The sequence below is a fragment of the Ewingella sp. AOP8-B2-18 genome (assembly GCF_052376015.1).
GTDB classification, from domain to species: Bacteria; Pseudomonadota; Gammaproteobacteria; order Enterobacterales; family Enterobacteriaceae; genus Ewingella; species Ewingella allii.
Genome location: NZ_JBQSVB010000009.1, coordinates 1 through 191,262, shown reverse-complemented (window position 1 = coordinate 191,262; position 191,262 = coordinate 1). Strand labels below are relative to the sequence as shown.

Genomic DNA, 191,262 nt, shown 5'->3' with positions numbered 1-191,262 from the left:
CTTGGCTTTTTTGCCTTCCGGCGGTTCTCTGCTCGAGAAGAGAGTAGGACAAAAGGCGCTGCCTTTTGAACGTTGCGCAGCAACGGCCCGCAGGGTGAAGCACGCAGTGGTTCATCACCTGCCAGGCATCAAATAAAGTGAAAAACCCCAGCCGAAAGGCCGGGGTTTTTTGCTATATGGGACACGGCAAAGTGCAAAACAAAGAAGCCCCCCTGCTCTTACGAGCCGGGGGGCTTCTTGCGTTATGGCTTACTGATTAATGGTTGGAGCTTTGGGAGATGCCAATACCGGTTTGGGATCTCACGAACTGCGGATGGAAACGTTCTCTTTCCAGCTGCCCCTCGCGTGAATTGTCTGTTATTGAGAACAGCCAAGTTCCCACAAAGGCAACAATCATTGAGAATAGTGCAGGATATTCATAAGGATAGATGGCTTTCTCATGACCTAAGATCTGTACCCATATCGTTGGGCCGAGGATCATGAGAATCACCGCGGTTAAGAGACCAAGCCAACCTCCAATCATTGCTCCTCGAGTCGTCAGTTTTGCCCAGTACATGGAGAGCAGGATAATTGGGAAGTTACAGCTGGCGGCGATAGAGAATGCCAGGCCGACCATGAATGCGATGTTCTGCTTCTCGAATAAAATACCCAGCAAAATGGCGACGATGCCGAGGATAATTACCGTGATCTTCGAGATACGCAGCTCATCCTTTTCAGTGGCTTTACCATCCTTTATTACGCTGGCGTACAGATCGTGAGATACCGCTGAAGCGCCAGCTAGCGTTAACCCTGCCACTACTGCAAGGATTGTTGCGAAGGCGACGGCGGAGATGAATCCTAAGAAGAAGCTACCGCCAACGGCATCGGCAAGATGAACCGCTGACATGTTGGTGCCGCCCAACAATGCGCCGGTTGCATCTTTAAATGCTGGGTTTGCGCTAACGAGAACAATAGCGCCGAAGCCGATAATGAAGGTCAAAATGTAGAAATAACCTATAAAACCCGTGGCGTAGAACACGCTTTTACGCGCTTCTTTTGCATCGTTGACGGTGAAGAAACGCATCAGGATATGTGGCAATCCGGCCGTACCAAACATCAGTGCCAATCCAAGCGATAGCGCGGATATCGGGTCAGATACCAGTCCGCCCGGACTCATAATTGCCAGCCCTTTTGGATGCACCGCCACCGCCTGCTGGAAGAGAGTGTTGAAGTTAAAGTTGACCGACTTCATCACCATAATTGCCATAAAGCTGGCACCGGCGAGCAGTAGGATCGCTTTGATAATCTGTACCCAGGTGGTGGCTAACATCCCGCCGAACAAGACGTAAAGCACCATCAGAATACCGACCAGAATCACGGCGACATGATAGTTAAGCCCGAAGAGCAGCTGTATCAGTTTGCCGGCACCCACCATTTGCGCGATGAGATACAGGGCGACCACCACCAGCGAGCCGCAGGCTGACAGAGTTCGAATAGGCTTTTGTTTTAAACGATAGGAAGCGACATCCGCGAAGGTGTATTTCCCCAAGTTGCGAAGCCGTTCCGCGATGAGAAATAGAATGATTGGCCAGCCAATCAGGAAGCCTATCGAGTAGATCAAGCCGTCGTAGCCGGAAGTATAAACCAGCGCTGAAATGCCCAAGAATGATGCCGCCGACATAAAGTCACCGGCGATGGCCAGCCCGTTCTGGAAGCCGGTGATTTTACCGCCGGCGGTATAGTAATCCTGTCGGGAGCGGGTGCGCTTTGAGGCCCAATAGGTGATATACAGCGTGGCGCCGACGAAAAGGACAAACATCACGATGGCTTCGATATTCAGAGGCTGCTTTTTGACTTCCCCTGCAATACCTTCTGCGGCCAGCGCGGTGAATGGTGATGCCAGCAGAAGCGCCAGCGATAATCCCCCTAAACGACGGGCGTTCATGGGTTCACCTCGCGGATGATTTCTGCCGTCAGGCGATCAAATTCGCCATTAGCGCGATAGACATAAATACCGGTGAGCACGAAGGAGGCGACAATCAGCCCAACCCCAATGGGGATACCGCGAGTGATAGTTCCTCCTTCATAGAGTGGCGTGCCGAGCCACTGGGGTTCAAAGGCAATAAGGAAAATAAAACTGACGTACATCACCAACGTGATAATAGAGAGCAGCCACGCGAAGCGGCTGCGTTTTTCTACTAATTCCCTGAAGCGTGGATTATTTACAACTCTTTGATAAATGAGATCATTCATCTCAGTGACTCCTGTGAGGCATTGATAGAGTTCACCGCGCCAGGGCGGTGAAAATTACGACGGCACTTTCATTGATTGTTTTTCTTCCAACAGCTTATCGACTACACCCGGATCGGCGAGGGTAGAGGTATCTCCCAAATTACTGGTATCGCCAGCGGCAATTTTGCGCAGAATGCGGCGCATAATTTTCCCTGAGCGAGTTTTTGGTAAGGAGTCAGTCCAGTGAAGAATGTCAGGCGTGGCGATAGGTCCGATTTCTTTGCGTACCCAGTTACGCACTTCGGCATACAGCTCTGCTGAGGGTTCTTCACCATGGTTGAGGGTAATGTAGGCGTAGATAGCCTGACCTTTGATGTTATGCGGAATGCCAACCACTGCGGCTTCGGCAATTTTCGGATGCGAAACCAGCGCAGATTCAATCTCCGCGGTCCCCAGACGGTGGCCGGAAATGTTTAATACGTCATCGACGCGGCCGGTTATCCAGTAATAACCGTCTTCGTCACGACGTGCGCCGTCGCCGCTGAAATACATATTTTTGAAGGTTGAGAAGTAAGTTTGTTCGAAACGGTCGTGATCGCCAAACAGCGTTCTCGCCTGACCCGGCCATGAATCAGTAATGACCAAGTTCCCTTCGCATGCCCCTTCCTGCGGAACACCTTCGTTATCCACCAAGGCTGGCTTAACGCCAAAGAAAGGACGCGTCGCCGAACCCGCTTTCAGCTCGGTCGCACCAGGCAGCGGGGTGATCATGAAGCCGCCGGTTTCGGTCTGCCACCAGGTGTCGACGATTGGGCATTTGCTGTTACCTATGGTCTTGTAATACCACTCCCAGGCTTCCGGGTTAATCGGCTCACCCACTGAACCCATAATGCGCAATGAATCGCGGCTGGTTCCCTCAATGGCTTTATTACCTTCCGCCATTAATGCGCGAATAGCCGTTGGTGCGGTATATAAAATATTCACTTTATGTTTATCGATGACCTGCGCCATGCGATTTGGCGCCGGGTAATTAGGCACGCCTTCGAACATAAGTGAAATAGCGCCGCAGGCTAATGGGCCATAAAGTAAATAGCTGTGGCCAGTGACCCAACCGACGTCGGCGGTACACCAATAAATATCGCCGTCGTGATAATCAAAAGTATATTTAAACGTCAGCGCGGCATAAACCAAATAACCGCCAGTCGTATGTAATACGCCTTTAGGTTTACCGGTTGAACCCGAGGTATAAAGAATAAATAACGGATCTTCCGCTTTCATCTCTTCCGGCGGGCAATCAGCGGAAATATCTTTAATTGCGTCATGCCACCAAATATCGCGGCCCTGTTTCCATTCGCCTTCTTTACCCGTGCGTTTAAAAACCACCACGTTAGTGACGCTGGTAACTGCCGGATTTTTTAACGCGTCATCGACGTTTTTCTTCAGGGGAATGGTGCGCCCGGCGCGTAAGCCTTCGTCAGCGGTGATCACCACTTTGGAGTTGGAGTCGACAATGCGACCCGCCACGGCTTCTGGCGAGAAGCCGGCGAAGATAACGGAGTGGACGGCGCCGATGCGCGCGCAGGCCAACATCGCCACGGCGGCTTCCGGCACCATGGGCATATAGATGGCAACCACGTCACCTTTCTTCACGCCGAGGCCTTTCAGTACGTTAGCGAACTGGCAGACGTCGTGATGCAATTGTTGGTAAGTGACGTGTTTGCTTTCGGCTTTCGGGTCATCGCCTTCCCAAATCAGGGCCGTGCGGTCGCCGTTTTTCTCGAGATGGCGGTCAAGGCAGTTGGCCGACAAATTAAGGGTGCCATCTTCAAACCAGCGGATATCAATGTTGCCTGGCGCAAACGAGGTGTTTTTAACTTTGCTGTATGGCTTGATCCAGTCGAGAATTTTTCCCTGCTCAGCCCAGAATGCATCCGGATTTTCTACAGATTGTTGATAATACTGATGATATTGCTCTGGTGTGATGAGAGTACGTTCTGCAATTGACGCAGGAATAGGGTGCTTATGGACTTGGCTCATGGTTTTTCTCCTTTAATTTGTTAATCATATGTCAATCAAAGGTTAAGTGTAGTTTGCCTTGAGGCTTTGTTCGGATTTTGGGGGGCGGATCACGCAACCTCAGTAACCCAAGCAAGATTGTGGTCATTAGGCTGCTAGGATGCTCACATTGAGTAAGGTGAGATGAGTAAGAGGAGAGGAAAGAAAAGCGTGGAAATGTCGTGCAGCAATATTTGCCGCATACTGAAAAATTACGATAGGTAGAGCCGATCAAATTTTAGAATTGTATGGATCCTAGCCTATCTGCACGAAGTTGACCTAAGCCAAGCCGCGGCGTCTCCCTCGCCTGAAAAATGGTGTGATGTAATATCAATTTAAAACAAAGGTTTATATTTTGTTAAATAAAGCTTAATCCATTCACAATTTATATTAATTAGCTCAAAACCATCATGAAATATAATGTTAATTAATTTAACCTCAGAGTGAAATTTCCTACAGAAAAGTCTTATAAGTCCTACATTTTAGATTAATAATCTTAATATTAGCATTTTGCGAGTTATTATTCCGACAAAACACAAATAACAGTATATTGATCTGGAAAAGAGAGGGGTGCTCTCTTCGGTAAGCAAGATTTCTCTTTGCTACCGTTATTTCTCAAGGACTCAATATGTTTATTACTAAAAAGAAAGCTCTCATCGTTGCCCTGTCTGCCGTTATCTCTGCTTCAGCTTTTGCAGCTGACGAGCCTGTAGCACCAACGGGAGCCGATCAGGGTTCTGGTCGTATTCATTTCACCGGTACTGTTATTAACGCTCCATGCTCTATCGCAGCTGGTGATGAAGACATTAACGTGAACATGGGCCAGGTTGCGAATAAAGTGCTGGAAAGCGGCAATAAGTATTCACAAAACGTTAACTACACCATTCACCTGCAAGATTGTGACCTGACTGCACAGACCGCTGGCGACGTTCAGTACCCAGCTATGTCTAAAGTTGCAGTATCTTTCGCGGGTACGCCAGACAGCAGCCTGTCCGAGTTACTGGCTAACACCGGTAGTGCTAAAGGTGCTGCGATCCGTATTATCGACTCAAACGGCGACTTGCTGAAAGTGGGTGATACCTCTAAAGACATCAACTTAGTGACCGGTAATAACGAATTGGTATTTGCTGCGCGTGTTGAAGCGAACAACCAGCCAGTATCCACCGGTACTATCGTATCTCAGGCAACTTACGCCCTGAATTACAAATAAGACTGCCTTAATAAATAGGGGAGTTTACTCCCCTTTTATCGTGCCTTTATTGGCAAGGCTTTCTGCTGGCTATATTTCACTGTTCATATAATTAAGCCGAACACGCTTTATAAAAATAAAAGTGGTTTTATATGTTGGTCATTTTTAATAAGACACCGATTAGAAAAAAGCTCACTGTCATCGTTATGAGTTCTTTGACGGGATGTTTTATTTCAATGAGCAGCCTGGCAGTGGAGTTCAATACCAACTTTATTGACGCCGGGGACAGAAATAATATCGATTTAAAACGCTTTGAAGTCGCCAACTACATTGCGCCTGGAGAATATTTGCTGGATATCGTTCTGAATGGCCGAACCCTGCCAGAACAGAGCCTGATCAAATATATTCCCGACGCCGACAATAAGAATAGCCGAATCTGCCTGACGCCCGAGTTGGTCGATAAGTTTGACCTGACCGACGCGGCTCGCAAATCATTGGAAAGCTGGCACGATGGCCAGTGCCTTTCTCTCGACACGCGCGAAGAAGTGACCGTTCGCTACGATCAGGAGAAGCAGACGCTCAACGTCAGTATTCCTCAGGCGTGGTTGACCTATCACGATGAAAACTGGGTGCCGCCTTCGCAGTGGGATGAGGGGGTTGCCGGAGCCATTCTGGATTACAACCTGCTGGGCAGCAAATACATGCCGCAGAACGGCAGCAGTTCCACCAATTTGAGCAGTTACGGTACGGCGGGCTTTAACGTCGGGCCGTGGCGTGCCCGTGCTGATTATCAGTACAACAATACTCGTTCGACGGGCGGCCAGCGCAACAGCCAGTTCAACTGGACCCAGCGTTATCTGTATCGCGCGCTGCCGTCGATTGGCGCGCGCTTCAATGCCGGTGAAACCTATTTTAACTCGGACATTTTCGACTCATTCCGCTTTCTCGGCGTCTCGCTCAATAGCGATCAGCGCATGTTGCCTCCTTCACTGCGCGGCTACGCGCCACAGGTAACCGGGATTGCCAAGACCAATGCCAAAGTCAGCATCAGTCAAAATGGCCGGGTTATTTACCAGACCAACGTGTCGCCGGGGCCGTTCGTGATTCAGGACCTGAGCGAAGCCGTGCAAGGGGCGCTAGACGTGCGGATTGAAGAGGAAAACGGCAGTGTCACCACTTATCAGGTGAGCACCGCCACCATTCCGTTTTTAACGCGTAAGGGAGAAGTGCGTTTCAAAACCGCCATGGGTAAACCGACGACCGGCAGTAATAACAAAGTGATGCAGCCGGGTTTCTATAGCGGGGAAATGTCCTGGGGCGCGCTGAACAACTTTTCGCTGTATGGCGGCCTGATTTCCACCACCGGCAATTACCAGTCGCAGGCGTTAGGGGTAGGGCAAAACCTGCAAGACTTCGGCGCGATCTCTTTTGACGTGACGCGCTCGTCGGCCACGGTCCCGGTGGAAGGCAAGCAGAGCGGCTACAGCTATCGGGTGAACTACTCGAAGCGTTTTGACAGCACCGGCAGCCAGATCACCTTCGCCGGGTATCGCTTCTCGGAAAAGAGCTTTATGTCGCTGAACCAATATTTGGACAAGACCAACGGCGAACACTACTCGCGCGACGACAAGCAAACCTACACAGTGACGGCCAACCAATTCTTACCCTGGCCTGCGATCACCCTCTACTTGTCGGCGACGCACAAGATTTATTGGAACGACAGCCCGAGCAATAACTACAGCGTTTCAGTCAGTAAGATTTTTGATATCGGGCGCTTTACCGGCGTTTCGGCCACCCTGTCGGCCAGTAAGTTGCAGTACCAATACACTGATGAAAATCAGATGTTTTTGTCATTCAGCCTGCCACTGTCCAACGGGCGGCAGATCAGCTACGACGCGCAACAAGATTCGCAAAACGGCTTCTCGCAGACGGCTTCCTATTACAACAGCGAAGACCCGAAAAACAGCTGGCGCGTCGGGGCGGGCGGTAGCAGCCCTGACTTGCAAAAAGGTGACGGTATTTTCCGCGCTAACTATCAGCATATGTCGCCTTACGGCCAGCTCGGAGTTAACGGCAGCGTGAAGAATAACGACTATCGCTCGGTCAGCGGCAACTGGTATGGCTCCTTTACCGCTACGCGTCACGGCGCGGCCCTGCATCAGAGCAGCGCGGGGAGTGAGCCGCGCATGATGTTATCAACCGGCGTTAAGGGCATTCCTATCAGCGACGGGGCGTCTGTAACCAATGATTATGGCGTCGCGGTGGTCAATGGCGTATCCAGCTATCAAACCTCCGACATTCGGGTGGATGTGAACAACCTGCCGGACGACGTGGAGGTTTATAGCTCGGTGGTGAGCAAAACCCTCACCGAAGGGGCGATTGGTTTCCGCAAAATCCGCGCGATTAAGGGTGAACGTCTGATGGCCACTATCCGCCTGGCCGATGGCAGTTTCCCGCCGCTGGGCGCCTCCGTCACCGACGATAGCTCTGGCTTTGAAGCTGGGTTGATTGGTGATAACGGGCTGGCTTATCTGGCCGGTGTCTCGGGTGAGAAGAGCCTGACGGTGAATTGGGGCGACGACAAACAGTGCCGCATTCAGGTCCCGGCGGACTCTGCGAGTTTAAATGGTCAATTGCTGCTGCCTTGCCAATCGGTCAAGGCCGCAGCAGGCAATGTTGAATTGAGATAATGAGGAAGGACGACGAATGAAGAAGTTCATGATGGGTGTAGCCACTGCGGCATTAGTGGCGACAACCCTAATTCAGGGAGCGAACGCCGCCGTCAATATCGACCGCACGCGGATTATTTTTAACGCCGGTGAGAAGTCGGTCAGCATCATGCTGGAAAACCAAAGCAAGGATTTGCCTTATCTGGCGCAGGTTTGGCTGGAGAATGCCAAAGGTGAAAAGATCTCTTCACCTCTGGTGGCTCTGCCGCCGATGCAGCGCATTGATGCCGGGCAGAAAAGCCAAATCCGTGTTTTACAGTTGCCGGAAACCGCGGCGCTGCCGAAAGATCGCGAATCGCTGTTCTATTTCAATGTGCGCGAAGTGCCACCGAAAAGCGAACTGGCGAACGTGATGCAGGTGGCGATTCAAAGTCGCATTAAGCTGTTTTTTCGCCCGGCTGCTATTGCGAGCCAGGCCAAAGGCGCATGGCAAGAGAAGATTGGCGTCAAGCTTTCGGCTGACGGCCTGACCATCAGCAACCCAACACCGTTTTACATCACCCTTGGCTATTTGGGGAAAGACAACGCGGGGAGTTTTCGCGGCTTCGATAGCCTGATGCTGGCACCGTTCGCCACTGAAACCCTCTCGGGCAGCCAGTATGTCAGCTCGAAATACAGCATCGGCTACATGGATGATTACGGCGGTTTACAGGTTAATCAGTACTCTTGTAGCGCAGCCAGCTGCCAAATGTTGAGCAAGCCGGAGAAGAAATAGCCATGCCAACGCTTTATCGCTTATTAGTTCGCAGGAAGTGGCTACTCATCGTGCTGCTACTTTGCTCGCGCAGCGTCTTTGCGCTCGACTGCGTTGAAAAAGGGACCGGCATGGTCAACATGCCGCCCATCGCCATTGGTCCATTGGCCATTCCCTCCAACGTTCCGGCCGGAACCAAGATTTGGGAATCTAATGAGATCAGTATGACGGCTTACTGCGACAATGTTCTCGGCAGCATTATCGATGTCGTGCATTTCTACTTTAACCCTAAGTCGCAATCGTTGGGCCAAGGGTTATTACTCGGTGTGAGCTATAACGGTCAGGATCTGGAGCAGAACGAACAGCGCCTGAGCACCAATAGCCCGCCGATTAAAAAAGGGCAGAACGTCACGGTTAATGTCAGCTTCCGCTTATATATCAAAGTGACGGCGAACCCTCCGTCGAGTGGCCATTATGAAGGCACCGACCAATTTACCGTATTCCAGCTCGACGGCAGCCGGGGGATAAACCATTCAGCCGGTGCGAAGAACGTGAAATACACCTTATCCGGCTTACAGGGAATTCGTTTTCTGGCCTGTGGGTCAGATTTGAAAGTCTATCCCGAATCGCAAATGGTGGATTTTGGCGCCATTCAAAGTATTCAGTTGTCGCGCTCTTCAGGCATCACCTTGCCGTTTGCAATTAAAGCCGTGAAACAGGGCTGTTTGGATAACTTCTCTCTACAGGCGGAGTTTTCCACGGCCAGTCCGCTGATTAACAATAATGCGATCGACCTGGCGAATGGCGCGCAGCTGACGTTATTAAATGACAAAGATGAAGCTATCGTCTTTAACCGCTACGACAACTTTGCTGAATTAAACAACATCAATGAAGTGACGAAAAACTTTACGGCCAAAGTCAGCGCTATCCCCGGCCGGGAATTGAAACTCGGTAAATTTGACGCCTCTGTGGTGGTGAAAATCAATTATTACTGATTCACAACGGACAGAAAGGGTACACGGATATGTTGAGAACAGCTAAATTACGGGCGCAAGCGCTCGAAGAACCTGTCGATCACGGTGATGCACCTAACGCGGTAACGGAGAATGGGATCTATGGCATGCTGCAAAGCATGCGGGAGCGAGCGGGGATAAGCCGAGCAGAGTTGGCTAAGCGTCTGGATATCACGCCCCCGGCCATCACCCGACTTGAGAAACGGCCTGCGCAAGCCAGTATGACGACGCTAACGCGCTACGCGCACGCCTGCGGCTGTACGTTGTATCTGCTCTATAAATAGGTCAAAACGCCACTATCAGGTTATTTCACAAAGACGCACATGATAAAAGGCGACTGTGTGGTTTCGATTAACATGCTATTGGCGTCATATTTTTTTAAAACCAGGGTGTCTGAATCGCCAACAATATAAGAGCTATTCATGAGAACCAGTCTTGATAGCTCTTCATTCATGGTGTCCACGCTATCAATATTTACTCGATCGCTTTTCAATGTGTAGGTTTGTAATGTTTTGTTTTCCAGCACATAACTATAGTAAATGTTTCGCAGTAAAATTCTTTTGTCGACTAACTTACCTTCTTTATCATATGCGTAAACATTGCCGCTCATCGAGACTAAGATTTTATTCTTATTTAAGAAACTAAAGTAAAGCGTAGTATTCAATTTTATACGCCGATCGTCGTATTGCACTTCACTCATAAAGTCACCACGACAGGCTTGTGAATAGGGGAAATTTTCCCGGGAGTGTTTTGCTTCCACCTGCTTATAAATCGTCAGACATAAAAAGATGAGCGACAAAAGAGGCAACCAGTAAACCGCGTGGCACTTCCTTAGTACCCAGCGTAATTTATTTCTTGTCATTACTTGTCCTATCATTACTGTAAACGCTCAGGCATGCCGTCGGATTATTTTTATCATCGACCCGGCACTCTGCCATAAAGTCACGCGTTGAACCCGAGCGTATCAACGAAACCAATGTCTCGCTTTGGAAGATGAAAATATTGCCAGGCTGGCAAACCAGTTTCTTTTGCGCAATAAATTCCTCGGCGCGTTGAATAAAATCGGCACGCTGATTTGAGGGCAAGTGCGTCGTGGAATAGAGCGCGCACTGGCCCAGAGTTGCCACCTGTAGGTTTTCTTTTGGGTCATAGATGTGCTCTTGGAGCAGCAACCCAAGGGCGACGGCCAGAGAGAACAGCGAGGCGAAAAAAATCGGCAATGTAAAATCCCTCCCTTCCTTGGTGTTTGGCATGGTTGTTGGGGCGATGACAGTCGGCACTGCAAGGCTTTCATCAGTGATTTCGCCAGGCATGATGACGTGCTGCGGATATTCCACGGCAGCCGTTACTGCTGCCTCCTGGACAACTTCCGTAGGCGGTGCGCCAGTGGCCTGATCATTTTCTTTTTCTGCATCGTTAATAGCCCCTATAGCATCTATCGCAGAAATAGTTATTTCCTTTTTTAATAAAAAACCGACCTTGGGCACGGTGATTATCACATCTTCGGTATGACCCAGTGTATTAATCACTTTGCGTAATTTGCTAATGCAGTGGTTAAGATTATTATTACTTGATACAAGGCCGTAATCATCCCAGACCTTTTTGAAAAGAATGTCACGTTGCACAACGATGCCCTGCTGTTCGATAAGCAGTAATAAAACGCGGCGCGCAGGATTGGAAATACTCACTTGATTCTCTGGGTCGTTTTGCAAAGATAAAGTATTGTCTTCAGGGTTAAATAGTATTTTATTTTCAATTAGATAAATCATGCCCATCCCTCTTTTATTCGCCACTACATCCTGGTTTTACTAAAAGCTAGTGGGCGATATTTTTATTAAAATGCGACACAAAATTTTCCAATCATACGATTAACTGATGTTGGATTTACTAGGTCAGTATAAACCTAGTATTTTAAAAAATAGAATCATATCCTTAAATATTATTGTTTTAAGGTGTAAGAATGCTCTGCTTTTTGAATATTTATTACGTAATAACCCTGCGGTTATTCACCTATAAATGAGTTAAGGAATTTTAGTACATGACGATAAGTGATGATATGCAGAACAAGCCCCTGCGTGCGATGAAGAGGCTTTAATTCTTAAATTAACTTTGACTGGGTATTTAGGATAAATAATGACTGGTGATGGAAACCAATGAGTGGTCAAAATCGATGCAGAGCGTTGCGCCGAGGGGCAGGGTGAGCATTGGATGAGTGTGGCAGCAGTCGAAACCGTCCACGATAGGTATGGGCTGCCCGGCCAGCACTTCACGCAAAACCTCATAAGGTTGACGGTCACTGCCTGCATCATCAAACAGCTCGTGCTTGCCCAAGATAATGGCGCTTACCTTCTCAAAAATGCCGTTCAGCTTGAGCATGGCGAATGAGCGCTCGACGGTGGCGATGTCTTTCAGACTGTCTTCGATAAATTAATTCGAAGAGGACAATGTAGCAATATCGGGATTGGCTGGATAGTTGGGGGAGTGGGAAGATCACAAACCCCAAATAGCAAAAAACCAGCTATTAAGCTGGTTTCTTTAAATAGTGTGCCAGGACTCGGACCGCGGTGCGTCAGCACCGATGAACAGCGCTTGCGCTGGCCCCGAAGGGGTGAGTCTCAGCATGAGAAGAATAATCGAACGAAGTTCGATGGAGAGTCCCAGCTCCAATAGCAAAAAACCCGCCATAGGCGGGTTCTTCTAAATATGGTGCCCGGACTCGGACCGCGGTGCGTCAGCACCGATGAACAGCGCTTGCGCTGGCCCCGAAGGGGTGAGTCTCAGCATGAGACGAATAATCGAACGAAGTTCGATGGAGAGTCCCAGCTCCAATAGCAAAAAACCCGCCATAGGCGGGTTCTTCTAAATATGGTGCCCGGACTCGGAATCGAACCAAGGACACGGGGATTTTCAATCCCCTGCTCTACCGACTGAGCTATCCGGGCAACGGGGCGCATTAAACCGTATTGGCCGGTGGGCGTCAACGGCTTTATGCGAGAAACATCATAAAAACGGTTTGTTTGCTGGCTTTTCAGTCAAAAAAGAGAGCAGCAAGCCATTTTCTGGGGCTATTTAAGCCAGAGCCCCATGTTCCCGACAGCGCGCCACGTTCAATACATCTTCTGCTAAACGACGCGCCACTGCGACGTCGTGCAGCTGGCGTTTAACCAGCAGCTTGCTCAGGCAGCCTTCGAGGATCAGCTCCATCTGCTCGGCAACCATCTGCGCATCGTCAGACCCCATCTCCTGTAATAGCTCGAAGGTGTAGTCGTAAGAAGCCTGTTTCTGCTTCTCAGCCAGCTGGTGGATAGGGGATTCGTTATCAGGATAGAAGCTGCATGCGGCGATAAATAAGCAGCCCGGATAGCGATTTTGCCGCACCTGCTCGTCGAGAACTTGGTAGCGCGCCAGCAATTTTTGCGGCGCGCTGAGAGTTTCATCCAGCAGTAACTGGCGACGCCAAATATCAATCTGCTCGCCGTGGTGGCGCAGGCTGTCGTACAGCAGCGCCTCGGCATTCGGCCAGAAACGGCGCAGATCGCTAAGTGGAATGCTGACCAATTCGGCAACGGATTCCAATGACAGTGTGGCTAAACCGCGCTGTTCCAAAAGATTAAGTGTTTGGTCAAGGACCTGTTCACGTAGCACGTTTGCCTCCTCACAATTCGCGTAATTCAAAACCTAGTGTCGTTTAAGGCTGCGTTTTCTGCAAATGGCCGACGAACTGGGTTGCATTCATAAAGCCGGTCACCCGCGACTGCGGTAACTCTTTGCCATCCGCGCCAAAGAACAGAATGGTGGGCAGACCTAGCACCTGCAGCCGTTTGAGCAGCGCCACCTGCTGCGGGTTATTCTGTGTCACATCGGCTTGCAGTAACACCGTGTCTTTCAGCTCGTTTTGCACCTCTGGCGAGGTAAAGGTGTATTTCTCAAACTCTTTGCAAGCCACGCACCAGTCGGCGTACAAATCCAGCATCACTCTTTTGCCCTGAGCCTGCTGCAACGCGGCATTCAGCTCATCCACATTATTGATTTTGTGGAATGCCAGCGCGTGTTGCTGCTCCGCGCTGCCACCCTGAGGAGGAAATGCCCAGTCTTGCAGAGGTCGGCCCGCCACCAGTAGGGCCGCCAGCAGCAGCAACTGTAAGACGCGCACCAGCCCGCGTTGACTCTTCAGGCTAATAATGAGCGCCCAGCCGAAGAAGGCGACTCCCAGCATACTCCACAATCTTAGCCCCCACGCATCGCCGATGATTCTCTCTAGCAAGAACACCGGCAGGGCGAGGATCACAAAGCCAAAACCTTCTTTAACATACTGCATCCACGGGCCGCTGCGTGGCAGCAGGCGATTGCCGAACAGGGTCACGATAATCAGCGGGATGCCCATGCCCAAGGCATAAAGATAGAGCGTTCCGGCACCGGCCCACAGGTTTCCACTCTGGGCGATATACAGCAGGATGGCGCTCAGCGGCGCGGTGGTGCACGGCGAGCAGATAAGCCCGGCCAGCGCGCCCATAATAAAGACGCCTGCCAGCGAGCCGCCTTTTTGGTCATTGCTCCACAGGGTGAGACGAGTCTGCACCGAAGAAGGCAGTTGCAGGCTGAACAGGCCAAACATCGACAGGGCCAGCAGGATAAAGGCGGCAGACAGCACAATCAGTACCAAAGGGCTTTGCAGCGCGGCCTGGAACTGAAGCCCGGCGGCGGCGACCACCATACCGAGCAAGGTATAGGTCAGCGCCATGCCTTGCACATAAACCAGCGCCAGCAGGAAGATGCGTTTCATGCTTTGCGGGCGCTGGCGGCCAAGAATAATGCCGGAAATCAGTGGGTACATCGGCAGCACGCAAGGGGTAAAGGCGATGCCAATGCCAATCAGCAAGGCCCAAAGAGGCGAGAAGGGCAGCGGCGTGGCCTGTGGCGCTGGCGCGGCTTCAATCGGCTTCTCTGGTGTTGGCGGTGGCGTTGCGGCGTCAGCAGCCTCCCCGCTGACTTCGCTCAGTGGAATAATGCGTGTTTCCGGCGGATAGCAGAAGCCCGCCACCGCGCAGCCCTGATAGCTGACTTTCAGCGATGCCTGAGCACTCGCCTGACGCAGCGGTACGCTAAGATTCAGCTGTTTTTCATAAACTTGGGTATCGCCAAAGAACTCGTCGTGATGCTCCAGCCCCTTCGGCAAGATAAAGGCCGCCAGCTGGGCCTGATCGCCGACTAACTCGATTTTATCGCGATAGAGATAGTAGCCATCGCGGATCGTCCAGTTGAGCTTGAGGTTGGGACCCTGCTGCTGAAAGTCGAAGTCGAATGCCTGATCCACCGGCACGAACTGCGGGTTCGCAGGCTGGCTGAACAGGGAGGCCTGGGCGTGCAGCGGCAGTAAGAACAGGCTACAAATCAGGAGGAAAAGGCGAAAAATGCGGTGATCCATGCGGATTATCTTTCTCTTCATCACGGTCAGCATTGACCGCTGGTTAAATCGCAAGAGGGCGCGAGTCGCTTCATGCCACGGCGCGTTAATAGACGCTGATTATAGCCCGCACAAAGGGTGAGCAGAAAGCCTTGGAGTGTCAGGGTTTGTCAGAGTGGCGCGGGGAGGGCGAGAACAGGGGCCGAAGCCCCTGTGAAAAACTGTTAGAGAATGATGCTGCCGAGGCCAAACCCGAAGAGTACCGACAGGAAAACGCCGATGGTGCCGGGGATGAAGAACGGGTGGTTGAAGACGAAGCGGCCGATGCGCGTGGTGCCGGTGTCGTCCATTTGCACCGCCGCGACCAGGGTCGGGTAGGTTGGCAGAATGAACAGGCCGGAGACGGCGGCAAAAGAGGCCACGGCGGTCAGCGGGGTGACGTTCAGCGCCAGCGCCAGCGGCATCAAGGCCTTGGCGGTCGCCGCCTGCGAGTAGAGCAGTGCCGAGCAGAAGAAGAAAATCACCGCCAACAGCCACGGATGGGACTGAATCAGCTCGCCGGCAGTCTCTTTAATCCAACCCAGATTGGCCTGCACGAAGGTGTCGCCCAACCAAGCTACGCCGAGGATACAGATACAGGCACTCATGCCCGCCTTGAAAGTACCGGAGGTAAGGATGGAATCGGTGTTAATGCGGCAAATCAGGGTGGTCAGGGTCGCGACGCTCAACATGATAATAAGGATCGCGCTGGTGGTATTCATCAGCGGTTTCTCAACCCAGCCGAGGCTCGGGCTGTTGACCACCGCGTAGCCAACCACGCTGAAGACGCCCAGCAGGAACAGCAGCACGGAGAGTTTGGCGCGCGGCTTGATGGCTTTGCGGTTGTTACCGCGCAGCTCCACCAGACCTTCTTCATAACGCTTGACGTAAACCGGGTCATCAGACAGCTTCGAGTTGAACAACCAGCCAATCAGCAGCGACATCACAATCACCGCCGCGAAGGTGGAGGGGATCATCACCATCAACAGGTGCAGATAGCTGACGCCGTGGCCTTCCATCACTGAAGACATATACACCACCGCCGCCGAAATCGGCGAGGCCGTGATGCCAATCTGCGCGGAAACTACCGCCGTGGATAGAGGGCGGCAAGGTTTAATCCCCTGCTCTTTGGCGACTTCGGCAATCACCGGCAGCGCGGAGAGCGAGATGTTGCCGGTACCGGCCAACAGGGTGAGGAAATAGGTGACGATAGGGGCGAGCAGGGTGATGTGCTTTGGGTTGCGGCGCAGCAGTTTTTCGGTTTGCTGCACCAGATAGTCCATCCCGCCAGCCACCTGCATGGTGGAGATAGCGGCGATCACCGCCATGATGATGGAGATGACGTCAAAAGGGATGCTGCCGGGTTTAACGCCGCAGAGGGCCAGCGCCAGAACGCCAATTCCTCCTGCAAACCCAATGCCTATCCCGCCCAGCCGCGCGCCCAAAAATATCGCCGCCAGTACAATAATGAGTTCGATGATTAACATGTTTGACCGTCCGTTGTTCCCAACTAAATAGAAATAAAATGAAAATGAGATGTTGTGTAATTGTTGTTATGCACAAAGTAAAAAGGCTCGTTGTTCGTGAGAACAACGAGCCTTAAGGCTAAAGATTATCTCTGTTACTGTTCGTTTTCATCCGTGTACCGTTTGGCTTTGTAGGCCGGGTGCATCAGGTTCTCAATAGAGAAGATGTCGTCCAGTTCAGCCTCTGTTAGCAGCCCGCGTTCCAATACGACTTCGCGCACGCTCTTACCGGTTTCGGCACAAATCTTCCCGACAATATCGCCATTGTGGTGGCCGATGAACGGGTTGAGGTAAGTCACGATACCGATAGAGTTGAAGACGTAAAACTCGCAAACCTCTTTGTTCGCTGTAATGCCGTTGATGCATTTTTCCAGCAGATTGTAGCAGGCATTGGTCAGAATATGGATGGATTCGAACATCGCCTGGCCAATCACTGGCTCCATCACGTTCAACTGCAACTGGCCTGCTTCGGCAGCCATGGTCACGCACACATCGTTACCGATAACTTTGAAGCACACCTGATTGACCACTTCTGGGATCACCGGGTTAACTTTGGCTGGCATGATTGAAGAACCGGCCTGCAATTCAGGCAGGTTGATTTCGTTCAGGCCAGCGCGCGGGCCGGAAGAGAGCAGGCGCAAGTCGTTACAGATTTTAGAAAGCTTAACCGCCAGACGTTTCAGCGAGCTGTGCACCATCACGTAAGCGCCACAGTCGGAGGTTGCTTCAATCAGGTCTTCTGCCGGGATGCAAGGCAGGTTACTGACTTCAGCCAGTTTCTCCACCGCCAGCTGTTGGTAGCCTTCAGGAGTGTTCAGGCGAGTACCGATTGCCGTAGCGCCAAGGTTCACTTCCAGCAGCAATTCGCCGGTGCGCAGCAGGTTGCGGGTCTCTTCTTTTAACAGCACGTTGAACGCGTGGAACTCTTGACCGAGGGTCATCGGCACGGCGTCTTGCAGCTGAGTACGGCCCATCTTGATGATGTTTTCGAATTCTTTGGCTTTACGCTCGAAGCCGTCACCGAGCTGGTCGATGGCGTCGATCAGTTTGAGCAGAGAAGCATAAACGGCCAGACGGAAGCCGGTAGGATAGGCGTCATTGGTGGACTGACACTTATTCAGGTGATCGTTTGGATTGAGGTACTGGTAGTCACCTTTCTGGTGGCCCATCAGTTCCAGCCCAATGTTAGCCAGTACTTCGTTGGTGTTCATATTGACCGAGGTCCCCGCGCCGCCCTGGAAGACGTCAATCGGGAACTGATCCATGCACTTGCCTTTATTCAGCACTTCATCACAAGCCTGAATAATGACGTCGGCGATATGGCGTGGGATCGTGTGCAGCTCTTTATTTGCAAGCGCGGCTGCTTTCTTCACCATGACCATGCCCCGGACGAACTCCGGCACATCGCTGATTTTTGTGTTGCTGATATAGAAGTTTTCAATCGCCCGCAGGGTGTGAATTCCATAATAAGCCTCAGCTGGAACTTCGCGAGTACCCAGCAGATCTTCCTCGATACGAATCGTATTTGACATGAGAACCTTCTTTTTGGTGCTTGAACACGTTATGCGATGTTTGAAATTATGTTACTAACAGAGGGAAATTAAAAACGATCAACCGCTGTTTGTAGTACGAAGGCGATCATATGCTGCTCTTGGCGAATTGCACGCACTAAGATCACTCTCCTGCACTGTTACGAAGCATCTATTTCTGTATCTGTGAGAACTCTCACAAATCATTCCTCTGCTCAATTAAATCTGTCGCGAAGGTTGAAAAAAGGCTGCTCCGCTACCACCTCAGTGTAGACAGCCCGAGGCGGAACGATCATTTGGTTCGCTCTCGGGCCCATTTTTATGGTTTCGGCATGTTGCCTTTAGGGCCAGCCGGAGCCTCATTACAAGGAGAATGCGGTGCGCTGGTTACCGTTACTGTTGTTATTTCTGTTGGCTTACATCGAAATAACCTTATTTATCAAAGTGGCTGCCTTTATTGGCGTGGCCATGACGCTGTTGCTGGTGGTCTTCACCTCCTGTGTGGGTGTCTCTCTGGTGAAAAATCAGGGCATGAAAACCTTCATGCAGTTGCAGCAAAAATTGGCGCTGGGCGAAAGCCCGGCGGCGGAGATGGTCAAGAGCGTGTCGCTGGTATTGGCAGGCTTCTTGCTGCTGGTTCCGGGCTTCTTCACGGATTTCCTCGGCCTGCTGCTGTTACTGCCGCCGGTGCAGAAATCCCTGACGCTGAAACTGATGCCGCACCTTAATATTGTGCGCTCTGGCGGAAACTGGGGTAAGAGCCAGCCGACCGGAAACACCTTCGAGGGCGAGTTCAAACGCACCGACGAGCAGACTGAACGTCTTGTTTCGCCAGAAAAAGATGACGACATCGATGGGCGCGGCCGCTAATATCCGCGCCCTCGGATGTTAAATTATTGTTGTGAAAGGGGAGGGAGTGCCGCCAGCGAGGCGCACTTTTCTGGCAAAGACAACTGACAAAGAAAACGCGATTTTTTTTGCTTTTCCCCTTGAAGGGCGGCGTAACGCCCCCATTAAACAAACCACGAGGCCGGACAGATGACTGTCAGGCATTCAACCCTAAATATAGTTATGGACCCGCTCACAGGAGAGTTATCAATGAAAATTCGTCCATTGCATGACCGCGTTATCGTCAAGCGTAAAGAAGTAGAATCTAAATCCGCTGGCGGCATCGTTCTGACTGGCTCTGCTGCTGGTAAATCTACCCGCGGTGAAATCCTGGCCGTCGGTCATGGTCGCATCCTGGAAAATGGTGAAGTGAAAGCGCTGGACGTTAAAGTTGGCGACATCGTTATTTTCAACGACGGTTACGGCGTTAAAGCTGAGAAGATCGACAACGAAGAAGTGTTGATCATGTCCGAAAGCGACATTCTGGCAATCGTAGAAGCCTAATCGGTCTCTACCACTTTTTCTGAACTGAACGAATTTAAGGTAAATAACAATGGCAGCTAAAGACGTAAAATTCGGTAACGACGCACGTGTAAAAATGCTTCGTGGCGTAAACATCCTTGCCGATGCAGTTAAAGTTACCCTGGGCCCTAAAGGCCGTAACGTAGTTTTGGACAAATCTTTCGGCGCACCAACCATCACTAAAGATGGCGTGTCAGTAGCTCGTGAAATCGAACTGGAAGACAAGTTCGAAAACATGGGTGCGCAAATGGTGAAAGAAGTTGCGTCCAAAGCTAACGATGCAGCGGGCGACGGTACCACTACCGCAACCGTTCTGGCGCAATCCATCATCACTGAAGGCCTGAAAGCTGTTGCTGCTGGCATGAACCCGATGGACCTGAAACGTGGTATCGACAAAGCTGTCGTTGCCGCAGTTGAAGAATTGAAAAAACTGTCTGTGCCATGTGCTGATTCTAAAGCCATCGCTCAGGTAGGTACTATCTCCGCTAACTCCGACGAAACCGTAGGTAAATTGATCGCTGAAGCGATGGAAAAAGTCGGTAAAGAAGGCGTGATCACCGTTGAAGAAGGTACCGGCCTGCAAGACGAGCTGGACGTTGTTGAAGGTATGCAATTCGACCGCGGTTACCTGTCTCCATACTTCATCAACAAGCCAGAAACCGGTTCTGTTGAACTTGAAAGCCCATTCATCCTGCTGGCTGACAAGAAAATCTCTAACATCCGTGAAATGCTGCCAGTGCTGGAAGCCGTTGCTAAAGCCGGTAAACCACTGCTGATCATTGCTGAAGACGTTGAAGGCGAAGCCCTGGCGACTCTGGTAGTGAACACCATGCGCGGTATCGTGAAAGTGGCTGCGGTTAAAGCACCAGGCTTCGGCGACCGTCGTAAAGCTATGCTGCAAGACATCGCAACCCTGACTGGCGGTACTGTTATCTCTGAAGAGATCGGTCTGGAGCTGGAAAAAGCCACGCTGGAAGACATGGGTCAGGCTAAGCGTGTTGTTATCAACAAAGACACCACCATCATCATCGACGGTGTTGGTGAAGAGGCTACTATTCAGGGCCGTGTTTCTCAGATCCGTCAGCAGATCGAAGAAGCGACCTCTGACTACGACCGTGAAAAACTGCAAGAGCGTGTGGCTAAACTGGCTGGCGGCGTAGCCGTTCTGAAAGTTGGCGCAGCGACTGAAGTTGAAATGAAAGAGAAGAAAGCCCGCGTTGAAGATGCCCTGCACGCGACCCGTGCTGCGGTAGAAGAAGGCGTGGTTGCTGGTGGTGGTGTTGCGCTGATCCGCGTTGCTCACACTCTGGCAGACCTGAAAGGCGACAACGACGACCAGAACGTGGGTATCCGCGTTGCTCTGCGCGCGATGGAATCTCCACTGCGTCAGATCGTGGTTAACGCCGGCGAAGAAGCTTCTGTTATCGCTAACAAGGTTAAAGCAGGCGAAGGCAGCTTCGGCTACAACGCTTACACCGAACAGTACGGCGACATGATCGCGATGGGTATCCTGGACCCAACTAAAGTGACCCGTTCTGCTCTGCAGTTCGCCTCTTCAGTTGCTGGCCTGATGATCACCACCGAGTGCATGATCACCGACCTGCCTAAAGACGACAAAGTCGATATGGGCGGCGCTGGCGGCATGGGTGGTATGGGCGGCATGGGCGGCATGATGTAATCATCCCCCGGCGTTCATTCGCTGCATATGCAGGTTGCGTAAGCAATTTGTGTGTTAAAGAGACCCGGTCCTTGGTGGCCGGGTTTTTTTATTTGACCCTTTTTTCTTCGTTTCAGTAAGATAACTCTCATCGTCTCCTGAGTTTAGCGTGTAAACTCTACACTATCTCTGTCTCAGGTAACGCGTTGAAGCTTGCGCAAACGTGGCAACGGATGCCTAAGAGAACACGGCGTTCTCTGATAGGCTTTATGAGATTTCAATATCAAATGGGGAAAGTGATGCGGATTAAAATGTTACTGGGCCTGTCAGCTGCCATGCTGCTCGCCGGCTGCAGTACCACTCATCAACTGGATGCAGCGGGCCAGCAAGTTAAGTTTACTGATAGCAAACCGGGTAAAGAATGCCAATTAATTGGCGATGTTACCGGGACGCAGAGCAACTGGTTATCAGGAAGCGGCGGTGACGGTAGCTCAATGCGCGGTGCTGCGAATGATCTGCGTAACAAAGCTGCTGCTATGGGTGGTAACACTATTTATGGCGCGAACAGCCCAACCCAAAGTTTCGTCTCCAGCTTCGTTCCTGTGGACAGCAAAATGGTCGGTCAGGTTTATAAGTGCCCATAACGGGTCACCCCTTTCCTGATAACGACATTGAATAGAAATTGCATAAAAAGGGATGCCTATGATGGGCATCCCTTTTTGATTGAGCAGGTCTGTCAGAAGAAATCAGGACTGTTTGAGGCGTAGGTCTAAGATGGTTTTGCTCGGCTCACCGCCAATTTCGCGGGTCAGCTTCGGCACCATATAGCCCGATACCTTGCTCATCAGCCCTTTCATGATGACGCGTGCTTCATCGTCATCCACCATGAAATGCGCCGCGCCCTGAACCTTATCCAGCACGTGGATGTAGTAGGGCATGATACCGCTGTCGAACAGCGCGTTGCTCAACGCTGCCAGCGTATCAGCACAATCATTGACGCCACGCAGCAGCACGCTTTGGTTAAGCAGGGTCACGCCGGCTTTTTTCAGCTCGGCAATGCCAGCGCGGAACTCGTCATCAATCTCATTAGCGTGATTGATGTGCGTCACCATCAGCACTTGCAGGCGCGATTCGCTCAGGCGCTGGCACAATCTTGGCGTGATGCGCGCAGGGATAACCACCGGCAAACGAGTGTGAATTCGCAGGCGTTTAATGTGGCCAATGGCTTCCAGTTCTGTGATCAACCAGTCAAGTTCGTGATCTTTTGCCATCAAAGGATCACCACCCGAGAAAATAATTTCATCGAGTTCAGGGTGTGAGCGGATATAATCCAGCGCCTGAACCCAGTTGGCTTTATTTCCCTGGTTTTCCTGATAAGGAAAATGGCGGCGGAAGCAGTAGCGGCAATTCACCGCGCAACCGCCTTTCACCAGCAATAGCGCGCGGTTACTGTACTTGTGCAATAGCCCTGGGACGACACTACGTTGTTCATCCAGAGGGTCCGTGGTGAAGCCCGGCGCGGCGATAAACTCTTCGCGCGCGGTCAGTACCTGCAGCAGTAAAGGATCGTGCGGATCGCCCGGTTGCATGCGTGCAACAAAGGCGCGCGGAACGCGTAGCGGGAACAAACGACGGGCTTCATGCCCTGTTTGCAGTTCTGCATTATTGTTAAGTGCCAGAAGAGTAAGCAGTTCATCCGGGTCTGTAATAACATCGCCGAGTTGATGCAACCAATCTTCTCTAAATGGCGCGTTTAGGGTTACAATGTTTGCCATTTTTTTGGCTAATACCAGTTTAAAATTAGAGGGCCATTATGGCGACTTATTCTAGCAACGATTTCCGTCCGGGTCTTAAAATCATGTTCGAAAGCGAACCATACGCGATCGAATCCAGTGAATTCGTAAAACCAGGCAAAGGCCAGGCTTTCGCACGCGTTAAAATGCGTCGCCTGCTGACCGGTTCTCGTGTTGAGAAAACCTTCAAATCTACCGACTCTTGCGAAGGTGCAGACGTTGTAGATACCAACATGACTTACCTGTACAACGACGGTGAGTTCTTCCACTTCATGCACCCTGAGACTTTCGAGCAGCACGGTGTTGAAGAGAAAACCGTTGCTGACGCGGCAAAATGGCTGCAAGACAACGCGGAATGTATCGTGACTCTGTGGGACGGTCGTCCTATCGCCGTTCAGCCACCGAACTTCATCGAAGCTGAAATCACTGATACTGACCCAGGTCTGAAAGGTGATACTGCGGGTACCGGCGGTAAGCCTGCGACCCTGAGCACTGGCGCCGTGGTTAAGGTTCCATTATTCGTACAGATTGGCGAAGTTGTCCGCGTTGACACCCGCTCTGGCGAATACGTCTCCCGCGTTAAGTAAGTCGATAGCGACATAACGTTGGCGAAAGCTGCGGCAGGTTAACCCCTGCCGTGACTTTCTTTGCATCAATTGCCTCATTGGATTACGGCTGCAATGTTGAAAAGAATATTGTTTATCGTGGTTTCGGTCATGGCGCTTGGCCTGTTGGCGGGCTGTAATACCGTGCATGGTTTTGGTGAAGATATTCAACATCTGGGTGGCGCTATCTCCCGACACACCTAAAGCTTGCGCGCAGGCTTGTGGCTTTTTAGCCTTAAGTTTCAATCTTTCCGAAAATTTCCCCGCATAATCCCGCATTGTTATTTTTTAACTACACTTAAGTGGTCGTACTTTACATTCTCTTATAGGAAGGAAATTTATATGCTGAAGAAAAGTATTCTCACCCTTTTGTCTGTTTTGGTTCTCTCCAGTGCTCTGACGGCCTGTAACACCACTCGTGGGGTAGGCGAAGATATCTCTGCTGGCGGCCAGGCTATCCAAAAAAGCACGCAGTAACCTCGCGTAGCGCTTCCTAATGCAGTTTGCAGATACTGCCTGCATCTCATGAGCAGGCAGTATTCTCTCTTAAGGCTGATTCACCCAAACAAGCTGGTGCGTGTCAAAGCCATATTCCTGCGCGGTATTGAGCAGTTTCTCCCTGACGCCATCACTCAGCTTCGGCGTGCGTGACAAGATCCACAGATAGCTCTTATTCGGGCCGCAGACCAGCGCGTACTGGTAATCTTTATCCAGCTCAATCACGTTGTAACCGCCATAGAACGGGCCGAAGAAGGAGACTTTAAGCGCCGCGCGTGAGGTTGGCCCGGTGAAATAGCCTTTGCCTTCACTCTGCTGCCACTTCTGCTTTTTAATGTTATAGCCGCGATTAATTACCTTCACGCCGCCATCGTCACGCAGGCTGTAATTCGCCGTGACCTGCTCCAAACCACTTTCAAAACTGTGGTCCAACCGGGCAATTTCGTACCAGGTCCCCAAATAACGCGTTAACTCGAAATTGTTGACCACTTTGACGTCGGCGGGCGGCGTCACGCTACAGGCAACCGACATGACTGCCGTTGCTAACACGCTCAATTTTGACCAGATTTTCATAAACCTACTTTCCTTAGATGCCTGTGCTAAGTGTAGGTAGAAATGCGAGAAAGGGATAATGCTTCGAGAGGATAAACGGCCCGAAAGGCGGGCCGTGAAGAGGAAAACCTAATAAGATCAGAGTCGAATCAGCACGATCAGCGTCACAATGCTCAGAATGGTCGCCAGACCGTAAAAAATCCATTTCCCGGCAGGGATGTGAATTTTTAGATCATGCATCGCGTGGTGGATCCGGTGCAAGCCGCACCACAGCGGCAGAACGATCATCAGCAGCAGGAACAGACGGCCGATCCAGCTTTGCGCGAAGGCGAGGACGCGCGGATAGCTCAGCGCGTCGCCGGGGAAAAAGCCTAAAGGCAGCAGGAAGCACACCAATAGGATCATCACCGGCGCAAAAATCGCGCTCCACATACCGCCCGCGCCGAACAGCCCCCAAAAGACCGGCTCGTCAGAACGTTTTGGCAGAGTTTTATTCATCATCTCCTCCCATTAATAAAGTAGCGCGAGGGTCAAAATCACCACTGTCGCGATGCCGGTGATAGCCCAAAAAGCCCCAATAATCGGCTCTGGTCCCATCTTCTGGTTTTTGACGATAATAATTGACGCCTTGGGCGCTAATTCGAACCAGGTTTTGGTGTGCAAAAGCGCCGCGAGCAGGGCAATCAGGTTAATCAGCAGTACCACCGGATGTTGCAGGAAAGCCACATAGGTCGCCCAGCTCTCTGCGCCGTGCTTCAATGAGAAAACCCCCGCCAGCAGCAGCAGGCTAAACCAAACGGCAGGCACCGCCGTCCCTTCGCGCAACATGTAGAAACGGTAAAACCCTGACTTTTGCCACCAGTTAGCTTTCATCTCTGGCGTGTAAGGCTTTCTTTTACTTGGCGTATTCAGCATATTTTGTTCCCTCATTGCGGTCTGAGCCTCGCAATCATGAAGTCCTTCGAGCTTTCCACTTTGCCTTGTTGGATAGCCGCGGCGGGGTCGACATGTTTCGGGCAGACTTCCGAGCAATAGCCGACAAACGTACAGCTCCAGACGCCGTTTTGGCCGTTGAGCTGCGGCATTCGCTGCGCCTTGCCGTGGTCGCGATTGTCCAGATTGTAGCGATGCGCCAGCGTGATTGCCGCCGGGCCGATGAACTCAGGGTTGAGGCCAAACTGCGGGCAGGCGGCATAGCACAGGCCACAGTTGATGCAGCCGGAGAACTGGTGATATTTCTCCATCTGGGCCGGCGTTTGGTTGCCCGGACCTTGGCTGGCATCGCGCGAGTTGCCGATGATATAGGGCTTGATGGCTTCCAGACTTTCGATGAAATGGGTCATGTCGACCACCAAATCGCGCTCGATCGGGAAGTTGCCCAAGGCGGCAATTTGCATGCCTTCCGGGTATTCGCGCAGGAAGGTTTTACAGGCCAGCTTGGGCACCCGATTGACCATCATGCCGCACGAGCCGCAGATAGCCATGCGGCACGACCAGCGATAGGAGAGGTCGGCTGCAAGGTGATCTTTAATGTAGCCGAGGGCATCCAGCAGCGAGGTGGTTTCATCGAAAGGCACGTCATAAATCACCGGATGCGGCGCGCTGTCGGTTTCCGGGTTATAACGCATGATCTCAACCTTGCGGCTTTTCATTTCAGCCATGGGATTGCTCCTTGTCTTTTTTATCCTGAGCGTCTGACTCACCGCCGTAAACGCGCTTGGCGGGTGGCAGCGTGGTGATTTTCACATCGCCGTACTCGAGACGCGGCGCGGCGTCCGGCTGATAAAAGGCCAGCGTATGTTTGAGGAAGTTTTCGTCATCACGCTGGGTGCAGCCTTCATCAAGGCGCTGGTGCGCCCCGCGCGACTCTTTGCGGTGGAAAGCCGAGTGCGCCATACATTCCGCCACGTCCAAGCCATAGCCCAGCTCCAGAGTGTAGAGCAGGTCGGTGTTGAACACGCTTGAGGTGTCTTTGATTTTTATCCGTTTGTAGCGCTGTTTTAACTCGGCCAGCTTATCGATGGTTTTCTGCATTAACTCCGGCGTGCGGTAGATGCCGCAGCCTTCTTCCATCGACATGCCCATTTCGTCGCGGATCGTCGCCCAGCTTTCATCGCCTTCCTGCGCCATCAGCGCCTGTAGGCGTTTTTCGATGTCAGCCACCTGTGCATCCAGCGCGGCGCTGTTGGCGATAGAAACGGACTCCGTGGCGCGCAGCGCGGCTTGTTCTCCCGCCATGCGGCCAAATACCACCAGTTCCGCCAGAGAGTTAGAGCCGAGGCGATTGGCGCCGTGCAGGCCGACCGACGAGCATTCGCCGACGGCAAACAGCCCTTTGATGCGGGTTTCGCACTGGGCGTTGGTTTCAATGCCGCCCATGGTGTAGTGCGCGGTCGGGCGAACCGGGATGGGTTCGTTGATCGGGTCGACGCCGACATAGGCTTTGGCTAATTCACAGATAAACGGCAGGCGTTCGCGCAGTTTTTTCTCACCCAGATGGCGCAGGTCGAGATAAACCACGTCACCGCGCGGCGTGGACTCAGTTCTTCCTGCTCGCCATTCATGCCAGAAGGCCTGAGACACCTTGTCGCGCGGGCCGAGTTCCATATATTTGTTCTTCGGCTCGCCGAGTGGCGTTTCCGGCCCCATGCCGTAGTCCTGCAAGTAGCGGTAGCCCTCTTTGTTGATAAGAATGCCGCCTTCGCCGCGACAGCCTTCGGTCATCAAAATGCCGGAGCCGGGCAGGCCGGTCGGGTGATACTGCACAAACTCCATGTCGCGCAGCGGGATGCCGTGGCGTAGCGCCATGCCCATGCCGTCGCCGGTCACAATGCCGCCGTTGGTATTATAGCGGTATAGGCGGCCCGCGCCGCCGGTGGCCATCACCACCGCGTTGGCGCGAATTTGCACCTTTTGGCCTTCCATCATATTGATAGCGACCACGCCGTGTACCCGGCCATCGTCGACCAAGATGTCGAGGACGAAATGTTCGTCGAATCGTTTGATTTGTGGATATTTGAGGGAGGTTTGGAACAGAGTGTGGAGGATATGGAAACCGGTTTTATCAGCAGCGAACCAGGTGCGTTCTATTTTCATTCCGCCGAAGCGCCGCACGTTGATGGAGCCATCGTCTTTGCGACTCCACGGGCAGCCCCAAATTTCGAGCTGGGCCATCTCCTCTGGGCATTGGTGGACGAAATGGTCAACGACGTCTTGCTCACACAGCCAGTCACCCCCGGAAACGGTATCCTGAAAGTGATAGGCAAAGCTGTCATGATCCTGAGTTACGGCGGCGGAGCCCCCTTCGGCAGCCACTGTGTGGCTTCGCATTGGATAAACTTTCGATATCAGCGCAATGTTGAGGCTGGGATTGGCTTCTGCTGCAGCTATGGCTGCGCGTAAACCCGCGCCACCTGCACCTACTATTACAATGTCGGCGTTAAAGGTTTGCACTGCATTCCTCCACTATCATCATGTGTCAGGCGTCTTAGCCTGTTGAAAAGCCAGCATTTATGATGGCCTTGTTGACTCTGATGGCATGCAGGCTCTGGCTCAGAGCTATATATTCTTATTATTTGTGTGGGTTTAATTATACCTAAAGAGGAGTAGCTGAAATTTGATGTGAACGCTGATTTTTGGCTTTCTATAACTTCTGTTGCTGTTTTATGACACAGAATGAGATATTTGTTTGCCTCTGTGTATACGGGTAGACTGCACCCCCTTTTGAACTTCGGAGTTAAGCACCATGAGCGAAACAGCAAGCTGGCAACCCAGTGCTCCTATCGCCAATTTGTTGAAGCGCGCGGCAATCATTGCCGAGATTCGACGTTTTTTCGCTGATCGTGGCGTATTAGAAGTAGAAACCCCGGCGATGAGCCAGGCGACGGTCACGGATATTCATCTGGTGCCTTTCGAGACGCGCTTTGTTGGCCCTGGCGCGGCCGATGGCATGACGCTCTATCTGATGACCAGCCCGGAATATCACATGAAGCGCCTGCTGGCGGCGGGCAGTGGCCCGATCTATCAGATGGGCAAAAGCTTCCGCAACGAGGAAGCCGGGCGTCATCATAACCCCGAGTTCACCATGCTGGAGTGGTATCGCCCGCGCTATGACATGTATCGCCTGATGAACGAGGTTGATGACCTGTTGCAGCAGGTGCTGGACTGCGAGTCGGCTGAGACACTCTCCTATCAGCAGGCTTTCACCCGCCATTTGGACGTCGACCCGCTGTCGGCCGACAAGGCCCAACTGCGTGAAGCGGCGGCGAAACTGGATTTATCCAACATTGCCGATACCGAAGAAGACCGCGACACCTTGCTACAGCTGCTGTTCACCATGGGCGTGGAGCCGCACATTGGCCGCGACAAGCCGACCTTTGTCTATCACTTCCCGGCGACGCAGGCCTCTCTGGCTGAGATCAGCACTGAAGATCACCGCGTAGCCGAGCGTTTTGAGGTCTATTACAAAGGCGTGGAGCTGGCGAACGGTTTCCGCGAGTTGACTGACGGACGCGAGCAGCAGCAACGATTCGAGCAGGATAATCGCAAGCGCGCGGCCCGTGGCCTGCCGGTGCAGCCTATCGACCATAATCTGTTGGGCGCGTTGCAGCACGGCATGCCTGAGTGCTCTGGCGTGGCCCTGGGCGTTGACCGTTTGATCATGATTGCACTCGGCGCGGATAGCCTGAGTGAAATTTTGGCCTTCCCGGTGATGAGAGCCTAAAACGGCGATCCTTCCCGATAGGCAATAAAAAAGGCCAGCAATGCAGATTGCTGGCCTTTTTCGTGGCATCAAGACGGGCTTACAAATCGCCCGGCGAGCGTGAACTGTTGCTGGTCATCGAGTTGCCGCTCGAGGTGGTGAAAGTGGCATTACTGCCATTTTGCGCCCGACGCAACGTCTCCATCCGCACTTGGAAAGGTGGGAATGGCAGAATGATGCCGTGCTCGTGGAAGCCAGCGAGAATCAGCTGGTGGATCTCATGGCGCAGCGGCATACGGTGGGCCATTTCAGCGGCGTGCATACGCAGCTCGAAAATCTGAATCCCCTGTTGTAAATCAACCAGATAGACTTCTGGCGCTGGGTTATCCAGTACCAGCTGGCAGCGATGCGCGGCGTTGAGCAAGATCTCAGTGACTTCCGCACTGTTGGCTTCCGCCGGTGCCGGAACGGTCAGCACCACGCGGGTAACGGAGTCAGACAGCGACCAGTTGATGAACTGCTCGGTGATAAAGGCTTTGTTAGGAACGATAATCTCTTTGCGGTCCCAGTCCGCGATGGTGGTCGCACGAGTGTTGATCTTGGTGATGCTGCCCGTCAGGTTGCGAATGGTGACGGTGTCGCCGATACGGATCGGCTTCTCAAACAAGATGATCAGGCCAGAGATGAAGTTGGCGAAGATCTCTTGTAGACCAAAGCCCAAACCCACACCCAGCGCGGCGATCAACCACTGGAGCTTGGCCCACTCGATCCCGAGTAGGGAGAAGGCGCTGACGCCACCGATGATCAGCAGCACGTACTTGGTGATGGTCAGGATGGCGTAGCCAGTGCCCGGCGTGAGATCCAAGTGTTGCAGCAGCGCCAACTCGAGCAGGGCCGGTAAGTTACGCACCAACTGGGTGGTAATGATCAGCACCAGAATGGCGATCAGCACTGCGCCGAGGGTGATCGGCTGCATGCTCTCAACCCCTTGCACCACCGAGGAGACTTGCCACAGGTGGATGTTTTCCAGGAAGGAGAACGCCGAGTGGATTTCCGACCAGAGGAAGATCACCAGCACAAAGGCAATCATGGTCAGGATCGAACGCACCAGACGCAGCGACTGGGCGCTGATCGCATCCAGATCCACCACCGGCTCCTCGATCTCAATTGCCCCTTCATTGCTCGACTGCTGCGACTCTTCTTCCCCACGGGCGCGCTGGCTTAGCATCTCAGCGCGGCGCTGCTTGGCGCGTTCAAAGGCGATGCGTCGGCGCTGGATAAGCATCCAGCGGCGGATAATATGGTAAATCACCAGCAGCACGAACCAGATAGCCACCGAGGTTTCAAGCCTTGCCAGCAGCGCCTGCGCCGTCGTCAGATAGCCCAGCAGCGAGAACAGGGCGGCAAGCAGCGGCGCGCCCAGCAGCATCCACCACAGGGCATTGTTCACGGCGTTTTCGCCATTGCCTTTCTTGTCCAGATAGAGCGGGATCCCGGCGCGTTTCAGGCTATGGGTCACCAGATACAGGGCCAGACAGAGCAGAACGAAGCACAGGCGGCCAAGGGTATTGGAAAACTCGCGGTCGTTAAGATTGGTGAAGGTTATCTGCGCCATGATCAGCGGCACGATGAGCCAGATGGACATCATGTAATAACGCATTGCTCGCGACACCGCGCGCTGCGACCAGCCAAAGTGAGTGATGAACAAGCCCTGCGGGTGTGCCAAGGCGGCACTGATCATAAAGGCCCACAGGATTGGCAGGGTGGCAGTGACGCCGTCGCCAATCGCCACCGCGATGGGGTAGGGCCAGGCGCTTTGCAGGCCAAAACCCAGCGCCGCCCACAGCACCGGCAGCGGCAGGGCGACCAGAATCGACCAGAAAACGGTGCGCAGCGTCAGCGAGAAGTGGTCTTGGGTCACCTTGCCCACGCGGCTGCTGGCGCGCTCAAGGAACGCGTAGTAGTGGCGGCGCGAGCTAATACTGACGATAACCAGAATCAGCGCGGCAAACAGGGGGATCAGCGTCTCGCGGCTGGTCACCATCATCATAAAGGCGCTGCTCAGCTGGGAGAGGGTATCCAGCGACAGCAGGCGGGTCAGGTCGTGCGCCAGTTGCAGCGGGTAAGCAAAGGTAATGGGGCTGACATCGGCGACCCAGAACAAATAGCGGTGCGCGGCTTCGTGGATATCATTTAGGGCTTCGACCAACTGGCCGTTTGCCACTTTCAGCTTGGTCAGCTCAAGAATTTGTGAATCACAGCCTGACAGCAGGGAGTTGAGCAGGTCGCGCTGGGTGCGCAGCTGGGCATCCAGAATCTTCTGTTGAGCCGAGGTCAGCTTCGAACCGTCATCCTGTAGCGCCTGACTGAAGCTGGACTGCTTGTCTAACAGGTCTTCGTAGTGCAGACGCTGAACGCGCAGCTCGGCCATATCGCGGTCAAGTTGCTGAGGTTTTGGCATTTCAGGCAGCTTGGCGACCTGCGCCCGCAGCGTTTCCCCCAGCAAATTGGATTGCCCAAGCCACTGGGCCTGTTCGCGGATGGTGCTGAGTGCCTGACGCACCTGTAGCGTCTGCGTCGCCGCCTGACGCTGCTGGGATGAAATGAGGTCCATACGCTGAGCTTGCTGGTTGAGCGCCAGCGACAGCTCGCGGTTGGCCTGCAATTGCTTAGTGACGGAAGAAGGCAGCTCGCCACTCTGCTCGGCCAGCTGTTCGGTTTTCTCCAGTGCCTGCTCGGCTTCGCGCTGGCGCTGGCTGTTGAGATTGTTGCGCAGGGTTTGCAGCTGCTGGTCGAGGCGGTCATGGCGCTTTTTGTATAAATCGGCGCGCATTCTCGACAGCTCTTGGCGGTTATTGGCCGACAGCTGGGCCAGTTCTAACTCGTCCACTTTGGCTTTGCGCGCCGCTGATTCGGCTTGCAGGGCGCTAAGCTGTGCCTGAGCCAGCGACGAAGAGTTGCCGTCGCTGGTCGTGGATTGCAGACGCTGTTCAATGTCGGCCAGCGCGTTGCGGGCTTCAGATTGCTGCTGGGGAATTTGGCTTAATGAGTCGCTGATGTCCCGCGAGCGATCCTGCTCCTGCCTTAGCTGGCGCGCTTCTTCCAAAAGCTGGCTGCTGACCTGCAAAATCTGCTGGTCGAGCTGTGCCGCCGTCATATCGCTGTCGACGGGCAGGGGAGAATCACCCTGAGCTTGCAAATCCTGGCGCAGGCTCTGAGTTAATTTAGGGAAATCATCGATCACTTTCTGGTATTGGTTGGCGCGACCCGTGGAGGCCCGCGCTTCGCTCAGCCAGTTAAGGGCATTCTGTAAGGCTTCAACAACCTGCGCCTGATTGGCCATTTCCTTATTGGATTCGGCCTGCTTCAGATCTTGTTTGAGCTGATCTTCCGTCGGCGCTGCGCTAGACACTAACGGCAGGGCCAGCAATAAACTCATCAGTAACGCAGGTATCAGGCGCACTCGATATTTCCTTTTAAAATGGGGCTGAGAACGGTGTTAGATCTCTTCCGGCGGCGTGGCTGGCTTGGTGACACCGGCCTGAGCCATACCCGCTGGTTGAGGTTCTTCACTTTCTGCTACCACTTCTTGGGTCACTTCTTTTTCGACTACGGCTTCAACCATCACGTCGGCGACCGGCTCTGGCTGAGCGGCCGCTGTCAGACGCACGCCTTCGGCAAATGCGCCGCCCATGCGGGTCACGGTGCCATTGCTGAGCTGCGGCATGAAGGTGATCTTGCCCGGCGCAAACAGGTTGATCACGGTTGAACCCAGCTTGAAACGGCCCATTTCTTGGCCTTTTTCCAGCGTGATCGCCCCTTCTTCGCCCGCCGCTGGGTAAGTCCAGCGCTTGATGATGCCTTCGCGCGGAGGCGTCACGCAGCCAGCCCACACGGTTTCAATGCTGCCGACGATGGTGGCGCCGACCAGAATCTGCACCATTGGGCCGAATTCAGTTTCAAACAGGCAAATCACACGTTCGTTACGTGCAAACAAGTTTGGCACATTGGCGGCGGTGAGGGGGTTAACGGAGAACAAGTCGCCCGGCACGTAAATCATTTCACGCAGGGTACCGTCGCACGGCATATGCACGCGGTGATAGTCGCGCGGGGCCAGATAGATGGTGGCGAAGTGGCCATCTTTGAACTGCTCGGCCAACTGGTAATTGCCTGCTAGCAGAGCTTCCAGAGAGTAGAAATGGCCTTTGGCTTGGAACAGTTTGCCGTCGGTAATGGCGCCCAACTGGCTAACTGCGCCGTCGGCTGGCAGTGCCAGCATATCCAAACCACTGACGACCGGGCGCGCGCCGTCACGCAGCGGGCGAACAAAGAATTCGTTGAAAGTGGCATAGGATTTAAGGTCTGGGTTCTGGGCTTCTTTCATGTCTACTTTGTAGAAACGTGCGAAGCCCTTGATAACCCAATGAGTCAGGGTTGCAGCGCGTTTTTCTGCGCCCCAGCCAGCAAGACGGGTCAGCCCTTGTTTCGGAAGTAAGTATTGAAGTTTGATTTTGATACTGTCCAGCACGGGGAACCTCTTGGGTAATGTCATCGCGCCGATTCATTCGGCACGCAAAAAAATAGGCAGGTTGCTCAAGGTGAGCGGAGTCCGCCAGAGAGCCATAAGCCGCTAATCACGACGATGCGGCAAAGTGCCGCATCAGGTCATGGCGATAACATGTTGATGATGCGACATGTTGATGGCGCGGATTGTAACTAGGGTAAATCATGTCTTCAACACGGCAAGAAGCCGCCAGACACTCAATAGGTTGTTAATTCAACCCGTTACCCATCACAAGGCATCGAAGTTTTTACGCGTTTTTACGTCAGCCATACTTTCCAGAATACGGTGGTAGTTGTCGAAACGCTCTTCGGCAATTTCACCCTTGTCTACGGCGTCGCGAATCGCACAGCCCGGATCGCTGCCGTGTTTGCAGTCGCGGAACTTGCAGTGGCCGATATAAGGGCGGAATTCCACAAAGCCTTGGGTGATCTGCTCTGGGGCCAGATGCCACAGACCAAATTCACGCACGCCCGGGGAGTCGATAACGTCTCCGCCTTTCTGGAAGTGGTACAGGCGCGCCGCGGTAGTGGTGTGCTGACCAAGGCCTGAGTTATCAGACACTTCGTTAACCAGAATCTGTTTTTCTTCTGGCGGAAGCAGCGCGTTGAGCAGGCTGGATTTACCTACGCCCGACTGACCGGCAAAGATGCTGATTCGGTCGGTCAGCGCCGTTTCGAAGGCTGGCATGCCTTCACCCGTTTGGCTGGACACTTCAAGCACGCGGTAGTTAATCCGACGATAGATATCCATCATGCTCTGAACAAATTTACGACCTTCATCATCAAGCAGGTCAATTTTATTCAGCACAATCAATGGTTCAACTTCCACCGTTTCACAGGCGACCAGATAACGGTCGATAATGTTTAACGACAGCTCCGGCAGAATGGCGGAGACGATCACAATCTGATCGATGTTGGCAGCAATAGGTTTTACGCCGTCGTAGAAATCAGGACGGGTTAGCACCGAGGTGCGTTCATGCACGGCTTCGACGATGCCTTTAACACTGGTATTCTCGCCAGCGCGCCATACGACGCGGTCGCCAGTTACCAGAGAACGAATGGTACGGCGGATATTGCAGCGATGTTGGCTGCCGTCGGCCGCTTCAACGTCCGCATGCATCCCGAAACGGCTGATCACCACGCCGTCTTGCGGTTCGCCATGCAGGGAGTCGTCCAGCTCTTTCCGTTTGTCGGTCTGATTCAGACGACGCTGGTGGTTAGTCTGTACGCGACGTTGTTGCCCTTTAGACAGTTTTGACTTAGTCACTGCGCCTCACTTGACTGGCTTTAATCGCTCGTTGCGACCAAAACGTCTATGATACCAGCTATTTTGTATTTATTAACCGTTGCTGGCCGGCGGTTACTCGAGGCGTCTCTCATAAACTTCTGATTGTTGGTGTAACAGCACCCGCGTCAGGCAGGTAACAGGAAATAACATGGCAGGAAATGACAGCAACTTAATCTGGATCGATCTGGAAATGACCGGACTTGACCCTGAACGCGATCGCATCATTGAGATAGCAACGCTGGTCACTGACGCGAACCTGAACATTTTGGCCGAAGGTCCCGTCATGGCGGTTCACCAGTCAGATGCCCAACTGGCGCTGATGGACGAGTGGAATGTGCGCACCCACACCGGCAGTGGCCTAGTTGAACGCGTGAAAGCCAGTACCTTTGATGACAACGCCGCGCAGTTGAAGACCATTGAATTCTTGCGCCAGTGGGTGCCAGAGGGTAAATCGCCAATTTGCGGCAACAGCGTGGCGCAGGACAGACGCTTCCTGTTCAAGTACATGCCTGAGCTGGAGTCCTACTTCCACTATCGCTATCTGGATGTCAGCACGCTGAAAGAGCTGGCTCGTCGCTGGAAGCCGGAGATTCTGAGCGGATTTAAAAAGCAAAATACCCATCAGGCGCTGGATGACATCCGTGAGTCGGTGGCTGAGTTAGCCTATTACCGCGAGCACTTCATCCAGAATTAAGATTGTCTGGCTCAGCGGCGCAAATTATTTTTACTTTCGGATTAACAGAGCATTGCGAGAGGTTGGAGAGAATATTGCGCCGTTTTGCCGATTAAATCGCCGGTTTGTTGTTTTAATCGGCACTTAAACAAAAAACGCGATTTTTTGCTTTCAGGGGCTTGCGAGGGAAAGGATTTCTCGTATAATGCGCACCCCGTACCGATGAAGAATTTCGTTGAGTGCGCAGAGCGGGAATAGCTCAGTTGGTAGAGCACGACCTTGCCAAGGTCGGGGTCGCGAGTTCGAGTCTCGTTTCCCGCTCCAAATTTTAAGTTTCAGATTTACCTAGTAAAAGCACCACCATGTGACGCGGGAATAGCTCAGTTGGTAGAGCACGACCTTGCCAAGGTCGGGGTCGCGAGTTCGAGTCTCGTTTCCCGCTCCAAAAAGTTTCATCTCTCAGAAGTAACGCTGTGGTTTTCCAACAAACCAGTTAACAGCGCGATACGTCAAGTATCTCAATGCGGGAATAGCTCAGTTGGTAGAGCACGACCTTGCCAAGGTCGGGGTCGCGAGTTCGAGTCTCGTTTCCCGCTCCAAATTATCCACTTCATATCTAAGCCAGACACCACGCCACTTACAGGCGCGTTACGTCATCACTTTACATCCTTTGTAGTAACTTCTTTAACAGACTTATCCACAGATTTCGTTTGGTTTTCGCACAGTGCGTTTTTCCATCGCTATTTCTTGTTAAAAAATAACTGTTTGATTTTTAACAAAATAAATATATGAGTAAACGTTATGACGATCACTTGCTCTTTTTTTTGCACTTGATTGGCAAAGCATTTTTATTTTTATGCACAGATAAAAACTTCACAATATTACAATTCAAATCCCGCCTTATGCGTCGCGCGGTAAGCCTTTTTCCACCGCCCGAATCAGACGTTTCTTCTGCGAAGATTGCACCTCGACTTGGTTTTCACTCCGTTTTTGCAGCTGCTGCGCGATAGCCCACTCAATGTGCTCATCAAGCAGGCTATTTTCCCCTTGGCGAGATTGCAGGGCCAAAAGCACATTTTCTGCATAAGGCGCATTGCCCAGTGCCACTGAAATGTTGCGTAGCCAACGCAGATGGCCAATGCGCCGGATCGGCGAACCTTCGGTGATGCGCAGAAACTTCTCTTCATTCCAGCCGAACAGGGCGATCAGCTCCGGCGCGTGCAGCGCGGCGCGCGGGCTAAAGTCATCTTCATCAGTCAGTTGCGAGTAGCGACTCCATGGGCAAATCAGCTGGCAGTCATCACAGCCGTAGATGCGATTACCCATCAGGGGGCGAAATTCCTCCGGAATGGCACCTTCTAGCTCGATGGTGAGGTAGGAAATGCAGCGGCGGGCGTCCACGGTGTAGGGCGCGACAATCGCCTGCGTCGGGCAAATCGTCATGCAGGCCACGCAGCGCCCACACTGCTCCTCCTGCGGCTTATCCACCGGCAGCGGCAAATCAATCAGCAGTTCGCCGAGGAAGAACCACGATCCGGCTTCACGATTTAATATCAGTGAGTGCTTACCAACCCAGCCAAGCCCGGCTTTTTCCGCCAGCGGACGCTCCATGATGGGAGCAGAATCGACAAAAGGCCGAAATGAAATTTGTGTGCCATGCTGATCCGAGCCATCAATCGCCGTCGAATCAGCATGTTCCGTGCAATAGTCTTGGATTTTTTCGCCCAATTTCTTCAGGCGTTGGCGTAAAACCTTGTGATAGTCGCGCCCCAAGGCGTAGCGGCTGACATAGCCCAGCTCGGGGTTATTCAAGGTTTTGGCGAAGGCGGCTTTGGCGGGCAGATAGTTCATGCGCACGCTGATCACCCGCAAGGTGTCGGGCAAAAGCTCGTGCGGACGGGCGCGCAGCATGCCGTGGCGAGCCATCCAATCCATTTCACCGTGGTATTGTTTATCCAACCACGCTTGTAATTTCGGTTCTTCAGCCGATAAATCGGTATCGCAAATACCGACCTGCTGGAAGCCTAGAGATTGGCCCCACTGCTTGATAAGTTGGGACAGCTGAATGAGATCGAGAGGGAGTGTCATGACTAACCAAAGTGAAAAACGTAACGCGGCGAGTTTACCACATTCTGTCTTTTCCGCAGACTGGCTGCGGCAGGCCGAGTCTCAGGCTGCGCGGGAAACCGGTATCTCTTTGTTTACACTGATGCAACGCGCGGCGTCGGCGGCTTTTTCTCTGGCTCGCGCCGAGTTTCCTGCTGCCAGACACTGGCTGGTGCTGTGTGGGCATGGCAACAACGGCGGGGATGGCTATGAGATCGCCCGGCTTGCCAAGGCGGCGGGTTTACAGGTGACGCTGCTGGCGGTGGACGGCAAAAAGCCGCTGCCTGAAGAAGCTCAGATGGCGCAACAAGGTTGGCAGAAGGCGGGCGGGCACACGCTGAGTGCTGAAGCCAGTTGGCCAGAAGATATTGATTTGATTATTGATGGCCTGCTGGGGACCGGGCTGTCGTCTGCCCCGCGCGCGCCCTATGACGGATTAATCGCCGCTATTAATCAGCACCCTGCGCCGGTGCTGGCGCTGGATATTCCCTCTGGCCTGAACGCCGCCACCGGCGCGGCAGAAGGGGACGTGGTGAATGCCGAGGTGACGATTAGCTTTATCGCCCTGAAGCCGGGCTTATTGACCGGCAAGGCGCGGGACCACGTTGGTAAGCTGCACTGTGACCCCCTCGGGCTGGAAAGCTGGCTGGGCGGCCATCCGCCGGTATTGCAGCGGCTCGACGCAAGCCAGCTTGCTGACTGGTTGCACCCTCGACGCCCTTGTTCGCACAAAGGCGATCACGGCCATTTGCTGGTGGTCGGCGGCGATATTGGCTTTGCCGGGGCCATAAGAATGGCTGCCGAAGCCGCGCTGCGCGCAGGCGCTGGCATGGTGCGAGTACTCACTCACAAACAGCATCTTGGCCCCTTGCTTACCGCCCGACCAGAGCTGATGGTGCAGGAGCTGAATGAAAAATCGCTGGCCGAAGGTCTGGAGTGGGCCGACGTGGTGGTGCTCGGGCCGGGGTTGGGGCAGAACAGCTGGGGCAAAAATGCCTTCAAACAAGTGACGGAAAGCCAAAAAACCGCCTTGTTCGATGCCGATGCGCTTAACTTACTGGCAATCACACCGCAGAAACGGCAAAATCGCGTGTTGACGCCTCATCCCGGCGAAGCCAGCCGTTTGCTCGGATGTTCAGTGAAAGAGATTGAAAGTGACCGCTTACTTGCTGCGCGTAAATTGTCAGAACGCTATGGCGGCGTTGTGGTCTTAAAAGGCGCGGGCAGTTTGATTTCCCAAGACGGCGGGCCATTGGCCTTGGCCGATGTCGGTAACGCGGGTATGGCGACCGGCGGGATGGGTGACGTGCTCTCCGGCATTATTGGCGGCCTGCTGGCACAAAAACTTTCTCTGTATACGGCAACCTGCGCGGGCACGGTGGTTCACGGTGCCGCCGCCGACAGACTGGCCCTTTCGCAAGGAACGCGCGGTATGCTGGCGACAGATCTTTTAACGGTAATTGCCCCGTTAGTTAATCCTGACTTAAAAAAATAGATATTACCTAATGAATCAATTATTTATCTCTCTGCCGGACGAAGCGGCGACGCTGAAATTAGGTGCTACCCTTGCCAATGCGTGCAAGGGTTCCACGGTTATTCACCTGTTTGGTGATTTAGGTGCCGGGAAAACCACCTTTAGCCGGGGGTTCCTGCAAGCCCTTGGTCATCATGGAAATGTTAAAAGCCCAACCTATACTTTGGTGGAGCCTTATCAGCTTGAGCCGATTGCGGTCTACCATTTTGACTTGTATCGTCTGGCTGACCCGGAAGAACTCGAGTTTATGGGGATCCGCGATTACTTCGCGCAAGACGCAATTTGTTTGGTCGAGTGGCCGCAGCAGGGCGCTGGCGTTTTACCTGCCCCAGACATTGAATTAACCCTTGAATATCAGGGTGATCAGCGCAAAGCAACGATTAACGCAGTATCTGATTTAGGTCTGAGTTTATTGCATCTGGTACAACAGCAAGGATGAGCACGCGATGACTCAGAGCCTCAAAACATGCTTCCTCAGGACAACGCTTTTTTTAGCGTCGTTAGCGCTTTTTGCTACCGTTTCCCTTTCGCCAGCCTTGGCCGCTGGCATGAAAAACATCAATGTGTCCAATGGGTCAACCCAATCGACCATTACCATCACCTTTGACGGTAAGCCTGATTACGCTTTTTTCCCACTACATAATCCAGAACGCGTGGTGATAGACGTTAAGCAAAGCGGCGTCATGAGAGGTCTGCCGCTGAATTTTAATGGGCAGAATCTGGTGAAGCGCGTGCGTTCGAGCAATGCACAGGACGCCCAGAGCCAGCGTTTAGTGTTTGAATTAACGCAAAAAGTTCGCACTAACGCCGTTACCCAGCAGAATCAGGTGGTGTTCACCATGACGGCGGCGGGAACGCCAACCAAGCGCGCGGCGCCTATTGATACTGTGACCTCGACGCCTTCGCCAAACAGAGCGCCAGCTCCGGCTCCGGCGAACAATAATGGCTCTAATCCGTTCGACGGCAACAAGCTGACGGCAGTCACCAGCGGCCCGGCATCTGATAATACGCCGACCCCGCGCACGCGCGGCACCACCAGTGATAATCAGGTGATTGTGGCGATTGACGCCGGTCACGGCGGCCAAGATCCAGGCGCCATCGGCAGCAATGGCCTGAAAGAGAAAAACGTCACTATTGCCATTGCGCGCAAGCTTGAAGCCAAGCTCAATGCCGACCCGATGTTCAAACCGGCAATGACCCGCGATGGCGACTACTTCATTTCTGTCATGGGCCGTTCGGACGTGGCGCGTAAAAAAGGCGCTAACGTGCTGGTTTCTATTCACGCGGACGCCGCGCCGAACCGCAGCGCGACAGGGGCATCCGTCTGGGTGCTGTCTAACCGCCGCGCTAATAGCGAAATGGGTAACTGGCTGGAACAGCACGAGAAGCAGTCCGAGCTGTTAGGCGGCGCGGGTGACATGCTGGCAAATACGGCGGCTGACCCTTACTTAAGCCAAGCAGTGCTGGATTTACAGTTCGGCCATTCGCAACGCGTGGGTTATGACGTCGCCTCTAAAGTCTTGCTTCAGCTGCGCCACGTCGGCAAGTTGCACAAAGCCAAGCCAGAGCACGCCAGCCTTGGCGTATTGCGCTCGCCGGATATTCCTTCCCTGCTGGTAGAAACCGGCTTTATCAGTAATGCGAATGAGGAGCGGCTGCTTGGAAGCAGCGCGTATCAGGATAAAATTGCTCAGGCCATCTATTCCGGCCTGCGTAATTACTTCCTGTCGCATCCGTTGCAATCCGGCCCAAAGGTCGAAAACCGACCGTTGCTGGCCTCAGCAACGGCGGTTGATTCAGGCAACAGGGCTGCTAACAGCTCGATGAGCCAGCCTGGCCCGGTTGAAGCCACGGCGGCATCGGCCGGGGCAACGCAGATTCACCAGGTTAAGCGCGGCGAAACCTTAACGGGCATCGCCAATCGCTACGGCACCACGCCGAAAGCCTTGAGTGATATGAACAAATTGAAGAAAGACGGTGTTTGGGTCGGGCAGCGGCTGAAAGTGCCTGCCGGCACCAGGGCGGTTTCGCCAAACAGTACCAAAACCGCTGCCGTTAAGAAAAAAGCGGCAAAGCATAAAGTGACTCGCGGCGATACGCTATCCGCTATAGCATCCAAGTACGGTGTCAGCATGAATGACATCAAAACGGCGAATCACATGAAGTCCGGCGAAGTTCAGCTTGGCCAAACATTAACTATTCCGCAGTCATAACCCGGCCATGCGTCACGGGTTGTAACGTCGCTTACAGGAGCTGCCATGCCGATTCAGGTTCTGCCGCCGCAGTTAGCTAACCAGATTGCGGCTGGTGAGGTTGTCGAAAGACCGGCTTCGGTAGTGAAAGAGCTTGTCGAGAACAGTCTGGACGCGGGCGCTACGCGAATCGATATTGATATCGATCGCGGCGGTGCCAAGCTCATCCGCATTCGCGACAACGGCTGCGGCATTGGTAAAGATGAGTTGGCGCTGGCGTTGGCGCGCCACGCCACCAGTAAAATTAGCTGTCTGGATGACCTCGAAGCCATCATTAGTTTAGGTTTTCGCGGCGAAGCATTGGCCAGTATTAGCTCGGTATCGCGCCTGATGCTCACCTCGCGTACGGCGGCGCAGCCAGAAGCCTGGCAGGCCTATGCCGAAGGGCGCGATATGGCGGTGACGGTAAAACCTGCCGCGCACCCTCAAGGCTCGACGGTCGAAGTGCTCGATCTGTTTTACAACACGCCCGCCCGACGCAAGTTCATGCGCACCGAAAAAACCGAATTCACCCATATTGATGAAGTGGTGCGCCGCATCGCGCTGGCGCGTTTCGACGTCGCCATAAACCTGAGCCACAACGGCAAGCTGATTCGTCAATATCGCGCCGTGACAGACCCGGCGCAATCTTCACGCCGTCTGGCAAGCATCTGCTCGCAGACCTTTGTCCAACACGCGCTGGAAGTGAAATGGGAACACGGCGATTTAGGCATTCGCGGCTGGGTTGCCGATCCGGCGGGCTCTCGCAGCCTGACTGACATGCAATATTGTTATGTGAATAACCGCATGATGAAGGATCGCCTGATAAATCACGCGATCCGTCAGGCGTATCAGGATCAGTTGAAAGACGATCAGCAGCCCGCTTACGTGCTCTATCTGGATGTCGATCCTCATCAGGTGGACGTCAACGTTCACCCCGCCAAGCATGAAGTACGTTTCCACCAGTCGCGTCTGGTACATGACTTTATCTATCAGGCTGTGATGACGGTATTGCAGCAGGCGGCCAAGCCAGAATTAGTCGCCCAGCCGAACGTAGACGAAGACGGCGTGGAAGATGAACTGCCGCGCTGGCAGCCGGAGAACCGGCAGGCGGCGGGGGGCAATCACTTCTCACAGCCAGCCGCCAAGCGTGATGCTGCGCCAAAAGCGCCTCGGGAGAATGTGTTCCCGGCCACGTCGCGAGTCAGCCAGCCGCGCGAGCAGCTATTTAAAGAAGACAAACCGACTTACAGTCCGCCACAGGGCGAGGTGTACCAGCGTTTGTTGCAAACCACCGCCGAAGCCTTACACGCCAACGAACCTGCGCCAGCGGCTCAGCCTAAAGTGTCGCATAATCAGCCCGCCGAGCCTGCACTGGAGTCCCATAGCCAAAGCTTTGGGCGCGTGCTGACCGTCTGCGCGCCGGAATACGCCCTGCTCGAACGGGGCAAGCAGTTGGCATTGTTATCACTGCCGGTTGCTGAACGCTGGTTGAAAAGGGCACAGCTGACGCCGACGGAAGAGGGCTTACGCCCACAACCACTGCTTATCCCCTTGAAGCTGCAAATAAATAAAGAAGAGAGCGCCACCCTTGCTCGCTATCAGGCCCTGCTGCAGAAATTCGGCATAGAGATGGGGGTTGATCACCAGCGTGTGACCTTGCGCGCGGTACCTTTACCTTTACGCCAACAAAATTTACAAAAGTTGATACCTGACCTGTTAGGCTACCTTGCTGTTCAGCAGGAGGCGACTTCTGATGCGGTAGCCATGTGGTTTGCCCGCCATATTGGTAGCGATCATGAAGTCTGGACCATTGCTCAGGCCATACAATTACTCACGGATGTCGAGCGACTTTGCCCCCAATTGGTGAAATCACCTCCGTCCGGTCTCCTGCAACCTGTTGATTTACAGCCCGCCCTGGCGGCTTTTAAGCATGACTGACTTGAATATACATTCTGCACCCCCAGCTATCTTTATTATGGGGCCAACGGCTTCCGGCAAAACAGCGCTCGCGATGTCTTTACTCGAGCATCTTCCCGTCGAACTTATCAGCGTGGATTCCGCACTGATTTACCGGGGAATGGATGTCGGCACCGCGAAACCGACGGCGGAAGAACTGAGTCACGCGCCGCATCGATTAATCGATATTCTCGACCCGAGTGAAGCCTATTCTGCTGCTGACTTCCGCGCAGACGCTTTGCGCGAAATGGCCGAGATCACCGCGCGTAACAAAATTCCGCTGTTAGTGGGCGGGACCATGATGTATTTCAAAGCATTATTAGAGGGCTTATCGCCATTACCTTCGGCTGATGCTGACGTTCGCCAGCGCATTGAAGCGCAGGCGGCGGAGTCAGGTTGGGAGTCTTTGCATGCGCAGTTACGCGAGATAGATCCGGTTGCCGCTTTGCGAATTCATCCGAATGATCCACAGAGACTGTCCAGAGCACTGGAAGTTTTTTTTATTTCGGGTAAAACTTTAACCGAACTGACTAAAATTTCGGGTGAAACGCTGCCTTATCACGTGCATCAATTTGCGATTGCCCCAACGCGTCGTGAATTGTTACATGAACGTATTGAACAGCGCTTTAGTCAGATGCTATTGAATGGTTTTGAAGACGAAGTCAGAACGCTGAAAGCTCGTGGCGATTTGCATACGGATTTGCCTTCCATTCGTTGTGTGGGGTATCGCCAGATGTGGTCATATCTTTCTGGTGAAACCGACTACGATGAAATGGTTTATCGTGGTGTTTGCGCGACACGACAGCTAGCCAAACGTCAGATGACTTGGTTGCGTGGCTGGGAGGGGGTTGAATGGCTGGACACAGAAAAGCCAGACGAAGCCTTAAGCCGTGTAATTCAGGTTGTTAGTGCATAGGTTGGGTGATTGTGTACAATTGATTAGTACTCAGCGCGCAAATTTTTGATGTGTTTTATTTTCGAGCCAATAGGCTCAAAGTTACGAACAACAAACTAATAAGGAAAAGATAGAATGGCTAAGGGGCAATCTTTGCAAGATCCGTTCCTGAACGCATTGCGTCGTGAACGTGTTCCGGTTTCTATTTATTTGGTGAATGGTATTAAGCTGCAAGGCCAGATTGAGTCTTTTGATCAGTTTGTCATTCTGTTAAAGAACACGGTAAGCCAGATGGTGTATAAACACGCTATCTCCACCGTGGTGCCTTCCCGCCCGGTTTCTCACCATAGTAATAATCCAAGCAGTGGTGGCGGCAGTAATTATCACCAAGGTAGTACTTCTTCTGCGCCGCAACAGCCGCAGCAGGACAGCGATGACGCTGAATAAGGCGCATAGCTGGTTGACCACGATGGGGCTCATAAGTCTTCCGATTACGCTTATGTGCCCTTGGCTGGCGGTTTTTCCCCAAATGAGAGGTCACAAGCTTGTTTGACCGTTATGAAGCCGGTGAGCAGGCCGTACTGGTTCATATCTATTTCTCGCGAGACAAAGACACGGAAGACCTGAGCGAATTCGAATCGCTGGTATCTTCTGCAGGTGTTGAGGCGTTACAAGTCGTCACAGGTAGCCGTAAGGCTCCACACCCTAAATACTTTGTCGGTGAAGGAAAGGCCCAAGAAATTGCAGACGCAGTTAAAGCAACTGGCGCGTCTGTTATCCTGTTTGATCATGCACTTACACCTGGCCAGGAGAGAAACCTGGAAGCACTGTGCGAATGTCGCGTGGTCGATCGTACCGGACTAATTTTAGATATTTTTGCCCAGCGTGCTCGAACCCATGAAGGTAAATTACAAGTAGAATTGGCGCAATTACGCCACATTGCTACCCGATTGGTTCGCGGCTGGACACACCTTGAGCGTCAAGGTGGCGGTATTGGTGCTCGTGGGCCGGGTGAAACCCAGCTCGAAACCGACCGTCGTTTATTACGCGACAGGATAACGCTTATCCTCAGCCGACTTGAGAAAGTCGCCAAGCAGCGTGAACAAGGCCGTCGGGCGCGTATTCGTGCCGATATCCCCACTGTTTCGCTCGTCGGTTATACCAACGCCGGCAAATCAACGCTGTTTAACCGTATTACTGAGGCCGACGTGTTTGTGGCCGATCAGTTGTTCGCCACGCTAGACCCGACAGTTCGACGCATTTCGGTCGCAGATGTCGGCGAAACAGTGCTGGCGGATACCGTAGGGTTTATTCGTCACCTGCCCCATGATTTAGTCGCCGCTTTTAAAGCGACATTGCAGGAAACCCGACAGGCAACTCTGCTAATGCATGTGATAGACGCAGCGGATATTCGCGTTGAGGAAAATATCGACGCGGTGAATACGGTGCTAGCAGAGATTGAAGCAGATGATATCCCTGTGCTGTTAGTGATGAATAAAATAGATATGTTGGATGACTTTGTCCCGCGTATCGACCGCAACGATGAGAATTTGCCGATCAGGGTCTGGCTTTCAGCCGTGACCGGTGAAGGTATCCCGTTGTTATTTCAGGCATTGACGGAGCGTCTTTCTGGTGAAATAGCGCAGCATGAATTGCGTTTACCACCGGAGGCAGGCCGCCTTCGTAGCCGTTTTTACCAGCTTCAGGCTATTGAAAAAGAATGGATTGAAGAGGATGGAAGTATTGGTCTTATGGTGCGAATGCCCATTGTTGACTGGAATCGCCTCTGCAAACAAGAACAGGCACTGAGTGGTTATGTCCGCAACCAGAACCTGTCTGATTTGGCCTGAAGAACACCAATCATAGAATAATGGAGCTATAACATGGCGTGGAATCAGCCCGGTAATAACGGACAGGACCGCGACCCCTGGGGCAGCAGCAACAATAGCGGCAACTCTGGTGGAAATAATTCTGGTGGTAATAACAACAAAGGTGGCCGCGAACAGGGCCCGCCTGACCTCGATGATATCTTCCGTAAACTCAGCAAAAAGCTGGGTGGTTTCGGTGGAAAAGGCTCGGGCAATGGCAATGGAACCGGCAATGGTTCTAGTCCGCAAAACAGCCTAAGCGGTCGTATTATCGGTATCGCCGTTGTGGCCGTGGTCGTTATCTGGGCCGCCAGCGGTTTCTACACGATTAAAGAAGCGGAGCGCGGCGTAGTGACGCGTTTCGGTAAGTTTAGCCATCTGGTCCAGCCTGGTCTGAACTGGAAACCAACCTTCATCGATCAGGTTCGTGCTGTTAACGTCGAATCTGTGCGTGAATTGGCGGCCTCTGGCGTCATGCTGACCTCCGACGAAAACGTCGTGCGCGTCGAGATGAACGTTCAGTATCGCGTTACCGATCCGGAAGCTTACCTGTTCAGCGTGGCGAATGCTGACGACAGCCTGAGTCAGGCAACTGACAGTGCACTGCGTGGCGTTATCGGTAAGTACACGATGGATAAAATCCTGACTGAAGGCCGTACCACGGTGCGTAGCGACACCCAACGCGTATTGGAAGAAACCATTCGTCCATACAAAATGGGTATCACGGTTCAGGACGTCAACTTCCAGACCGCGCGTCCACCGGAAGAAGTGAAAGCGGCTTTCGATAACGCCATCGCCGCCCGTGAGAAAGAGCAGCAGTCTATTCGTGAAGCAGAAGCCTACGCTAACCAGATCCAGCCTCAGGCAAACGGTGAAGCACAGCGTAAGCTGGAAGATGCTAAAGCCTATAAAGACCGTACGGTTCTGGAAGCACAGGGTGAAGTGGCTCGTTTCGCCAAGCTGCTGCCTGAATATAAAGCTGCGCCGGAAATTACCCGCGAGCGTCTTTATATCGAAACCATGCAGAACGTCCTTAGCCATACTCGTAAAATCTTGGTTAACGACAAGAGCAACAATCTGATGATGTTGCCTCTGGACCAAATTATGCGCGGCGGCAACGCAGCTGCATCAAAAGGAAGTGATCAGGGTGGGCTTCTGCCTCCTAGATCTTCAAGTTCACTGAACAGTGTGAACAGCAGTGCCAATAACAGCGGTTCCCGTTCGTCTGGCAGTGTCATGGACCAACGCCGTGCTGATGCACAGCGTGACGATACACTTCGCGTAGGGAGAGAATAACAATGCGTAAGTCATTTTTACTTATCGTCGTTGTGGTGCTGGTGGCGCTTTATGCTTCACTGTTTGTGGTTCAGGAAGGCGAGCGCGGTATCGTGCTGCGTTTCGGCAAGGTTCTTCGTGATAGCGAAAATAAACCTTTGGTTTATGAGCCAGGCCTGCACTTCAAAGTACCTTTTGTTGAGTCGGTGAAAACCCTCGACGCGCGTATCCAGACCATGGATAACCAGGCTGACCGTTTCGTGACCAGCGAGAAGAAAGACCTGATCGTTGACTCATATCTGAAATGGCGTATCAGCGATTTCAGCCGTTACTATCTGGCAACGGGCGGCGGTGACGTCTCTCAGGCAGAAGTGCTGTTGAAACGTAAACTGAGTGACCGTCTGCGTTCTGAAATCGGTCGTTTGGATGTTAAAGACATCGTGACTGACTCACGTGGCCGTCTGACGCTGGACGTTCGCGACGCGCTGAACAACGGTTCTGCTGAAGAAGTTGAAGCGACCACCGAAGCTGATGATGCGATTGCCTCGGTAGCTAAACGCGTTGAGCGTGAAACCAGCGGCGAACAGCCTGCGGTGAATCCAAACAGTATGGCAGCGTTGGGTATTCAGGTTATCGACGTGCGTTTGAAGCAAATTAACTTGCCACAGGAAGTGTCGAGCGCCATTTACGACCGTATGCGTGCTGAACGTAACGCGGTTGCATTGCGCCACATCTCCCAAGGTTTGGAAGAAGCTGAAAAACTGCGCGCAACGGCTGACTACGAGAGAACCCGTACGGTTGCCGAAGCTGAGCGTACTGCGCGTATTACTCGCGGTGAAGGTGATGCAGAAGCCGCTAAGCTGTTTGCTGATGCCTTCAGTCAGGATCCAGACTTCTACGCCTTCATTCGTAGCCTGCGTGCTTACGAAGAGAGCTTCAGCAGCGGTAACGATGTCATGGTGATGAGCCCGGACAACGATTTCTTCCGCTTCATGAAGTCTCCAGATAAAACCAAATAATCAGGTTTTGCTGATAATCAAAAGGCCCTTAACGGGGCCTTTTGTGTTATATGAGCCAGTAAATTCACTGAGAAAAGAGCAAAAATGAATTCGAGCATTTGGTTAGCGCTGGGGTTAGTTCTGGTTCTGGAAGGGTTAGGACCGATGCTTTACCCAAAAGGATGGCGAAAAATGATTCAATCTATGACCCAGTTGCCCGATAGCGTTTTACGGCGTTTTGGCGGCGCTCTTGTGGTTGCCGGCTTCGTTATTTACTACATGTTGCGGAATCAGGCCGGTGGCTAAAGATTTGTGACTAACCTGCGTCACTTTTGAATTTGGCGCGTAGCAGGAAATGGAAAAATTTCACGCAATCGTATACTAAAAGTGCTGGAAACCGCGGATTGAGATGTTAGAATCCTTTTTTAAGCAACCTGGTGATTCTTGAGATGGGTAAGAACGTCGTCGTACTCGGCACTCAATGGGGTGACGAAGGGAAGGGCAAGGTCGTCGACCTGCTGACCGAACGGGCTAAATATGTTGTGCGCTATCAGGGCGGTCACAACGCTGGTCATACTCTGGTTATTAACGGTGAAAAAACCGTTCTTCATTTAATTCCTTCTGGCATTTTGCGTGAAAACGTCACCAGCATCATCGGCAACGGTGTTGTACTGGCGCCTGACGCCTTAATGAAAGAAATGGGCCAGCTTGAAGCTCGTGGCATCCCTGTACGCGAACGTCTGTTACTGTCTGAAGCCTGCCCGCTGATCCTGCCTTACCATGTCGCTCTGGACATGGCGCGCGAAAAAGCGCGTGGCGATAAAGCTATCGGCACCACCGGTCGTGGTATCGGCCCTGCTTATGAAGATAAAGTTGCTCGTCGCGGTCTGCGCGTAGGTGATCTCTTCAACAAAGAAACTTTCGCGATCAAGCTGAAAGAAATCATCGATTATCACAACTTCCAGTTAGTGAACTACTACAAAGTAGAAGCCGTTGATTACCAGAAGACTCTGGACGACGTGATGGCTATCGCTGACATCCTGACCGGAATGGTTGTTGACGTGTCTGAACTGCTGGATGGCGCGCGTAAGCGTGGCGACCTGATCATGTTCGAAGGCGCACAAGGCACCTTGCTGGACATCGACCACGGTACTTATCCATACGTGACCTCTTCTAACACCACGGCTGGCGGCGTTGCTACCGGTTCTGGTATTGGTCCACGTTACGTTGATTACGTTCTGGGTATCGTTAAAGCCTACTCCACTCGCGTAGGTGCAGGTCCGTTCCCTACTGAACTGTTCGATGAAACTGGCGAATACCTGCGTAAGCAAGGTAACGAGTTTGGTGCAACCACTGGCCGTAGCCGTCGTTGTGGCTGGTTGGACATCGTTGCTGTTCGCCGCGCGGTGCAGATCAACTCCCTGTCTGGCTTCTGCTTGACCAAGCTGGACGTGCTGGATGGCCTGAAAGAAGTCAAACTGTGCATCGGTTACCGTATGCCAGATGGCCGCGAAATGACCACCACCCCGCTGGCAGCAGAAGGCTGGGAAGGCATTGAGCCAATCTACGAAACCATGCCTGGCTGGACAGAAACCACCTTCGGCGTGAAGCAAGTAGACAAGCTGCCACAGGCGGCGCTGGACTACATCAAACGCATCGAAGAGTTGACTGAAGTGCCAATCGACATCATTTCGACTGGTCCGGATCGTAGCGAAACCATGATCCTGCGCGACCCGTTTGACGCATAACAGCCCGGCTGTTTGCTGCTAACGCCGCAATGAAATCCAAACCGGGCCTTGTGCCCGGTTTTGTTGTATAGAGTAAAGTTTTTCTGCCCGCCTATGCTTGTGTACTTCTCATAAACCATCCACTATCTAAATGATTAGCCGCGAACTTCATCGCTGGTTTATCATCAACACGCTAATTTAAATAATCTTCTTAACCCTGTTGTCATCGTCGAAAGAGAAAGAACGGGTAAACTACTACCCAGAGGTATGTGTGCAGTTAACGAGTTTTACTGATTATGGTTTGCGGGCACTGATTTACATGGCGGCACTGCCAGATGATCAGATGACCAATATTTCACAGGTCACCGAGGTTTATGGTGTATCGCGTAACCATATGGTGAAAATCATCAATCAGTTAAGCCGGGCTGGATTGGTCACAGCCGTGCGGGGTAAGAACGGTGGGATTAAGCTGGGTAAGCCAGCAGAAACTATCCTTATTGGCGACGTAGTGCGTGAGCTTGAACCTTTGACGCTGGTGAACTGCGCCCAAGATTTCTGCCACATCACGCCAGCGTGCCGACTTAAGCAGGTATTACACACTGCTGTAGAACATTTTCTTGATGAGCTGAATCAATATACTTTGGCTGACATGGTCAAAGACAATTCATCGCTCTACAAATTATTGCTTGTTGAATGAAAGAGTTTCAACAAACTGCTGATGACAACGGAGGAACCGCTATGTCACAAGATCCATTCCTGGAACGAGAAGCAGAGAAGTACGAATCACCTATTCCAAGTCGTGAATTTATTCTTGAACATCTCGCTAAACGTGAAACCCCTGCCAGCCGCGAAGAGCTTGGCAATGAACTGAATTTATCCGGCGAAGAAGCGCTGGAAGCACTGCGCCGCCGTCTGCGCGCCATGGAGCGTGATGGCCAGCTAGTCTTTACTCGCCGCCAGTGTTACGCACTGCCAGAGCGCCTGGACCTGCTGAAAGGCACGGTCATTGGCCACCGCGATGGTTACGGCTTCTTGCGCCTCGAAGGCGTGAAAAAGGACGACGTTTACCTCTCTGCCGAACAGATGAAAATGTGCATCCACGGCGACGTGGTGCTGGCGCAGCCTATCGGCACTGACCGTAAAGGTCGTCGCGAAGCCCGTATCGTGCGCGTGGTGGTACCGAAAACTAGCCAAATCGTTGGCCGCTACTTCACCGACGCCGGTGCAGGCTTTGTGGTGCCGGACGACAGCCGTTTAAGCTTCGACATCCTGATCCCAGCCGACGCCATTAACGGCGCGCGCATGGGCTATATGGTGGTGGTCGAGCTGACCCAGCGCCCAACGCGCCGCACCAAAGCCGTGGGGAAAATTGTTGAAGTGCTGGGCGACAAAATGGGCACCAGCATGGCGGTGGATATCGCGCTGCGTACTCATGAAATCCCTCACGTCTGGCCGCCGCAGGTGCTCAAGCAGGTTGAAGGCCTGAGCGAGCAGGTGCCGGAAGAGGCTAAAAAAGGCCGCGTCGATTTACGCAAATTGCCGCTGGTCACCATTGATGGGGAAGACGCCCGCGACTTCGATGACGCCGTATACTGCGAGAAAAAACGCGGTGGCGGTTGGCGTCTCTGGGTGGCTATCGCCGATGTCAGCTATTACGTGCGTCACGGCACCGCGCTGGACGACGAAGCCCGCAGCCGCGCGACCTCTGTCTACTTCCCGTCGCAGGTTGTGCCAATGCTGCCGGAAGTGCTGTCCAACGGCCTGTGCTCGCTCAACCCGCAGGTTGACCGTCTGTGCATGGTCTGCGAGATGACCATCTCCGCGCAGGGCAAGCTGACCGGCTCGAAATTCTATGAAGCGGTGATGAGCTCCCATGCTCGCCTGACCTACAACAAAGTCTGGCGCATCATCGACGGCGACGAAGAGCTGCGCGAGCAGTACAGCCCGCTGGTGAAACACCTGCAAGAGCTGCACACCATGTACAAAGTGCTGGATCAGGCGCGTGCAGAGCGTGGCGGTATTGCCTTCGAAACGGAAGAAGCCAAGTTTATCTTCAACGCCGAGCGCCGTATCGAGCGCGTCGAGCCGACCGTGCGTAACGATGCCCACAAACTGATCGAAGAGTGCATGATTTTGGCGAACATCGCCGCCGCGCGCTTTGTTGAGAAGCACAACGAGCCGGCGCTGTTCCGCGTCCACGACCGTCCAAGCGACGACCACATCTCCGCGCTGAAAAGCGTGCTGGGCGAGTTAGGCCTGGTGATGGGCGGCGGCATGAAGCCTGAGCCGAAAGATTACGCGCAAATCATGGATGAGCTGGCGGATCGCCCTGACCGCGAAATGCTGCAAACCATGCTGCTGCGTTCAATGAAGCAGGCGATTTATGATCCGGAAAACCGCGGTCACTTCGGTCTGGCGCTGCAATCTTATGGTCATTTCACGTCGCCAATTCGTCGCTATCCTGACCTGGCGCTGCACCGTGCGATTAAGTACCTGCTGGCGAAAGAGCACGGCACGCTGAAAGAGCGCTGGACGCCAACCGGCGGCTGGCACAGTGATTACGAAGACATGCTGCAACTGGGCGAGCACTGCTCGATGGCCGAGCGCCGCGCTGATGAAGCAACGCGTAACGTGGCCGATTGGCTGAAGTGTGACTTCATGCAAGACCACGTGGGCGAAGTGTTTAACGGCATTATCGCCAGCGTCACCGGCTTCGGCTTCTTCGTGCGCCTCAACGACCTGTTCATCGATGGGCTGGTGCACGTCTCCACGCTGGATAATGACTATTACCGTTACGACAACATCGGTCAGCGTTTGATTGGTGAGTCCTCCGGCATGGTTTATCGCTTGGGCGATACCGTCGAAATCCGCGTTGAAGCTGTGCACATGGACGAGCGCAAAATCGACTTTGCTCTGGTGTCCAGCACGCGCAAACCGCGTGGCGAAGGTAAAACTGCCCGCGACCGTGCGAAGAAACCGGGTGAACGCGCCATGCGCCCAACCGGCCCGGCCAACGGCGGTCGCCGCCGCACGGGCAAGAAAGGGGTGAATTTCGAGCCGGACAGCGCTTTCCGCAAGGAAGACGGTAAGCCAGCCAAACCCGCGCGTTCGAAAAAAGCCGCGAAAGATGCCGCTGTAGCCCCTGTAGATAAAGGGGCTGTTAAAGGGGCGACGGGCAAAGACGGTAAGCCGAAGAAGGCCAAAAAGCCTTCTGACAAAACGCAGAAAATTGCCGCCGCCACTAAAGCCAAGCGTGCAAAGAAAAAGCAGTCTGACAGCTAGCCGGACGGGTGATAGAATCGCCCGCAACCTTGTTTAATGTTTAATTGCGGACAGCATGCTGTCCGCAAGTCTATTTTAAAGAGCATCATGAGCGAAATTATCTACGGTATTCACTCCGTTAAAGCCTTACTCGACAACGATCCGCAGCGCTTTCTGGAAGTTTTCATCCTGAAAGGCCGTGACGACAAACGCCTGAAACCCTTGATCGATGAGCTGGAAGCCAGCGGCATTGTGATTCAGGTGGCAAACCGTCAATGGCTGGATGAGAAGTCCGAAGGTGCGGTGCATCAGGGCATTATCGCCCGCGTGCGCGAAGGGCGTCAGTATCAGGAGAATGATCTTCCTGCGCTGCTTGAAAGCCTCGACAGCCCATTCCTGCTGGTGCTGGACGGCGTGACTGACCCGCACAACCTGGGTGCTTGCCTGCGTACCGCTGACGCGGCGGGCGTTCACGCGGTGATTGTTCCTCGTGACCGTTCTGCCAAGCTAAACGCCACGGCGAAGAAAGTCGCCAGCGGCGCGGCAGAGAACGTGCCATTGATCAACGTGACCAACCTGGCACGCACCCTGCGTGTGTTGCAGGAGCACAATGTCTGGATCGTCGGCACCGCCGGTGAAGCCGACCACAACCTGTATCAGAGCAAAATGACCGGCCCAATGGCGCTGGTGATGGGTGCCGAAGGCGAAGGTATGCGCCGCCTGACTCGCGAACACTGCGACGAGCTGATCAGCATCCCAATGGCCGGTTCCGTCTCTTCTCTGAACGTGTCAGTGGCGACTGGCGTCTGCTTGTTCGAAGCTGTGCGCCAGCGCGCGCTTAAAGCCTAATCTTTCGGATTAAGTCTTTGATAATTAAACGGGAGCCAACAGGCTCCCGTTTTGCATTCCTGCCTTTGTGATCTACCCGCCGGTTAATTCCCCGATTTTTACCATACTTGATCCCATCACGACGTGGCCCTTTTACAGTCATGGAGAACATTATGGACTGGCAAACCCATCGAGTTTTTAATCAGCCGAAGCCGCTCAGCAACAGCAATTTATTCCTTTCTGACTCCCCTCTGCGCGAAGCGGTAAGCCGACACCATGCCGGCTGGGACGCCGACGTGCTGGCCTCCCTTGGTCAACAGCTGGGTTCGGCCGAGTCGCTGGAGCTTGGGCGACTGGCCAATGTTAACCCGCCCGAGCTTTTGCGCTATGACCCGACCGGCGAGCGGCTGGACGAGGTGCGCTTTCACCCCGCGTGGCACCTGCTGATGCAGGGATTGATTGCCAATCGCGTGCATAACCTACCGTGGGAGGATGAGGCGCGGATTGGCTCCTCGGTGGCGCGCGCGGCGCGTTTTCTGCTTCACGCGCAGGTGGAGGCGGGCACGCTCTGCCCGATAACCATGACCTTTGGCGCGATCCCGCTGCTCAAGAAAACCCTGCCCGCCGAGTTCAAACAGTGGCTCACGCCGCTGCTTTCTGACCGCTATGACCCTCATTTGCTGCCCGGCGACCAGAAGAAGGGCGTGCTGATTGGCATGGGGATGACCGAAAAGCAGGGCGGCTCGGACGTGCTGAGCAACACCACTAAGGCGACGCCGCTGGCCTCGCGCGGCCCCGGCGAGGCGTATCGGCTGGTCGGGCATAAGTGGTTTTTCTCCGTGCCGCAGAGTGATGCTCACTTGGTGCTGGCCCAAGCCGACGGCGGGCTGTCGTGCTTCTTCCTACCCCGCGTCTTGCCCGACGGGCAGCGCAACGCGGTGCGCATCGAGCGCCTGAAAGACAAGCTGGGCAATCGCTCCAACGCCAGCAGCGAGGTGGAGTTCCAAAACGCCACCGGCTGGCTGCTGGGGGAGGAGGGCGACGGCGTTCGCCATATCCTCAAGATGGGCGGCCAGACGCGCTTTGACTGCGCCTTGGGCAGCCATGGCATGATGCGCCGGGCGCTTTCTGTTTCGCTTTACCACGTGTTCCAGCGGCAGGCGTTTGGTAAGTCGCTGGTGGATCAGCCGATGATGCGCCAAGTGGTGAGCCGCATGGCGCTGCGCCTTGAAGGGCAAACCCAAATTTTGCTGCGGCTGGCGGCCGCCAGCGGCGCGGCGGAGAGTGTTAGCGAGCAGGTGCTGTATCGCCTGCTGACGCCTGCGGCCAAGTTTGAAGTATGCCGACAGGGCATGCCTTTTGTGGCCGAAGCCATGGAGACGCTGGGTGGAGTGGGGTATTGCGAAGAGAACGAGCTGCCGCGCCTGTATCGCGAGATGCCAGTCAACAGCATTTGGGAAGGCTCTGGCAATATCATGTGCCTTGACGTACTGAGAACCCTGAAGAAAGTGCCCGACAGCGGCGAGCTGGTGCAGCAGTTTTTACATCAGTCTCGCGGGCAGAATCGCTGGTTTGACCGCGCCGCACGACAGTTGCTTCAAAGGCTGCGTTCTCCCGATGAAGCGCAGGCGCGCTGGCTGACTTCGCAGCTATTTAATCTGTTTACTGCCGCGCAGATGTTGGAGTTTTCCCCGCCGCCGATTGCCGATGCCTGGTGCCAAATGACCTTAGACGAGCGCGGCGAAAGCCTGCTTTCAGAGCGCCTGTGCCAGCAGTTGCTTAACCGCGCCATAGGGGCGGAGTAGCGTTTAGCGGTACAGAATAGCCTGTGAATACCAGCGGCCCGGCACGATGGTTTCGCTGTTAAACATGATCACATAGTAACGCGCGCCTTGGGCATCCGCCTTGCGCTGCACGGCGGCTTCGGCGTCCATCGGGCTGCCGATCACTTCCACCGTAATGCTGCCCATTTTGGTCAGGGTGGACGTTTGCGCGCGGGTGATTTCCTGCGCCTTGGCCGTGGGGGCCGGTGGCGGAACCGGCGTGGTTTGCGTCAGGCTGCTACAGCCGCCGAGGGCGACAACAAAAAACAGGGCAATCAGGGGAGGCGTTTTCATGGGAGTGTCCAAAATATCGGCGATAGCCTCAGTGTAGCCCTTCGCCGAGGAGTCTGGCGAGAGGCGCTACGTCACCCCTCGCCAGAGATCGCACTTTTAGGAACTTATTTTGAATAGGCTGACAACTCGCGACAAGTGCTCACCCTGCTCGCTGAGCGACTCGGTGGTCTGGTGAGAATGCTCAACCAGCATGGCGTTTTCCTGCGTGGCTTTGCCAATCTGCATAATCGCTACATTGACTTGGGAAATGCCCGCCGACTGCTCGTGAGAAGCCACGTCAATGTCATGCATCAGGGCGCTCACTTGACGAATGCCCCGCAAGATATCGCTCATGGTGGCCTGCGTTTTACGCGCGCTGTGCTGGCCGTCGTCGACCTTCTGCAAAGAGTCGTTGACCAGCGTCTCAATCTCTTTCACCGCATTGGAGCTGCGCTGCGCCAGAGCGCGGACTTCGGCGGCGACCACGGCAAACCCGCGACCCTGTTCGCCCGCGCGGGCGGCTTCTACGGCGGCGTTCAGCGCCAGAATATTGGTCTGGAAGGCAATGCTCTCGATGACCGTAGTGATATCCGCAATGCGCTTCGACGAGTGCTCGATGGCCGCCATGCTCTCTGCGGACTGCCTGACGGCATCTTCGCCCGCCGTGGCGGCCTCTGCCGTCTGCTGCACCAGTCGTGCCGCCTGAGAGGCGTTGTCGGCGTTGTGCTGCACATTGCCGGTGATCTGCTCCATGCTGGCCGAGGTTTCTTCCAAACTGCTGGCCTGCGTGCCAATCTGCTGGGTTATCTTGCCGCCGTTGGAAGCCAGACTTTGAGTGCTTTCGCTGACTTCCACCGAAACTTGGCGAACCTCCGCGACGATTTTCTCCAGCCCGTTGCCAATGCCGTCGATGGCATTCATCAGCGCGCCAATTTCATCAATCCGCTGAGTCTGCGCTCGGGCCAGCAAGTTACCACTGGCGTACTGCTCGGCGATTTTCACCACCTGATTCAACGGCTGGCTGACCATTCTTTTGGTTAGCCAGACAAACAGCACGGCAAAGGCGGCGAGGGCCAGCAGACTGATGACAATGAACTGGTTGCGAGTCTGATCGACCTTTTCAACCAGACTGTCTCTGTCGGTGGTGCCCGCCACAATCCAGTGCCATTCGGGGATGCTGGTGTACACCATAAATTGTGAACGATGGGTTTCGGTGTCGATATACTCCTGCTCGCCGTGCTGCTGGCTTATTACTTTCTGCAGCATGCCTTCCGGCCACGCTGGGCGCTGGCCTTCGCGATGTGCATCAATGAGATAGTTACCCAGATTTTTCCCTTCGGCGCTGTTCAGCGCGAAGAATTCTCCTTTGGCGCCAATGCGTTTAGCCAAAATCTTACTGCGCATATCGGCAAATTGTTTGGTGATATCCACCCCGACAAACAGAATGCCGATCACGCCACCCTGAGCATCGCGCACCGGCTGATACTTGGTGATGTATTGCTTACCGAACAGCGTTGCCAGCCCGCTAAAGGACTGGCCCGCCATGATTTGCCGATATGCCGGGGCGGTCGGGTCAAGCAGCGTGCCCATGGCGCGACTGCCGTCCTGCTTTTTAAGCGAGGTGGTGATGCGAATGAAGTCATTGCCGCGCCGGGCGAAAATGGTGGAAATCGCGCCAGTGCGTTCGAGGAAATCGTCAGGTAACTGCGTATTCAGGTTGAGCACCTGACCGCCAGCCTTTAGCGTGGGTGCCAGCTGGTCGCCCACTTTCAGGGGGTTTTGGCTATCAAGTTCAAAGTCGGAGGGCAGGAATCGGCTGAAAAGGCGCGTATAACTGTCGACCTGCGCATTCAAACTATTGTTATAGATTTCAATCATATCTACCACGCCAGTGACCTGTTCATTGATCGCCTGTATCGCCAGCGTGTTGATCTGCTTACCTGCCGATTGGGCCAGAGAAAGGGTGATAATGATAAATAGGATCCCTACCAGTGCCGAAGCGCAGCTGGCGAGCTTTGCGCCAATACTCCAACTGCGAAAAAAGAAAGGCTTAGCCGTTTTCATAGTCATTTCCGTTTATTTTTTGAATAGCGCAGTAACGGCTAAAGCTGGGAAATGATTAGTTCCATAATGTAAGGATTTGTTTCACTAAAATTTGATCTAAATCATGGAAATTTATATTTAACTTAGTTCACGATTTTATTCTTGGTTATAAATCATGCCAAAAAGCCAGTGGTAGCTTTTGTTGAGGCGGCTAAAATAGAGGCCTTGCGAGGGTTTTCGCCTTATCGCCATTATTTAAGGGAGTGAATCAGATGGTTGAGATGTATCAAGAGGAGGTGGAAGGCATTCAGCTGATCCACGCCGTTCCTTCCGGCCAGTACCATGCGCAGCTGCCCACCATTTTCTTCTATCACGGTTTCCTCTCTTCAAAAGAAATTTACTCCTACTTTGGCTACACGCTGGCGAAAGCGGGGTATCGCGTGATTTTGCCGGATGCTCTGCTGCACGGCGCGCGCGCCGATGGCGATGAGCCGAAGCGTCTCGCCAGTTTCTGGCGCATTCTGCAAAATAATGTTGATGAGCTTGAGACGCTGAAGGATTCGTTTGTCGCCCGCGGCCTGGCGGATGCCGAGCGTTTGGCGGTAGGCGGCGTGTCGATGGGCGGCATGACCACGCTGGCCTCGCTGGTGCGCTTCCCGTGGGTGAAAGTGGCGGCGTGCCTGATGGGCTCTGGCTACTTCTCGACGTTATCTGCCACGCTCTATCCCAATTATCAGCAGGAAGATGCCGAGCAGCTTGAGGCTTTCCGCCAGCATCACGCGCCGCTCCTGAGTTGGGACGTCAGTGACAAAGTGGCGCAGATAGCGGATAGACCTCTGTTTATCTGGCACGGCGAGCAAGATGACGTGGTGCCCTTTGCCGACAGCCTGCGCCTGCGTCAAGACATTATTGCCTGCGGACACGGGTCGAACCTGACCTTTGTTGCCGAGCCTGCCGCCACGCATAAAGTCAGCGTTTATGCCCTCAATGAGACGGTTGCCTTCTTCGAGCGCCAGCTTTAATGCCCGTATTTTCAAAGGCTGAGAATTAATCAGCCTTATTCCTTGAGTTTTCCGCTGGCTGTACATATAATTGCGCGTCATTTTTTCGACCGCACAACAAACACGTTCCTTGCTTCCATGGGCCGCGGTTGACCCTGACAGGAGGCTGAATAATCCGTAAGGAGCAATTCGATGCGTCATTACGAAATCGTTTTTATGGTTCACCCTGACCAAAGCGAACAGGTTCCGGGCATGATCGAGCGTTACAGTGCTGTAATCACTAACGCTGCTGGTCAGATTCACCGTCTGGAAGACTGGGGCCGCCGTCAACTGGCTTACCCGATCAACAAACTGCACAAAGCCCACTACGTTCTGCTGAACGTTGAAGCTCCGCAGGAAGCGATCGATGAGCTGGAAACTAACTTCCGCTTCAACGACGCCGTTATCCGTAGCATGGTTATGCGTACAAAACACGCGGTAACTGAAGCTTCACCAATGGTTAAAGCGAAAGACGAGCGCCGTGAGCGTCGTGAAGATTTCGCCGAAGCTAATGATGATTCTGAAGCTGGGGATTCTGAAGAGTAATTGCCGTGACGGCGAATCGTCTGGTGTTGTCCGGCACAGTGTGCAAGGCACCCATTCGTAAAGTGAGTCCTTCCGGGATACCCCACTGCCAGTTTGTGCTAGAGCACCGCTCGCAGCAGGAGGAAGCCGGATTTAACCGACAAGCATGGTGCAGAATGCCCATCGTTGTCAGTGGACAAGCGTCACAAGCATTAACTCACAGTATAACGGTCGGCACGCAACTCACTGTTTCCGGATTCATTAGTTGCCATCAAGGGCGCAATGGACTGAACAAAGTGGTGTTACATGCCGAGCAGATTGATTTGATAGATTCTGGAGACTAGCCTAATGGCACGTTATTTCCGTCGTCGCAAGTTCTGCCGTTTCACCGCGGAAGGCGTTGTAGAGATTGATTACAAAGACATCGCTACGCTGAAAAACTACATTACCGAAAGCGGTAAAATTGTCCCGAGCCGTATCACCGGTACTCGTGCAAAATACCAGCGTCAGCTCGCTCGTTGCATCAAGCGCGCTCGCTACCTTTCTCTGTTGCCATACACTGATCGTCATCAGTAATCGGCAACTGTCCATTAACGACTTTGAGAGGATAAGGTAATGCAAGTTATTCTGCTTGATAAAGTAGCAAACCTGGGTAGCCTGGGTGATCAAGTTAACGTTAAAGCGGGCTATGCTCGTAACTTCCTGGTACCACAGGGCAAAGCTGTTCCTGCTACCAAGAAAAACGTTGAGTTCTTCGAAGCACGTCGTGCAGATCTGGAAGCCAAACTGGCTGACGTTCTGAGCGCTGCTGAAGCTCGCGCAACTAAAATCAACGAACTGGGTTCAGTCACCATCGCGTCTAAAGCAGGCGACGAAGGTAAACTGTTCGGCTCTATCGGTACTCGCGATATCGCTGATGCCGTTACTGCTGCTGGCGTTGAAGTTGCTAAAAGCGAAGTTCGTTTGCCGAATGGCGTTCTGCGTACCACTGGTGAACACGAAGTTGAGTTCCAGGTACACAGCGACGTATTCGCTAAACTGAACGTAGTTGTGGTTGCTGAAGCGTAATAACGCTGAGGTTAACCTGTGAGACGCCGGCCTTGTGCCGGCGTTTTGCTTTTTAAAGAAAGCAAAATTGAAAAGCGCGAGTTAACGGCTGCGCTGATATGTCCCATCCGCCTGACGGGTAAAGAGCACCGTCGTGTTCTGCTCGGTAGTGATTTGTAGCGACGTCACCGCGCCCTGCGCATTGCGCTGAATCTTCACTTCCTGTCCCGCCTTCAAATTACTCAGCGGCTTTTGGCTGCCTTCCACCTGCGCCATCGCGAAGACATCGTTGACCGCCAGATTGTTGTCGCGGAACAGCTGCGCCATGGTTTGACCCGGCTTCACGCTGTAGCTCTGCCAGTTGTCCTGAGCGACAGGCTGAGGCGGCTCAGTGGCCGCCTGCTGTTGAGGTTGAATCTCTTGCTGCTGCGGCTGAGCCCGCTGCGTGGTGCGCCCCTGATCGTTTCGCAGGTCAGCTTGCATCGGGATAGATGTCGACTGCTGCGGCTGAGAAGGGGCATAGGTGTTCGGCGGTGAATAAGGCCATAACAGCGCCAGCACCACGATCAGCGCGCTAATAAGGATCCAGCGGCGATGCGCGTAAGGCAGTGGCGACATCCAGTGAAAATTATCACTCATATGCCAAACTTTGTGCGCCAGCGCCTTGGCTTTGCTCACCAGTGATGGCTTCTGCGGCGGCAGCTCTTGCTGTTCATCGCTTTCAGACTGCGGCGTAGCGTTACGCATCGGTCTTTTCATAATGGCAATCCAGGATCTCAACATAGGTTGATACATACGGATGGCTTTCCTTCTCCTGGGCGGGATTCGGCCCATGACAACCTCTCTTTCTTACGCTTGAAACGCACGACTTCTGGATTTAACAGAACAAAAATCATACCCGATTATTCTGTCGGATTTTCCCGCTAAGTATAGCTGGTTAACTGCTTGATGCGGAAAGGAACAACGCACAAATAGCACGCAAACGATGCCTTTGCAGAGAATTAGCGGAATAAACCATGTCCTATCTAGGAAAATGCCGGGCCGATGTCATGCCACTTCATAGAGAATTTTACCCAAAAGCCGCACACTGTTATGCTGCGTTTTCGACTTTTTAAGAATTTAAGGAAACTTCATGACAACCCCTTCATTTGAAAGCGTTGAAGCGCAGGCAAGCTACGGTATCGGCTTGCAAGTTGGTCAACAATTGCAAGAATCAGGTTTACAAGGTTTAGAGCCTGACGCATTGCTGGCAGGCTTACGCGATGCGCTGGAAGGGAATACGCCAGCAGTTCCTGTTGACGTCGTTCACCGTGCTCTTCGTGAAGTTCACGAGCGCGCTGACGCCGTGCGTCGTCAACGTCAAGAAGCTCTGGCGGTTGAAGGACAAGAGTTCCTGACTGCCAACGCTCAGCGTGAAGGCGTAACCAGCACCGAGTCTGGTCTGCAATTCTCTGTGATCAAGCAAGGCGATGGCCCAATCCCAGGTCGTCAGGATCGCGTACGCGTTCACTACACCGGTAAGCTTATCGACGGCACCGTGTTCGACAGCTCCGTGCAGCGCGGCGAGCCAGCTGAATTCCCGGTTAACGGCGTTATCGCTGGCTGGATTGAAGCTCTGACCCTGATGCCAGTCGGTTCTAAGTGGGAGCTGTATATCCCTCATGAGCTGGCTTACGGCGAACGCGGTGCTGGCGCGTCCATCCCGCCATTCAGCGCGCTGACTTTCGAAGTTGAGCTGCTGGAAATCCTGTAATCGCGACAGATTACAGAGATAAGAAAGGGCGCCTCGGCGCCCTTTTTTGCGTTCACAAGAGGATTTGATTACTTTTTCAGCGGAGTTTGCAGGTCAACCTGATAGACCTCGAAACCGACGTCATCCGCGCCCTTGGCAGTCATCGGGTACTGCGCGTGGGTTTTGATGAATTCGGCCGCTTTTTCGCTTGGAGACGTTTCGAAGCGAATGTCCAGAGGCTGGCTGGCGACAATCGGCGCCAAACGCCAGTTGTTGTCCGCGGTTGGCGTGACCGCCCCTGATTTCTGGGTTTCAGCGCCGATATAGGCCGCTACCACGGAGCGGTTTTCATCCGGCGAGGCGAAGGCGATGTGCTTATCGCCCGTTCCGGCGAACTTACCGCCATAGGCGCGGTAGTTGTTGGTGGCGACCAAGAAGGTGGCCTTCAGGTCGATAGGCTTGCCGTTGAACGTCAGGTTCTTGATACGCTCTGCATCTTTATTGACAAGCGTACACTCGCCGTCATATCGCGCGGGCTGGGTGACGTCTATCTGGTAATTCACCCCGTCAATCACGTCGAAGTTATAGGTGCGGAAGCCGTCCCAGTTAATTAGCGACTGCGGTTTGCTGCTGTGAACGTCGATTTGGTTGAACTGCCCGGCGGAGCACTCCAGCCAGTCTTTCACTTCCTGCCCGCTGACCTTCATCACCACCAGGGTGTTCGGGTAAAGGTACAGGTCTGAGGCATTGCGGAAGGTCAGATTGCCTTTCTCGACCTCAACAAAGCTCGCCGGGTCATTCTTGCGGCCACCGGCTTTGAACGGCGCGGCGGCGGAGAGCACCGGCAGGTTCGCTAGGTCCGGATCGCCCTGAATAAAGTGCTCGGTATAGGCTTTCTGCGCGTTGTTGACGATTTGCACCGTTGGGTCATCCTGAATCAGCGACAAGAAGCTGTACATGTTGTCGTTAGATTTCCCCACCGGCTTGCTGACAAACTCACGCGTGGCCTTGTGGTCGTCGGCCAGCACTTTCACTAACTCCGGGTCTTCCGCCGCTAACGACTTCTTGCTGGCTTTGTCGAAAATTGGCCGGGCTTCGGCGCGAGCCGTTTCCACGCTCCACTTGCCGTCTTTATTGTTCAGCACCATGTCAACCACGCCGAGGTGGTCGCCCCACATGCCCGGCATCACGGCCGGTACGCCATTTAAGGTGCCTTGTTTGATGTCCGCACCTTTGATATTGGCGAAATCTTCACTTGGGAACACGGCGTGCGCGTGGCCGAACATGATAGCGTCGATGCCCTTAACCTGGCTTAAGTAGTAGACCGAGTTCTCTGCCATGGTTTTGTAGGGGTCGCCGGACAGGCCTGAATGTGGGATGGCCACGATAATATCGGCGCCTTGCTTGCGCATCTCTGGCACCCACTTTTTGGCGGTTTCGGTGATGTCGGCGACGGTCACTTTGCCTTGCAGGTTGGCCTTATCCCACACCATGATTTGCGGCGGCACAAAGCCGATATAGCCAATGCGCAGGTTGTGCGTTTTGCCATCGCGGTCTTTGACAGTGTTGTCGGTGATGAGGAAAGGTGTGAACAGCGGCTTGCCGGTTTTGCTGTCGATGACGTTGGCATTCACATAAGGGAATTTCGCCCCGGCAATGGCTTTTTGCAGGTACTCCAGCCCGTAGTTGAACTCGTGGTTGCCCAAGTTGCCGACCACGTAGTCCAGCGTATTCATGGCTTTATAGACGGGATGTATGTCGCCCTTGTTCAAGCCCTTCGCCGCCATATAGTCGCCCAGCGGGCTGCCCTGAATCACGTCGCCATTGTCGACCAGCACGGAGTTAGTGACTTCGCCGCGCGCCGCGTGGATCAGGCTGGCGGTGCGCACCAGCCCGAATTTGTCCGTCGGCTTATCTTTGTAGTAGTCGAAGTCCATCATGTTGCTGTGTAAGTCGGTGGTTTCCATGATGCGAAGATCAACCTGTGACGCGTGGGCCGAGACGGCAACCAGCGAAGCCAGCAGGGATAACGTCAGATGACGCTTAAGCATTGAAGTGCCTCCAGAAAAGAAGAACAGTGAACAAAAAGTCGGATATATATCTCAAAATTCGCTGAGAATGTAATCAGGTGTCATAAGTAATTGTGAGATGTAACAGGTATTGCCCAGCGGAATTGTTAACACGGGCAGATTACGGGATAGCTATTCCGGCTAAAAAAAACTAGGCTTCTTACATGACTTAGCGTTTTGAAAAGAACAACTGAGGTGGACAATGTTAGAGCAAATTTGCCAACTGGCGCGCGAGGCGGGTGACGCTATCATGGCGGTGTATGACGGTGAGCAGCCGTTAGACGCCCGCCAGAAAAAGGATGACTCTCCGGTCACGGCGGCGGATATCGCGGCTCACAACGTGATTAAGCAAGGCCTGACGGCGCTTGACCCGCAGACGCCGATGCTGTCCGAAGAAGACCCGCAGAGTTGGAGCGAGCGCCAGAGCTGGACTCGCTATTGGCTGGTCGATCCGCTGGACGGCACCAAAGAGTTCCTCAAGCGCAATGGCGAGTTCACCGTGAATATCGCGCTGATCGAAGACGGCAAGCCGGTGCTGGGCGTGGTGTATGTGCCGGTGACCGGCGTGATGTACAGCGCGGCAGAGGGCAAGGCGTGGAAAGAAGAGAAGGGCGAGCGCAAGCAGATCCGCGTACAGGAAGCCCATCCGCCGCTGGTGGTGGTAAGCCGTTCGCACTATGACAACGATCAGGAGTTGCAGGATTACCTGACTCAGCTCGGCGAGCACCAAACCGTGGCTGTAGGCTCTTCGCTGAAATTCTGTCTGGTGGCGGAAGGCGAGGCGCAGCTCTACCCGCGCTTTGGGCCAACCAATATTTGGGACACCGGCGCAGGCCATGCCGTGGCGATTGCCGCAGGCGCGGTGGTCAAAGACTGGACCGGGCAAACCCTGCTCTATACGCCGAAAGAGTCATTCCTTAATCCGGGCTTCCGCGTTTCACTATTCTAGTGAAGTAAAAGATGCCATAAAAAGAAAAGCGCCGACGGGCGCTTTTCTGTTCGAGTCTTCCTTGCCGGCAATTACTCCTTCACCAGCTTATGCAGCAGATCAATCACCTGTTTGACCTCGGCCTGGGTCAGCGCGCCATCTTTGGCAAATTTAATCATCCCGTTCTTATCTAGCACCACGATGGCCGAGCTTTTCGGCTCCAGCTGCCACGCCTTTTTCACCACGCCGTTGCTGTCGACTATCACCTGTGACCACGGGAACTCCTTCTTGCCGCCCTCGATGCTTTTTCGCACAAACATGCCGGTGCCGATAATGGCGTCATCAGTATTCACGATTGTCGTCGTTTGGTAACGATCGTGAGGTAGATTGGCTGCCCTGATGGCATCGACCAGCGGCGCATTCAGCTCTTTTGCGCTGCTGCGCCCGGCCATGTGCTGCACCACGCGGACCTTGCCCGGCAGCTTGGCACTGTTCCAGCGGGCGTAGCTGAACTCATCGTTGACGTAATTGAGTTCGCCTTTTTGGTCCACGCCGACCGCCGGAAGGCGATTATCGATGACCAAATTGTGGGCTGAGGCGAAGAATGGGAAAATAACTAAGGATATAATTAGCAAGCTTCTTAAAGTCATAGTGGCTCCATAGAAAAGGCGACAAAACGTACCGACCCGACAATCATAGAAGTTGTTAAGTGGTCTGTCCTGTTGAGATGTTAACAGTGTGTTATAGCTTACAGAAATGACATAGATTGAAGGGTTATACTGTTGGCATAAGGACTATTCTGAAAGCGTACTGTCAAGGTAGGTAAAAGCAGTTAAATATACTGGCAGAACCTGAACTCCCTGCTATGTTATATGTCTACTCACTGCGAATATGATTCGATTCAGGCTTTCATCGCAGCTTTAACCTGAGCCTGAGCACGCAGTGATTTATCGGAGGAAAGTAGAAAAATGAGAATCTTCCAGCGCTACAATCCGTTGAAAGTAGCCAAGTATGTTAAGACGTTGTTCCGCGGTCGTTTGTATATTAAAGATGTCGGCGCATTTGAGTTCGACCATGGCAAAATTTTATTGCCGAAAGTACGTGATAAGCGCCATTTTAGTGTGATGTCTGAAGTTAACCGTCAGGTTATGCATCTTCAGGCCGAAATGGGCTAAGGCCCTCAGGCGCGCACAACAGCGAGTTTTCTGTTGTACGCGCCATTATGTTTCTCTTCAATCCTTGACTCCCCCTTCGCTTCAAACCGGCCGTTTCAGCTTTGCTCGCAGCGCCTCCACTTCCTGACGACAAATACAACCTTCGAGATGATCGTTCACCAGCCCCAGTGCCTGCATTAATGAATAGGTGGTGATTGGCCCGACAAAGGTCCAGCCGCGCTTTTTCAGGGCTTTGGACAGGGCGAGAGAGGCGGCGCTGGTGGTGTTTTCATGCCAGTAAGCCAGATTGACGGTTTCCGGCCGTTCCTGCGGCGACGGCTCAAACTGCCATATCCACGCCGCCATGGAGCCAGCTTCTTGCACCAGTTCAATCGCGCGTTTGGCATTGTTAATGGTGGAGAGGATTTTCGCCCGGTTACGCACAATGCTGGCGTCTTGCATCAGGCGCTCAACGTCCTGCTGGTTGAATTGCGCGACAAGATGGAAGTCGAAGTCGTTGAAAGCCCGGCGGAAATGCTCGCGCTTGTTATAAATCAGCTTCCACGACATGCCCGAATGAAAGCCTTCGAGACAGATTTTTTCAAACAGCCGCTGGTCATCCACCACCGGATGGCCCCATTCGTTATCGTGATAGTCCGGCATGCTTGGTTGCCAGAAGCAGCGAGGCGTCCCGTCTTCAGCCACGATCAGCCCTGATTCTGTATTGCTCGATGCTTTGCTCAAACCGCACGCTCCATAGCTGGGGGGATAAACTTACCCTAGTGGGCTTTGTGGCGCCGATCAACCCGCATAAAAAAATCCGAAAACGCGATGAACGTTTCCGGATTCCGTTTTCGAGATTGATTTAGCGCGCGGCTAACGACGGTTAGTGGTCGCCGTTTTTCTCAGCCAGCTTGTTCGCGGCTTTCTCATCTTTGATCTCTTGCGGCGTTTTTGGCAGCAGAGGCGCGACCGGTTTGTCAGTGATGCGAGTCACCAGCAGCTGGTCAATCTTGTAGCTGTCGATGTCTACCACTTCAAACTTGTAGCCCGAGAACTTGACGAAATCGGTGCGTTTCGGGATTTTACGCAGCATGAACATCATGAAGCCGCCGATGGTTTCATAGTTGCCAGACTGCGGGAACTCTTCGATATGCAGCACGCGCATCACGTCTTCGATTGGCGTACCGCCTTCGATAAGCCATGAATTCTCGTCACGGGCGACAATCTGCTCTTCCATACCCTGACCGACCAAATCGCCCATCAGGGTGGTCATCACGTCATTCAGGGTGATGATGCCCACGACCAGCGCGTATTCGTTGAGGATAACCGCGAAGTCTTCCCCGGCGGCCTTGAAGCTTTCCAGCGCCTCGGAGAGGGTCAGGGTGTCCGGCACAATCAGCGCCGAGCGAATCTGCACGCCGCTGCTCAACATTAGGCTCTGATTGCCCAACACGCGGTTCAGCAGGTCTTTGGAATCGACATAGCCCACGACCTGGTCGATATGACCGTCACACACCAGAAACTTCGAGTGCGGATGGGTGGCAATCTTCTGTTTGATGCTGTCTTCGCTCTCGCGCAGGTCAAAGTAGATCACGCTTTCGCGGGAGGTCATGGAAGAAGGCACGGTACGAGATTCAAGCTCAAACACGTTTTCAATCAGCTCGTGCTCCTGCTTGCGCAGCACGCCCGCCAACGCACCGGCTTCAAACACGGCGTAAATGTCGTCGGAGGTAATGTCGTCGTTGCGCACCATTGGCAGTTTGAACAGGCGGAAAATCATATTTGCCATGCCGTTGAAGAACCAGACCATAGGGCGGCAAATCATGAGGCAGAAACGCATCGGGTTGACTATACGGACGGCAACCGTCTCAGGTGAAATCATACCGATGCGCTTCGGCGTGAGGTCAGCAAACAGAATAAACAGGCTAGTGACCAGGACGAAGGAACAGATGAAGCTGACTTGATCCGCCAATTCCGGCGACATGAAGCGAATAAAGAACGTCTGGAAAGCAGGGGAGAAGGCCGCATCACCGACAATACCACCAAGAATGGCGACGGCGTTCAGACCAATTTGTACCACGGTGAAGAACAGGCCAGGGGTTTCCTGCAATTTCATAACACGGGAGGCATTGACGTTTCCTTCGTCTGCCAACTGTTTAAGTTTAATTTTTCGAGAAGCGGCCAGCGATATCTCCGACAGGGAGAAAAAGGCACTGATCGCGATGAGTAAAAGAATCAGTAAGATACTGTTTAACATAATCTATCCGTTTAACACCGACCTAAAACCGGCAGGGAAGGGTACTCGTTGGGTTGCTGTATAAAAGAAAAATCATCAAGGGCGAAAAAATCAAAGATAACAGCTAGAAATACTCTGATTGGGCCACATTCGCGGCCCGCATAGTATAGCGGAGCCGCGATATTGCCGCCAGCGCTTAAAAATTCTCCTGCATCGCCCGTGCTGCGGGGCTTTTCGCCATCCGCGCCACGGGCAAATTGGCAAATCATCAGCGCGTCGGTGGCAGACAAACGCCAATGCCGCCTAACCCGCAATAACCCTCTGGGTTCTTGAACAGGTATTGCTGGTGGTCATCTTCGGCATAGTAGAAAGGCAGCGCTTCGCTGATTTCCGTGGTGATGTGGCGCTTGTCGTTGGCGGCGTCCATAGCATCCTGGAAACGCTGGAGGCTCGCCAGGGCAGCGTCCTGCTGCGCTTCGCTAAGCACGTAAATCGCCGAGCGGTACTGAGTGCCGATATCGCCACCCTGACGCATGCCCTGCGCCGGATCGTGATTTTCCCAGAAAATTTGCAGCAGCTTTTCATAGCTGATGATGGCCGGATCGAACACCACGCGCACCGCTTCGGCATGGTCGGTCTGGCCGGTGCACACTTCGCGGTAGGTCGGGTTGGGGGTGAAGCCGCCGGTGTAACCTGCCGCCGTGCTGTAAACCCCTTCTTGCTGCCAGAACAGGCGCTCAACGCCCCAGAAACAGCCCATGGCAAATATTGCCACGTTCATTTCATCGGGAACGTGAGTCATGGAGTGGCTGGTCACGGCGTGAGTGGTCGCAACGGGCATTGGCGTGGTGCGGCCGGTTAAGGCGTCTTCTTGCTTCACCCGTTGAGTTTTGTCAGAGCTATTTTTATCAGATTGTTGAACCAAAACGGACTCCAGTTGTTTCTTTAATAACCTGTTACGGTCAATAGTTTGCTGTTAGTTGTATCTGATTGCGACTTTGCACACAATACGGGAGACGTTGCTCTGTCGTTGACGATTTTTAGGGAATTAGCACTAAACTACGTGAATTAGATTTTAAAGAGGCGAATCTGCCGACTTTTGGCATTAATTCCCCGGCAGGCATCTGATATTTTAACAGGATAGTAAAATCAGCAGGAGCGCTTGTGCCACGTTACCACCGTAAACTCTTTGTGTTAGGTCTGTTGCTGGCCCCCTCGCTCTCTATGGCGGCGAAAGTGCGCTTGCAGTTGGAAGGTCTGGAAGGCGACCTGCAAAAGAACGTCCGTGTCCGACTCTCCTCAATTCAGAGTGACGAAGTGGGGGCGGACGGGCGTTTCCGCGCGCGCGTCAGTGCGGCTATCCAGCAAGGCCTAAGGCCGCTGGGGTATTACCAACCGACTATCGATTTCGACTATCGAGCGACCCCGCCGCCGGGCCGCCCGGTGCTGATTGCCAAAGTCACGCCGGGCATTCCGGTGAAAATCGCCGGGACCAGCGTGGTGATTGAAGGTCAGGCGAGCAAGGACGATGAGTTTGAAGCGCTAAAGAAGTCGCGCGTCCCGGCCGTGGGCACCATCCTCAATCACGGAACCTATGACAATTTCAAAAGCGCGCTGACCGGCGCTGCCGTGCGTAAGGGCTACTTTGACGCAGATATGCGCAAGAGCCAGCTCGGCGTGATAGAAGATGAACACAAGGCGTTCTGGGATATCCAATTCGACAGCGGCGATCGCTATCACTTTGGGCAAGTGAATTTCCAAGGCTCGCAAATCCGCGAAGAATATCTGCAAAATCTGGTGCCGTTCCATCAGGGCGACTACTACAGCTCCTCAGATCTGGCGGAGTTGAACCGCCGTCTGTCCGCGACGGGCTGGTTTAACTCGGTGGTGGTCGCGCCTGATTTTAGCGACGCCAAAGCCACCAAAACGCTGCCGCTGAACGCCGTGGTGACGCCGCGAACCCGTAACACATTAGAAACCGGTGTGGGTTACTCCACCGACGTCGGCCCGCGCATCAAAGCCAACTGGAAGAAGCCGTGGGTCAATGACCGCGGCCAGAGCATTGAAAGCACCATTAACCTCTCAGGCCCGGAGCAGTCGCTGGACCTGAGCTATAAAATCCCCCTGCTGAAAGCGCCTCTCGAGCAATATTATCTGGTGCAGGGCGGCTTCAAACGTGAAGACCTCAACGACACCAAATCAGACTCCAGCACCGTCAATCTGGCGCGTTACTGGGATCTGAGCAGCGGCTGGCAGCGCGCGGTTAATCTACGCTGGAGCCTCGACCACTTTACCCAAGGTAATGTCACCAACACCACCATGCTGATTTATCCGGGCGTGAGTGCCAACCGCACCCGCCAGCGCGGCGGTTTGATGCCGACCTGGGGCGACTCCCAGCGCTACTCGCTCGACGTGTCTGACACCACCTGGGGATCGGACGTCGACTTCGCGGTGGTGCAGGCGCAAAACGTCTGGATCCGCACCTTGGCGGAGAAAAATCGCTTCGTGGTGCGCGGGAATTTGGGCTGGATTGAAACCAACGACTTTGAGCGCGTGCCGCCATCCCTGCGCTTCTTCGCCGGTGGTGACCGCAGTATTCGCGGCTATAAATACAAATCTCTGTCGCCAAGAGACAGTGACGGCAAGCTGACCGGTGCGTCAAAACTGGCGACCGGCTCGCTCGAGTATCAATACAACGTGACCGGAAAGTGGTGGGGCGCGGTGTTTGTTGACTCCGGCGAAGCCGTAAATGATATCGCCAAAAGCAATGTGAAAACCGGCGCAGGTGTGGGCGTTCGCTGGGCTTCCCCCATTGGGCCGGTCAAGTTCGACATTGCCGCGCCAGTGGCGGACAAAGATGAGCATGGATTGCAGTTTTACATCGGTTTGGGTCCAGAATTATGAGTTTGTTTAAAAAGATCTGTATTGGTTTCCTCATCGTTCTGCTGTTGCTGCTGGGCACGGTGGCGTTTCTTATCGGCACGCAAACAGGGCTGCATCTGGTTATCAACAGCGCCCAGCGCTTTGTCCCCGGCCTGAAGATCGACAGCGTTGAGGGCGGCTGGCGCAACCTCCAACTGAAGGGCCTGCATTACCAAATGCCGGGCGTGGATGTGAAAGCCGGCGAGTTCCACCTGTCGCTCGACCTCTCGTGCTTTAAAAACAGCGCGCTGTGCGTCAACGCCGTTGGCCTGAGTGACGTGGACGTGGCGGTGAAAACCAATGAAATGACGCCGTCCCAGCCCACAGCCGAGCCTGAAAACAGCGAGCCGCTGACCAACCTCAGCACGCCGTACCCCATCACGCTGCGCGCGCTGACGCTCAATAACGTTAATGTGACTATCGACGATCGCGCCATTTCGCTGGGTGAGTTCAGCACTGGCGCGCAGTGGACGGATCGCTCGCTGCATCTGACCCCGACTCATATCGGCGGCCTGCTGATTGCCCTGCCGAAGACCCCGGCTAACCCTCTGCCAGAAGTGGTTCAAGCCGCGCAAGATAAAGCCGTGGAGAAAGCCACCGGCAAACCGGCCGAAAAACCGGTTGAAGCCCCGCCTGAAAAGCCGCTGGGTGAAACCTTACAAGAGCTGTTTGCCAAGCCATTGCTGCCAGAACTGCCGGACTTCCGCCTGCCGCTGGATTTGAATATTGAGCAGCTGACGGCGGACAATTTACGCCTGACGGGGGATACCGACGTGTTGATCACCCGTTTCGCCCTTAAAGCCAGCTCGCAGGATCAGATTGTGAAGCTTGAGCAGCTGCAAGTGCGTTCGCCGCAAGGCTCGCTAGACGGTATTGGTCAAGCGACGCTGGAAAACAACTGGCCGGTGGATATGACCCTCAACACCGCGCTGAACGTCGACCCCATCAAAGGCGAGAAAATTAAGCTGAAGGTGGGCGGAGGTCTGCGCGATAAGCTGGATCTCGGCATTAACCTCTCAGGCCCGGTGCGCGCCCAGCTGGCGCTGCAAACCCAGCTCGCCGAGGCGGGCCTGCCGCTTAATCTGACCCTGAACAGTGACGCGCTGCAATGGCCGCTGACCGGCACGCCGCAGTATCAGGTCAAAGGCTTCAAACTGAAGTTTTCGGGTAAGGCGACGGATTACGCGCTGTCACTGCGTTCCGACTTCAGCGGCGACCAAATCCCTCCTGCCACCTTGACCGTGGATGGCAAAGGCAACGTCGAGCAGTTCAAACTGACCCTGCTACGCCTGGCCGCCCTGCAGGGTAATACTGACCTGACGGGCATTGTGGACTGGAGCAAGGCGATTAGCTGGAATGCCTTACTGACCCTGAATGGCATCAACACCGCCAAGCAGTATCCCGACTGGCCAGCCAAATTGCAGGGCAAAATCGCTACGCGCGGCAGCCTGTATGGCGGAAGCTGGCAGATGCAGATCCCGACGCTGGAGCTGGATGGCAACGTTAAGCAGAATCTGGTGAAGGCGCGTGGGAATCTGCGTGGCAACAACTACGGCCAGTGGGATATCCCTCAGCTGCACCTTGAGTTGGGCCGCAACAACATTGATGTGAAAGGCTCGCTCAGCGATAAATGGGCGCTGGACGCCAACATTGACGCCCAGCATCTGGACGGCGCGCTGCCGGGACTGGGCGGCGTCGCTAAAGGCATGATTCAGGTGCGCGGCGACTTGAAAGCGCCGAAGCTGCTGGCTGACCTGACCGCCAGCCGCCTCAAGTGGCAGGCGCTGACCATTAACCGGGTGGACATCAAAGGTGATGTCAGCTCGGCGGAGCAGATTCAGGGCAACCTCGCGGTTCGTGTCCAGCAGCTTAAGCAAGATGCTTTGGAAATCAGCAACCTGACGCTAGATGCCAAAGGTAATGAGAAGCAGCATCAGCTTAAACTGAATGTCGAAGGCAAACCGGTTTCTGGCCAACTGGCCCTGACCGGCAGTTTCGACCGCGCCACAGAGCAGTGGAAAGGCAACATCAATAACACGCTGTTTGATACGCCAGTGGGCGCATGGCGCTTGAATCGCTCGATTGCGCTGGAGTACTTCAACAAAGAGCAGCGCGTTACCGTCGGCCCGCACTGCTGGCAGAACCCTAATGCCGACCTTTGCGTGCCGAAAACCATCGACGCCGGTGCTAGCGGGCAGGCGAGTTTGCAGCTCAATCGCTTTGATTTGGCGATGCTCAAGCCTTTCCTCGGCGACGATACCAAGTTGAGTGGCGTGTTTACCGGCAAAGCCAACGTGGCGTGGAAAGCCGACGGCGGCTTGCCGCAGGGCAGCGTGTCGCTGGTGGGTAACGGCGTGAAGGTACAGCAACTGGTGAGTGGCAACCTCCTGCCTATCGCCTTCGACACCCTGAACCTGAATGCCGGCATGAACAACGGCCGCGCGACGCTGGACTGGTTAATCAAGCTGACCAATAACGGGCAGTTTGATGGCAACGTGCAAATCGCCGACCCGCAGAACCGCCGCAATCTCAGCGGGACGGTGAATATCAATCGCATATCGATGGCGCTGATCCAACCGATTCTGGCCGATGGCGAGAAGGCCTCGGGCCTGCTCAACGCCAACCTGCGTCTGGGCGGCAACGCGCAGAAGCCGCAGGTGTTTGGCCGATTGGCGCTGTCAGATATCGACTTTGACGCCGAATTCATGCCGTTTGATGTCACCAGCGGCAACCTCAATATCAACTTCAACGGCATGTCGTCGCTGATGGATGGGGTGATCCGCACCGCCCACGGCCAGCTGGCATTAAACGGCAACGCCGACTGGAGCGTGCTGAACGCGTGGCGCGCCAGAATTGCCGCCAAGGGCGACCGGGTGAGGGTTTCCGTGCCGCCGATGGTGCGACTGGACGTCTCGCCGGACGTGGTGTTTGAAGCCACGCCGCAGCTGTTCTCGCTCAACGGTCGGGTGGATATCCCGTGGGCGCGCATTACCGTGCAGGAGCTGCCGGAAAGCGCGGTGGGCGTCTCGTCCGATGAAGTGATGCTCAATGACCAGCGCCAGCCGATTGCGCCGCCGTCGACCTCGATCCCCATCAACAGCAATCTGATGGTGAATATCGGCGATGACGTGCGTCTCGACGCCTTCGGCCTGAAAGCCCGTCTGAAAGGGGCGCTCAAGGTCGCGCAGGATAAACACGGTCTGGGGTTAAACGGCCAGATTGATATTCCTTCCGGTCGTTTCCACGCTTACGGGCAGGACCTGATTGTGCGTAAAGGCCAGTTGCTGTTCTCCGGCCCGGCCGACCAGCCGCTGCTGAATCTGGAAGCGATTCGTAACCCAGACTCGACCGAAAATAACGTTATTGCCGGTTTACGTGTCACGGGCGAGGCGGATTCGCCTAAACTTGAAATATTCTCAGATCCGGTGATGTCGCAGGAACAAGCCTTGTCCTACCTGCTTCGCGGCCAAGGTTTGGACAGTTCTGGTGCCGATAGTGGCGCGATGACCTCAATGCTTATCGGTATGGGGGTTGCGCAAAGTGGTAAACTTGTGGGTAAAATCGGCGAAGCATTCGGTGTCAGCAATCTGGCGCTGGATACGCAGGGCGTGGGGGATAACTCTCAGGTGGTGGTCAGTGGCTATGTTTTACCGGGTCTTCAGGTGAAATACGGTGTCGGTATCTTCGACTCGCTGGCAACGCTGACTCTGCGTTATCGTTTGATGCCTAAACTTTACCTCGAAGCCGTTTCGGGTATCGATCAGGCATTGGATTTGCTTTATCAGTTTGAGTTTTAACTCATGTGACTTTTACTATACGAAACCAAACATGCGAATAATTGTTTATGGCAGTTTACGACGCAAGCAAGGCAACAGTCATTGGATGACGAACGCTCAGTGGTTGGGTGACCACGAGCTGGAAGGCTACGCGCTCTATAATCTGGGGCACTATCCGGCAGCCGTTCCAGGGGATGGAAAAGTCTATTGTGAAGTTTACCGCATCACGTCATCCATTATGGCTGAACTGGATGAACTGAAAAGTAATACAAAAGATTATAAACGTGAGCTGATTTCCACTCCGTACGGCAGTGCCTGGATCTACCTCTATATACGTTCGCTCGAAGGCGTACCGCGTATTGAAGGTGGTGATTGGCTCAAGCGTGCGGAAGATGTGAAGTAAGAACGCTGAGCAAGGTCGTCGTTCCGTTGATACCAAACACATCTCTTCTAAAACCAGGGAGAGAGACATAAAAAAAACACCGTCCAATGGGCGGTGTTTTTCTTTTTATACGGCCTGCCGTTCGGCGACCGTAAAGCTCAAACAATTACTTGTTTTTAGCGCGTTCGAAAGAGGTCACGATCTCTTCTTTCGCAGCAGCAGCGTCAGCCCAGCCGTCAACTTTAACCCATTTGCCTTTTTCCAGCGCTTTGTACTGCTCGAAGAAGTGGGTGATCTGGCCGCGCAGCAGCTCTGGCAGGTCGTTCACATCTTTAATGTGATCGTACTCTTTGCTCAGTTTGGTGTGTGGTACTGCAACAACTTTGGCATCTTCGCCAGATTCGTCGGTCATTTTCAGCACGCCAACTGGACGGCAGCGAATGACTGAGCCTGGTTGCAGTGGGTACGGCGTTGGGACCAACACGTCTACCGGGTCACCATCAAGGGACAGGGTGTGGTTGATGTAACCGTAGTTGCATGGGTAGAACATCGCAGTCGACATGAAGCGATCCACGAACAGTGCACCGGTATCTTTATCTACTTCGTATTTGATGGGATCAGCGTTAGCTGGGATTTCGATAACTACGTAGATATCTTCTGGCAAGTCTTTGCCTGCCGGCACATTGATTAAGCTCATTTTGGTTTCCTTCAGTGAACCAGGAATTGGAGTGGCGGACATTATAGCCAAGTCCGTCACGATTTCCTGTCCTTTTCGTGGTGGGGATTTCTGGTGTTTCTCTCTTTTTCCCTGCTGTTAATCCCTATTGTTTGGCATGAAAGTTTTCTGAGTCCTCGCTTTACCGCCTAACTGCCTGTTTTACGGTTTCTTCTCAAGATTTTCACAAAATAGTCGATAACAAATGACATAAAAAAGTCTGCGGCATCGACAGATTACCTCTCTTCATTTTCCTCCATTTCCTAAACCACCGGATAACACAGCATGTTGAATAAGTTGAGCGTAAAGGCAGGATTGATCGCCTTGTTAGGGGTAATGACCCTGATTTTATTGTTGGTCAGCGTCTTAGGAGCCAACGCCATTCGCCAGAGCGCCTCCTCGTTACAGCAAATTAACCAGTTGCAGGGTGAAGAGTTGGGTTCGCTGGCGGAGAGTTACAGCTTCTCGCTGCGCGCTCGCGTGGCAAGCAGCGTGGCCGTGCGTCAGTTGGAAATTGGCATGATGGATGACTCGAAGGCCACGGCGGGGCGAGTGGCAGGCTATTTGAAACAAGCCGATGAGAAAGTGGCTCTGTTTGTGGGGATTGATGATGGCAACGAGCAGGGGCGTGCGCTGACCAAGGCCTTGAAAGACGCCTATGATGCTTATAAAGCCAACGGTTTGCTCCCCGCGCTGGCGGCCATTCAGTCACAAAGCAGCGACGCCTATTACGACGTGTTAGAAAACAAAATAACGCCGTACAGCAACGCCTACGATAAGGCACTGAGCGATTTCCGCATTTACGCTCAGGAGAGCACTCAGCAGCGCATTGAGCATGCTCGCGCCCAGTCGCGCATCCAGCTGACCATTATTATTGTTGCCTGCATCGCTGCGATCTCTATCGCACTGCTGTCGTGGTTCGCGTTGCAGAAAATCATCATGCATCCGCTGAGTACCTCGATTGCCCAACTGGAGTTCATCGCGGCGGGCGATTTGACCCATGACATTGATGATTCGCGTAGCAACGAAATGGGCCGTCTGCTGCGTGCCATGAAGAAGATGCAAGACTCGCTGGCGGCCTCCGTTGGCCGAGTGCGCGATGCGGGCAATCAGATTGACGTCGGCACCCGCGAACTGGCTGCCGGAAACGTGAATTTGGCGCAGCGCACCGAAGAGTCGGCGGCTTCGCTGGAAGAGACGGCGGCCAGCATGGAGCAGTTGACCTCTACGGTGCGTATGAACGCCACCAACTCCGAGCAGGCGAATCAGCTGGCGCAGAGTGTCTCGAGCATTGCCGATAAAGGCAGTCAGGTGGTGAATCACGTGATGGATAAAATGCGGGCCATCACTGACAGCTCGAAACGTATTACCGACATCATCACGGTGATTGACGGTATTGCCTTCCAGACCAATATTCTGGCACTGAACGCCGCCGTTGAAGCTGCTCGCGCCGGTGAGCAGGGGCGCGGTTTTGCCGTGGTGGCGGGCGAAGTTCGCAGTCTCGCGCAGCGCAGCGCGCAGTCGGCAAAAGAGATCAAAGAGCTGATTGTGGACTCTGAAAGCCGCATCTCGGAAGGGGAAACCATGGTCAAATCGGCGGCCGGCACCATGACTGAGATTGCCAACGAAGTGCGCCGCGTTACCAGCTTAATGCGTGAGATTTCTATCGCCACCACCGAGCAGACGCACGGTATCGAGCAGGTGAATATCGCCATTACCCAAATGGATCAGGTGGCGCAGCAAAACGCCGCGCTGGTGGAAGAGGCGACAGCGGCAACGCGCTCGCTGGAAGAGCAGGCGCAGTTACTGGCGCAAAGCGTGTCGGTGTTTAAGCTCAGCCAGCAAGATTTGGTATAAATCGAATCCAAACTAATGGCTTGGGCAAATAAAAAGGTTCGGCACATGCCGAACCTTTTTTATGTAAGTGATGTACAGAGATAACGCGTTCTTATTGTGGGTAAGCGTCGTCTGGGAACTCAGCGATGAAGCGTTCTGCATCTTCAACCATTGAACGGTTGCCGACGAAGAAAGGTGCGCGCTCGTGCAGCTTTTGCGGAATGATGTCCAGAATACGGTTTTTACCATCGCTGGCTTTACCACCGGCTTGCTCGGCAAGGAACGCCATCGGGTTGCACTCATACAGCAGGCGCAGTTTACCGGTAGGGTGACTTGCGGTGCTTGGATAGATATAAATGCCGCCTTTCAGCAGGTTACGGTGGAAATCCGCTACCAGAGAGCCGATATAGCGCGAGGTGTAAGGGCGATTTGTGGCTTCGTCCTGCTCCTGACAGTACTTAATGTACTTCTTCACGCCGAGCGGGAATCTGATGTAGTTGCCTTCGTTAATAGAGTACATGTTGCCCTTCGCTGGGAAACGGACTTTTTCATGAGACAAGCAGAAGACGCCGAGTGAAGGGTCATAGGTGAAGGCATGAACGCCCGCGCCCGTGGTGTAAACCAGCATGGTGGAGGAGCCGTAAACCACATAACCTGCCGCGACCTGACGGTTGCCCGGTTGCAGGAAGTCAGCTTCGGTGACCGGCTGGCCCAGTGGAGTGGTACGACGGTAAATAGAGAAGATGGTGCCGACAGAGACGTTAACATCAATGTTGGAGGAGCCATCAAGGGGGTCCATCAGGATCACGTATTTTGCATTTTCAGCACGTTCCCCTTCAAAGACGACGATCTCATCTTCTTCTTCCGACGCGATACCGGCAATTTCGCCGCGCGCTAACATCGCCGCTTTTAACTTTTCATTGGCGTAAAGGTCGAGTTTCATTTGAACTTCGCCCTGCACGTTTTCTACACCACTTGTACCGAGAATATCGACCAGCCCGGCTTTGTTGATGTCCCTATGAATGATTTTTGCGCCGAGTTTTATTGCTGAAAGGAGAGCGGTCAGCTCGCCGGTCGCATGGGGAAAATCCTGCTGCTTTTCAACAATAAATTCGCCTAACGTTTTCATGACGCATTCCCTAAATCTAGGATGGATAACGGTTTATTAATAAAACCTTAACATGAGCACGAGCAGTTTAGCCCAAATATATGGATGAATCCTAGGCAAATCCATTTCTTCTGGAGGATTCTGAGCGGTAGAATAGCGGCTGACTTAAAGGCATTAATGGAAAACATATGCGCATTCATATTCTTGGGATTTGCGGCACCTTTATGGGCGGGCTGGCAATGCTGGCACGCGCACAAGGGCATCAGGTTACCGGTTCAGATAACAACGTTTATCCACCAATGAGTACGCTGCTGGAGAATCAGGGTATTGAACTGATCCAGGGTTACGACCCCGCGCAGCTCGAGCCTCGTCCTGATCTGGTGATCATCGGCAACGCCATGACGCGCGGAAACCCGTGCGTGGAAGCCGTGCTGGAGCAGGGCATTCCTTACGTTTCTGGCCCACAGTGGTTACACGACCACGTGCTGCCGGGCCGCTGGGTGATTGCCGTTGCGGGCACCCATGGTAAAACCACCACGGCTGGCATGGTCGCGTGGATCCTCGAAGCCTGCGGCTACGAGCCGGGCTATGTCATCGGCGGCGTGCCGGGCAACTTCGACGTCTCTGCGCGTCTGGGTAACAGCCCATTTATGGTGATTGAAGCCGACGAATACGACAGCGCGTTCTTCGACAAACGTTCCAAGTTTGTTCACTACAGCCCGCGCACGCTGGTGCTGAACAACCTTGAGTTCGACCACGCTGACATCTTCGACGACTTAAAAGCTATCCAGAAACAGTTCCACCATTTGGTTCGTCTGGTACCGGGTCAGGGGAAAATTATCCTGCCTGACAATGACACACCGCTGAAACAAGTGATGGCGATGGGCTGCTGGAGTGAGCAGGAGTTTGTTGGTGAAGCCGAAACCTGCGCCTGGGATGCCAAGAAGCTGACCCCGGACGCCAGCTCGTTCACCGTCTACCTGCACGGTGAGAGCGTCGGCGAAGTGCACTGGTCGCTGGTTGGCGAACACAACATGCACAATGGCCTGATGGCGATCGCCGCGGCGCGTCACGTCGGCGTGAAACCTGAAGATGCCTGCAAAGCCTTGGGCGATTTCATCAACGCCCGTCGCCGTCTCGAACTGCGCGGCGAAGCCTATGGCGTGAGCGTGTATGACGATTTTGCTCACCATCCGACGGCGATTCTGGCCACCCTTGCTGCCTTGCGCAGTAAAGTCGGCGGTACCGCGCGCATTTTGGCCGTGCTCGAACCGCGTTCTAACACCATGAAAATGGGCATGAGCAAGAATGAACTGGCGCCAGCGCTGGGCCGTGCCGATGAAGTCTTCCTGTTACAGCCTCAGCACATTCCTTGGCAAGTAGCAGAAGTTGCTGAGCACTGTGTGCAGCCTGCTCACTGGAGCGCGGATGTCGACTCGCTGGCCGATTTAGTGGTGAAAGCCGCGCAGCCGGGCGACCATATTTTGGTGATGAGTAACGGCGGCTTCGGCGGCATTCACACCAAACTGCTGGATGCTCTGGCGGCGAAATCTGTGGCGGTCGAGCAGGAATAAGCTTCAGCCTGTTGGAACCTTCTTAAACACAGCTCCGGCTGTGTTTTTTTATGGCTGAAAGGCAGCGGGGCGCGGAAAAAAGGATAAAAAAAAGCTCCCGCAATACACGGGAGCCAAAGGGTGTCGTCGGACAGGACGACGAGGGTCTCGGGAAGTTAAGAGCACGGCAGTGGCAGTGTCAGCTCTCTTTCCAGCCTCAACAGCGCTTATTCTTATCGCTGGGTGGCTATTGAAACCGGGACTTCAATACAACAATTTTTCTACTTATGAGGGTGACTCGCTTCGCTCAATAAAGCTTATTTATAGAGTTCAGCCGTCGCGTGATATGCGCCTTCGTTATAAGCCTCAATCACACGATAAGAGGTCGCGCCTTTGCTGTCGGCTTTGTCAGACAGTTGCTGGCGGATATCCATAGGTACGCCGTTAACGCCGCTGACGCTAATGGTACCCATAGGTTGTAAATTCTGTGCCTGATCGTTGGTGACCAAGTTGGCAGCTGAAGCGCCAAATGAGATGGCAGAGAACAGGCTAAGTGCAGCGATAGTAGTCGTGATTTTCATGACAATTTCCTGATATTTATGACGTTGATGCAGGTTATTTGATAGCAACGTCGATTCATGTTTTGGATTCATCAGGTCTGTATTATCAAGATTGAAGGGCGTTTTTGCGCTCTGGAAACTTGGTGCGTTGCAGCGATAAATCCGTTTTTTAATGCTTCGGCCTCTATTTCTTAGGCCAGATAATTTGTCTTACTCAAACTTCTCTTACTAAAACGTCTGTGACTTCAACGTCTTATTGGTAAATCTCTGCCGTTGCGTGGTAGTTGCCTTCTTGGCGAACTTCAATCACGCGGAAGGCTTTTGCACCTTGCTCATCGGCTTTATCAGATAGTGCCTGACGAATATCCGTAGGAGCACCGGCCACGCCGCTGACGCTAACCATACCGACGGATTGCAGATTTTTTGCCTGATCTTGTGTGACAGGTTGTGCTGCAAATGCGCCAAATGACAGTGCAGAGAGAATGCTGAATGCAGCGATAGTAGTTGTTACTTTCATGATTGACCTCGTCTCTTTTATTATGTAGTCCGAACAAACAGTGATTCACATCACGGAAATGAGTATACATCTAGTAACCCGAAATATTAATAGTTTGCTAATAGTTTTTGGTGTGGTTATAAGGGGGCTAGTAGTGTTTTTAATAACAGAAAAGAATAAAAAACGGCTTAAAATTGACCTTTTGAGGGTATTGTCTTGATAAATTAATGGGTTATGTCATTTGAGCTATTTGTGCTGAATATTGCAGAGATTCACACTATTGAAACCAGCATGTGAAGATGGTGTGACTGGTAGGGTCGTATTTAACAGGATGACATCATGTCAGGTCGGTTGGAAAACAACCTGATAGGTGGGTTTTAGGGTTAATAATTTATAAATAACCAGAAAATAAGGTAGAAAAGGGTGCTCGCAGGATACCGTTGAGTACTTCACGGGTCACCTGCGCATATAATGGAGTGGCTTTACGCTGAGGAAGAGCGCGATTAAAGCTCTTGTTCGAACAGACTGAGAATGGCTTCGTACAGCTGTTTCACGCTAAATCCGCGGGCTGGCGTGGTGAAAATGGTGTCATCCCCGGCGATGGTGCCAAGAATGCCTTCCGATTTGCCTAATGAGTCCAGCAGGCGGGCAATAAGTTGCGCTGCACCCGGGCTGGTGCGGATCACCACAACGGCATCGTTATAGTCGATATCCAGAACCAAGTTTTTTAACGGGCTGGTGGTGGTCGGGACACCAATCTCGGCCGGCAGGCAGTACACCATCTCCATTTTCGCATTGCGGGTGCGTACGGCACCGAATTTGGTCAGCATGCGAGAAACTTTAGATTGGTTGATGTTCTCAAATCCGTCCTCTTGCAAAGCAAGGACGATTTCGCCTTGAGAACTGAACTTCTCTTCCTTCAATAAGGCTTTGAAGGCTTTAATTAGATCTTCCTGTTTGGCAGGATTACGCATTTTGCACCCTAAGGTCATAACGATAGTGCGGGTGATTATGCATATATATGAATTTTTATGCAATAAAGATAATCACTCATTACCCTGAGTTGTGCGCAATGTCTGGTTATACCCATTTATCCAGCGATGAATTTAGTAATGAATATGCTGGAATTGTGCATTGTTGACATAAGACATAGTTATTAAATTGTTATGGAATTGATATTGTCCTGATGCCATCAACGGGTGTAATGTAACCGCCGGTTAACCTGTCGTGTTTCGTGACGCTATTTTTATGATGTCATTGATTTATGCCATTGATGCATAAGCAAATAATCTTAAATAAAGCCGACATACAGCCAAAATTACCGCGTAGCTTCTCAATCTCAGGTATAGAGATTGTTGCAGTAGTGCAGTGGATGATGGTCACTACCTAGATGAATTCACGGCGCTTTTTAAGTTTATGATAATAAAGGAGTATAGGATGAAAGTTGCAGTTCTCGGTGCAGCTGGCGGTATCGGCCAGGCCCTCGCCCTTCTACTCAAGACCCAACTGCCTTCAGGTTCAGAACTCTCTCTGTATGACATTGCCCCCGTTACCCCGGGCGTAGCAGTTGACCTCAGCCACATCCCTACAGCAGTAAAAATCAAAGGTTTCAGCGGTGAAGATGCAACGCCTGCACTGGTTGGTGCTGACGTGGTGCTGATCTCTGCGGGCGTAGCTCGTAAACCGGGCATGGACCGTTCCGACCTGTTCAACGTGAACGCGGGCATCGTCCGTAACCTGATTGAGCAAGTGGCTAAAACCTGCCCGAAAGCACTGATTGGTATTATCACCAACCCAGTGAACACCACCGTTGCGATCGCAGCAGAAGTGCTGAAAAAAGCCGGTGTTTACGACAAAAACAAACTGTTCGGCGTGACGACGCTGGATGCTATCCGTTCAAACACCTTCGTGGCTGAACTGAAAGGCAAACAGCCTCAGGACATCGAAGTGCCTGTGATCGGCGGCCACTCAGGCGTGACTATCCTGCCACTGCTTTCTCAGATCCCTGGCGTCTCTTTCACTGAAAGTGAAGTCGCTGATCTGACTAAACGTATCCAGAACGCGGGTACGGAAGTGGTTGAAGCGAAAGCCGGTGGCGGATCTGCAACCCTGTCTATGGGTCAGGCTGCGGCACGTTTCGGTTTGTCTCTGGTTCGTGCTCTGCAAGGCGAAAGCAACATTGTTGAATGTGCATATGTTGAAGGTAAAGGCGAACACGCCCGCTTCTTCGCACAGCCAATTCTGTTGGGTAAAAACGGCGTAGCCGAGCTGAAAAGCGTGGGTACTCTGAGCGCATTCGAGCAGCAATCTCTGGATTCAATGCTCGACGTACTGCGTAAAGATATCGAGTTAGGTGAGCAGTTCATCAACAAGTGATATCTGCCTAAGCAGTGCCAAATCAACCGCCGGTCTCCCCGGCGGTTTTTTTATGCGTTGTTTGCAAGAACCTCAGGCTTTATTTGGGGAACGGATTTTTCGCTCAATTCTTTTAGAGGTCGTAGGATCAAAATATCTGTTCGGCCAAATGAGGGAAGGGTGGATACCTATTGCATCAGCAATAATACGCTCTCCTTTAGGCCACGGCCGCGATAATGCATTTGCTAGGGTTGATGAACTCAAACCGGCCTCTCGTGATACTGCCGCCAGAGTGGTGCCTTTCTTGCGTAATGCAGCAATAATGTCTGCCTGATGCCAATTTTCTTTATGTCCTTTCATACGTATTCCCTTTTATTATCGGCAAGTTGATCGTCGTAATATTGATATGATTTTTGGTATCAAGATCCAGAATATGAGCTTTAAAAATGGATGTTCTTGGTTTCTGAAAAGCTTTTCATTTTTGGGAAAATATCTCTTTATTCTTGCTAACGCAAATGAGTAATACAAATTGTTCTAAATTAATGGCGCAAGTTAATCAAAATCGCCTATTTATTAGGAGGATAAATGAATGACTTTTTTTGCTAGTTTAAATATATGAATAAGATGTCTGACTAATTATCGACAGCCGTGAGGTCTTTGGTGGCAAGTGAGTGAGGGTTGTAAAAGATTTTCGCTCATCACTTTTGTTTTTATCTCTATGAAAAATATGGGTTTAATGATTCTGTTTGGTTTGTTGACTAACTGTTTAATACTTTCCAAAAAACACTGATTGTGTATTTATTAACTTTCATAAAAAAGATTAATCGATATCTGGGCTTCTTTTGTTACTTATTGAAATGAGTTAATCAGCTTTATTACTTCTATTAAGTAGTGCTATAAGTTATCTGCTTTTATTAAATCTAAAGCTAAACGGAAAGCAGAACAGGCCATTTATGGACATTTTCATGGTCTCAGCGCGTTATAACAGCATTCTTTTGTGCAAATGCACAATATGAAAAGGAACGTTATGAAAAAAGAGTGGTTTTCAGCGAGGGAATTAATTGGTTTCGACGGTCTGCCAAATTCAACTCAGGGCATTCACAGTATGGCACGGCGTCAGGCATGGTTAAAACGCCGTCGTTGGGGTGTTCAGGGACGCGCCGTTGAATATCACATTGGCACCTTACCGATTAAAGCGATGAATAGCCTGGAAATGAAAGAGCAGTCCGCTGAATATGTTTACACTGCCCATCAAGATCCTTTGGCGATTTGGATTGAGAGCTACAAACAGTTAAAAGAAGATGAGCGGGATTTAATTATCAAATTCATTGTGCGGGAAGGGATGTCAGAGGTGTTAAATCGATTGAGCGCTAAGCCCGATACGCCTGATGTCTGAAGCCATGTGAAATGACAACTGTACCGCAGCCGAATCGCGGTACAGCCGTTTTAAGAGTCGTGAATTAGAAATCTCTTCTTACCGCAATATGCGCCAAGCCTTCCAGCGCCGTGCGGTAAGGCGATTCTGGCAAGACCTGCAATGCGCGAATCGCCTTATCAGCTTCTTCTTCAGCGCGAGCGCGAGTGTAGTCCAGAGAACCCCACTGGTGCATCGCTGCCAGAACCGGCTCCAGCAGATGGCGGCCGTTTCCTTGCTCAATAGCACCACGGATCATGGTTGATTGCTCGGCATCGCCGTGCTTCATGGCGTGAAGCAGAGGCAGGGTGGGTTTGCCTTCGTTCAGGTCATCGCCGGTGTTTTTACCCAGCGTCTCGCCATTCGCATCATAATCCAGCAAGTCGTCGATCAACTGGAAGGCCGTGCCCAGATAGCGGCCATAGTCTTGCAGACCCTGAATTTGCTCGTCGTTGCCGCCGGCCAGCATGGCCGATGACTGGGATGCCGCTTCGAACAGGCGGGCCGTTTTGCTGTAGATAACCTGCATATAGATCTCTTCCGTAATGTCAGGATCGTTGCAGTTCATCAGCTGTAAAACTTCACCTTCGGCAATCACGTTGACGGCTTTCGCCATCAGCGCCAGCACCGGCATTGACTCTAAATCCGTCATCATCTGGAAAGCGCGGGTATAGATAAAGTCGCCAACCAGCACGCTGGCGGCATTGCCAAAGGCCGCATTGGCTGTCGCTTTTCCACGGCGCATATCAGATTCATCAACCACGTCGTCATGCAGCAACGTCGCGGTATGGATAAACTCGATAAGGGCGGCGATGGTCACATGCTTGTCGCCTTCATAGCCCAACGCGCGCGCGGTGAGTACGGCGATCATTGGGCGAATGCGTTTACCACCGCCACTAATAATGTAATAGCCCAACTGATTGATCAGTGATACATCAGAATTCAGCTGTTCCAGAATGGTTGCGTTGACCGCAGCCATGTCCTGCTCGGTGAGATCGATAATCTGTTCTAGGTTCATTGTGTTTTTTCGGCTGCGTTACTCTTCACCGCAATGAGATCTGGCTCACATTGGCACATGGCGCTAACTGTAAAGGGGATTGTACTTGAAAAACAATGGAGATAAATGCCATCTAGTGAACTGCGCTTTTTTTCTTCTTTTGTCGTGAAAGTGCTCTTGTCATATGCTGATTTTTTGCGTAGAATTCGCGCCCTATTGTGAATATTTATAGCGCCCTCTGGACTATACAAAGTTGAGTGCGCGGAAAGCGGAGTTTTATATGTACGCGGTTTTCCAAAGTGGTGGTAAACAACACCGTGTTAGCGAAGGGCAGACTATTCGCCTTGAGAAATTGGACATCGCAACTGGTGAAACAGTTGAGTTCGACCAAGTTTTGATGATTGCTAACGGTGAAGAAATCAATATCGGTCTGCCATTAGTTTCTGGCGGTTTGATCAAGGCTGAAGTTATTGCTCACGGTCGTGGCGACAAAATTAAGATCGTTAAATTCCGTCGTCGTAAGCATTACCGTAAGCAACAGGGCCACCGTCAGTGGTTCACTGATGTTAAAATCACCGGCATTAGCGCTTAAGTTTAGGAGAGCGGAACAATGGCACACAAAAAGGCTGGCGGCTCCACACGCAACGGTCGCGATTCAGAAGCTAAACGTCTTGGCGTAAAACGCTTTGGCGGCGAAGCAGTACTGGCAGGCAGCATCATCGTTCGTCAGCGCGGCACCAAATTCCACGCTGGTAACAACGTGGGTTGCGGTAAAGACCACACTCTGTTTGCTTTGGCTGACGGTAAAGTCAAGTTCGAAGTTAAAGGCCCGAAAAATCGTAAATTTATCAGCATCGAAGCTGAATAAATTTCTCGAGTCTTAAGAAAATAGATGTAAGCCCCGCAATTCGTTGCGGGGCTTTTTACATTCTGGTTCGCCTAAGTATGGCAGGGACATGGACACGAAATCGCAGGCGCCTATAGGGATTCTGTTAGCGGTGATCACGGCAATGTGCTGGGGTTCGCTGCCTATAGCGATGAAGCAAGTGTTAGTCGTCATGGACCCTTTCACTGTCGTCTGGTTTAGGTTCTCTCTGGCCGCGGTGGTGCTGGGATGTATTTTGGCGTCACGGCATAGATTGCCGCCGATGCAAATGTTCAAAAGTCCTCGCTGGTTGATTTTACTGTTAGTCGCGACCTGTGGGTTATTGGGCAATTTCGTCTTGTTTGGGTCATCTCTGCAATACCTCAGCCCTACGGCGTCGCAGGTTATCGGGCAGTTATCACCCGTCGGCATGATGTTCGCCAGCGTCATTATCTTGAAAGAGAAGATGCGCGTAACCCAAGTGATTGGGGCGGGCATGCTGATACTCGGCTTGGTGCTGTTCTTTAATACCAGCCTGATTGAAATTTTCACACGTCTCACGGATTACACCCTGGGTGTATTGCTGGGGATAAGTGCGGCAACGGTTTGGGTTATTTACGGCGTTACGCAGAAGGTCTTATTGCGGCGGCTAGCCTCACCTCAGATCTTGTTTTTGCTGTACACTTTATGTTCTATCGCATTGCTCCCGCTGGCCAGTCCGGCGATGCTCTCGCAGCTCAATAGTTGGCAATTTGCCTGTTTATTGTTTTGTGGCGCGAATACGTTAGTAGGATATGGCGCATTAGCGGAAGCGATGGCGAGATGGCAGGCGGCACAAGTAAGTGCATTTGTTACCCTGACGCCATTGTTTACCCTGCTATTTTCAGATTTATTAGCACTTGCCTGGCCTAATATGTTTGCTGCACCAGTGCTTAACCTAATTGGTTATTTGGGAGCATTCGTGGTGGTGGCGGGAGCGATGTTTTCCGCAATTGGCCATCGTTGGTGGCCTGGTCGGACAGAACAAACCCTGGTGGCGACTCTTAAGCAGCCGGGTGAATGATTTACGGAGACGGTACACATGAAGTTTGTAGATGAAGCCACAATTTTGGTCGTGGCAGGTGATGGCGGTAACGGCTGTGTCAGCTTCCGTCGTGAAAAATATATCCCCCGTGGCGGCCCTGATGGCGGCGACGGCGGCGACGGCGGCGACGTCTATGTGCTGGCAGATGAAAACCTCAACACGCTGATCGATTTCCGTTTTGTGAAATCTTATCGTGCAGAGCGCGGCACCAATGGCCAGAGCAGCGATTGTACGGGTAAACGTGGCAAAGACATCGTCATCAAAGTCCCGGTCGGTACGCGTATTCTGGATCAGGGCACTGGCGAAGTATTGGGTGACATGACCCGCCACGGCCAGCAGCAGATGGTTGCCAAAGGCGGTTTCCACGGCCTCGGTAACACCCGCTTCAAATCATCCGTAAACCGTTCCCCTCGCCAAAAAACGATGGGCACCAAGGGTGAGATGCGCGACATCTCTCTGGAACTGATGTTGTTGGCTGACGTGGGCATGCTAGGTCTGCCGAACGCCGGTAAATCAACCTTCATTCGCTCTGTCTCAGCCGCTAAACCAAAAGTTGCCGATTATCCATTTACTACGCTGGTGCCAAGCTTGGGCGTTGTGCGTATGGATAACGAGCAGAGCTTCGTGATTGCCGATATCCCAGGTCTGATTGAAGGGGCTTCGGAAGGCGCAGGTTTAGGTATTCGCTTCCTGAAGCACCTTGAGCGCTGCCGCGTGCTGCTGCATCTTATTGATATCGCACCAATCGATGAATCTGATCCGGTTGAAAACGCTAAAGTTATCATCAACGAACTGCAGCAGTATGATGCCAAATTGGCAGAAAAACCGCGCTGGTTGGTGTTCAACAAAGTTGATCTGATTGAGAAAGAAGAAGCTGAAGCTCGTGCTAAAACCATCGCCGATGCTTTGGGTTGGGAAGGAGATTACTACCTGATCTCTGCCGCCAATCGCGAAGGCGTTAACGCGCTGTGCTGGGATGTGATGAAGTTCATCAATGAAAATCCTAAGCACATGGCTGTTGAGGCTGCCGTGCCAGAGAAAGTTGAATTCATGTGGGATGATTACCACCGTGAGCAACTGGCCGAAGTCGAAGCCGAAGATGACGACTGGGATGATGACTGGGACGAAGATGATGACGAAGGCGTAGAGATTATCTACGAACGTTAATTCTGCGTTTAAGTGATTATTTACACGTCGATAAAGGCCGCTCTAGAGCGGCCTTTTTTCATGCATAAATTCGAGGTTCAGGCTGGGCTTAGTATTTGTCGATAAAGGTTTCTGGCAGCCAGCACTGGGCGCAGAGGCCTTGGGTATCTTTGCGATTGCTCAATTGCAGATTGCCGCCGTGCAGTGCGGCAATGCGCACAATGATATTCAGCCCCAGCCCGCTGCCACCGTAGCGCTGGTCAACGCGTTTGAAAGCCTGAGTAAGTTCACTGGCTGTCTGTTCATCAATTCCCGGGCCGTTATCTTCGACTTTTATCACTGCGCCCTGATTCTCACTCAGCAGGGTCAAGGTTATCTCACCACCCTCCGGGCCATACCTAAAGGCATTTTCCACCAGATTGCGCACCATCAGGCGTAATAGGATGGCGTCGCCCTGAATCACCCGCTTCTCAGGCAGGGAGTAGCGCAGAGACTGTTGGCGCAGGGTGAGCATCTCCTCCAGCTCCTCCTGCAGCGGCAGCACCACGTGCTCGACCAAGTCCACCTGATCATAATGCCCCTTCGCGAAGTTTTGCCCCGCCCGCGATAGCATCAGTAGCTGCTCGATAGTCAGCATCAGCTGATCGATGCGGCTAATCAAGGTCTTGCTGCCTTCCACACCTTTCTGCTCCATCAGCTCGAGATGCAAACGCACTCCGGCCAGCGGCGTGCGCAGCTCATGGGCTGCATCGGCGGTAAACAGCCGCTCTTGCTGAATGGTGTTGGAAAGCCGGGCAAAAAGCTGATTCAGCGCCTTAGTGACCGAGACGATTTCGCTAATTTCACTGTTAAGCGGCAGGGGGGATAAGTTGTCTGCCGAGCGAGTTTCCAGCCGATTCTGCAATTGGTTAAGTGGCCGAATGATCCAGCTTATAGCCCAGAAGGAGAGCAGCAGCGTGACGGCCATCATCAGTAGGGAAGGGGCAATCAGCGAGGCAATCGCCTCGGCTATCTCTTTCTCAACGTGGCTATTGCGCACCTTGGCAGAGAGCGTGTCGTTGACCAACAGGTTGATCTGTTCCTGACTCTCATGCCAAAGCCAAAATACGCTGGTGAGCTGAGTGACGAACAAGATCAGCGCCAGCATGACGAGCAGCCGACGCCGCATGCTGTTCATTCAGAGACCTCTAAACGATAGCCGTTACCGCGAATGGTGCGGATAACCTCTTTGCCTAATTTGCGGCGCAGGTTGTGCATATGCACTTCCAGCGTGTTGGAGCCGAGATCGTCATTCCAGGTGTAGAGATCTTGCTGTAGAAGTTCGCGATTCACGGTTTGGCCTGCCCGCATCATCAGCCGGGAAAGGATAGCGAACTCTTTCGGCGTCACTTCGACGGGAGCGCCATCTTTATAAACTTGCTGGGTGGAGAGGTTAATTTTGAGGTAGCCGACGATAACCTGATTATCGCTCTGCCCCTGATAGCGGCGGATTAAGGCTCTGACCCGCGCCAATAGCTCGACCAGCGCGAAAGGTTTAATCAGATAATCATCTGCACCGGCATCAAGGCCGTCTACGCGATCCTCAAGGGCATCGCGCGCGGTGAGGATCAGCACGGGGATGGAGATATGCTCCCGGCGCCACTGGCGCAGGAGAGAGGCGCCATCGCGATCGGGTAGGCCCAGGTCTAACACCACCAAGCTGTACTGGCTTGCCAGAATTAGGCCATGGGCCTCTGCCGCTGTCGATGCGCAATCACAAGCGTAATTCTCTCCGCTGAGGGCCAATGCCAGGCCCTGTCGTAAGAGTTCATCATCTTCAACGATCAGTAATTTCATCGTTTAGAACTCAGTTATTTTGATATACATCCCGATAGAGACGGCTTTCAAAACGAACCAACGGTGCTCTACGCGTGCGCTGATCTTCCGGCGGAACAGCATAGCCAGATAAGAACTGCACAAAGGCCATACGTTGGCCGCTGGCCGTCGTGATGAAGCCCGCGAGGTTATAAACGCCAGCCAGTGAGCCGGTCTTCGCAGAAACTTTTCCATCCACGCCCGCTTCGTGCAAACCGCCGCGATATTGCAATGTACCGTCATGGCCCGCCAGAGGGAGCATTGATATGAAGTTTAGCTCCTGATCGTGTTGAGCAATGTATTGCAGCACTTGCATCATGGTCGCAGGTGACAACAGGTCGTGGCGCGACAGGCCAGAGCCATCTACCTGAATAGAGTTACCTAAATCGATACCGGCTTTCTGGCGAAGGATCTGACGCACGGCGTCGGAGCCCGCACGCCACGTGCCCGGCACGCCAAAACGCTGGTGTCCTATGGTGCGGAACACGGTATCAGCAATCATGTTGTCCGATTTCTTCAACATGATGTGCAGCAAATCGTGCAGCGGCGCGGACTGCGTTTGGGCCAGAACCGTACCCACTGGCGTCGGCTGTGTCTGGCGCTTCAGCGTGCCGTCGATTTGGATCTCAGCCTGTTGCAGCTCATCTTTAATGATGGCACCGGCATAGCTCGCTCCGTCTTGAATGGCGAAGGCCAAAGGCAGAGGTTCGCTGCGCTGGGTCAGGCAGCCCGTCAGCGTGTAACGGTTGAGTTCGCCAGGCACCACGTCCAGCTCGCAATACTGCGCGTCAGGAGAGCCTTTCGCCAGCGTCCGCACTTCGCTAAACATGTGGACTGGATAGTATGATGCGACGCGAATGAAGGCGTTATCATTAGGTTTTGGCGCACTGTAGAGCGAAACCGAGAAGCAGTTTCGGTCGACAATCGCTGCCGCCGGTGGCGCGCTGAAGCACTGGGTTATATCGTTCCACGGCCAGCCCGGCGCTTTGTCATGGCTGGCGAAAACTGAGCTGTCGATGATCACATCGCCAGTGATTTGTTTGATGCCCTGCTTGCGTAATGCAGCCACCATATTGCGAATATTCTGACGCTTAAAGGTGGGATCTCCACCGAAACGCGCGACCAGATCGCCTTTCAGCACACCATCGCTGACGGTGCCTTTGGTTTCGAATGTGGTCGTAAACCGGAAATCCGGGCCTAGCTGGAGCAAGGCTGCCAGAGCGGTCAAAATTTTCATCGTACTGGCGGGCAAAGCCATCTGCTGCCCGTGATAGTCTATCGAAGGGGTTGTGGCTCCAATCTTCTGTACCAGTAACGCCAGGTTTGTACCGTCGGGCAGATACTCGGTGTAATTTTCGACCTGAGCTGCGTTTGCGTTCAAAACAAACGCGCAAGCTAATCCACTGACAATTTGTAAAAAACGCATTATTTTGAGTAAGGGCCTTGGGTAACTGCGGAATGACGTGCCGCCATACTACGATGCTACGAAGTGGGGTGCAACGAGGGCGAAACTAAACGATGACCCTCAGGGAACTCTACGTTAAAATACGTATCAAAATGCAAAACCAATCCTGACTTGGGTCTTTGACTCCGGGTTAGGTTTTTTTTGTTTTTAGCCAGAGAGAGTCGGTCAAGAGCACTGACTTATTTCTACCTGATTCGATCAGGACGGTGTTTACCGAAAGGACAAGTTAGAGGTAGTTAATATATGAAACCGATTCCGATGACATTACGTGGCGCAGAAAGATTACGTGAAGAACTTGATCATCTTAAGAGCGTTCGTCGCCCGAAGATCATTGCAGATATCGCCACTGCACGTGAACATGGTGACTTGAAAGAGAATGCTGAATATCACGCCGCTCGTGAGCAACAGGGCTTCTGTGAAGGACGTATTCAGGAGATTGAAGCCAAGCTTTCTAATGCTCAGGTTATCGACGTAACCAAAATGCCGGCAACGGGTCGCGTGATTTTTGGTGCCACGGTATCCGTGATGAACCTTGATACTGAGGAAGAGCAAAAATACCGCATCGTGGGTGATGATGAAGCAGATTTTAAGCAAAATCTGATTTCTGTTAACTCGCCTATTGCCCGTGGTTTAATTGGCAAAGAACAAGATGACGTCGTGGTGATCCGCACGCCAGGCGGCGATGTTGAGTATGAAGTGTTGAAGGTCGAATATCTTTAATCCGCCTCAGCCAACCTGAATAAAAGGTGCCATTCTTCGAGCTCGGCCCCCATTCAAAACTCTCACTTCCCGCGTGAATTACCTCACAGGGAAGTGAAAACTAACGTAAAAAGGCCGCGAGCGGCCTTTTATTGAAAGTAATAACGTGTCACCGTTCCACTTATCTACAGCGTTTTTCGTTAAACCTTAAACAATTAACGCGGTAAGATAATTTTGCGGTCTTCAGTCGAAGGGCGATAAAGTACCAGAATATTGCCGATGACTTGCACATTGCTCGCCTTGGTTTCACGCACAATAGCGTCAACAATCAAGGTCTTCGTTTCACGCTCTTCAGCGGCTACTTTCACTTTGATAAGTTCGTGGTGTTGCAGAGCCAGTTCGATTTCTGCGAGCACACCTTCGGTAAGGCCGTTATTACCTAGCATGACAACCGGTTTGAGTGGATGTGCCAGACCTTTCAGGTACTGTTTTTGCTTATTGTTAAGATTCATCGTCTTTTTTGCTTAAGTTGGGATTGAAAACGGGTCATTCTACCGCCATCTCATGGTTATCACCAAATCGGACTGCTTTGGCGCGAAGATTTGAGTGGCTTTAGCTATCGACGTAATGACGCTAAGAGCTTGTTCCAAATGCTCTATATGAGTGTTAATGGAAAATTAAATGGTTAATAAATAATGTCTAATAAAAAGCGTTCTGCAAGTTCCAGTCGCTGGTTGCAGGAACACTTTAGCGATAAATATGTGTTACAAGCACAGAAAAAGGGCCTACGTTCCCGCGCCTGGTTTAAACTGGATGAGATACAGCAAAGCGACAAACTGTTCAAACCAGGAATGACCGTGGTTGACTTGGGCGCTGCGCCGGGTGGTTGGTCACAATTTGCTGCCACCCAAATCGGGCATAAAGGCCGCATTATCGCATGCGATCTTTTACCTATGGATCCCATCGTTGGAGTCGACTTTCTTCAGGGCGACTTTCGTGATGAATTAGTTCTCAAAGCTCTGTTGGAAAGAGTGGGAGATAACAAAGTTCAGGTGGTCATGTCCGATATGGCCCCGAATATGAGCGGTACTCCGGCAGTCGATATTCCAAAATCGATGTATCTGGTTGAGTTAGCGCTGGATATGTGTCGTGATGTATTGGCACCAGGTGGAGGTTTCCTGGTGAAGGTGTTCCAGGGAGATGGCTTTGATGAATACCTACGGGAAATTCGCTCCCTTTTTACGAAGGTGAAGATTCGTAAGCCAGACGCTTCTCGTGCACGTTCGCGTGAAGTGTACATCGTAGCGACAGGGCGGAAACTGTAATACCCTAACGCTGTTTGTTAACACAGTTGTAATATGAGGTTAATCCCTTGAGTGACATGGCGAAGAACCTGATTCTCTGGTTAGTCATCGCGGTTGTATTGATGTCTGTATTTCAGAGCTTTGGGCCCAGCGAGTCTAATGGCCGTAGGGTAGATTATTCTACCTTCATGTCCGAATTGACCCAAGACCAGATTCGTGAAGCACGTATCAATGGACGTGAGATTGACGTTGTTAAAAAAGATAGCAACAAATACACGACCTACATCCCAGTTGATGACCCTAAATTGCTGGATACGCTGCTGAGCAAAAACGTGAAAGTTGTTGGCGAACCGCCAGAACAACCTAGCCTGCTGGCCTCTATCTTTATTTCATGGTTCCCGATGCTGTTGTTGATTGGCGTCTGGATATTCTTTATGCGGCAGATGCAGGGCGGCGGCGGCAAAGGGGCAATGTCCTTTGGCAAGAGCAAGGCGCGCATGCTGACGGAAGACCAAATTAAAACCACTTTTGCTGACGTCGCTGGTTGTGACGAAGCCAAGGAAGAGGTTAGCGAACTGGTAGATTACCTTCGCGAACCAAGCCGTTTCCAAAAACTGGGCGGTAAGATTCCAAAAGGCGTATTGATGGTCGGCCCCCCAGGTACCGGTAAAACCTTGCTGGCGAAAGCCATCGCGGGTGAAGCAAAAGTACCTTTCTTCACGATTTCCGGTTCCGACTTCGTTGAAATGTTCGTGGGTGTGGGTGCATCTCGTGTGCGCGACATGTTCGAACAAGCGAAAAAAGCAGCGCCATGCATCATCTTCATCGATGAGATTGACGCCGTAGGTCGCCAACGTGGTGCTGGTTTGGGCGGTGGTCACGACGAACGTGAACAAACGTTGAACCAGATGCTGGTTGAAATGGACGGCTTTGAAGGCAACGAAGGCATTATCGTTATTGCTGCAACTAACCGTCCAGACGTACTTGACCCAGCGTTGCTGCGTCCAGGTCGTTTTGACCGTCAGGTGGTTGTTGGCCTGCCAGATGTTCGCGGTCGTGAGCAGATCCTGAAAGTCCACATGCGTCGTGTGCCACTGGCACCAGATGTTGACGCATCTGTGATTGCACGTGGTACGCCGGGCTTCTCTGGTGCTGACTTAGCCAACTTGGTTAACGAAGCGGCTCTGTTCTCTGCTCGTGGCAACAAACGCGTTGTTTCTATGGTTGAGTTCGAGAAAGCCAAAGACAAAATCATGATGGGTGCGGAACGTCGCTCCATGGTGATGACCGAAGCGCAGAAAGAATCTACGGCATATCACGAAGCGGGCCACGCCATCATTGGTCGCCTGGTTCCTGAGCATGACCCAGTACACAAAGTCACTATCATCCCTCGTGGACGTGCTTTGGGTGTGACCTTCTTCCTGCCAGTAGGCGATGCGATTAGCGCCAGCCGTCAGAAGCTCGAAAGTCAGATCTCTACCCTGTACGGTGGTCGTCTTGCTGAAGAGATCATCTACGGTGTAGAAAAAGTCTCTACCGGTGCATCCAACGACATCAAAGTGGCGACCTCCATTGCGCGTAACATGGTTACCCAGTGGGGCTTCTCTGAGAAATTGGGTCCATTGCTGTACGCAGAAGAAGAAGGCGAAGTGTTCTTGGGTCGCTCAGTCGCGAAAGCCAAACACATGTCTGACGAAACTGCCCGTATCATCGATCAGGAAGTGAAATCTCTGGTTGAGCACAACTACCAACGTGCCCGTAAGCTGTTGATGGAAAACATGGACATCCTGCATTCAATGAAAGATGCATTGATGAAATATGAAACCATTGATGCGCCACAAATTGATGACCTGATGAACCGCAAAGATGTTCGCCCGCCAGCTGGCTGGGATGAGTCTAGCGCGAAAAATGGTAACGACAGTTCCAATGACGGTGGCGCGCCTAAAGCACCAACGCCAGTAGACGAACCGCGTACGCCGAATCCAGGCAACACGATGTGTGAACAATTTAGCGGCAAATAAGCCGGTAATTGTGTCCCATTGTCGACGTTGTGAATAAAAACCTCGGGCTTGCCCGGGGTTTTTTTATGCATAATGTACGGACGACACAGAATATTTATCAGAAGCGATAGGACACCAGCATGCTGCTAAACGCCCAAGGGGTTTCGTTAGACCTCAGATTTCCTCAGGTCATGGGGATCCTAAACGTTACGCCAGATTCTTTCTCTGACGGTGGTCGCCATAACCGCATTGATTTGGCACTGCAGCATGCTCAGGCCATGGTTGATGCCGGCGCAACGATAATCGATATCGGCGGCGAGTCTACTCGTCCGGGCGCGGCAGAGGTCAGCGAGGATGAAGAACTTTCCCGCGTCATCCCCGTGGTCGAAGCTATTTATCGCCGGATGGAAGTTTGGATATCCGTCGATACCTCGAAAGCCGCGGTTATCCGAGAGTCAGCCGCCGCTGGCGCCCACATCATCAATGATATTCGCTCTCTGCAAGAGCCTGGCGCCCTAGAAGCCGCTGCGGCGAGCGGCCTGCCTGTCTGCCTGATGCACATGCAGGGGCAGCCAAAAACGATGCAACATTCACCGAAATATGACGATCTGATTGGTGAAATCGATAGCTACTTCGCCGCACAAATTGCGCGTTGTGTGAGCGCGGGTATTCCGAAAAATAAATTGTTGCTCGACCCAGGCTTCGGTTTCGGTAAGAATTTAAACCACAACTACCAGCTGCTCGCAAGGCTGGCTGAATTCCACCATTTTGGGTTGCCATTACTGGTTGGGATGTCGAGAAAATCGATGATTGGGCAGTTACTCAATGTGTCCCCGGAAAATCGGGTGAGTGGAAGTATTGCCTGCGCCGTTATTGCTGCAATGCAGGGCGCGCAAATAATCAGAGTGCATGACGTAAAAGAAACCGTCGAGGCGATGCGTATCGTTGAGGCAACACTTTCAGCAAGGGAAGAATAAAAATTATGAGCAACCGTAAATACTTTGGTACAGATGGCATTCGTGGCAAAGTTGGCGAAAGCCCGATCACGCCTGATTTCGTATTAAAGTTGGGCTGGGCCGCAGGTAAAGTCCTCGCCCGCCATGGTTCGCGCAAAGTCATTATTGGCAAAGATACCCGCATTTCTGGCTATATGCTGGAATCAGCACTCGAAGCCGGCCTTGCTGCCGCAGGTCTTTCCGCCTCTTTCACCGGCCCAATGCCAACTCCGGCCGTTGCTTACTTGACCCGCACCTTCCGCGCGGAAGCAGGTATCGTCATTTCAGCCTCTCATAACCCTTATTATGACAACGGCATCAAATTCTTCTCCATCGACGGTACAAAGCTGCCTGACGATGTTGAAGAAGCCATTGAAGCCGAAATGGATAAGCCGCTGACCTGCGTTGAGTCGGCAGAGCTGGGTAAAGCCAGCCGCATTGTGGATGCCGCTGGCCGCTACATTGAATTCTGCAAAGGCACATTCCCAAGCGAACTGAGCCTGAATGGCCTGAAAATCGTGGTTGACTGCGCAAACGGCGCGACCTACCACATTGCGCCAAGCGTGATGCGTGAGTTAGGCGCGAAAGTGATCGCTATCGGCTGCGAACCCGATGGGATGAATATCAACGAAAAATGCGGCGCGACGGATGTTCGTCTGCTGCAAGAGCGCGTTCTGGCTGAAAAGGCCGATGTCGGTCTGGCCTTTGATGGCGACGGCGACCGTATCATCATGGTTGACCATGAAGGCAACAAGGTCGATGGCGACCAGATCATGTATATCATTGCGCGCGAAGGTCTGCGCCAGGGCCAGCTGAAAGGCGGCGTGGTGGGCACCTTGATGAGTAACATGGGTCTTGAGCTGGCATTGAAACAGCTAGGTATTCCATTCACTCGCGCCAAAGTTGGTGACCGCTACGTTCTTGAGAAGATGAAAGAGAAGGGCTGGAGCATTGGTGCCGAAAACTCAGGCCATGTGATCCTGTTAGATAAAACCACCACCGGTGACGGTATTGTGGCCGGTCTGCAAGTTCTGACCGCCATGGCGCGTAACCACATGAGCCTGCATGACCTGTGCAGCGGCATGAAATTACTGCCACAAGTGCTGGTTAATGTTCGTTTCGCCGGAACCCATGACCCGCTGGAAACTGAAGAAGTGAAAACCATTACTGCTGACGTTGAAAAACAGCTGGCAGGGCGTGGCCGAGTATTACTGCGTAAATCAGGTACTGAGCCGTTAATTCGCGTTATGGTGGAAGGTGAAGACGGCGCGTTAGTAGAAATGCTGGCTAACCGAATTGCTGATGCCGTAAAAGCGTCAAAGCCATAATTGAGTAACAGCACTGATTCTTAAAATAATTTGGGCCTTTTTTGAGCATGAAAAAGGCCCGAAATTTTTCTGACGCACAGACTTTGACAGCTTTTGACGTTTTTTTCCGCAAACGAACAATCCTCGTCAAATTGCCCTTGCGTCCCCATACACCTTTGGTTAGTATTCACACCCGCTTCAGTGGGTCATTGAAACCCACTAAATTGGTGAGAAGCATTTAGCATGCGGTGAACCCGCAAGGATACAGGTACTACTATGTACGAAGCTCTTCTGGTGATTTTCCTTCTCGTAGCAATCGGCCTGGTGGCTATGGTTATGCTGCAACAAGGTAAAGGTGCTGATATGGGAGCCTCTTTCGGAGCAGGTGCTTCTGGCACATTGTTCGGTTCGAGTGGTTCCGGTAACTTCATGACCCGTACGACAGCTATTTTAGCGGCGCTTTTCTTCGTTATTAGCTTGATCTTGGGCAACATGAGTACCCATAAGGGCCAGCAAGGTAGTGAGTGGGAGAACTTAGGTCAGCCAGCGAAAACTGAGCAGACGACAACTGCACCAGCGGCTCCTGCAGCGCCTAACAGTGATGTTCCTCATTAATCTGTAGATTGAATGTTATTGCTCTTATAAAGAAGTGGAAGTAAGCTTTTCAATCAATGGCTTATGCTTGGACAGTAGAAGCGATTGTGAAAAATAAGTGCCGAGGTGGTGGAATTGGTAGACACGCTACCTTGAGGTGGTAGTGCCCGAATGGGCTTACGGGTTCAAGTCCCGTCCTCGGTACCAATCTTTGTGATAACTTGCTTTTAAGCGGTTATCGGCGTAGTATTTGCCACGTTTTCGGACGCGGGGTGGAGCAGCCTGGTAGCTCGTCGGGCTCATAACCCGAAGGTCGTCGGTTCAAATCCGGCCCCCGCAACCACTTTCCCTAAGTGTTTATTTCAAATAGACTTTCAGTTTCCTCCTGTTATGTTCTGCAGTTTCAATTTGAAATAACACTTTCGAAAGTTGCGCCGAAGTCGCTTTTCGGCGAACAGGGTCCAGTTTCATAAAGCCCCGATTTATCGGGGTTTTTTGTTATTTGGCAGCAGAATCACTGGGCTATTAGGCCCTTTTTTTATGTCTTGGGGGTGGGCTTGTCCACATTAGAACAAAAATTAACAGAGATGATTTCAGCACCGGTTGAAGCATTGGGCTTCGAGCTGGTAGGCATCGAGTTCGTAAGAGCTCGCCAATCGACGCTACGCATCTATATTGATAGTGAAGACGGGATCACAGTTGATAATTGTGCTGATGTCAGCCACCAGGTTAGCGCCGTGTTGGATGTCGAAGACCCCGTCACTGTTGCATACAACCTGGAAGTTTCCTCTCCCGGTCTCGATCGCCCTATGTTTACCGCTGAACATTACCAACGTTTTCTCGGTGACGAGGTGAGTCTGGTACTGCGGATGGCTATGCAGAACCGTCGCAAATGGCAGGGAATTATTAAGGCTGTCGAAGGCGAAATGATCACGGTTACTGTGGAAGGCAAAGATGAAGTGTTCGCGCTGAGCAATATCCAGAAAGCGAACCTGGTACCCCACTTTTAAAGTTTGGATGAGGCAACTAGGATGAACAAAGAAATTCTGGCTGTTGTAGAAGCGGTTTCTAATGAAAAATCACTCCCGCGCGAGAAGATTTTTGAAGCGCTGGAAACTGCGTTATCGACAGCGACTAAGAAAAAGTACGAACAAGAAATTGAAGTCCGCGTCACCATCGATCGTAAAACTGGTGACTTTGACACCTTCCGCCGTTGGGTTGCTGTTGACGAAGTTACGCAACCAACGCGTGAAATCACCCTTGAAGCTGCCCAATACGAAGACCCTTCTATTGAATTAGGCGGTTACATCGAAGATCAGATTGAGTCTGTCACCTTCGACCGTATTACAACTCAGACCGCGAAACAGGTTATCGTACAAAAAGTACGTGAAGCTGAACGTGCGATGGTGGTTGAGCAGTTCCGCGAACAGCAAGGCGAAATCGTCACTGGCGTGGTTAAGAAAGTTAACCGTGATAGCATCGCTCTCGATTTAGGCAGCAATGCTGAAGCGGTTATTCTGCGCGAAGACATGCTGCCACGTGAAAACTTCCGCTCTGGCGACCGTATTCGTGGCGTGCTGTATGACGTCCGCCCAGAAGCACGCGGCGCACAGCTGTTCGTCAGCCGTTCTCGTAACGAGATGCTGATTGAACTGTTCCGCATCGAAGTACCAGAAATTGGTGAAGAGCTGATTGAAATTAAAGCAGCAGCTCGTGACCCAGGCTCTCGTGCCAAAATTGCCGTTAAAACCAACGACAAACGCATTGACCCAGTGGGTGCATGTGTTGGTATGCGCGGTGCTCGCGTGCAGGCCGTGTCTAGCGAATTAGGCGGCGAGCGTATCGATATCGTATTATGGGACGACAACCCTGCCCAGTTCGTTATCAATGCTATGGCGCCTGCCGATGTTGCTTCCATCGTGGTTGACGAAGACAAACACACTATGGATGTCGCTGTTGAAGCCAGCAATCTGGCTCAGGCGATTGGTCGTAATGGCCAAAACGTACGTTTAGCCTCTCAACTGAGCGGTTGGGAACTGAACGTTATGACTGCGGATGACCTGCAAGCCAAACATCAGGCTGAGGCTCATGCCGCGATTGAAACTTTCACCAAATATCTGGCTATCGACGAAGATTTCGCCACTGTCTTGGTAGAAGAAGGTTTCTCAACGCTCGAAGAATTGGCCTATGTGCCAATGAAAGAATTGCTAGAAATCGATGGCCTGGATGAAGACACGGTAGATGCTCTGCGCGAACGTGCGAAAGAAGCATTAACTACACTGGCTTTAGCTCAGGAAGAAAGTCTCGGCGACAATAAGCCTGCAGAAGATTTGCTGAACCTGGCGGGTCTGGAACGTAGCATGGCATTTAAACTGGCTGCACATGGGGTTTGTACGCTGGAAGATCTTGCCGAGCAGGGTGTCGACGATCTGGCGGATATTGAAGGTCTTAGTGACGAACAGGCTGGTGAACTTATCATGGCCGCGCGCAATATCTGCTGGTTTGGCGACAATGCGTAATAAACTGTAGCAGGAAGGAACAGCATGACAGATGTAACCGTAAAATCGCTGGCAGCAGAGATTCAAACTCCGGTTGATCGCCTGGTACAGCAATTTGCTGATGCAGGGATCGACAAGTCTGAAGCTGACTCTGTCACCCAGCAAGAAAAAGAGACATTATTGGCGCACTTGAACCGTGGAAACGGTAGTGCTCCAAACAAACTGACCTTACAACGCAAAACGCGTAGTACACTGAACATTCCGAGCACCGGCGGAAAGAGTAAATCGGTGCAAATCGAAGTCCGCAAGAAACGCACTTATGTAAAACGTGATATGACCGAAGCTGAACAAGCCCAGGCCGAAGCGGAAGAGCAGGCGAAGCGTGAAGCGGAAGAACAGGCACAGCGTGCAGCAGCAGAGCAAGCCCAGCGCGAAGCTCAAGAAAAAGCGAAGCGCGCCGCCGAAGAGCAAGCCAAACGTGAGGCCGCTGAAAAAGCTAAGCGCGACGCAGCGGAAAAAGACAAAGTGACAAATCAACATACCGACGAAGTAACCAAACCAGCTCAGGCAGAGAAAGCACGCCGTGAAGCTGAAGCCGCAGAGCTGAAACGCAAAACGGAAGAAGAAGCCCAGCGTAAGATCGAAGAAAACGCGAAACGCGTTGCAGAAGAGGCCCGTAAAATGGCTGACTCTGGCGTCTGGACTGAAGTTGTTGCGCCAAGCGAATCCGAATCCGCTGACTATCATGTCACCACTTCTACCCACGCTCGTGCAGCTGAAGACGAAAATGACGCCAAGGTTGAAGGCGATCGTCGCAGCCGTACTCGCGGTGGCAAAGCGACCAAGCAGAAGAAAGGCAATAAACTGTCTGAATCTAAAGCAGACCGCGAAGAAGCGCGCGCTGTAGGTCGTAACGGTAAAGGCAAACGTAAGCCAAGCACGCTGCAACAGAGCTTCAATAAGCCAGTTGTTGCTGTAAACCGTGACGTTGTGCTGGGTGAAACCATCACCGTTGCTGAGCTGGCGAACAAAATGGCTGTTAAAGGCTCTCAGGTCATCAAAACGATGATGAAGCTGGGCGCGATGGCGACCATCAACCAGGTTATCGATCAGGAAACTGCTCAGCTGGTTGCTGAAGAAATGGGCCATAAAGTTATCCTGCGTCGTGAAAACGAGCTGGAAGAAGCGCTGATGAGCGACCGTGATACAGGTGCGTCAGCAGCTGCTGAGCCACGTGCTCCAGTTGTGACCATCATGGGCCACGTTGACCACGGTAAAACCTCTCTGCTTGACTACATTCGTTCAACGAAAGTCGCAGCGGGCGAAGCCGGCGGTATTACCCAGCACATCGGTGCTTATCACGTTGAAACTGAAAACGGCATGATCACCTTCTTGGATACTCCAGGACACGCCGCATTTACCTCAATGCGTGCTCGTGGTGCTCAGGCAACGGATATCGTGGTTCTGGTTGTTTCTGCAGATGATGGCGTAATGCCACAAACCATCGAAGCTGTTCAGCATGCGAAAGCCGCTGGCGTGCCAATCGTGGTTGCAGTAAACAAAATTGATAAACCAGAAGCGGATCCAGATCGCGTTCGCACCGAACTGTCTCAGTACGGCGTTATGCCAGAAGAGTGGGGCGGCGAGTCTCAGTTCGTACACGTTTCTGCGAAAGCAGGTACAGGTATCGACGAACTGCTGGACGCTATCCTGCTGCAAGCCGAAGTTCTTGAACTGAAAGCAGTTCGCAGCGGTATGGCAAGCGGTGTGGTTATCGAATCCTTCCTGGATAAAGGCCGTGGCCCAGTGGCGACTGTCCTAGTTCAAGAGGGTACGCTGAACAAGGGTGATATCATCCTGTGTGGCTTCGAATACGGCCGTGTTCGTGCAATGCGTGATGAGTTGGGCCGTGACATTTCGTCTGCGGGTCCTTCTATCCCTGTGGAAGTGCTGGGTCTGTCTAGCGTTCCTGCTGCCGGTGACGAAGTGACTGTTGTACGTGACGAGAAGAAAGCTCGTGAAGTTGCCCTGTATCGTCAAGGTAAGTTCCGTGAAGTTAAACTGGCTCGCCAGCAGAAATCTAAACTGGAAAACATGTTTGCGAACATGACCGAAGGCGAAGTTTCTGAACTGAACATCGTTCTGAAGTCTGACGTACAAGGTTCTTGTGAAGCGATTTCTGACGCGCTGCAAAATCTGTCTACCGACGAAGTGAAAGTTAAGATTGTTGGTATGGGCGTAGGTGGTATCACCGAAACCGACGCAACGCTGGCTGCTGCTTCTAACGCTATCATCCTTGGCTTCAACGTACGTGCCGATGCATCTGCTCGCCGTGTCGTAGAAAGCGAAAGTCTGGATCTGCGTTACTACTCCGTCATCTATAACCTGATTGACGAAGTTAAGCAGGCGATGAGCGGTATGTTGGCGCCAGAATACAAACAGCAAATCATTGGTCTGGCTGAAGTTCGTGACGTGTTCAAGTCACCGAAATTTGGCGCAATCGCAGGCTGTATGGTTACTGAAGGTATGATTAAGCGTAACAACCCAATCCGTGTACTGCGTGACAACGTGGTTATCTATGAAGGCGAGCTGGAATCCCTGCGCCGCTTCAAAGATGACGTTGCCGAAGTTCGTAACGGCATGGAATGTGGTATCGGCGTGAAGAACTACAACGATGTGCGTACTGGCGATGTGATCGAAGTATTCGAAATCATCGAGATCAAACGTACCATCGCGTAATCTTAGCGACGTCGCTTATATCCAGTTGGGGGGCCTTGAGCCCCCCTCTTTGTCTGGAGATTGTCTGAAGGAGTTTTATCATGGCAAAAGAATTTAGCCGTACCCAACGTGTCTCCCAAGAGATGCAAAAAGAGATCGCCATCATCCTACAGCGCGAAGTCAAAGACCCGCGCGTAGGCATGGCGACCGTTTCTGGCGTTGAAGTGTCTCGTGATCTGGCCTATGCCAAAGTCTTCGTGACCTTTTTAGATGTTTTGACGACAGACAATCACGACCCTGATCGTGTTAAGAATGGCATTAAAGCTTTGCAGGACGCGTCTGGTTTCATCCGCACGTTGATTGGTAAAGCCATGCGTCTGCGTGTTGTTCCAGAGTTAACCTTTGCTTACGACAACTCACTGGTTGAAGGCATGCGTATGTCTAACCTGGTGACGAACGTAGTGAAGAATGACGCTGAGCGTCGTTCTGCTGCAGGTGATGACGAGGAATAACAATGAGTCGCCCACGTCGTCGCGGCCGTGATATTCACGGCGTTCTGTTATTGGATAAGTCCCTTGGTCTGTCCTCTAACGACGCGCTGCAAAAAGTAAAACGTCTGTATAACGCCAACCGTGCGGGCCATACCGGTGCGCTAGACCCACTGGCTACCGGTATGCTGCCACTCTGCTTAGGTGAAGCGACCAAGTTCTCGCGTTTCCTTCTGGACTCAGACAAGCGTTATCGCGTTGTTGCCCGCATGGGGCAGCGCACGGATACCTCTGATGCAGAAGGTCAGATTATCTCCGAGCGCGATGTCACCTTTAACCAACAGCAGTTGGATGAAGCACTGGATAGCTTCCGCGGCAAAACTCAGCAAATTCCTTCTATGTATTCCGCACTGAAATACGAAGGGAAGAAGCTCTATGAGTACGCCCGTCAGGGGATTGAAGTCCCTCGCGAATCTCGCCCGATTAACGTGTATGAACTGAAGTTCATTCGTTGGGAAGGCTTTGAGGTTGAGCTTGAGATCCACTGTTCCAAAGGCACTTATATCCGCACTATCGTTGACGATTTGGGTGAAAAGCTAGGCTGTGGCGCGCACGTGACTTACCTGCGTCGCTTGCAGGTGGCGACTTATCCTTTCGAACGCATGGTGACGATGGAACAGCTGCATGCGCTGATCGCCCAGGCTGAAGCCGAAGGCATTGAACCGCGCCTGTTACTGGACCCTCTGTTATTGCCAATGGACAGCGCTTGCGAAGATTTCCCTGAAGTAAACCTTTTGCCTGTTGTGGCGGGATACGTGAAGCAGGGGCAACCCGTACAGGCTTCCGGCGCCCCGACGTCAGGCATGGTGCGCATCACCGAAGGCGAAGAACGTAAGTTCATTGGCGTCGGTGAAATTGACGATGATGGCCGCATTGCGCCGCGTCGTTTGGTGGTTGAATACACCGAGTAAGTCATTTCTGCTCACCTTGCGATCGTATTATGCAAAGAGTAGAATAGCGCAGCTTATGCATTGGGTAGCTGAATTAGAGATCGGCACCCGTATTAATTATCTATAATATTTTGGAGTATGATTATGTCTCTAAGCGTTGAAGCTAAAGCTCAAATCGTTGCAGACTTTGGTCGTGGCACTAACGACAGTGGTTCTACCGAAGTTCAGGTTGCTCTGCTGACTGCTCAAATTAACCATCTGCAAGGTCACTTTGCAGAGCACAAAAAAGATCACCACAGCCGTCGTGGTCTGCTGCGTATGGTTTCTCAGCGTCGTAAACTGCTGGACTACCTGAAGCGTAAAGATGTAGCACGTTACACCAGCCTGATCGAGCGTCTGGGTCTGCGTCGCTAATCAAGCGAGTTTCAGTGTAAAGGGGCCAATAGGCCCCTTTATTCTAGGAAGCGACAGCAAATCAGGTTACTGTATGGCTGTTGTTTCTGTAGTACTTTTAAGAACATGAACTTCCATTACAGATGTTTTCGCGCGGCTAATGAGAGACTTTATTGCCACTTTGTCAGGTATATAAGGATTGTCATTAGTCGCGAGAATGTAGTGAGAAGCTCGGATATTTATCGGCGTGAACTGCTGTCATAACAGCTGCGCGCCACAAAAAAGGATATTACATTGCTTAATCCGACTATTCGTAAATTTCAATACGGTCAACATACCGTAACGCTTGAAACCGGTATGATGGCTCGTCAAGCGACAGCCGCAGTTATGGTTAGCATGGACGACACCGCAGTATTCGTTACTGTTGTTGGCCAAAAGAAAGCAAAACCAGGTCAGAGCTTCTTCCCACTGACCGTGAACTATCAGGAGCGTACTTACGCTGCTGGCCGTATCCCGGGTAGCTTCTTCCGTCGTGAAGGCCGCCCAAGTGAAGGCGAAACGCTGACTTCACGTCTGATTGACCGTCCAATTCGTCCACTGTTCCCAGATAGCTTCCTGAATGAAGTTCAGGTTATTGCTACCGTGGTGTCTCTGAACCCACAGGTGAACCCAGATATCGTTGCGATGATTGGTGCTTCTGCTGCACTGAGCCTGTCTGGTATTCCATTCAATGGCCCAATCGGTGCTGCACGCGTTGGTTACATCAATGACCAATACGTTCTGAACCCAACCGCTGACGAACTGAAAACCAGCCGTCTGGACTTGGTGGTTGCCGGTACTCAGGGCGCTGTGCTGATGGTTGAATCTGAAGCTGAAGTGTTGAGCGAAGATCAGATGCTGGGCGCAGTCGTGTTCGGTCACGAACAACAACAAATCGTTATCGACAACATCAACTCTTTAGTTGCTGAAGTGGGTAAAGAGAAGTGGGATTGGCAGCCAGAAGTCGTGAATGCAGAACTGCACGCACGCGTTGCTGCTCTGTCCGAAGCTCGTCTGGGTGATGCTTACCTGATCACTGAGAAACAAGAGCGTTACACTCAGATCAACACCATCAAAGCTGAAGTTGTGCAGACTCTGCAAGCTGAAGATGAGACGCTGGACGCTGGCGAAATCTCTGATCTGCTGGGCAGCATCGAGAAAAACGTCGTTCGTAGCCGTGTGCTGCGTGGCGAGCCGCGTATTGACGGTCGCGAAAAAGACATGATCCGTGGTCTGGACGTGCGTACTGGCGTTCTGCCTCGTACTCACGGCTCTGCTCTGTTCACCCGTGGTGAAACTCAGGCACTGGTTACTGCAACGCTGGGTACTGCCCGTGATGCACAGAACCTTGACGAGTTGATGGGCGAGAAGACAGATAGCTTCCTGTTCCACTACAACTTCCCTCCATACTCTGTAGGTGAAACCGGTATGGTTGGCTCGCCAAAACGTCGTGAAATTGGTCACGGTCGTCTGGCGAAACGCGGTGTGTTGGCGATGATGCCTAAACCAGAAGACTTCCCGTACACCGTGCGCGTTGTTTCTGAAATCACCGAGTCTAACGGTTCTTCTTCAATGGCTTCCGTTTGTGGCGCTTCTCTGGCACTGATGGACGCAGGTGTACCAATCAAAGCGGCCGTTGCTGGTATCGCGATGGGTCTGGTTAAAGAAGACGAAAACTTTGTAGTTCTGTCTGACATTCTGGGTGACGAAGATCACCTGGGCGACATGGACTTCAAAGTGGCCGGTAGCCGTGACGGTATTACCGCACTGCAGATGGACATCAAAATTGAAGGTATTACCCGCGAAATCATGCAGGTTGCTCTGAACCAGGCTAAGGGTGCGCGTCTGCACATTCTGGGCGTGATGGAACAGGCTATCAGCACGCCGCGCGGTGATATTTCTCAGTTCGCACCACGCATCCACACCATCAAGATCAGCCCAGATAAAATCAAGGACGTGATCGGTAAAGGTGGTTCAGTGATCCGTGCGCTGACTGAAGAAACCGGCACTACCATTGAAATTGAAGATGATGGTACAGTTAAAATCGCTGCGACCGACGGTGAGAAAGCGAAATACGCTATCCGTCGTATCGAAGAGATCACTGCTGAAATCGAAGTTGGCCGTATCTACCAAGGTAAAGTTACCCGTATCGTAGATTTCGGTGCCTTCGTGGCTATCGGCGGCGGTAAAGAAGGTCTGGTCCACATCTCTCAAATAGCTGATAAGCGTGTTGAGAAAGTGACTGACTATCTGCAGATGGGTCAAGAAGTTCCAGTTAAAGTTCTGGAAGTTGACCGTCAGGGCCGCGTTCGCTTGAGCATCAAAGAAGCGACTACGCCAAGCTCGGATGAAACTGCAGAGCCTTCAGCTGAGTAATATCTGTAACATTTGTTTTACAGCTCTCTGTCTATAAGGCAGAGAGCTGCTCGTATCATGAGCGCAGGATGCACTTGTGTTAAGCAGGCGGATGACAGGATGTTAATCCAATGTTTGTCTTCGGGAGTGGAAATGAAGCCTTTCTTGCGCTGGTGTTATGTTGCGACAGCACTTATGTTGGCAGGATGCAGCAACCATGATTGGCGTAAAAATGAAGTTCTGGCGATTCCGTTGCAGCCTACGTTGCAGCAGGAAGTCATATTGGCGCGCATGGAACAAATTCTTGCCAGCCGGGCTTTGACAGACGATGAACGCGCACAGCTGTTATATGAGCGCGGTGTACTGTATGATAGCCTTGGACTTAGAGCGTTAGCGCGAAATGATTTTTCACAAGCGCTGTCTATTCGTCCTGATATGCCAGAAGTTTTCAACTACCTGGGGATTTACCTAACGCAGGCAGGCAATTTTGATGCTGCCTATGAAGCGTTTGATTCTGTACTAGAGCTTGATCCAACTTACAACTACGCGCGTTTGAACCGAGGTATCGCACTGTATTACGGTGGCCGATTCTCGTTAGCGCAGGATGATCTGCAGGCGTTTTATCGAGACGATCCAAATGATCCCTTCCGTTCGTTATGGCTTTATCTTGCGGAGCGAGAAATCAATCCGAAGAATGCCGACGTAGCATTGCAACAGCGTTACGACAAAGCGGACAGAGGGCAATGGGGATGGAATATCGTCGAATTCTACCTGGGTAAGATCAGCGAAAAAACGCTGATGGAACGCCTAAAGGCGGAAGCAACGGATAACACTTCGCTCGCTGAGCATCTCAGTGAAACTGACTTCTATTTAGGTAAGCATTACCTAAGTCTGGGGGACAAGAACAGCGCCTTGGCACTGTTCAAACTGACGGTAGCTAACAACGTTCATAATTTTGTTGAGCACCGCTATGCATTGTTGGAATTGGCGCTATTAGGCCAAGAGCAAGACGACCTATCAGAATCGGACCAGCAATAGCTGACGACACCAATCAGCCTTCTTAACCATGGTTTAACCATTTTTAAGCGCCTTAACGGGCGAGGGTTGCTTTGTTCGTTTTATAATCTAATTTGAGCCGGTTCACACTTTTCAATGAAAATGACAGAAAATTTTCTCGACGAGTTATGTAGACTGGCTGCCATTATTAATGAGGCACGTGTACATGACTACTGAGCTTGAAACCTCTTTTGCTGACCTGGGGCTGTCCGCTCCAATCATTTCTGCCCTTACCGATTTGGGCTACGAAAAACCATCACCAATCCAGGCTGAGTGTATTCCTCACCTGTTGAACGGCCGCGATGTTCTGGGCATGGCTCAGACCGGTTCCGGCAAAACTGCAGCCTTCTCTCTGCCACTGCTGCACAACATTGATGCTTCTTTGAAAGCACCACAAATTCTTGTTTTAGCACCGACTCGCGAACTGGCAGTTCAGGTTGCTGAAGCAATGACCGACTTCTCTAAACACATGCATGGCGTGAACGTTGTTGCCCTTTACGGTGGCCAACGCTATGACGTCCAGCTGCGCGCTCTGCGTCAGGGGCCACAAGTTGTTGTGGGTACCCCAGGTCGCCTGCTGGACCACTTGAAACGCGGTACTCTGAACCTCTCTAACCTGAGCGGTCTGGTACTGGACGAAGCCGATGAAATGCTGCGTATGGGCTTCATCGAAGACGTTGAAACTATCATGGCGCAGATCCCGGCTGAACATCAGACCGCGCTGTTCTCTGCAACCATGCCAGAAGCGATTCGTCGTATTACTCGTCGCTTCATGAAAGATCCACAGGAAGTGCGCATTCAGTCAAGCATCACTACCCGTCCAGACATCAGTCAGAGCTACTGGTCTGTGTATGGCCTGCGTAAGAATGAAGCGCTGGTTCGTTTCCTGGAAGCTGAAGATTTCGACGCAGCCATCATCTTCGTGCGTACCAAAAACGCTACGTTGGAAGTGGCTGAAGCTCTGGAGCGCAGTGGCTACAGCAGCGCAGCGCTGAACGGTGACATGAACCAGGCTCTGCGTGAGCAGACTCTGGAGCGTCTGAAAGATGGCCGTCTGGACATTCTGATCGCAACCGACGTGGCAGCACGTGGTCTTGACGTAGAACGTATCAGCCTGGTTGTTAACTACGACATCCCGATGGACTCTGAGTCTTACGTTCACCGTATCGGCCGTACCGGTCGTGCTGGTCGTGCTGGTCGCGCACTGCTGTTCGTTGAGAACCGCGAACGTCGCCTGCTGCGCAACATCGAACGTACAATGAAGCTGACCATTCCAGAAGTTGAAATTCCAACTGCGGATGTACTGGGTGAGCGTCGTCTGGCTAAGTTCGCCGCTAAAGTTCAGCAGCAGCTGGAAAGCAGCGATCTGGATATGTACCGCGCGTTGTTGGCAAAACTGCAACCGGCAGAAGAGCTGGACATCGAAACGCTGGCCGCAGCACTGCTGAAAATGGCTCAGGGCGAACGTCCACTGATCGTTGCTGCTGATCCAGTGTTCAAAAGCCGTCCGCCACGCCGTGAATTCGACGATCGTAATGATCGCGGTGACCGCCGTGAACGCCCATCTCGCGATGGTGATCGTCCTGCACGTGATGGCGATCGTCCACGTCGTGAGCGTCGTGACGCTGGCGAAATGGAGCTGTACCGTATCGAAGTGGGTCGTGATGACGGTGTTGAAGTTCGTCACATCGTTGGCGCTATCGCTAACGAAGGCGACATCAGCAGCCGTTATATCGGTAACATCAAGCTGTTCTCTTCGCATTCAACGATCGAGTTGCCGAAAGGCATGCCGGGCGAGATCCTGTCTCACTTTACCCGCACTCGTATCCTGAACAAGCCGATGAACATGCAGTTGCTGGGTGATGCACAGCCACAGGCTGCACGTCGTGAACGTCCTGCTGGTGCAGGCGGTGAGCGTCGTGGTAACGGTGCTCCGCGTCCTTTCAACGGTGAACGTCGTGAAGGTGGCCGTGGCCGTCCTTTCAATGGCGAACGTCGTGAAGGCAGCGCACCAGCCGGTGAGCGTCGCGCTCCAAGCCGTGCTCCGCGTCGTACTACTGACGCATAATTTGGCTTTTGCTTCGGCAAACGTCAGATAAACAAAAACCAGCCTGCGGGCTGGTTTTTTTATGCGTGCAATATAGGAAGGAAGAAGAGGGCGTTAGCCGATCCGCACTTCTTTCACCAGGTCGCCCTGCAACTGCGAAACAATGTCGAAAGAGTGCAAGCGCGCCTGATGGTCAAAAATCTGGCCATTAATCATCAATTCGTCGGCTTCGGTTTCGCGCAGGATATTTTGCAGGCCGGTGCGGATAGTCTCTTTATTCCCCACCACTGACATGCGCAGTGCCTGATCTACGCCAAAGCGTTCAGACGCCGACCACAGACTTTCAATGTTATCCACCGGCGCTGGCAGTTTGCCCGGATTGCCGCGACGCAGATTGATGAACTGCTGCTGGTTCGAGGTGAACATGCGGCGCGCTTCTTCATCAGTATCGGCCGCGATGGCGTTGATGCACACCATGGCATGCGGCTTTTCAAGCTGCTCGGAAGGTTTGAACTGGCTGCGATAAATCGCCAGCGCCTGATACAGCATGTCTGGTGCGAAGTGGGAGGCGAAGGCAAACGGCAAACCTAGTGCTGCAGCCAGTTGTGCGCTATACAGGCTGGAACCCAGTAGCCACAGCGGTACGTGCAGGCCCTGACCCGGCACGGCTTGTACAGGCTGGCCCGGCTGGACATCGCCAAAGTAGTGCTGCAACTCCTGCACGTCGCGCGGGAAAGTATCCACATCGCCAGACATATGGCGGCGCAGCGCAATCATCGTGCGCTGGTCAGTGCCCGGCGCACGGCCCAGGCCCAGATCGACACGGTCCGGATAGAGCGTTGCCAAGGTGCCGAACTGCTCGGCAATCACTAAGGGTGAGTGATTGGGCAGCATCACGCCGCCGGAGCCTATACGGATGGTTTTGGTGCCGCCAGCGATAAAGCCAAGCAGTACCGAGGTCGCCGCACTGGCGATACCAATCATGTTGTGGTGCTCGGCCATCCAGTAACGCTTATAGCGAAGCTTTTCAGCGTGTTGCGCTAACTCCAGCGAAGAATGAAAGGCTTGTTTAGGGCTTGAACCTTGAGGTACGGGGGCTAAATCCAGCACGGAAAGGGGAACGGTGTATTTCTCAGACATAGTCGTCGCTCACTCGTTGAGGGCTGAGGGCGAAGCCAATCGCCCGCTAATTATACAGGTCAGTATTACCGAATATGTTTGGGCTGAATACTTGATTTGTGCTCTATGTATTTGGCTTTGGGTGAATGTATTTGGTTTAGTTTATAATTTTAACCAATATGTTGTTTCGTGTTAAAAAAACCAGACCGCACCCCGCTATCATGCGTCCTCTTCATGACCTGAAGACGCAAATAGCAACGGACGACGTTCGATGGAAATGGAAATGCCAATGCTCGAATCTCGAGGGTTCTCGCGCTGAGTTTCACTCTGGCAAATAAAAAGGAAGCTAAAACAATGAGTAAGAGAATGTTATTGACCCTGCTGTTAGTAGCAGTGGCCATTTCGCTGGCGGTACTTTTCCGCGCGGGCAACCAGGACTTATTATTGCAGGGAGAAGTGGACGCGCCGGAGGTGATTGTTGCGTCTAAGGCCAAAGGCCGGGTGATTGAACGCTACGTTGAGCGTGGCGATGATGTGAAAGCCGGGCAGCTGCTGATGTCTCTCGACAGTCCGGAACTGATGGCGCAGTTACGCTCACTGGAGGCGGCACGCGATCAGGCCAAATCACAGCTGGAATTGTCGATTAACGGCACCCGCGAAGAGAGCATCCGCAACCTGAAAGCGACGTTGGGACAGGCGCAAACTGAGTACACCAATGCACGCGACGAGTACAATCGTAATGCCAAAGTGGCCTCCAAAGGCTATGTTTCTGCATCAGATTTAGAGAATTCCCGCCGCGCGCGCGACAGCGCTTATCAGCAAGTATTAGTCGCCAAAGCCAACCTCGATGAAGGCGTTAATGGCGACCGTGCCGAGCAACGCCAAAGCTATGCCGCCCAACTGCGTCAGGCCGAAGAAGACCTGCTGGAAGTGAAAGCCCAAACGGATGACTTACAGGTCAAAGCGCCGGTTGATGGCGAAGTCGGGCCAATCCCGGTGGAAGTGGGGGAGCTGCAAAGTGCTTCCAGCCCGTTGCTCACTCTGCTGCGCTTGCCGGACGCCTATTTCGTTTTCAACCTGCGTGAAGACATCCTCGCCGGGATACATAAAGGCGACAAAATCAGAATTCGCGTTCCCGCGCTCAATAACCAAGAAGTGGAAGCCGAGGTGCGTTACATCGCGCCACTGGGGGATTACGCCACCAAGCGCGCCACCCGCGCCACTGGCGACTTTGACCTGAAAACCTTTGAAGTTCGGCTCTATCCGCTGCAAAAAGTGCCTAACATGCGCCAAGGCATGAGCGCGCTGTGGAACTGGAAAGAGTAGTGGCAATGTACCGGGTAAAAGCCGGCTGGCGCTGTTTCTCTCGCTCGTTCAACCGTGAAACGCGCGACGCCTTTCGCAAGCCGGTGATCCACTGGCTGGGTTGGATATTCCCTTTACTGCTGTTCATCCTGATCAGCAGTAACTTCTCCGAGGGTACCTTGCTGAACCTGCCGGTGTCAGTGGTGGATAACGACCACAGCACGCTATCCAAAACGCTGATCCGCAAGATGGACGCCGGTTCGCACGCCCACGTGCAGACTTTTGACGGTGGGTTGCAGGAGGCTGAGCATCGGCTGCGCACCGCGCAGGATTACGCCTTGCTCTACATTCCGCCTGACTTTGAGGCCGACGCGCTGGAAGGCAAACAGCCAAGCGTGGTGCTCTATTACAATGCGCTGTTTTACGGCGCCGGGCTTTACTCCACGCAGGACTTCAGCGGTTTAATCACTGAATTAAATAGTCAATATCGGGCGATTCTGGCCAATGAAATGGGCAAAACCATGCCGCCGCTGGCGAGCGTGGAGCTGCTGTATGGCAGCCTGTTTAACGCCAGCGGCAGCTACATTTACTACCAGCAGTTTGCGGCGATGATCCACCTGATTCAGCTATTTACCGTGACGTGCATGATTTACGTGATGGCGCGCAGCCAGTCCCTGCTGGGCGCGCCGTCTTTTACCTTTGCGCTGTTGGGCAAACTCGCGCCTTATACCCTGTGTTTCACCACGCTGCTGCTGGTGGAAATCGCCATGCTGGTGGGTTTTTTTGACGCGAGGGTCAGCGGCAATCCGCTGTTTATGGTGTTGATTAGCTTCTTCTATGTGATTGCCGCCCAAAGCATCGGGCTACTGCTGTTCACCTTCACCAGCACCACGATCACCGCCTATACCCTGATGGGGATTTTCGTCAGTATCGCGCTGACTTTCTCGGGCATGGCGGTGCCGGAGCTGTCCATGCCACTAGTGGCGCGGATCATCTCGAATATTGAGCCGCTGACCCACGCCCTGTACGCGATGTTTGACATTTTCCTGCGGCAGGTGCCAGCCAGCGCTATCTTCAGCGTGTGCGCCATTTTGCTGATTTACCCGCTGATCACTGGATTACTGGTGCATAAGCGATTGTACCTGCGCCTTAAGAAGCAGGAGCCAGGAAAATGACGCTACGCCAATGGCTTACCACTTACTGGAAGACCTTCGTTAAAGTCCTGACCGGCATGCTCGACAAGCCGATGTGGATGATGTTGCTGATTTCGCTGTGCGTGATGAGCACGGTTTACGCCAATCGCACGGTGTGGGATTTGCCGGTGGCGGTGGTCGATCAGGACCACAGCACGGCCAGCCGGATGCTTATCCGCCAGCTTGATGCCACCTCGAAAATCAAGATGAACAGCTATGACAGCGTGGATCTGGCCGAGAAGGATCTGGCGTGGCGCAAACTGTTCGCGGTGATCATCATGCCGGTCGATCTGGAGAAAAAGATCCTCGCCGGCAGCGACGTGGTGATCCCGGTGTACGGTGATGCCACTAACCGTCTGGCGAACGGCCAGATCCAGCAGGACGTGGTGGCGGCCTACCAGTCGATTTTGACCCAGTACAACACCGAATTGTTGATGCGTAGCGGCTTCAACAGCAAGCAGGCCAATGTGCTGCTGACGCCAATCGTCGGCCAGACGCTGGACCTGTTTAACCCCGGCATCAGCTTTGCGGCCATCATCTTCCCCGGCCTGCTGGTGATGTTGCTGCAACACTCCTTGCTGATCGCCAGCGTGCGGGTGAATATCACCCTCAATAGCGCGCCCGACGGCAAGCCTGCCATCCCGGTTTTCCTCGGCGGGCTGACGGCGCTAATCCCCATCTGGCTGTTCCTGTCCATCGTGCTGTTTGTACTCTGGCCTTGGATCTTGGGGTATCGGCAGACGGCGACCATTCCCGAAATCATCATGCTGACCTTCCCGTTCCTGCTGGCGGTGCTCGGGCTGGGTAAACTGGTGACCGAATGTCTGCGCAGCGTGGAGATGATCTACCTGACGCTCTCTTTCATCACCATGCCGGTGTTCTACATTTCGGGGACCATTTGGCCGTTACAGGCTATGCCGACTTGGGTGCGGGGCGTGTCATCCATGCTGCCGTCCACCTGGGCCACCAAGGCGATTGCGGGGGTCAACCAGATGGGGCTGCCGTTCAAAGAGGTGGGCGGCGATATGCTGATGCTGCTGCTTCTCGGCGCGATTTATACCATTTTGGGTATTGGCTTGGGGATTTTGCGAGACAGCGGGCGGCTGCGTGGCCTGCTGCATCGCAAGAAACCGCTAAAGAATGATTAAGGGATGAAGCGTGGAGAACAGGCGCAGTCGCTGCGCCTGTTTTGGCTTTATTGCACTAATTCCAGCCCGGCGACGCGCTGCCAGTAGCCGTTACAGTCGGCTTTATCCTGCAACTCCAGCGCCGATAGCCCCTGTTCATTGCGGCGGAACTGCTCGAGCACCTGCAAGGTTTGCAGGCTTTCCGGCGACAATCTGACAATATCCACCAAGCCCTGCATTGATGTTTGCTCATTGCCGAGGTTGTAGCAATAGCCGCTTTGGGTCTGAATGCCGTTGAGCACGAACACCTGCTGGTTCTCCTGCGACAGCACTTTGCGGCCCTGCGGATACTTGATGCAGCAGGTTTCACAATCATCCTTGGCCCGGTCTTCCGAGCGCGCGGTAAAGCAGCGCGCCGAGTAGGCCAGCGGCAAGTGGCCGTAGGAGAGCACTTCCACCTCGAACTTGCCGCCAATCCCCATGTCCTGACACTGATTGAGCAAGTTCACCAGCCAGTCGCGAGAAAGCTCCACCGGCATGCACCAGCGCGTCATGCCCTGTTGATGCAGAATCTTAAGAGTGGCGGCGTTGTAGCAGTTCAGCGCGTGCCCGGCGACAAACGGCAGTTTGCGCTCGGCCGCCATGTTCACCGCGCCAAAATCATTGGCTTCCAGCAGAAACTCGCCGTTTTCCACGTAGCGTTTCAACTCGTTCAGTTCCGACGGCGCTTGCAGCAGCGCGAGGGTTGAAAGCACCACCTGTTTGCCGCTGGCGGCGAGCTGGCGGGCGATTTCCAGCCAGTCATTGACCTTCATCTCGCGGCGTTTGGTACAGACATTTTCGCCGAGATAGATGATATCGGCGCTGCTGCTGGCGGCGGCCTGATAAAACGCCTCAACGTCCTGCTTCGTCCAGTAATAAAGGATGGCGCCTAAAGAGTATTTCATCGTTTCCCCTGCCATTATTGCCACTTGCGGTGGTAGGCACCGAGCGTGGTTTGGGTGCCTTCTGACATTGAACCTAGCTGCGTCATCCACTGAGTATCCGTGGTGAACGCCTGCGGATTGGCCGCACAGCGATCAATAGCGGCGCGCCAGACGCGGGTTACTTCGCTGACATAGGCCGGGCTGCGCTGACGCCCCTCGATTTTCACCGACGCGATATTGGCGGCAAACAGCTCAGGCAGCAGCTCCAGCGTATTCAGGCTGGTGGGCTCTTCCAGCGCGTGGTACTTCGCGCCGTCCACCAGATAGCGCCCCTTGCACAGCGTCGGATATCCGGCGTTTTCGCCTTCGTCATAGCGGTCAATCAGCACATTGTTGAGGCGCGACTCCATGCCCTGTGCCGTCTGCTGCCAGCGAACAAAACGCGCGGGAGAGCAGGCACCCACGGTGTTTGGCGACTCGCCGGTCAGATAGGAGGAGAGGTAGCAGCGGCCTTCCGCCATGATGCACAGGCTGCCAAAGGCGAACACCTCCAGCGGCACAACGCTGGTACGCGATAGCTGGCGGACCTGATGCATCGACAGCACGCGGGGAAGCACCACGCGGGCAACATCAAAATTGCGCTGATAAAATTTAATGGCTTCATCGTTGGTGGCCGAAGCCTGAACCGACACGTGGCGCTCAACCTGCGGGTAGCGTTTGGCTGCATAATCGAGCATCGCGATATCGGCCAGGATCAGCGCGTCGGCGCCCAGCTGCGCGGCCATGTCGACGGCGCGCTCCCAGCGCTCAAAGCCGTCAGGATGGGCGAAGGTGTTAATGGCGATATGCAGCTTGCGGCGGTGGCGATGTACGTAATTTGCCGCCTCCTGCAATTTCTTCTCAGTAAAGTTCAGACCGGCAAAATGGCGGGCATTGGTATCGTCTTTCAGGCCGATATAGACCGCGTCGGCACCCTGATCAATGGCCGCTTTCAACGCGGGCAAATTACCCGCCGGGCAAAGTAGCTCCATGGTTTATTCCTGACTTTAGCCGGTAAAACTGCGCCGGTAAGAATGAAAGAGGGAGGCTCGCTGACGTAAGGCCTTCATCAGAGAGCATTTTACTGGGGACCTATTTTAGAGAAGGCGGACGCGCAGTATTTTGATTTGAGGCAGTTTATACCCGGTTGGAGCCGACTCGGGGCGAGGGTGGTTGTGCGCGCTTTCTTTCTGTTGCAGTATTTATTGATGCAGGACGCGGTACTGAATAGGCGATGTGGCAAAATAGGGCCCATCTCTTGAGCAAATCAGTGTCCAACGTTACTTAAAGGAGTGGTGCCAGTGTTGCAAAAACTACGAGCACGTATGGTGCGTCAGGGGCCGTCATTACTAAGTTTGCCGGTAAAATTCACGCCTTTCGCCGTACAGCGGCAGGTTTTGCAACAGGTACTTAGCTGGCAATTCCGGCAGGCGCTGGCCGAGGGCGATTTGGATTTTCTCGAAGATCGCTGGTTAAAAATCGAAGTCAGCGATCTTGGTCTAAGCTGGCTGATGTCAGTTGAAGATAGCAAGCTGGTGATTAGCGAGCAGGGCGAGGCGGATGTCAGTTTTAGCGGCAATGCTAACGATTTGGTACTGATCGCCGCGCGCAAGCAAGACCCTGATACGCTGTTCTTCCAGCGCCGGTTGCGTATCGAAGGAGATACGGAACTCGGGCTGTACGTCAAAAATCTGATGGACGCCGTCGATCTGGACAGCATGCCTTTGCTGCTGAAAAGCGGCTTAATGCGCCTGGCAGACTTCATTGAAGCAGGTTTACAAGAGGACCGCGAGCCTGGCGCTCCGGTAGTGCAAACATGTTAATTCGTACCGAAATACCGATTGATGCCGCCGGCATAGACCGTTTATTGCGCGAAGCTTTCAAGCGCGACGACGAAGCAGACTTGGTCAGAGAGCTGCGCGAAGACGGTTTGCTAACCCTCGGCGTGGTTGCCACCGATGACGAAGGTCAGGTGGTCGGCTACGTGGCTTTCAGCCCGGTTGATATCAAAGGAGAAGACCGTAATTGGGTCTCTCTGGCACCGTTGGCAGTCGATGAATCACTGCGCGGGCAGGGCTTTGGCGAAAAGCTGGTGTACGAAGGTTTGGACTCACTCAATGAGTTCGGCTACGCCGCCGTGGTGGTGCTAGGCGATCCTAACTACTATCAGCGTTTCGGCTTTAAACCCGCAGCCCAGCACGACCTGCACTGCCGCTGGTCAGGCACGGAAGCCACTTTCCAGCTCTACACCCTGAGTGATGACGCCCTCAATGATGCCCACGGCGAAGTGACTTTCCCGGCGGCGTTTAATCGTTTTTGAGTCTGACGGGCTGCTTATAAAAAGCACGTATCCGTTGAAATATTAATCACTTCCTTCTATAGTATCTGTACGGTAAAAAACCGTACAGATATGCATTTCGTGCATCTCTCCAAATTATAAAATCACAAAAGAAGAGAATAGCTGCCGTCTGTGCGTTAGCAGTCTAGGAGTACCACATGTCAGCCTTGAAGAAACAGCGCATCGATCTGAGATTATCCGACGCTGATAAAAGCGCGATCGAAGAAGCTGCGGCAATGTCCAACCAGACCATCACGCAGTTTATGGTTGCCAGCGCCTCGAAACGTGCTGCCGAGGTTATCGAACACCATCGGCGACTCATCCTTAACGAAGAGTCGTGGAATTTGGTGATGGATGCCCTCAGCAACCCACCTGAACTGAATGATAGATTGAAACGAGCCGCCAAGCGTCTCGAGAATATGGAGTAAGAGGTGGACGATTTAACAATAGGGATGTTGGTTGAAGACGCCGAATATGATTTTGAGGCATTTGACTGCGGAGAGGAATCTCTCAACGTTTTTCTGGCCGAGCACCTTGTGCGGCAACACAGAAATCGCATTTTGCGCGGTTATCTGCTCATAACCAAAGAGCCAAAACCCAAGGTCTTAGGTTATTACACGCTGTCGGGCAGCTGCTTTGAGAAGGCTGCTCTGCCATCAAATACTCAGAAAAGAAAAGTGCCTTATGAAAATGTCCCGAGCATTACATTGGGCCGTTTGGCGGTTCATAAAGATCTGCACGGGCAGGAGTGGGGAACCACGCTGGTAACTCACGCCATGAAGGTGGTTTACTTAGCTTCTAAGGCCGTTGGCGTTCACGCACTGTTTGTTGATGCGCTGAATGTGAAGGCAAAAGGCTTTTACCAGAAACTGGGTTTCATCCCTCTTGCTGGCGATAATGCCCATTCTCTTTTCTTACCGACTAAGTCGATAGAAAAGCTTTTCTCTTCCTAATTTACTGTTTACTTGACCAAATAACTCTCCAAACTCCCCGGCTGTTCTTTCACCAGTTTCTCTTTCTGCGCTTTCGTCAGTTTCTTCACTTTTAGTTCAAGCTTTGAGGCCAGTGAGCGATCTCCGGCGGCGCAGTGGAACACTAATTCTAGTTCGCCTTTACCGCGCAGCGCTTTGGCGCCTTTACCCGACTGATGCTGGGTCAGGCGGCGTTCGACTTCGGTGGTGATGCCGGTGTAAAGCATGCCGGACGGCGTGCGCAGCATGTATAAAAACCAGCGTGATGGCTCGGCAGACTCGGACATTTTGAATGGCAACGCGATGCTATGAATTGAAGTTGAACGGCAAGTTTACCTTATCGCGCCGATAGCGCGCTAAACTGGCGGCAGTTAATTTTGAGGGGCAGTGCATGACTGACGCGACCGATGTAAAACATATCAGCACCTTTCTTGATGACAATCACGTGCTGGCGCTGTGCGCGTTGGCAGATGGGGAGATGTGGAGCGCCAACTGTTTTTACGTGGCGGACACGGAAATCATGACGCTCTATTTCATGACCGAGCTGAAAACCCAACACGGTGCGATGATGGCAAAAAACCCGCAGGTGGTGGGCACCATTGCACCCCAGCCGGAGAGCATTGCGCTGATTCGTGGCATTCAGTATCGCGGCGAGGCGGTGATTCTCTCTGGTGATGAAGAGCAGGCGGCGCGCCAGCGTTATTGCCAGCAGTTCCCCATTGCGGCAACGATGAAAGCCCCCGTTTGGGCGTTAAAACTCAATGAAATCAAGATGACCGACAATAATCTCGGGTTTGGCACCAAGTTGAGATGGCAGCGTAGCGAAAGCTAGATTGGCAGACACCAAAAGGGCCGGTTTCCCGGCCCTGTGGTTCAAACTATTCAGTCAAACTATCGCATTAGTTTGGCTATTTAGTTGAGTTATGCCGCCAGCACTCTAAGCGACTCGCGGTTAAACGCAGGTAAGTCATCTGGCGTGCGGCTGGTGACCAGCGTGTCGTTATCGACCACCACTTCTTTGTCGAAGAACTCGGCTCCGGCGTTTTTCACATCAACCACCACCGGTTTCACTGTAGTCAGCTTGCGTCCGCGAATGACATCCGCGTTAATCAGCAGCTGTGGGCCGTGGCAAATGGCGAAAATAGGCTTGCCGCTTTTGGCGAATTGGCGAGTAAACTCGACGAAGCGATCGTCGCCGCGCAGAGTATCTGGCGAGTGGCCGCCCGGCAGCAGCAGAGCGTCGAAGTCAGCGACTTTGACATCATCAATAGATTTATCAATGGTGACTTTGGCTTTGCCCTGCTTGCCATGAATGACATTTCCGGCTTTATGCTCAATGGTGATCACTTGGTGGCCGGCTTTCTTGTAGGCTTCCGCTGGCGAGGTGAATTCTGAGTCTTCAAATTCGTCAGTGATTAGGACTGCAATTTTCTTGCTCATCATGTCTCCCGTTGCTTAATGGAAAATGTCTTGATGTATAAAGCTTGGACCCCATGACGGCTGAGGTCAAACCGGATTCGTCCGAGTCTGTTTCTCCATCTGGCTTATAATCAGTCAGTAACAAGATATGTCTGATGGCGCTCCCGCGCAGAAAAGACAACGCTACGCGGCTGAATCGACATAAGGAAATATCATGGCAAAGGTACTTTTGCTGGGGGCCAGCGGGCTGGTGGGGGCGGAGCTGCTCTGCCTGCTTGAGCAAGACTCACGTGTGAGTCGCATTGTTGCCCCGACGCGGCGACCATTGGCCTCACTGAGTAAGCTGGTCAACCCCGTCGGCGATGATATCCCCGCGCTGGTGGCGGACCTGGATGAGCCGATAGACCTTTTTTTCTGCTGCTTAGGCACTACTCGCAAGCAGGCGGGAAGCGCGGCGGCTTTTCGCGAAATCGAATTCAAGATGGTGGTGAACAGCGCCATCGCAGCGCGTAAACTCGGCGCCAGCCATTGCCTGCTGGTCAGTGCCAACGGCGCCAACCCTCATTCGCGTTTAATCTATAACCGCACTAAAGGCGAGATTGAACAGGCGCTGATTGCGCAGAAATGGCCACTGCTGACGCTGATTCGCCCCTCATTGCTGGTGGGACAGCGCCAGCCTCCGCGCTTACTCGAACAGCTCAGCGCGCCGCTATTCAAGCTGCTGCCCGGCAAATGGAAAGCCATCGATGCCCTCGACGTGGCGAAGGCGATGCAGCAACAGGCATTCAATGCCGGTCTGGGCGGTATCACCGTGCTGGAGTCCAACCAGCTGGCCGCTATCGCCCGTCAATAAAGCCCGTGATATTTACCAACTCAGCGTCTGCCCGTCTCGCGCCGCGATGACGTTTTCCGGCAATGGGTTGCTCTGGAGCCATAAATCCAGCTTGTGGCTGATATGGGTCAGATAGGTTTTGCCCGGTTTTAACTGCTCATGGATAGCCAGCGCCTGATGAACGTCATTGTGATTTTTGTCGGGGATGTCGCGCGGCGGGTGGCTGCAATCCAGCACCATGGCATCCAGTGGGATCTCCTCCAGATATTTTGCCGTCGCCAGCGGCAAACCGGCGGTATCGGTGAGGTAAGCCAGCGTCGCCCACTCGGTTTTAATCAAATAGCCGAAGGTGATTTTAGAATGATTGAGCGGCAGCGGCGTCAGTTGCAGGTTGCCGAAATTACGGGGGACAAAGGGTTGAAACGGCGGCTGAAAATCCAGAATGCCCGGATGTTTGAACAGGTCGTCGCAGCCGTTTTCATCCGGCGGACCATAGACCGGGATCGCATTTCCAACACCCCAGCGCAACGGAAATAACCCCTGAACGTGATCCATATGATAATGTGTAAGCCAAAAACGCTGAATTTCGCCCGCCGCAAACTGTTGGGCTAACTCCGGCAATCCTGCATCAATCAGCGTCACTTCCCCCTGATATTCCAACTTTGCACTGCAAGGCTGACGGCGAAACGCCGGGTCTTTTCGCGCCTGTTCACACACGCCGCAGTCGCAGCCAAAAACGGGCACCTGCTGTGCTCCGCCGGTGCCGAGAAAGGTCAATTGCATGCACGGATCCTTTAATGGAGTACTCAAAGGTATTTTTCGACAAAGCTTTCGAGGTTGCGGAAATCAGGCATGCGCGCTCTTAGCGTCTCGTGATCCCAGTTCCACCACTGGCTGCGCTCGATTTTCTCAATCAAGCCGTCGTTAAAACGCATACCAATCTTCTTCGCCGCCACGCCCGCCACGATGGAGTAAGGCTCGACGTCTTTGGTCACCACGGCTGAGGTGCCGATCACCGCGCCATTGCCCACTTTCACGCCGGGCATAATCACCGCGTTGTGGCCGATCCAGACATCATTGCCCACGGTGACGTGATGCTCGCGGCGCCAGTCGAAGAAATTCACGTCATCTTCACCCAAATCATAGGCCGAAGCGCGATAGGTAAAGTGGTGCTGAGCAATGCGATTATAGGTCGGATGGTTGCCCGGATTGATGCGCACATAGGTGGCAATCGAGACAAATTTGCCAATGGTGGCGTAATGAATCTGGTTGTTACCGGCGGTATAGGAGTAGTCGTCGATAGTGGATTCTTCAAAGATGGCGTTATCTGAGATGTGAACGTAGCGCCCGGCACGGGACTTATTCATCACCACGTTTTCGCCGATTTTAGGCTGCGAGAAGTCGATTTCAGCGTGTTGCGGGTTTTCAACAATATCACTCATGGCTCAACCTTCTGGGGAGAAATAGGATAGAGAAACGCGGTGGAAGGCGCAGCGAGTAGCTGCAACAGTCCTGCCAGCGTCTGTTGTAACTGGCCGTTGTTTTCCAATCTCTGACAATGGGCGGGCATCTGATTGGCGTACTGCGCCGCCCGTTGCAAACGATGCTGGATCTGCTCGCTGTTTTCCCGCCCGCGCTGCTCTAAACGCTGGCGCAAAACCTCTTCGGACACCTGCAAGCAGACTGGGATAAGCCGCTGGCCGTAGCGCTGCATCGCCTGTTCCAGATAAGCACGAGAGCCGTTGATCACCACGTTGCAGCCTTGCTGCATCCAGTGGTCTATCTCAATGCCGATCGCGTAATGGCAACCGTGAGCCTGCCACTCCAGCGCAAACAGGCCGCGCTCGGCTCGCTGGGAAAACTCATGCTGGCTGAGGGCAATATGGTTCTCCGAGCCAGCATTGGCAGGGCGAGTAATGTAGCGATGGGCCACCATCAAATTGGGCGGCAGGTCGTGGCGCAGGGCATCCAGCAGGCTATCCTTGCCTGCTCCCGATGCGCCCATCAAGTAAACGAGTCGGCTCATCAATCATTCCTTTATCAAAACACCTGAATTCCCTGACGCCACACGTTCTTCACATAGTGGTGGTCGGCGTGGGTGCGAGCCAGCACCAAATCGGCGCGTTTTCCTTCAGCGATCACGCCCCGGTCTTGCAGACTCAGCGCGCGGGCGGGGTTACGCGTCACCAGACCAACCGCCTGCGGCAGCGTGAAGCCGTTGCTGTCGTCATTGGCGATACGGAACACGGCGTCGAGCAGGCTGGCCGGGTAGTAGTCAGAAGACAGGATGTCGAGAATACCCAGTGACGCCAGATGATGCGCGGCGACATTGCCAGAATGCGAGCCGCCTCGAACGATATTTGGCGCACCCATCAACACTTGCAGGCCACATGCGTGTGAGGCCCGCGCAGCCTCTTCAGTGGTCGGGAATTCGGCAATCACGCTGCCCAGCGCGCGCGACTCTTCGACGTGCGCGGTGGTGGCGTCATCGTGACTGGCCAGCGCGATGCCCAGATTGCGGCAGTGCTCGGCGATGGCGTAGCGGTTCGGTTTGGCCCAGCGCAGGGAGTTCTGGATTTGATCTTCCTGAAACACCTCCATCTGGTCGTCATTCAGGTTGTATTTGCCCTGATAGTATTCGCGGTACTTTTGCGGCGTGGCGAACTGGCGCTGGCCCGGCGAGTGGTCCATTAGGGAGACCAACGACAGCACTTCGGTGTGCATCAGCTTCTCAAACAGCGGCAGAGTGCTTTCGTGCGGCAGCTCGCAGCGCAGGTGCAGGCGATGCTCGGCGCGGTTCAGGCCCGCCTTGCCGCTGTTGACCACGGCGTCGATCATCTTTTGCAGGTTTTCCAGACGATGGCCACCGTCGCGCACGTCTCCCACCGCCACCGCGTCGAGCACGGTGGTAATGCCGCTGGCGACCATCAGCGCGTCGTGGCTGCTCATCGCCGAGTGGGCCGGCCAGTCAACTTTCGGGCGCGGGGTGAAGAACTTGTCGAGGTTATCGGTATGCAGCTCGATAAGCCCCGGCAGCAACCAGCCGCCTTCAGCATTGATCGCCTGCGGCAGTTGGCTGCTGGTGTCGGCGAAGGCGGTAATGACGCCGTCCTGCACTTCCAGCGAGCCTTTAACTACCTGATCTTCTAGGACCAAATTGACATTGTTAATGATCATGCTGGGATCTCCGCAGAGGGCGCTGGTGTCATGGCATAGAGTCTATCGGCGACGCGCTCGCGCACGTCTTCATCGTGGAAAATGCCTACGACGGCGGCTCCGCGAGCTTTGGCTTGCTGGATCAGGGTCACCACCGCGGCGCGGTTGGTGGCATCCAGTGAGGCGGTCGGTTCGTCGAGCAGTAAAATCGGGTAGTCGACAATAAAACCGCGCGCAATGTTCACGCGCTGCTGTTCGCCACCGGAGAAAGTGGACGGCGCGAGGTGCCACAGGCGCTGCGGCACGTTGAGGTGAGTGAGCAGGTGGCTGGCACGATCTTCGGCCTCGGCTTTGTCGACGCCCAGTTCAATCAGCGGCTGCATCACCAGATTCAGGGCGCTAATACGCGGGATCACGCGCAGAAACTGGCTCACCCAGCCGACGGTGTGGCGGCGCACGGCGAGAATTTCCCGCGCTTCTGAGCCCACCATGTCGACCCACTGGCCCTGATGTTCGACCCAAATATGGCCGCTGTCCGGCAGGTAGTTGCCGTAGAGCGAACGCAGTAAGGTGGATTTTCCGCTGCCGGAGTGGCCGTGAAGCACAACGCATTCCCCGGCATCAACTTGCAGGCTGGCGTTATTGAAAACCGGCAACCGTGCGCTGTTCTGGTTATGTAATACAAAGGTTTTACTGAGGTTTTCGACCCTGAGCTTTGTCGTCATTTTTGGTCACCTGTTAAGACAATACCGAGGAAACTAATAACTGCGTGTAAGGATGATGTGGATCGTCGAGCACGCGGTCGGTTAAACCACTTTCCACCACCTGACCCTGCTTCATCACCAGTAGACGGTTGGCCAGCAGGCGCGCGACGCCCAAATCGTGGGTCACAATCACCACCGCGAGCTGCATCTCCACCACCAAGGTGCGCAGTAAGTCGAGCAGGCGGGCCTGTACCGATACATCCAGACCGCCGGTCGGCTCATCCATAAACACCAGGCGCGGGTGGGTCACCAGATTGCGGGCGATTTGCAGACGCTGCTGCATGCCGCCGGAGAAGGTGGTTGGCATGTCGTCAAGGCGCGACACCGGGATTTCCACATCTTCCAGCCACTTTGCGGCCTGTTTGCGGATGTCGCCGTAGTTACGCTGACCAATGGCCATCAGGCGCTCGCCGATATTACCGCCAGCGGAAACCTGACGACGCAGGCCGTCCATCGGGTGCTGATGCACCACGCCCCAGTCGGTGCGCAGCAGGCGACGGCGATCGCTCTCCGGCATGTCGTAAAGCGACTGTGGTGCCTGCTGGCCGTTGTTATAAATAACCTGCCCCTGCTGCGGCGCGAGGCGGGCGGAGATTGACTGCAACAGCGTGGTTTTGCCGGAGCCAGATTCGCCCACGATGCCCAGCACTTCGCCCGGATAGAGATTAAAAGAGACATCGCTGAAGCCTTTGCCCGGCGCATACAGGTGGGTCAAGTTGTTGACCGACAGCAGAGGTTCAGCGTTGAGTTGGCGTGGAGTGGTCATCAGTGTTGCGCCTTATTCTGGGTTTGTTGGCTGTTCAGTTCGACCTGCTGGGCGCAGAAGTCGGTGTCTGAGCACACGAACATCCGGTTGCCGAGGTCGTCGAGCACCACTTCGTCGAGATAGCTGTGGTGCGAGCCGCAGATAGCGCAAGGCTCGTCCCACTGCTGCACGGTGAACGGGTGGTCCTCGAAGTCGAGGCTTTCCACCTTGGTGAACGGGGGCAGGGCGTAAATGCGTTTCTCGCGACCGGCACCAAACAGTTGCAGCGCCGGCATCATGTGCATTTTCGGGTTATCAAATTTCGGGATTGGCGACGGGTCCATCACGTAGCGATCGTTCACCTTGACCGGGTAGGCGTAGGTGGTGGCGATATGGCCGAAGCGCGCGATGTCCTCATACAGTTTCACCTGCATCACGCCGTACTCTTCCAGCGCGTGCATCTTGCGCGTCTCGGTTTCGCGCGGCTCGATAAAGCGCAGCGGCTCAGGGATGGGTACTTGGAAAATCAGCACCTGATCTTCGGTCAACGGCGTTTCAGGGATGCGGTGGCGGGTCTGGATCAGCGAGGCATCAACGGTTTTCTCGGTGGTTTTCACCCCGGCTACGCTCTGGAAGAACTTGCGAATCGACACGGCGTTGGTGGTGTCATCCGCGCCCTGATCGATGACTTTCAGCACGTCTTGCTGACCAATAATGCTGGCGGTGATCTGAATACCGCCGGTGCCCCAGCCGTAAGGCATTGGCATTTCGCGACCGGCGAACGGCACTTGATAACCGGGGATCGCCACGGCTTTTAGAATGGCGCGACGGATCATGCGTTTGGTCTGCTCGTCGAGATAGCCGTGGTTATAGCCAGCGATGATGGGGGCGTGGTTATCACTGCTTTTCATGGTCTGAGTCCTGTGAAGTCGTTGAATCATGCTGCTGGCGCAGGCGTTTCAGCAGTTCCAGTTCGGCCTGGAAGTCAACGTAGTGCGGCAGTTTGAGGTGGGAAACAAAACCGGCGGCCTCGACGTTGTCGGCATGGGACAGCACGAACTCTTCGTCCTGCGCCGGGCTGTTCACCAGTTCGTTGTACTCTTTGGTCTGCAATGCGCGGTCGACCAGCGACATCGACATCGCCTTACGCTCGGCGCGGCCAAACACCAAGCCGTAGCCACGGGTGAAGTGCGGCGGCTTGTCGTCCGGGGTGACAAAGCCGTTCACCATTTCGCATTCGGTCAGCAGGATCTCGCCGATATCAATCGCAAAGCCCAGCTCTTCCGGCACGATTTCCACCGTCAGCCATCCGGTACGAATTTCGCCAGCAAAGGGGTGGGTGCGGCCATAACCACGCTGGGTGGAGTAGCTCAGGGAGAGCAGGAAACCCTCGTCGCCGCGCACCAGCTGTTGCAGGCGAGCCGCGCGAGAAGCGGGGTAAACCGGCGGAGTGCGGGTGATGTCTTCCGGCTCGCTGCCGTCGTCCTCTTCCTTCACCGCCAACTGTTGCGCGGTCAGCAGGTCAAAGACGTGGCTGCACTGCTCTGGAAGGGTTTCGTCGGCGATGGGCGTGAACGGCGCTTCGCCTTCGGCCAGCAGGGCGAAATCCAGCAAACGGTGGGTGTAATCGTACGTCGGGCCAAGTACCTGTCCGCCCGGCAAGTCCTTATACACCGCAGAAATACGGCGTTCGAGGCGCATATCGCTGGTGTCCAGCGGCTGGCTGGTGGCGAGGCGTGGCAGAGTGGTGCGATAGGCGCGCAGCAGGAAAATCGCTTCGACCAGGTCACCGCTCGACTGTTTGATAGCCAGCGCGGCCAGCTGGCGGTCGTAAATTCCGCCTTCGCTCATCACGCGATCTACCGCCAGACCCAGCTGCTGTTCGATTTGCGCGCATTCCAGTTCATCAACGTGGGTGTCGCCACGGCGCTCGTGCGCCAGAAGTTGATGGGCGGCAGCAATGGCTTTTTCGCCCCCTTTAACGGCTACGTACATCAGCAAACCTCCACGCGGGTGGTGCGCGGCACGGCAATCAGCTCGTCACCGCAGGTAAACATGAAATCCAGCCCCAGCGGGAAGCGGTGCGGACGGTTTAGCAGGTATTGGCGCACCGCGTCTGGCAGTAGCGGGGTGATCAGCCGCTCGGACTCAATGCCCGGCCCGGTCAGGCGCAGCGCAGTTCCGCCGCTCAAACCGTCGAGCTGCACAATCACGCTGGTGGCAAGCTCTGGAGACATTTCGTCGCCGCACGGAAAGGCCAGCAGGGTGGCGCTGTCGAGGGCCGGGTCTGCCAGCGCGAAGCTAACGGAGGACGGCTCTTCGGTCAGAACCGCGCCGGTATGGAAACGCAGGTTTTTACGCAGAATGTCGTCATTCAGCGCGGCGCTTATCCACAGCGGCGTGTCTTGGTCAATCAACGTTAACAGCACGCAGGCGCTGGCAGAGCCGAGCGCGCCGAAGCCCGGAACGGCAGGCAGTTTGACGCAGGTTCCCGGCTCGCTAAGGGCTTTAAGGATGCGGCGAAAGCTGAACTGTGCATCGGCGACGGGATTTTGGAAGCTGGCAACTAGTGACATGAATTACTCTCCGCGAACCAGGGTGAAGAAGTCGACGCGGCTGGCTGCCACTTCCCGGGCGCGCTGTTCGCGGCGCTCTTGTTGGGTAGCGGCCAGCGGGGCGATCAGGGATTTGTGCAACAGCTCATCCATGCCGTTGACCTGTAAAAGCGCGTCGATAATGGCGCACAGTTCGGCATGGGCTTTGTCGCGACCGGCGACATAGCTGTAGCCATAAACGCCGGAGTCGAGCTGCACCACGGCGCGAGTGACGGTCATATCACCCATCACAAAGCGTTTGCCGGTGCCACCCATGCGGCCTTGCAATTGGGTCAAGCCGGTTTCAGCGGCGCGCAGGCGTTCAAATTTTGGCGAGAGGTTCAGCGGTTGCCACAGCGCCAGAAGTTCGGCGGGCTGGCTGTGTGCCAGCACTGACATCCAGCGCTGGCGATTTTCGAGGGCGTGCATTCAGTGCTCCATTGTCAATTCAATCATGTCGGCGCGGGTCAGCCCGACGGAGTATTCCGCCACGTTGCCACTGCCGTCACAGGTGTTGAGAGTTCGCACGCACAGCAGCGGGGCCTGCGGGACGATTTCGAGTAATTTGCTTTCTTTCGCCAGTGCGCGGCGGGCGTTAATGCGGGTAGTGCGGCGGGTCAGAGTCTGTTTGATTTCAGTACGGATAAAGTCGTGCAGTGAACCATTGTGGAAATTTTGCAGAGAAGGCCACCAGTCGAGATCCGGCAGGTAGTGGTCGATAACGCTGACCGGCACCCCGTTCACCCGTCGCAGCGTGCGCAGGTGGATCACCGTGTCGCCCTCTTGCCGCGAAAGGGCCGTCGCGACGTGGTCTGTGCAAGGTCGCAGCACGGCTAACAATCTTTCGCTGGTGGGGTGACTGCCTTGCTCCAGCAGGTTCTGACTAAAACGGGCCTGCGAGTGCAGCGGGTAATCGTAAGGGCGCATCAGCACCAGGGTGCCAATCCCCTGACGGCGTTGCAGCCAGCCGCGCTCGACCAGCTCATCCACCGCGCGGCGCAGGGTGTGGCGATTGACTTGAAAACGGTCGGCCAGTTGTTGCTCAGGAGGAAGATAGTCGCCACAGCGATAGCCGTTGCGCAGTTCGAGTTCGAGTTCGGCAGCAATTTGCTGATATCGCGTGGGGTAACTGGTCGGATGTCTAGATAAGTTCATCATAATGAAAACCTCGCACGGTCTTAACGAGCAGACAAAACCTAAAAAGTTGAGCTGGCGGGGAAGCGATGAAGAGAGGGGAATACGCTTTCATAGTGCCAACCTCGTTTCGGTGTTGGCATCAGAATGGCCGAGCTAAGTGACAATTTGGTGAATGGCGGGTTGCAGATAAATGAATAGTGGAAGACAGCTCGCAGGAAAGTGAGAGGGGAGTTTACGGGGCAGGAGTGTTCAAATTACACTCAATGAGCAATAGGAAAAGGTAAGTCTCTCTCACATAAGGAATATGTATGTCTGAAGCAAATAATATGGATTTTCAGCCTGCCGGAAAGCCGGTATTACCCGAAACCGCCGCCGAAATTTGGTTGCGCGAAAATCAGCAAGGTCTTGAGGCAGTCAAACGATATGCCGAAGAGAATGGCGCTTTCTCTGATTACCTGCGGGCTTTTTGATGGAGCAGTACGCTGTTTATGAGAATAAAGGTGGAGGAAAGGCCGCTTATCCTTTTCTGCTGAACATACAGCACCCTCTGGTTGAGGGCATTAGCCCTACCGTGATGGTTCCTTTAGTTCCGCTGGTTAAGTTAGCTGCTTTTCCGCCCAAAAAGCTGTGCCCACTGCTACGAGTGGAACATCAATCCTATGTTGCCATGACACACATGCTGGGTGGCGTACACTCGTGTGAGGTTGGGGAGCGGGTCAGTAGGCTTGATGGAGAAATTTACGACGTCAAAAATGCCTTTGATTTTCTACTGAATGGTATTTGAATAATAAGAGAGAGGAGTGAGATTCCTCTCTCTTCATTTACCTCACCACTTCACCTCAAGTAATGAATCACCTGATTTGAGCTGCCGCGCCAGATAAGCGCGGGGTCTTTCAGCTCTTGCACAAATTTGCCGTCTACCAACACGTTGATTAACTCGACCACCTGCTGCTGGTCGGCGGTTAATTCATCAAGCTTGTAGCCGGTCCACATCCAGACGTTTTTGCCGGGGCATTCGGCCTGAACACGTTCTAGCAGATGGCGAACTGCCGACAAATTTTGTGGATGCAAAGGGTCGCCGCCGGACAGCGTCAGCCCTTGGCGCGGGATCAATTCGTCTTGCAGGTCGGCAATAATCTTATCTTCATCTTGTTGGGTGAAGGGTTTGCCCGAGTCCAGCCGCCAGGTGCTTTTGTTGTAGCACCCGCGACATTCATGGACGCAGCCGGAGACGAACAGCACGCAGCGCGTTCCCGGCCCGTTGACGACGTCCACACTGTAATATTGATGGAAGTTCAAAGCGTTAGCCCAATTGCCCATTGCCTAAATGCTTGACGCGGCGTTTCACCTCTTCCTGCTTACCGGCGTTGAACGGGCGAGCGTCGGGGCTGCCGAGATAGCCACAAACCCTGCGAGTGACCGAGACGCGTGACGGCTCGTGATTGCCACATTTCGGGCAGGTGAAGCCTTTGCTGGTGCAGTCGAACTCGCCGGTGAAGTGGCATTCGTAGCACTCGTCAATTGGCGTGTTGGTACCGTAATAAGGCACCCGCGAGTAGCTATAGTCCCAGACATCTTCCAGCGCTTTCAGGTTATGTTGCAGGTTCGGGTATTCGCCATAGCAGATGAAACCGCCGTTGCTCAGTGGCGGATAGGGCGCTTCAAAGTCCAGCTTCTGATAAGGGTTCACCTTCTTCTCTACATCGAGATGGAAGCTGTTGGTGTAGTAGCTCTTGTCGGTGACGCCGGGGATCAGGCCGAACTCGGCGGCGTCCAAACGGCAGAAGCGATCGCACAGGTTTTCGCTCGGCGTACTGTAGAGGCTAAAACCGTAGCCGGTTTCCTCTTTCCACGCCTCGGTGGCTTCTTTCAGGCGATTGACGATGGCGATGGCCTTCTCGCGCAGCTGAACGGCGTCGAAAACGTGGGTCTGGTTGCCATACAGCGCGTTGATGGTTTCATGCACCCCGATATAACCCAGCGAGATTGATGCGCGGCCATTTTTGAAGATGGGCGCGATGTCGTCGTCCGCTTTCAGCCGAACGCCGCAGGCCCCTTCCATATAGAGGATTGGCGCGACGCGGGCTTTGATGCCGTCCAGCCGTGCAATGCGCGTCATTAAGGCCTTTTTCGCCAGCAGCAGTCTTTGGTCGAGCAATGCCCAGAAGGCCGTTTCGTCGCGGCCCGCTTCAAGAGCGATGCGCGGCAGGTTCAGGCTGATCACGCCAATATTGTTACGCCCGTCGTGCTGCATCTCGCCGTTCTCTTCATAGACACCGAGGAAGCTGCGGCAGCCCATTGGCGTTTTGAACGAGCCGGTGACTTTAACCACCTGCTCGTAGTTGAGAATGTCCGGGTACATGCGCTTGCTGGCGCACTCGAGCGCCAATTGCTTGATGTCGTAATTGGCATCGGCGGGCTGGCGGTTAAGGCCGTCGCGGATAGCAAACACCAGTTTGGGGAACACGGCGGTTTTGCGGTTTTTACCCAGACCGGCAATGCGATTACGCAGGATTGACTGCTGAATCAGGCGCGATTCCCAAGAGGTACCCAGCCCGAAGCCAAAGGTGACAAAGGGCGTTTGGCCGTTGGCGGTGTGCAGTGTATTCACCTCATATTCCAGCGACTGGAAGGCGTCGTAACACTCTTTCTCAGTGCGGCTGCGGGCGAAGGCTTCACAGTCTGCCACCTGCCACTCTTGGGCCACGGCTTTATGTTTGTTGAAACTCTCGGTCACAAAGGGGGCGAGGATCTCATCGATGCGATTGATGGTCGTGCCGCCATAAATATGGCTGGCGACCTGAGCGATAATCTGTGCCGTGACCGCCGTTGCGGTGGAAATTGACTTAGGAGTGTCAATTTCCGCATTGCCCATTTTGAAACCCTTGGTCAACATGCCTTTTAGGTCAATCAGCATGCAGTTAAACATTGGGAAGAAGGGAGAATAGTCGAGGTCGTGATAGTGAATTTCACCGCGCTCGTGAGCCAGAACCACGTCACGCGGCAAAATATGCTGTTTGGCATAGTGCTTGGCGACAATGCCCGCCAGCAGGTCGCGCTGGGTGGGAATGACTTTGCTGTCTTTATTGGCATTCTCGTTGAGCAGCGCCACGTTGCTTTGCTCGACCAGCCCGCGAATCTCCTGATTCAGCCTGCCGCGCAGCTCGCGCGTCACATCGCGGTCATGGCGATATTCAATATAGGCGCGGGCGAGTTTTTTGTAGGGGCCGGACATCAGCTGGTTTTCCACCGCGTCTTGGATCTCATTGATATCCACCTGCGATTTATACAGCAGCGCCTCACTCACCACTCGGGCGACCTGTTGGCAATACTCTGCGTTATCGATCCTGGCCGCACTCGCCGCGCGGCTGACAGCTTGATAAATCAGGCTGCTATCGAAAGGCACTTTGCACCCGTCCCGTTTGATGACGATCGGCAGTTGGTGGGGGGTATTGACGGGATCAGATTTCAACAGGTCAGCCTTCACAATTTAACTCCTTTTAAGCGCAATGCCGCACTGCTCAAGGCCTGGAGCCTTAACAGCAGAGAATAGTGCATAACGCTATATGTTGGGTTGTTTTTCTTAATCGGCCCACAATATATAGTCTATAAAGAATTTCTGTATTCTTGAAATACGCCTTCCCTTGACCTAAAACAAAGATTCCCCGCATAAGTTTATAGAATGAGCAAACGGCCAAAACGGCCTGTTAAATGGCGTAAAAATTGCTTCCTTTTAAAGCAGTTATCGAGGTCACATTTCCCTGCAAATTGCCTGCAATAAGAGAAAATGCGGTGTCGGCTTGCTTGATACTTTAGGTTTAAACTGAATTGACCGCTGAGGGTCTACAGGGCAGGGCACGGACATGAAAAGATAGCCTCAACAGGCAGAGCGATGCCTCTCATATTACCTATTGAGGAAGTGAAAATGTCATCGATTTTAGTGTTAAGCGCCCACCGCACGCCGGACCAGTCTCGTATCAATAAGGCGCAGGTTGCCGCGCTGCGCGAGGTTCCGGGCATCACCGTGCACGAACTAATGCGTGAATATCCAGACTATAAAATCGACGTGGCGCGTGAGCACGAGTTGCTGAAAAACCACCAGCACATCGTCATGATGTTCCCGTTTTTCTGGTATAGCTCACCGGCGATTTTGAAAGAGTGGGAAGACGCGGTATTAACCTACGGTTTCGCCTACGGTACCAACGGCACGGCATTGCAGGGTAAGACTTTGCAGGTGATTGTTTCGACAGGTGGTGATGAAAAGGCTTATACGCCAGAGGGTTACAATCGTTATCCTGCCAAAGACCAGCTGTTGCCGTTCCACGCTGTGGCTAATCGTACTGGTATGGACTGGTTGGAGCCGCTGCTGATCCAAGGCGCGAACAACATGACTGACGAACAGGTTCCTCATCATGTTGAACGCACTCTGGCATTGCTGAAGAGCCAGCTTTAATCGCGCTGGCTCTGGGCTACTGCTTTATAACAGATAGAGGCACTCGTACGGTCGCAGGCAGTTGGCGACCGGCGCATCAGCATAGTTGCTGAAAATAGGTGCCTGCTGGTGGTTATCAATATTGAGGATCTGCTGCTCGCCGCTGAGGTTAGCAATCACCGTTAGCTGCTCCCCGTGCCAAGTACGACGATAGCACCACAGGTGTGGGTTATCTGGCAGCAGGTCTTGATAATCACCGTGCGTCAGCACCGGCAGCTCTTTACGCAGGCGAATCAGATACTGATAGGTGTAAAACACCGAATCGGTGTCCGCCAGCGCCTGCTCGGTGTTGATGTGGGTGTAATTCTCGCTCGGGGTGATCCACGGTGTGCCGGTGGTGAAGCCCGCATTGGCCGAGGCGTCCCATTGCATCGGCGTCCGGCCATTGTCGCGGGATTTCGAGGCCAAAATCTCCAGCAGTTCTGCCTCGTTTCGGCCACTGGCCTTCAGCTCAGCAAACATGTTCAGGCTTTCCACATCGCGGTATTGCTCAAGATGCTGGTAGCCCGGATTGGTCATCCCCAGCTCTTCACCCTGATAGATGTAAGGCGTGCCCTGCATGCCGTGCAGCACCATCGCCAGCATCTTGGCGGCAGGCACGCGCAGCTTACCGTTTTCACCAAAGCGGCTCACGATGCGCGGCTGGTCGTGGTTACACCAGAACAGCGCATTCCACGCGTGGCCGTGCATCCCTTGCTGCCACTCATTGAAAATCTGCTTGAGCTGCACGAAGTCTGGCGCGGCCTTGGTCCACTTCTCACCGTTGGGATAGTCCACTTTCAGGTGGTGGAAGTTGAAGGTCATCGACAGCTCGCTGCCATCGTTGGCGGCGTATTTGCGGCAGTGCTCCAGCTTGGTTGACGACATTTCGCCGACGGTCATCAGGCCCAGCGGCTTGAAGACGTCGCGGCTGAATTCTTGCAGGAACTCGTGAATACGCGGGCCATCAGTGTAGAAACGGCGGCCATCGCCGATGTCGTCGGACGGGAAATCCTGCTGCTTGGAAATCAGGTTGATCACGTCGAGACGCAGGCCATCCACCCCTTTTTCCGCCCAGAATTGGCAGATCTTTTTCAGTGCTTCGCGTACCGGCGGGTGCTCCCAGTTAAGGTCCGCCTGCTCGCTGGCGAACAGATGCAGATAGTACTGCTCGCTCGCCTCGTGCCACTGCCACGCGCCGCCGCCAAACTTGGAACGCCAGTTATTTGGTGGACCTCCGGCGCTGTCGGCATCGCGCCAGATGTAGTAATCGCGATAAGGACTGGCGGGATCTTGTGCCTGTTTAAACCACTCGTGATGGGTCGACGAGTGGTTAAACACCATATCCATAACAATGCGGATCCCGCGGCGATGGGCTTCGGTGGTTAAATTTTCGAAATCTTCCAGCGTACCGTAATCCGGGTCGATAGCGCAGTAGTCGGCTACGTCGTAGCCGTTATCAACCTGCGGAGAAACGTACATTGGCGTTATCCACAGCGCATCAACGCCGAGGGTTTTCAGGTAGTCCAGACGGCGGGTGATACCGTTGATATCCCCCATGCCGTTGCCGGTGGTGTCCTGAAAACTCTTCGGGTAAATCTGGTAAATCACGCCGTTTTTCCACCACGGCAATTCACTGCTCATCGTCTTATCCTTTTCTTAATGCGTCATCTTTTACTAAACAATCGCCAGCTCGCCTTTACGCGCTTTACGCTTGTAAACCAGTACCGTCAGAATGATAGGAATGACGGTAGCGACCAGCATTGCCAGTGCGAATACGCCCCAGAACTGCGGTTTAATGGACAGAATGCCCGGCAGGCCGCCAACGCCGATACCGTTAGCCGTGACGCCGCTCAGGCCACAAATCAGGGAGGCCACTGCGGAGCCAATCATCGCGCAGAGCATTGGGAAGCGGTATTTCAGGTTGATACCGTACATCGCCGGTTCGGTTACGCCGAGGAAGGCGGAGATGGCGGCCGGGACTGAAACTTCGCGCTCGTTGTGTTTCTTAGAAGCAATAATGATGCCGACTACCGCCGCCGCCTGCGCGATGTTGGAGATAGCAATCAGCGGCCAAACTGGCGTGCCGCCGGTGCTCTGCACCATCTGCATGTCGATAGCCAACGTAGTTTGGTGCACGCCGGTGATAACCAGAGGTGCATAGAGGAAGCCAAACAGGGCGGCGCCAATCGGCGCGAAGCTGCCGGTCATCACTGCTTTCACCGCCCATGCCACGCCATCACCAATCATGCGGCCAAATGGACCAATCAGGGTGTGGGCCAGGAACACGGCGAGGATCAGCGACACCACTGGCACGATCACCAGATAGAGGTAGTTCGGCACGATTTTCTTCAGGGCGTTTTCGATAATGGCTAATGCCATACCCGCCAGCATAGAAGGAATGACCTGCGCCTGATAACCCACTTTCTCAATAGTGAACCAGCCGAAGTTCCACACTTCAGGAATTTGCTGGCCGAGGTTGTAGGAGTTCATCAGCTGTGGGGAAACCAGCGTGATACCCAGCACGATACCGAGGATCTCGGTGCCACCCATTTTCTTCACCGTGGACCAACAGACCGCCACTGGCAGGAACATGAAGATGGCTTCACCCAGCAACCACAGGAAGTCGTAGATGGTTTTCCACATCGGGTGCATCTGGGCCAATGTCTGACCGCCGCTCATCGGGATATCACCGATGACGTTGCGGAAACCTAAAATCAAACCGCCGCTGATAAGAGCGGGCAGCAGGGGGAAGAAGATCTCAGCGAAGTGCGAAATGCCGCGCTCCACCCAGCTCATGTTCTGGCGGGCAGCCACCTTGGCGGCCTCTTTGCCGGTGTCATCTTTACCACTGCTGGCGATCAGGGCTTTGTAGTAATCGTCAACTTCAGGACCAATAACCACCTGAAACTGGCCGGCATTGGTGAAACACCCTTTGACCATTGGCAGTTCTTCAATGGCTTTCGGATCGGCTTTCTCTGGATTATTTAATACGAAGCGCAGGCGGGTAATACAGTGCGTGACCGTGGCGATATTTTCGCTTCCGCCGACCAGCTCTATTAGCCGATTAACAGCTTGCTGATTTACTTTGCTCATGGATTGACCTTATGTTCCCTTTGTACCTGACGCTAAGGAGGAGCCAAGGACGCTAGGGATATTGTGATTGTCGTTAGGGTACATTTCGACCTTTAGCATAGCCAAAGGGATGGGAACTTGTCTGGGAACGTTCCCGGTTTTAAGCGGTAGATCACAATTTTTCTGCATGGCTCAAAGTGAGGTATTCAGCTGGCCAATTGGCCCGGAATAATAATTTGCCTTAAGTCAGTTTTTTGGCTGAGTTGGACCAGCAGCTGGCGGGCAGCGGATTCGCCACCTTTGCCATAACCCAGCTCGACCGAGAAGGTATTAGGGAAGAGGAAGCGGAGCAGGGGGTTGTTACCAATACCGCACACCTGAACGCCGCTAACGTTCTGTTGTTGCAGGTATTTCTGTGCACCGAGCGCAATGGTGTCGGAGGCGCAAATCACCGCGTCGGTCTCAGGGAGCAAGACTTGAGAAATCAGCTCGAAGCCGCTTTCATAGTTCAGTTTGCCCAGCGCCATATGCGGCGTCAGGCCGTGTTCCGCACAGTAGCTTTGGTAAGCCTCAAAACGCAGTTGGCCGGTGGTGGTATCTTGCGGCGAGACGCCGATAAAGCTTATCTGCCGATGGCCTTTCTCCAGCAGGGTGTCCATCAGCAGCCGCACCGCGCCCGCGTCGTCATAGCAAACCGAAGAAAACTGCGGCATTTCGCGCGCCATCATCACCAGATTGTCCTGCCAGCCTTGCAGCATCGCGGCTTCTAACCCGGAGAAGCCAAACAGCACAACGCCGTCGATATTTCTCTGCTTCAGCACCTGCAAATGCTCTTGCACCCGTTCGGCGCTGAACTGGCTTTCCATCACAATAGGGTCGTAACCCTGCTCGTAAAATAGCGGCAGCATGGCGCGCACTGCCTGATTCTCAGAGGGAGAATCAAGGCGCGACACGATGATCGCCACAATCTTATCGCTGAACCCGCGCATCGCCCGCGCCGACTTCGACGGGCTGAAATTATGCTGCTCAATCACCGCCAGCACCCTTTCGCGCGTGCGTGGGCTGACGTTGCCTTCATGGTTTAGCACGCGTGAAACGGTAGATTTACCGACCCCGCTCAGGCGGGCAATGTCATTAATGGTCAGGCGATTTTGCATGATTTTAGCGCTAATGATTGATCAGGTTTATGTTTGGTTGCAGTTAACCAGCGTAAACTGCGGGCGTTTGATAACCGCTGTATACCAATTTGCCGATGAGCTGATGGTTTTGCTCAGCCGATGAATTGTAATACCGGACGGGTATCTTTTCCTAAACGTTCCTTACCGGAGATGAAAACCTAATGGGACCCGACCCCAATTCTGTAGGTCCGTTGTGATCCGGTAAGCATCCGCTTTTTAGCTACTGCTTACCGTGACACTAACGCTTGAAAAAGTGCTGTACAGGTAAGCGGTGGCGATCGATTTTCGTTCGTCCCCCCAATTTTAATTTATCCAATCCCCTGCACGGGCTAGCCACGCCTGCGTGTTGCAGTGGGGCGGGTTTTGCTTTTGCCATGCCTAAATTTTAGATTCTGGGCGCAACAAAGGGTCGAACGATGTTCAAAACTATTACTCAACGGCTGCTCAATGCACTAAGCCGTAACTTACCACGCCGTCTGGTTCGCCGTGATCCCCTGCTGGGTGATGCATTGCAACAAAATGTGCACGGCGGCAAAACGCAGGAAATCCCTGCTAGCATGGCCAACCACAGCCTGAAGTGCGCCCGGGCGACGGAAGATCAGCTCTATCTGCAATTTGGCAGTCATCCTGAAGGGCTGACCGGCCCCGAGGTCGAGGCTATCCGCGAGCGCGTGGGCTTCAACCAGACTGACGACCAGCAGCCCGCACCTTGGTGGCAGCACCTATGGCACTGCTATCGCAACCCGTTCAACCTGCTGCTCACCGTGCTGGGGCTGGTGTCATATGCCACTGACGACCTGACGGCGGCCTTGGTGATTGGCGCGATGGTGCTGATCTCCACCTTGATGCACTTCATTCAGGAAGCGCGCTCGAACCGCGCGGCGGACGCGCTGAAAGCCATGGTCAGCAACACCGCCACCGTGCTGCGTAGCGATGCTGAAACTGGCCGCAGTGAAACCTGCGAAGTGCCTATCAGCCAGCTGGTGCCGGGCGACCTGATTAAGCTTTCCGCCGGAGACATGATCCCCGCCGACCTGCGCATTCTGTCGGCCAAAGACCTGTTTATCAGCCAAGCCGCGCTGACCGGGGAGTCCCTGCCGGTCGAGAAGCAGGCCAACAGCCGCATGCCCGCCAATACCGACCCGTTGGAGCAAGACACCCTGTGCTTCATGGGTACTAACGTGGTCAGCGGCACGGCAATGGCCATTGTGATTGCCACCGGCGGCGAAACGTGGTTTGGCCAACTGGCCGAGCGCGTAACGCAAGAAGAGACCCAGCCGAACGCCTTCCAGGCTGGGATCAGCAAAGTCAGCTGGCTGCTGATTCGCTTCATGATGGTGATGACCCCTATCGTGCTGGTGATCAACGGCTACACCAAGGGCGACTGGTGGGAAGCGGCGCTGTTTGCGCTCTCCGTCGCGGTAGGCCTTACCCCAGAAATGCTGCCGATGATTGTCACGTCTACGCTGGCGAAAGGCGCGGTTAAGCTTTCAAAACAGAAGGTTATCGTTAAACGTCTGGACGCCATTCAGAACTTCGGCGCGATGGACATTCTGTGTACCGACAAAACCGGCACCCTGACGCAGGATAAAATCGTCCTCGAGCGTCACACCGACGTGCTCGGCGTCACCAGTGATGAAGTGCTGCACTTGGCGTGGCTCAACAGCCACTATCAGACCGGCCTGAAAAACCTGCTCGACGTGGCGGTGCTGGATCGCGGTGATATCGCTAATGCGCTCAACTCATTGAAAGTCGATGAGATCCCCTTTGATTTCGACCGCCGCCGTATGTCAGTGGTGGTGTCTGACCATGCCGACAGCCATCGCCTGATTTGCAAAGGCGCGCTGGAGGAGATGCTGTCGATTTGCACCTTAGTGCAGCTCAACGGTGAGATTGTGCCGCTGACCGATGTGCTGCTGGCGCGCATTCGCCGCATTACCGATGACCTCAACCAGCAGGGGCTACGCGTGGTCGCCGTGGCGCACAAAGTGATGCCATCGCGCACCCAGGGTTACGGCATTAATGATGAATCCAGCCTGATTCTGGCCGGTTACATTGCCTTCCTTGACCCACCAAAAGAGAGCACCGCGCCTGCGCTGAAAGCCTTAAAAAACAAAGGCGTGACGGTGAAAATTCTTACCGGCGACAACCCGCTGGTGGCACGTAAAGTCTGTAAAGACGTCGGGCTGAAAGTGGATGAGATCCTGATTGGCAGCGATATCGAAAGCATGGATGACGCCCAGCTGCTGGCGGCGGCGGAGAGCACCACGGTGTTCGCCAAACTGACCCCGATGCACAAAGAACGCATCGTGCGCGTGCTGCGCGACAAAGGCCACGTGGTGGGCTTTATGGGTGACGGCATCAATGATGCTCCGGCGCTGCGCGCGGCGGATATCGGTATTTCAGTAGACTCGGCGGTGGATATCGCCAAAGAAGCGGCTGACATCATCTTGCTGGAAAAGAGCCTGATGGTGCTCGAGCAGGGCGTGACCGAAGGGCGTAGGACCTTCGCCAACATGCTGAAATATATCAAGATGACCGCCAGCTCCAACTTCGGTAACGTCTTCAGCGTACTGGTCGCCAGCGCCTTTCTGCCGTTCTTGCCAATGTTGCCGTTGCACCTGTTAATTCAGAACCTGATTTATGATGTGTCTCAGGTGGCTATCCCGTTTGATAACGTGGACGAAGAGCAGCTCGCCAAGCCGCAGAACTGGAACGCCGGAGATATCGGCCGCTTTATGGTTTTCTTCGGGCCGATCAGTTCAGTGTTCGACATTCTAACCTTCAGCCTGATGTGGTGGGTGTTCAAGGCCAACACACCGGAAATGCAGACCCTGTTCCAGTCCGGCTGGTTTATCGAAGGCTTGCTGTCGCAGACGCTGATTGTGCATATGATCCGCACCCGCAAAGTGCCGTTTATCCAGAGCCGCGCCTCGTGGCCGCTGTGCGTGATGACCCTGTTGGTGATTGTTACCGGCATCGGCCTTATCTACACGCCAGCCGCCGGATTCCTGCAATTGCAGGCCCTGCCGCTGAGCTACTTCCCGTGGCTGATCCTGATTCTGGCGGGTTACATGGTGCTGACTCAGACAGTGAAAGGCTGGTTCGTTCGCCGCTACGGCTGGCAGTAACGGTGAGTTGTTAACATTAAGGCGGTGATTGTTAACTCAATCACCGCCTTTTTATTACACAAAGGCTATAGTTAATCCTTTACGATTCAGCAGGCTATGTCAGTCTGCTTTACCTCTAAGGGATCTTGCCAATGCCATTGCCATTCCGTCGTTCCTTATTTGCCTCGTCGTTACTCCTTGCTGTCAGCTCCTCGTCCTTGGCCGCTCCCGCCGGGAATTTGCCCCTTATGCCATGGCCGCAGCAGGTTGAAGTGGCCCCGCAGGCGGGGAAATGGGTGGTGGACAACAGTCTGTCGGTGGCGGTGAGTGGAGACAATCTCGGCGCGATCCCCCAGCGTTGGCGTGAACGCATTGAACAGCAGACAGGCTGGACGCTCCAGCCGCAGCCGACTCACGGCAAGCAGAGCAAAATTCAGGTAGTGATCAAACATAAAGTAGACGCCCTGCCGAAGCCCGACAGCGACGAAAGCTATGACCTTGACGTCACGCCGCAGGGCGCGACCATTACCGCCAACAGCCGATTTGGCGCGCTGCACGGCATGGAAACCCTGCTGCAATTGCTGCAAAACGACGGCGAAAACACTTTCCTGCCATTGGTGAAAATTCACGATAACCCGCGCTTTGCGTGGCGCGGCGTGCTGCTGGACTCCGCGCGGCACTTCCTGCCGATAAGCACCATTAAGCGCCAGCTCGACGGGATGGCCGCCGCCAAGCTGAACGTTTTGCACTGGCATCTGACTGACGATCAGGGTTGGCGCTTCGCCTCAGAGCACTATCCGAAGTTGCAACAGTTAGCCAGTGACGGCGAGTTTTACACCGTGGCCGAAATGAAAGAGGTGGTGGCCTACGCCACTTCGCTGGGCATCCGCGTGGTGCCGGAAATCGATATGCCGGGCCACGCCTCGGCAATTGCCGTCGCCTATCCTGAGCTGATTAGCGCCCCCGGCCCTTACCAGATGCAACGCGAGTGGGGCGTGCATGAGCCGACGCTCGACCCGTCTAACGAGCAGGTCTACCAGTTTGCCGACACCATCGTCGGCGAGCTGACCGCCATCTTCCCCGACCCTTATTTGCATATTGGCGGAGATGAAGTGAAAGACATCCAGTGGGTGAATTCTCCGGCGATTCAGGCTTACATGAAGAAGCATAATATTGCCGACAGCCACGCACTTCAGGCCGCGTTCAACAAGCGTTTGCAGGAGATTTTGCATCAGCATCATCGCCAGATGGTGGGCTGGGATGAGATTTTCCACCCCGACTTGCCGCACGACATTGTGATCCAGTCATGGCAGGGGCCGGACTCGCTGGGGGCCAGCGCGCAGCAGGGGTATCAGGGGATCCTTTCCACCGGCTTCTACCTCGACCAGCCGCAAAGCTCGGCCTACCACTATCGCAATGAAATCCTGCCGCAGCCGCTTGGCGTGGAGCAAAACGTCGCCGAGGGTGAAAAAGCCCAGAGCTGGGCATTCTCCATGCCGCGCCTGAAAGGCAGCGCGGTAGACGGCAGCTTTACGCTGATTGAAGGCAAGCAGGGTTGGCGCGGATTCATTGATTTCAAAGGCAAAACCCGCCGTGCGGTGCGCGATATCGTTTGGCAGAATGACGGCAAAGTCAGCTTCGCGGTAGACACGTGGATGGGCGACACCCGCCCGGCGCTCACCCTGAAAGACGGCAAATTCGACGGCTATTTCCTGATTGGCAACGCGCGCTATCCGGCCACCGGCAGCCAGCTTGGCGAAACGCCGCAGGGCACGCCGCCAGTGGTGCCAGACGCCAAAGCAATGAAAAACATTCTCGGCGGAGAAGCCGCGCTGTGGCAGGAAAATATCACCTCGCAGATTCTCGATCTGAAGCTGTGGCCGCGCGGCTTTGTGGTTGCCGAACGCCTGTGGTCCGCCGAGGATGTGAAAGATGTCAACAACATGTATCAGCGTTTGGCGAAAGTGGATGCCTGGTCGGCGGTGTCGGTCGGGCTACAGCAGCATGCCGAAACCACCCGCCTGATGACCCGTCTGGCCAATAGCAGCGACATCACGCCGCTGCTGACCCTCTCCTCGGCCCTCGAGCCAGCGCAGTATTACACTCGCCAGCACCTGAAATTTAAGGCTGGAAACTACACCCAGTTTGAGCCACTGAATCGCCTGGTGGACGCGCTCCCTGCGGAGAGCAACGCGGTGCGCGAGCTGGATAATCAGGTCAAGGCCTTGCTGGCTGACGGCAAAGACGCACAGGCCGCCGCCGCCATTCGCAATCAACTGACGCTGTGGCAGGCCAATACCGCGCAGGTTCAGCCTATTCTGGCGCAAAACTACGTGCTGAAGCCGGTACAGCCGGTGGCGGAGCAGCTTGGCAAGCTGTCCGAGCTGGGGCTGCAATGGCTGGATAAAATCCAGAAAGGCCAGAGCATCACGGCAGAAGAGCGCCAGCAGGCGCAGGCCCAGTTGGACGGCGCGGCGCAGATTCAGGATGAGTTGGTGATCGCGGCGGTCTATCCGCTGGAAAGACTGCTGCAAGGCGTGAAGTAAGGGAAAATGCGGCTGGGAGTCCATGATTGCGACAGATTTATAAACCCCGTTGCAACGGAAATAATGATCGGAGGAATGAAAAAAGCCGGAGGGGAAATCTCCGGCTTGGATTTTAGTAGTGATAGCGACAGGCTGCGATCATGATCGCATCTTCGGTCACTGCATAGACTAAACGATGTTCTTCAGTAATGCGCCGAGACCAGAAACCTGTCAGGTTGTACTTTAAGGGTTCAGGTTTACCTTTTCCTGCAAAGGGTTCTCGTTGTATGTCCTTAATGAGTTCGTTAATCCGTTTAACTATTTTTTTATCCGTTTGCTGCCAGTAGAGATAGTCGTCCCAAGACTGGCTGGAAAAGGTAAGTTTCAATCAAGTAGCTCCCTCTCAACGCCTTTGCCTGCCCTCAGTTCATCAATAGAATCCATGAGATGTCTGATGTTGGCTGGTGAGCGTAGCAGGTGAGCTGTTTCTTCTAAGGACTCGTATTCTTCCAACGACATCAGTACGCAAGGCGTCCCGTTTTGGCGAGTGATAAGGATCGGGGCGCGATCCTCTGCCGCCTGCACCATGGTCGTTGAGAGATTCTGACGAGCTTCGCTATAACTAACCGTTCTCATCGTGAATATCCTATATCGGTATGTACGGCATTCATTGTACGTCAATTTGTACAATTGGACAAATTGACGTACAAGTGCTTCTAAGAATTGCCGATTACACCTTCTGGCATGCCGCCGCAGTAAAGATAACGTCGGTGGAGGAGTTCAGCGCGGTTTCTGCCGAGTCCTGAATGATGCCGATGATAAAGCCGACGGCGACTACCTGCATGGCGATGTCATTGGGAATGCCAAACAGGCTACAGGCCATGGGGATCAGCAGCAGCGAGCCGCCTGCCACGCCGGAGGCACCGCAGGCGCAGACCGCCGCCATCACGCTGAGCAGCAGCGCGGTGAGGATATCCACTTCAATACCCAGCGTGGTGACCGCCGCCAGCGTCAGCACAGTGATAGTGATTGCCGCACCGGCCATGTTGATGGTTGCGCCAAGAGGAATAGAGACGGAGTAGGTGTCTTCATCCAACCCCATTTTGCGGCACAGGTTCATGTTCACCGGAATGTTGGCGGCCGAACTGCGGGTGAAGAAGGCGGTGACGCCGCTCTCGCGCAGGCAGGCGAAGACCAGTGGATAAGGATTGCGGCGGGTTTTTACGAATACAATCAGCGGGTTGAAGACCAGAGCGACCAGCAGCATACAGCCCACCAACACCACCAGCAGGTGCGCATAGTCATACAGCGCGCCAAAGCCGCTGGTAGCGAGGGTTTCTGCCACCAAGCCAAAGATACCCAGCGGCGCAAAGCGAATCACCACGCGAACGATTTTCGTCACGGCTTCAGACACATCGCTAATCATCGCCTTACTGGTGTCAGCCGCGTGGCGCATAGCCAGCCCCAGACCAATGGCCCAAGCAAGAATGCCGATATAGTTGGCATCAATCAGTGCGCGGAACGGGTTCGACACGATGCTCATGATCAGCCCTTTCAGCACGTCGACAATGCCGCCCGGCGGGGTGATGGCGACATCGGCGATTTTCAGATCCAGTGTAGAAGGGAACATAAAACTGACCACCACGGCGATCAGCGCCGCCGAGAAAGTCCCGAAAAGGTAGAGAAACAGGATAGGGCCAAGCACGGTTTTACGGCCCAGCGGATGGTTCATGATTGAGGCGGTAACCAGTACTAAGACCAGCAGCGGCGCGACGGCTTTTAATGCGCCGACGAACAAACTGCCGAGCAGCCCGACGGAGGTTGCAGCTGCCGGGGCAAGCCACGCCAGAGCAATACCAGCCAGCAGGCCGAAGAGGATTTGTTTAACCAAACTTGCGTGCAGGATACGTTGAAACAGCGATGGTGTTGATTGTTTTTGCATGTTGTTTTCCTTGTAGTGTTGCACCTTTCCCAATCCTGAGAGGTGGCCTAGCAGAATCTAGCTTAAAAAATAACGGGCACTTCGTGGTGCCCGTTTTGGCTTCTCATATTGCGAGCTATGCCCGCTTATTTTTCTAATTTTGCGCGGTCAGTTCGATGATTGACCCAAGTATTGATCAGCAGCGTCGTTACCAAAATGATCGCGATCACGCCAAGCGATACGCCGACCGGAATATGGAACACATCGAGCAGCAGCATCTTGATACCGATGAAAATCAGAATCACCGCCAGACCGTATTTCAGCATCGAGAAACGTTCCGCCACGCCAGCCAGCAAGAAGTACATGGCGCGCAGGCCGAGGATGGCAAACAGGTTGGAGGTCAGCACAATGAACGGGTCAGTGGTCACGGCAAAGATAGCCGGAATACTGTCTACCGCGAAAATCACGTCGCTGAGTTCCACCATAATCAACACCAGCAGCAGCGGCGTGGCGAACAGCAGGCCGTTGCGACGCACGAAGAACTTCTCGCCGTGCAGCTCATCGGTCATGCGCATTTTACTGCGCAGCCAGCGAATCATCGGCTTCTCGCCAATCTCGCCATCATCCTCTTTCGCCAGCGCCATCTTGATGCCGGTAAACAGCAGGAATGCGCCGAAGACGTAGAGGATCCAGCTGAACTGCCCGACTAACCAGCTACCCGCGAAAATCATCCCGGTACGCAGCACTATCGCGCCCAGCACGCCGTAGACCAGCACGCGGCGCTGAAGGTTTGCTGGAACAGAGAAATAGCTGAACAGGATCAGCCAGACGAAGACGTTATCCACCGCCAGCGCTTTTTCCAGCAGATAGCCGGTAAGGAACATCAGCGCCTGTTTGTCCGCCACTTCGCGGCCAAACTCGCCGTTCAGGTACCACCAGAAGCCGTAGTTAAACAGCAGCGACAGGCCAATCCACACCAGCGACCACATCGCGGCACTTTTCATGGTCATCACCTGCGCGCCTTTGCGTCCCTGTAAGAACAGATCCACGGCGAGCATGATAACCACGACGACGGCAAAACTGCCCCAGAGCATCGGGTTGCCTACGGAATTCATCATTCTGTTATCCTCGAAAAAACATCAAAAAAAAACGGCCACGTCAGAAGACGTTAGCCGCTCTTATTGAGCTATAAGCAAACCTCGCCTGACGGCAAGGTCTCACTTACAACCCACTATGCTTTATCCTTCGAGCTGCAGGGGTACCTGCTACTCAAATGCTTCACATAGATGCTATTCACTCGATGAATATTTTGAATGAAATAAATAGCTGGATTGCCCGGAAACCGGGTGGCTGAGACGTGCGCTGCGACAGCGCGGGTCCAGACACCGTAATGACGATTATCCGACGAAGAAGTTACTCCCCTTTGCTTGGCAGAAAGTAATCCAACCCGTGTCTAAAGTCAAACATTCTGACACATTATGAAATATTCAGCCTGCCAACGCATTACGCTTGCCGAGCGCCGCAACAAACGACAGCAACAGCCCCTGAGCCAGCGGCGTATCACTGAGTTGCTGCAATTTCTCAGCATAGTTGACGTTATCCTCAAACGCCTGCGCGTCCAGCCATTCCAGATAGGTTTTCATCACAGAACCCGAGAATTCAGGATGGAACTGCGTGCTGATGGCGTTCGGGCCGTAACGCAGGATCTGGTGTGGGTCGACGGAGGAGCGCGCCAGCACCGTGGCGCAGGCGGGTGGGGTGATCACGGCTTGCAGATGTATAAGGTTTGCCGCGAAGCGAGCGGGCAGGTGCGACAACAGCGGGTCGAGATGGCCGCTCGGCGTGAGTTCGATGTCCAAAGTACCGACTTCAATACCTTGCGCCAGATAATCCACTTCGCCGCCCAATGCATAGGCCATCAGCTGATGCCCGTAGCAAGCGCCAAACAGCGGCAGCTCTCGCAGCATCGCCAGACGCACCCAGTCGGCGGCGGCTTCGCTCCAGTCCAGATGCTCAGTCACCATGCTGCGCGAGCCGGTGATGATGGCGCCGCAGTAGTTTTCCGGCGGCAGAGGGCGTTCGCCTGCCTGCAGATCGACAATTTGCAGCTGCTGGGGATTGATGTCCCCCTGACGCAGGAACATCTGCGGGAAATTGCCGTGGACGTCCTGAATCGGCCCTGGTGCGTGGCCGGTTTGTAAAATCAGCAATGGCTTCAGATTGGCTGCGCTCATCTCAACTCCCACTCACATGTCGTCTATTTATCTGCTGGGTTGTCTGCTGGAAAGACCACGCCGGTCTGGCGGCGGATTTCGGTGAGCAGCTTGGCGGTAATACGTGAAACTTCCAGCCCCGGATGGCCTACGAACTGGTTATCGACCAGCAGCGCAAAAGTTTCAGCCTCATACAGCATGGTGTTGATGTGCTGTGGTTGGGTGAGATCTAACTTTTGGCTGCCGCGAGGCGTCAGGCTAAGTGTCTGGCATTCGGAGATTTTCTCCATCTGCAAGGTGCCTTCTTCTCCTTGGATCTCACTGGCAAGATGGGAGTCAGCGATTTTCGAATGGTTAATCACCACCTCGAAATCATCGGCATATTGCAGCACCACGGTGCCCTGACCATCGACGCCGCTTTCCAGCAGAGTGGCAGAGGCTTGAACTGAAAGGGGTTCGCCAAACAGGGAAACCGTGCTCGCCAGACAGTAATAGCCAATGTCCATAATCGACCCATTGGAGAAGGCCGGATTGAAGGTGTTTGGGTTCTCGCCCGCCAGATAACGCGGGTAGCGCGACGAATATTGGCAGTAGTTGAAAATAGCTTTGCGCAGCTTACCAATGCGATTTAGCGCGCCTTTCATATGCAGGAAATTCGGCAGATAGGCGGTTTTAAAGGCTTCGAACAGCACCACGTTGTTTTCGGTGGCGCAGGCAATCATCTCTTCGGCCTGTTGCAGATTCGACGACAGTGGCTTTTCGCAAATGACGTGCTTTTTATGGCGCAGGAACAGCAAGGATTGCTGGCAGTGCATGGAGTTCGGGCTGGCGATATACACCGCGTCGATTTCGTCCGAGGCGGCGAGGGCGTCGAGCGAGTCGAAATAGTGCTCCACCGGGTAATCGTGACCGAAGGCCTTGGCACCCTCAAGCGTGCGGGAATAGATCGCGGTGAGCTTCATTTTGCCACTCTCATGAGCGGCATCGATGAAGCGCTGGGTGATCCAGTTAGTTCCAATTACTGCAAAACGAATCATGGTTGCTCCAATCCCCTTCATCCTTCGAACTGCCTCGGCGTTATTTGCCTTGATGCAATCCGAATGATTTTGGGTAGGTATGGTGTATTTTGAGAAACACGCACCATCAGTATCACTGATAAAGTTTCCCGAATAACTCCAGATGCGTCAGGTACATGCGTGTGTCGAATTCTAGCTGATGGTAGTCGGGCGCCATATGACAGCAAAGGCTATAAAATGCCTTATTGTGATCTTTCTCTTTAAGGTGCGCTAACTCGTGCACCACGATCATTCTCAAAAAGGCTTCCGGCGCGGTTTTGAATACCGTCGCCACGCGGATCTCAGCCTTGGCCTTCAACTTTCCGCCCTGAATCCGCGAAATGGCCGTGTGCAGGCCGAGCGCGTGCTTCATGACGTGAATTTTATTGTCATAGGCGACTTTGCTCAGCGGCGACGAGCTGCGCAAATATTGATTCTTGAGGTCCAGCGTAAACTGATACAGCGACTTGTCGGTGGTGAGTTCGTGCGGTTGCGGATAGCGCGACAGCAAAACTTGCCCCAGACGCTGCTGGTCAATCAATTGGCGTACCTGAGCCTGTAGCGACTCGGGATAACCTTGTAGATAGGTCAATTCAGGCATAACTGTTTGCTTTAGCTCTCATTGATCCAAAAAGAGTGCCGCAAAGGCGGCAGATAAAGCCTTTTTAACTGAAAAAACATTTTACTGATAGCCCAATTTAAGGGATAAACAGCGCAAATTGAATAATGAGGAGGGCCAATGAGCCAATTCGAACTCGAACAAGGTGATCAACTGCTGCAACTGGAACTGGAACGTTACCCGCAAGATGAGGCGGCGACGCAGTTGCAGGCATGGGAAGCTGCGGACGAATATCTGCTGCAAACCCTGACCACCGACGCGCTCAATGGCCGTCCTGTCCTGATCTTTAACGACGCTTTCGGCACGCTGGCTTGCGCGCTGCAACAGTTCGAACCGACCAGCATCAGCGACTCCTTCATGAGTCAGCTGGCAACGCGCCATAACCTGCGTTTGAACCATTTCGACGAAAGCCGCGTCGCCCAGCAAAGCAGTCTGGTCCCACTGCCTATTAATCCGGGCCTGGTGGTTATCAAGATACCAAAAACTTTGGCTCTGCTGGAGCAACAGCTGATTGCCCTGCGCGAAGTGGTGACGCCGGACACGCAGATTATCGCCGGTGCCAAGGCGCGTGACATCCACACCTCCACGCTACAGCTGTTCGAGAAGATTCTTGGTCAGACTAAAACCACGCTGGCGTGGAAGAAGGCTCGCCTGATTCACTGCCAGCCGACTTTGCCTGCGCAAGCCGCCGAGCCTGTTACCACCGAATGGGCGCTGGATGACAGCGAATTTCGCATCACCAACCATGCCAACGTGTTCTCGCGCACCGGGCTGGATATTGGCGCGCGCTTCTTCATGCAACATTTGCCGGAAGGCATTGAAGGGCGGATTGCTGATTTAGGCTGTGGCAATGGCGTGATCGGCATGACCGCGCTGGCGCTGAATCCAGATGCAGAGATGCTGTTTGTCGATGAGTCATACATGGCGGTGGAGTCGAGCAAGCTGAATGTCGAAAATAACCTGCCGGAAGATATCAGCCGCTGTCAGTTTGAAGTGAATAACATGCTGGCCGGCGTTGAGCGCGAAAGCCTGCACGCCGTGCTGTGCAACCCGCCATTCCACCAGGGCACGGTGATCAGCGATGACACCGCGTGGCGCATGTTCTGCGACGCCAAGCGCTGCCTGCAAACCGGCGGCGAGCTGCGCATCGTCGGTAACCGTCATCTGGACTACTACCAGAAGCTGCGCCGCCTGTTCGGCAACTGCACCACCATCGCCACCAATCAGAAATTCGTTATTCTGCGCGCGGTGAAGTCGGCGGCTAGAGGGTAAGTTTTTAATTTTTAGAATGCCTTCTTGGTGAATTTCAGGATGAAAGCACTGAGAAGGTATTTCAGGAGAACGTTGTGGGAATTGATGTTTCTGCAAACAAGGATGTCACCTTTAATGCCACTCATGAGCACCGTGTCATCACGGCCATCCATTTTAATCCCAAAAAATCCAAAGTGGGGAAGAACCCGCGACTGGATATCTTCAGTATCTATACCCGTACTAAGCAAGGCGATGACCGCCGCGATGGTAACCCTTTGATTTACGGTTTGAAGAATATGCATGGTTTTACATTGAGCTATGCCAGCCTGCTTGAATTCAAACCAACGTTTTCAGCAATTGTTGATAAAACCCTCAACGGTTGGTCCTATCCCTATGTTCTCTCGATGCCGTCCTCTTCAAGGGTGGCTGAGCAGTTTGCGCGGCGTATAGCGCGAAAACTTGGCGCAGTTCTAATCAATAGTGCTTTCTCCAAAAGAACCGCCTCTGAGATCTTGGCGGACTACCATTCTCGCCATGTTGTTCCTAAAAGCAGACATAAGTCTGATGTGAATCGAGTATTAGCTGAACTGGCGAAAGTACCACCCAATACTCTGTTTTCAATGAAGAAAGTCGAAAACAATATCCGCGAATATTTCCGTCCGCTTAAGCTAAATCCGCATTTCGATTTTGCGCCCTTAGTGGGAGGAACGGTCATTTTAAGCGATGATTTACTTTCGACAGGAACAACGCTTTTGAATGCGCGAGATGCACTGCTTGAGGTCAAGGTGGCTTGTAACCAAGGGGTCTGTTTGTTGAGTGATTTATGAACGATGGTTTGCAATTAAGCCATGGCTGCCGTAGACTTCTTTCAGAGCCAACATACGCCCTTGGCTCTTTAAATATGAAGCAACTCGCGAGGGTTGTGGGTTCGCGCAGGCACTTTAGTGTTGGTCCAGTCGGTAAGCGACAAAATTAACACTTGATGAATGGCAGCGACATTCTCCAACTGGCAATGTTGTAAAAATGCATACTGGTGTCTGAAAACAGACTTTCAGTAGATTAAAAAGCCGCCGCAAGCGGCTTTTTTTTCGCCCTTAAATCGCCATCGCCAGTCTCGTTCCTTGATCTATCGCCCGTCGGGCGTCCAGCTCTACGGCCATTTCGGCGCCGCCAATCAAATGTACGACTTTCCCGGCTGCTAAAAGGGGAACCTGCAAGTCACGCTGCGGCTCCTGACCCGCGCAAATAATGATGTTATCCACCGCCAGACACTCCTCCGCGCCGTCGCGCACGATGTGCAGACCTTGGTCATCAATGCATTGATAGGTCACGCCGCTCCACATCTTCACGCCGCGTTGCAGCAGGCTGGCGCGGTGGATCCAGCCGGTGGTTTTGCCCAAGTTCGCTCCCACTTTGCTGGTTTTGCGTTGCAGCAGCACGATTTGCCGCGCCGCCGGTTCGGCTTGCGGGCCGTCGGCGCTCAATCCGCCGCGTTGGGTGAGGCTTTGATCGATGCCCCATTCGTGGCTGAAAGCGCGGCTGTCGAGACTGGCCGAAGGGCCGTTTTGCACCAGATATTCGGCGGTATCAAAACCAATGCCGCCGGAGCCGATGATGGCGACGCGTCGGCCAACCGGCTTTTTATCTCTGAGCACGTCGAGATAGGTCAGCACGCTCGGGTGGTCTATCCCCGGGATTTCGGGCAGACGGGGAAGTATGCCGCACGCCAAAACGATTTCATCGAAGCCATTGAGCTGGCTGGCATCCACTTTTTCCCCCAGACGCAGCGTCACCTGCAAAATAGCTAACTGGCGCGAGTAGTAGCGCAGCGTCTGGTAAAACTCCTCCTTGCCGGGAATTTGCTTGGCGATATTAAACTGCCCACCAATCTCACTGTTGGCGTCGAACAGGGTGACCTGATGCCCGCGACTGGCGGCCGTGATAGCGAAGGAAAGCCCCGCCGGGCCAGCGCCAACCACCGCCAGACGTTTGGCGTGCTGGGCCGGGATCAGCGGCATTTCGGTTTCGCGGCAGGCGCGCGGATTCACCAGACAGGAGGTGAGTTCGCCGACAAAAATCTGGTCCAGGCAGGCCTGATTGCAGCCAATACAGGTGTTTATCTCATCTGCGCGGCCCTGCGCGGCTTTCTGCACAAAGGCCGGGTCGGCGAGGAAGGGGCGCGCCATGGAGACCATATCCGCGCAGCCGTTAGCCAATAGATCTTCGGCCACCTGCGGATCGTTAATGCGGTTGGTGGTGATCAGCGGAATGTTCACCTTGCCCATTAACTTGCGCGTCACCCAGCTAAACCCGGCGCGCGGCACCATGGTGGCGATGGTCGGCACCCGCGCCTCGTGCCAGCCAATGCCGGTGTTGATGATGCTGGCACCGGCCTGCTCAATGCCTTTGGCGAGGGCTTCTATCTCCTCCCAGTTCGAGCCTTCTTCCACTAAATCCAGCATCGACAGGCGATAGATAATAATGAAGTGTGGGCCACAGGCCTGGCGCACGGCGCGCACTATTTCCAGGGCGAATCGCATGCGGTTTTGCGCATTGCCGCCCCACTGGTCGCTGCGCTGGTTGGTGCGCGCGGCCAAAAACTGGTTAATCAAATAACCCTCTGAACCCATGATTTCCACGCCGTCATAGTCGGCCTGCTGCGCCAGCGCAGCGCACTGGGCGAAGTCGGCAATCGTCTCTTCAATCTGTTCGTGAGTCAGCGCCAGCGGGGAGAAACGGTTGATTGGCGCCTGCAACGCCGATGGTGCCACGGGGTTAGGCTGATAGCTGTAACGCCCGGCGTGGAGGATCTGCAAGGCGATTTTCCCGCCAGCCTGATGAACTGCCTCCGTTACCACTTGGTGATGGGCGATTTGCTGCTGCTGGTTGAGCACCGAGCCACCGCGATAGACCACGCCCTGCACGTTGGGGGCGATGCCGCCGGTGACAATCAGGCCCACGCCCGCGGCGGCGCGCTCGGCATAGAAAGCCGCCATGCGCTGCGGCCCCTCTTTCAACTCTTCCAGCCCGGTATGCATTGACCCCATCAGCACGCGGTTTTTCAGCTGGGTAAAGCCTAAATCCAGCGGGGCTAACAGGTGAGGATAAAACGGCGCGTTGTGTTCGGTCATAAGTCAGACCCTTAAGTGGTCGGATGAGATAAGAGTCAATTTAGCCGCAGAACGCCAGATTGGAAAGGAGAGTGGTGCCGAATGTGATGCACTTCATAAAGATCATCCGATGTCGGAAAAACAACAAATAATGTCCATCGACGCTTATGCATTGAGATTAATTTATTAGCAGGCTTTGTCTTATGAAGAGTATTAAAAAGCATTTATTCCCTGTGCCAATAATTTCCCAACGAAATAAAAATAAGACCGTGGTTACCCCTATTTAATTTCTACCGGTTTATATAAAAGACATTATTTAAGAGTAATAAGATTATTTTTATAGTCGCGCTTCGAATCGATTCAGTTCAGGTGGTGGCTGGTCTAGGCTGGTGCTGCTTCACCCAACCTACCATTCCAACCTGGATATAAACTATGAATCTTATTGACCATACGGCATGCCGTCCATTCACCGAAGCTGGGCATTTATCACAAATAGCGGCCTATTATGAAGAGGGTCGAAATGTGATGTGGATGATGCTAAAAGCCTTCCCGCGCCCATGTTTTAATCAGCCTTTAATTGAAGACATTATGAAACTGACCTATGCGGCGAAAGCCTCGGGTCTGCGTTTTGATTTTTGGGTAACCGGATCGCTGGTGCCTAATATGTATAATGTAGGAGGAGATTTAAGCTTTTTTGTTGAGTCCATTCTCAATAATAAGCGTGAGGCACTGCGCGCCTATGCGCGAGCCTGCATTGACTGCGTACACGCCGCTGCGCGCGGCTTTGACGTAGGCGCCATCAGCCTGTCGATGATTGAGGGATCGGCGCTGGGTGGCGGTTTTGAGGCCGCGCTGGCGCACCACTATGTCTTAGCGCAAAACACCGCCCGGATGGGATTCCCAGAAATTGCCTTTAATCTGTTCCCCGGCATGGGCGGTTATTCGCTGGTTTCACGCAAAGCGGGAATGCGTCTGGCGGAGGAGCTGATCTCAACCGGCGAGTCGCACTCTGCGGAATGGTTTGAAAGCCGGGGGCTGGTGGATGTGGTGTTCCAGCCCGGCGAAGGCTTTCTCGCAACCCGTACTTTTATCGATACGATGCGACCAAAGTTAAACGGCATTCGGGCCATGCTGCGGGCGCGCCAGAGAGTGCTAAAGCTTTCGCGCTCCGAGTTGATGGATATCACGGAAGATTGGGTAGATTCAGCGTTTACGCTGGAGGAGAAAGATGTGGCGTACATGGAGCGTCTGGTGATGTTGCAAAACCGCCATACGGCTTCTCTGCGTAAATCCGGCTAGTCTGCTCATGATTGTCGTTAGCGCCGCCAGACGCTGTGACTGACGACTAGCGCGTAACGTTGTTCAAACTACCGGGTGAAGCAATTGCTTTCTGCACAAGCCAGTGCTCGAGCTCATCGGCGGGCATTGGTTTGGCAAACAGATAGCCCTGTTTGCTATCTACGCCAATTTCATCAATCAGCCGCTCTTCTTCATGGGTTTCAACCCCTTCGGCAACCACGGTCAATTGCAGGGTTCTTGCTACGGCAACGATAGCCCGGACCAGCGCCTGCGACACTGAATTATGATTAATACCGCGCACAAAGCTTTGATCCAGCTTGATGCAGTCCAGCGGGATCCGCGCCAGCTGCGACAGGGAAGAGTAGCCGGTGCCGAAATCGTCCAGATGCACTTCCGCGCCCAACTTATGCAGTTGATTGATCATGGTGACGGCCGCTTTTTCATCTTCCACCAGACAACTTTCGGTCAGCTCAAAATCCAGCATGCATTGAGTCATTCCGGCGTTTTGCATCGCCTCGGTAAAATCCGACACCAGCGAACTGCTGTTTAATTGGCGGCCTGACAGATTCACCGCCACGCGCAAATTCAGCCCTTTCTTCTGCCACTCGGTTGCCTGTCGGGTAGCGGTTTCGATAACCCATTTGCCTAGCGGCGCAATCAGTCCGGACTCTTCGGCGTAGGAGATAAAGCTCTGTGGCTGAATCACGCCGCGCTCAGGCGAGTGCCAGCGCAGCAGGGCTTCGACACTCTTTACTTCGCCATTGTTGGAGATTTTCGGCTGATAATAGAGCTTCAGCTGTTGCTCCTCGAGGGCTTTTCTCAGATTGGTGTCGAGCCACATGTATTCGGAAACTTTTTTGTTCATCTCCGGTGAGAACACGCAGTGCGCGTTTTTGCCCGCCTCTTTCGCCACGTACATGGCCGTATCGGCGTTGCGGATCAGGCTTTCTGCATCTGTTCCGTGCTGCGGGCAGACCGCGATGCCGCTTGAACAGCCGGTATAAACTTCGATTAACCCGATGCGGAAAGGGGCTTTGAGGCGGCCGAGGATCTGTTGGCTGATGGCTTCCAGCTTTTCGACCGACGCTTGGGTACTAAGAATAATGAATTCGTCACCGCCCAGTCGCGCCAGGGTTTCGGTGTCTTCTAAACAGCCCTGAATGGCGTGAGCCACCTCTTTGAGCAGACGGTCGCCAAACATGTGTCCGTAGGCGTCATTCACTTTTTTGAAGTTATCTAAGTCGAGATAAATCAGGCCGATAAAGTTGTCACCGCGCAGTTCCAGCGCGCTTTTCAGCTGGTCTTGCAGGGCGTTGCGGTTGGCAAGGCCGGTGATGAGATCGGTATTGGCTAAGACCCGCAGCCGTTCCTGCGCCATGCGCTCATCGGTGATGTCAGAGCCGGAGCAGATGAGGAATTTCTGCTGTTTTCCGCTGCCGCTGTGGACAAATTTATTGCGGAATAAGAACAGCCGCTGGCCTTTTACCGTGTTAATCCAGCGTTCTACTTCGTATGACTGCTCTTTTTGAAAGAAGCCGGTGATGTTCTGGCGAGAGGCGATGCCTTCTTCCATCGACATAAACATGTCGTAGGCGCTGCGGCCAATCACGTCCTGCTCGCGTAGGCCGGTGTACTCTTCGCTCAGACGGTTGAAGCGATGCACTTTGCCGTCTTGATCGATAATCACGATCACCGAGTTGGCTTCGGACACTACCTGTTCGGCGAAGGTCAGCCCCACTTCAAGGTCGTGCGCCACGGACGCGGTATCTTCGAAATCAGAGGCGGTGCCCGCCCAAACGTTGCTGTCTACCTTACGGCCAACCAAATAGAGACAAATCGGCACGCCGAACAGCGCGACGTCAATGGTGAAGCAAGAGGTGATGCCCGTCAGTTCGCGAATGCGCGCGGCTTGCAGGCTGGTGAGGGAAACGGCGACGTTGGTCACGCCCTGTTCCGCTGAGAGTTCTAATGCGTTGCTATCTGAACTTAACCGCCAGTAGGGGCGCGGTGTACCAAAATGCAGGTATAAAATGGAGTCATCTTGAGCGTCTTTCATGAAAGTTTCTCCGTGTCACCAGCAACCTGATCTGACAATGTTAAGCAACGTGCAATTAAAAGCGCGGGCCCTGAGAACAGAGGCCCGCTCTTGATTTTAGATGATTTTTATTACCAGCGATGGCGCTCCACGCGGCGCGCCATCACCTTCTCTGCGGCAGTTATTTCAGCAGGAAGCTACTTTGCTTCACATCCTGCGAATCCAATCCAATGAATACATTGAATTTGCCCGGTTCAGAGGCCCATTTGAGCTTGTCATTGAAGAAACGTAAATCTTTTTCATTGATCGCAAATGTAACGACTTTTTCTTCACCCGGCGCCAGATTTATTTTCTCGAAGTTTTTGAGCTCTTTAACCGGGCGGCTGATAGAGGCCGTCAGGTCACGCAGATAGAGCTGTACCACGGTCGCGCCGCTGCGTTTGCCGGTGTTTTTCACCGTCACGCTGGCAGTCAGTGGCTGCGTGGCACTCATGGTGGTCGAAGACAATGAAATATCAGAGACGCTGAACTGGGTGTAGCTCAAACCATAACCAAACGGGAAGAGCGGGCCATTGGTGATGTCGAAGTAGCGCGAGGTGTATTTATCTTCTCTCTGCGGATTCCGTGGTCGGCCAGTATTCAACTCGCTGTTGTATAACGGGATTTGACCAACAGAGCGCGGGAAGGTCATTGGCAGTTTGCCCGACGGGTTGTAGTCGCCGAACAGCACGTCTGCAATGGCGTGTCCGCCTTCTGTGCCGCTGAACCAGGTTTCTAGCATGGCATCGGCAATGTCATTTTCCCACGTCAGGGTCAGTGGACGGCCATTCATCAGCACGATCACCAGCGGCTTGCCGGTGGCTTTCAGCGCTTTAAGCAGGTCGCGCTGGCTTTGCGGAACGTTCAACTCAGTGCGGCTGGACGCTTCGTGCGCCATGCCCTGAGCTTCCCCCACTACCGCAACCACGACGTCGGCTTTCTCGGCGGTTTTCACGGCTTCATCAATCATTTCCTGCGCTGGGCGCGGGTCGTTAACCACCTGTTTCTCATAGGAGTTCAGGAAGTTGACGATGTCTTGATCGTTGGTGATGTTGGCGCCACGGGCATACAGCAGGGTGGCTTTGTCGCCAATCGCGTCTTTCATACCTTGCAGTACGGTGACGGTCTGGTTGGCTTTACCGGCAGCGGACCAGCTTCCCATGACATCACGCTGGCTGTCGGCCAGAGTACCAATCAGGGCGATGGTGCCTTTCTTCTGCAACGGCAAGGTTTCGTTCTGGTTTTTTAGCAATACCAGTGAGGTACGCGCCACTTCACGCGCCTCTTTGCGATGCAAACGGCTTTCGGCGTTGGTATCAACCGGGTCACTCGATGCCGGGCCAAGGTGGCGGTACGGATCGATGAACAGGCCCATATCCCACTTAGCATTCAGTACGTTACGCACCGCACGGTCAATCTCTTTGACGCTAACAATTTTGTCGGCCACTAAGCCTTTCAGGTACTTGCCGTACATGTCATCGGCCATGTCCATATCGACACCGGACTTCAGCGCCATCGCGGCGGCCTGACGGTCATCTTCGGCCACGCCATGTTTGACCAAGCCGCCGATAGCGCCGTGATCGCTAACGGTTAAACCTTTGAATTTCCACTGGTCGCGCAGAACTTGCTGCAACAGCCACGGGTTGGAGGTCGCCGGAATGCCATTCACCGAGTTCAGCGCCACCATCACGCCGCCCGCGCCTGCATCAAGCGCGGCTTTATACGGCGGCATGTAGTCGTTGAACATGCGCGTCAGGCTCATGTCCACGGTGTTGTACTCGCGGCCGCCTTCTACTGCGCCGTACAGCGCGAAATGCTTCACGTTGGCCATTACGCTGTCAGGGGCGGACGGATCGTTATTCTGATAGGCGCTGACCATTTCGTGGGCCAGGCGCGATGTTAAGTAGGTGTCTTCGCCAAAGCCTTCAGAGACGCGGCCCCAGCGCGGATCGCGGGTGATATCGACCATCGGTGAGAAGGTCATGTTCAGGCCATCGGCCGCGGTTTCAATGGCAGAGATACGCGCGCTGGTGGCGACGGCTTGCATGTCCCAGCTGGCGGCAAGGCCAAGGCTGATCGGGAAGATGGTGCGCTGGCCGTGAACCACGTCATAGGCGTAGAACAGCGGGATTTTCAGGCGGCTGTGCTGCACCTGATCCTGAATGCGGCGAATGTCAGGTTTGGTCACGGTATTGAACATACCGCCAACTTTATCGGCGCGAACGTCAGCCATAATGGCTTCTTTCGGGTAGTCGGGACCAACGCTGACTAAGTTAAGCTGGCCGATTTTTTCGTCCAGCGTCATTTGAGTCATCAGATGAGAGACGAAGGCATCCCGCTCTTTTGTCTGATTTTGGGGAATGCTCGACGCTTGCTCAGCAAACGACGAGGTAGAACCTGCTATTAACACCAACGCGCCAATCAGGTGATGCGTATTCATCGAATATCCTTCAGACAAAAAACATGCGGCTTAGGTTAAAACTGCTCCTAGCCAGAACGCGAACAAGGTAATGATCATTATAAGAAAACTATAGCGTGAGAATCTAATACGTCGCCTCAATTATTAGCAATCAATAGTTTTCTGCAAAAACGACTTATTGACCGCGAGCCGTCACAGCTCGCAATTTACGCTGAATTAGGAATTGATGTGCAAATACTGATACGAGATAGCGCGCAATTTCCGTTATTTAGGAATTTGCGCACAGTAATAAGTAGGGCGAGAAGACGTTACAACAGCGGCATGTCAGTTGGCGTTTTGCTCATGACGTCGAAGAACACGTCTTTGGAGACTGACCAGAATTGCGCAACGGCTTCGGCATTGTAGCTAATACCCATCAGGCTCATGACAAAGAAACAGGTCACGGTCAGGCCAATCCCGCTACAGACGAAGGCCATGACATTATGGCTGGACTGGCGGCAACGAATATTTAATTGGCTGGTGCAAAACATCAGAAACGCGCTCAGTAATTCCCAACGCATCATCATGAAACCTGCAGTTAACGTACCCATCGAACCTATTCCTCAACTGAATTAAGCACCTGAAATGCACCAATCCAAAGGCAGTCCTCGGGGGGGCTGAATACCGGGGTGGAGCAAGGAGGCGTAGAAATGAAAATGTGATTTGCGTCACATTGTAGCGAGGGTTAATTCGATGCGCAAAAAAAAGTCGATATAGGATTTGATCTTCGTCATTGAGCCATAAAAAAACCGCCCTTAGCGGCGGTTTTCGAGTGAAAAGGGAATGCGTCGAGCGCCATCAGGCACCGTAACCCATCACTTGCAGCAGGTGTTGCGCATGCTGCACGGCGTCCTGACGGTGGGTCACCCCCAGCTTCTGATACAGATTGCGAATGTGAGTTTTAATGGTGGTAGAAGCCACGGTCAGCTCGCCGGCAATCTGGTCATTACTGTAGCCGGAGTAGATAAGGCCGAGCACTTGCCATTCGCGCTGGGTCAGCGGGCTGGTGCGAATCAGCTCCGGCACCTGAGGATGGGTCAGTAATTTACTGACAAAGCCTTCGTCGAAATGGGCGAACTTGTGGCGATGGTGCTGGTTAATGTCGCGCAACACCTTCTGCGCCCGGCGCTGCTCCATCTCCGGCAGAAGATTTAACTGGATAAGCTGGCGCAACTGCTGCGCCATCATTTCGCCTTCGATAACAAAGTGGCTGACAAAACCCGTGCGGTTGGCTAATTCCAGCGCTTCAATCAGCACGCGCTGGGCTTCATTTTTGCGATCGGTGTGCCAATAGAGCAGGTTGCTGAGGATCAGATTGCGGTTGAGGTCACTGACCAGCTTCAGCTGGCGCGCGTAACCATTCAGCTCATCAATGATTTTTTCTGCTTCCTCATATTGACCCAGCAGGATGTGCACCCGGGCAATGTTGCGCCATTGGCCTTGCAGGAAGTGGTTATCCGCCATACCCGGTTTGGAGGTCTGGTTCAGCCAGCTGCGCGCCGCGTTTTTATCCCCGACCATCTGCCAGTAAATAACGCGCGGCTTATCAGTGTTGGTCAGCCAGTCAGTGTGATACTGCCCGCTCTGCAACAGGGCTTCGCAGCGCTGCAAATAGCGATGGGCATTGTCGAGATGCCCGCGCGCCAGCGAGCACTTCGCCAGCATCGCCAAACATTGCAACTGCTGTTGCGGCTGGAAGTTAGCCAGCACTTCCAGCCCTTCGCGCGCGGCGCTTTCGGCATCGTCGAGGCGCGCCCACGACCACAGCAGCTGTGAGCGCAGGCGCAGTAAGAATTCGTGCATCGGCAGCTGTTCGAGATGCTGCTCGCGCACCAGTTCGAAGGCTTTATCCTGCGTCTCGTAAGCCGCCTGCAAGAAGCCCTGAGCGATCAGAATTTCACTCTGCTGGAGCAAAGCCCACAGCGCGTAGTGATAGGCCTCATGGCGGCGGGCGATTTGCTCGGTTTGCTGCATCAGCGGCAGGGCGCGGGTCAAATCGCCTTTGCAGTGCTGGATCTCGCCGGTCACCGAGGTGGCAACAATGCGGCTGTAATAGCTTGAATAGGGAAGATATTTCAGCGCCTGCGCCGCCAGCTTCTCGGCTTTATCCTGCTTGCCGTCGTTGATGGCGACCTGCGCTCTCAGGGCGTCAAATTCGGCGCTGAGGGTTTTATCCATCTCGATTTGCTCGACCTGCATCTCGTTTTCGGCGCGCTCAAGCAGCATTTCTACTTCGCTGTAGCGGTGCTGGCTCTGCGCTAACCATGCCTGCAACAAGGCCAGTTTCGGGTTTTGAATCAGCCGCTCATAAGGCAGGGCGTTGAGACACTCTTCGAGCAGCACCAGCTCGCTTTGGTTGAACAGCGCCCAGGCGTGTTGCAGCAGAATGTCGCGCAGCATGTCGGTATCTTCGGCGCCCAGCGCGTGGTGAATGGCCTCGGCGGGGAAGCCCAGCGCCAGCCAACCTTCGGCCGCCAAACGGTGGATAGCCGGGAGTTCAGCCGCCAGTTCCCACTGGCAGCGCTGGCGCAGGAAAGTGGCAAACAGCGGGTGGAAGTTAAACCATTCGCCGGAATCATCCATTCGGTGAATGAATAGACCCTGACGCTCCAGCTCTTCCAGCCGGTGCTGGCCGTTTTCCGCGCCGGTCAGTTGCACAATCAGCGAATCATTCATTGAGCGCAGTAAAGAGCAGCGCAGCAGGAAGTCGCGGGTTGGCGCGTCCACGCGATCCAGAACCTCATCCACCAGATATTCGGATAGATGGCTGGCATTCAGCCCGGCAAGTTTTTTGGCCGACTGCTGGGCCGAGGCCGTCGAAGTGTGCGACTGGCGGGCGGAGAGGGCAATCAGCTGGAGCGCGGTGGCCCATCCGGCCACGTCGTCGCACAGGCGGCTGCTGTCGGCTTGCTCGATAGGGTCGGCCAAACGGCAATCAAAGAACTGCTGGGCTTCGGAATGGTTGAAAGCCAACTGTGCGGCATTCAGCTCCAGCAGTTGGTCGCGCACGCGCAAATTGGCAATGCCAAGCTGCGGCAGGGTGCGTGACAGCACCATTAATGTGAGGTTTTCCGGCTGATGGCGCAGGAAGAAGCGCATGCCTTCGTGAATGGCGTCATTGGAAATCAGGTGATAATCGTCAATCACCAGTAACAGAGGTCGATGCCAATCAGACAGCTCAACAAAGAGCTGCGCAAACAGGGCTGACAGGCTGGCGTATTGATGCTTCTGACTGAGTGCCTCGCTCTTGGCGCAGTGGCCGCCGGTCGCCTGTTGAATTGCGGCGATCAGGTAGCTGGCAAAACGCTCGGGCTGGTTGTCGCTTTCATCAAGCGAATACCAGCCGAGGTCGTTTTTACCCGCGGCCCAGTGGGCAACAAGCGTGGTTTTGCCGTACCCAGCGGGGCAAGCAACCAGAACGAGTCGGTAATTTTGTGCACTTGCCAATTTGGTTAAAAGGCGATCGCGCACCACCGTATTTTGCAGTCGCACCGGGCGACTCAGTTTCGAAGGGATCAGCATTTTTATAGATTCTTATGAACTGTAAGCAAATGAAAGGTGTGTTTATTTATTTTACAGCGCGTAATTAATATTATTCCTAAGGTCTGCCAATGCCGAAAGTATTGCAAGGCTGTTACATAATTACGTGTCGTTTAGTTGCTCTTGATCACAGTTTAGGCCCCTGTTTTTGGCCGAAAAAATCCTGATTACGCTACGCCCTTTTCCTCCTCCCTGTCTAATCCTTTACGGGATGATGCTGCACTTTCTACTTGGTTGCAGCATAGCCTTATTGTTTCAGCTTTTTACCCTACACCTACTCTACAAATACCCCATAGAGGGAGCTTATGTTGCCATCCACATTAGAGAAAACCCGGTTTGAACACGCCCTGACGCGCCAATGGCAGCGCTTTGGTTTACAGAGTGCCCAAGACATGACGCCGCATCAGTGGTGGCAGGCGCTGAGCGGCGCGCTGTCCGAGCAGTTAGCCGCGCAGCCCACGCCTGCCAAGACTCAACAGCAGCAGCGCCACGTAAATTATATTTCGATGGAGTTTCTGATTGGCCGTCTGACCTCCAACAACTTGATTAATCTGGGTTGGTTCGACACCGTCAGGGACGTGCTGAAAGCGCAGGGCGTAGAACTGGCCGATGTCCTCGAGCAAGAAACCGATCCCGCGTTAGGCAATGGCGGGCTGGGGCGTCTGGCGGCCTGTTTTCTGGATTCGATGGCGACCGTGGGGCAGTCGGCCACCGGCTACGGGTTGAATTATCAATATGGCCTGTTCCGCCAATCCTTTAGCGAAGGCAAGCAGCAAGAAGCGCCGGACAATTGGCATCGCGAGAGCTACCCGTGGTTTAGCCACAACAGCCACCTGTCGGTGGACGTCGGTTTTGGCGGCAAGCTACTAAAAAATGAGCAGGGACAGGAGCACTGGCAGCCGGCATTCACTCTGCGTGGCGAAGCGTGGGACCTACCGGTGGTGGGCTATCGCAACGGCGTTACCCAGCCATTACGTCTATGGCAGGCGACGGATGTGCATCCTTTTGACCTGACGCTGTTTAACGACGGGCAGTTCCTCAAGGCCGAGCAAAAGGGCATTGATGCCGCCAAGCTGACTAAAGTGCTCTACCCGAATGACAACCATCAGCAGGGCAAACGCCTGCGCCTGATGCAGCAGTATTTCCAGTGCGCCTGCTCGGTGCGGGATATTTTGCGCCGTCACCACTTCCTTGGACGCAAAATTGCTGAACTGCCTGATTTTGAAGTGATTCAGCTTAACGATACCCATCCGACCATCGCCATTCCCGAGCTGTTGCGCATTCTGCTCGACGAGCACCAGATGGAGTGGGACGCGGCATGGGCCATCACCAGTCGCACCTTCGCCTACACCAACCACACCTTGATGCCGGAAGCCCTTGAGCGTTGGGATGAGAAGCTGGTGCGCAGCCTGCTGCCGCGCCATTTCTCACTGATTAAGCAGATTAACGCGCGCTTCAAAAAGGTGGTGGAGAAGCAGTGGCCGGGCAATAAAGCCGTGTGGGAGAAGCTGTCGGTGCATCAGGACAAACAGGTGCGGATGGCGAACCTCTGCGTGGTCAGCGGCTTCGCGGTCAACGGCGTCGCGGCGCTGCACTCGGATCTGGTGGTGAAAGACCTGTTCCCCGAGTATCACCAGCTGTGGCCGCAAAAATTCCATAACGTAACCAATGGCATCACGCCGCGCCGCTGGCTGAAACAGTGTAATCCGGCACTGTCGGCGCTGATTGATGACAGCCTGAAAACCGAGTGGGTTACCGAGCTTGATGCGCTGCGCGGGCTGGAGAAATTCGCCGATGACGCCAAATTCACCCAGCGTTATCAAAAGATTAAGCGCGAGAACAAAGTGCGGCTGGCCGAGTATGTGCAGCAGCGTATGGGGATCACCCTCAACCCTGACGCCATTTTTGACGTGCAGATTAAGCGCCTGCACGAGTACAAGCGCCAGCATCTTAACCTGCTGCATATCGTGGCCTTGTACCGCCAATTGCGCGACAACCCGCAGCTCGACATGGTGCCGCGCGTGTTTCTGTTCGGGGCGAAAGCCGCGCCGGGCTACTATCTGGCGAAAAATATTATCTATGCGATCAATCAGGTGGCGGAGAAGGTCAATAACGATCCGATCGTCGGCGATCGTCTGAAAGTGGTGTTCATTCCAGATTATCGCGTTTCGGTCGCAGAGCTGATGATCCCAGCCGCCGACGTCTCCGAGCAGATCTCCACTGCGGGCACCGAAGCCTCTGGCACTGGCAACATGAAGCTGGCGCTTAATGGGGCGATGACCGTCGGCACGCTGGACGGCGCGACGGTGGAAATCGCCGAGCAGGTGGGCGAAGACAATATCTTTATTTTCGGCAATACCGTTGATCAGGTGAAAGCCCTCAAGGCTCAAGGCTACTCGCCGCTGCAATGGCGCAAAAAAGACAAATTGTTGCATGCCGTATTGAAGGATCTGGAAAGCGGCCTATTCAGTCACGGGGATAAATCCGCCTTCAGCCCGATGCTCGACAGCCTGCTTTCTGGTGGCGATCCCTACTTAGTGTTAGCCGATTTTGCTGATTATTGTCAGGCACAACAGAGAGTTGACGCGATGTATCGCGATCAGGCGGAGTGGACGAAGCGCACTATACTCAATACGGCCCGTGTTGGCATGTTCAGTTCAGACCGGTCGATCCGTGACTATCAGCAACGGATCTGGCAGGCGAAACGCTAAGGAGCAGCAATGGAGAGCAAACAGCTAGAACAAGCGGCGATCGAGGCTGGGATCGCCGCCGGTTATATCAATGCGCATGGTAAACAACAGGCTATTGCTGCCGCCACCAAACGGGATTTGTTGGAGGCGATGGGCTGGGCCGCGGGCGTTCCTCATGCCGTAGAAGCGCCAGTGCCGGTGGTGAAAGTGTTTATTAAGGGCAGCCGTTTAGCCCTGCCGATTGGCGGCGAAGGCGAGTTTCAGTGGCAGTTGAAGTTGGAAAGCGGCGCGGTGCAGCAAGGGCGCACCAGCGCAAAAATGACCTTGGCCTTGCCGGGGCGCATTTCCAGCGGCTACCACCAGTTGACGCTGACGCAGGACGCGCAAAGCTGGGAGTGCAGCATCATCGTCGCCCCAAAACGCTGCTATGAACCCGATGCCCTGCTGGCGGGGAAAAAGCTGTGGGGCGCCTGCGTGCAACTCTACACGCTGCGTTCCGAGAACAACTGGGGCATTGGCGACTTTGGCGATTTACGCCAACTGGTGCAGGAGATGGGCAAACGCGGCGGCGCTTTCGTCGGCCTCAACCCCATTCACTCGCTTTATCCCGGCAACCCCATCGCCGCCAGCCCATACAGCCCGTCTTCACGGCGCTGGCTGAACGTGATTTACATTGACGTCAACGCGGTGGAAGATTTCCAGCTCAGCGAGGCGGCGCAGGCGTGGTGGCGCGAGCCGCAAACGCAGAAAATCCTTAAAGAAGTTCGCCGCAGCGCATGGGTGGATTACGCCCGCGTGGTGCCGCTCAAGCTCACCGGGCTGTCGCTGGCGCATCAGCGTTTTGTCACCCGTAGCGCGTCCGATCCGCTGCAAAAAGCCTATCGAAAATTTGTCCGCGAGGGGGGCGACAGCCTGTACCAGCAGGCAGCTTATGACGCGCTTTACAGCCATCTGGCGAAGCAGGGTGAGCAGCCGCAGGGCTGGCCGCACTGGCCGGAAAAGTATCGCAGCGCGCAGAGTGCCGCCGTCAAAGCCTTCTGCCAGCAGTATGAGTCCGAGGTGGATTTCTACCAGTGGCTACAGTGGCTGGCGGAGTATCAGTTTGGCCGCTGTTACCACGACAGCCAGCAGGCGGAGATGCCGATTGGTTTGTATCGCGATTTAGCCGTGGGCGTGGTGGAAGGTGGAGCCGAAACCTGGGGCGATCGCGACGTTTATTGTCTGAAAGCCTCGGTCGGCGCGCCGCCGGATATCCTTGGGCCGCTCGGGCAAAACTGGGATCTGCGCCCGATGGATCCGCACGTCATGGTGCGCCGCGCCTATCAGCCTTTTATCGATCTACTGCGCGCCAACATGACCAGCTGTGGCGCGTTGCGCATCGATCACGTGATGACCCTGCTGCGCCTGTGGTGGATCCCTTATGGTGAAACCGCCGACAACGGTGCTTATGTGCAGTATCCGGTGGACGATCTGCTGGCGATTCTGGCACTGGAAAGCCAGCGCCACCGCTGCATGGTGATAGGAGAAGATCTGGGCACCGTGCCGGTGGAGATCGTCAGTAAGCTGCGCGAAGGCGGGGTCTACTCGTACAAGGTGTTGTACTTCGAGCGTGACGCGGAGAATAACTTCCGCGCGCCGCAGTCTTATCCGGTGCAGGCGATGGCGACCATCACCACCCACGATCTTCCTACGCTGCGCGGTTACTGGCAGGGGGATGATTTGGCGCTAGGCAAGAAGTTGGGGCTGTATCGCGACGAAGAGGTATTAACCGAGCTGTACGCCGATCGCGGTCGCGCCCGGCAGGGGTTGCTCAACGGGTTGCATCATTATGGCTGCGTGCCGAAAAGCACTGGTCACAATGCAGACGTGATGAGCATGACGCCGACGCTCAATCGCGGCCTCCAGCGTTATGTCGCTGATAGCGCCTGCGCCCTGTTGGGCCTGCAACCCGAAGACTGGCTGGACATGGGCGAGCCGGTCAACATTCCCGGCACCAGTGACGAATACCCCAACTGGCGGCGCAAACTCACCCGTACTCTGGAAGATATGTTCGCCGACGACGAAGTGAATAAGCTGATCAAGGACTTGGATAAGCGCCGCAGGAAGGTGTCGGTGAGTTGAGTTTTGGCTCTACTTCCTCCCCTAATTAGGGGAGGGATCAAATCAAAAGCCACAGCAAAACCGCACTACTCTAAATCCGGGTTATTGGCGATTTGCTCCACCGTCATTGGCCTGCCGAGCAAATATCCCTGCAACGAATCACAGCCTAGCTCGGTGAGGAAATCTTGCTGTTGGGTGGTTTCCACACCTTCGGCAACCACTTTCAGATTCAGCGTCTGGCCGAGGGCGATGATGGCTTGCACGATGCTGGCATCTTCGCTTCCCGCAATCAGATCATTAATAAAAGCGCCGTCGATTTTCAGTTCGCTGGCCGGTAAGCGTTTCAGGTAGAGCAGGCTGGAGTAGCCCGTACCAAAGTCATCAATCGAGGCTTTGACGCCAAAACGCGTGAGCTGCTCGAGGATCTCGACGCTGGCGTCGGGGTTGCGCATCGCGGTGGTTTCAGTCACTTCCAGCGTCAGCATCTCTGGCGGGATCTGATGCTTCTGCACAGTAGCAATCACCTTTTCCACCAGATTCGGCTGCTCAAATTGCAGGGCAGAGAGGTTTACCGCCACGGTCCAGGTGCGATGTCCCGCCAAGTGCCACTGGCGCAGCTGGCGACAGGCTTCGTTAATCACCCATTCGCCAATTGAGATAATAAGGCCGGTTTTCTCCGCCATCGGCAGGAAGACGTCCGGGCTGAGCATCACGCCGTGGCGCTCCCAGCGCAGCAACGCCTCAAAGCCGGTCACCGGGCCGTGTGGCGCGACAAATTTTGGCTGATAGTGCAGGCGCAGCTCGTTGTGCTCCACCGCCATGCGCAAATCGTTGAGCATTTGCAGCTGGTCTTGCGCATTGGCATTCATCGACGGCTGGAAAAAGTTGTAGCCGTTGCGCCCGGCATTTTTGGTGTGGTACATCGCCGCGTCGGCGTTGAGCATCAGCTCGCGCTCGTTTTCGCCATCGCCCGGATAAACCGCAATACCAATACTCACTGACACCAGCAGCTCGTAGCGCGAAACCTGGAAAGGTTTAGCAATCAGATGCCCGAGCTTGTCGGCCAGCGTCGCGGCGTCGTTGGGATCGCCGATTTCCATCAGCAGCACGAATTCATCGCCACCCAAGCGCGCCAAGGTATCCGAGGCGCGCAGGTGGGCCTGTAGCCGCTCGGTGACGGCAATCAGCAGCAAATCCCCCACGTGGTGCCCAAAAGCGTCGTTCACCGCCTTAAAGCCGTCGAGGTCGAAAAACAGCAGGGCGAAGGAGGATTGAGTACGCTCCGCTTTCTGGAAAGCCTGGCTTAGACGGTCTTCCAACAGGAGGCGGTTCGGCAAGCGCGTTAGATTATCGTGCAAGGCGAGCTGGGTTAGCTCGCGGTTGGCCTGCGCCAAAGAAGAAGCAAGAATCGAGGTGCGCGCCTGCAGGCGCGCATCCAGCACGGAAATAATCAGGGTGATGGCGAGCACGGCCAAGGTGACGACAATCACCAGCAGCGCCAGCCAGTTATTATTCACCCCGGAAACTGCCGCCATGCTGTGGCTATCGTGAGGGAAATTGGCGGCGGCCATGCCGATATAGTGCATGCCGACAATCGCGGTGCCCATGACAATCGCCGCGCCGACGCGCAGCATTTTGACATTCGGCGAGTGCTGGCGCAGGTGAAACGCCATCCACAGCGCGGCACCGGAAGCCACCACAGCGACCACCACTGACAGCGCCACCCAGCGAAGATCGTAATCTATGCCGGGCATCATGCGCATTGCCGCCATGCCGGTGTAGTGCATCGCCACAATGCCGCCGCCCATCAGCAGGGAGCCAAGCAGCAGGCTCTGGGTCGGCAGCCGGTCATGGCACACCAGCCAGAGGGCGAACGCGGAAGAAACGATGGCGATCAGCATCGAAAATAGGGTGATCAGCGGGTCATAGCCCATCGACACTGGCAAACTAAAGGCCAACATGCCGATAAAATGCATCGACCAGATACCAATCCCCATAGACAGCGCGCCGCCCGCTAACCACAGTTTCGACGCTCTTCCCTGTGTCGTTGCCACTCGTCCAGCCATGTCGAGCGCGGTGTAAGACGCGAGCATCGCAACGATGAAGGAGAACAGAATCAGAACATCGTTGTAATTACTGGAAAGCATGCAAACTCCACACAATAGGATATCTATATTAGGTGCTAATTTTGGCGCGGGATAATCGCATTAAATAATAATAAAGGCTATTGAATTAGCGCCTTTCTATTAAATTTACTTAAGCTTATTGCTCAATCCTTATAAATTCAGTTGCAAAACTCGTGAGAAGTAAACGTAATAGGAACAAGGTCTTTGCCTTTATAAAATACGCCAGCGAGCAGATGGTCTATAGTTAACTATTAATTTGGCTAATCAGTTTGGAGTTATAAACATGATCACGGTTCACCATTTAAATAACTCGCGGTCTCAGAGAGTACTCTGGATGCTCGAAGAGCTAGAATTGCCTTATCAAATTCAGCGTTATCAACGTGATGAAAAGACCATGCTGGCCCCGGCCTCACTGAAAAAAGTGCATCCTTTGGGGAAATCGCCGGTGCTGGTGGATAACGACCTGACGCTGGCTGAGTCGGGGGCGATTTTGGAGTACCTGCAAGAAACCTATGATGCACAAGGGAATTTCAAACCTACCGATCACTTCGCTCGCCAGCAGTATCGCTATTGGATGCACTATGCCGAAGGGTCGCTGATGCCGATTTTGGTGATGAAGCTGATTTTTGGACGATTAGGCAAACCGCCGATGCCTTGGCTGATCCGCCCGATTGCCGGTGCCATCGGCAAAGGGGTGCAGCAAAACTATCTGGATAAGCAGCTGGCGACTCATGGCGCCTATCTTGAACAGCATCTGACTGAAAACACATGGTTTGCTGGCGGCGACTTTAGTGCCGCCGACGTGCAGATGAGTTTCCCGGTGGAAGCGATGGTGTCGCGCGGAGGATTAGATAAATATCCGAAATTGCATACCTGGCTTTCTACCATTCATGCGCGGCCAGCTTATCAAAAAGCCTTAGAGCAGGGTGGCCCTTACCAAATTGGTAGCTAATCAAAATTCCAGTGTTCTCTATTTTTCAGCAACGCCGATTTATATTTTCAGCAATACATAAGTGTTGCTTAATATCTTCGAATCGGCGGGTCTGAATTTTGATAACGCAATAGGAATATTGTTAAGCTATTAATCCTCTCCGGTTTTATTTCTTTATCTCTTGGGCCTTTTTCCTCCCTTTCAAAATAGCGCGGTCTATTTTCTTTTCTTCTAATGCCTTGCCTGATTTTCCATTTTTTCATCACCGTTTTGGCATGTTGCACAGCCTGCTAACCATTCAAAATAGGCGGTTTGCGCAAATTCTGTGGCGATCTGGCTTTTTATTGAACAAATCGCCATAAAATGTCGTGAACGGGAGTTGAAAAGAGGGGGTTAATGGCTGGATAATCGTTTGCTTTGCAGTACCCGTGGTTTTTATTTCCGCCTTACGCGATGAGAGTTAAACGTTTGCCTTGGTTTTGCGCATCGATCTTGCAGGTTTTCGAGCACATTACGGCGGTTAGGGAAGCGAACGTGACGAAACGGTTTCGTAATGACCACGCAGGCATTTCAGCAAGACACTTCAGAGGGTTGCACATGGCTAGTCAACACAATCAAACGGGCAGTGGCGTTGCGCCTGCCGGTTCGCTTGATGCTTTCTTTAAAATATCTGCGCGTGGCAGTAACGTTCGTCAGGAAATCATTGCCGGTCTGACGACCTTTTTGGCGATGGTTTATTCCGTCATCGTGGTTCCGAGTATGCTGGGCAAAGCCGGTTTCTCCCCGAGCGCCGTGTTTGTCGCGACTTGCTTGGTGGCGGGCTTTGGTTCTCTGCTGATGGGGCTGTGGGCCAATTTGCCTTTAGCCATTGGTTGCGCAATCTCCCTGACTGCGTTTACCGCCTTCAGTCTGGTGCTGGGCCAGCACATTAGCGTGCCGGTCGCACTGGGCGCGGTATTCCTGATGGGGGTGTTGTTCACCATCATTTCCGTTACCGGGATTCGTTCGTGGATTTTACGCAATTTGCCGATGGGCGTTGCGCACGGCACGGGGATTGGTATCGGGCTGTTCTTGCTGCTCATCGCCGCCAACGGTGTCGGCTTGGTGATCAAGAACCCACTCGACGGCCTGCCGGTGACTCTCGGCGCTTTCACCTCTTTCCCGGTTATCATGACGCTGTTGGGCCTGGCGGTGATTTTCGGTTTAGAGAAACTGCGCGTGCCGGGCGGCATTCTACTGGTGATTATCGTGATTTCTATCATCGGCCTGATTTTTGACCCGGCGGTGAAGTATCAGGGACTGTTCGCCATGCCGTCTTTGTCAGACGCTAGCGGCCACTCGGTGCTGTTTAATCTCGACATCATGGGCGCGCTGAAACTGGCGGTTCTGCCAAGCGTGCTGGCATTGGTGATGACGGCAGTCTTCGACGCCACCGGGACTATCCGCGCGGTAGCCGGTCAGGCGAATTTGCTGGATAAAAACGGTCAGATCATCAGCGGCGGCAAAGCCCTGACGTCCGACTCCATCAGCAGCATGTTTGCCGGTTTGGTAGGTGCATCCCCAGCCGCGGTGTATATCGAATCCGCCGCCGGTACTGCCGCAGGCGGTAAAACCGGCCTGACCGCCACGGTGGTCGGCGTGCTGTTCTTGCTGATGCTGTTCCTCTCTCCACTGTCGTATCTGGTTCCTGCCTACGCTACCGCCCCTGCGCTGATGTACGTGGGTCTGTTGATGTTAAGCAACGTCACCAAACTGGATTTCACCGATTTCGTCGATGCGATGTCCGGCCTGCTGTGCGCGGTGTTTATCGTTCTGACCTGTAATATCGTGACCGGTATTATGTTAGGTTTCAGCGCGTTAGTGATTGGCCGCATCTTCTCCGGCGAATGGCGCAAGCTGAACATCGGCACGGTGATCATCGCCGTGGCGCTGGTGGTGTTCTATGCCGGTGGATGGGCAATTTAAGATTTTTGGGGGGCGAAAATCTGACGCCCTTTTAAGGTCAAGGTCGTGGGCATCGGCCCACACCGACCAAGGGAGGCGCAAAACAGCACCCACTGAAACGGCACGGTTGAAATGCCTCAAAACCGCAGTCAAAAATGGCGCTGAGCGAACGGTTCGAGACCAAAGGCTCGAAGCCTGAAGCGAAGGCACCGCCTAAGCGGCGACATTTTGCGGTGAAGAACCGAAGTGACTGAAACACGTCCATCCAACGAGCGATAGCGCGCAGTAAAGAGCCGGAGATTCTTAAGAGGCGCGGCGATAGGCGCCTCTTAAGGCCGGTTTGGGTGGCAACCCAAGGTTTTGAATTTGAAGTTAAGTCGGTGTGGGCCGACGCCCACGGTTTTGAATTTAAATTTGAATTTAGTTTTTAAATTAAAAATGCATTAAAAGGGGCGCGTGTGGCCCCAACCACACCCCTTTTCAGCACGCTCTGATTTAAACCGTAACGGTTTTTGATCTACTATTCCTTAGGTATGTGTCAGGCGCGCCTGATTGAAAGTCATAAAAATAAGAGTCTAAGGAAAGCATGGAAATCTTCTTTACCATCCTCATTTTGATTCTGGTGGTATCGCTCTCCGGGGTGGTGACCAGAATGTTACCTTTTCAAATCCCGCTTCCATTAATGCAGATCGCCGTCGGGGCGTTGCTGGCATGGCCGAATTTTGGCCTGCACGTGGACTTCGACCCTGAGCTGTTCTTGGTACTGTTCATCCCGCCACTGCTGTTTGCCGATGGTTGGAAAACTCCGACGCGGGAGTTTTTGCATCACGGACGTGAGATCCTCGGGCTAGCGCTGGTGCTGGTTCTGCTCACCGTGGTCGGCATTGGTTATCTGATTTATATGATGGTGCCGGATATCCCGCTGGTGGCGGCTTTCGCGCTGGCTGCGGTTCTGTCGCCAACGGACGCCGTGGCGCTGGGCGGCATTGTCGGCAAGGGGCGTATCCCGAAATCGATTATGGGCGTGCTGGAAGGTGAGGCGCTGATGAACGACGCGTCCGGTCTGGTATCCCTGAAGTTTGCTATCGCAGTAGCGATGGGCACCATGATCTTCACCGTCGGCGGTGCCTCGGTAGAGTTCCTCAAGGTGGCCATTGGCGGGTTGATGGCCGGTGTGGCGGTGACGTGGCTGTACAGTAAATCACTGCGCATCATGAGCCGTTGGAGTGGTGATGACCCGGCGACGCAGATCGTCTTCCTGCTGTTATTGCCGTTCGCCTCTTACCTGATAGCCGAACATATCGGCGTGTCGGGCATCCTGGCGGCGGTGGCGGCCGGTATGACCATCAGCCAGTCGGGCATCATCCGTAACGCGCCGCTGGCGATGCGCCTGCGTGCCAACAGCGTCTGGGCGATGCTCGAGTTTGTGTTCAACGGCATGGTGTTCATCATGCTCGGCCTGCAATTGCCGGGCATTCTGGAGAACTCGCTGGATCAGGCAACCCATGACCCGTCTATCGTCACCTGGCACTTGTTTGCTGACGTCGGCATTATCTACTTCGCCTTGCTGCTACTGCGCTTTGTCTGGCTGTGGGTGATGAAAAACATCAGTAACCGCTTCCTGAAAAAGAAACCGTTGCTGTTTGGCGCGTACAGTACGCGTGAACTGTGGGTAGCTTCCTTTGCCGGGGTTCGCGGGGCCATTACGCTGGCCGGTGTGCTCTCCATCCCGCTGTTCTTATCCGACGGCACGGCCTTCCCATCGCGCTATCAGTTGGTGTTCCTCGCCACCGGCGTCATCCTATTCTCGCTGATTGCGGGGGTGATTGCGTTGCCATTCCTGCTTAAAGGCGTGGTGGTGGCCGATGGCACGGCGTATCGCGAAGAAGAGCGCATGGCGAAGTCGATTGCCGCTGAAGTGGCTATCGAAAGCCTGCATAAGATGGAAGAGCGTCTGGCGGCGGATTCCGAAGAGAATATCGATGAGCAGACGCTTAAAGAGATCAGCTCGCGGGTGATTGGTACGCTGCGGCGACGCACGCTCAATAAAGATGATATTGAGACGGCGCTGAAGCTGGAAAACCTCGAGCGCCGCTTCCGCCTCACGGCGCTGCGCGCCGAGCGCGGGGAGCTATATCATCTGCGCGCGACGCAGAAAATCAGCAATGAAACGCTGCAAAAGCTGCTGCATGACCTCGATTTGCTCGAGGCGCTGCTGGTCGAAAAAGAGGTGTAAAGCCTCGCAACGCGCACGCTATCCGGCGTGCGCGTCTCTTTGCTGCTGCTTGAAGTGCTCCCGACACATGGCAATCCACGCCTGGGTGCTGTGCGACATATAACTTCCCTCCCGCCAAATCAGCTCCAGTTTCCACAGCATCTCCGGCTCGATAGGCATCCACATCAGGCTTGAATCCAGACGGCGGCAGATTGGCTCCGGCAGAATTGCCACGCCCATTCCCGCCTGCACCATCGCCGCCAGAAAGTCCCACTGGCCGCTGCGGGTGGCAATTTTAGGCGTGAATCCATGCGCCGCGAAGCTGTCCATCAGCATGCCGTGCAGCGCAAAATCTTCGTTATAAATCAGGATGCTTTCATCGGCTAATTCAGAAATCGGCAGGCGGGTGCGGTTGAGCCACTTCTCGCTGCGCGGCACCACGGCGCACATGGGGTAGCTAAAGAGGGGGATCGACGTCAGGCCCAGATTTTCGTCAATCGATAGCAGGTTCATGGCTAAATCCAGCTCGCCGGAGACAATCGCCGACTGCACCGTGCGGCCGCCAAACTCGGAGATAATCAGCTCAATGCCGGGATATTTTTGGCGAAACGCGCCAATCAGCGGGGCCATCTGGGTGCCCACCATCGGCGGGATGCCAATCCTCAACTGCCCGCGGGTGAGGGTGCTGATGTCCTCCAGTTCGCTTTCCAGCTGGCGAAACTCTTCCAAAATATTCTGCCCGCGTTGGTACAGCGCCTGCCCGCTGTCGGTCAGTCTTAGGCGGCGGCCATCGCGAATAATCAGCGTACATTCCAGCTCTTCCTCCAGATGGCGCAGCATCTTGCTGATGGTCGGCTGAGTGACAAACAGCTTTTCAGCCGCGCGGGTAAAGCTCTGCTGGCGAACAACTTCGACAAAATAACGCAGGGTGCGCACGTCCATAATGATCCTCTTAATCAGCTTTTTGCGCAGAAAGGCAAAATATGCCGATTTGGAATGATTTCGATGATTTTAATTCATTTCTATACCGGTTTGCCGCCAACGTATACTTCTTTCGTCCCCTTTTTAACCCACTGAGGTTATTCCTATGTTGTTGGCGTTGCGCACTCGAGCGCCGTCGTATTTAAGTCGTTTACAGGTCCCCATTCAGGTGGTGCTGTACGCGGCTCTTTATCTGGTTGCCGACCGTCTGGTAAACCTGTTGCATCTGCCTCTGCCGGCCAACGTCGTCGGTATGTTCATGCTTTTATTATTGATTATGTCCGGTATTTTGCCGCTGAAATGGGTCAAAGCCGGGTCTCGCTGGCTGCTGGCGGAAATGCTGCTGTTCTTTGTTCCCGCCGTGGTCGCCGTGGTGAATTACACCTCGTTGTTGATGGTTGAAGGCTGGAAAATTTTCTTGGTGATCGCCATCAGCACCACTCTGACGCTGGGTATTACGTCGCTGGTGGTGGACAGGATCTATCGTCTGGAGCTGCGTTTAGCGGAGCGGAAGGTGCGCGGTGAGTGACATTATTATTAGCGCCATCTGTTTTGTCGTAACCGTGTTGCTGTATTACGCCAACAAGAAGCTTTACCGCCAGCGCCGCACTCTTTTATTAATGCCGCTGGTGTTCACGCCGGTGGTGCTGGTTCTGCTGCTGGTGGTCGCCCGCGTGAGCTGGCAGGACTACATTGGTGAGACGCACTGGCTGCTGTGGTTACTCGGCCCGTCAACCATCGCCTTTGCCGTACCAGTCTACGAGAATATGGCGATTATTCGCCGCCACTGGCTGTCGCTTTCTGCCGGCGTGGTGACGGCGGTGGTGGTCGCGGTGTTCAGCTCCGTCTGGCTGGCCCGGCTGTTTGCGCTGCCCGAGGTGATTCAGCGCAGTTTATCGGTTCGCTCCATCACCACGCCTTTCGCCCTGGCCGCCGCGAAGCAGGTGGGCGGGCAGCCGGATCTGGTCGCGCTGTTTGTGGTGATCACCGGCGTCTTCGGTATGGCGATAGGCGACATGATGTTCCTGCGTTTGGCGGTGAAAAGTAAGTTAGCGAAAGGCGCGAGCCTCGGGGCGTCATCCCACGGCGCAGGCACGGCCAAAGCCTACGATATGGGCGCCGAAGAGGGCGTGGTTTCAAGCTTAGTGATGATGCTGGCGGGGGTTGTCACCGTGGTGATGGCGCCGGCAATTGGGATTTTGATGTGGTAGTTCGGGTTTGCTCCTTTGTGAGAAATACTCCAGCCCAGCCCTCCCCTAAATAGGGGAGGGAGCAACTGCCCTAAATTAATGAATCACCTGTGATAAAAACTCCCTGGTCCTTGCTGATTTCGGTGCGGCGAAGAACTCCATAGGTGGCGCTTCTTCGACGATTTCTCCGCGATCCATAAAGATCACGCGGTCCGCGACGGTTCTTGCGAACCCCATCTCATGGGTCACGCACAGCATGGTCATGCCTTCCTCGGCGAGTCCGATCATGGTGTCTAACACTTCTTTCACCATTTCCGGATCCAGTGCGGAAGTCGGTTCGTCGAACAGCATGATTTTCGGCTTCATGCAGAGGGAGCGGGCGATGGCGACGCGTTGCTGCTGCCCGCCGGAAAGCTGGCCGGGGAACTTGTGCGCGTGCTCGGCAATGCGTACCCGTTTCAGGTAGTGCATGGCCAGCTCTTCGGCTTCCTTCTTCGGCATCTTGCGCACCCAGCAGGGCGCCAGCGTGCAGTTCTGCAACACCGTCAGGTGCGGGAAAAGGTTGAAATGTTGGAAAACCATGCCGACTTCGGTACGAACGCGCTCGATATTGCGCAGATCGTCGTTTAACTCGGTGCCGTCTACGACGATCCGGCCCTGCTGGTGCTCCTCCAGATGATTAATGCAGCGGATGGTGGTGGATTTCCCCGAGCCCGACGGGCCGCATAGCACGATGCGCTCGCCCGGCTTCACGCGCAGGTTGATGTTTTTCAACACGTGGAACTGTCCGTACCACTTGTTAACGTCTTCCAGGGTGATCATCATTTTTTTAGCATCAATACTGTGATGGTCGCTCATGTTTTACCTCAGTGTGCGGAACGTCCGGTGTGAAAGCGTCTTTCCAAATGTTGGCTATAACGCGACATGCTGAAACAGAAAATCCAGTAAACGGCGGCGGCGAAGACATAGCCTTCGGTCGACATGCCGAGCCACTCGGGATCGACGGTGGCTTGCTGCACGCTGCTGAACAGGTCAAACAGGCCGATGATGATCACCAGACTGGTATCTTTAAACAGCGCGATAATGGTGTTGACCAGGCCGGGGATCACCATCTTCAGGGCCTGCGGCAAAATCACCAGCCCCTGAGTTTTCCAATACCCCAGCGCCAGTGACTCGGCGGCTTCGGTCTGGCCCTTCGGCAGCGCCTGCAATCCGCCGCGCACCACTTCCGCGACATAAGCCGACTGGAACAAAATCACCCCAACCAGCGCGCGCACCAGTTTGTCGATGTTGGTCCCTTCCTGCATAAACAGCGGCAGCATCACCGAGGACATAAACAGCACGGTGATCAGCGGCACGCCGCGCCAGAACTCGATAAAAATCACCGACAGCACGCGAACAATCGGCAGGCGAGAGCGGCGAGCCAGCGCCAGCAAGATGCCGAGCGGCAAGGCTCCGGCGATACCCACTGCGGCGATAATCAGCGTCAGCGTCAGCCCGCCCCATTGGCGGGTTTCGACCACCGGCAGGCCGAAGAAGCCGCCATAAAGCATGAACCAAGTGAAAATCGGGAACAGCACCACCCAGGCGGCGATGTATCGGCCACGGCGCGGCATGGCGTGAATGAACATCGGTACCAAGGTGAGCAAGCCGACGATTAAGGTCAGATTGATGCGCCAGCGCTCTTCGAACGGGTAGAGGCCATACATGAACTGGCCGAAGCGCGCATGGATAAACACCCAGCAGGCGCCTGCTTTGGTGCAGTCCGAGCGAGCCGTGCCGACCCAGTTGGCCTGAAAAATCACCCAGTTGAGCAGTGGAGGAACAACCAGCCACATCAGCCACAGGCAGAAAATCGTCAGTAAGCTATTGAACCAGCTGGAGAACAGGTTTTTTCGCATCCACATCAAAGCGCCGCTAACCGAGGCCGGGTGCTTATTGGTAGGCATGGCAGAGGGGAGTGTGCTCATCGTCATTCGATTCCCTTAACGTTCGACCAGCGCGATACGCCGGTTGTAGATGTTCATTAAGAACGAAATCGCCAGACTGATGATCAAGTAGACGGACATGGTAATAGCAATAGTTTCAATGGCCTGGCCGGTTTGGTTGAGCACCGTTCCGGCAAACAGCGACACCATGTCGGGATACCCGATGGCGGCCGCCAGTGAGGAGTTTTTGACGATATTCAGGTACTGGCTGGTCAGCGGCGGAATAATCACCCGCATCGCCTGCGGCAAAATCACCTGACGCAGCGTCACCGGATTCGGCAGGCCGAGGGAGCGCGCGGCTTCATGCTGGCCGTGGGAAACCGACTGAATGCCCGAGCGAATCACTTCGGCAATAAAGGTCGAGGTGTAGACCGACAGCGCCACCGTCAGCGAGGCCAGTTCAGGGATAAGCACCATGCCACCGCGGAAGTTAAATCCGCGTAGCGCCGGGATGTCCCAGTGAACCGCAGGCCCGAAGAACAGGTGCGCCAATGCCGGGAAGATCACCAGCATGGCAATCGCCCACGGCCAAATACGCCATACCCGCCCCGTGTGGATCTGGCGGAAATGGTTGTAACGCTTCAACGCCCAGATGCCAAACAGCGCCAGCAGCAGGGCGATGCCACTCGCCAGACTGCCCGGAGCCAGCTCGGGAGAAGGCAGATACAGCCCGCGATTGCTAATAAAGGCCACGCCAAAAGCCTCAAGGCTTTGACGAGGGCCGGGCAAGTTGCGCAAGACGGCGAAGTACCAGAAGAAGATTTGCAGGAGAGGCGGGATGTTGCGGAAGATCTCAATGTAAAGGGTAGAAACTTTGCGGATCAGCCAGTTTTCCGACAGGCGACCCAGCCCAATAATAAAACCGAGGATTGAAGCAAAAACGATACAGAGTGCCGAAACCAGCAGCGTGTTAAGCAGGCCAATCACGAACACGCGGCCGTAGGTGTCCCCTTCCTGATAGTCGATAAGATGTTGAACGATACCAAAACCTGCGCCGCTATTGAGGAAAGCAAAGCCCGAGGTGATGCCTCGTGTTGTCAGGTTGGTGATGGTGTTGTGCAGCAGATAGCCGAGACAGGCAACCAGCACGACGACGGCGATGATCTGATAGATCCACGCGCGCACGGCTGGGTTGGTCAGCGATAACGCACCTTTTCTAGCTGGGCGTTGTGGCATAGAAAGTACCTCAGAGATGAAGCCTGAAAACGGCGCGCTGGGGAACGGCCAGCGCACCGTTTTTTATCATTACTTATTTAATTCAACTGCTTGGATTCCCAATAAAGAAGGGAATTAGCGAACCGGTGGTGCGTACTGGATCCCACCCTGATTCCACAATGCGTTTTGCCCGCGTTTGATTTTCAGTTCGCTGCCTTCGCCGACGTTGCGGTCGAAGCTTTCGCCGTAGTTACCGACTTGTTTAACGATTTTCACCACCCAGTCATTAGGCAGTTTCAGGTCTTCCCCGTATTTGCCAGTTTTACCTAACAGGTTGCTCATGTCCGGCGTGGTCGGGTTAGCGGCCAGTTGCTCAACGTTTTTAGAAGTAATGCCCATCTCTTCGGCATTCAGCATGGCGAACAGTGACCAGCGCACTACTTCCAGCCAGTCTTCATCGCCACGGCGAACCACCGGGCCTAAAGGCTCTTTAGAGATCACTTCTGGCAGCACGATGAAGTCATCTGGTTTGCCGAGCTTGATACGCAGGGCGTAAAGCTGGGATTGGTCAGAGGCCAGCGTATCGCAGCGGCCGGAGTCCAGCGCCTTGGCGCTTTCGTCGGAACGGTCGAAGGTCACCGGGGTGTAGGTCATTTTATTGGCCTTGAAGTAGTCGGCCACGTTCAGCTCAGTGTCAGTACCGGCCTGGATGCAAACGGTTGCGCCATCAAGCTCTTTAGCACTCTTCAAACCGGCTTTCTTATGGGTGAGGAATCCAATGCCGTCGTAGTAGTTAACGCCCGCGAAGATCATGCCCATACCCGCGTCACGCGATGAGGTCCAGGTGGTGTTACGAGAGAGGATGTCCACTTCGCCAGATTGCAGGGCGGTAAAGCGCTCTTTGGCAGTCAGCGGGGTGTATTTTACTTTTTCCGCATCACCAAAAACGGCGGCGGCGATGGCGCGACAGACGTCAACGTCGATACCGATGAATTTGCCTTTTGAATCAGCATAAGAGAAACCCGGTAAACCGTCGCTTATCCCACATTGAACAAAGCCTTTCTTCTTCACAGCGTCCAGAGTTGTGCCTGCGTGCGCCTGACCTGCCAGCGTCATCATGCTGGCAGCAGCAATAAGGGTAGAAAGCAGTATTTTTTTCATAAGTCGTCCTGTGAGACATAACCAAAATTATTATTGTATGAATGCGCGAGGCACCCTGTCCGTTGCGGGGCATTGCCCTCTGCAGGGGACATTGCAAAGGCAATGCCAACATGCAAAAAACGTTAATCAATTGGCTTCTGTGATTGTTTCGGCCAGTAACATTGATTTGAGTTATAGGATTTATTGCCCCAATCCTGTGCGTGGTCAATATTGCTGCAACAAAGTGGTGCGGCTTATTTTACTATTTGGAACTGGATCTCACTCTGGTTCCGCTCAGTGAGGTCTGGTTCATCTTTAAGCGCTATATGGAAGGTCAAAAACAGAGGAAAGTGGAATTAAAAAACTCTCAGGCGGGCACCTGAGAGTCAGAAGATTAACGGGCAGCTTGGATCAACGCGCCGACCAGCGGCGGGAGCTGGCCTTTCAGCGCGGCGCGTTCCGGCTGGAACAGGGTGGCGACGAAGAACGGGTGGGTTGGCAATTCCATCACGCGAATTTCACCCTGCTGGTCGTGGCCGGTCAGGCGCAGCGGCTGAGCTTCCAGCGCAGCCTGAAACTCGGTGTTAATCCCGTAGCGGCAGTGATAACCCTCTTCAATATCCAACTTACCGTAGGCGCGGCCCGCGGTGCTGTCGGCCAGCAGAGTAATACCCGCCTTCTTCTCCACCATTTCGCAGGCCAGCGCGGCAATCACCAGCCGACCTTCGGTATCGGTTTCGCCATGGTTCGCGTCCTGCCAGCCCATCACGTTGCGGGCATACTCAATGATCGCGTGCTGGAAGCCGCCACAGGTGCCGAGGAACGGCCTCTGCTGCTCGCGAGCATAGCGAATGGCGCGCAATGCACCTTCGGTAGAAAGGTAAGGGCTGCCGGGCACGCACCAGAACGCATCGAACTCTTCAAGCGAAAGCTCAGCGTCAATGGTGTCGGTGTTAAGCCAGGTGGTGTGGATATCAAGGTCGAAAGTTTGTGCTGCGAGGTTTAATGCAAGGGGGATAGCTTGGTGGGCAAGAATGGCGGGGTTGTGGTCGCCGATTAGTGCCAAACGGACTTGCTGACTCATCACTTCTCTCCTGAGCAGGTAAAAGAGAATGTTATAGAAAAGTTAACTTGGCGTCATGAGAATTATTTTCATCAATAAAAAAGCCCGACCATTGCTGGACGGGCTTAATGCATGGCGATTCACTGCTTAGAGATAGAGTGAAGGCGCTCCCGTTGGGCGGGTTTTAAAGCGGCGATGCAGCCAGAGATACTGGTCTGGTGCGCGCATAATCTCTTTTTCCACCACGCGATTCATGTAGGCCGCGGCCGCCATTTCATCATCGATTGGGTAATCTTGCAGAGCAGGCTGGATAACCAGGTCATAGCCTTTACCCTTGTCTTTGCGCACCAGCACCACGGTGACCAGAGCCGGTTTCGCCAGACGCGCCAGCATGTAGGTGCCGCTGGTGGTGGCTGCCTGATCGACGGCGAACAGGGGAGCAAATACGCTGCCACGCGGGCCGTAGTCTTGGTCCGGAGCGAACCATACGGCTTCACCTTTCTTCAGCGCATGAACCATACCGCGCAGGTCTTTGCGATCCAGCATCGCTTTATTGGAGCGCATGCGTCCCCAAGTCTGCACGAACTCCATCGCTTTATTGTTATGTGGGCGATACATCGCCATCATCGGCTGACAAATGCCCATGGCACGGCCACCCAGCTCAAGCGACATGAAATGCACGCCAATCACCAGTACGCCTTTCTTGTTCTGCTGCGCCATTTTCAGGTGATTCAGGCCACTGACGTCAAACCAGCGTTTTACGCGGGCGTCCGACCAGAACCACGCCATTCCCGTCTCCAGCAGGCCCATGCCCAGCGATTCGAAATTGCTGAGAATGCGGCGCTCAATTTGAGCTTCATCAAGATTAGGGAAACAGAGTTCTAAATTGCGGCGAGTGATGGAGACACGGCGTTTGAGGAAACGCATCGAGGTGCGGCCAAGCCAGTTACCAAGGCGGTAAAGGACCGGATAAGGCAGTTGAACAAGAAGGAACAGGACGCCCAAGCCAAACCAGGTCAGCCAGTAACGCGGGTGGAGAAACGATTTGCGAAAGCAAGATGGTGAAGTCATATAAGCTCAATCATCGGCATAATTAAATCTGAGGTACCGCGTTGGAAGTAGCTCGATCGCGATACAGGGGGTGTGTCAAAGACTGGGACAACGAAAGTGGGCAAATGTTTTAAACAACGCCGAACTTGACGCAATCTTTACACTAAAAGACGGGATCGCGGGCTAAAAGGCTTTCCGTAGGCGATGAGCGGGGCGAATACGACTTTAGGTGTGAAGTATATCACGCTCTGTTATCAATCCTGAGTGGGGAATCGTCCGATAACAGCACTAATTCGTATCTTATTTTGTCAGGCGTTAAAATAGTCTTAGAATTAATGGTTTGAGCGATTGTAAGCTTTGTAAATTATGCAATAGGAGAAGTCTGAAGGTGATTGTGCTGGGAAAACGGCCGCTTCTCTGTAAAATATTTCACATTCTATTCCCACCGCATTAACTCTTTATGATCGTTCGTCCCCATCAACACTGGTTCCGTCGCCTGTTTGTCTGGCACGGCGCCGTGCTTTCAAACATTCTTTTCCGCCTCAGCCTGAACTTCGGTATGTCAATTGTCGCGGTGTTCAGCGTGCAGATTTACGAAGCATTGGGCATCCGCCTGACGCTGGCCCCGTTTAGCTTACTGGGCATCGCCATCGCCATCTTCCTTGGTTTTAGAAACAGCGCCAGCTACGCGCGCTTTAACGAAGCCCGGCTGTTATGGGGAAGCTTGCTGATCACACATCGCTCGCTATTTCGGCAGGTAAAGAGCCTGCTGGCGGACTCGCCGCAGGCCGTCGCCGCCTTCAGCCAGTTGCAGATAGCTTTTAGTTACGCGTTGAAGCACCAGCTGCGTGGGGAGGATGCCGCCAAGGATATGCAGCGCCTGCTGCCCGCTGAAGTGGCTACTGAGGTGTTGAACAGCCCGACTCCGGCTAATCGTCTTTTGCTACTCATGGGCAAATGGCTTGCCGAGCAGCGCCAGCAGGGGCGGCTGAGCGATATGCTCTTCCACAGCGTCGACCGCAACCTTAATGAGCTTTCCCACGTGCTGGGCGGCTGCGAGCGCATTGCCAACACGCCGATACCTTTCGCCTACAGCCTGATAGTCCATCGCACGGTTTATCTGTTCTGCACCTTGCTGCCGTTCGCACTGGCTCCGGCACTGGGTTATATGACGATTTTGGTGTCGGTGTTTATCTCCTACACCTTTATCTCAATTGATGCCTTAGCGGAAGAGTTGGAAGACCCGTTCGGCACGGCAGATAACGATTTACCGCTGACCGCGATGTGCCGGAATATCGAGATCAATCTGTTAGAAATGAATGACGTGCATCCGCTACCGGAGCACATTAAGCCGGACCAACATTACCGGCTGAGCTAAAACAAAAAGGCGCTCTCCTTGCGGAAAAGCGCCTTTTATCAACACAACTGATTAGTATCAGTTCATGCCGTATTCTGTGAAGTCATGTTTATTAGCGTTCGTCGTTACCCATCACTTAAATTCAATCAATTGAATTAATTGATTTTAATTGCGTTTCTCGTTCATTGTTGTTTGCTCTGGTTTATAAGTATGTGGGAAGTGGTGTAGTCTATGGTGTAGTCCATGGGCAAAATGAACTGAGATTTTATGGCCGGAATAACTAACAAACTAAGCGATGCCTCTCTTCGAAAAATGATCGGGAGAGAGAGCCCTAATGAGAATTTTTATGCTGATGGCGACGGCCTGAGTATTAAGGTTTCTAAAACTGGGGTTATGACCTGGTTCTTTGCTTATAGGCTTGGTGGTCGGGAAGCAAAGCCGCAGCGCTTAAAATTGGGTAATTATCCCGATATGCCATTAAAGCTGGCGCGCGAAAAGCGAGATCAATGTCGTGCCTGGTTGGCCGACAGCAAAGACCCCAAGCACCAACTAAATTTCAGTACCACAGAATCCCTTAAGCCGGTGACGGTCAAAGATGCCCTACTCTATTGGATATCTGAGTATGCAACTGGTAGACGCGCTAACGTCGAACGGCACAAGGCGCAGCTCGAAAAACACATTTACCCTTATATAGGTGGCTTACCGCTGGCGCAGTGCGAAACCCGGCATTGGCTGGAGTGTTTCGACCGGATCAAGAAAGATTCCCCTGTGGCGGCAGGCTACGTTTTTCAGATGTCTAAACAGGCCCTTAAATTCTGCAGAGTGCGACGCTATGCCATGAGCAACGCGCTAGACGACTTAACCATACCCGATGTTGGCAGCAAGCATATAAAAGGTGACAGAGACCATACTGACGAAGAAATCGGTCAGATTTGGCAGGCCAGCAAGCAACTCAAGTTCAAACCGTATTACGCCTCTATGTTGCGATTGCTGGTGGTTTTTGGGTGCCGTTCCCAAGAGGCTAGACTGTCTACCTGGTCAGAGTGGGATTTAAAAAAGTGGGTATGGACCGTACCTAGGGAACACAGTAAAGGTGGCAACAAGATAGTTCGGCCAGTGCCTGAAGCAATGCGACCTTTAATTAAAGTTCTGCATGATCAGCACAAAGATAGCGGCTTGCTCCTTGGTGAGATAAAGGAATCTAGCGCTGTCAGCGCTTGGGGGCGATTAGTCTGGAAGCGCCTAGGCCATGCCGAGCCTTGGTCACTCCATGATATTCGGCGTACGTTCGCCACCAAGCTTAATGATTTGGGAGTTGCGCCGCATATTGTCGAACAACTTTTGGGGCATACGATGCCTGGCGTGATGGCCGTGTACAATTTGAGCCAGTATGTGCCTGAAAAATTGCACGCATTAAATATGTGGTGTGAGCGGCTTAGTATACTAGCTGGCGAATATGAAAATATCGTATTAATAAAGGTAGCGAAATGATTAAGAAGATTAACAGTAAGAAAAATTTACCATCAGAATTTTCTCTTGATAAATATCGCTGTCTTGATGAGCTCTCTGATAAAGATTTCTTTCGCCAGCTGTACTGGCGTAGATATTTTAATGATTCATCGTGGGGGCTAGGAGGCTATTTTATCAATAAGGGCGCTGATTCTAAAATGCCGCTTGATATTGGTGACCCCTTCGAAGAGATAGAAAATGATTCGCCAGATGATTTTTATGATCAATTTCATGGAGGAAAAGAATTTTATGAAAAGTATGTGGATAATATTAACACCTCAAAGTGTATAACTCATGGGTATGGTATCAGAGGGCTATCTCGATTTAATGTTATTTGTTTTACTCAGTCTAAAGATACTTATGGCACTCGAAGTGGTAAACCTTTTTTAATTGACAGAGACGAAGTTCAAAATACTTTAAAAGAAGGAGATGAAAATCATGGATGGTTGACTGCTAGGGCATCTGACTCAGTAAATATGATTTTAGACAATGAGTTATGCTTGGTCGTTGATCTGGGAATTCCGGATGAAATATTAGTTGATGATTTTATGAAATTACTTCCAATTTGGAGGAAAGAGCTACGTGTTAATGATGTTCAAATTG

General features: G+C 53.6%; 170 protein-coding genes, 6 tRNA genes and 2 pseudogenes. 96 read left to right on the top strand and 82 right to left on the bottom strand.

Annotated features, from left to right (window positions below; genetic code table 11):
* Positions 1-256 precede the first annotated feature (256 nt).
* From actP to acs, 3 genes are read right to left on the bottom strand one after another with little or no spacing between them, the layout of a single operon-like run.
* On the bottom strand, positions 257-1,924 hold the full coding sequence (gene actP, locus ACT3RR_RS17810; protein ID WP_496200842.1) for a cation/acetate symporter ActP: 1,668 nt from the start codon (positions 1,922-1,924) through the stop codon (positions 257-259).
* On the bottom strand, positions 1,921-2,232 hold the full coding sequence (locus tag ACT3RR_RS17805; RefSeq protein WP_353500617.1) for a DUF485 domain-containing protein: 312 nt from the start codon (positions 2,230-2,232) through the stop codon (positions 1,921-1,923). The genes actP and ACT3RR_RS17805 overlap by 4 nt, the downstream gene beginning before the upstream one ends.
* Before the next feature lie 54 nt (positions 2,233-2,286).
* Complete coding sequence (gene acs, locus ACT3RR_RS17800) at positions 2,287-4,248, bottom strand: acetate--CoA ligase (RefSeq protein ID WP_353500618.1); 1,962 nt, start codon at positions 4,246-4,248, stop codon at positions 2,287-2,289.
* Between the two features lie 646 nt (positions 4,249-4,894).
* Between acs and ACT3RR_RS17795 the strand changes: the two genes are divergently transcribed.
* The 5 genes from ACT3RR_RS17795 (at position 4,895) to ACT3RR_RS17775 (ending at position 10,175) form a co-directional block, all read left to right on the top strand.
* A complete protein-coding gene (locus ACT3RR_RS17795) occupies positions 4,895-5,476 on the top strand; it encodes a fimbrial protein (RefSeq protein WP_496200841.1) in 582 nt (193 codons plus the stop codon).
* 215 nt (positions 5,477-5,691) lie between these two features.
* Positions 5,692-8,145 (top strand): fimbria/pilus outer membrane usher protein, encoded by a 2,454-nt coding sequence (locus ACT3RR_RS17790; protein WP_496200840.1) that lies wholly within the window; start codon positions 5,692-5,694, stop codon positions 8,143-8,145.
* A gap of 28 nt (positions 8,146-8,173) precedes the next feature.
* Positions 8,174-8,899 (top strand): fimbrial biogenesis chaperone, encoded by a 726-nt coding sequence (locus tag ACT3RR_RS17785; protein ID WP_485904145.1) that lies wholly within the window; start codon positions 8,174-8,176, stop codon positions 8,897-8,899.
* Between the two features lie 2 nt (positions 8,900-8,901).
* Positions 8,902-9,873, top strand: a complete 972-nt coding sequence (locus tag ACT3RR_RS17780) for a fimbrial protein (protein ID WP_485904128.1) — start codon at positions 8,902-8,904, stop codon at positions 9,871-9,873.
* Positions 9,874-9,902: 29 nt separating this feature from the next.
* Positions 9,903-10,175 (top strand): helix-turn-helix domain-containing protein, encoded by a 273-nt coding sequence (locus ACT3RR_RS17775; RefSeq protein ID WP_396132796.1) that lies wholly within the window; start codon positions 9,903-9,905, stop codon positions 10,173-10,175.
* 20 nt (positions 10,176-10,195) lie between these two features.
* On the opposite strand, the gene ACT3RR_RS17770 is transcribed toward ACT3RR_RS17775, so the two are convergent.
* The 8 genes and pseudogenes from ACT3RR_RS17770 to aspA form a co-directional block, all read right to left on the bottom strand.
* Positions 10,196-10,753, bottom strand: coding sequence for a hypothetical protein (locus ACT3RR_RS17770; RefSeq protein ID WP_353500620.1), 558 nt, complete (start codon positions 10,751-10,753; stop codon positions 10,196-10,198).
* The gene (locus ACT3RR_RS17765; RefSeq protein WP_485904130.1) at positions 10,740-11,684 is read right to left on the bottom strand and encodes a winged helix-turn-helix domain-containing protein; all 945 of its coding nucleotides are present in this window, start codon (positions 11,682-11,684) and stop codon (positions 10,740-10,742) included. Before ACT3RR_RS17765 ends, ACT3RR_RS17770 begins: the two co-directional genes overlap by 14 nt.
* Positions 11,685-12,012: 328 nt before the next feature.
* A pseudogene (locus ACT3RR_RS17760) lies at positions 12,013-12,318 on the bottom strand (LD-carboxypeptidase); the annotation flags it as partial.
* Positions 12,319-12,757: 439 nt separating this feature from the next.
* Positions 12,758-12,833 (bottom strand) — tRNA-Phe (locus tag ACT3RR_RS17755).
* 127 nt (positions 12,834-12,960) lie between these two features.
* Entirely contained in the window at positions 12,961-13,536 is a 576-nt protein-coding gene (gene dicD, locus ACT3RR_RS17750) for a division control transcriptional repressor DicD (RefSeq protein ID WP_496200839.1), read from the bottom strand.
* Between the two features lie 43 nt (positions 13,537-13,579).
* The gene (locus ACT3RR_RS17745; RefSeq protein WP_496200838.1) at positions 13,580-15,316 is read right to left on the bottom strand and encodes a protein-disulfide reductase DsbD; all 1,737 of its coding nucleotides are present in this window, start codon (positions 15,314-15,316) and stop codon (positions 13,580-13,582) included.
* 203 nt (positions 15,317-15,519) lie between these two features.
* Positions 15,520-16,821, bottom strand: coding sequence for an anaerobic C4-dicarboxylate transporter (locus tag ACT3RR_RS17740; RefSeq protein ID WP_496200837.1), 1,302 nt, complete (start codon positions 16,819-16,821; stop codon positions 15,520-15,522).
* Between the two features lie 134 nt (positions 16,822-16,955).
* Entirely contained in the window at positions 16,956-18,392 is a 1,437-nt protein-coding gene (gene aspA / locus ACT3RR_RS17735) for an aspartate ammonia-lyase (RefSeq protein ID WP_034795090.1), read from the bottom strand.
* 375 nt (positions 18,393-18,767) lie between these two features.
* Between aspA and ACT3RR_RS17730 the strand changes: the two genes are divergently transcribed.
* From ACT3RR_RS17730 to ACT3RR_RS17715, 4 genes are all read left to right on the top strand, one after another.
* Positions 18,768-19,259: an FxsA family protein gene (locus ACT3RR_RS17730; protein WP_034795093.1), complete on the top strand. Its 492-nt coding sequence runs from the start codon at positions 18,768-18,770 to the stop codon at positions 19,257-19,259.
* Positions 19,260-19,487: 228 nt separating this feature from the next.
* Positions 19,488-19,781: a co-chaperone GroES gene (locus ACT3RR_RS17725; RefSeq protein WP_009636718.1), complete on the top strand. Its 294-nt coding sequence runs from the start codon at positions 19,488-19,490 to the stop codon at positions 19,779-19,781.
* A gap of 49 nt (positions 19,782-19,830) precedes the next feature.
* On the top strand, positions 19,831-21,477 hold the full coding sequence (gene groL, locus ACT3RR_RS17720; RefSeq protein ID WP_496200836.1) for a chaperonin GroEL: 1,647 nt from the start codon (positions 19,831-19,833) through the stop codon (positions 21,475-21,477).
* Between the two features lie 278 nt (positions 21,478-21,755).
* Complete coding sequence (locus tag ACT3RR_RS17715) at positions 21,756-22,100, top strand: DUF4156 domain-containing protein (RefSeq protein ID WP_353500626.1); 345 nt, start codon at positions 21,756-21,758, stop codon at positions 22,098-22,100.
* Positions 22,101-22,202: 102 nt separating this feature from the next.
* Here the strand turns inward: ACT3RR_RS17715 and epmB are convergent, their stop codons facing one another.
* Positions 22,203-23,231, bottom strand: a complete 1,029-nt coding sequence (gene epmB / locus ACT3RR_RS17710; RefSeq protein ID WP_353500627.1) for an EF-P beta-lysylation protein EpmB — start codon at positions 23,229-23,231, stop codon at positions 22,203-22,205.
* Between the two features lie 38 nt (positions 23,232-23,269).
* On the opposite strand from epmB, the gene efp reads away from it, so the two are divergent.
* The 3 genes from efp (at position 23,270) to ACT3RR_RS17695 (ending at position 24,331) form a co-directional block, all read left to right on the top strand.
* Positions 23,270-23,836, top strand: a complete 567-nt coding sequence (efp, locus tag ACT3RR_RS17705) for an elongation factor P (protein ID WP_034795106.1) — start codon at positions 23,270-23,272, stop codon at positions 23,834-23,836.
* 93 nt (positions 23,837-23,929) lie between these two features.
* Complete coding sequence (locus tag ACT3RR_RS17700) at positions 23,930-24,058, top strand: entericidin A/B family lipoprotein (protein WP_034795109.1); 129 nt, start codon at positions 23,930-23,932, stop codon at positions 24,056-24,058.
* A gap of 138 nt (positions 24,059-24,196) precedes the next feature.
* Positions 24,197-24,331: an entericidin A/B family lipoprotein gene (locus ACT3RR_RS17695; protein ID WP_353500628.1), complete on the top strand. Its 135-nt coding sequence runs from the start codon at positions 24,197-24,199 to the stop codon at positions 24,329-24,331.
* Between the two features lie 69 nt (positions 24,332-24,400).
* On the opposite strand, the gene blc is transcribed toward ACT3RR_RS17695, so the two are convergent.
* The 5 genes from blc to frdA all read right to left on the bottom strand — a co-directional run bounded on the left by blc (position 24,401) and on the right by frdA (position 28,357).
* Positions 24,401-24,925 carry an outer membrane lipoprotein Blc gene (blc, locus tag ACT3RR_RS17690; RefSeq protein ID WP_496200835.1) on the bottom strand — a complete coding sequence of 175 codons (525 nt, stop codon included), beginning with the start codon at positions 24,923-24,925 and terminating at the stop codon, positions 24,401-24,403.
* Positions 24,926-25,042: 117 nt separating this feature from the next.
* Positions 25,043-25,402 (bottom strand): fumarate reductase subunit FrdD, encoded by a 360-nt coding sequence (gene frdD / locus ACT3RR_RS17685; protein WP_396132800.1) that lies wholly within the window; start codon positions 25,400-25,402, stop codon positions 25,043-25,045.
* A 12-nt stretch (positions 25,403-25,414) separates the two neighbouring features.
* On the bottom strand, positions 25,415-25,819 hold the full coding sequence (frdC, locus tag ACT3RR_RS17680; protein WP_353500631.1) for a fumarate reductase subunit FrdC: 405 nt from the start codon (positions 25,817-25,819) through the stop codon (positions 25,415-25,417).
* An 11-nt stretch (positions 25,820-25,830) separates the two neighbouring features.
* Complete coding sequence (locus ACT3RR_RS17675; RefSeq protein ID WP_353500632.1) at positions 25,831-26,565, bottom strand: succinate dehydrogenase/fumarate reductase iron-sulfur subunit; 735 nt, start codon at positions 26,563-26,565, stop codon at positions 25,831-25,833.
* Complete coding sequence (gene frdA, locus ACT3RR_RS17670) at positions 26,558-28,357, bottom strand: fumarate reductase (quinol) flavoprotein subunit (protein ID WP_496200834.1); 1,800 nt, start codon at positions 28,355-28,357, stop codon at positions 26,558-26,560. Before frdA ends, ACT3RR_RS17675 begins: the two co-directional genes overlap by 8 nt.
* 292 nt (positions 28,358-28,649) lie before the next feature.
* Between frdA and epmA the strand changes: the two genes are divergently transcribed.
* The gene (epmA, locus tag ACT3RR_RS17665; RefSeq protein ID WP_353500634.1) at positions 28,650-29,627 is read left to right on the top strand and encodes an elongation factor P--(R)-beta-lysine ligase; all 978 of its coding nucleotides are present in this window, start codon (positions 28,650-28,652) and stop codon (positions 29,625-29,627) included.
* A 79-nt stretch (positions 29,628-29,706) separates the two neighbouring features.
* Here the strand turns inward: epmA and mscM are convergent, their stop codons facing one another.
* The 3 genes from mscM to rsgA all read right to left on the bottom strand — a co-directional run bounded on the left by mscM (position 29,707) and on the right by rsgA (position 35,436).
* Complete coding sequence (gene mscM, locus ACT3RR_RS17660; protein WP_485904141.1) at positions 29,707-33,069, bottom strand: miniconductance mechanosensitive channel MscM; 3,363 nt, start codon at positions 33,067-33,069, stop codon at positions 29,707-29,709.
* A gap of 36 nt (positions 33,070-33,105) precedes the next feature.
* Positions 33,106-34,134 (bottom strand): archaetidylserine decarboxylase, encoded by a 1,029-nt coding sequence (gene asd, locus ACT3RR_RS17655; RefSeq protein WP_496200844.1) that lies wholly within the window; start codon positions 34,132-34,134, stop codon positions 33,106-33,108.
* A 264-nt stretch (positions 34,135-34,398) separates the two neighbouring features.
* Complete coding sequence (rsgA, locus tag ACT3RR_RS17650) at positions 34,399-35,436, bottom strand: small ribosomal subunit biogenesis GTPase RsgA (protein ID WP_485904143.1); 1,038 nt, start codon at positions 35,434-35,436, stop codon at positions 34,399-34,401.
* A gap of 169 nt (positions 35,437-35,605) precedes the next feature.
* Here rsgA and orn point away from each other — a divergent pair, with 169 nt between their 5' ends.
* The 4 genes from orn (at position 35,606) to ACT3RR_RS17630 (ending at position 36,729) form a co-directional block, all read left to right on the top strand.
* Entirely contained in the window at positions 35,606-36,151 is a 546-nt protein-coding gene (gene orn, locus ACT3RR_RS17645) for an oligoribonuclease (RefSeq protein WP_034795138.1), read from the top strand.
* Positions 36,152-36,378: 227 nt separating this feature from the next.
* Positions 36,379-36,454 (top strand) — tRNA-Gly (locus ACT3RR_RS17640).
* A 45-nt stretch (positions 36,455-36,499) separates the two neighbouring features.
* Positions 36,500-36,575, top strand: a tRNA-Gly gene (locus ACT3RR_RS17635).
* A gap of 78 nt (positions 36,576-36,653) precedes the next feature.
* Positions 36,654-36,729, top strand: a tRNA-Gly gene (locus ACT3RR_RS17630).
* Positions 36,730-37,030: 301 nt separating this feature from the next.
* Here ACT3RR_RS17630 and queG read toward each other — a convergent pair.
* Complete coding sequence (gene queG, locus ACT3RR_RS17625; protein WP_496200833.1) at positions 37,031-38,218, bottom strand: tRNA epoxyqueuosine(34) reductase QueG; 1,188 nt, start codon at positions 38,216-38,218, stop codon at positions 37,031-37,033.
* Here queG and nnr point away from each other — a divergent pair.
* From nnr to ACT3RR_RS17550, 15 genes are all read left to right on the top strand, one after another.
* On the top strand, positions 38,217-39,731 hold the full coding sequence (gene nnr, locus ACT3RR_RS17620) for a bifunctional ADP-dependent NAD(P)H-hydrate dehydratase/NAD(P)H-hydrate epimerase (protein ID WP_496200832.1): 1,515 nt from the start codon (positions 38,217-38,219) through the stop codon (positions 39,729-39,731). The genes queG and nnr overlap by 2 nt on opposite strands.
* A 10-nt stretch (positions 39,732-39,741) precedes the next feature.
* Entirely contained in the window at positions 39,742-40,209 is a 468-nt protein-coding gene (tsaE, locus tag ACT3RR_RS17615; protein WP_353500639.1) for a tRNA (adenosine(37)-N6)-threonylcarbamoyltransferase complex ATPase subunit type 1 TsaE, read from the top strand.
* A gap of 7 nt (positions 40,210-40,216) precedes the next feature.
* Complete coding sequence (gene amiB, locus ACT3RR_RS17610) at positions 40,217-41,983, top strand: N-acetylmuramoyl-L-alanine amidase AmiB (RefSeq protein ID WP_496200831.1); 1,767 nt, start codon at positions 40,217-40,219, stop codon at positions 41,981-41,983.
* Positions 41,984-42,028: 45 nt separating this feature from the next.
* Positions 42,029-43,942 carry a DNA mismatch repair endonuclease MutL gene (gene mutL, locus ACT3RR_RS17605; protein ID WP_353500641.1) on the top strand — a complete coding sequence of 638 codons (1,914 nt, stop codon included), beginning with the start codon at positions 42,029-42,031 and terminating at the stop codon, positions 43,940-43,942.
* A complete protein-coding gene (gene miaA, locus ACT3RR_RS17600) occupies positions 43,935-44,876 on the top strand; it encodes a tRNA (adenosine(37)-N6)-dimethylallyltransferase MiaA (RefSeq protein WP_496200830.1) in 942 nt (313 codons plus the stop codon). The genes mutL and miaA overlap by 8 nt, the downstream gene beginning before the upstream one ends.
* 114 nt (positions 44,877-44,990) lie before the next feature.
* Entirely contained in the window at positions 44,991-45,302 is a 312-nt protein-coding gene (hfq, locus tag ACT3RR_RS17595) for an RNA chaperone Hfq (RefSeq protein WP_034795158.1), read from the top strand.
* A gap of 98 nt (positions 45,303-45,400) precedes the next feature.
* Positions 45,401-46,705, top strand: coding sequence for a ribosome rescue GTPase HflX (hflX, locus tag ACT3RR_RS17590; protein WP_034795161.1), 1,305 nt, complete (start codon positions 45,401-45,403; stop codon positions 46,703-46,705).
* 33 nt (positions 46,706-46,738) lie between these two features.
* Entirely contained in the window at positions 46,739-48,019 is a 1,281-nt protein-coding gene (hflK, locus tag ACT3RR_RS17585) for an FtsH protease activity modulator HflK (RefSeq protein ID WP_353500642.1), read from the top strand.
* A 2-nt stretch (positions 48,020-48,021) separates the two neighbouring features.
* On the top strand, positions 48,022-49,017 hold the full coding sequence (hflC, locus tag ACT3RR_RS17580) for a protease modulator HflC (RefSeq protein ID WP_353500643.1): 996 nt from the start codon (positions 48,022-48,024) through the stop codon (positions 49,015-49,017).
* An 84-nt stretch (positions 49,018-49,101) separates the two neighbouring features.
* Positions 49,102-49,302 (top strand): DUF2065 domain-containing protein, encoded by a 201-nt coding sequence (locus tag ACT3RR_RS17575; protein WP_353500644.1) that lies wholly within the window; start codon positions 49,102-49,104, stop codon positions 49,300-49,302.
* 143 nt (positions 49,303-49,445) lie between these two features.
* Positions 49,446-50,744 carry an adenylosuccinate synthase gene (locus ACT3RR_RS17570; RefSeq protein ID WP_353500645.1) on the top strand — a complete coding sequence of 433 codons (1,299 nt, stop codon included), beginning with the start codon at positions 49,446-49,448 and terminating at the stop codon, positions 50,742-50,744.
* A 250-nt stretch (positions 50,745-50,994) separates the two neighbouring features.
* Positions 50,995-51,420: a nitric oxide-sensing transcriptional repressor NsrR gene (gene nsrR / locus ACT3RR_RS17565; protein ID WP_034795174.1), complete on the top strand. Its 426-nt coding sequence runs from the start codon at positions 50,995-50,997 to the stop codon at positions 51,418-51,420.
* Between the two features lie 41 nt (positions 51,421-51,461).
* Positions 51,462-54,005: a ribonuclease R gene (gene rnr / locus ACT3RR_RS17560; RefSeq protein ID WP_353500646.1), complete on the top strand. Its 2,544-nt coding sequence runs from the start codon at positions 51,462-51,464 to the stop codon at positions 54,003-54,005.
* An 87-nt stretch (positions 54,006-54,092) separates the two neighbouring features.
* Complete coding sequence (gene rlmB / locus ACT3RR_RS17555) at positions 54,093-54,833, top strand: 23S rRNA (guanosine(2251)-2'-O)-methyltransferase RlmB (protein WP_034795179.1); 741 nt, start codon at positions 54,093-54,095, stop codon at positions 54,831-54,833.
* 152 nt (positions 54,834-54,985) lie between these two features.
* Entirely contained in the window at positions 54,986-56,617 is a 1,632-nt protein-coding gene (locus ACT3RR_RS17550; RefSeq protein ID WP_353500647.1) for an isovaleryl-CoA dehydrogenase, read from the top strand.
* Between the two features lie 3 nt (positions 56,618-56,620).
* On the opposite strand, the gene bsmA is transcribed toward ACT3RR_RS17550, so the two are convergent.
* The gene (gene bsmA, locus ACT3RR_RS17545; RefSeq protein WP_485901973.1) at positions 56,621-56,929 is read right to left on the bottom strand and encodes a biofilm peroxide resistance protein BsmA; all 309 of its coding nucleotides are present in this window, start codon (positions 56,927-56,929) and stop codon (positions 56,621-56,623) included.
* A 96-nt stretch (positions 56,930-57,025) separates the two neighbouring features.
* The gene (locus ACT3RR_RS17540) at positions 57,026-58,972 is read right to left on the bottom strand and encodes a methyl-accepting chemotaxis protein (protein WP_353500649.1); all 1,947 of its coding nucleotides are present in this window, start codon (positions 58,970-58,972) and stop codon (positions 57,026-57,028) included.
* Positions 58,973-59,223: 251 nt separating this feature from the next.
* On the opposite strand from ACT3RR_RS17540, the gene yjfP reads away from it, so the two are divergent.
* The 5 genes from yjfP (at position 59,224) to rplI (ending at position 61,584) form a co-directional block, all read left to right on the top strand.
* Positions 59,224-59,973, top strand: coding sequence for an esterase (yjfP, locus tag ACT3RR_RS17535; RefSeq protein WP_486031553.1), 750 nt, complete (start codon positions 59,224-59,226; stop codon positions 59,971-59,973).
* Positions 59,974-60,144: 171 nt separating this feature from the next.
* On the top strand, positions 60,145-60,537 hold the full coding sequence (gene rpsF, locus ACT3RR_RS17530) for a 30S ribosomal protein S6 (RefSeq protein ID WP_017492198.1): 393 nt from the start codon (positions 60,145-60,147) through the stop codon (positions 60,535-60,537).
* A gap of 5 nt (positions 60,538-60,542) precedes the next feature.
* Positions 60,543-60,860, top strand: coding sequence for a primosomal replication protein N (gene priB, locus ACT3RR_RS17525; RefSeq protein ID WP_353500651.1), 318 nt, complete (start codon positions 60,543-60,545; stop codon positions 60,858-60,860).
* Positions 60,861-60,864: 4 nt separating this feature from the next.
* Positions 60,865-61,092 (top strand): 30S ribosomal protein S18, encoded by a 228-nt coding sequence (gene rpsR, locus ACT3RR_RS17520; RefSeq protein ID WP_002210155.1) that lies wholly within the window; start codon positions 60,865-60,867, stop codon positions 61,090-61,092.
* A gap of 39 nt (positions 61,093-61,131) precedes the next feature.
* Positions 61,132-61,584 (top strand): 50S ribosomal protein L9, encoded by a 453-nt coding sequence (rplI, locus tag ACT3RR_RS17515; RefSeq protein WP_100938242.1) that lies wholly within the window; start codon positions 61,132-61,134, stop codon positions 61,582-61,584.
* Positions 61,585-61,665: 81 nt separating this feature from the next.
* Here the strand turns inward: rplI and ACT3RR_RS17510 are convergent, their stop codons facing one another.
* Positions 61,666-62,397: an OapA family protein gene (locus tag ACT3RR_RS17510; RefSeq protein ID WP_396132281.1), complete on the bottom strand. Its 732-nt coding sequence runs from the start codon at positions 62,395-62,397 to the stop codon at positions 61,666-61,668.
* Positions 62,398-62,695: 298 nt separating this feature from the next.
* Between ACT3RR_RS17510 and fklB the strand changes: the two genes are divergently transcribed.
* Positions 62,696-63,316, top strand: coding sequence for a BamJ family beta-barrel-assembly machinery protein (gene fklB, locus ACT3RR_RS17505; protein ID WP_353500653.1), 621 nt, complete (start codon positions 62,696-62,698; stop codon positions 63,314-63,316).
* A gap of 68 nt (positions 63,317-63,384) precedes the next feature.
* Here fklB and ACT3RR_RS17500 read toward each other — a convergent pair whose 3' ends face one another.
* Complete coding sequence (locus tag ACT3RR_RS17500; RefSeq protein ID WP_353500654.1) at positions 63,385-65,346, bottom strand: bifunctional 2',3'-cyclic-nucleotide 2'-phosphodiesterase/3'-nucleotidase; 1,962 nt, start codon at positions 65,344-65,346, stop codon at positions 63,385-63,387.
* 220 nt (positions 65,347-65,566) lie between these two features.
* Here ACT3RR_RS17500 and cysQ point away from each other — a divergent pair, with 220 nt between their 5' ends.
* Positions 65,567-66,313 (top strand): 3'(2'),5'-bisphosphate nucleotidase CysQ, encoded by a 747-nt coding sequence (gene cysQ, locus ACT3RR_RS17495; protein ID WP_485902000.1) that lies wholly within the window; start codon positions 65,567-65,569, stop codon positions 66,311-66,313.
* A gap of 71 nt (positions 66,314-66,384) precedes the next feature.
* Here the strand turns inward: cysQ and ACT3RR_RS17490 are convergent, their stop codons facing one another.
* Entirely contained in the window at positions 66,385-66,942 is a 558-nt protein-coding gene (locus ACT3RR_RS17490; protein ID WP_496200829.1) for a YtfJ family protein, read from the bottom strand.
* Between the two features lie 318 nt (positions 66,943-67,260).
* On the opposite strand from ACT3RR_RS17490, the gene ACT3RR_RS17485 reads away from it, so the two are divergent.
* Positions 67,261-67,467 (top strand): DUF1107 domain-containing protein, encoded by a 207-nt coding sequence (locus tag ACT3RR_RS17485; RefSeq protein ID WP_353500657.1) that lies wholly within the window; start codon positions 67,261-67,263, stop codon positions 67,465-67,467.
* A gap of 81 nt (positions 67,468-67,548) precedes the next feature.
* On the opposite strand, the gene ACT3RR_RS17480 is transcribed toward ACT3RR_RS17485, so the two are convergent.
* The 4 genes from ACT3RR_RS17480 to msrA all read right to left on the bottom strand — a co-directional run bounded on the left by ACT3RR_RS17480 (position 67,549) and on the right by msrA (position 70,610).
* The gene (locus ACT3RR_RS17480) at positions 67,549-68,190 is read right to left on the bottom strand and encodes a DNA-3-methyladenine glycosylase I (RefSeq protein ID WP_496200828.1); all 642 of its coding nucleotides are present in this window, start codon (positions 68,188-68,190) and stop codon (positions 67,549-67,551) included.
* A 142-nt stretch (positions 68,191-68,332) separates the two neighbouring features.
* Positions 68,333-69,706 carry a polyamine export protein PaeA gene (locus tag ACT3RR_RS17475; protein WP_353500659.1) on the bottom strand — a complete coding sequence of 458 codons (1,374 nt, stop codon included), beginning with the start codon at positions 69,704-69,706 and terminating at the stop codon, positions 68,333-68,335.
* Positions 69,707-69,717: 11 nt separating this feature from the next.
* Positions 69,718-69,975: a hypothetical protein gene (locus ACT3RR_RS17470; RefSeq protein ID WP_353500660.1), complete on the bottom strand. Its 258-nt coding sequence runs from the start codon at positions 69,973-69,975 to the stop codon at positions 69,718-69,720.
* Positions 69,954-70,610 (bottom strand): peptide-methionine (S)-S-oxide reductase MsrA, encoded by a 657-nt coding sequence (msrA, locus tag ACT3RR_RS17465; RefSeq protein WP_496200827.1) that lies wholly within the window; start codon positions 70,608-70,610, stop codon positions 69,954-69,956. The genes ACT3RR_RS17470 and msrA overlap by 22 nt, the downstream gene beginning before the upstream one ends.
* Positions 70,611-70,909: 299 nt before the next feature.
* Between msrA and tamA the strand changes: the two genes are divergently transcribed.
* Genes tamA through ACT3RR_RS17450 form a run of 3 tightly spaced genes read left to right on the top strand, consistent with a single transcriptional unit; the run spans position 70,910 to position 76,786 of the window.
* Entirely contained in the window at positions 70,910-72,589 is a 1,680-nt protein-coding gene (gene tamA, locus ACT3RR_RS17460) for an autotransporter assembly complex protein TamA (protein WP_437342017.1), read from the top strand.
* On the top strand, positions 72,586-76,404 hold the full coding sequence (gene tamB / locus ACT3RR_RS17455; RefSeq protein WP_496200826.1) for an autotransporter assembly complex protein TamB: 3,819 nt from the start codon (positions 72,586-72,588) through the stop codon (positions 76,402-76,404). Before tamA ends, tamB begins: the two co-directional genes overlap by 4 nt.
* 31 nt (positions 76,405-76,435) lie before the next feature.
* Complete coding sequence (locus tag ACT3RR_RS17450) at positions 76,436-76,786, top strand: gamma-glutamylcyclotransferase family protein (RefSeq protein ID WP_034795217.1); 351 nt, start codon at positions 76,436-76,438, stop codon at positions 76,784-76,786.
* A 145-nt stretch (positions 76,787-76,931) separates the two neighbouring features.
* On the opposite strand, the gene ppa is transcribed toward ACT3RR_RS17450, so the two are convergent.
* Positions 76,932-77,462, bottom strand: coding sequence for an inorganic diphosphatase (ppa, locus tag ACT3RR_RS17445; RefSeq protein ID WP_034795220.1), 531 nt, complete (start codon positions 77,460-77,462; stop codon positions 76,932-76,934).
* 303 nt (positions 77,463-77,765) lie between these two features.
* Between ppa and ACT3RR_RS17440 the strand changes: the two genes are divergently transcribed.
* The gene (locus ACT3RR_RS17440; RefSeq protein WP_496200825.1) at positions 77,766-79,337 is read left to right on the top strand and encodes a methyl-accepting chemotaxis protein; all 1,572 of its coding nucleotides are present in this window, start codon (positions 77,766-77,768) and stop codon (positions 79,335-79,337) included.
* A gap of 91 nt (positions 79,338-79,428) precedes the next feature.
* Here ACT3RR_RS17440 and fbp read toward each other — a convergent pair whose 3' ends face one another.
* Complete coding sequence (fbp, locus tag ACT3RR_RS17435; protein WP_353500665.1) at positions 79,429-80,445, bottom strand: class 1 fructose-bisphosphatase; 1,017 nt, start codon at positions 80,443-80,445, stop codon at positions 79,429-79,431.
* Between the two features lie 167 nt (positions 80,446-80,612).
* Between fbp and mpl the strand changes: the two genes are divergently transcribed.
* The gene (gene mpl, locus ACT3RR_RS17430) at positions 80,613-81,998 is read left to right on the top strand and encodes a UDP-N-acetylmuramate:L-alanyl-gamma-D-glutamyl-meso-diaminopimelate ligase (protein ID WP_496200824.1); all 1,386 of its coding nucleotides are present in this window, start codon (positions 80,613-80,615) and stop codon (positions 81,996-81,998) included.
* A gap of 296 nt (positions 81,999-82,294) precedes the next feature.
* Here mpl and yhcN (ACT3RR_RS17425) read toward each other — a convergent pair whose 3' ends face one another.
* The 3 genes from yhcN (ACT3RR_RS17425) to argR all read right to left on the bottom strand — a co-directional run bounded on the left by yhcN (ACT3RR_RS17425) (position 82,295) and on the right by argR (position 84,007).
* Positions 82,295-82,558 (bottom strand): peroxide/acid stress response protein YhcN, encoded by a 264-nt coding sequence (gene yhcN, locus ACT3RR_RS17425; RefSeq protein ID WP_353500667.1) that lies wholly within the window; start codon positions 82,556-82,558, stop codon positions 82,295-82,297.
* Positions 82,559-82,790: 232 nt separating this feature from the next.
* Positions 82,791-83,054, bottom strand: coding sequence for a peroxide/acid stress response protein YhcN (yhcN, locus tag ACT3RR_RS17420; RefSeq protein WP_100938234.1), 264 nt, complete (start codon positions 83,052-83,054; stop codon positions 82,791-82,793).
* Between the two features lie 482 nt (positions 83,055-83,536).
* Entirely contained in the window at positions 83,537-84,007 is a 471-nt protein-coding gene (gene argR / locus ACT3RR_RS17415) for a transcriptional regulator ArgR (RefSeq protein ID WP_353500668.1), read from the bottom strand.
* A gap of 463 nt (positions 84,008-84,470) precedes the next feature.
* Between argR and mdh the strand changes: the two genes are divergently transcribed.
* Positions 84,471-85,409: a malate dehydrogenase gene (gene mdh / locus ACT3RR_RS17410; RefSeq protein ID WP_034795231.1), complete on the top strand. Its 939-nt coding sequence runs from the start codon at positions 84,471-84,473 to the stop codon at positions 85,407-85,409.
* A gap of 72 nt (positions 85,410-85,481) precedes the next feature.
* Here mdh and ACT3RR_RS17405 read toward each other — a convergent pair whose 3' ends face one another.
* Positions 85,482-85,748, bottom strand: a complete 267-nt coding sequence (locus tag ACT3RR_RS17405) for a helix-turn-helix domain-containing protein (RefSeq protein WP_353500669.1) — start codon at positions 85,746-85,748, stop codon at positions 85,482-85,484.
* Positions 85,749-86,415: 667 nt separating this feature from the next.
* Between ACT3RR_RS17405 and ACT3RR_RS17400 the strand changes: the two genes are divergently transcribed.
* Complete coding sequence (locus ACT3RR_RS17400) at positions 86,416-86,784, top strand: DNA-binding protein (RefSeq protein ID WP_353500670.1); 369 nt, start codon at positions 86,416-86,418, stop codon at positions 86,782-86,784.
* 64 nt (positions 86,785-86,848) lie between these two features.
* On the opposite strand, the gene ispB is transcribed toward ACT3RR_RS17400, so the two are convergent.
* Positions 86,849-87,820, bottom strand: coding sequence for an octaprenyl diphosphate synthase (gene ispB, locus ACT3RR_RS17395; protein WP_353500671.1), 972 nt, complete (start codon positions 87,818-87,820; stop codon positions 86,849-86,851).
* Between the two features lie 259 nt (positions 87,821-88,079).
* On the opposite strand from ispB, the gene rplU reads away from it, so the two are divergent.
* From rplU to cgtA, 4 genes are all read left to right on the top strand, one after another.
* Complete coding sequence (rplU, locus tag ACT3RR_RS17390; protein ID WP_034795239.1) at positions 88,080-88,391, top strand: 50S ribosomal protein L21; 312 nt, start codon at positions 88,080-88,082, stop codon at positions 88,389-88,391.
* A gap of 18 nt (positions 88,392-88,409) precedes the next feature.
* The gene (rpmA, locus tag ACT3RR_RS17385) at positions 88,410-88,667 is read left to right on the top strand and encodes a 50S ribosomal protein L27 (RefSeq protein WP_034795241.1); all 258 of its coding nucleotides are present in this window, start codon (positions 88,410-88,412) and stop codon (positions 88,665-88,667) included.
* A gap of 88 nt (positions 88,668-88,755) precedes the next feature.
* A complete protein-coding gene (locus tag ACT3RR_RS17380; RefSeq protein ID WP_353500672.1) occupies positions 88,756-89,727 on the top strand; it encodes a DMT family transporter in 972 nt (323 codons plus the stop codon).
* Between the two features lie 18 nt (positions 89,728-89,745).
* Entirely contained in the window at positions 89,746-90,915 is a 1,170-nt protein-coding gene (cgtA, locus tag ACT3RR_RS17375) for an Obg family GTPase CgtA (RefSeq protein WP_353500673.1), read from the top strand.
* An 88-nt stretch (positions 90,916-91,003) separates the two neighbouring features.
* Here the strand turns inward: cgtA and pmrB are convergent, their stop codons facing one another.
* Genes pmrB through dacB form a run of 3 tightly spaced genes read right to left on the bottom strand, consistent with a single transcriptional unit; the run spans position 91,004 to position 94,174 of the window.
* Entirely contained in the window at positions 91,004-92,071 is a 1,068-nt protein-coding gene (gene pmrB, locus ACT3RR_RS17370; RefSeq protein WP_353500674.1) for a two-component system sensor histidine kinase PmrB, read from the bottom strand.
* Positions 92,068-92,730 (bottom strand): two-component system response regulator PmrA, encoded by a 663-nt coding sequence (gene pmrA, locus ACT3RR_RS17365; RefSeq protein ID WP_353500675.1) that lies wholly within the window; start codon positions 92,728-92,730, stop codon positions 92,068-92,070. The genes pmrB and pmrA overlap by 4 nt, the downstream gene beginning before the upstream one ends.
* Positions 92,731-92,740: 10 nt before the next feature.
* Complete coding sequence (gene dacB / locus ACT3RR_RS17360; RefSeq protein ID WP_396132294.1) at positions 92,741-94,174, bottom strand: serine-type D-Ala-D-Ala carboxypeptidase; 1,434 nt, start codon at positions 94,172-94,174, stop codon at positions 92,741-92,743.
* Positions 94,175-94,456: 282 nt separating this feature from the next.
* Between dacB and greA the strand changes: the two genes are divergently transcribed.
* Positions 94,457-94,933, top strand: coding sequence for a transcription elongation factor GreA (gene greA / locus ACT3RR_RS17355; protein WP_353500677.1), 477 nt, complete (start codon positions 94,457-94,459; stop codon positions 94,931-94,933).
* A 194-nt stretch (positions 94,934-95,127) separates the two neighbouring features.
* Here the strand turns inward: greA and yhbY are convergent, their stop codons facing one another.
* Positions 95,128-95,424, bottom strand: coding sequence for a ribosome assembly RNA-binding protein YhbY (gene yhbY, locus ACT3RR_RS17350; protein ID WP_034795256.1), 297 nt, complete (start codon positions 95,422-95,424; stop codon positions 95,128-95,130).
* Between the two features lie 183 nt (positions 95,425-95,607).
* Here yhbY and rlmE point away from each other — a divergent pair, with 183 nt between their 5' ends.
* The 17 genes and pseudogenes from rlmE (at position 95,608) to ACT3RR_RS17265 (ending at position 113,677) form a co-directional block, all read left to right on the top strand.
* The gene (gene rlmE, locus ACT3RR_RS17345; RefSeq protein ID WP_034795258.1) at positions 95,608-96,237 is read left to right on the top strand and encodes a 23S rRNA (uridine(2552)-2'-O)-methyltransferase RlmE; all 630 of its coding nucleotides are present in this window, start codon (positions 95,608-95,610) and stop codon (positions 96,235-96,237) included.
* 56 nt (positions 96,238-96,293) lie between these two features.
* Positions 96,294-98,237, top strand: coding sequence for an ATP-dependent zinc metalloprotease FtsH (gene ftsH / locus ACT3RR_RS17340; RefSeq protein WP_353500678.1), 1,944 nt, complete (start codon positions 96,294-96,296; stop codon positions 98,235-98,237).
* A 119-nt stretch (positions 98,238-98,356) separates the two neighbouring features.
* A pseudogene (gene folP, locus ACT3RR_RS17335) lies at positions 98,357-99,212 on the top strand (dihydropteroate synthase).
* A complete protein-coding gene (gene glmM / locus ACT3RR_RS17330; protein WP_496200823.1) occupies positions 99,199-100,539 on the top strand; it encodes a phosphoglucosamine mutase in 1,341 nt (446 codons plus the stop codon). The pseudogene folP and the gene glmM overlap by 14 nt, the downstream one beginning before the upstream one ends.
* 255 nt (positions 100,540-100,794) lie before the next feature.
* Positions 100,795-101,133 carry a preprotein translocase subunit SecG gene (gene secG / locus ACT3RR_RS17325; protein WP_034795265.1) on the top strand — a complete coding sequence of 113 codons (339 nt, stop codon included), beginning with the start codon at positions 100,795-100,797 and terminating at the stop codon, positions 101,131-101,133.
* A gap of 99 nt (positions 101,134-101,232) precedes the next feature.
* A tRNA-Leu gene (locus tag ACT3RR_RS17320) sits at positions 101,233-101,319 on the top strand.
* A gap of 59 nt (positions 101,320-101,378) precedes the next feature.
* Positions 101,379-101,455, top strand: a tRNA-Met gene (locus tag ACT3RR_RS17315).
* Positions 101,456-101,669: 214 nt separating this feature from the next.
* On the top strand, positions 101,670-102,122 hold the full coding sequence (gene rimP / locus ACT3RR_RS17310; protein ID WP_072009938.1) for a ribosome maturation factor RimP: 453 nt from the start codon (positions 101,670-101,672) through the stop codon (positions 102,120-102,122).
* 21 nt (positions 102,123-102,143) lie between these two features.
* A complete protein-coding gene (gene nusA, locus ACT3RR_RS17305) occupies positions 102,144-103,631 on the top strand; it encodes a transcription termination factor NusA (protein ID WP_034795271.1) in 1,488 nt (495 codons plus the stop codon).
* A 24-nt stretch (positions 103,632-103,655) separates the two neighbouring features.
* Complete coding sequence (gene infB / locus ACT3RR_RS17300) at positions 103,656-106,349, top strand: translation initiation factor IF-2 (protein WP_486031541.1); 2,694 nt, start codon at positions 103,656-103,658, stop codon at positions 106,347-106,349.
* Positions 106,350-106,429: 80 nt separating this feature from the next.
* Positions 106,430-106,840, top strand: a complete 411-nt coding sequence (gene rbfA, locus ACT3RR_RS17295) for a 30S ribosome-binding factor RbfA (RefSeq protein WP_034795277.1) — start codon at positions 106,430-106,432, stop codon at positions 106,838-106,840.
* Positions 106,841-106,842: 2 nt separating this feature from the next.
* On the top strand, positions 106,843-107,787 hold the full coding sequence (truB, locus tag ACT3RR_RS17290; RefSeq protein ID WP_496200822.1) for a tRNA pseudouridine(55) synthase TruB: 945 nt from the start codon (positions 106,843-106,845) through the stop codon (positions 107,785-107,787).
* Positions 107,788-107,910: 123 nt separating this feature from the next.
* Entirely contained in the window at positions 107,911-108,180 is a 270-nt protein-coding gene (gene rpsO, locus ACT3RR_RS17285) for a 30S ribosomal protein S15 (protein WP_034795283.1), read from the top strand.
* Positions 108,181-108,453: 273 nt separating this feature from the next.
* Positions 108,454-110,574, top strand: coding sequence for a polyribonucleotide nucleotidyltransferase (pnp, locus tag ACT3RR_RS17280; protein ID WP_353500683.1), 2,121 nt, complete (start codon positions 108,454-108,456; stop codon positions 110,572-110,574).
* 132 nt (positions 110,575-110,706) lie between these two features.
* Positions 110,707-111,591, top strand: coding sequence for a lipoprotein NlpI (nlpI, locus tag ACT3RR_RS17275; protein WP_034795290.1), 885 nt, complete (start codon positions 110,707-110,709; stop codon positions 111,589-111,591).
* Between the two features lie 114 nt (positions 111,592-111,705).
* Positions 111,706-111,786 carry a protein YrbN gene (gene yrbN, locus ACT3RR_RS17270; RefSeq protein WP_096335046.1) on the top strand — a complete coding sequence of 27 codons (81 nt, stop codon included), beginning with the start codon at positions 111,706-111,708 and terminating at the stop codon, positions 111,784-111,786.
* Positions 111,776-113,677, top strand: coding sequence for a DEAD/DEAH family ATP-dependent RNA helicase (locus tag ACT3RR_RS17265; protein WP_353500684.1), 1,902 nt, complete (start codon positions 111,776-111,778; stop codon positions 113,675-113,677). The genes yrbN and ACT3RR_RS17265 overlap by 11 nt, the downstream gene beginning before the upstream one ends.
* Positions 113,678-113,770: 93 nt before the next feature.
* On the opposite strand, the gene ACT3RR_RS17260 is transcribed toward ACT3RR_RS17265, so the two are convergent.
* A complete protein-coding gene (locus ACT3RR_RS17260; protein ID WP_496200821.1) occupies positions 113,771-114,796 on the bottom strand; it encodes a luciferase-like monooxygenase in 1,026 nt (341 codons plus the stop codon).
* Positions 114,797-115,129: 333 nt separating this feature from the next.
* Between ACT3RR_RS17260 and ACT3RR_RS17255 the strand changes: the two genes are divergently transcribed.
* The 3 genes from ACT3RR_RS17255 to ACT3RR_RS17245 are packed head-to-tail and all read left to right on the top strand — an operon-like array spanning position 115,130 to position 118,421.
* Positions 115,130-116,101, top strand: a complete 972-nt coding sequence (locus ACT3RR_RS17255) for an HlyD family secretion protein (protein WP_353500686.1) — start codon at positions 115,130-115,132, stop codon at positions 116,099-116,101.
* Between the two features lie 5 nt (positions 116,102-116,106).
* Positions 116,107-117,255, top strand: a complete 1,149-nt coding sequence (locus ACT3RR_RS17250; protein ID WP_353503877.1) for an ABC transporter permease — start codon at positions 116,107-116,109, stop codon at positions 117,253-117,255.
* A complete protein-coding gene (locus ACT3RR_RS17245; protein ID WP_396132298.1) occupies positions 117,252-118,421 on the top strand; it encodes an ABC transporter permease in 1,170 nt (389 codons plus the stop codon). The genes ACT3RR_RS17250 and ACT3RR_RS17245 overlap by 4 nt, the downstream gene beginning before the upstream one ends.
* A 47-nt stretch (positions 118,422-118,468) precedes the next feature.
* Here ACT3RR_RS17245 and ACT3RR_RS17240 read toward each other — a convergent pair whose 3' ends face one another.
* Positions 118,469-119,347 carry a U32 family peptidase gene (locus ACT3RR_RS17240; RefSeq protein ID WP_353500688.1) on the bottom strand — a complete coding sequence of 293 codons (879 nt, stop codon included), beginning with the start codon at positions 119,345-119,347 and terminating at the stop codon, positions 118,469-118,471.
* A 14-nt stretch (positions 119,348-119,361) separates the two neighbouring features.
* Positions 119,362-120,357, bottom strand: coding sequence for a ubiquinone anaerobic biosynthesis protein UbiU (gene ubiU / locus ACT3RR_RS17235; RefSeq protein WP_496200820.1), 996 nt, complete (start codon positions 120,355-120,357; stop codon positions 119,362-119,364).
* Between the two features lie 309 nt (positions 120,358-120,666).
* On the opposite strand from ubiU, the gene ubiT reads away from it, so the two are divergent.
* The 4 genes from ubiT to ACT3RR_RS17215 all read left to right on the top strand — a co-directional run bounded on the left by ubiT (position 120,667) and on the right by ACT3RR_RS17215 (position 122,656).
* Positions 120,667-121,188, top strand: coding sequence for a ubiquinone anaerobic biosynthesis accessory factor UbiT (ubiT, locus tag ACT3RR_RS17230; protein ID WP_353500690.1), 522 nt, complete (start codon positions 120,667-120,669; stop codon positions 121,186-121,188).
* Positions 121,182-121,685 carry a GNAT family N-acetyltransferase gene (locus ACT3RR_RS17225; RefSeq protein ID WP_353500691.1) on the top strand — a complete coding sequence of 168 codons (504 nt, stop codon included), beginning with the start codon at positions 121,182-121,184 and terminating at the stop codon, positions 121,683-121,685. Before ubiT ends, ACT3RR_RS17225 begins: the two co-directional genes overlap by 7 nt.
* Before the next feature lie 176 nt (positions 121,686-121,861).
* On the top strand, positions 121,862-122,131 hold the full coding sequence (locus tag ACT3RR_RS17220; RefSeq protein ID WP_485902034.1) for a type II toxin-antitoxin system TacA family antitoxin: 270 nt from the start codon (positions 121,862-121,864) through the stop codon (positions 122,129-122,131).
* Between the two features lie 3 nt (positions 122,132-122,134).
* Positions 122,135-122,656 carry a GNAT family N-acetyltransferase gene (locus ACT3RR_RS17215; protein WP_496200819.1) on the top strand — a complete coding sequence of 174 codons (522 nt, stop codon included), beginning with the start codon at positions 122,135-122,137 and terminating at the stop codon, positions 122,654-122,656.
* 8 nt (positions 122,657-122,664) lie between these two features.
* On the opposite strand, the gene ACT3RR_RS17210 is transcribed toward ACT3RR_RS17215, so the two are convergent.
* Positions 122,665-122,961, bottom strand: a complete 297-nt coding sequence (locus ACT3RR_RS17210; protein WP_485902038.1) for a GIY-YIG nuclease family protein — start codon at positions 122,959-122,961, stop codon at positions 122,665-122,667.
* A 104-nt stretch (positions 122,962-123,065) separates the two neighbouring features.
* On the opposite strand from ACT3RR_RS17210, the gene ACT3RR_RS17205 reads away from it, so the two are divergent.
* Positions 123,066-123,506: a YhbP family protein gene (locus ACT3RR_RS17205; protein WP_496200818.1), complete on the top strand. Its 441-nt coding sequence runs from the start codon at positions 123,066-123,068 to the stop codon at positions 123,504-123,506.
* Between the two features lie 89 nt (positions 123,507-123,595).
* Here the strand turns inward: ACT3RR_RS17205 and ACT3RR_RS17200 are convergent, their stop codons facing one another.
* Positions 123,596-124,114 (bottom strand): type 1 glutamine amidotransferase domain-containing protein, encoded by a 519-nt coding sequence (locus ACT3RR_RS17200; protein WP_034795315.1) that lies wholly within the window; start codon positions 124,112-124,114, stop codon positions 123,596-123,598.
* 193 nt (positions 124,115-124,307) lie between these two features.
* On the opposite strand from ACT3RR_RS17200, the gene ACT3RR_RS17195 reads away from it, so the two are divergent.
* A complete protein-coding gene (locus ACT3RR_RS17195) occupies positions 124,308-124,946 on the top strand; it encodes a hypothetical protein (protein ID WP_496200817.1) in 639 nt (212 codons plus the stop codon).
* 12 nt (positions 124,947-124,958) lie between these two features.
* Here the strand turns inward: ACT3RR_RS17195 and phnP are convergent, their stop codons facing one another.
* Genes phnP through phnF form a run of 11 tightly spaced genes read right to left on the bottom strand, consistent with a single transcriptional unit; the run spans position 124,959 to position 133,339 of the window.
* On the bottom strand, positions 124,959-125,708 hold the full coding sequence (phnP, locus tag ACT3RR_RS17190) for a phosphonate metabolism protein PhnP (protein WP_496200816.1): 750 nt from the start codon (positions 125,706-125,708) through the stop codon (positions 124,959-124,961).
* Positions 125,709-125,731: 23 nt separating this feature from the next.
* The gene (locus tag ACT3RR_RS17185; protein WP_496200815.1) at positions 125,732-126,367 is read right to left on the bottom strand and encodes a DapH/DapD/GlmU-related protein; all 636 of its coding nucleotides are present in this window, start codon (positions 126,365-126,367) and stop codon (positions 125,732-125,734) included.
* Complete coding sequence (gene phnN / locus ACT3RR_RS17180; protein ID WP_485902047.1) at positions 126,364-126,951, bottom strand: ribose 1,5-bisphosphokinase; 588 nt, start codon at positions 126,949-126,951, stop codon at positions 126,364-126,366. Before phnN ends, ACT3RR_RS17185 begins: the two co-directional genes overlap by 4 nt.
* Before the next feature lie 14 nt (positions 126,952-126,965).
* Positions 126,966-128,102: an alpha-D-ribose 1-methylphosphonate 5-triphosphate diphosphatase gene (gene phnM, locus ACT3RR_RS17175; RefSeq protein WP_353500698.1), complete on the bottom strand. Its 1,137-nt coding sequence runs from the start codon at positions 128,100-128,102 to the stop codon at positions 126,966-126,968.
* Complete coding sequence (gene phnL / locus ACT3RR_RS17170) at positions 128,099-128,806, bottom strand: phosphonate C-P lyase system protein PhnL (RefSeq protein WP_496200814.1); 708 nt, start codon at positions 128,804-128,806, stop codon at positions 128,099-128,101. Before phnL ends, phnM begins: the two co-directional genes overlap by 4 nt.
* A gap of 13 nt (positions 128,807-128,819) precedes the next feature.
* The gene (gene phnK, locus ACT3RR_RS17165; RefSeq protein WP_353500700.1) at positions 128,820-129,611 is read right to left on the bottom strand and encodes a phosphonate C-P lyase system protein PhnK; all 792 of its coding nucleotides are present in this window, start codon (positions 129,609-129,611) and stop codon (positions 128,820-128,822) included.
* Entirely contained in the window at positions 129,611-130,501 is an 891-nt protein-coding gene (locus ACT3RR_RS17160) for an alpha-D-ribose 1-methylphosphonate 5-phosphate C-P-lyase PhnJ (RefSeq protein ID WP_353500701.1), read from the bottom strand. The genes phnK and ACT3RR_RS17160 overlap by 1 nt, the downstream gene beginning before the upstream one ends.
* Positions 130,488-131,585, bottom strand: coding sequence for a carbon-phosphorus lyase complex subunit (locus ACT3RR_RS17155; protein WP_353500702.1), 1,098 nt, complete (start codon positions 131,583-131,585; stop codon positions 130,488-130,490). Before ACT3RR_RS17155 ends, ACT3RR_RS17160 begins: the two co-directional genes overlap by 14 nt.
* On the bottom strand, positions 131,585-132,166 hold the full coding sequence (gene phnH, locus ACT3RR_RS17150; protein ID WP_496200813.1) for a phosphonate C-P lyase system protein PhnH: 582 nt from the start codon (positions 132,164-132,166) through the stop codon (positions 131,585-131,587). Before phnH ends, ACT3RR_RS17155 begins: the two co-directional genes overlap by 1 nt.
* Positions 132,167-132,169: 3 nt before the next feature.
* Positions 132,170-132,613 carry a phosphonate C-P lyase system protein PhnG gene (phnG, locus tag ACT3RR_RS17145; RefSeq protein ID WP_034795348.1) on the bottom strand — a complete coding sequence of 148 codons (444 nt, stop codon included), beginning with the start codon at positions 132,611-132,613 and terminating at the stop codon, positions 132,170-132,172.
* Complete coding sequence (gene phnF / locus ACT3RR_RS17140; RefSeq protein WP_034795434.1) at positions 132,614-133,339, bottom strand: phosphonate metabolism transcriptional regulator PhnF; 726 nt, start codon at positions 133,337-133,339, stop codon at positions 132,614-132,616.
* A gap of 290 nt (positions 133,340-133,629) precedes the next feature.
* Between phnF and ACT3RR_RS17135 the strand changes: the two genes are divergently transcribed.
* Entirely contained in the window at positions 133,630-133,791 is a 162-nt protein-coding gene (locus tag ACT3RR_RS17135) for a type II toxin-antitoxin system CcdA family antitoxin (RefSeq protein ID WP_496200812.1), read from the top strand.
* The gene (locus tag ACT3RR_RS17130; protein ID WP_353500705.1) at positions 133,791-134,105 is read left to right on the top strand and encodes a CcdB family protein; all 315 of its coding nucleotides are present in this window, start codon (positions 133,791-133,793) and stop codon (positions 134,103-134,105) included. The genes ACT3RR_RS17135 and ACT3RR_RS17130 overlap by 1 nt, the downstream gene beginning before the upstream one ends.
* Positions 134,106-134,155: 50 nt before the next feature.
* Here ACT3RR_RS17130 and nrdG read toward each other — a convergent pair whose 3' ends face one another.
* Positions 134,156-134,620, bottom strand: a complete 465-nt coding sequence (gene nrdG, locus ACT3RR_RS17125; RefSeq protein WP_278877786.1) for an anaerobic ribonucleoside-triphosphate reductase-activating protein — start codon at positions 134,618-134,620, stop codon at positions 134,156-134,158.
* Between the two features lie 4 nt (positions 134,621-134,624).
* Positions 134,625-136,760, bottom strand: a complete 2,136-nt coding sequence (gene nrdD / locus ACT3RR_RS17120) for an anaerobic ribonucleoside-triphosphate reductase (RefSeq protein WP_496200843.1) — start codon at positions 136,758-136,760, stop codon at positions 134,625-134,627.
* 486 nt (positions 136,761-137,246) lie between these two features.
* Here nrdD and ACT3RR_RS17115 point away from each other — a divergent pair, with 486 nt between their 5' ends.
* On the top strand, positions 137,247-137,774 hold the full coding sequence (locus ACT3RR_RS17115; RefSeq protein WP_034795356.1) for an NAD(P)H-dependent oxidoreductase: 528 nt from the start codon (positions 137,247-137,249) through the stop codon (positions 137,772-137,774).
* Between the two features lie 24 nt (positions 137,775-137,798).
* On the opposite strand, the gene treC is transcribed toward ACT3RR_RS17115, so the two are convergent.
* From treC to treR, 3 genes are all read right to left on the bottom strand, one after another.
* Positions 137,799-139,436, bottom strand: a complete 1,638-nt coding sequence (treC, locus tag ACT3RR_RS17110; RefSeq protein WP_353500706.1) for an alpha,alpha-phosphotrehalase — start codon at positions 139,434-139,436, stop codon at positions 137,799-137,801.
* Between the two features lie 33 nt (positions 139,437-139,469).
* Positions 139,470-140,888 carry a PTS trehalose transporter subunit IIBC gene (treB, locus tag ACT3RR_RS17105; RefSeq protein ID WP_353500707.1) on the bottom strand — a complete coding sequence of 473 codons (1,419 nt, stop codon included), beginning with the start codon at positions 140,886-140,888 and terminating at the stop codon, positions 139,470-139,472.
* A 185-nt stretch (positions 140,889-141,073) separates the two neighbouring features.
* Entirely contained in the window at positions 141,074-142,024 is a 951-nt protein-coding gene (gene treR, locus ACT3RR_RS17100) for a trehalose operon repressor TreR (RefSeq protein WP_496200811.1), read from the bottom strand.
* Positions 142,025-142,461: 437 nt separating this feature from the next.
* Here treR and mgtA point away from each other — a divergent pair, with 437 nt between their 5' ends.
* Positions 142,462-145,176, top strand: a complete 2,715-nt coding sequence (gene mgtA, locus ACT3RR_RS17095; RefSeq protein WP_496200810.1) for a magnesium-translocating P-type ATPase — start codon at positions 142,462-142,464, stop codon at positions 145,174-145,176.
* Between the two features lie 131 nt (positions 145,177-145,307).
* Entirely contained in the window at positions 145,308-147,701 is a 2,394-nt protein-coding gene (locus ACT3RR_RS17090; protein ID WP_496200809.1) for a beta-N-acetylhexosaminidase, read from the top strand.
* 112 nt (positions 147,702-147,813) lie between these two features.
* Here ACT3RR_RS17090 and ACT3RR_RS17085 read toward each other — a convergent pair whose 3' ends face one another.
* The 7 genes from ACT3RR_RS17085 to ACT3RR_RS17055 all read right to left on the bottom strand — a co-directional run bounded on the left by ACT3RR_RS17085 (position 147,814) and on the right by ACT3RR_RS17055 (position 153,470).
* Positions 147,814-148,068: a Txe/YoeB family addiction module toxin gene (locus ACT3RR_RS17085; protein WP_353500711.1), complete on the bottom strand. Its 255-nt coding sequence runs from the start codon at positions 148,066-148,068 to the stop codon at positions 147,814-147,816.
* A complete protein-coding gene (gene yefM / locus ACT3RR_RS17080; protein WP_353500712.1) occupies positions 148,065-148,316 on the bottom strand; it encodes a YoeB-YefM toxin-antitoxin system antitoxin YefM in 252 nt (83 codons plus the stop codon). Before yefM ends, ACT3RR_RS17085 begins: the two co-directional genes overlap by 4 nt.
* Before the next feature lie 94 nt (positions 148,317-148,410).
* Positions 148,411-149,622 (bottom strand): serine/threonine transporter SstT, encoded by a 1,212-nt coding sequence (gene sstT / locus ACT3RR_RS17075; RefSeq protein ID WP_496200808.1) that lies wholly within the window; start codon positions 149,620-149,622, stop codon positions 148,411-148,413.
* A gap of 125 nt (positions 149,623-149,747) precedes the next feature.
* Entirely contained in the window at positions 149,748-150,719 is a 972-nt protein-coding gene (locus ACT3RR_RS17070) for a TerC family protein (protein WP_353500714.1), read from the bottom strand.
* Positions 150,720-151,088: 369 nt separating this feature from the next.
* Positions 151,089-151,835, bottom strand: coding sequence for a glutamine amidotransferase (locus ACT3RR_RS17065; protein ID WP_496200807.1), 747 nt, complete (start codon positions 151,833-151,835; stop codon positions 151,089-151,091).
* A 23-nt stretch (positions 151,836-151,858) separates the two neighbouring features.
* Positions 151,859-152,851, bottom strand: coding sequence for a Gfo/Idh/MocA family protein (locus tag ACT3RR_RS17060; RefSeq protein ID WP_486031515.1), 993 nt, complete (start codon positions 152,849-152,851; stop codon positions 151,859-151,861).
* Between the two features lie 112 nt (positions 152,852-152,963).
* Positions 152,964-153,470, bottom strand: a complete 507-nt coding sequence (locus ACT3RR_RS17055) for a M48 metallopeptidase family protein (RefSeq protein ID WP_485902066.1) — start codon at positions 153,468-153,470, stop codon at positions 152,964-152,966.
* A 138-nt stretch (positions 153,471-153,608) separates the two neighbouring features.
* On the opposite strand from ACT3RR_RS17055, the gene rlmG reads away from it, so the two are divergent.
* Together rlmG and ACT3RR_RS17045 are read left to right on the top strand one after the other, a co-directional pair.
* A complete protein-coding gene (gene rlmG, locus ACT3RR_RS17050) occupies positions 153,609-154,760 on the top strand; it encodes a 23S rRNA (guanine(1835)-N(2))-methyltransferase RlmG (RefSeq protein ID WP_496200806.1) in 1,152 nt (383 codons plus the stop codon).
* Positions 154,761-154,834: 74 nt separating this feature from the next.
* Positions 154,835-155,566: a phosphoribosyltransferase gene (locus tag ACT3RR_RS17045; RefSeq protein WP_496200805.1), complete on the top strand. Its 732-nt coding sequence runs from the start codon at positions 154,835-154,837 to the stop codon at positions 155,564-155,566.
* Between the two features lie 267 nt (positions 155,567-155,833).
* On the opposite strand, the gene ACT3RR_RS17040 is transcribed toward ACT3RR_RS17045, so the two are convergent.
* Positions 155,834-157,870, bottom strand: a complete 2,037-nt coding sequence (locus ACT3RR_RS17040; RefSeq protein WP_496200804.1) for an oxidoreductase — start codon at positions 157,868-157,870, stop codon at positions 155,834-155,836.
* A gap of 411 nt (positions 157,871-158,281) precedes the next feature.
* Here ACT3RR_RS17040 and ACT3RR_RS17035 point away from each other — a divergent pair, with 411 nt between their 5' ends.
* A complete protein-coding gene (locus ACT3RR_RS17035; RefSeq protein ID WP_485902072.1) occupies positions 158,282-159,148 on the top strand; it encodes a crotonase/enoyl-CoA hydratase family protein in 867 nt (288 codons plus the stop codon).
* A 46-nt stretch (positions 159,149-159,194) separates the two neighbouring features.
* On the opposite strand, the gene pdeR is transcribed toward ACT3RR_RS17035, so the two are convergent.
* From pdeR to malT, 4 genes are all read right to left on the bottom strand, one after another.
* On the bottom strand, positions 159,195-161,204 hold the full coding sequence (pdeR, locus tag ACT3RR_RS17030; protein WP_496200803.1) for a cyclic di-GMP phosphodiesterase: 2,010 nt from the start codon (positions 161,202-161,204) through the stop codon (positions 159,195-159,197).
* A 160-nt stretch (positions 161,205-161,364) separates the two neighbouring features.
* Positions 161,365-163,662 (bottom strand): beta-glucosidase BglX, encoded by a 2,298-nt coding sequence (gene bglX / locus ACT3RR_RS17025; protein ID WP_353500723.1) that lies wholly within the window; start codon positions 163,660-163,662, stop codon positions 161,365-161,367.
* A 287-nt stretch (positions 163,663-163,949) separates the two neighbouring features.
* On the bottom strand, positions 163,950-164,231 hold the full coding sequence (locus ACT3RR_RS17020) for a YjcB family protein (RefSeq protein ID WP_353500724.1): 282 nt from the start codon (positions 164,229-164,231) through the stop codon (positions 163,950-163,952).
* A gap of 247 nt (positions 164,232-164,478) precedes the next feature.
* A complete protein-coding gene (gene malT / locus ACT3RR_RS17015; RefSeq protein ID WP_496200802.1) occupies positions 164,479-167,202 on the bottom strand; it encodes an HTH-type transcriptional regulator MalT in 2,724 nt (907 codons plus the stop codon).
* Between the two features lie 323 nt (positions 167,203-167,525).
* Here malT and malP point away from each other — a divergent pair, with 323 nt between their 5' ends.
* Both malP and malQ read left to right on the top strand, forming a co-directional pair.
* On the top strand, positions 167,526-169,931 hold the full coding sequence (malP, locus tag ACT3RR_RS17010) for a maltodextrin phosphorylase (RefSeq protein ID WP_496200801.1): 2,406 nt from the start codon (positions 167,526-167,528) through the stop codon (positions 169,929-169,931).
* Between the two features lie 9 nt (positions 169,932-169,940).
* Complete coding sequence (gene malQ / locus ACT3RR_RS17005) at positions 169,941-172,031, top strand: 4-alpha-glucanotransferase (protein ID WP_100938191.1); 2,091 nt, start codon at positions 169,941-169,943, stop codon at positions 172,029-172,031.
* A gap of 65 nt (positions 172,032-172,096) precedes the next feature.
* Here the strand turns inward: malQ and ACT3RR_RS17000 are convergent, their stop codons facing one another.
* Positions 172,097-174,157, bottom strand: a complete 2,061-nt coding sequence (locus tag ACT3RR_RS17000) for a putative bifunctional diguanylate cyclase/phosphodiesterase (RefSeq protein WP_486031507.1) — start codon at positions 174,155-174,157, stop codon at positions 172,097-172,099.
* Positions 174,158-174,419: 262 nt separating this feature from the next.
* On the opposite strand from ACT3RR_RS17000, the gene ACT3RR_RS16995 reads away from it, so the two are divergent.
* The 3 genes from ACT3RR_RS16995 (at position 174,420) to ACT3RR_RS16985 (ending at position 179,247) form a co-directional block, all read left to right on the top strand.
* The gene (locus ACT3RR_RS16995) at positions 174,420-175,088 is read left to right on the top strand and encodes a glutathione S-transferase family protein (protein ID WP_353500728.1); all 669 of its coding nucleotides are present in this window, start codon (positions 174,420-174,422) and stop codon (positions 175,086-175,088) included.
* Positions 175,089-175,664: 576 nt separating this feature from the next.
* Complete coding sequence (locus ACT3RR_RS16990) at positions 175,665-177,032, top strand: NCS2 family permease (RefSeq protein WP_353500729.1); 1,368 nt, start codon at positions 175,665-175,667, stop codon at positions 177,030-177,032.
* 565 nt (positions 177,033-177,597) lie between these two features.
* Positions 177,598-179,247: a Na+/H+ antiporter gene (locus tag ACT3RR_RS16985; protein ID WP_100938189.1), complete on the top strand. Its 1,650-nt coding sequence runs from the start codon at positions 177,598-177,600 to the stop codon at positions 179,245-179,247.
* Positions 179,248-179,265: 18 nt separating this feature from the next.
* On the opposite strand, the gene ACT3RR_RS16980 is transcribed toward ACT3RR_RS16985, so the two are convergent.
* A complete protein-coding gene (locus tag ACT3RR_RS16980; RefSeq protein WP_496200800.1) occupies positions 179,266-180,168 on the bottom strand; it encodes a LysR substrate-binding domain-containing protein in 903 nt (300 codons plus the stop codon).
* A 145-nt stretch (positions 180,169-180,313) separates the two neighbouring features.
* On the opposite strand from ACT3RR_RS16980, the gene ACT3RR_RS16975 reads away from it, so the two are divergent.
* Positions 180,314-180,736, top strand: coding sequence for a CidA/LrgA family protein (locus ACT3RR_RS16975; RefSeq protein ID WP_353500731.1), 423 nt, complete (start codon positions 180,314-180,316; stop codon positions 180,734-180,736).
* The gene (locus tag ACT3RR_RS16970; protein ID WP_353500732.1) at positions 180,729-181,418 is read left to right on the top strand and encodes an LrgB family protein; all 690 of its coding nucleotides are present in this window, start codon (positions 180,729-180,731) and stop codon (positions 181,416-181,418) included. Before ACT3RR_RS16975 ends, ACT3RR_RS16970 begins: the two co-directional genes overlap by 8 nt.
* Positions 181,419-181,493: 75 nt before the next feature.
* On the opposite strand, the gene ACT3RR_RS16965 is transcribed toward ACT3RR_RS16970, so the two are convergent.
* The 6 genes from ACT3RR_RS16965 to lpxP all read right to left on the bottom strand — a co-directional run bounded on the left by ACT3RR_RS16965 (position 181,494) and on the right by lpxP (position 187,814).
* Positions 181,494-182,255, bottom strand: a complete 762-nt coding sequence (locus ACT3RR_RS16965) for an amino acid ABC transporter ATP-binding protein (protein ID WP_496200799.1) — start codon at positions 182,253-182,255, stop codon at positions 181,494-181,496.
* Between the two features lie 8 nt (positions 182,256-182,263).
* Complete coding sequence (locus ACT3RR_RS16960) at positions 182,264-183,373, bottom strand: amino acid ABC transporter permease (protein WP_353500733.1); 1,110 nt, start codon at positions 183,371-183,373, stop codon at positions 182,264-182,266.
* A gap of 9 nt (positions 183,374-183,382) precedes the next feature.
* On the bottom strand, positions 183,383-184,561 hold the full coding sequence (locus ACT3RR_RS16955; RefSeq protein WP_496200798.1) for an amino acid ABC transporter permease: 1,179 nt from the start codon (positions 184,559-184,561) through the stop codon (positions 183,383-183,385).
* Between the two features lie 114 nt (positions 184,562-184,675).
* Positions 184,676-185,701 carry an amino acid ABC transporter substrate-binding protein gene (locus tag ACT3RR_RS16950; protein ID WP_496200797.1) on the bottom strand — a complete coding sequence of 342 codons (1,026 nt, stop codon included), beginning with the start codon at positions 185,699-185,701 and terminating at the stop codon, positions 184,676-184,678.
* A 373-nt stretch (positions 185,702-186,074) separates the two neighbouring features.
* Positions 186,075-186,764, bottom strand: a complete 690-nt coding sequence (locus ACT3RR_RS16945; RefSeq protein WP_496200796.1) for a CTP synthase C-terminal region-related (seleno)protein — start codon at positions 186,762-186,764, stop codon at positions 186,075-186,077.
* Positions 186,765-186,890: 126 nt separating this feature from the next.
* The gene (gene lpxP / locus ACT3RR_RS16940) at positions 186,891-187,814 is read right to left on the bottom strand and encodes a kdo(2)-lipid IV(A) palmitoleoyltransferase (RefSeq protein WP_353500737.1); all 924 of its coding nucleotides are present in this window, start codon (positions 187,812-187,814) and stop codon (positions 186,891-186,893) included.
* Positions 187,815-188,253: 439 nt separating this feature from the next.
* Here lpxP and ACT3RR_RS16935 point away from each other — a divergent pair, with 439 nt between their 5' ends.
* From ACT3RR_RS16935 to ACT3RR_RS16925, 3 genes are all read left to right on the top strand, one after another.
* Positions 188,254-189,171 carry a bestrophin family protein gene (locus ACT3RR_RS16935; protein ID WP_353500738.1) on the top strand — a complete coding sequence of 306 codons (918 nt, stop codon included), beginning with the start codon at positions 188,254-188,256 and terminating at the stop codon, positions 189,169-189,171.
* A 246-nt stretch (positions 189,172-189,417) separates the two neighbouring features.
* Positions 189,418-190,641, top strand: a complete 1,224-nt coding sequence (locus ACT3RR_RS16930) for a tyrosine-type recombinase/integrase (protein WP_496200795.1) — start codon at positions 189,418-189,420, stop codon at positions 190,639-190,641.
* Positions 190,638-191,262 (top strand): DUF6387 family protein (locus ACT3RR_RS16925; protein ID WP_496200794.1); only part of this gene is annotated, 625 nt, incomplete at its 3' end. The genes ACT3RR_RS16930 and ACT3RR_RS16925, both read left to right, overlap by 4 nt.

Excerpts from the sequence above, each read along its gene's own strand:
- rpsF (WP_017492198.1), top strand. The coding sequence starts at position 60,145 with ATGCGTCATTACGAAATCGTTTTTATGGTTCACCCTGACCAAAGCGAA.
- ACT3RR_RS17160 (WP_353500701.1), bottom strand. The coding sequence starts at position 130,501 with ATGAAAAGCAGTGATAACCACGCCCCCATCATCGCTGGCTATAACCAC.
- queG (WP_496200833.1), bottom strand. The coding sequence starts at position 38,218 with ATGACACTCCCTCTCGATCTCATTCAGCTGTCCCAACTTATCAAGCAG.
- phnK (WP_353500700.1), bottom strand. The coding sequence starts at position 129,611 with ATGACCACTCCACGCCAACTCAACGCTGAACCTCTGCTGTCGGTCAAC.
- ACT3RR_RS17405 (WP_353500669.1), bottom strand. The coding sequence starts at position 85,748 with ATGAAAGGACATAAAGAAAATTGGCATCAGGCAGACATTATTGCTGCA.
- malP (WP_496200801.1), top strand. The coding sequence starts at position 167,526 with ATGTTGCCATCCACATTAGAGAAAACCCGGTTTGAACACGCCCTGACG.
- argR (WP_353500668.1), bottom strand. The coding sequence starts at position 84,007 with ATGCGTAATCCTGCCAAACAGGAAGATCTAATTAAAGCCTTCAAAGCC.
- ACT3RR_RS16935 (WP_353500738.1), top strand. The coding sequence starts at position 188,254 with ATGATCGTTCGTCCCCATCAACACTGGTTCCGTCGCCTGTTTGTCTGG.
- actP (WP_496200842.1), bottom strand. The coding sequence starts at position 1,924 with ATGAACGCCCGTCGTTTAGGGGGATTATCGCTGGCGCTTCTGCTGGCA.
- ACT3RR_RS17130 (WP_353500705.1), top strand. The coding sequence starts at position 133,791 with ATGGAGCAGTACGCTGTTTATGAGAATAAAGGTGGAGGAAAGGCCGCT.
- ACT3RR_RS17775 (WP_396132796.1), top strand. The coding sequence starts at position 9,903 with ATGTTGAGAACAGCTAAATTACGGGCGCAAGCGCTCGAAGAACCTGTC.
- ACT3RR_RS17805 (WP_353500617.1), bottom strand. The coding sequence starts at position 2,232 with ATGAATGATCTCATTTATCAAAGAGTTGTAAATAATCCACGCTTCAGG.
- tamA (WP_437342017.1), top strand. The coding sequence starts at position 70,910 with ATGGCGGCGAAAGTGCGCTTGCAGTTGGAAGGTCTGGAAGGCGACCTG.
- rbfA (WP_034795277.1), top strand. The coding sequence starts at position 106,430 with ATGGCAAAAGAATTTAGCCGTACCCAACGTGTCTCCCAAGAGATGCAA.
- ACT3RR_RS17570 (WP_353500645.1), top strand. The coding sequence starts at position 49,446 with ATGGGTAAGAACGTCGTCGTACTCGGCACTCAATGGGGTGACGAAGGG.
- rplI (WP_100938242.1), top strand. The coding sequence starts at position 61,132 with ATGCAAGTTATTCTGCTTGATAAAGTAGCAAACCTGGGTAGCCTGGGT.
- ACT3RR_RS17490 (WP_496200829.1), bottom strand. The coding sequence starts at position 66,942 with ATGACTTTAAGAAGCTTGCTAATTATATCCTTAGTTATTTTCCCATTC.
- hflC (WP_353500643.1), top strand. The coding sequence starts at position 48,022 with ATGCGTAAGTCATTTTTACTTATCGTCGTTGTGGTGCTGGTGGCGCTT.
- ACT3RR_RS17265 (WP_353500684.1), top strand. The coding sequence starts at position 111,776 with ATGACTACTGAGCTTGAAACCTCTTTTGCTGACCTGGGGCTGTCCGCT.
- ACT3RR_RS17485 (WP_353500657.1), top strand. The coding sequence starts at position 67,261 with ATGAGAATCTTCCAGCGCTACAATCCGTTGAAAGTAGCCAAGTATGTT.
- mdh (WP_034795231.1), top strand. The coding sequence starts at position 84,471 with ATGAAAGTTGCAGTTCTCGGTGCAGCTGGCGGTATCGGCCAGGCCCTC.
- yhbY (WP_034795256.1), bottom strand. The coding sequence starts at position 95,424 with ATGAATCTTAACAATAAGCAAAAACAGTACCTGAAAGGTCTGGCACAT.
- phnH (WP_496200813.1), bottom strand. The coding sequence starts at position 132,166 with ATGTCACTAGTTGCCAGCTTCCAAAATCCCGTCGCCGATGCACAGTTC.
- hflK (WP_353500642.1), top strand. The coding sequence starts at position 46,739 with ATGGCGTGGAATCAGCCCGGTAATAACGGACAGGACCGCGACCCCTGG.
- ACT3RR_RS16975 (WP_353500731.1), top strand. The coding sequence starts at position 180,314 with ATGTTGTTGGCGTTGCGCACTCGAGCGCCGTCGTATTTAAGTCGTTTA.
- cysQ (WP_485902000.1), top strand. The coding sequence starts at position 65,567 with ATGTTAGAGCAAATTTGCCAACTGGCGCGCGAGGCGGGTGACGCTATC.
- ACT3RR_RS17540 (WP_353500649.1), bottom strand. The coding sequence starts at position 58,972 with ATGAAAACGGCTAAGCCTTTCTTTTTTCGCAGTTGGAGTATTGGCGCA.
- ACT3RR_RS17770 (WP_353500620.1), bottom strand. The coding sequence starts at position 10,753 with ATGACAAGAAATAAATTACGCTGGGTACTAAGGAAGTGCCACGCGGTT.
- rlmB (WP_034795179.1), top strand. The coding sequence starts at position 54,093 with ATGAGCGAAATTATCTACGGTATTCACTCCGTTAAAGCCTTACTCGAC.
- glmM (WP_496200823.1), top strand. The coding sequence starts at position 99,199 with ATGAGCAACCGTAAATACTTTGGTACAGATGGCATTCGTGGCAAAGTT.
- sstT (WP_496200808.1), bottom strand. The coding sequence starts at position 149,622 with ATGCAAAAACAATCAACACCATCGCTGTTTCAACGTATCCTGCACGCA.
- ACT3RR_RS17210 (WP_485902038.1), bottom strand. The coding sequence starts at position 122,961 with ATGTCCGAGTCTGCCGAGCCATCACGCTGGTTTTTATACATGCTGCGC.
- ACT3RR_RS17020 (WP_353500724.1), bottom strand. The coding sequence starts at position 164,231 with ATGGGTACGTTAACTGCAGGTTTCATGATGATGCGTTGGGAATTACTG.
- ACT3RR_RS17715 (WP_353500626.1), top strand. The coding sequence starts at position 21,756 with ATGCGGATTAAAATGTTACTGGGCCTGTCAGCTGCCATGCTGCTCGCC.
- groL (WP_496200836.1), top strand. The coding sequence starts at position 19,831 with ATGGCAGCTAAAGACGTAAAATTCGGTAACGACGCACGTGTAAAAATG.
- ACT3RR_RS17380 (WP_353500672.1), top strand. The coding sequence starts at position 88,756 with ATGGACACGAAATCGCAGGCGCCTATAGGGATTCTGTTAGCGGTGATC.
- pmrA (WP_353500675.1), bottom strand. The coding sequence starts at position 92,730 with ATGAAATTACTGATCGTTGAAGATGATGAACTCTTACGACAGGGCCTG.
- ACT3RR_RS17135 (WP_496200812.1), top strand. The coding sequence starts at position 133,630 with ATGTCTGAAGCAAATAATATGGATTTTCAGCCTGCCGGAAAGCCGGTA.
- ACT3RR_RS17255 (WP_353500686.1), top strand. The coding sequence starts at position 115,130 with ATGAGTAAGAGAATGTTATTGACCCTGCTGTTAGTAGCAGTGGCCATT.
- pdeR (WP_496200803.1), bottom strand. The coding sequence starts at position 161,204 with ATGAAAGACGCTCAAGATGACTCCATTTTATACCTGCATTTTGGTACA.
- phnG (WP_034795348.1), bottom strand. The coding sequence starts at position 132,613 with ATGCACGCCCTCGAAAATCGCCAGCGCTGGATGTCAGTGCTGGCACAC.
- ACT3RR_RS16990 (WP_353500729.1), top strand. The coding sequence starts at position 175,665 with ATGGCTAGTCAACACAATCAAACGGGCAGTGGCGTTGCGCCTGCCGGT.
- phnM (WP_353500698.1), bottom strand. The coding sequence starts at position 128,102 with ATGATCATTAACAATGTCAATTTGGTCCTAGAAGATCAGGTAGTTAAA.
- ACT3RR_RS16960 (WP_353500733.1), bottom strand. The coding sequence starts at position 183,373 with ATGACGATGAGCACACTCCCCTCTGCCATGCCTACCAATAAGCACCCG.
- ACT3RR_RS17115 (WP_034795356.1), top strand. The coding sequence starts at position 137,247 with ATGTCATCGATTTTAGTGTTAAGCGCCCACCGCACGCCGGACCAGTCT.
- malQ (WP_100938191.1), top strand. The coding sequence starts at position 169,941 with ATGGAGAGCAAACAGCTAGAACAAGCGGCGATCGAGGCTGGGATCGCC.
- ACT3RR_RS17185 (WP_496200815.1), bottom strand. The coding sequence starts at position 126,367 with ATGAGTGATATTGTTGAAAACCCGCAACACGCTGAAATCGACTTCTCG.
- orn (WP_034795138.1), top strand. The coding sequence starts at position 35,606 with ATGGCAGGAAATGACAGCAACTTAATCTGGATCGATCTGGAAATGACC.
- rnr (WP_353500646.1), top strand. The coding sequence starts at position 51,462 with ATGTCACAAGATCCATTCCTGGAACGAGAAGCAGAGAAGTACGAATCA.
- ACT3RR_RS17790 (WP_496200840.1), top strand. The coding sequence starts at position 5,692 with ATGAGCAGCCTGGCAGTGGAGTTCAATACCAACTTTATTGACGCCGGG.
- treR (WP_496200811.1), bottom strand. The coding sequence starts at position 142,024 with ATGCAAAATCGCCTGACCATTAATGACATTGCCCGCCTGAGCGGGGTC.
- ACT3RR_RS17780 (WP_485904128.1), top strand. The coding sequence starts at position 8,902 with ATGCCAACGCTTTATCGCTTATTAGTTCGCAGGAAGTGGCTACTCATC.
- phnF (WP_034795434.1), bottom strand. The coding sequence starts at position 133,339 with ATGAACTTATCTAGACATCCGACCAGTTACCCCACGCGATATCAGCAA.
- nusA (WP_034795271.1), top strand. The coding sequence starts at position 102,144 with ATGAACAAAGAAATTCTGGCTGTTGTAGAAGCGGTTTCTAATGAAAAA.
- efp (WP_034795106.1), top strand. The coding sequence starts at position 23,270 with ATGGCGACTTATTCTAGCAACGATTTCCGTCCGGGTCTTAAAATCATG.
- ispB (WP_353500671.1), bottom strand. The coding sequence starts at position 87,820 with ATGAACCTAGAACAGATTATCGATCTCACCGAGCAGGACATGGCTGCG.
- yhcN (WP_353500667.1), bottom strand. The coding sequence starts at position 82,558 with ATGAAAATCACGACTACTATCGCTGCACTTAGCCTGTTCTCTGCCATC.
- ACT3RR_RS17155 (WP_353500702.1), bottom strand. The coding sequence starts at position 131,585 with ATGTACGTAGCCGTTAAAGGGGGCGAAAAAGCCATTGCTGCCGCCCAT.
- ACT3RR_RS17400 (WP_353500670.1), top strand. The coding sequence starts at position 86,416 with ATGAAAAAAGAGTGGTTTTCAGCGAGGGAATTAATTGGTTTCGACGGT.
- ACT3RR_RS16995 (WP_353500728.1), top strand. The coding sequence starts at position 174,420 with ATGATCACGGTTCACCATTTAAATAACTCGCGGTCTCAGAGAGTACTC.
- ACT3RR_RS17040 (WP_496200804.1), bottom strand. The coding sequence starts at position 157,870 with ATGACCGAACACAACGCGCCGTTTTATCCTCACCTGTTAGCCCCGCTG.
- malT (WP_496200802.1), bottom strand. The coding sequence starts at position 167,202 with ATGCTGATCCCTTCGAAACTGAGTCGCCCGGTGCGACTGCAAAATACG.
- tamB (WP_496200826.1), top strand. The coding sequence starts at position 72,586 with ATGAGTTTGTTTAAAAAGATCTGTATTGGTTTCCTCATCGTTCTGCTG.
- bsmA (WP_485901973.1), bottom strand. The coding sequence starts at position 56,929 with ATGAAAACGCCTCCCCTGATTGCCCTGTTTTTTGTTGTCGCCCTCGGC.
- dacB (WP_396132294.1), bottom strand. The coding sequence starts at position 94,174 with ATGCGTTTTTTACAAATTGTCAGTGGATTAGCTTGCGCGTTTGTTTTG.
- truB (WP_496200822.1), top strand. The coding sequence starts at position 106,843 with ATGAGTCGCCCACGTCGTCGCGGCCGTGATATTCACGGCGTTCTGTTA.
- ACT3RR_RS17500 (WP_353500654.1), bottom strand. The coding sequence starts at position 65,346 with ATGCTTAAGCGTCATCTGACGTTATCCCTGCTGGCTTCGCTGGTTGCC.
- ACT3RR_RS16985 (WP_100938189.1), top strand. The coding sequence starts at position 177,598 with ATGGAAATCTTCTTTACCATCCTCATTTTGATTCTGGTGGTATCGCTC.
- pmrB (WP_353500674.1), bottom strand. The coding sequence starts at position 92,071 with ATGAACAGCATGCGGCGTCGGCTGCTCGTCATGCTGGCGCTGATCTTG.
- ACT3RR_RS17785 (WP_485904145.1), top strand. The coding sequence starts at position 8,174 with ATGATGGGTGTAGCCACTGCGGCATTAGTGGCGACAACCCTAATTCAG.
- ubiU (WP_496200820.1), bottom strand. The coding sequence starts at position 120,357 with ATGGAGCTACTTTGCCCGGCGGGTAATTTGCCCGCGTTGAAAGCGGCC.
- ACT3RR_RS17440 (WP_496200825.1), top strand. The coding sequence starts at position 77,766 with ATGTTGAATAAGTTGAGCGTAAAGGCAGGATTGATCGCCTTGTTAGGG.
- miaA (WP_496200830.1), top strand. The coding sequence starts at position 43,935 with ATGACTGACTTGAATATACATTCTGCACCCCCAGCTATCTTTATTATG.
- ACT3RR_RS17475 (WP_353500659.1), bottom strand. The coding sequence starts at position 69,706 with ATGTTAAACAGTATCTTACTGATTCTTTTACTCATCGCGATCAGTGCC.
- tsaE (WP_353500639.1), top strand. The coding sequence starts at position 39,742 with ATGAATCAATTATTTATCTCTCTGCCGGACGAAGCGGCGACGCTGAAA.
- infB (WP_486031541.1), top strand. The coding sequence starts at position 103,656 with ATGACAGATGTAACCGTAAAATCGCTGGCAGCAGAGATTCAAACTCCG.
- ftsH (WP_353500678.1), top strand. The coding sequence starts at position 96,294 with ATGGCGAAGAACCTGATTCTCTGGTTAGTCATCGCGGTTGTATTGATG.
- rpmA (WP_034795241.1), top strand. The coding sequence starts at position 88,410 with ATGGCACACAAAAAGGCTGGCGGCTCCACACGCAACGGTCGCGATTCA.
- ACT3RR_RS17060 (WP_486031515.1), bottom strand. The coding sequence starts at position 152,851 with ATGATTCGTTTTGCAGTAATTGGAACTAACTGGATCACCCAGCGCTTC.
- mutL (WP_353500641.1), top strand. The coding sequence starts at position 42,029 with ATGCCGATTCAGGTTCTGCCGCCGCAGTTAGCTAACCAGATTGCGGCT.
- ACT3RR_RS17195 (WP_496200817.1), top strand. The coding sequence starts at position 124,308 with ATGGCAAAGGTACTTTTGCTGGGGGCCAGCGGGCTGGTGGGGGCGGAG.
- ACT3RR_RS17070 (WP_353500714.1), bottom strand. The coding sequence starts at position 150,719 with ATGATGAATTCCGTAGGCAACCCGATGCTCTGGGGCAGTTTTGCCGTC.
- phnP (WP_496200816.1), bottom strand. The coding sequence starts at position 125,708 with ATGCAATTGACCTTTCTCGGCACCGGCGGAGCACAGCAGGTGCCCGTT.
- treC (WP_353500706.1), bottom strand. The coding sequence starts at position 139,436 with ATGAGCAGTGAATTGCCGTGGTGGAAAAACGGCGTGATTTACCAGATT.
- ACT3RR_RS17675 (WP_353500632.1), bottom strand. The coding sequence starts at position 26,565 with ATGGCTGAAATGAAAAGCCGCAAGGTTGAGATCATGCGTTATAACCCG.
- ACT3RR_RS17035 (WP_485902072.1), top strand. The coding sequence starts at position 158,282 with ATGAATCTTATTGACCATACGGCATGCCGTCCATTCACCGAAGCTGGG.
- yhcN (WP_100938234.1), bottom strand. The coding sequence starts at position 83,054 with ATGAAAGTAACAACTACTATCGCTGCATTCAGCATTCTCTCTGCACTG.
- mpl (WP_496200824.1), top strand. The coding sequence starts at position 80,613 with ATGCGCATTCATATTCTTGGGATTTGCGGCACCTTTATGGGCGGGCTG.
- phnN (WP_485902047.1), bottom strand. The coding sequence starts at position 126,951 with ATGAGCCGACTCGTTTACTTGATGGGCGCATCGGGAGCAGGCAAGGAT.
- epmA (WP_353500634.1), top strand. The coding sequence starts at position 28,650 with ATGAGCGAAACAGCAAGCTGGCAACCCAGTGCTCCTATCGCCAATTTG.
- secG (WP_034795265.1), top strand. The coding sequence starts at position 100,795 with ATGTACGAAGCTCTTCTGGTGATTTTCCTTCTCGTAGCAATCGGCCTG.
- cgtA (WP_353500673.1), top strand. The coding sequence starts at position 89,746 with ATGAAGTTTGTAGATGAAGCCACAATTTTGGTCGTGGCAGGTGATGGC.
- hfq (WP_034795158.1), top strand. The coding sequence starts at position 44,991 with ATGGCTAAGGGGCAATCTTTGCAAGATCCGTTCCTGAACGCATTGCGT.
- fklB (WP_353500653.1), top strand. The coding sequence starts at position 62,696 with ATGACAACCCCTTCATTTGAAAGCGTTGAAGCGCAGGCAAGCTACGGT.
- ACT3RR_RS17450 (WP_034795217.1), top strand. The coding sequence starts at position 76,436 with ATGCGAATAATTGTTTATGGCAGTTTACGACGCAAGCAAGGCAACAGT.
- ACT3RR_RS16980 (WP_496200800.1), bottom strand. The coding sequence starts at position 180,168 with ATGGACGTGCGCACCCTGCGTTATTTTGTCGAAGTTGTTCGCCAGCAG.
- amiB (WP_496200831.1), top strand. The coding sequence starts at position 40,217 with ATGACTCAGAGCCTCAAAACATGCTTCCTCAGGACAACGCTTTTTTTA.
- ACT3RR_RS17700 (WP_034795109.1), top strand. The coding sequence starts at position 23,930 with ATGTTGAAAAGAATATTGTTTATCGTGGTTTCGGTCATGGCGCTTGGC.
- yefM (WP_353500712.1), bottom strand. The coding sequence starts at position 148,316 with ATGAGAACGGTTAGTTATAGCGAAGCTCGTCAGAATCTCTCAACGACC.
- ACT3RR_RS17575 (WP_353500644.1), top strand. The coding sequence starts at position 49,102 with ATGAATTCGAGCATTTGGTTAGCGCTGGGGTTAGTTCTGGTTCTGGAA.
- lpxP (WP_353500737.1), bottom strand. The coding sequence starts at position 187,814 with ATGACTTCACCATCTTGCTTTCGCAAATCGTTTCTCCACCCGCGTTAC.
- frdD (WP_396132800.1), bottom strand. The coding sequence starts at position 25,402 with ATGAATAAAACTCTGCCAAAACGTTCTGACGAGCCGGTCTTTTGGGGG.
- ACT3RR_RS17055 (WP_485902066.1), bottom strand. The coding sequence starts at position 153,470 with ATGCCTGAATTGACCTATCTACAAGGTTATCCCGAGTCGCTACAGGCT.
- ACT3RR_RS17065 (WP_496200807.1), bottom strand. The coding sequence starts at position 151,835 with ATGAGCGCAGCCAATCTGAAGCCATTGCTGATTTTACAAACCGGCCAC.
- nlpI (WP_034795290.1), top strand. The coding sequence starts at position 110,707 with ATGAAGCCTTTCTTGCGCTGGTGTTATGTTGCGACAGCACTTATGTTG.
- rlmE (WP_034795258.1), top strand. The coding sequence starts at position 95,608 with ATGTCTAATAAAAAGCGTTCTGCAAGTTCCAGTCGCTGGTTGCAGGAA.
- ACT3RR_RS17250 (WP_353503877.1), top strand. The coding sequence starts at position 116,107 with ATGTACCGGGTAAAAGCCGGCTGGCGCTGTTTCTCTCGCTCGTTCAAC.
- mgtA (WP_496200810.1), top strand. The coding sequence starts at position 142,462 with ATGTTCAAAACTATTACTCAACGGCTGCTCAATGCACTAAGCCGTAAC.
- rplU (WP_034795239.1), top strand. The coding sequence starts at position 88,080 with ATGTACGCGGTTTTCCAAAGTGGTGGTAAACAACACCGTGTTAGCGAA.
- ACT3RR_RS16945 (WP_496200796.1), bottom strand. The coding sequence starts at position 186,764 with ATGAGTCAGCAAGTCCGTTTGGCACTAATCGGCGACCACAACCCCGCC.
- yjfP (WP_486031553.1), top strand. The coding sequence starts at position 59,224 with ATGGTTGAGATGTATCAAGAGGAGGTGGAAGGCATTCAGCTGATCCAC.
- nnr (WP_496200832.1), top strand. The coding sequence starts at position 38,217 with ATGACTAACCAAAGTGAAAAACGTAACGCGGCGAGTTTACCACATTCT.
- blc (WP_496200835.1), bottom strand. The coding sequence starts at position 24,925 with ATGAAAATCTGGTCAAAATTGAGCGTGTTAGCAACGGCAGTCATGTCG.
- greA (WP_353500677.1), top strand. The coding sequence starts at position 94,457 with ATGAAACCGATTCCGATGACATTACGTGGCGCAGAAAGATTACGTGAA.
- ACT3RR_RS17200 (WP_034795315.1), bottom strand. The coding sequence starts at position 124,114 with ATGAGCAAGAAAATTGCAGTCCTAATCACTGACGAATTTGAAGACTCA.
- bglX (WP_353500723.1), bottom strand. The coding sequence starts at position 163,662 with ATGAATACGCATCACCTGATTGGCGCGTTGGTGTTAATAGCAGGTTCT.
- rpsO (WP_034795283.1), top strand. The coding sequence starts at position 107,911 with ATGTCTCTAAGCGTTGAAGCTAAAGCTCAAATCGTTGCAGACTTTGGT.
- yrbN (WP_096335046.1), top strand. The coding sequence starts at position 111,706 with ATGAAAATGACAGAAAATTTTCTCGACGAGTTATGTAGACTGGCTGCC.
- aspA (WP_034795090.1), bottom strand. The coding sequence starts at position 18,392 with ATGTCAAATACGATTCGTATCGAGGAAGATCTGCTGGGTACTCGCGAA.
- rlmG (WP_496200806.1), top strand. The coding sequence starts at position 153,609 with ATGAGCCAATTCGAACTCGAACAAGGTGATCAACTGCTGCAACTGGAA.
- ACT3RR_RS17205 (WP_496200818.1), top strand. The coding sequence starts at position 123,066 with ATGACTGACGCGACCGATGTAAAACATATCAGCACCTTTCTTGATGAC.
- ACT3RR_RS16965 (WP_496200799.1), bottom strand. The coding sequence starts at position 182,255 with ATGAGCGACCATCACAGTATTGATGCTAAAAAAATGATGATCACCCTG.
- ACT3RR_RS16950 (WP_496200797.1), bottom strand. The coding sequence starts at position 185,701 with ATGAAAAAAATACTGCTTTCTACCCTTATTGCTGCTGCCAGCATGATG.
- ACT3RR_RS16955 (WP_496200798.1), bottom strand. The coding sequence starts at position 184,561 with ATGCCACAACGCCCAGCTAGAAAAGGTGCGTTATCGCTGACCAACCCA.
- ACT3RR_RS17225 (WP_353500691.1), top strand. The coding sequence starts at position 121,182 with ATGTTAATTCGTACCGAAATACCGATTGATGCCGCCGGCATAGACCGT.
- acs (WP_353500618.1), bottom strand. The coding sequence starts at position 4,248 with ATGAGCCAAGTCCATAAGCACCCTATTCCTGCGTCAATTGCAGAACGT.
- ACT3RR_RS17745 (WP_496200838.1), bottom strand. The coding sequence starts at position 15,316 with ATGGATCACCGCATTTTTCGCCTTTTCCTCCTGATTTGTAGCCTGTTC.
- rpsR (WP_002210155.1), top strand. The coding sequence starts at position 60,865 with ATGGCACGTTATTTCCGTCGTCGCAAGTTCTGCCGTTTCACCGCGGAA.
- ACT3RR_RS17090 (WP_496200809.1), top strand. The coding sequence starts at position 145,308 with ATGCCATTGCCATTCCGTCGTTCCTTATTTGCCTCGTCGTTACTCCTT.
- ACT3RR_RS17000 (WP_486031507.1), bottom strand. The coding sequence starts at position 174,157 with ATGCTTTCCAGTAATTACAACGATGTTCTGATTCTGTTCTCCTTCATC.
- fbp (WP_353500665.1), bottom strand. The coding sequence starts at position 80,445 with ATGAAAACGTTAGGCGAATTTATTGTTGAAAAGCAGCAGGATTTTCCC.
- ACT3RR_RS17260 (WP_496200821.1), bottom strand. The coding sequence starts at position 114,796 with ATGTCTGAGAAATACACCGTTCCCCTTTCCGTGCTGGATTTAGCCCCC.
- ACT3RR_RS17510 (WP_396132281.1), bottom strand. The coding sequence starts at position 62,397 with ATGGGCCGAATCCCGCCCAGGAGAAGGAAAGCCATCCGTATGTATCAA.
- ppa (WP_034795220.1), bottom strand. The coding sequence starts at position 77,462 with ATGAGCTTAATCAATGTGCCGGCAGGCAAAGACTTGCCAGAAGATATC.
- treB (WP_353500707.1), bottom strand. The coding sequence starts at position 140,888 with ATGAGCAAAGTAAATCAGCAAGCTGTTAATCGGCTAATAGAGCTGGTC.
- ACT3RR_RS17240 (WP_353500688.1), bottom strand. The coding sequence starts at position 119,347 with ATGAAATACTCTTTAGGCGCCATCCTTTATTACTGGACGAAGCAGGAC.
- ACT3RR_RS17740 (WP_496200837.1), bottom strand. The coding sequence starts at position 16,821 with ATGTTAATCATCGAACTCATTATTGTACTGGCGGCGATATTTTTGGGC.
- ACT3RR_RS17550 (WP_353500647.1), top strand. The coding sequence starts at position 54,986 with ATGGACTGGCAAACCCATCGAGTTTTTAATCAGCCGAAGCCGCTCAGC.
- ACT3RR_RS17695 (WP_353500628.1), top strand. The coding sequence starts at position 24,197 with ATGCTGAAGAAAAGTATTCTCACCCTTTTGTCTGTTTTGGTTCTCTCC.
- ACT3RR_RS17795 (WP_496200841.1), top strand. The coding sequence starts at position 4,895 with ATGTTTATTACTAAAAAGAAAGCTCTCATCGTTGCCCTGTCTGCCGTT.
- ACT3RR_RS16930 (WP_496200795.1), top strand. The coding sequence starts at position 189,418 with ATGGCCGGAATAACTAACAAACTAAGCGATGCCTCTCTTCGAAAAATG.
- epmB (WP_353500627.1), bottom strand. The coding sequence starts at position 23,231 with ATGGCAAACATTGTAACCCTAAACGCGCCATTTAGAGAAGATTGGTTG.
- frdC (WP_353500631.1), bottom strand. The coding sequence starts at position 25,819 with ATGCTGAATACGCCAAGTAAAAGAAAGCCTTACACGCCAGAGATGAAA.
- ACT3RR_RS17245 (WP_396132298.1), top strand. The coding sequence starts at position 117,252 with ATGACGCTACGCCAATGGCTTACCACTTACTGGAAGACCTTCGTTAAA.
- ACT3RR_RS17725 (WP_009636718.1), top strand. The coding sequence starts at position 19,488 with ATGAAAATTCGTCCATTGCATGACCGCGTTATCGTCAAGCGTAAAGAA.
- ACT3RR_RS17220 (WP_485902034.1), top strand. The coding sequence starts at position 121,862 with ATGTCAGCCTTGAAGAAACAGCGCATCGATCTGAGATTATCCGACGCT.
- phnL (WP_496200814.1), bottom strand. The coding sequence starts at position 128,806 with ATGACGACAAAGCTCAGGGTCGAAAACCTCAGTAAAACCTTTGTATTA.